Origin of the sequence: Streptomyces sp. yr375, from assembly GCF_900110755.1 — a bacterium.
GTDB lineage: Bacteria > Actinomycetota > Actinomycetes > Streptomycetales > Streptomycetaceae > Streptomyces.
In genome coordinates this window covers 8,346-236,400 of record NZ_FOFF01000008.1, presented here as the reverse complement: position 1 = coordinate 236,400, position 228,055 = coordinate 8,346, and the positions used below count along the sequence as shown (strand labels likewise).

Annotated in this window: 195 protein-coding genes, 2 tRNA genes and 6 pseudogenes; 119 read left to right on the top strand and 84 right to left on the bottom strand. The window is 71.8% G+C overall.

Annotated elements, in window-relative coordinates:
- Positions 1–121 precede the first annotated feature (121 nt).
- A complete protein-coding gene (locus BMZ82_RS12055; RefSeq protein ID WP_256251862.1) occupies positions 122–1,096 on the bottom strand; it encodes an FAD-dependent oxidoreductase in 975 nt (324 codons plus the stop codon).
- A gap of 119 nt (positions 1,097–1,215) precedes the next feature.
- On the opposite strand from BMZ82_RS12055, the gene BMZ82_RS12050 reads away from it, so the two are divergent.
- Entirely contained in the window at positions 1,216–1,941 is a 726-nt protein-coding gene (locus tag BMZ82_RS12050; RefSeq protein ID WP_177244460.1) for a TetR/AcrR family transcriptional regulator, read from the top strand.
- Positions 1,942–1,969: 28 nt separating this feature from the next.
- On the opposite strand, the gene BMZ82_RS12045 is transcribed toward BMZ82_RS12050, so the two are convergent.
- The 4 genes from BMZ82_RS12045 to BMZ82_RS12030 all read right to left on the bottom strand — a co-directional run bounded on the left by BMZ82_RS12045 (position 1,970) and on the right by BMZ82_RS12030 (position 5,907).
- Positions 1,970–3,079 (bottom strand): DUF5925 domain-containing protein, encoded by a 1,110-nt coding sequence (locus tag BMZ82_RS12045; protein ID WP_093774687.1) that lies wholly within the window; start codon positions 3,077–3,079, stop codon positions 1,970–1,972.
- A 211-nt stretch (positions 3,080–3,290) separates the two neighbouring features.
- Positions 3,291–4,076 carry a polysaccharide deacetylase family protein gene (locus tag BMZ82_RS12040; protein WP_177244459.1) on the bottom strand — a complete coding sequence of 262 codons (786 nt, stop codon included), beginning with the start codon at positions 4,074–4,076 and terminating at the stop codon, positions 3,291–3,293.
- Positions 4,073–5,080: a glycosyltransferase family 2 protein gene (locus tag BMZ82_RS12035; protein ID WP_093774685.1), complete on the bottom strand. Its 1,008-nt coding sequence runs from the start codon at positions 5,078–5,080 to the stop codon at positions 4,073–4,075. Before BMZ82_RS12035 ends, BMZ82_RS12040 begins: the two co-directional genes overlap by 4 nt.
- Positions 5,077–5,907: a glycosyltransferase family 2 protein gene (locus BMZ82_RS12030; protein ID WP_093774683.1), complete on the bottom strand. Its 831-nt coding sequence runs from the start codon at positions 5,905–5,907 to the stop codon at positions 5,077–5,079. Before BMZ82_RS12030 ends, BMZ82_RS12035 begins: the two co-directional genes overlap by 4 nt.
- Positions 5,908–6,441: 534 nt before the next feature.
- Between BMZ82_RS12030 and BMZ82_RS12025 the strand changes: the two genes are divergently transcribed.
- Complete coding sequence (locus BMZ82_RS12025) at positions 6,442–7,248, top strand: SGNH/GDSL hydrolase family protein (RefSeq protein ID WP_093774681.1); 807 nt, start codon at positions 6,442–6,444, stop codon at positions 7,246–7,248.
- A 7-nt stretch (positions 7,249–7,255) separates the two neighbouring features.
- Here BMZ82_RS12025 and BMZ82_RS12020 read toward each other — a convergent pair whose 3' ends face one another.
- The 4 genes from BMZ82_RS12020 to BMZ82_RS12005 all read right to left on the bottom strand — a co-directional run bounded on the left by BMZ82_RS12020 (position 7,256) and on the right by BMZ82_RS12005 (position 14,460).
- A complete protein-coding gene (locus BMZ82_RS12020) occupies positions 7,256–8,887 on the bottom strand; it encodes a serine/threonine-protein kinase (protein WP_093774679.1) in 1,632 nt (543 codons plus the stop codon).
- 60 nt (positions 8,888–8,947) lie between these two features.
- Positions 8,948–10,714, bottom strand: coding sequence for an urease accessory protein UreH domain-containing protein (locus BMZ82_RS12015; protein ID WP_093774677.1), 1,767 nt, complete (start codon positions 10,712–10,714; stop codon positions 8,948–8,950).
- The gene (locus BMZ82_RS12010) at positions 10,711–12,507 is read right to left on the bottom strand and encodes a tetratricopeptide repeat protein (RefSeq protein WP_371271196.1); all 1,797 of its coding nucleotides are present in this window, start codon (positions 12,505–12,507) and stop codon (positions 10,711–10,713) included. The genes BMZ82_RS12015 and BMZ82_RS12010 overlap by 4 nt, the downstream gene beginning before the upstream one ends.
- Before the next feature lie 444 nt (positions 12,508–12,951).
- A complete protein-coding gene (locus tag BMZ82_RS12005) occupies positions 12,952–14,460 on the bottom strand; it encodes a DUF4331 domain-containing protein (protein ID WP_093774675.1) in 1,509 nt (502 codons plus the stop codon).
- 210 nt (positions 14,461–14,670) lie between these two features.
- Here BMZ82_RS12005 and BMZ82_RS12000 point away from each other — a divergent pair, with 210 nt between their 5' ends.
- The 3 genes from BMZ82_RS12000 to BMZ82_RS11990 all read left to right on the top strand — a co-directional run bounded on the left by BMZ82_RS12000 (position 14,671) and on the right by BMZ82_RS11990 (position 16,439).
- On the top strand, positions 14,671–15,213 hold the full coding sequence (locus tag BMZ82_RS12000) for a sigma-70 family RNA polymerase sigma factor (protein WP_093774673.1): 543 nt from the start codon (positions 14,671–14,673) through the stop codon (positions 15,211–15,213).
- On the top strand, positions 15,210–16,028 hold the full coding sequence (locus BMZ82_RS11995; protein ID WP_093774671.1) for an anti-sigma factor: 819 nt from the start codon (positions 15,210–15,212) through the stop codon (positions 16,026–16,028). The genes BMZ82_RS12000 and BMZ82_RS11995 overlap by 4 nt, the downstream gene beginning before the upstream one ends.
- 126 nt (positions 16,029–16,154) lie before the next feature.
- Positions 16,155–16,439, top strand: a complete 285-nt coding sequence (locus BMZ82_RS11990) for a hypothetical protein (RefSeq protein WP_093774669.1) — start codon at positions 16,155–16,157, stop codon at positions 16,437–16,439.
- 115 nt (positions 16,440–16,554) lie between these two features.
- On the opposite strand, the gene BMZ82_RS11985 is transcribed toward BMZ82_RS11990, so the two are convergent.
- From BMZ82_RS11985 to hmgA, 4 genes are read right to left on the bottom strand one after another with little or no spacing between them, the layout of a single operon-like run.
- Complete coding sequence (locus BMZ82_RS11985) at positions 16,555–17,793, bottom strand: CaiB/BaiF CoA transferase family protein (protein ID WP_093774667.1); 1,239 nt, start codon at positions 17,791–17,793, stop codon at positions 16,555–16,557.
- Between the two features lie 10 nt (positions 17,794–17,803).
- Positions 17,804–18,967, bottom strand: coding sequence for a type ISP restriction/modification enzyme (locus BMZ82_RS11980; RefSeq protein WP_093774665.1), 1,164 nt, complete (start codon positions 18,965–18,967; stop codon positions 17,804–17,806).
- A gap of 25 nt (positions 18,968–18,992) precedes the next feature.
- On the bottom strand, positions 18,993–19,742 hold the full coding sequence (locus BMZ82_RS11975; protein ID WP_093774663.1) for a GntR family transcriptional regulator: 750 nt from the start codon (positions 19,740–19,742) through the stop codon (positions 18,993–18,995).
- Between the two features lie 27 nt (positions 19,743–19,769).
- Positions 19,770–21,101, bottom strand: a complete 1,332-nt coding sequence (gene hmgA / locus BMZ82_RS11970; RefSeq protein WP_093774661.1) for a homogentisate 1,2-dioxygenase — start codon at positions 21,099–21,101, stop codon at positions 19,770–19,772.
- Positions 21,102–21,296: 195 nt separating this feature from the next.
- Here hmgA and BMZ82_RS11965 point away from each other — a divergent pair, with 195 nt between their 5' ends.
- The 10 genes from BMZ82_RS11965 (at position 21,297) to BMZ82_RS11915 (ending at position 33,580) form a co-directional block, all read left to right on the top strand.
- Positions 21,297–21,857, top strand: a complete 561-nt coding sequence (locus BMZ82_RS11965; protein WP_177244458.1) for an SPRY domain-containing protein — start codon at positions 21,297–21,299, stop codon at positions 21,855–21,857.
- A gap of 64 nt (positions 21,858–21,921) precedes the next feature.
- Positions 21,922–22,539: a TetR/AcrR family transcriptional regulator gene (locus BMZ82_RS11960; protein ID WP_093774659.1), complete on the top strand. Its 618-nt coding sequence runs from the start codon at positions 21,922–21,924 to the stop codon at positions 22,537–22,539.
- A gap of 83 nt (positions 22,540–22,622) precedes the next feature.
- Positions 22,623–24,863 carry a molybdopterin oxidoreductase family protein gene (locus tag BMZ82_RS11955; protein ID WP_093774657.1) on the top strand — a complete coding sequence of 747 codons (2,241 nt, stop codon included), beginning with the start codon at positions 22,623–22,625 and terminating at the stop codon, positions 24,861–24,863.
- A gap of 124 nt (positions 24,864–24,987) precedes the next feature.
- Positions 24,988–26,421, top strand: a complete 1,434-nt coding sequence (locus BMZ82_RS11950; protein ID WP_093774655.1) for a CitMHS family transporter — start codon at positions 24,988–24,990, stop codon at positions 26,419–26,421.
- Between the two features lie 28 nt (positions 26,422–26,449).
- Positions 26,450–27,733 (top strand): MFS transporter, encoded by a 1,284-nt coding sequence (locus BMZ82_RS11945; RefSeq protein WP_093774653.1) that lies wholly within the window; start codon positions 26,450–26,452, stop codon positions 27,731–27,733.
- Positions 27,734–27,837: 104 nt separating this feature from the next.
- On the top strand, positions 27,838–28,662 hold the full coding sequence (locus tag BMZ82_RS39320; protein ID WP_107487654.1) for a hypothetical protein: 825 nt from the start codon (positions 27,838–27,840) through the stop codon (positions 28,660–28,662).
- Positions 28,649–29,389, top strand: a complete 741-nt coding sequence (locus tag BMZ82_RS11930; RefSeq protein WP_093774647.1) for a class F sortase — start codon at positions 28,649–28,651, stop codon at positions 29,387–29,389. The genes BMZ82_RS39320 and BMZ82_RS11930 overlap by 14 nt, the downstream gene beginning before the upstream one ends.
- 189 nt (positions 29,390–29,578) lie before the next feature.
- Positions 29,579–30,928, top strand: a complete 1,350-nt coding sequence (locus BMZ82_RS11925; RefSeq protein ID WP_093774645.1) for an ABC transporter ATP-binding protein — start codon at positions 29,579–29,581, stop codon at positions 30,926–30,928.
- 165 nt (positions 30,929–31,093) lie between these two features.
- Positions 31,094–32,482, top strand: coding sequence for an aldehyde dehydrogenase family protein (locus BMZ82_RS11920; protein WP_093774643.1), 1,389 nt, complete (start codon positions 31,094–31,096; stop codon positions 32,480–32,482).
- Positions 32,483–32,497: 15 nt separating this feature from the next.
- Complete coding sequence (locus BMZ82_RS11915) at positions 32,498–33,580, top strand: Zn-dependent alcohol dehydrogenase (RefSeq protein ID WP_093774641.1); 1,083 nt, start codon at positions 32,498–32,500, stop codon at positions 33,578–33,580.
- 102 nt (positions 33,581–33,682) lie between these two features.
- Here BMZ82_RS11915 and BMZ82_RS11910 read toward each other — a convergent pair whose 3' ends face one another.
- Positions 33,683–34,324, bottom strand: a complete 642-nt coding sequence (locus tag BMZ82_RS11910) for a TetR/AcrR family transcriptional regulator (RefSeq protein WP_093774639.1) — start codon at positions 34,322–34,324, stop codon at positions 33,683–33,685.
- A gap of 91 nt (positions 34,325–34,415) precedes the next feature.
- On the opposite strand from BMZ82_RS11910, the gene BMZ82_RS11905 reads away from it, so the two are divergent.
- Together BMZ82_RS11905 and BMZ82_RS11900 are read left to right on the top strand one after the other, a co-directional pair.
- A complete protein-coding gene (locus tag BMZ82_RS11905) occupies positions 34,416–35,567 on the top strand; it encodes an acyl-CoA dehydrogenase family protein (RefSeq protein ID WP_093774732.1) in 1,152 nt (383 codons plus the stop codon).
- A gap of 97 nt (positions 35,568–35,664) precedes the next feature.
- Positions 35,665–36,291 (top strand): TetR/AcrR family transcriptional regulator, encoded by a 627-nt coding sequence (locus tag BMZ82_RS11900; RefSeq protein WP_093774637.1) that lies wholly within the window; start codon positions 35,665–35,667, stop codon positions 36,289–36,291.
- Positions 36,292–36,397: 106 nt separating this feature from the next.
- On the opposite strand, the gene BMZ82_RS11895 is transcribed toward BMZ82_RS11900, so the two are convergent.
- Positions 36,398–36,859: a MaoC family dehydratase gene (locus BMZ82_RS11895; RefSeq protein WP_093774635.1), complete on the bottom strand. Its 462-nt coding sequence runs from the start codon at positions 36,857–36,859 to the stop codon at positions 36,398–36,400.
- A 132-nt stretch (positions 36,860–36,991) separates the two neighbouring features.
- On the opposite strand from BMZ82_RS11895, the gene soxR reads away from it, so the two are divergent.
- A complete protein-coding gene (gene soxR / locus BMZ82_RS11890) occupies positions 36,992–37,474 on the top strand; it encodes a redox-sensitive transcriptional activator SoxR (protein ID WP_093774633.1) in 483 nt (160 codons plus the stop codon).
- 317 nt (positions 37,475–37,791) lie between these two features.
- Here the strand turns inward: soxR and BMZ82_RS11885 are convergent, their stop codons facing one another.
- Entirely contained in the window at positions 37,792–38,394 is a 603-nt protein-coding gene (locus tag BMZ82_RS11885) for a hypothetical protein (RefSeq protein ID WP_093774631.1), read from the bottom strand.
- A 223-nt stretch (positions 38,395–38,617) separates the two neighbouring features.
- Between BMZ82_RS11885 and BMZ82_RS11880 the strand changes: the two genes are divergently transcribed.
- Complete coding sequence (locus BMZ82_RS11880; RefSeq protein ID WP_093774629.1) at positions 38,618–41,404, top strand: penicillin acylase family protein; 2,787 nt, start codon at positions 38,618–38,620, stop codon at positions 41,402–41,404.
- Between the two features lie 48 nt (positions 41,405–41,452).
- On the opposite strand, the gene BMZ82_RS11875 is transcribed toward BMZ82_RS11880, so the two are convergent.
- The gene (locus BMZ82_RS11875) at positions 41,453–42,760 is read right to left on the bottom strand and encodes a serine-threonine protein kinase (protein WP_093774730.1); all 1,308 of its coding nucleotides are present in this window, start codon (positions 42,758–42,760) and stop codon (positions 41,453–41,455) included.
- A 246-nt stretch (positions 42,761–43,006) separates the two neighbouring features.
- Between BMZ82_RS11875 and BMZ82_RS11870 the strand changes: the two genes are divergently transcribed.
- The 3 genes from BMZ82_RS11870 to BMZ82_RS11860 all read left to right on the top strand — a co-directional run bounded on the left by BMZ82_RS11870 (position 43,007) and on the right by BMZ82_RS11860 (position 46,133).
- Positions 43,007–43,771, top strand: coding sequence for an SDR family oxidoreductase (locus BMZ82_RS11870; protein WP_093774627.1), 765 nt, complete (start codon positions 43,007–43,009; stop codon positions 43,769–43,771).
- On the top strand, positions 43,768–45,438 hold the full coding sequence (locus tag BMZ82_RS11865) for a class I adenylate-forming enzyme family protein (protein WP_093774625.1): 1,671 nt from the start codon (positions 43,768–43,770) through the stop codon (positions 45,436–45,438). The genes BMZ82_RS11870 and BMZ82_RS11865 overlap by 4 nt, the downstream gene beginning before the upstream one ends.
- Before the next feature lie 101 nt (positions 45,439–45,539).
- Entirely contained in the window at positions 45,540–46,133 is a 594-nt protein-coding gene (locus BMZ82_RS11860; protein WP_093774623.1) for a TetR/AcrR family transcriptional regulator, read from the top strand.
- A gap of 79 nt (positions 46,134–46,212) precedes the next feature.
- Here the strand turns inward: BMZ82_RS11860 and BMZ82_RS11855 are convergent, their stop codons facing one another.
- From BMZ82_RS11855 to BMZ82_RS11845, 3 genes are all read right to left on the bottom strand, one after another.
- The gene (locus BMZ82_RS11855; protein WP_093774621.1) at positions 46,213–47,427 is read right to left on the bottom strand and encodes an acyl-CoA dehydrogenase family protein; all 1,215 of its coding nucleotides are present in this window, start codon (positions 47,425–47,427) and stop codon (positions 46,213–46,215) included.
- 6 nt (positions 47,428–47,433) lie between these two features.
- Positions 47,434–48,456, bottom strand: a complete 1,023-nt coding sequence (locus BMZ82_RS11850) for a phosphotransferase family protein (RefSeq protein ID WP_093774619.1) — start codon at positions 48,454–48,456, stop codon at positions 47,434–47,436.
- 214 nt (positions 48,457–48,670) lie between these two features.
- Positions 48,671–48,967, bottom strand: coding sequence for a hypothetical protein (locus BMZ82_RS11845; protein WP_093774617.1), 297 nt, complete (start codon positions 48,965–48,967; stop codon positions 48,671–48,673).
- Positions 48,968–49,084: 117 nt separating this feature from the next.
- On the opposite strand from BMZ82_RS11845, the gene BMZ82_RS11840 reads away from it, so the two are divergent.
- Positions 49,085–50,041 (top strand): NADP-dependent oxidoreductase, encoded by a 957-nt coding sequence (locus BMZ82_RS11840; RefSeq protein ID WP_093774615.1) that lies wholly within the window; start codon positions 49,085–49,087, stop codon positions 50,039–50,041.
- Between the two features lie 63 nt (positions 50,042–50,104).
- On the opposite strand, the gene BMZ82_RS11835 is transcribed toward BMZ82_RS11840, so the two are convergent.
- Genes BMZ82_RS11835 through BMZ82_RS11820 form a run of 4 tightly spaced genes read right to left on the bottom strand, consistent with a single transcriptional unit; the run spans position 50,105 to position 52,344 of the window.
- A complete protein-coding gene (locus BMZ82_RS11835; protein WP_093774613.1) occupies positions 50,105–50,437 on the bottom strand; it encodes a DUF202 domain-containing protein in 333 nt (110 codons plus the stop codon).
- Positions 50,434–50,826: a YidH family protein gene (locus BMZ82_RS11830; protein ID WP_093774611.1), complete on the bottom strand. Its 393-nt coding sequence runs from the start codon at positions 50,824–50,826 to the stop codon at positions 50,434–50,436. Before BMZ82_RS11830 ends, BMZ82_RS11835 begins: the two co-directional genes overlap by 4 nt.
- Positions 50,827–50,881: 55 nt before the next feature.
- The gene (locus BMZ82_RS11825) at positions 50,882–51,397 is read right to left on the bottom strand and encodes an NUDIX hydrolase (protein WP_093774609.1); all 516 of its coding nucleotides are present in this window, start codon (positions 51,395–51,397) and stop codon (positions 50,882–50,884) included.
- Positions 51,398–51,450: 53 nt separating this feature from the next.
- Positions 51,451–52,344 (bottom strand): DMT family transporter, encoded by an 894-nt coding sequence (locus BMZ82_RS11820; protein WP_093774607.1) that lies wholly within the window; start codon positions 52,342–52,344, stop codon positions 51,451–51,453.
- Between the two features lie 343 nt (positions 52,345–52,687).
- Here BMZ82_RS11820 and BMZ82_RS11815 point away from each other — a divergent pair, with 343 nt between their 5' ends.
- Positions 52,688–53,476: a molybdopterin-dependent oxidoreductase gene (locus BMZ82_RS11815; RefSeq protein ID WP_093774605.1), complete on the top strand. Its 789-nt coding sequence runs from the start codon at positions 52,688–52,690 to the stop codon at positions 53,474–53,476.
- Complete coding sequence (locus BMZ82_RS11810) at positions 53,460–54,083, top strand: cytochrome b/b6 domain-containing protein (RefSeq protein WP_093774603.1); 624 nt, start codon at positions 53,460–53,462, stop codon at positions 54,081–54,083. Before BMZ82_RS11815 ends, BMZ82_RS11810 begins: the two co-directional genes overlap by 17 nt.
- Before the next feature lie 21 nt (positions 54,084–54,104).
- Here the strand turns inward: BMZ82_RS11810 and BMZ82_RS11805 are convergent, their stop codons facing one another.
- Complete coding sequence (locus BMZ82_RS11805) at positions 54,105–54,626, bottom strand: gluconokinase (RefSeq protein ID WP_093774601.1); 522 nt, start codon at positions 54,624–54,626, stop codon at positions 54,105–54,107.
- A 142-nt stretch (positions 54,627–54,768) separates the two neighbouring features.
- Between BMZ82_RS11805 and BMZ82_RS11800 the strand changes: the two genes are divergently transcribed.
- Positions 54,769–55,470 (top strand): FadR/GntR family transcriptional regulator, encoded by a 702-nt coding sequence (locus tag BMZ82_RS11800; protein ID WP_093774599.1) that lies wholly within the window; start codon positions 54,769–54,771, stop codon positions 55,468–55,470.
- 6 nt (positions 55,471–55,476) lie between these two features.
- Here BMZ82_RS11800 and BMZ82_RS11795 read toward each other — a convergent pair whose 3' ends face one another.
- The 4 genes from BMZ82_RS11795 to BMZ82_RS11780 all read right to left on the bottom strand — a co-directional run bounded on the left by BMZ82_RS11795 (position 55,477) and on the right by BMZ82_RS11780 (position 61,723).
- On the bottom strand, positions 55,477–55,917 hold the full coding sequence (locus tag BMZ82_RS11795; protein ID WP_093774597.1) for a YchJ family protein: 441 nt from the start codon (positions 55,915–55,917) through the stop codon (positions 55,477–55,479).
- A gap of 60 nt (positions 55,918–55,977) precedes the next feature.
- A complete protein-coding gene (locus BMZ82_RS11790; protein ID WP_093774595.1) occupies positions 55,978–57,330 on the bottom strand; it encodes a M1 family metallopeptidase in 1,353 nt (450 codons plus the stop codon).
- Between the two features lie 77 nt (positions 57,331–57,407).
- Positions 57,408–61,280 (bottom strand): Pls/PosA family non-ribosomal peptide synthetase, encoded by a 3,873-nt coding sequence (locus tag BMZ82_RS11785; protein WP_093774593.1) that lies wholly within the window; start codon positions 61,278–61,280, stop codon positions 57,408–57,410.
- A 358-nt stretch (positions 61,281–61,638) separates the two neighbouring features.
- Positions 61,639–61,723 (bottom strand) — tRNA-Leu (locus BMZ82_RS11780).
- Positions 61,724–61,948: 225 nt separating this feature from the next.
- Between BMZ82_RS11780 and BMZ82_RS11775 the strand changes: the two genes are divergently transcribed.
- The 3 genes from BMZ82_RS11775 (at position 61,949) to BMZ82_RS42515 (ending at position 64,745) form a co-directional block, all read left to right on the top strand.
- Positions 61,949–63,277 (top strand): M20/M25/M40 family metallo-hydrolase, encoded by a 1,329-nt coding sequence (locus tag BMZ82_RS11775; protein WP_093774591.1) that lies wholly within the window; start codon positions 61,949–61,951, stop codon positions 63,275–63,277.
- A gap of 176 nt (positions 63,278–63,453) precedes the next feature.
- Positions 63,454–63,687: a chaplin ChpH gene (gene chpH, locus BMZ82_RS11770; RefSeq protein WP_093774589.1), complete on the top strand. Its 234-nt coding sequence runs from the start codon at positions 63,454–63,456 to the stop codon at positions 63,685–63,687.
- Between the two features lie 203 nt (positions 63,688–63,890).
- Positions 63,891–64,745 (top strand): chaplin, encoded by an 855-nt coding sequence (locus BMZ82_RS42515; protein ID WP_093774587.1) that lies wholly within the window; start codon positions 63,891–63,893, stop codon positions 64,743–64,745.
- Positions 64,746–64,817: 72 nt separating this feature from the next.
- Here BMZ82_RS42515 and BMZ82_RS11760 read toward each other — a convergent pair whose 3' ends face one another.
- Positions 64,818–65,006, bottom strand: a complete 189-nt coding sequence (locus tag BMZ82_RS11760) for a DUF5703 family protein (protein ID WP_093774585.1) — start codon at positions 65,004–65,006, stop codon at positions 64,818–64,820.
- Positions 65,007–65,053: 47 nt separating this feature from the next.
- On the opposite strand from BMZ82_RS11760, the gene BMZ82_RS11755 reads away from it, so the two are divergent.
- The gene (locus BMZ82_RS11755) at positions 65,054–65,755 is read left to right on the top strand and encodes a hypothetical protein (protein ID WP_093774583.1); all 702 of its coding nucleotides are present in this window, start codon (positions 65,054–65,056) and stop codon (positions 65,753–65,755) included.
- Positions 65,756–65,842: 87 nt separating this feature from the next.
- Here the strand turns inward: BMZ82_RS11755 and BMZ82_RS11750 are convergent, their stop codons facing one another.
- Positions 65,843–68,086 (bottom strand): helix-hairpin-helix domain-containing protein, encoded by a 2,244-nt coding sequence (locus tag BMZ82_RS11750; protein WP_093774581.1) that lies wholly within the window; start codon positions 68,084–68,086, stop codon positions 65,843–65,845.
- Complete coding sequence (locus BMZ82_RS11745) at positions 68,083–69,069, bottom strand: aldo/keto reductase (protein WP_093774579.1); 987 nt, start codon at positions 69,067–69,069, stop codon at positions 68,083–68,085. The genes BMZ82_RS11750 and BMZ82_RS11745 overlap by 4 nt, the downstream gene beginning before the upstream one ends.
- 209 nt (positions 69,070–69,278) lie before the next feature.
- Between BMZ82_RS11745 and BMZ82_RS11740 the strand changes: the two genes are divergently transcribed.
- Together BMZ82_RS11740 and BMZ82_RS11735 are read left to right on the top strand one after the other, a co-directional pair.
- A complete protein-coding gene (locus BMZ82_RS11740) occupies positions 69,279–70,334 on the top strand; it encodes an LLM class F420-dependent oxidoreductase (protein WP_093774577.1) in 1,056 nt (351 codons plus the stop codon).
- A 215-nt stretch (positions 70,335–70,549) separates the two neighbouring features.
- Positions 70,550–71,338, top strand: a complete 789-nt coding sequence (locus BMZ82_RS11735) for a ferritin-like domain-containing protein (RefSeq protein ID WP_093774575.1) — start codon at positions 70,550–70,552, stop codon at positions 71,336–71,338.
- Positions 71,339–71,386: 48 nt separating this feature from the next.
- Here the strand turns inward: BMZ82_RS11735 and corA are convergent, their stop codons facing one another.
- Positions 71,387–72,385, bottom strand: coding sequence for a magnesium/cobalt transporter CorA (gene corA / locus BMZ82_RS11730; protein ID WP_093774573.1), 999 nt, complete (start codon positions 72,383–72,385; stop codon positions 71,387–71,389).
- A 62-nt stretch (positions 72,386–72,447) separates the two neighbouring features.
- Here corA and BMZ82_RS11725 point away from each other — a divergent pair, with 62 nt between their 5' ends.
- The 4 genes from BMZ82_RS11725 (at position 72,448) to mshC (ending at position 75,981) form a co-directional block, all read left to right on the top strand.
- Positions 72,448–73,134 (top strand): histidine phosphatase family protein, encoded by a 687-nt coding sequence (locus BMZ82_RS11725; RefSeq protein ID WP_093774571.1) that lies wholly within the window; start codon positions 72,448–72,450, stop codon positions 73,132–73,134.
- A 117-nt stretch (positions 73,135–73,251) separates the two neighbouring features.
- Positions 73,252–73,842, top strand: a complete 591-nt coding sequence (locus BMZ82_RS11720) for a DUF3090 domain-containing protein (protein WP_093774569.1) — start codon at positions 73,252–73,254, stop codon at positions 73,840–73,842.
- Positions 73,806–74,648 carry an SCO1664 family protein gene (locus BMZ82_RS11715; RefSeq protein WP_093774567.1) on the top strand — a complete coding sequence of 281 codons (843 nt, stop codon included), beginning with the start codon at positions 73,806–73,808 and terminating at the stop codon, positions 74,646–74,648. Before BMZ82_RS11720 ends, BMZ82_RS11715 begins: the two co-directional genes overlap by 37 nt.
- A gap of 103 nt (positions 74,649–74,751) precedes the next feature.
- On the top strand, positions 74,752–75,981 hold the full coding sequence (gene mshC, locus BMZ82_RS11710) for a cysteine--1-D-myo-inosityl 2-amino-2-deoxy-alpha-D-glucopyranoside ligase (RefSeq protein WP_093774565.1): 1,230 nt from the start codon (positions 74,752–74,754) through the stop codon (positions 75,979–75,981).
- Between the two features lie 91 nt (positions 75,982–76,072).
- Here mshC and BMZ82_RS11705 read toward each other — a convergent pair whose 3' ends face one another.
- The 8 genes from BMZ82_RS11705 to BMZ82_RS11670 all read right to left on the bottom strand — a co-directional run bounded on the left by BMZ82_RS11705 (position 76,073) and on the right by BMZ82_RS11670 (position 84,525).
- Complete coding sequence (locus BMZ82_RS11705) at positions 76,073–77,047, bottom strand: PAC2 family protein (RefSeq protein WP_093774563.1); 975 nt, start codon at positions 77,045–77,047, stop codon at positions 76,073–76,075.
- Positions 77,048–77,191: 144 nt separating this feature from the next.
- Positions 77,192–77,863 (bottom strand): FadR/GntR family transcriptional regulator, encoded by a 672-nt coding sequence (locus BMZ82_RS11700; RefSeq protein WP_093774561.1) that lies wholly within the window; start codon positions 77,861–77,863, stop codon positions 77,192–77,194.
- A 114-nt stretch (positions 77,864–77,977) separates the two neighbouring features.
- Positions 77,978–79,273 carry an amidohydrolase gene (locus tag BMZ82_RS11695; protein ID WP_093774559.1) on the bottom strand — a complete coding sequence of 432 codons (1,296 nt, stop codon included), beginning with the start codon at positions 79,271–79,273 and terminating at the stop codon, positions 77,978–77,980.
- Positions 79,270–80,022 (bottom strand): nucleoside phosphorylase, encoded by a 753-nt coding sequence (locus BMZ82_RS11690; protein WP_093774557.1) that lies wholly within the window; start codon positions 80,020–80,022, stop codon positions 79,270–79,272. The genes BMZ82_RS11695 and BMZ82_RS11690 overlap by 4 nt, the downstream gene beginning before the upstream one ends.
- The gene (locus BMZ82_RS11685) at positions 80,019–80,888 is read right to left on the bottom strand and encodes an ABC transporter permease (RefSeq protein ID WP_093774555.1); all 870 of its coding nucleotides are present in this window, start codon (positions 80,886–80,888) and stop codon (positions 80,019–80,021) included. Before BMZ82_RS11685 ends, BMZ82_RS11690 begins: the two co-directional genes overlap by 4 nt.
- Entirely contained in the window at positions 80,888–81,964 is a 1,077-nt protein-coding gene (locus tag BMZ82_RS11680) for an ABC transporter permease (protein WP_093774553.1), read from the bottom strand. Before BMZ82_RS11680 ends, BMZ82_RS11685 begins: the two co-directional genes overlap by 1 nt.
- A gap of 1 nt (position 81,965) precedes the next feature.
- Positions 81,966–83,483 carry an ABC transporter ATP-binding protein gene (locus tag BMZ82_RS11675; protein WP_093774551.1) on the bottom strand — a complete coding sequence of 506 codons (1,518 nt, stop codon included), beginning with the start codon at positions 83,481–83,483 and terminating at the stop codon, positions 81,966–81,968.
- On the bottom strand, positions 83,464–84,525 hold the full coding sequence (locus BMZ82_RS11670; protein ID WP_093774549.1) for a BMP family ABC transporter substrate-binding protein: 1,062 nt from the start codon (positions 84,523–84,525) through the stop codon (positions 83,464–83,466). The genes BMZ82_RS11675 and BMZ82_RS11670 overlap by 20 nt, the downstream gene beginning before the upstream one ends.
- Before the next feature lie 345 nt (positions 84,526–84,870).
- Between BMZ82_RS11670 and mtnA the strand changes: the two genes are divergently transcribed.
- Complete coding sequence (mtnA, locus tag BMZ82_RS11665; RefSeq protein ID WP_093774547.1) at positions 84,871–85,902, top strand: S-methyl-5-thioribose-1-phosphate isomerase; 1,032 nt, start codon at positions 84,871–84,873, stop codon at positions 85,900–85,902.
- Between the two features lie 20 nt (positions 85,903–85,922).
- On the opposite strand, the gene mtnB is transcribed toward mtnA, so the two are convergent.
- Genes mtnB through BMZ82_RS11650 form a run of 3 tightly spaced genes read right to left on the bottom strand, consistent with a single transcriptional unit; the run spans position 85,923 to position 87,876 of the window.
- Positions 85,923–86,531, bottom strand: coding sequence for a methylthioribulose 1-phosphate dehydratase (gene mtnB, locus BMZ82_RS11660; protein WP_093774545.1), 609 nt, complete (start codon positions 86,529–86,531; stop codon positions 85,923–85,925).
- Complete coding sequence (mtnC, locus tag BMZ82_RS11655; protein WP_256251860.1) at positions 86,528–87,280, bottom strand: acireductone synthase; 753 nt, start codon at positions 87,278–87,280, stop codon at positions 86,528–86,530. Before mtnC ends, mtnB begins: the two co-directional genes overlap by 4 nt.
- Positions 87,277–87,876: a 1,2-dihydroxy-3-keto-5-methylthiopentene dioxygenase gene (locus BMZ82_RS11650; RefSeq protein WP_093774543.1), complete on the bottom strand. Its 600-nt coding sequence runs from the start codon at positions 87,874–87,876 to the stop codon at positions 87,277–87,279. Before BMZ82_RS11650 ends, mtnC begins: the two co-directional genes overlap by 4 nt.
- A 292-nt stretch (positions 87,877–88,168) precedes the next feature.
- On the opposite strand from BMZ82_RS11650, the gene BMZ82_RS11645 reads away from it, so the two are divergent.
- From BMZ82_RS11645 to mtnK, 3 genes and pseudogenes are all read left to right on the top strand, one after another.
- Positions 88,169–89,266: a substrate-binding domain-containing protein gene (locus BMZ82_RS11645; RefSeq protein WP_093774541.1), complete on the top strand. Its 1,098-nt coding sequence runs from the start codon at positions 88,169–88,171 to the stop codon at positions 89,264–89,266.
- Positions 89,253–90,410, top strand: a pseudogene (locus tag BMZ82_RS42690) (ATP-binding cassette domain-containing protein); the annotation flags it as partial. The gene BMZ82_RS11645 and the pseudogene BMZ82_RS42690, both read left to right, overlap by 14 nt.
- A pseudogene (mtnK, locus tag BMZ82_RS42685) lies at positions 90,408–91,343 on the top strand (S-methyl-5-thioribose kinase); the annotation flags it as partial. The pseudogenes BMZ82_RS42690 and mtnK, both read left to right, overlap by 3 nt.
- Before the next feature lie 129 nt (positions 91,344–91,472).
- Here the strand turns inward: mtnK and BMZ82_RS11635 are convergent.
- The 4 genes from BMZ82_RS11635 to BMZ82_RS11620 form a co-directional block, all read right to left on the bottom strand.
- A complete protein-coding gene (locus BMZ82_RS11635; protein WP_093774537.1) occupies positions 91,473–93,089 on the bottom strand; it encodes a glycerol-3-phosphate dehydrogenase/oxidase in 1,617 nt (538 codons plus the stop codon).
- A 19-nt stretch (positions 93,090–93,108) separates the two neighbouring features.
- Entirely contained in the window at positions 93,109–94,647 is a 1,539-nt protein-coding gene (gene glpK / locus BMZ82_RS11630; protein WP_093774535.1) for a glycerol kinase GlpK, read from the bottom strand.
- Between the two features lie 94 nt (positions 94,648–94,741).
- Entirely contained in the window at positions 94,742–95,536 is a 795-nt protein-coding gene (locus BMZ82_RS11625) for an MIP/aquaporin family protein (RefSeq protein ID WP_093774533.1), read from the bottom strand.
- Positions 95,537–95,930: 394 nt separating this feature from the next.
- On the bottom strand, positions 95,931–96,695 hold the full coding sequence (locus BMZ82_RS11620) for an IclR family transcriptional regulator (protein WP_093774531.1): 765 nt from the start codon (positions 96,693–96,695) through the stop codon (positions 95,931–95,933).
- A 427-nt stretch (positions 96,696–97,122) separates the two neighbouring features.
- Here BMZ82_RS11620 and metH point away from each other — a divergent pair, with 427 nt between their 5' ends.
- From metH to BMZ82_RS11600, 4 genes and pseudogenes are all read left to right on the top strand, one after another.
- A complete protein-coding gene (gene metH / locus BMZ82_RS11615; protein ID WP_093774529.1) occupies positions 97,123–100,647 on the top strand; it encodes a methionine synthase in 3,525 nt (1,174 codons plus the stop codon).
- Positions 100,648–100,798: 151 nt separating this feature from the next.
- A complete protein-coding gene (locus BMZ82_RS11610; RefSeq protein ID WP_093774527.1) occupies positions 100,799–101,497 on the top strand; it encodes an HAD family hydrolase in 699 nt (232 codons plus the stop codon).
- A gap of 476 nt (positions 101,498–101,973) precedes the next feature.
- Positions 101,974–103,581: an ABC transporter substrate-binding protein gene (locus BMZ82_RS11605; RefSeq protein WP_093774525.1), complete on the top strand. Its 1,608-nt coding sequence runs from the start codon at positions 101,974–101,976 to the stop codon at positions 103,579–103,581.
- A 73-nt stretch (positions 103,582–103,654) separates the two neighbouring features.
- Positions 103,655–105,240, top strand: a pseudogene (locus BMZ82_RS11600) (ABC transporter substrate-binding protein).
- A gap of 78 nt (positions 105,241–105,318) precedes the next feature.
- Here BMZ82_RS11600 and BMZ82_RS11595 read toward each other — a convergent pair.
- Both BMZ82_RS11595 and BMZ82_RS11590 read right to left on the bottom strand, forming a co-directional pair.
- The gene (locus tag BMZ82_RS11595) at positions 105,319–105,990 is read right to left on the bottom strand and encodes a response regulator (protein ID WP_093774523.1); all 672 of its coding nucleotides are present in this window, start codon (positions 105,988–105,990) and stop codon (positions 105,319–105,321) included.
- 15 nt (positions 105,991–106,005) lie between these two features.
- Positions 106,006–106,992 carry a RecB family exonuclease gene (locus tag BMZ82_RS11590; RefSeq protein WP_093774522.1) on the bottom strand — a complete coding sequence of 329 codons (987 nt, stop codon included), beginning with the start codon at positions 106,990–106,992 and terminating at the stop codon, positions 106,006–106,008.
- A gap of 186 nt (positions 106,993–107,178) precedes the next feature.
- Between BMZ82_RS11590 and BMZ82_RS11585 the strand changes: the two genes are divergently transcribed.
- From BMZ82_RS11585 to BMZ82_RS11575, 3 genes are all read left to right on the top strand, one after another.
- Positions 107,179–108,777, top strand: a complete 1,599-nt coding sequence (locus BMZ82_RS11585) for a site-2 protease family protein (protein ID WP_093774520.1) — start codon at positions 107,179–107,181, stop codon at positions 108,775–108,777.
- Positions 108,778–108,829: 52 nt separating this feature from the next.
- On the top strand, positions 108,830–109,732 hold the full coding sequence (locus BMZ82_RS11580; protein WP_093774517.1) for a tRNA (adenine-N1)-methyltransferase: 903 nt from the start codon (positions 108,830–108,832) through the stop codon (positions 109,730–109,732).
- Between the two features lie 219 nt (positions 109,733–109,951).
- Positions 109,952–110,524, top strand: a complete 573-nt coding sequence (locus BMZ82_RS11575) for a hypothetical protein (RefSeq protein WP_093774515.1) — start codon at positions 109,952–109,954, stop codon at positions 110,522–110,524.
- Positions 110,525–110,582: 58 nt separating this feature from the next.
- Here the strand turns inward: BMZ82_RS11575 and BMZ82_RS11570 are convergent, their stop codons facing one another.
- On the bottom strand, positions 110,583–110,888 hold the full coding sequence (locus tag BMZ82_RS11570) for a ferredoxin (protein WP_093774513.1): 306 nt from the start codon (positions 110,886–110,888) through the stop codon (positions 110,583–110,585).
- Positions 110,889–111,131: 243 nt separating this feature from the next.
- On the opposite strand from BMZ82_RS11570, the gene arc reads away from it, so the two are divergent.
- The 6 genes from arc to prcA all read left to right on the top strand — a co-directional run bounded on the left by arc (position 111,132) and on the right by prcA (position 117,273).
- A complete protein-coding gene (arc, locus tag BMZ82_RS11560) occupies positions 111,132–112,898 on the top strand; it encodes a proteasome ATPase (RefSeq protein WP_093774509.1) in 1,767 nt (588 codons plus the stop codon).
- 233 nt (positions 112,899–113,131) lie between these two features.
- Positions 113,132–114,643 carry a depupylase/deamidase Dop gene (gene dop, locus BMZ82_RS11555; RefSeq protein ID WP_371271194.1) on the top strand — a complete coding sequence of 504 codons (1,512 nt, stop codon included), beginning with the start codon at positions 113,132–113,134 and terminating at the stop codon, positions 114,641–114,643.
- A 188-nt stretch (positions 114,644–114,831) separates the two neighbouring features.
- Entirely contained in the window at positions 114,832–115,050 is a 219-nt protein-coding gene (locus BMZ82_RS11550; RefSeq protein WP_093774505.1) for a ubiquitin-like protein Pup, read from the top strand.
- Between the two features lie 32 nt (positions 115,051–115,082).
- The gene (locus BMZ82_RS11545) at positions 115,083–115,676 is read left to right on the top strand and encodes an endonuclease VII domain-containing protein (RefSeq protein WP_093774503.1); all 594 of its coding nucleotides are present in this window, start codon (positions 115,083–115,085) and stop codon (positions 115,674–115,676) included.
- Positions 115,628–116,473, top strand: coding sequence for a proteasome subunit beta (gene prcB / locus BMZ82_RS11540; RefSeq protein WP_093774501.1), 846 nt, complete (start codon positions 115,628–115,630; stop codon positions 116,471–116,473). Before BMZ82_RS11545 ends, prcB begins: the two co-directional genes overlap by 49 nt.
- 62 nt (positions 116,474–116,535) lie before the next feature.
- Positions 116,536–117,273: a proteasome subunit alpha gene (gene prcA / locus BMZ82_RS11535; protein WP_093774499.1), complete on the top strand. Its 738-nt coding sequence runs from the start codon at positions 116,536–116,538 to the stop codon at positions 117,271–117,273.
- A 79-nt stretch (positions 117,274–117,352) separates the two neighbouring features.
- Here prcA and BMZ82_RS11530 read toward each other — a convergent pair whose 3' ends face one another.
- Positions 117,353–118,369 carry a LacI family DNA-binding transcriptional regulator gene (locus tag BMZ82_RS11530; protein ID WP_093774497.1) on the bottom strand — a complete coding sequence of 339 codons (1,017 nt, stop codon included), beginning with the start codon at positions 118,367–118,369 and terminating at the stop codon, positions 117,353–117,355.
- A 119-nt stretch (positions 118,370–118,488) separates the two neighbouring features.
- Between BMZ82_RS11530 and BMZ82_RS11525 the strand changes: the two genes are divergently transcribed.
- From BMZ82_RS11525 to BMZ82_RS11475, 11 genes are all read left to right on the top strand, one after another.
- Positions 118,489–119,748 carry an MFS transporter gene (locus BMZ82_RS11525; RefSeq protein ID WP_093774495.1) on the top strand — a complete coding sequence of 420 codons (1,260 nt, stop codon included), beginning with the start codon at positions 118,489–118,491 and terminating at the stop codon, positions 119,746–119,748.
- A 9-nt stretch (positions 119,749–119,757) separates the two neighbouring features.
- Positions 119,758–121,119 carry a Pup--protein ligase gene (gene pafA, locus BMZ82_RS11520; protein ID WP_093774493.1) on the top strand — a complete coding sequence of 454 codons (1,362 nt, stop codon included), beginning with the start codon at positions 119,758–119,760 and terminating at the stop codon, positions 121,117–121,119.
- A 125-nt stretch (positions 121,120–121,244) separates the two neighbouring features.
- On the top strand, positions 121,245–122,249 hold the full coding sequence (locus BMZ82_RS11515) for an FKBP-type peptidyl-prolyl cis-trans isomerase (RefSeq protein ID WP_093774491.1): 1,005 nt from the start codon (positions 121,245–121,247) through the stop codon (positions 122,247–122,249).
- A gap of 71 nt (positions 122,250–122,320) precedes the next feature.
- The gene (locus tag BMZ82_RS11510; protein ID WP_093774489.1) at positions 122,321–122,692 is read left to right on the top strand and encodes an FKBP-type peptidyl-prolyl cis-trans isomerase; all 372 of its coding nucleotides are present in this window, start codon (positions 122,321–122,323) and stop codon (positions 122,690–122,692) included.
- Between the two features lie 129 nt (positions 122,693–122,821).
- A complete protein-coding gene (locus BMZ82_RS11505; protein ID WP_093774487.1) occupies positions 122,822–123,799 on the top strand; it encodes a helix-turn-helix transcriptional regulator in 978 nt (325 codons plus the stop codon).
- Between the two features lie 18 nt (positions 123,800–123,817).
- Positions 123,818–124,888: a helix-turn-helix transcriptional regulator gene (locus BMZ82_RS11500; RefSeq protein ID WP_093774485.1), complete on the top strand. Its 1,071-nt coding sequence runs from the start codon at positions 123,818–123,820 to the stop codon at positions 124,886–124,888.
- Positions 124,885–125,175, top strand: coding sequence for a CpXC domain-containing protein (locus BMZ82_RS11495; RefSeq protein ID WP_093774483.1), 291 nt, complete (start codon positions 124,885–124,887; stop codon positions 125,173–125,175). Before BMZ82_RS11500 ends, BMZ82_RS11495 begins: the two co-directional genes overlap by 4 nt.
- Before the next feature lie 20 nt (positions 125,176–125,195).
- Positions 125,196–125,390 carry a hypothetical protein gene (locus tag BMZ82_RS11490; RefSeq protein WP_093774481.1) on the top strand — a complete coding sequence of 65 codons (195 nt, stop codon included), beginning with the start codon at positions 125,196–125,198 and terminating at the stop codon, positions 125,388–125,390.
- A 283-nt stretch (positions 125,391–125,673) separates the two neighbouring features.
- The gene (gene tatA / locus BMZ82_RS11485) at positions 125,674–125,961 is read left to right on the top strand and encodes a Sec-independent protein translocase subunit TatA (protein WP_093774479.1); all 288 of its coding nucleotides are present in this window, start codon (positions 125,674–125,676) and stop codon (positions 125,959–125,961) included.
- A gap of 92 nt (positions 125,962–126,053) precedes the next feature.
- Entirely contained in the window at positions 126,054–126,932 is an 879-nt protein-coding gene (tatC, locus tag BMZ82_RS11480; protein ID WP_093774477.1) for a twin-arginine translocase subunit TatC, read from the top strand.
- 126 nt (positions 126,933–127,058) lie between these two features.
- Positions 127,059–129,920: a DEAD/DEAH box helicase gene (locus BMZ82_RS11475; protein ID WP_093774475.1), complete on the top strand. Its 2,862-nt coding sequence runs from the start codon at positions 127,059–127,061 to the stop codon at positions 129,918–129,920.
- Positions 129,921–130,019: 99 nt separating this feature from the next.
- Here BMZ82_RS11475 and atzF read toward each other — a convergent pair whose 3' ends face one another.
- From atzF to BMZ82_RS11455, 4 genes are read right to left on the bottom strand one after another with little or no spacing between them, the layout of a single operon-like run.
- A complete protein-coding gene (gene atzF / locus BMZ82_RS11470) occupies positions 130,020–131,675 on the bottom strand; it encodes an allophanate hydrolase (RefSeq protein ID WP_093774473.1) in 1,656 nt (551 codons plus the stop codon).
- Between the two features lie 20 nt (positions 131,676–131,695).
- The gene (locus tag BMZ82_RS11465; protein ID WP_093774471.1) at positions 131,696–135,232 is read right to left on the bottom strand and encodes a 5-oxoprolinase/urea amidolyase family protein; all 3,537 of its coding nucleotides are present in this window, start codon (positions 135,230–135,232) and stop codon (positions 131,696–131,698) included.
- Positions 135,229–135,846: an urea amidolyase associated protein UAAP2 gene (locus BMZ82_RS11460; protein WP_093774469.1), complete on the bottom strand. Its 618-nt coding sequence runs from the start codon at positions 135,844–135,846 to the stop codon at positions 135,229–135,231. The genes BMZ82_RS11465 and BMZ82_RS11460 overlap by 4 nt, the downstream gene beginning before the upstream one ends.
- Complete coding sequence (locus tag BMZ82_RS11455; protein ID WP_093774467.1) at positions 135,843–136,667, bottom strand: urea amidolyase associated protein UAAP1; 825 nt, start codon at positions 136,665–136,667, stop codon at positions 135,843–135,845. Before BMZ82_RS11455 ends, BMZ82_RS11460 begins: the two co-directional genes overlap by 4 nt.
- A gap of 188 nt (positions 136,668–136,855) precedes the next feature.
- Between BMZ82_RS11455 and BMZ82_RS11450 the strand changes: the two genes are divergently transcribed.
- From BMZ82_RS11450 to BMZ82_RS11425, 6 genes are all read left to right on the top strand, one after another.
- Positions 136,856–137,482, top strand: a complete 627-nt coding sequence (locus tag BMZ82_RS11450) for a TetR/AcrR family transcriptional regulator (RefSeq protein WP_093774465.1) — start codon at positions 136,856–136,858, stop codon at positions 137,480–137,482.
- A 383-nt stretch (positions 137,483–137,865) separates the two neighbouring features.
- Positions 137,866–139,491: a sensor histidine kinase gene (locus BMZ82_RS11445; protein ID WP_256251859.1), complete on the top strand. Its 1,626-nt coding sequence runs from the start codon at positions 137,866–137,868 to the stop codon at positions 139,489–139,491.
- The gene (locus BMZ82_RS11440; protein WP_093774463.1) at positions 139,488–139,895 is read left to right on the top strand and encodes a roadblock/LC7 domain-containing protein; all 408 of its coding nucleotides are present in this window, start codon (positions 139,488–139,490) and stop codon (positions 139,893–139,895) included. Before BMZ82_RS11445 ends, BMZ82_RS11440 begins: the two co-directional genes overlap by 4 nt.
- Positions 139,892–140,311 carry a DUF742 domain-containing protein gene (locus BMZ82_RS11435; RefSeq protein WP_093774461.1) on the top strand — a complete coding sequence of 140 codons (420 nt, stop codon included), beginning with the start codon at positions 139,892–139,894 and terminating at the stop codon, positions 140,309–140,311. The genes BMZ82_RS11440 and BMZ82_RS11435 overlap by 4 nt, the downstream gene beginning before the upstream one ends.
- Positions 140,292–140,912, top strand: a complete 621-nt coding sequence (locus tag BMZ82_RS11430; RefSeq protein WP_093774459.1) for a GTP-binding protein — start codon at positions 140,292–140,294, stop codon at positions 140,910–140,912. The genes BMZ82_RS11435 and BMZ82_RS11430 overlap by 20 nt, the downstream gene beginning before the upstream one ends.
- Before the next feature lie 107 nt (positions 140,913–141,019).
- Complete coding sequence (locus tag BMZ82_RS11425; RefSeq protein WP_093774457.1) at positions 141,020–142,507, top strand: cytochrome P450; 1,488 nt, start codon at positions 141,020–141,022, stop codon at positions 142,505–142,507.
- Here the strand turns inward: BMZ82_RS11425 and BMZ82_RS11420 are convergent.
- Complete coding sequence (locus BMZ82_RS11420; protein WP_093774455.1) at positions 142,501–143,487, bottom strand: RluA family pseudouridine synthase; 987 nt, start codon at positions 143,485–143,487, stop codon at positions 142,501–142,503. The two genes, BMZ82_RS11425 and BMZ82_RS11420, sit on opposite strands and share 7 nt — an antisense overlap.
- Before the next feature lie 87 nt (positions 143,488–143,574).
- On the opposite strand from BMZ82_RS11420, the gene BMZ82_RS11415 reads away from it, so the two are divergent.
- Positions 143,575–144,168, top strand: a complete 594-nt coding sequence (locus BMZ82_RS11415; protein WP_093774724.1) for a GNAT family N-acetyltransferase — start codon at positions 143,575–143,577, stop codon at positions 144,166–144,168.
- 9 nt (positions 144,169–144,177) lie between these two features.
- Here BMZ82_RS11415 and BMZ82_RS11410 read toward each other — a convergent pair whose 3' ends face one another.
- The 3 genes from BMZ82_RS11410 to BMZ82_RS11400 form a co-directional block, all read right to left on the bottom strand.
- The gene (locus BMZ82_RS11410) at positions 144,178–145,746 is read right to left on the bottom strand and encodes an amino acid permease (protein ID WP_093774453.1); all 1,569 of its coding nucleotides are present in this window, start codon (positions 145,744–145,746) and stop codon (positions 144,178–144,180) included.
- Between the two features lie 242 nt (positions 145,747–145,988).
- Entirely contained in the window at positions 145,989–146,849 is an 861-nt protein-coding gene (locus BMZ82_RS11405; RefSeq protein WP_093774722.1) for a siderophore-interacting protein, read from the bottom strand.
- A gap of 84 nt (positions 146,850–146,933) precedes the next feature.
- A complete protein-coding gene (locus tag BMZ82_RS11400) occupies positions 146,934–147,872 on the bottom strand; it encodes a 5'-3' exonuclease (RefSeq protein ID WP_256251864.1) in 939 nt (312 codons plus the stop codon).
- Positions 147,873–147,970: 98 nt separating this feature from the next.
- Here BMZ82_RS11400 and BMZ82_RS41705 point away from each other — a divergent pair.
- The 3 genes and pseudogenes from BMZ82_RS41705 to BMZ82_RS11385 form a co-directional block, all read left to right on the top strand.
- A pseudogene (locus tag BMZ82_RS41705) lies at positions 147,971–148,112 on the top strand (glycine betaine ABC transporter substrate-binding protein); the annotation flags it as partial.
- 407 nt (positions 148,113–148,519) lie between these two features.
- The gene (locus BMZ82_RS11390) at positions 148,520–149,146 is read left to right on the top strand and encodes a helix-turn-helix domain-containing protein (protein ID WP_093774449.1); all 627 of its coding nucleotides are present in this window, start codon (positions 148,520–148,522) and stop codon (positions 149,144–149,146) included.
- A complete protein-coding gene (locus BMZ82_RS11385) occupies positions 149,146–149,865 on the top strand; it encodes a helical backbone metal receptor (protein WP_093774447.1) in 720 nt (239 codons plus the stop codon). Before BMZ82_RS11390 ends, BMZ82_RS11385 begins: the two co-directional genes overlap by 1 nt.
- On the opposite strand, the gene BMZ82_RS11380 is transcribed toward BMZ82_RS11385, so the two are convergent.
- A complete protein-coding gene (locus BMZ82_RS11380) occupies positions 149,777–150,901 on the bottom strand; it encodes a TDT family transporter (protein ID WP_093774445.1) in 1,125 nt (374 codons plus the stop codon). The genes BMZ82_RS11385 and BMZ82_RS11380 overlap by 89 nt on opposite strands.
- Before the next feature lie 70 nt (positions 150,902–150,971).
- Between BMZ82_RS11380 and BMZ82_RS11375 the strand changes: the two genes are divergently transcribed.
- Positions 150,972–151,901: a LysR family transcriptional regulator gene (locus tag BMZ82_RS11375; protein WP_093774443.1), complete on the top strand. Its 930-nt coding sequence runs from the start codon at positions 150,972–150,974 to the stop codon at positions 151,899–151,901.
- 69 nt (positions 151,902–151,970) lie between these two features.
- On the opposite strand, the gene BMZ82_RS11370 is transcribed toward BMZ82_RS11375, so the two are convergent.
- Together BMZ82_RS11370 and BMZ82_RS11365 are read right to left on the bottom strand one after the other, a co-directional pair.
- Positions 151,971–152,708: a gamma-glutamyl-gamma-aminobutyrate hydrolase family protein gene (locus BMZ82_RS11370; protein WP_093774441.1), complete on the bottom strand. Its 738-nt coding sequence runs from the start codon at positions 152,706–152,708 to the stop codon at positions 151,971–151,973.
- A gap of 58 nt (positions 152,709–152,766) precedes the next feature.
- Positions 152,767–153,561, bottom strand: a complete 795-nt coding sequence (locus BMZ82_RS11365; protein WP_256251858.1) for a FadR/GntR family transcriptional regulator — start codon at positions 153,559–153,561, stop codon at positions 152,767–152,769.
- Between the two features lie 74 nt (positions 153,562–153,635).
- On the opposite strand from BMZ82_RS11365, the gene BMZ82_RS11360 reads away from it, so the two are divergent.
- The 3 genes from BMZ82_RS11360 to BMZ82_RS11350 are packed head-to-tail and all read left to right on the top strand — an operon-like array spanning position 153,636 to position 157,195.
- Positions 153,636–155,006, top strand: coding sequence for a glutamine synthetase family protein (locus BMZ82_RS11360; protein WP_093774439.1), 1,371 nt, complete (start codon positions 153,636–153,638; stop codon positions 155,004–155,006).
- Positions 155,007–155,033: 27 nt separating this feature from the next.
- Positions 155,034–156,407, top strand: coding sequence for an aldehyde dehydrogenase family protein (locus tag BMZ82_RS11355; RefSeq protein ID WP_093774437.1), 1,374 nt, complete (start codon positions 155,034–155,036; stop codon positions 156,405–156,407).
- Positions 156,404–157,195 carry a 3-oxoacyl-ACP reductase gene (locus BMZ82_RS11350; protein WP_093774435.1) on the top strand — a complete coding sequence of 264 codons (792 nt, stop codon included), beginning with the start codon at positions 156,404–156,406 and terminating at the stop codon, positions 157,193–157,195. Before BMZ82_RS11355 ends, BMZ82_RS11350 begins: the two co-directional genes overlap by 4 nt.
- A gap of 7 nt (positions 157,196–157,202) precedes the next feature.
- Here BMZ82_RS11350 and BMZ82_RS11345 read toward each other — a convergent pair whose 3' ends face one another.
- The gene (locus BMZ82_RS11345; RefSeq protein ID WP_093774433.1) at positions 157,203–158,405 is read right to left on the bottom strand and encodes an amino acid deaminase/aldolase; all 1,203 of its coding nucleotides are present in this window, start codon (positions 158,403–158,405) and stop codon (positions 157,203–157,205) included.
- Between the two features lie 2,200 nt (positions 158,406–160,605).
- On the opposite strand from BMZ82_RS11345, the gene BMZ82_RS11340 reads away from it, so the two are divergent.
- Together BMZ82_RS11340 and mycP are read left to right on the top strand one after the other, a co-directional pair.
- Positions 160,606–161,448 carry a hypothetical protein gene (locus BMZ82_RS11340; protein ID WP_093774431.1) on the top strand — a complete coding sequence of 281 codons (843 nt, stop codon included), beginning with the start codon at positions 160,606–160,608 and terminating at the stop codon, positions 161,446–161,448.
- Positions 161,445–162,671: a type VII secretion-associated serine protease mycosin gene (gene mycP / locus BMZ82_RS11335; RefSeq protein WP_093774429.1), complete on the top strand. Its 1,227-nt coding sequence runs from the start codon at positions 161,445–161,447 to the stop codon at positions 162,669–162,671. The genes BMZ82_RS11340 and mycP overlap by 4 nt, the downstream gene beginning before the upstream one ends.
- Here the strand turns inward: mycP and BMZ82_RS11330 are convergent, their stop codons facing one another.
- On the bottom strand, positions 162,672–163,676 hold the full coding sequence (locus BMZ82_RS11330; RefSeq protein ID WP_093774427.1) for a serine hydrolase: 1,005 nt from the start codon (positions 163,674–163,676) through the stop codon (positions 162,672–162,674). It abuts the gene before it with no gap.
- 161 nt (positions 163,677–163,837) lie between these two features.
- Between BMZ82_RS11330 and BMZ82_RS11325 the strand changes: the two genes are divergently transcribed.
- Positions 163,838–164,569 (top strand): SseB family protein, encoded by a 732-nt coding sequence (locus tag BMZ82_RS11325; protein ID WP_093774425.1) that lies wholly within the window; start codon positions 163,838–163,840, stop codon positions 164,567–164,569.
- A gap of 40 nt (positions 164,570–164,609) precedes the next feature.
- Here BMZ82_RS11325 and BMZ82_RS11320 read toward each other — a convergent pair whose 3' ends face one another.
- Complete coding sequence (locus BMZ82_RS11320) at positions 164,610–164,984, bottom strand: DUF1844 domain-containing protein (RefSeq protein WP_093774423.1); 375 nt, start codon at positions 164,982–164,984, stop codon at positions 164,610–164,612.
- Between the two features lie 397 nt (positions 164,985–165,381).
- Here BMZ82_RS11320 and infC point away from each other — a divergent pair, with 397 nt between their 5' ends.
- The 7 genes from infC (at position 165,382) to pheT (ending at position 172,920) form a co-directional block, all read left to right on the top strand.
- Entirely contained in the window at positions 165,382–166,101 is a 720-nt protein-coding gene (infC, locus tag BMZ82_RS11315; protein ID WP_093774718.1) for a translation initiation factor IF-3, read from the top strand.
- Positions 166,102–166,208: 107 nt separating this feature from the next.
- Positions 166,209–166,403, top strand: coding sequence for a 50S ribosomal protein L35 (gene rpmI / locus BMZ82_RS11310; protein WP_006374321.1), 195 nt, complete (start codon positions 166,209–166,211; stop codon positions 166,401–166,403).
- A 109-nt stretch (positions 166,404–166,512) separates the two neighbouring features.
- Positions 166,513–166,896, top strand: a complete 384-nt coding sequence (rplT, locus tag BMZ82_RS11305) for a 50S ribosomal protein L20 (protein WP_093774421.1) — start codon at positions 166,513–166,515, stop codon at positions 166,894–166,896.
- Between the two features lie 224 nt (positions 166,897–167,120).
- On the top strand, positions 167,121–167,972 hold the full coding sequence (locus BMZ82_RS11300) for a TrmH family RNA methyltransferase (RefSeq protein WP_093774419.1): 852 nt from the start codon (positions 167,121–167,123) through the stop codon (positions 167,970–167,972).
- 55 nt (positions 167,973–168,027) lie between these two features.
- Positions 168,028–169,143: a sensor histidine kinase gene (locus BMZ82_RS11295; protein WP_093774417.1), complete on the top strand. Its 1,116-nt coding sequence runs from the start codon at positions 168,028–168,030 to the stop codon at positions 169,141–169,143.
- A gap of 139 nt (positions 169,144–169,282) precedes the next feature.
- A complete protein-coding gene (gene pheS, locus BMZ82_RS11290) occupies positions 169,283–170,404 on the top strand; it encodes a phenylalanine--tRNA ligase subunit alpha (RefSeq protein ID WP_093774415.1) in 1,122 nt (373 codons plus the stop codon).
- Positions 170,404–172,920 carry a phenylalanine--tRNA ligase subunit beta gene (gene pheT / locus BMZ82_RS11285; RefSeq protein ID WP_093774413.1) on the top strand — a complete coding sequence of 839 codons (2,517 nt, stop codon included), beginning with the start codon at positions 170,404–170,406 and terminating at the stop codon, positions 172,918–172,920. Before pheS ends, pheT begins: the two co-directional genes overlap by 1 nt.
- Positions 172,921–173,045: 125 nt before the next feature.
- Here pheT and BMZ82_RS11280 read toward each other — a convergent pair whose 3' ends face one another.
- On the bottom strand, positions 173,046–173,945 hold the full coding sequence (locus BMZ82_RS11280; protein ID WP_093774411.1) for a 3-hydroxybutyryl-CoA dehydrogenase: 900 nt from the start codon (positions 173,943–173,945) through the stop codon (positions 173,046–173,048).
- 177 nt (positions 173,946–174,122) lie between these two features.
- On the opposite strand from BMZ82_RS11280, the gene BMZ82_RS11275 reads away from it, so the two are divergent.
- Complete coding sequence (locus BMZ82_RS11275; RefSeq protein WP_093774409.1) at positions 174,123–175,382, top strand: glycoside hydrolase family 10-like protein; 1,260 nt, start codon at positions 174,123–174,125, stop codon at positions 175,380–175,382.
- 64 nt (positions 175,383–175,446) lie between these two features.
- On the opposite strand, the gene BMZ82_RS11270 is transcribed toward BMZ82_RS11275, so the two are convergent.
- Positions 175,447–175,653, bottom strand: coding sequence for a DUF1918 domain-containing protein (locus BMZ82_RS11270; RefSeq protein WP_093774407.1), 207 nt, complete (start codon positions 175,651–175,653; stop codon positions 175,447–175,449).
- 76 nt (positions 175,654–175,729) lie between these two features.
- Complete coding sequence (locus tag BMZ82_RS11265; RefSeq protein WP_093774405.1) at positions 175,730–176,704, bottom strand: DMT family transporter; 975 nt, start codon at positions 176,702–176,704, stop codon at positions 175,730–175,732.
- On the opposite strand from BMZ82_RS11265, the gene BMZ82_RS11260 reads away from it, so the two are divergent.
- From BMZ82_RS11260 to BMZ82_RS11250, 3 genes are all read left to right on the top strand, one after another.
- Positions 176,703–178,184, top strand: coding sequence for an aminotransferase-like domain-containing protein (locus BMZ82_RS11260; RefSeq protein WP_093774403.1), 1,482 nt, complete (start codon positions 176,703–176,705; stop codon positions 178,182–178,184). The genes BMZ82_RS11265 and BMZ82_RS11260 overlap by 2 nt on opposite strands.
- Positions 178,185–178,202: 18 nt before the next feature.
- Positions 178,203–178,652, top strand: coding sequence for a GNAT family N-acetyltransferase (locus BMZ82_RS11255; RefSeq protein WP_093774401.1), 450 nt, complete (start codon positions 178,203–178,205; stop codon positions 178,650–178,652).
- A 97-nt stretch (positions 178,653–178,749) separates the two neighbouring features.
- Positions 178,750–179,343 carry a histidine phosphatase family protein gene (locus tag BMZ82_RS11250; protein ID WP_093774399.1) on the top strand — a complete coding sequence of 198 codons (594 nt, stop codon included), beginning with the start codon at positions 178,750–178,752 and terminating at the stop codon, positions 179,341–179,343.
- On the opposite strand, the gene BMZ82_RS11245 is transcribed toward BMZ82_RS11250, so the two are convergent.
- Positions 179,325–179,813 carry a DUF6314 family protein gene (locus BMZ82_RS11245; RefSeq protein WP_093774397.1) on the bottom strand — a complete coding sequence of 163 codons (489 nt, stop codon included), beginning with the start codon at positions 179,811–179,813 and terminating at the stop codon, positions 179,325–179,327. The genes BMZ82_RS11250 and BMZ82_RS11245 overlap by 19 nt on opposite strands.
- A 169-nt stretch (positions 179,814–179,982) precedes the next feature.
- On the opposite strand from BMZ82_RS11245, the gene BMZ82_RS11240 reads away from it, so the two are divergent.
- Positions 179,983–182,472 carry an alpha-L-arabinofuranosidase C-terminal domain-containing protein gene (locus tag BMZ82_RS11240; protein ID WP_093774395.1) on the top strand — a complete coding sequence of 830 codons (2,490 nt, stop codon included), beginning with the start codon at positions 179,983–179,985 and terminating at the stop codon, positions 182,470–182,472.
- Between the two features lie 262 nt (positions 182,473–182,734).
- Positions 182,735–185,260, top strand: a complete 2,526-nt coding sequence (locus BMZ82_RS11235) for a YfhO family protein (RefSeq protein WP_256251863.1) — start codon at positions 182,735–182,737, stop codon at positions 185,258–185,260.
- Here BMZ82_RS11235 and BMZ82_RS11230 read toward each other — a convergent pair.
- Positions 185,254–185,973 carry a transporter substrate-binding domain-containing protein gene (locus tag BMZ82_RS11230; protein WP_093774393.1) on the bottom strand — a complete coding sequence of 240 codons (720 nt, stop codon included), beginning with the start codon at positions 185,971–185,973 and terminating at the stop codon, positions 185,254–185,256. The two genes, BMZ82_RS11235 and BMZ82_RS11230, sit on opposite strands and share 7 nt — an antisense overlap.
- Before the next feature lie 110 nt (positions 185,974–186,083).
- On the opposite strand from BMZ82_RS11230, the gene argC reads away from it, so the two are divergent.
- The 5 genes from argC to BMZ82_RS11205 are packed head-to-tail and all read left to right on the top strand — an operon-like array spanning position 186,084 to position 190,917.
- Positions 186,084–187,112 (top strand): N-acetyl-gamma-glutamyl-phosphate reductase, encoded by a 1,029-nt coding sequence (gene argC / locus BMZ82_RS11225; RefSeq protein WP_093774391.1) that lies wholly within the window; start codon positions 186,084–186,086, stop codon positions 187,110–187,112.
- Positions 187,109–188,260 (top strand): bifunctional glutamate N-acetyltransferase/amino-acid acetyltransferase ArgJ, encoded by a 1,152-nt coding sequence (gene argJ / locus BMZ82_RS11220; RefSeq protein WP_093774389.1) that lies wholly within the window; start codon positions 187,109–187,111, stop codon positions 188,258–188,260. Before argC ends, argJ begins: the two co-directional genes overlap by 4 nt.
- Positions 188,257–189,174 carry an acetylglutamate kinase gene (argB, locus tag BMZ82_RS11215; RefSeq protein ID WP_093774387.1) on the top strand — a complete coding sequence of 306 codons (918 nt, stop codon included), beginning with the start codon at positions 188,257–188,259 and terminating at the stop codon, positions 189,172–189,174. The genes argJ and argB overlap by 4 nt, the downstream gene beginning before the upstream one ends.
- Positions 189,171–190,364 carry an acetylornithine transaminase gene (locus BMZ82_RS11210; protein WP_093774385.1) on the top strand — a complete coding sequence of 398 codons (1,194 nt, stop codon included), beginning with the start codon at positions 189,171–189,173 and terminating at the stop codon, positions 190,362–190,364. The genes argB and BMZ82_RS11210 overlap by 4 nt, the downstream gene beginning before the upstream one ends.
- A 7-nt stretch (positions 190,365–190,371) precedes the next feature.
- Complete coding sequence (locus BMZ82_RS11205; protein ID WP_093774383.1) at positions 190,372–190,917, top strand: arginine repressor; 546 nt, start codon at positions 190,372–190,374, stop codon at positions 190,915–190,917.
- Positions 190,918–191,180: 263 nt separating this feature from the next.
- Here BMZ82_RS11205 and BMZ82_RS11200 read toward each other — a convergent pair whose 3' ends face one another.
- The 8 genes and pseudogenes from BMZ82_RS11200 to BMZ82_RS11165 all read right to left on the bottom strand — a co-directional run.
- Entirely contained in the window at positions 191,181–191,981 is an 801-nt protein-coding gene (locus BMZ82_RS11200; RefSeq protein WP_256251857.1) for an FAD:protein FMN transferase, read from the bottom strand.
- Entirely contained in the window at positions 191,974–193,077 is a 1,104-nt protein-coding gene (locus BMZ82_RS11195; protein WP_093774381.1) for an FMN-binding protein, read from the bottom strand. Before BMZ82_RS11195 ends, BMZ82_RS11200 begins: the two co-directional genes overlap by 8 nt.
- A 78-nt stretch (positions 193,078–193,155) precedes the next feature.
- The gene (locus BMZ82_RS11190) at positions 193,156–194,538 is read right to left on the bottom strand and encodes a ferredoxin reductase family protein (protein ID WP_177244456.1); all 1,383 of its coding nucleotides are present in this window, start codon (positions 194,536–194,538) and stop codon (positions 193,156–193,158) included.
- A gap of 148 nt (positions 194,539–194,686) precedes the next feature.
- Entirely contained in the window at positions 194,687–195,292 is a 606-nt protein-coding gene (locus BMZ82_RS11185; protein WP_093774379.1) for a hypothetical protein, read from the bottom strand.
- Positions 195,289–195,687: a hypothetical protein gene (locus tag BMZ82_RS11180; RefSeq protein ID WP_093774377.1), complete on the bottom strand. Its 399-nt coding sequence runs from the start codon at positions 195,685–195,687 to the stop codon at positions 195,289–195,291. The genes BMZ82_RS11185 and BMZ82_RS11180 overlap by 4 nt, the downstream gene beginning before the upstream one ends.
- Positions 195,680–200,665, bottom strand: coding sequence for an HD domain-containing protein (locus BMZ82_RS11175; protein ID WP_093774375.1), 4,986 nt, complete (start codon positions 200,663–200,665; stop codon positions 195,680–195,682). Before BMZ82_RS11175 ends, BMZ82_RS11180 begins: the two co-directional genes overlap by 8 nt.
- 75 nt (positions 200,666–200,740) lie before the next feature.
- The gene (locus BMZ82_RS11170; protein WP_093774373.1) at positions 200,741–201,475 is read right to left on the bottom strand and encodes a L,D-transpeptidase family protein; all 735 of its coding nucleotides are present in this window, start codon (positions 201,473–201,475) and stop codon (positions 200,741–200,743) included.
- A gap of 180 nt (positions 201,476–201,655) precedes the next feature.
- A pseudogene (locus BMZ82_RS11165) lies at positions 201,656–202,099 on the bottom strand (hypothetical protein); the annotation flags it as partial.
- Between the two features lie 247 nt (positions 202,100–202,346).
- Between BMZ82_RS11165 and BMZ82_RS42680 the strand changes: the two are divergent.
- The 6 genes and pseudogenes from BMZ82_RS42680 to BMZ82_RS11140 all read left to right on the top strand — a co-directional run bounded on the left by BMZ82_RS42680 (position 202,347) and on the right by BMZ82_RS11140 (position 207,665).
- Entirely contained in the window at positions 202,347–202,505 is a 159-nt protein-coding gene (locus tag BMZ82_RS42680) for an argininosuccinate synthase domain-containing protein (protein WP_107487652.1), read from the top strand.
- A pseudogene (locus tag BMZ82_RS11160) lies at positions 202,481–202,720 on the top strand (argininosuccinate synthase); the annotation flags it as partial. The gene BMZ82_RS42680 and the pseudogene BMZ82_RS11160, both read left to right, overlap by 25 nt.
- Before the next feature lie 113 nt (positions 202,721–202,833).
- Positions 202,834–204,264, top strand: a complete 1,431-nt coding sequence (gene argH, locus BMZ82_RS11155; protein ID WP_093774369.1) for an argininosuccinate lyase — start codon at positions 202,834–202,836, stop codon at positions 204,262–204,264.
- 229 nt (positions 204,265–204,493) lie between these two features.
- A complete protein-coding gene (locus BMZ82_RS11150; protein WP_093774367.1) occupies positions 204,494–205,465 on the top strand; it encodes an aldo/keto reductase in 972 nt (323 codons plus the stop codon).
- Between the two features lie 83 nt (positions 205,466–205,548).
- Positions 205,549–206,157, top strand: coding sequence for a TetR/AcrR family transcriptional regulator (locus tag BMZ82_RS11145; RefSeq protein WP_093774365.1), 609 nt, complete (start codon positions 205,549–205,551; stop codon positions 206,155–206,157).
- Positions 206,154–207,665: an MFS transporter gene (locus tag BMZ82_RS11140; RefSeq protein ID WP_093774363.1), complete on the top strand. Its 1,512-nt coding sequence runs from the start codon at positions 206,154–206,156 to the stop codon at positions 207,663–207,665. Before BMZ82_RS11145 ends, BMZ82_RS11140 begins: the two co-directional genes overlap by 4 nt.
- Positions 207,666–207,748: 83 nt before the next feature.
- Here the strand turns inward: BMZ82_RS11140 and BMZ82_RS11135 are convergent, their stop codons facing one another.
- Entirely contained in the window at positions 207,749–208,420 is a 672-nt protein-coding gene (locus tag BMZ82_RS11135) for a lysophospholipid acyltransferase family protein (protein WP_093774361.1), read from the bottom strand.
- A 353-nt stretch (positions 208,421–208,773) separates the two neighbouring features.
- Between BMZ82_RS11135 and BMZ82_RS11130 the strand changes: the two genes are divergently transcribed.
- From BMZ82_RS11130 to BMZ82_RS11120, 3 genes are all read left to right on the top strand, one after another.
- Positions 208,774–209,988, top strand: coding sequence for a glycerophosphodiester phosphodiesterase (locus BMZ82_RS11130; RefSeq protein WP_093774359.1), 1,215 nt, complete (start codon positions 208,774–208,776; stop codon positions 209,986–209,988).
- Between the two features lie 67 nt (positions 209,989–210,055).
- Positions 210,056–210,562, top strand: coding sequence for an RNA polymerase sigma factor (locus BMZ82_RS11125; protein ID WP_093774357.1), 507 nt, complete (start codon positions 210,056–210,058; stop codon positions 210,560–210,562).
- Between the two features lie 45 nt (positions 210,563–210,607).
- The gene (locus BMZ82_RS11120) at positions 210,608–211,105 is read left to right on the top strand and encodes a GNAT family N-acetyltransferase (RefSeq protein ID WP_093774355.1); all 498 of its coding nucleotides are present in this window, start codon (positions 210,608–210,610) and stop codon (positions 211,103–211,105) included.
- A 282-nt stretch (positions 211,106–211,387) separates the two neighbouring features.
- Here the strand turns inward: BMZ82_RS11120 and BMZ82_RS11115 are convergent, their stop codons facing one another.
- Both BMZ82_RS11115 and BMZ82_RS11110 read right to left on the bottom strand, forming a co-directional pair.
- Positions 211,388–211,822 (bottom strand): hypothetical protein, encoded by a 435-nt coding sequence (locus tag BMZ82_RS11115; RefSeq protein ID WP_093774353.1) that lies wholly within the window; start codon positions 211,820–211,822, stop codon positions 211,388–211,390.
- 1 nt (position 211,823) lies between these two features.
- Positions 211,824–212,183: a hypothetical protein gene (locus tag BMZ82_RS11110; protein ID WP_093774351.1), complete on the bottom strand. Its 360-nt coding sequence runs from the start codon at positions 212,181–212,183 to the stop codon at positions 211,824–211,826.
- A gap of 492 nt (positions 212,184–212,675) precedes the next feature.
- On the opposite strand from BMZ82_RS11110, the gene BMZ82_RS11105 reads away from it, so the two are divergent.
- From BMZ82_RS11105 to BMZ82_RS11070, 8 genes are all read left to right on the top strand, one after another.
- Entirely contained in the window at positions 212,676–213,719 is a 1,044-nt protein-coding gene (locus tag BMZ82_RS11105; protein WP_093774349.1) for a methionine ABC transporter ATP-binding protein, read from the top strand.
- The gene (locus tag BMZ82_RS11100) at positions 213,716–214,456 is read left to right on the top strand and encodes a methionine ABC transporter permease (RefSeq protein WP_093774347.1); all 741 of its coding nucleotides are present in this window, start codon (positions 213,716–213,718) and stop codon (positions 214,454–214,456) included. The genes BMZ82_RS11105 and BMZ82_RS11100 overlap by 4 nt, the downstream gene beginning before the upstream one ends.
- Positions 214,457–214,541: 85 nt before the next feature.
- Positions 214,542–215,381 carry a MetQ/NlpA family ABC transporter substrate-binding protein gene (locus tag BMZ82_RS11095; RefSeq protein ID WP_093774345.1) on the top strand — a complete coding sequence of 280 codons (840 nt, stop codon included), beginning with the start codon at positions 214,542–214,544 and terminating at the stop codon, positions 215,379–215,381.
- 157 nt (positions 215,382–215,538) lie between these two features.
- A complete protein-coding gene (locus BMZ82_RS11090) occupies positions 215,539–216,177 on the top strand; it encodes a GNAT family N-acetyltransferase (RefSeq protein WP_093774343.1) in 639 nt (212 codons plus the stop codon).
- Positions 216,178–216,273: 96 nt separating this feature from the next.
- Complete coding sequence (cbiE, locus tag BMZ82_RS11085) at positions 216,274–217,491, top strand: precorrin-6y C5,15-methyltransferase (decarboxylating) subunit CbiE (protein WP_093774341.1); 1,218 nt, start codon at positions 216,274–216,276, stop codon at positions 217,489–217,491.
- A gap of 367 nt (positions 217,492–217,858) precedes the next feature.
- The gene (gene cobT, locus BMZ82_RS11080) at positions 217,859–221,680 is read left to right on the top strand and encodes a nicotinate-nucleotide--dimethylbenzimidazole phosphoribosyltransferase (protein WP_093774339.1); all 3,822 of its coding nucleotides are present in this window, start codon (positions 217,859–217,861) and stop codon (positions 221,678–221,680) included.
- 153 nt (positions 221,681–221,833) lie between these two features.
- Complete coding sequence (gene cobA, locus BMZ82_RS11075; protein WP_093774337.1) at positions 221,834–223,066, top strand: uroporphyrinogen-III C-methyltransferase; 1,233 nt, start codon at positions 221,834–221,836, stop codon at positions 223,064–223,066.
- 63 nt (positions 223,067–223,129) lie between these two features.
- Complete coding sequence (locus BMZ82_RS11070) at positions 223,130–223,948, top strand: TrmH family RNA methyltransferase (protein ID WP_093774335.1); 819 nt, start codon at positions 223,130–223,132, stop codon at positions 223,946–223,948.
- Positions 223,949–224,167: 219 nt separating this feature from the next.
- Here BMZ82_RS11070 and BMZ82_RS11065 read toward each other — a convergent pair whose 3' ends face one another.
- Positions 224,168–225,544 carry a serine/threonine-protein kinase gene (locus BMZ82_RS11065; protein WP_093774333.1) on the bottom strand — a complete coding sequence of 459 codons (1,377 nt, stop codon included), beginning with the start codon at positions 225,542–225,544 and terminating at the stop codon, positions 224,168–224,170.
- A 623-nt stretch (positions 225,545–226,167) separates the two neighbouring features.
- Between BMZ82_RS11065 and BMZ82_RS11060 the strand changes: the two genes are divergently transcribed.
- The 3 genes from BMZ82_RS11060 (at position 226,168) to BMZ82_RS11050 (ending at position 227,896) form a co-directional block, all read left to right on the top strand.
- Positions 226,168–226,362 (top strand): hypothetical protein, encoded by a 195-nt coding sequence (locus BMZ82_RS11060; protein ID WP_093774331.1) that lies wholly within the window; start codon positions 226,168–226,170, stop codon positions 226,360–226,362.
- A gap of 204 nt (positions 226,363–226,566) precedes the next feature.
- Positions 226,567–227,538, top strand: coding sequence for a phosphotransferase family protein (locus BMZ82_RS11055; protein ID WP_256251855.1), 972 nt, complete (start codon positions 226,567–226,569; stop codon positions 227,536–227,538).
- A gap of 49 nt (positions 227,539–227,587) precedes the next feature.
- Complete coding sequence (locus tag BMZ82_RS11050) at positions 227,588–227,896, top strand: TFIIB-type zinc ribbon-containing protein (RefSeq protein WP_093774327.1); 309 nt, start codon at positions 227,588–227,590, stop codon at positions 227,894–227,896.
- 90 nt (positions 227,897–227,986) lie between these two features.
- Here the strand turns inward: BMZ82_RS11050 and BMZ82_RS11045 are convergent.
- Positions 227,987–228,055: transfer RNA gene (locus BMZ82_RS11045), tRNA-Val, on the bottom strand.

Here is a 228,055-nt window from a genome sequence, read left to right as displayed (position 1 = left end):
GGGGCGAAGGCGGGCAGTTTCTCGAGGCTGCTGCGCACGGCCTCCGCGCCGTACTCGAACATCTGCCGCTCGTAGGCGTCGACCGCGCTGAGCAGCTCCTGGCGGCCTTCGCCTGCCTCGATCAGGCGGCGGCGCAGCAGGTCGGCGTCGCGCAGTTGCCGCCGGTCGGGGAGGTGGCGTGGATCGCGTCGCCGAGCAGCGTGACCGGGCCGGACGCCCAGCGCTCACCGGGCTTGACCACCCGGATGGACAGCAGCGTGCTGTTGTCCGGGTCGGCCTGCTCGATCAGCGCGCGCAGCTCCGGGTGCCAGCCTTCCATCCTGGACAGCACGGCGTCCTGCGCGGTCAGCTCCGCCGGCGAGCCGTTGCCGTTCGACGGCAGGATCATGGCCCAGCGCACGTAGTCGCCGATGTCGGGCAGCGTGACCTCGGGGGCCAGTCGCTCGGCGGCCTGCTTCGGCGGGGTACGGAAGCGCATCGCGCCGAGCAGCAGGCTGACGCCGTCGCCCGCGATCTTCGAGCCGTACGCCTTGGACAGGCCGGCGAACTCGTCGGTCAGCGGGGTGCGGCCGATGACGAACCGGACGCCGGTGTCGGTCGGGGCGGTCCGCGGCGACAGCACCCGGCGGACCGCGGAGGTGATGCCGTCCGCGCCGACGAGCAGGTCGGCGGTGGCGGGGTCGCGGTGCGCGAACCGGGCTTGGACCTGGCCGTCGGCCAGCACGTCGTAGCCGGTCAGCGCGGCGTCGGTGTGCACCGTGAGGCCCGTCAGCAACAGGTGGCGCAGCACCTGCCGGTCGACCACGATGCCGGTGCGGCCCGCGCCGAGCCTGCCGATCTCGTTCAGCTTCGTGTCCAGGACCAACTGCTCGGCGGAGGCGTCCATGACGATCTCGTCCAGCAGCGGGTGCCAGCGCGTCGGCAGGCAGTCGCGCACCGCCTGGAAACCGGTCGGGTTCAGCACGAGCCGGTAGCCCTGGAACCGGGCGGAGATCTTGGGGTCGCGCTCGAACACGTCGGCCTCGATCCCGGCACCCCGCAGACCCTGTGCGAGAGCCAGACCTCCCAGACCGGCTCCGACAACGGAAACTCGCATCACGCACCTCCGGGACATCGATACGAACTTGGTTACGAACCTGGTTACGAACTTAGTTCGTTCTGACGATCTAAGTTCTAATCAACGAACTAAGATCGTGTCAAGGTACAGTGGTGGCCATGTCCGCCGATCCCCGCCAACGCCGCGCAGCGCGCCACGCCCAACCCGCCGCGGAGCCGGCCGCGTCGGCAGCACGCAAGAAGCCGATCACCGTCGAACGGATCACCGACGCCGCCCTGGAGGTCGTCGCCACCGAGGGGTACGACGCGCTGACCATCCGCCGGGTCGCCGCCGTGCTCGGCACCGGTCCGTCGTCGCTGTACGCGCACATCGTCAACAAGGACGACATCGACGACCTGCTGCTCGGCAGGCTCTACGCCGAGGTCGTGCTCCCCGAACCGGACCCGGCCGCCTGGCGCGAGCAACTGCTCGGCGTGTACACGCAGATCCGCGACCTGTACCTGAAATACCCCGGTATCTCGCGCGCCGCGCTGGCCATGGTGCCGACCAGCCTGGAAACGCTGCGGGTCGGCGAAGGAATCCTGGCGATCCTGCTCGCGGGCGGCATCGAACCGAGGACGGCCGGCTGGGCCCGCGACGCGCTGTCCCTCTACGTCAGCGCCTACGCACTGGAACAGTCGCTGGTCCGGCAACGGCGCAGGCACCAGGATCCGGAATGGGTGCTCAGCCGCGAGGAGTTGCTGGACCGCTTCACGGCACTGCCGGCCGACAAGTTCCCGCAGACCCGACGCCACGCCGCCGAGCTGATCTCCGGCACCGGACACGACCGCTTCGAGTTCGCCCTCGGCCAGCTCATGAACAACCTGCGGCCCGCGTCCGGTTGACCGTACCGCCGGCCGGGCGTGCCGGCACCTACAGGTACAGCCCCGCGTCCGACCGCCCCCGGGGCTCCGGCAGCGAGGTCGGGGAGGTGCCCCGGCGCAGTGCGTACAGCTCGGCCAGCGTCGCGCCCTCGCGGCCCACGGCCTGCTCCCCGTCGACGGTCTCCCGGCCCAGCCAGTCCACGGCCTCCCGCTGGGTCAGCGGGCCGACCTCGATGCGGGCCAGGCAGCGGCCGGGGCGGACGACGGCGGGGTGCAGGCGTTCCAGGTCCTCGTTGGTCGTCACGCCCACCAGGACGTTGCGGCCCTGGCCGAGGAGGCCGTCGGTGAGGTTCAGCAGCCGGGACAGGGCCTGGCCCGCCGTGTGCTTGGCCTCGCCGCGGATCAGCTCGTCGCAGTCCTCCAGGAGCAGCAGCCGCCAGCGGCCCTTGCCCGTGCCGTCCTCCTCGCCGATCGCGATGTCCATCAGATAGCCGACGTCGGAGAACAGCCGCTCGGGGTCCAGGACGCAGTCCACCTGGCACCACTCCCGCCAGGACCGGGCCAGCGTGCGCAGCGCCGACGTCTTGCCGGTGCCGGGCGGGCCGTGCAGCAGGAGCAGCCGGCCCGCGATGTCGTCGGGGGTCGTCCCCATCAGGCGGTCCATCGCCTCGGCGACCGGGGTCGTGTAGTTGGCGCGCACCTCGTCCCAGGTGCCCGCGGAGATCTGGCGGGTGGTGCGGTGCGGGCCGCGCCGCGGGGAGACGTACCAGAACCCCATGGTCACGTTCTCCGGCTGGGGTTCGGGCTCGTCGGCCGCGCCGTCGGTGGCCTCGTCGAGGACCTTCTCGGCCAGTTCGGCGGTGGTCGCGGTGACCGTGACGTCCGCGCCGCGGTTCCAGCGGGAGATCAGCAGCGTCCAGCCGTCCCCCTCGGCCAGGGTGGCGCTGCGGTCGTCGTCGCGGGCCACCCGCAGCACGCGGGCCTGCGGCGGCAGCAGGGTCGCGCCGGAGCGTACGCGGTCGATGTTCGCGGCGTGCGAGTACGGCTGCTCGCCCGTCGCGAAGCGGCCGAGGAACAGCGCGTCGACGACGTCGGACGGGGAGTCGGAGTCGTCGACGTTGAGCCGGATCGGCAGAGCGTCCTGTGGCTGGGCAGACATGCGGCCATGATCGGGCACGCGGGCCCCGTCCGCACCCGGTTTCCGCAGGGCGCGTGGTGTGCCCGGCGTCTTCGGTGTGTCGGGTGTGTCGGGTGTGCCGGGTGCGGCTGACGGGCCGGGACAGGCGTGCGCGGCCCCGACGGACTCCGCCGGGACCACCCTTTTCACGCCACCCCCTTCACGCCGTCCCTCTCACGCCACGCCGTCCCTCTCACGCCGGCCGTCGGAGTCGCCGGGTCCGCCGGACCACCGCGTACCCCTTGGTCAGTGCGCGGTCCCGGGCGAACGTCCGGCCGATCGCCCGGCCGTCGAGGAGCCGCTCGAACTCGGCGGCGTCCGTGGTGCGCCGTACCGTCACCCGCCGCAGGGCGTACGGGCCTTGGGCGCGGCGGGCGAGGGAGTTGCCCACGGCGAGGGCCTGGGCGAAGCCGTGGCCGCGCACCGCCGCCCGCACCCGGCGGCTGGAGTAGCCGTACGGGTAGGCGAACGACGCGGGCGGGCCGCCCAGTTCGTCGGCGACGATGTCCCGGCAGCGGGTCAGCTCGGTGCGCAGCCGGGCGTCGTCGAGCTGGTCGAGCTGCGGGTGGCTGTGGCTGTGTCCGCCGATCTCGACGCCCCCGTCCGCCAGTTGGCGTACCTGACCCCAGTCGAGCATGGTGTCCAGGCCGCCGCCGGTGTCGTAGGCCCCCCGGATCCAGCCGGTGGAGACGAACAGGGTGGCCGGGAAGCCGTGTTTCGCCAGGGCGGGGAGGGCGTGCCGGTGGACGCCCTCGTAGCCGTCGTCGAAGGTGATCAGCACCGGGCGGTCCGGCAGCGGCCGGCCGGTGCGCCAGCGGGCCGCGAGGTCGGCGGTGGTGAGCGGGGTCAGGCCCCGGTCCGCGATCACCGCGAGCTGTTCCGTGAACGCCTCGGGTGTGACCGACAGGGTGCGGGTGGCGTCGCTCGGGTCGGCGGCGACCGCGTGGTACATGAGGATCGGCACGCGCTCCGCTGTCATGCGGCACGCTCCACGTCGTCCGGCGCGATCGGCACCACGGCGAACGTCGTCCCCGCCCGCCGCGCCCGCAGACTGCCGACCAGGTACCCGCCGGCCGCCGTCAGCACCCCGGTGACGATCGCGCCCGCCCGCCGCGCGCCGCCGGGCCGGGCCAGCAGTTGGTCGCGCAGCCCGCGCAGCACACCGGCCGGCAACACCCGCGTGGTGTACCGGCGTTCGGTCTCCAGCCCCTTGTCGGCGCCGACGCTGCGGGCGACGAGCGCCTTGGACAGCCCCTCGGCGTAGGTGCGCGTGCGGAAGTACCCGAAGTGCTCGCGCGCCTCGGGCACCTTGTGGTGGATGACCGCGCGGTCGTCCATCAGCAGGATCGCGTCGGGTCTCGCGCGGCTGAGCCGGATGCACAGATCCGTCTCCTCGCCGCCCATCGGCCGCTTGTTGCCGTCGCGTCCGATGCCGGTGGCGAAGCCGCCCACGAAGTCGAACGCGCTGCGCCGGAAGGAGGCGTTGCCGCCGAGGACGTTGCGCACCCGGACCCGGCCGGGCGGCAGCCCCCGGTAGGAGCAGCCCACCACCCAGTCGAACTCCTCGGGGAACCAGTCGGGCCGCCGGCCGGACGACCAGACGGGCACCGCCCGGCCGCCCACCGCGAGCACCCGGGGATCGGAGTAGGGGTCGGCGAACCGGCGCAGCCAGTCCCGTTCGGCGACGGCGTCGTCGTCGAGGAAGGCGACGACCTCGCCGTACGAGGCGGCGATGCCGGTGTTGCGGCCGGCCGACAGCCCGCGCGGGCCCGCGTTGGGCAGCACCCGCACCTCGCCGCTCTGCGCGGTCTCCTTGTACTCGCTTCTCAGCCGGTCCAGGAGGGCCGCGTTGTGGTCGACGACCACCAGGGTCTCCAGGGCCGGATGGGTCTGCGCCCGCACCGAGGCGACCGCCGCGAGGATGTCCTCCCAGCGGTCCTCGGTGTACACGCAGATGACGACGGAGACGTCGATCGCGCTCAAGACACCTCTCCCCGGGCCGAGTCGAGCATCGGCGAGCGGCGCACGAGCCGGCGCAGCGCACGCCGGTTGGATCGCTCCCGGAGGATCACCCGCAGCACGCGCAGCCCGTCGCGGACGGCCCGCAGGTTGCTGACGCCGTGGATGCGCAGGTACTCGTGGCTGGGTATCTCCTGCACCTTCAGCCCCGCCTTGACGACCCGGATGTTGATCAGGGTCTCGATCTCGAAGCCGGTGCAGTCCAGCTCGATCTTGTCCAGGCAGTGCCGCCAGAACGCGTTGTAGCCGTAGCACAGGTCGGTGTAGCGGGCGCCGAACTTGCGGTTGACGACGGCGCACAGGACCCGGTTGCCGAGCCACCGGACGAACGTCATGTCGTCGGTGCCGCCGCCGTTGGCGAAGCGGGAGCCCTTGGCGAAGTCCGCGCCCGAGACGAGGGCGGAGACGTACGACACGATCTCGTTGCCGTCGGCCGAGCCGTCCGCGTCGACCATCACGATGATGTCGCCGCTGCACGCCTCGAAGCCGGTGATCAGGGCGTCGCCCTTGCCCCGGCCCTGCTGCGCGACGACCTTGACGCCGGGCCACAGGTCGCGTGCGACCTGGACGGTGTCGTCGGTGGAGTTGCCGTCGACCAGGACCACTTCGTGGATCCAGTCCGGCAGGGTCTTGAAGACGTACGGAAGGTTCTCGGCCTCGTTCATCGCCGGGATGACGACGCTCACCGGTGGCGTGATGGCCAGGTGGGAGGAGATGGGCCGGTACTTGCCGACGGTCGACGGGTCCTGGAAGTCCTCGCCCGAAGTCGCCGGTTGCAGAACGGAACTCATGAGTCTGATCCCTCTCGTCCGGTGGGCCGCCCACCCCCGGGCAGCCCGGAATCCACGTCCGGTTCGAAAGGGGGGTTTCTCACCCGTGGCGGAACGCTCTCCGCACCTACCGGGTGAGCTGGCAGAACTGACCGGCCACCGGCGAAAGACGGCAGCCGACCGCGCGGCACGACTCGGTCACCATGTGCGGTCACCGAGCACGGCACCCCCCTACCGCGCCCCACTCCGGATCCCGTCGCGGTCCCTGAGCCCTCCCCTGGTGCCGCTTGCTGACGGTCCGTACGAGTGAGATGTATGACGGTATTGATGATTAAGCCCGGATGGCAAGCCCTTGATGGCCCTCTCACCTTTTTGTTCGTTTGACCGTTACAGAATGGTGCGTCCGGTGGCGGACACGCGTGCGGTGTATGTGCACACGTGTTCCAGAGGGAGACCAAAGGGGCCCGGAAACCGCAAAACTTGGCATGGACACTTCCCGTCAACGCGGGTCATTGCTACGACAGTTGTGGCAGAGATCCTGCTAAGGGAGGTTCCATGAGACGTTTCCGACTTGTCGTCATCGTCAGCTCAGTCCTCCTCGCCGTCGCCACCGCCCTCACCGGCTCGGCCTCGGCCCAAGGGTCCCAACTCGCCGCCGGCGGCGGCTATGTGGCGCTCGGCGACTCCTACTCCTCAGGTGTCGGCGCGGGCGGCTACATCAGCTCCAGCGGCGACTGCAAGCGCAGCACCAAGGCGTACCCCTACCTCTGGAACGCCGCTCACGCCCCCGCCTCGTTCACGTTCGCCGCTTGCTCGGGCGCTCGTACGGGTGATGTTCTGGCGGGTCAGCTCGGCGGCCTGAACTCCACCACCGGCCTGGTCTCCGTCACCGTCGGCGGCAACGACGCGGGCTTCGCCGACGTCATGACGACCTGTGTCACCAGCTCCGACAGCTCCTGCCTCAGCCGCATCAACACCGCCCGGGCCTACGTCGACTCGACGCTCCCCGGCAAACTCGACACCGTCTACTCGACGATCCGCTCCAAGGCGCCGAACGCCCGCGTCGTCGTCATCGGCTACCCCCGCTTCTACCGGCTCGGCACCGTCTGCCTGGGCCTGTCCGAGGCCAAGCGCTCCGCCATCAACAACGCGGCCGACTACCTCGACGCGGCGACCGCCCGCCGCGCCGCCGCCCACGGCTTCGTCTTCGGCGACGTCCGCACCCCGTTCACCGGCCATGAGATCTGCTCCGGCAGCTCCTGGCTGCACAGCCTCAACCTGCTGAACATCGGCGAGTCCTACCACCCGACCGCGGCCGGTCAGTCGGGCGGCTACCTGCCGGTCCTGAACAGCGCCGCCTGAGCCGTCGTCACTCGGACGGCGAGGGTGAGGGGGAGGTCCCGTCCGTCGGGGCCTCCGTCTCGCAGGTGACCGAGAACGGCACCTTCTCGGACGTCGCCGTCACCGGCTCCCGCACCTCGACGCCGATCGCGTTCTGGTACGTCCCGCTGCCCGCGTACGTCGACACGGTCACCTTGTCCTGCTGGGACTTGCCGCCGCCCGACGGGAAGTCGAGCGTCTTCCAGGTCTGCCCGGACAGCTCGCCGTCCTTCGACACCCAGCGGTACGACACCGTCGCGGGCACCTGCCCCACGGTGATCGTCGCCGTGAAGGCGGGCGCGTCGGCGTCCGCCGGCGGACAGGAACCCGAGTAGTCCGTGTTCGCGCCGGCGACGGTGACCTCGACGGTCTGCGCCGGGGCCTCGGACGAGGCGCTCTCGCTCGGACTCGGACTCGGACTCGCGCTCGGCGACTCGCCTGCCGTCTCGTCGCTCGTCTCCGGCTGCGACGCGGGCGAACTCGCGATGTCCGTACCGCTGTCGGTGACCCCGCCGGTGGCCTTGCCGCCGCTGCCGTCGCCCCGGTTCAGCAGCCCGTACGTCAGCCCGGCGACCGCCAGCGCGAGCACCGCCACCCCGGCGACCAGGGCGACCCCGGCGCGCCGGTTGCGCTGCGGCGGCTCGGGCGAGGAACCGGCCGGGGCCGCAGTCCAGGGCTGGGGCGGGGTCGGCGACGGCTGCTGACGGAACGGCTCGGCAGGGGTCGCGGCCGTCGGCGGATACGGCGTGTACGGCGCCTGCGGCGTCGTCGGGGCGGTGCCCTCGTACGGGTCGCCGCCCGCCGCCACGATCCGCAGGTCGCGCTCGGCCGTGTCGGCGGGCATCCGCTCGGCGGGATCCTTGCGCAGCAGTCCCTCGATCACCGGCGTGAGCGGACCGGCGCGGCGCGGCGGCGGCAGCTCCTCGTCGACGATCGCGCGCAGGGTGCTCAGCGGAGTGTCGTACCGGAAGGGGGAGTTGCCCTCGACCGCCGCGTACAGCAGCACGCCCAGCGACCACAGGTCAGACTCGGGCCCCGGCGTGCGCCCCAGCGCGCGCTCCGGCGCGAGGAACTCGGGGGAGCCGATGACCTCGCCGGTCATGGTCAGCGCGGACGTGCCCTCCACGGTCGCGATGCCGAAGTCGGTGAGGACGACCCGGCCGTCGTTCGACAGCAGTACGTTCGCCGGTTTGACGTCCCGGTGCAGCACCCCCGCCTCGTGCGCGGCCCGCAGCGCGGCCAGTACCTCGGCCCCGATGTGCGCGGCCCGCGCGGGCTCCAACGGGCCCTCGGCGTCCAGCAGTTCGGCGAGGGAGATGCCGCGCACGATCTCCATGACGATCCACGGTCGGCCGTCCTGAGTGGCCACGTCGTACACCGTGACGACGTTCCGGTTCGCGACCCGGGCCGCGGCCCAGGCCTCGCGCTCCAGCCGGGCGTACAGCCGCTCGACGTCGGAGGCCGACAGCCCGTGCGGGGCGCGCACCTCCTTGACGGCGACCTCGCGGTGCAGCACCTCGTCCAGCGCCCGCCACACCGTGCCCATGCCGCCCTCGCCGAGCGGGGTCAGCAGGCGGTACCGGCCCGCGATCAGACGTTCACTGCCCGATTCTTCGGACACCGCGACCCCATTCCGCTCTTCGTCTCCGGGCGAAAACCTCCACAACTCCACAAACGTAGCTCAGCCGAGTACGGATGCCGCCCCCTTGAGCACCAGTCCGGCGCCCAGGGCCACGACGAGGAACGCGGACCACAGGGGCAGGTTGCGTTGGACGAGCGCCACGACCGGGTGGCTGGTCCAGCGCGGCTGCCGGTCCAGCAGACGGGTCGCGCCCGCGCCCAGCCGGACGACGGCGAACCCGGCGGCGGTGAGGGTCAGCGCGAGCCCGACGCCGTACGCGACGACGAGCAGCAGCCCGAACCAGGCCTGCCCGAGCGCCGCCGCGCCGACCAGCACGACCACCGCGGACGGACTGGGCACCATGCCGCCGGCGAAGCCGAGCAGGATCGTGCCGCGGATCGTGGGGGCGATGGTGTGGGTGTGGGTGTGGCCGCCGTGGGTGTGGGTGTGGGTACGGCCGTGCTCGTGGGTGTGGGGGTGAGGGTGGGGATGCGGGTGATCGTGCTCGTGCTCGTGCTCGTCGTGGGTGTGCTCGGCGTGGTCGTGACGGTGCTCGTGGCCGTGCTCGTGGCCGGCCTCGTGACTGTGCCCGTGGTCGTCGTGCGTGTGTTCGGCGGGGGCTCCGACGAGGGCGAGTTGACGGGCGGGGGGCTTGGCCGGCTCGTGGCCGTGGGGGTGCCCGTGGTCGTGTCCGGGGCCGTGGTCATGGCTGTGACCGGGGTCGTGTCCGGGGCCGTGGTCATGGCTGTGACCGGGGTCGTCGTCGTGACCGTGATCGTGGCTGTGGCCGGGGGTGCGGTTGCGCCAGGCGCGGCGGGCGAGGCTCGCGCCCGCGAACAGGACCAGCGCGCCGCTCGCCAGGCCCAGCCAGGCGATCACCGAGGGCGCGGCGGCCGAACCGGCGGTGACGAGGAGGCCGAGGGCGACGACGCCCAGGGTGTGCGTGATGGTGACGGAGGCGGCGAGCGGGAGGACGTCCTTCATCCGGGCCTTGCCGCCGCGGGCGGCCGCCGTCGCGGCCATGATGGTCTTGCCGTGGCCCGGCGCGACCGCGTGCAGCGCGCCCAGGAAGACGGCGATCACCAGCGCCAGCGCGGCGAAGCCGACGCTGTGGTGCTGCCGGGCGACCAGGTCGTTCAGATCCTGCGTCCAGCGGTCCGCGCCGCGCGGCAGCACGGACGCGCCCGGCGCGGTGCGCCCCTCCTCGACGAGGGCCGCGCCACCCGGCCGCACCGTCACCGACGCGGTCGAGGTGTCCGCCGGGGAGGACAGCAACTCCTTGGGATAGCTGGTGAGTTCGCCCGACACCGACGTCTTCGGCACGTCGGAGTCGGTCAGCGTCATACGGTCGCCGCGGGCGGTGATCTCACGCCAGCCGGGGCCGGTGGAAGCGCCCTCGCTGTGGAAGCCGACGGTGATCGACTTCTTGTCGGGGAGCGGGGCCGTCAGCCGGCACTCGACGCGCAGGGTGTGCAGCCCCGCCTGGCCGGGCCGCAGGATCGCCTTGCTGCTGCCCGCCGTGAGCGCGACGGCGGCGCCGTCGACGGTGACCCTGCTGCCGCTCGCGGCCGACGCGCACCGCTGGCGGGCCCACTCGGTCATCCCGAGCCGCTCGAGGTCCGGCTTCGCCTGGGTCGCCGGGATCTCGGCGAGGTCCTCGACGTGGTCGACGCGGAGCTGGCCGGGGGCGGCGACGAGACCGTCGTAGCGGTTGACGGTGAAGTTGCCGAGGGGGTGTGCGCTCGCGCTGGCGGAAGGAACCAGCGCGAGCGCGCAGCCGGCCGTGAACACGGCCGCGCAGGAGGCGAGCAGACGACGCGAATTCACTTGCCCGCCTCCAGCGTCTTGAGTGCCGTACGGGCCTCGCGGGCGCCCAGCGTGGCGAAGCCGGGGTTCAGCTTCAGGGCGGCGGCGAGGTGGGTACGGGCGTCGGCGGCGTGACCGGTGGCCTTCTCGATCACACCGCGGTGGTAGAGGAAGGCCGCGTTGTGGTAGCCGGTGGCGGTGGCCTGCCGGGCGTAGGGGAGCGCCTCGGCGTCCTTGCCGTTGACGTGCAGGGCCCAGGCGAGCGCGTCCGCCGTGTGCACGGTGTGCCGGCGCGACCAGTCGTCGCGGGCCGCGCGCAGGGCCGTCGCCTTGTCGCCGTGGTCGGCGGCGGCGAGCGCGGTGTCGAGGTCGGCGTTGACGCCGTTGGCGCGGGCGATGGCGGTCCACGCGTCGACCAGGACGTACTGGTCCTGGGCCTTCGCCGCGTCGCCCGCGGCGCCCCGGGCGTCGTACAGCTCGCCGAGCTCGACCAGCGGGCCGGGCAGCGGGTAGCGGGCCACGATCAGCTCCAACCCCTTGATGGCCTCGGCCTGTTGGCCGATGGCCGCCTGGGCGCGGGCGCGGCCCTCCAGCGCCGGGAGGTAGTTCTCGTCGGCGGCCAGGGCGCGCGCGTAGTCGGTCAGCGCGGTGGTGTAGTCGCCCTGGTTCCAGGCGAGTTGGCCGAGCTGGGCCGCCACGTAGGCGATGTCGCCGGGAGAGGTCGACGCGGCGAGCGCCCGGTCCAGGACGCGGCGGGCGGTGGTGACGTCGCCGCGCAGCTCGTGGACGTAGGCGTAGCGGGTGAACACCGGCACTCCCGGCCGCCGTTCGTCGGCGACGCGGACGGCCTGGTCGGCGTCGGCGTAGCGGCCGAGCTCGACGAGGGCGTCGATCCGGGAGCACAGGGCGCGTTCGCTGTAGGGGTTCAGCTTCAGCGCCTGGTCGGCGAAGGTCAGGGCGTTCGCGAAGTCGTGCCGGGCCGCGGCGAGGGCGGCCCGGCCGGCGAGGGCCTGGTCGTTGTCGGGGCGCAGGGCGAGGGAGCGCTTGAGGGCCTGCTCGGCCTGCGGGTAGCGGGAGGGGTCGCCCTTGGTGCGGGCCTGCTCGACGTAGGCGAGTCCGAGGGTGGCCCAGCCGCCGAAGTCCTTGGGCTGGACGCGGAGATGGGCTTGCAGCGCGGTGATGCTGGAGTCGAGGTTGCCGCTGGCGAGCAGCCCCGGCGAGACCGCGGCGGCGGTCGCCACGGGCACGTTCTGCCCGTCCCGCACCGCCCCCAGCGCGATCGCCCCGGCGGTCAGCGCAACCGCCAACATGGCCGCACACGCCCCGAGTTGCACCCCCCGCCACCGCCGCCCAGCAGCCCCCACCCGCCGAACAGCGGCGACACGGTCACCGGACCCGGCGGGGGTTACGGCGTCGGCGTCGGCGTCGGCGCTGGCAACGGCGTCGCCGACGAGGTCGGTACCGGGATGGGAATCGGGGCTGGCACCGGCATCGGCGCCGGTGCCGTCGGCGAGGTCGGAATCGGGGTCGGAATCGGGGTCGGAGTCGGCTCCGGAACCGACGCGGGCGTCGACGAGCGGCGTACGGGGGCTGGTGGCCGTCGAGGCCTTGGCCGCCGCCGCCTCTACTGCGGCCTCCGCCGCCGCATCCGCCGCCTCAGCGGCTTCCGGCTCCGGCAGGTGGCCCCCGCCGGCCACGCCCGTTGCGTCCTCGCCGGTGATGTCTTCGGCGGCGGCTTCGGGCGTCGCCCCGGCCGTGTCGGCCTTGGCCGCGTCGCCTACGGCGGAGGTGGTTCCGGGCGTCGCCCCGGCCATGTCGGTCTCGGCCGAGTTGTTCCCGGTCGGGTCGCCCATGGCGCTGGCGCTTTCGGGTGTCGCCTCTGCCGTGTACGCCTCGGCCACCTCGTTCACGGTCGGGTTGCCCACGGCGGCGGTGGCTTCAGGCGTCACTGTGGCCGTGGCGGTCTTGGCAGTGGTGTTCGTGATGGGGGTGTCCGCGGTGGAGGGGGCCTCGGGGCCGGGTCCGGTGGTCGGGGTCGGGGCCGGTTGGGTTGAGGCCGGGGTCCGGTGCTCGGGGTGCTCCGGTTCGCCGTTGTTCGTCCGCGGGGACATGCCCTCTCCTAGGTCGCCTGGGGTGGATCAGGGTGCTCGCATGGGGGTGGCGCGGCCCGCGCCGTGGGGGATCGGTGCGCGGGCCGCGCCAGTCGGTGGGGTGGGCCGGGGAGTGCAGGTTCTCCCCGGCCCGGCTGAGCGGAGGGCCTAGTAGGCGCGCCGCCGTCCGCGCCACCACATCAGGCCGCCTCCGATGAGGAGGATGCCCGCGGCGCCGGCGCCCGCGGAGGACGCGATCAGCGCGGTGTTGTTGTCGGAACCCGTGAGGGCGTCACCGAGCTGGCTGCGGACGTTCGCGCTGCTCTTCGCGGTCGCGCCGCGCGAACCCTCGGTCGGCAGGGCGACGTACGGGAAGTACTTCTCGAAGGACTTGTCGTTCTTGTCGACCGCGTCGCCCAGGTCGTTCTTGGAACCGACCAGCTCACCCTCGACGACCTGGAGCGAGGCGTCGATCACGTCGTCGGTGAGGCGACGGCCGTTCGGGAAGCCCGCGTTGTCACCGTCGAGGACACCGAGCCGCTTGGGGCTGGCGGTGGGCTTGATCGAGGTGTTGAGGCGCAGTTCCTCCGAAGGCGTCACGTACGGAGGCTGGTTGAGGCCCTTGACGCCCTTCAGGAACACGTCCACGAGGTCGTTGCGCGGCTCGGCCGGCGCCTTGATCTTGTAGATGCCCTCGATGAGCTTCGGCAGCTCCGGGTTGGTGACGTTCTTCAGGAACTGGGCGTCGTCCTTGGGCTGGGACGCGTTGAACTTGTCCTTGTCCTTGATCGGGTTGACGACCTCGTTGACCAGCGGCATGCCCAGCCGCGAGACCTGCGAGTAGTAGCCCTCGGCGTTCTCGCGCTGGGTGGTCGACCAGACGCCGACGATCGGCTGGTGCTTGCCCTCGGTGATCATGTCGCTCGGGACCTGCAGCGCGATCGAGTTGACGTTGTAGCCCTTGAGCGTGTCGTTGCCGACCTCGGAGAGGTCGCCGCCGTACAGCAGGTCGAAGACGCGCAGGTCCAGGAAGAACGGGTCGTCGGCCTGGCCGGCGAAGGTCTTCGCGCCGTTGGGCAGCTTGTAGATCGCGTGGTCGCGCAGCTTCGAGTAGTTCGGCATCGACGCCTTGCCGACGTTCGACGGCGCCACCGGCACGTCGTCCGCGATCTTCGTCTTGTGCTCGACCTTGCCCTTCTTCGACTTGATCAGTTCGAGGTCGTAGGTCTGCGTGATGTTGAGGTCGGGGTCGTCCAGGCTGTCGACGACGCCGGTGTTGTAGAGGAACGTCTTCTTGTTCTTCGTATGCGTCTTGAAGGTGTAACGGAAGGTCAGGTCCTCCTTCGCGTCACCGTCGTTGTCGATGTGCAGGTCGTACTGGGCGTCCTCGGCGAAGGGGAAGAAGTTCGGGCCGCCGGCCGGCTCCTCGAACGGGATCCAGTTCGCGATGATCGTCGTCGTGTCCGGGTGGTCCGGGCTGACGAACGCGTACACGTCCGTGTTGTCGTACTGCGGGGTCCCCGAGATGAGAGGGGCCTCACGGTGGCTGGAGGCGTATGCCGCCCCCGGGGCCAGCGTGGCGGCGCCGGCGGCTGCGAGCCCCCCGGCGGCCAACGCACCGCATATCAGGGTCGCGACGCTCCTGCGTCCGTTGCCGCTCCGCGAGATAGCTGTCATGCCGTCCGTCCTCTGTGCCAACTTGCCTGACGGACACTGATACGGAGCGGAGGGCGGGTTCGGATTGGTCGGAACCGAAAAACTTTTAATTTCCTTCTCACCCGCGTTTTAGGCGCTGGGATCCGTATCTGTCAGACGGAGGTGTGTTCGTTGGCTATGCCTGGTGTGACGGGGCGGCCCGGGTGCGGCGGCCGCAGAGAGGGGAACCGCGTGGAGGCGGACGAGCTTCTGGTGCTGGTGGCGGGAGGCGACCACTACGCCTTCGAACAGCTCTACGCGCTGGTGTCCGGGCCGGTGTTCGGGCTCGTGCGCCGGGTCGTGAGGGATCCCGCACAGTCGGAGGAGGTCGCCCAGGAAGTGCTGCTGGAGGCCTGGCGCTCCGCCGGCCGCTTCGACCCCAGCCGCGGCAGCGCCCTCTCCTGGATCCTCACCCTCGCCCACCGCCGCGCCGTCGACCGGGTGCGCAGCGCCCGCGCCGCCGTCGACCGCGAGCAGCGCGAGGCCCGGCGCTACCACGACCCCGCCTTCGACCAGGTGGCCGAGGAGGTCGAGGCGGGCCTGGAACGCCAGTTGGTCCGCCGCTGCCTCGACCGGCTGACGGCCTTACAGCGGCAGTCCGTCACCCTCGCCTACTACGACGGCTACACGTACCGTGAAGTGGCCGACCGGCTCTCGCTGCCGCTCGGCACGGTGAAGACACGGATGCGTGACGGGCTCACGCGGCTGCGCGACTGTCTGGGAGGCGCCGCATGAGTGTGCTCGGCCTGTTCCGCCGCGAGGATCTGCACTCGCTGGCGGCCCCCTACGCGCTCGACGCCCTCGAACCCGAGGAGCGCGGCCGTTTCGAGAAGCATCTGAAGGGCTGCGACCGCTGCTCCGCCGAGGTGCGGGCGCTGGCCGAGGACGCCGTCCGGCTCGCCTGGTCGCAGGCCGCCCCGCCGCCGGCCGACCTGCGCATCCGGGTGCTGGCCGCCGTCCAGCGAACCCCGCAGGAGCACTCGCGTGCGCCGGCGCGGGGGCACGCGCCCCAACTACCCCCGCACGTCTGGGGCACGCAGCCGCCGCCGGGACGCTCCCGTGCGCCCCGTGCGCGCCGCCCGCTGTTCGCACCGCTCGCCACGATCACCGCCGCCGGGGCGCTCGTCGTCGCGTCGCTGTTCGCCGTCCAGGCCGGCCGCACCCAGGACCAGTTGGACGCCGAGCGCGCCCAGTCGCGTGACATCGCCCACGTTCTGGCGGCTCCGGACGCGCTGGCGAGCACCGGCAAGGACGCCCAGGGCCGCAGTATCGGAGTGATCGCTTCCGCTTCGGAGGGGCAGGCGATCGTCACCCTGAACGGATACGAGGGGCTGCCCGCCGGGCAGGCGCATCAGCTATGGCTCATGCGCCCGGGCGCGCAACCACGCTCCCTCGGGCTCTTCGCCGACGACACGCCCCTCGTCGCCACCGGTCTCGACAGGGCGGCGACATCACTCGCTGTGACCGTCGAGCCCGACGGGGGGTCACCACAGCCCACCACACAGCCAGTTGTCCAACTCACCCTGAAATCGGTTGGATTCGGAGAGTGATCGGGGAGGGGTCGTCAACCCCCTTGCGGGGAAGGTGAATCCTGTTGGCTCGATACACGGGTGCCGCGACGGGGCTATAGGGTTAACCTGCCCGGGCCGGGTGGACTCGTACGGGTGGGGAGTGACATGGAACAGATAACGGTGCACAGCAGGGCGAGGGTCCCTGCGATCACCTGCGGAAGCAGCGCGACCAGCTCGCGCCTTGACCGCCATCTCTCGGTGCTGGCGGGCCCCGCCATACCGCAACGGGAGACGCTCGAGGCGACCTCGCTGATGCGGGAGCTGACCGCGCGTGAGCCCGTGCGCGACCACGGCTCCAAGCTGACGACGCGGGCCCGGGTGAGCCGTGTCTCGCTCTTCGCGCCCCTGCGCCGCCTGCGCCGCTCGCTGTTCGGCGGCAACAAGCACTGACCGGCGGACGCGTCCGCACGTGCCGACGCGTCCTCACGTACTGAGTCCCCCTCGACAATCGAGTCCCCCTCGCCTACCGAGTCCCTCACGTACCGAGTCCCGCTGAATCCCGCGCTCAGGCGGCCACGCCGTCCCGGCGCAGCGCTGCGATCTCCTCGTCCGTCATCCCCACGGCACGCAGCAATGCTTCGGTGTGCTCCCCGAGCGCGGGCACGTCTCCCATCCGCGCCTCCTCCCCGCCCGGCAGCGTGATCGGGGGCAGCAGCGCCCGCAGCGGCCCGACCGGCGTCCCCACCTCCCGCCACCGCTCACGGGCCGCCAGTTGCGGATGCTCCGCCAGCTCGTAGAGATCCCGCAGGCGGGCACACGCGATGCCCGCGCCCTCCAGTCGCGCCAGCGCCTCGTCGGTGCCCAGCGCGCCCAGCGCCTTCGCCACCAGGGCGTCCGTGCGCGCCCGGTTGGTCACCCGCGCCGCGTTCGTCGCATACGCCGGATCCGTCCCCAACTCGGGCCGTCCGACGACCTGTTCGGCCAGCCGCCGCCACTCCCGGTCGTTCTGCACGGACAGCAGCACCCGCCCGCCGTCGGCGGTGGCGTAGGCGTCGTAGGGCGCGATCACGGCGTGCGCGAGACCGGTGCGGGCCGGGGGAGTGCCCCCGTGCATCGTGTGGTGCAGCGGATGCCCCAGCCACTCGGCCAGCGCGTCCAGCATCGACACCGCCACCGGGCCGCCCCGCCCGGTCGTGCCCCGTCGCACCAGCGCAGCAAGGACGCCCGAGAAGGCGTACATGGCCGCCGCGATGTCCGCCGCCGGGATCCCCGCCTTCACCGGCTGCTCCGGCGTCCCGGTCACCGACACGAGCCCCGCCTCGCACTGCACGAGCATGTCGTAGGCCCGCTTGTCGGCGTACGGCCCGCTCGCCCCGTACCCGGAGATGTCGACCGCGACCAGCCGCGGGTGCGCCGCGCACAGGGTGGCCGCGTCCAGACCGAGCCGGGCCGCCGCCCCCTGCGCGAGGTTCTGCACGAACACGTCCGCGTCCGCGATCAGCCGCCGTACGACGGCAAGGCCCCGCGGGTCCTTGAGGTCCAGCGCGAGGGACTCCTTGCCCCGGTTGCACCACACGAAGTGCGAGGCGAGGCCGCCGGCGGCGGTGTCGTAGCCGCGCGCGAAGTCACCGCCGTCGACCCGCTCGACCTTGATCACCCGGGCCCCGAGGTCGGCGAGCTGCCGGGTGGCGAACGGCGCCGAGACGGCCTGCTCTACGGCGACGACGGTGATGCCCTCCAGCGGCAGCGGCAGCGGGGACGGGGGTGAGGACGGCGGTGAGGACCGGTGGTCCGTGGGATCCATGGGGTGGATGCTAGAGCAGCGCGAACTGGCCCTCCGGGCCCTCCTCGTGGTGGTCGAGGACCGTCGCCGGGTGGCGGGCCGCGTCCGGGACCGGCAGGACGCCCGCCGCGCGCAGCTCCGCCGCCGTGACCGTGTCCGGCACCGCCAACTCCGCCCGCCGCGCGCCGACTTCCGCGAGCAGCGCCAACACCGTGATGAGCTCCAGGAGTTCGGAGGTCCACGCCTGCTGCCAGCCCGCCGGGCGGATCGCGGCCAGGGTGCCCGGCTCGGCCTCCGACGCGGTCCGCGCCGCGAACCACCGCTCCAGGACCCGGCCCTGCGCGTCCGCCCCGAAGTCCCAGGCCTCGGGCGGGACGGGGGAGACGCGGCCCTCGTCCAGGTGGAGGGTCTCCTCGGCGCGGTCGTAGTGCAGGGTGCGGGGGCGGGCCGGGAGCGGGGCGCGGACGTAGGGGCGGCGGCCGCCGGGCAGCTTGGGGCGCTCGCCGGTCCGCCGCAGCAGCCACAGCGCGCGGTGGCCCGACTCGACGCCGTGCGCCCACAGTTCGCGGTCCCGGGGGAGCGGCACGGTGAGATCGGGGCGGACGGCGGTCAGCGTCCACGCCAGGAAGTCCACCGGATCGGGGGAGTGGCCGAGCCGGCGGAGCTGGTCCGGCAGGCCCGGCGCCAGGTTCGGCTCCCGGCCGCCCGGCCGCCGGTACAGCGGGCGGATCCGGCCCGCGCGCAGCAGCGGGAACAGGGAGGTCGCCAGCAGCGGCCAGCCCGGCGCCTGCGGGGTCTCGACCGCGAACACCTGCGTGTCGTCCGCCACCCGCCACACCTCCGGGCGGGCCGCGTCGATGAGCCGGTGGTCGGGGATGAGCCACTGCTCGTCGAAGGGCGCGGCCAGCACCCGTACCGGCTCCGGGCAGGGGCCGAAGGCGCGGGCGAGGCGCTGTGTGCCGCCGTCCGTGCGGCCCGGGAGCCGGCCGACGGCCGTGTGCAGGGTGCGGGCGCGGGTCGGCTCGAACAGGGCCTCGCGGTCCTCGCCCTCGGCCCGCGCCAGGGCGTCCCAGCGGGCCTTGAGGGCAGTTGGGTCGGGCGCCGCCGGCCAGCCCCGGCCGAGCCGCGGCGGTGCGACGGACCACGGCATCAGGTCCGCCAGCGGCGGAGCGTCGTCGTGCGTCACGCGTGGCATGGTACGACGGCCCGCCCGCGCCGGGTCACGTCGCGTCGAGCGTGACCGTGAACGAGAAACGGTCGCCCCGGTAGTGGATGACGGCCGCGTCCAGGACCCGTCCGGCCGTGTCGTGGGTGACGCCCGTGTAGTGCAGGATCGGGCTCAGCAGCGGGACCCGCAGCAGCCGGGCCGTCTCCGGGTCCGCGAGCCGCGCCTCGACCGTGTCGGTGATCCGGCCGATGTCCGCGCCCAGGATGTCCCGCAGCACCTTCGTCATGGGCCGCCGGACCAGGTCGTCGGGGTCGATGCGGTCGGCGAGCTCGGGACGGACGTAGTTGCGGGCGTGGTTGGTGGGCTCGCCCGTCTTCTCGTCGCTCCTGAGCCGGTGGTACGTGGCCACCTCGGCCAGGTCAGGGAAGTACTCGGCGACCTCGGCGGGGACGGGCGCGCGGCCGTGGCCGAGGAGCTCGGTCGTCATCCCGGACTGCTGGGCCACGATCGCGTCGACCGAACCGAGCAGTTGTACGGGCGCACCCCGCAGGACGCCCGGCTCGATGAACGTGCCGCGCCGCCGGTGCCGGCTGATCAGCCCCTCGTCCTCCAGCTCCTTGAGCGCCTGCCGCATGGTGAGCACGCTCACCCCGTAGTGCCCCGCCAACTGCTCCTCGGTGGGCAGCCGGAGCGGGTCCCGGGGCGAGCGGCCGAGTATCGAGGCGCGCAGCGACTGCGACACCTGGTACCACAGCGGCAGCTTGCGGGTGAGGACGATCGAGTCCGGGGCGAAGGAGGTCACGGGGCTATCCGTACCGGTCGGCAACGTTCAGTGCAATGGTTCGCCGGACGGGCGGAAGTGGCGTTCGAGGCCCTGCCAGACGTCGTCGTAACGCTGTTGGAGATGGTCCGCGCGGGCCGCGTGCGGGGTGAGGGTGAGCGGCCAGCGCGTCTCGAACATGAACGCCAGCCCGTCGTCGATCTTCTGCGGCTTCAGTTCGGCGGCGCTCGCCCGGTCGAACGTCTCCCGGTCCGGGCCGTGCGCCGACATCATGTTGTGCAGCGAACCGCCGCCCGGCACGAAGCCCTCCGCCTTCGCGTCGTACGCCCCCTCGACGAGCCCCATGTACTCGCTCATCACGTTCCGGTGGAAGTACGGCGGCCGGAAGGTGTCCTCGCCGACCAGCCAGCGCGGGGCGAAGACCACGAAGTCCACCCCGGCCAGCCCGGGGGTGTCGGACGGGGACGTCAGCACCGTGAAGATCGACGGGTCCGGGTGGTCGTGCGAGATCGACCCGATGACGTTGAAACGGCGCAGGTCGTAGACGTACGGCAGATGGTTGCCGTGCCAGGCGACGACGTCGAGCGGCGAGTGGCCGTAGGTCGCGCCCCAGAGGTGGCCGCAGAACTTGTTGACGACCCGCACCGGGCCCTCGACGTCCTCGTACGCGGCGACGGGCGCGCGGAAGTCACGGGCGGCGGCCAGCCCGTTGGCGCCGATCGGGCCGAGGTCGGGGAGGCGGAACGGCGCGCCGTAGTTCTCGCAGACGTAGCCGCGGGCGGCGGCGTCCAGCAGCTCGACGCGGAAGCGGACCCCGCGCGGGATCAGCGCCACCTCGCCCGGCTCGGCGTGCAGCAGCCCGAACTCCGTGCGCAGCAGCAGCCCGCCCCGCTCGGGGACGATCAGCAGCTCGCCGTCGGAGTCGCTGAACACCCGGTCCATCGAGGCGTTCGCGTGGTAGAGGTGCACGGCCATGCCGGTGCGCTGGGCGGCGTCGCCGTTGCCGCCGAGGGTCCACAGGCCGGCCAGGAAGTCCGTGCCCTCCGGCGGCTCGGGCAGCGGGTTCCAGCGCAGCCGGTTCGGGTCGGGGACCGTCTGGGTGAAGGGGCCGGTGCGCAGCGCGCCGTCGCCGACCCGGGTGAACGCCGGGTGCGCGGCCGACGGGCGGATCCGGTACAGCCACGAGCGGCGGTTGTGGGCGCGCGGCTCGGTGAACGCGCTGCCGCTGAGCTGCTCCGCGTACAGGCCGAGCGGGGCGCGCTGCGGCGAGTTGCGGCCCTCGGGCAGGGCGCCCGGGACCGCCTCGGAGGCGTGCTCGTTGCCGAACCCCGAGAGATAGGCCAGCCCCTCGGCCGTCTTGCGTGCGTCCCCGCTGCTCATCGTCGCTCCTCGCCGACCGGATCCTCTGCCCATTCCTATGCATCACCGTAGGATTGAGTTTTCCCGGACGCAAGAGGCCCGCCGGTCCTTGTCCGGTCCTTGTCCGGTCCTCGTCTCAGAGGACGATCACGGCGCGGTGAGAACCAGACCTCAGGGGGATCCACGGGCCGGGCGCGGTGCCCTAATGTCCCGAGCATGTCGTGGACGCGCGCTCTTCCCGCCGCGCTCGCGGTCTGTGTCCTGCTGCTGACCGGATCCGCGGGCTGCGGCTCCAGTGGTGCGCGGGAGCGGCGGACCGGGGCGTCGCCCTCGCCCGTGGGCAAGGTGCTGGACCACACGGACGGCGCCGGGCGCCACTACCGCGAGGTCGCGAAGGAGGGCGCGCCGAAGGTCGGCGTGGAGGTCCAGCCGGACGCCGGCGGCGGCTGGGACGTCCGGCTGAAGCTGGCCGACTTCCGGTTCTCGCCGCCGGGCGCGGCACGGCGGGCGGTCGCCGGGCGCGGCATCGCCCGGCTGTACGTCGACGACCGGCCGATCGCCGACCTGCGCGGCCCGGCCTACCGCATCCCGGCCGGCTTCCTGCCGCACGGCACGCACGAGGTCACCGCCCGGCTGTACGCGGACGACGCGACGGTGTGGGCGGTGGACGGCAAGCCGGTGCAGGCCACGGCGGACGTCACGGAGTCGGCGGGAACACCCACCGAGGCCCCCGCCGACTCTTCCACCGGCTCCCCGACCGGAGCGTCGACCCCTTGAGTGCATCAGGCATCTTTCCCCGTACTCGGGGGCGATTTTCACCAGGCCGCGTCGGAAAGGCATCATGAAGTCCGTGCCCCAAGCGACATCGCTCCGTCGCGCGCCCGTACAGCGGCGCAGCGCCGAACGGCTGACCAGGATCCTCGACGCCTGCGCCGGCCTGCTGGACGAGGTCGGCTACGACGCCCTGAGCACCCGCGCCGTCGCCGAGCGCGCCGGTGTCCCCATCGGCTCCGTCTACCGCTTCTTCGGCAACAAGCGGCAGATGGCCGACGCGCTCGCGCAGCGCAACCTGGAGCACTACGCCGCGCACGTCACCGAGCGCCTGAAGGGGGCGCGGCGGGGCGACTGGCGGGCCGCCATGGACGCCGTACTGGACGAGTACCTGGCCATGAAGCGCACCGCGCCCGGCTTCTCCCTCGTCGACTTCGGCAACCAGATCCCGGTCGGCGCCCGGCACGCCGAACCCAACCACCGCGTCGCCGACCGCCTCACCGCCCTGCTCTCCGACTACCTCGTGCGCGAGCCCGACGACGATCTGCGCCGCACCTTCCTGATCGCCGTGGAGACCGCCGACACCCTCGTCCAACTGGCGTTCCGGGTGGACCCGGAGGGCGACCCGAAGGTGATCGACGAGACGCGCGAGCTGCTGCGGGCGTATCTGGCGCGCACCCTGGACTGACGGTCGCGGCCTACCCCTCGCCCTTCGCCATACCGCTCGGTATGCTCGTCGGGAGAAGGCGACGCCGCCCCCCAGGAGGACCCGTGTCCCGCACCGCCCTGCGAATCTGTCCCCTGTGCGAGGCCACCTGCGGGCTGACCCTGACCATCGAGGGGACGAAGGTCACCGGCGCCCGAGGCGACCGGGAGGACGTCTTCAGCAAGGGCTTCATCTGCCCCAAGGGCGCCTCCTTCGGCGCCGTCGACGGCGACCCGGACCGGCTCCGGGCGCCCCTCGTGCGCCGGGACGGAGAGCTGCGCGAGGCCACCTGGGCGGAGGCCTTCGACGCCGTGGCCGCCGGGATCCGGCCGGTCGTCGAGCGGTACGGGGCGAACGCCGTCGGCGTCGTGCTCGGCAATCCCAACGTCCACACCATGGCCGGCGCGCTCTACCCGCCCGTCCTGGTCGCCGGTCTCGGCACCCGCAGCCTCTTCACCGCCTCCACGGTCGACCAGATGCCCAAGCACGTCTCCAGCGGGCTGCTCTTCGGGGACGCCAACGCGATCCCGGTGCCGGACCTCGACCACACCGACCACCTCCTCCTCATCGGCGCCAACCCCCTGGAATCCAACGGGAGTCTGTGCACCGCCCCCGACTTCCCCGGCAGGCTCAAGGCGCTCAAGGCCCGCGGCGGCACCCTCACGGTCATCGACCCGCGCCGCACCCGCACCGCCAAGCTCGCCGACCGGCACGTCGAGATCCGGCCCGGCACCGACGCGCTGCTCCTCGCCGCGATGGCCCAGGTGCTGTTCGAGGAACTCCTCGTCGATCCCGGCGAGTTGACCCCGCACCTCGAAGGCCTCACCGAACTCGCCGAAGCCGTACGGGAGTTCACCCCCGAAGCGGTCGCCCCCGCGACCGAGGTGGACGCCCCGGTCATCCGCGCCCTCGCCCGGGAACTCGCCGCCGCCCCCACCGCCGCCGTCTACGGCCGCATCGGCAGTTGCACGGTCCCGTACGGCACGCTCGCCAGTTGGCTGGTCGACGTCCTCAACATCCTCACCGGCAACCTGGACCGGCCCGGCGGCGCGCTCTTCCCGCAGGCCGCCACCGACCGCACCCCCCGCCCGGCCGGTCCCGGACACGGCTTCCAGCTCGGCCGCTGGCGCTCCCGGGTGAGCCAACACCCGGAGGCCAAGGGCGAGTTGCCGCTGTCCGCGCTCGCCGAGGAGATCGACACCGCGACCGAGGAGGGCGAGCCGATCCGCGCGCTCGTCGTGGTCGCCGCCAACCCCGTCCTGTCCGCCCCGGACGGCGACCGGCTCGACAAGGCGCTCGGCTCCCTCGACTTCATGGTCAGCGTCGACCCGTACCTGAACGAGACCGCGCGCCACGCCGACGTCGTACTGCCCCCGCCGCCGCCCTCGCAGAGTCCGCACCACGACTTCGCCTTCAACACCCTCGCCGTGCGCAACCAGGTCCGCTACACCCGCCCCGCGCTCCCGCTGGAGCCCGGCCGGATGGCCGAGACCGAGATCCTCGCCCGGCTGACGCTGGCCGCCACCGGGATGCACGGCGCCGACCCGTCCGCCGTCGACGACCTGGTCGTCGGCCAGACCCTCGGCAAGGCGGTCAAGGACCCGCACTCACCCGTGCACGGCCGCGACCCGCAGGAGCTGGCGGCGCAGCTCGCCGGCGAGAGCGGCCCCGAGCGCAGGCTCGACATGATGCTGCGCCTGGGCCCCTACGGCGACGGCTTCGGCGCGCGCCCGGACGGCCTGAGCCTGAACCGGCTGCTCGCCCACCCGCACGGCATCGACCTCGGACCGCTCGCGTCCCGGCTGCCGCAGCCGCTGAAGACGCGCAGCGGGCGTATCGAGCTGCTGCCGCAGCCGATCGTCGACGATCTGCCGCGCCTGCGCGAGGGGCTGCGGCGACGGCCCGACGGGTTCGTCCTCGTCGGGCGGCGGCACCTGCGGTCCAACAACAGTTGGATGCACAACGTCCCCGCCCTCACCGGCGGCACCAACCGCTGCACCCTGCACATCCACCCCGAGGACGCCGAACGGCTCGGCGTGAGCGACGGATCGCGGGTGCGGGTGAAGGGCGCCGGGGGAGAGGTGGTCGCGCCCGCCGAGGTCACCGACGGCGTGCGCCGGGGCGTGGTGAGCCTGCCGCACGGCTGGGGCCACGACCGCCCCGGCACCAAGCTGCGGCACGCCGCCGCCGAGCCCGGCGTCAACGTCAACCAGCTCCTCGACGGCAGTCTGCTGGACCCGCTGTCGGGCAACGCGGTCCTCAACGGCGTGCCCGTCGAGGTCGCCGCACTGACAGCAAAGCCGTGACCTGGAGTTTTGCGCTTATTGCTCGCACGTCAACGTCTTGTTAACACCGTTTGAACGGACCTAACGTCAACGGACCGCCGACTCCCAGGTGGGATGTTCAAGGGCGAACGTTAGGTATCCACACATGCTGACCATCCTCGGCTTCGCCATGATCGCGACCTTCCTGGTCCTGATCATGCTGAAGAAGATGTCGCCGATCGCGGCACTCGTGCTGATCCCGGCACTGTTCTGCGTCTTCGTCGGGAAGGGCGCCAAGCTCGGCGACTACGTCCTCGACGGCGTCACCAGCCTCGCCCCCACGGCGGCGATGCTCATGTTCGCGATCGTCTACTTCGGTGTGATGATCGACGTCGGCCTCTTCGATCCGATCGTCCGGGGCATCCTGAAGTTCTGCAGGGCCGACCCGATGCGCATCGTCGTCGGCACGGCGCTGCTCGCAGCGATCGTCTCCCTCGACGGCGACGGCTCCACCACCTTCATGATCACCGTCTCGGCGATGTACCCGCTGTACAAGCGCCTGAAGATGAGCCTGGTCGTCATGACGGGCGTCGCGGCCATGGCCAACGGCGTGATGAACACGCTGCCTTGGGGCGGCCCGACGGCCCGCGCCGCCACCGCGCTGAAACTGGACGCCAGCGACATCTTCGTGCCGATGATCCCGGCGCTGGGCGTCGGCCTGCTCTTCGTCTTCGCCCTCTCCTACGTCCTCGGCCGCCGCGAGCGCACCCGCCTCGGCGTGCTGACCCTCGACGAGGTCCTGGTGGAGGAGAAGACCGAGGAGAAGGCCGAGCGGACCGAGACGGTTCTCGTGGCCGCCGGCGGCTCCGGCACCGACAAGAGCGCTGCCCCGACGGCGGGTTCCGGTACGGCCGCCGCCGCCCTCGGCGGTGACGCCGACGCGTCCGACGACGACGGCTTCCTGGGCCTCGACCCGAACCGGGCCACCCTGCGCCCCAGGCTGTACTGGTTCAACGCGCTGCTCACGGTCGCGCTGCTGACCGCCATGATCATGGAGTTGCTGCCGATCCCGGTGCTGTTCCTGCTCGGCGCCGCGCTCGCCCTCAGCGTCAACTACCCGCACATCCCGGACCAGAAGGCCCGCCTCGCCGCCCACGCCGACAACGTCCTCAACGTCTCCGGCATGGTCTTCGCCGCCGCCGTCTTCACCGGCGTCCTGCAAGGCACCGGCATGGTCGATCACATGGCCACCTGGATGGTGGACGTCATCCCCGAGGGCATGGGCCCGCACATGGCGCTCGTCACCGGCGTCCTGAGCCTGCCGCTCACCTACTTCATGTCGAACGACGGCTTCTACTTCGGCGTCCTGCCGGTCCTCGCCGAGGCCGGCGCCGCGCACGGCGTCTCGCCGCTGGAGATGGCCCGCGCCTCGCTCGTCGGCCAGCCCCTGCACATGTCGAGCCCGCTGGTTCCGGCCGTCTACGTCCTCGTCGGCATGGCGAAGGTGGAGTTCGGCGACCACACGAGGTTCGTGGTGAAGTGGGCGGCGCTCACCTGCCTGGCGATCCTCGGCGCGGGTCTGCTGTTCGGGATCATCTGACCCGACCGCCGTAGAACTGGAGGAACTTGTGAGGCCCGGTACGCACCGCGGCTGGCTGCTCCGCCTCGTCATCGCCTTCGGCTTCGCGCAGGGGGCGGTGTCGATGGCCCGGCCCGCCGTCTCCTACCGGGCCCTCGCGCTCGGCGCGGACGAGCGGGCGATCGGCGTCATCGCGGGCGTGTACGCGCTGCTGCCGCTCTTCGCCGCCGTCCCGCTCGGCCGCCGCACCGACCACGGCCGCTGCGCGCCCCTACTGCCCGTCGGCGTGGTCCTCATCTCCGGCGGCTGCGTACTCAGCGGTCTCGCCGGCTCGCTGTGGACGATGGCCCTGTGGAGCGGGGTGATGGGGCTCGGGCACCTGTGCTTCGTCATCGGCTCCCAGTCCCTCGTCGCCCGCCAGTCCGCGCCGCACGAACAGGACCGCAACTTCGGCCACTTCACCATCGGCGCCTCCCTCGGCCAACTGGTCGGCCCCGTCGCCGCCGGAGCGCTGATCGGCGGCGACGACATGGCCGACAGCAGCGCGCTCGCCCTGCTCGTCGCGGGCGCGGGCTGCGCGATCGCGCTGACCTCGCTGTGGCGCGTCGAACACCGCGATACGACGCCCAAGTCCCGTACCGGGCAAGGCGATCGCATCCCCGTCGGACGCATCCTGCACGCGCGGGGCGTCCCCGCCGGCATCCTCATCAGCCTCTCCGTGCTGTCCGCGACCGACATCCTCACCGCCTACCTCCCGGTGGTCGGCGAACACCGGGGCATCGCGCCGTCGGTCGTCGGCGCCCTGCTCAGCGTCCGCGCCGCCGCCTCCATCGCCTGCCGGCTCGTCCTCACCCCGCTGCTGCGGCTGCTCGGCCGGACCCTGCTGCTCACCGTGACCTGTCTGCTCGCGGCCCTGCTGTGCGCCGGGATCGCGCTGCCGGTGCCGGTCTGGGCGCTGGGCGCGATCCTCGCGCTGCTCGGCTTCTGCCTCGGCGTCGGGCAGCCGCTGTCCATGACGACGGTCGTCCAGGCGGCCCCGGACGGCGCTCGCTCCACCGCCCTCGCGCTGCGCCTCACCGGCAACCGGCTCGGCCAGGTCGCCGCGCCCGCCGCCGCCGGTCTGGTGGCCGGGATCGCGGGCGTGGCCGCGCCCTTCGTGATGCTGGGCGCGCTGCTGCTGCTGTCGTCGGGGGTGGCGCTGCGGTCGCCGGGGGAGCCGCGCGCGGACGGCGACCGTGACCCGGCGGGGGCCGGGGCCGGGGCCGGGGCGGAGGCGGGTGCGGGGGCCCGCCGGTCGTCCACCTCCGGGTTGCGCCGGTCGGGCGATGTTTGACGGCGCGTCGGGCGGCGCTCCCGCCGCCGAGGGCGTCGATGTGAAAGAGAGTCAGGTGCCAAGAGCGATTTGTATGAAAATCGTCCTGACTCGGAGGAATGCGCATGTCCAGCTCGACGCTCCCACCCGCCCTCGGCTCCCGCCTCGGCGCCACGGCCCTCACGGTGCTCGCCGCGGCGGGGTTCACCTGCTTCTCGGCACCGGCGGCCATGGCCGTAGGGGAAGCCGGCGACATCAGGATCCACCGTGAGCAGGTTCCCACCGGCGTCTCGAAGGACGACCCGGTGGCCTGCCGGTTCTACCTCGACGCCGCCAACTTCGGCGAGCTGACCACCGTCGCCTACACCATCAAGGCGCGGCCCCCGGCCCCCGACACCGCCACGGTGAGCGGCAACATCACCCTCACCGACGGCGCCGGACACACCGACACGCTGGGGCTGGCCGAGGGGTCGTACACGCTCGAGTGGAACATCGTCCCGGTCGTCGGCGCGCCCGCGGTGCCCTCGCCCAAGGTGAAGATCTTCAAGATCGACTGCCGTGAGAACCAGCGCGACGGCGGCCAGCGCGAAGCGGCCGGCAGCCCGAACCGGCCGATCACCGACGACGGCCGCGAGGCCGTGGCCCCCGGCGGCCAGGGCGGCCAGGGCGGCCAGGGCGGCGGCGGTCGGGGCGGCGACAGCCAGGCCAACGGCCAGACTGGTGCCCAGACCGGCAGCCAGACCGGTGCCCAGGCCGGCAGCCAGGCCGGCGGTGCCTGGAGCGGCGAGAAGGGCGGCCCGGAGGGCGGCGTGCACGCCGGTGGCGGCGGCCTCGCCGATACCTCGGCGGCCTTCACCCCGCTGGCCGGAGCCGCGGCCGTCGGTCTGGTGGCCGTCGGCGGCGCCGCGTACTTCCGACTGATCCGCCGGCGCAACCATGGTGCCGCGTAGGCGCGCACGCAGGCGCAGGCCCTGGCACCGGACCCGTGCCTTCCGGCTCACCAGGACGGCCGTGTTCGCGGTCGTCCTGGTGACGGCGGGCGTCCGGTGCACGGGGCACGTCGCCCCGCTCGCACCGGCGAGGGCCGGAGCGGCGGTGTCCGACGGGGCACCGGCCGACCCGGCCCACCGGGGCGGCGTGGACGGAGGCGGCGCGGAAGGAGCGGGCCGGGCACCGGGCGCGAAGGCGTCGGTGCGCCCCACGCCCCCGCCCAGCCCGCTGCCCCGCTCCCCGGCGACCATCCTGCGCGTGCCGTCCCTGGGCATCGTCGCGCCGATCGTCCCGCTGCGGCTCGGCCCCGACCGGCACCTCGGGACCCCGCCGCTCGACCGACCGAAACTCGTCGGCTGGTACGCCGGCGGTCCCACACCGGGGGAGCGGGGCGCGGCCATCGCCGTCGGGCACCGCGACACCAAGACCGGCCCGGCGGTCTTCGCCGGTCTCGCGCGCGTCCCCCGGGGCGCCCGGATCGAGGCCCGGCGCGCCGACGGCCGCACCGCCGTCTACACCGTCGACCGGGTGCGGGTCTTCGACAAGGCCACCTTCCCCGACAAGGAGGTGTACGGCCCCACCAAGCGCCCCGAGCTGCGCGTGCTCACCTGCGGGGGCCTCTTCCGGCACGCGACGGGATACACCAGCAACGTCGTCGTCTTCGCCCACCTGACGGCCACGCGCTGAGCTGAACCAGGCAGTCCGGTTTCTCATCTTTCTCATCTGTCGGACGGGAGTGTCCGATCCGGCCCCATCTCTTCCCCCGGCCGCGTACAGTCCGTTAACTTCCGTGACTCGCAAGCCTCGTTCGAACCGTGCGGGGCGGATCGGATCGCGGAGCACCAGCGCCCTAGCGAGCCCCCGGGGACACTTCACATGACACGCGCCATCTCCCTGCACGACGTCAGCAAGGTCCACGCCCGCGGCGGCCGGACCGTGGACCGGCTGTCGCTGGACATCGCGCCCGGCGAGTTCCTGGTCCTGCTGGGACCCTCCGGCTGCGGCAAGTCCACCGTGCTCAGAATGATCGCCGGCCTGGAGCACATCACCGAGGGCGAGTTACGGCTCGACGGCGTCCACGCCAACGAACTGCCGCCCTCGGAACGGGACATAGCGATGGTCTTCCAGAACTTCGCCCTGTACCCGAACATGACCGGCCGCGACAACATCGGCTTCCCGCTGCGCATCGAGTCCCCCGGCGCGGACCCCGCCCCGCGCGTGGACGCCACCGCCCGGATGCTCGGCATCGAGGACCTCCTCGACCGCTTCCCCGGCCAGCTCTCCGGCGGCGAACGCCAGCGCGTCGCGATGGGCCGGGCCATCGCCCGGCACCCCTCCGCCTTCCTGATGGACGAGCCGCTGTCCAACCTCGACGCCAAACTCCGCAACCACCTGCGGGCCGAAATATCCAAGCTGACCCGCGAGTTGGGCGTCACCACGGTCTACGTCACCCACGACCAGGCCGAGGCCATGTCGCTCGGCGACCGGGTCGCCGTCCTGCGCGGCGGCGTCCTCCAGCAGGTCGGCACCCCGCGCTCGGTGTACGCCCTGCCGCGCAACGTGTTCGTCGCCGCCTTCATCGGCACCCCGCGCATCAACCTCCTGCGCGGTCTGGTCCGCGCCCCGCTCGACGGAGCCATGACGATCAGCCTCGGCAAGCAGGCCCTCAGGCTGCCCGAACCCTTCTCCCTGGACCACAAGCTGCTGCGCGTGCAGCAGGGCCGGGAGGTGATCGTCGGGCTGCGCTCGGAGGCCGTCCGCATCGCCACCCCGGCCGACGCCCGGCCCGGCGAGACGCACATCACCGGCCTGGTGGAGCACGTGGAGTTCCAGGGCCACGAGGTGCTCGTCCACTTCAACACCGGCTCCCGCCCGGCCCTCGTACCGGAGCTGGAGGCACCCCGCCCGGTCCCGGGCCCGCCCCGGCCCCGCGCCCGCCGCCGTCGCCGCGAGGGCGGGGTGCTCGGCCGGCTGCGGGGCCGGACGGGCGGGCCGCGGGCCGGCCGGGTCGGGGTCCTGGACGGGCCGTCGCAGCAGGACCCGCCGCGCACGACCCCGGAGGGCCGCACCCTCGGCGACCTCGTCGTCCGCACCACCCCCGACTTCGACCTCCGGTACGGCATGCAGATCCCGCTGCTCGTCGACGTAGCCCACCTCTTCGTCTTCGACCAGCACGGCGAGCGCATCAGCCCGGCACCGGCTCGGCTGCCGGACCTGGACGAGTGAGAGACGAGTGAGAGACGAGTGAGAGGGCCGGACTCCTGGAACTCTTGGGACCCCTGAGACCCCTGAGACCCCTGAGACGCCCGTGACTCCGGTGGCCCCTGGTGCCGGAAAACTAACGACGCTAGTTTGGGGCGTGGACGACGAGGCCCGCCCGGAGGGAACACCATGAAGGCACACGACGGCATCTACCTCGACGGAGCGTGGCGCACCGCCGCAGGTCAGGGAGTGATCGAGGTCGTCGATCCGGCCGACGAGCAGGTCATCGCCCGGGTCCCGGCGGGCGACGCCGAGGACGTCGACGCCGCCGTACGCGCCGCCCGCGCCGCGCTCCCCGGCTGGGCGGCCACCGCGCCCGCCGAGCGCGCCGCCCGCCTCGCCGCCCTGCGGGACGTCCTGGCGGCCCGCAAGGACGAGATCGCCGAGACGGTCACCGCCGAACTCGGCTCCCCGCTGCCCTTCTCCCAGGCGGTCCACGCGGCCGTGCCGATCGCGGTCGCGGGCTCCTACGCCGAACTGGCCGCGACCCACGCCTTCGAGGAGAAGGTCGGCAACTCGACCGTGTACCAGGAGCCGGTCGGCGTGGTCGGGGCCATCACCCCGTGGAACTACCCGCTGCACCAGATCGTCGCGAAGGTCGCCCCGGCCCTCGCCGCGGGCTGCACGGTGGTCCTGAAGCCCGCCGAGGACACCCCGCTGGTCGCGCAGCTCTTCGCGGAGGCCGTCCACGAGGCGGGCGTCCCGGCCGGTGTCTTCAACCTCGTCACCGGCCTCGGCCCGGTCGCGGGCCAGGCCCTCGCCGAACACCCCGGCGTCGACCTGGTCTCCTTCACCGGCTCCACGGCCGTGGGCAGTCGGATCGCCGCGACGGCCGGCGCCGCGGTCAAGAAGGTGGCCCTCGAACTCGGCGGCAAGTCCGCCAACGTCATCCTGCCGAGCGCCGACCTCGCCCGCGCCGTCAACGTCGGCGTCGCCAACGTGATGTCCAACTCGGGCCAGACGTGCAGCGCCTGGACCCGGATGCTCGTCCACCGCGACCACTACGACGAGGCGGTCGAGCTCGCCGCGGCGGCGGCCGGCAAGTACGGCGACCGCATCGGCCCGGTCGTGAACGCCAAGCAGCAGGCGCGGGTGCGGAGTTACATCGAGAAGGGCGTCGCGGAGGGCGCGCGGCTGGTCGCCGGTGGCCCCGAAGCCCCGCGCGAACAGGGCTACTTCGTCAGCCCGACCGTGTTCGCGGACGTCACCCCCGACATGACCATCGCCCAGGAGGAGATCTTCGGCCCGGTCCTGTCCCTCCTGCGCTACGAGGACGAGGAGGATGCCCTGCGGATCGCCAACGGCACGGTCTACGGTCTCGCGGGGGCCGTCTGGGCCGGCACCGAGGCGGAGGCGGTGGTATTCGCCCGCCGAATGGACACCGGCCAGGTCGACATCAACGGCGGCCGGTTCAACCCCCTCGCGCCCTTCGGCGGTTACAAGCAGTCGGGCGTCGGCCGGGAACTCGGCACGCACGGCCTCGCCGAGTTCCTCCAGACCAAGTCCCTCCAGTTCTAAGGAAGTCAGTCGACCATGACGGTCCGCGCCGCCGTACTGCCCGCCATCGGGGCACCGTTGGAGATCACCGGCATCGAGCTTCCGGAGCCGGGCCCCGGCCAGGTCCGGGTCAGGCTCGCCGCCGCCGGGGTCTGCCACTCCGACCTGTCCCTGTCCGACGGCACCATGCGGGTGCCGGTCCCGGCCGTCCTCGGCCACGAGGGCGCGGGCACGGTCGTCTCCGTCGGCGAGGGCGTCGAACACCTCGCGCCCGGCACCGGTGTCATCCTCAACTGGGCACCGTCCTGCGGGCGTTGCCACGCCTGCTCGCTCGGCGAGGTCTGGCTGTGCGTCAACGCCCTCAACGGCGCGGCCGAGGTGTACGCCCGCACCACGGACGGCCGCGACCTCCACCCGGGGCTGAACGTCGCCGCGTTCGCCGAGGAGACGGTCGTCCCGGCGTCCTGCGCGCTGCCCCTGCCCGACGGCATCCCCCTCACGGACGCGGCCCTCCTCGGCTGCGCGGTCCTCACCGGCTACGGCGCCGTCCACCACTCGGCGCGGGTGCTGCCCGGCGAGACGGTCGCCGTGTTCGGCGCCGGCGGAGTCGGCCTCGCCACCCTCCAGGCGGCCCGGATCGCGGGCGCGTCGACGATCGTCGCCGTCGACGTCTCCCCCGAGAAGGAGGAGCTGGCGCGGGCTGCGGGCGCCACGGAGTACGTCGTCGCCTCCGAACAGACCGCCCGCGAGATCCGCGCCCTCACCGGCAAGCAGGGCGTCGACGTGGCCATCGAGTGCGTCGGCCGCGCGGTCTCCATCCGCACGGCCTGGGACTCCACCCGGCGCGGCGGCCGCACCACGGTCGTCGGCATCGGCGGCAAGGACCAGCAGGTCACCTTCAACGCCCTGGAACTCTTCCACTGGGGCCGCACCCTCTCGGGCTGCGTCTACGGCAACTCCGACCCGGCGAAGGACCTCCCGGTGCTGGCCGACCACGTCCGCGCGGGCCGCCTCGACCTCTCCGCCCTGGTCACGGAACACATCACCCTGGAGGACATCCCGGCCGCCTTCGACAACATGCTGGCGGGGAAGGGCGGACGGGCAGTGGTGGTGTTCTAGCGGTTCCGGTGCGCGGCCCGCGCGTCGTCGGCCCGGGGCCCGGGTGCGCCGGGCCGGCGCACCCTCGACCGGGGCACCGCCACCCCAGCGCCCGCCCACCGTCTACGCGGGGCGCCGCACCTGCTCGTACTGCAGCGCCAGCCCGTCCAGCAGCGCCCTCAGCCCCGTCTGGTACGCCCGCTCGTCGATCTTCTCCTGCCGCTCGGCCAGGAGGTGGGCCTGGCCGAGGTGCGGGTAGTCGGCGGGGTCGTAGGCGTTCACGTCGTCGACGAACCCGGCGGCGAACGAGCCGAGCGCGGAGCCCGTGACGTAGTACCGCATCAGCGCGCCGATGGAGGTGGCCTGCGAGGGCGGCCACCCGGCGCGGACCATCGCGCCGTACACCGCGTCGGCGACGCGCAGTCCGGCGCGGCGGCGGCCGGGACCCTGGGCGAGCACCGGGACGATGTTCGGGTGGTCGCGCAGGGCCGCCCGGTAGGAGACGGCCCAGTCGTGCAGCGCGGTCCGCCAGTCCCGGCCGTCCTCGAACATCGACAGGTCGACCTGCGCGCTCACCGAGTCGGCGACGGCCTCCAGGATCTCGTCCTTCGTGCGGAAGTGGTTGTAGAGGGAGGGGCCGCTGACCCCCAGTTCGGCGGCGAGCCGGCGGGTGGAGACGGCCGCCAGACCCTCCGCGTCCACGAGCGCCCGTGCGGTCTCGACGATCCGGTCGGTGCTGAGGAGGGGCTTGCGCGGTCGGGCCATGGCGCACATAGTAGGGCTGCGTGACAGAAACTAGCAGTGCTAATTTAATGTCTGACTTCCTGTCCGACTTCCTCTGTGGGGTGATCTCGTGGTGAACCTTGGGCTCAGCGAGGAGCAGGCCGCCGTCCGGCGGCTCGCCAGGGAGTTCGTGGACCGCGAGATCGCCCCGCACGTCGTCGCCTGGGACCGTGCCGAGGAGGTCGACCGGTCCATCGTCAAGCAGCTCGGCGAGGTCGGCTTCCTCGGCCTGACGATCGACGAGGAGTACGGCGGCTCGGGCGGCGACCATCTCGCGTACTGCCTGGTCACGGAGGAGCTGGGGCGTGGCGACTCGTCCGTGCGCGGGATCGTGTCCGTCTCCCTCGGCCTGGTCGCCAAGAGCGTCGCGGCCTGGGGGAGCGAGGAGCAGAAGCGGCGCTGGCTGCCGGGGCTGACGTCCGGCGCGTACGTCGGCTGCTTCGGACTGACCGAGCCCGGCACCGGCTCCGACGCCGGCAACCTCGAGACGCGGGCGGTGCGCGACGGCGACGACTACGTCATCAGCGGCACCAAGATGTTCATCACCAACGGGACCTGGGCCGATGTGATCCTGCTGTTCGCCCGGTCCACCGACGCGCCGGGGCACAAGGGCGTCTCCGCATTCCTCGTGCCGACCGACACCCCGGGGCTCAGCCGCCGCGCCCTGCACGGCAAGCTCGGGCTGCGCGGCCAGGCGACCGCCGAAGTGGTCCTGGACGGCGTCCGGGTCCCCGCCGCCGCGATGCTCGCGCCCGAGGGCAAGGGGTTCTCCGTCGCCATGTCGGCGCTGGCCAAGGGCCGGATGTCGGTCGCGGCAGGCTGCGTCGGGATAGCCCAGGCCGCCCTGGACGCGGCCGTGCGGTACGCCGGTGAGCGCGAGCAGTTCGGGAAGACCATCGCCCATCATCAGCTCGTCCAGGAGCTGATCAGCGACATCGCGGTCGATGTCGACGCGGCCCGGCTGCTGACCTGGCGGGTCGCCGACCTGATCGACCGGGGCGAGCCCTTCGCCACCGAGTCGTCCAAGGCCAAGCTCTTCGCCTCGGAGGCCGCCGTCCGCGCCGCCAACAACGCGCTCCAGGTCTTCGGCGGCTACGGCTACGTCGACGAATACCCGGCGGGCAAGTTGCTGCGCGACGCACGTGTGATGACCCTCTACGAGGGCACCAGTCAGATCCAGAAGCTGCTCATCGGGCGGGCGCTGACGGGGGTCTCCGCGTTCTGACCCCGCCCCCGAATCGGCCTGCCGAACGGGCACGCTAAGCGGGCGCTCACCTTCGGCGGTATGGTGGTCCTCCTGTATCGAGAGGGGCGGACCAGCGATGACCACGGCGGAGGAGACGGCCGACGGCGAGACCGAGCCGTGGGACGAGGTCACCCCTGACGCGGCCCGGCGACTTCTCGTCGCCGCCGTGGAGGCCTTCGCCGAGCGTGGCTACCACGCGACGACGACCCGTGACATCGCCGGCCGCGCGGGGATGAGTCCGGCCGCCCTCTACATCCACTACAAGACCAAGGAAGAGTTGCTGCACCGCATCAGCCGGATCGGGCACGACCGCGCGCTGGACATCCTGCGGACGGCCGCCGCCGGTGAGGGCACCGCCACGGTTAGGCTCGCGGAGGCCGTGAGTTCCTTCGTCCGCTGGCACGCCGGGCGGCGCACCACGGCCCGCGTCGTCCAGTACGAACTGGACGCGCTCGGGCCCGACGCCCGCGCCGAGATCCTCGATCTGCGCCGCAAGGTCGACGCCGAGGTGCGCGGGATCGTCGAGGACGGCATGGCGAGCGGCGAGTTCGACGTGCCGGACGTACAGGGCACGACGCTGGCCGTCCTGTCGCTCTGCATCGACGTGGCCCGCTGGTTCAACGTCGACGGGCCCCGCACGCCCGACGAGGTCGGCGCGCTGTACGCCGACCTCGTGCTGCGGATGGTGGGGGCGGCGAAGTAGGCCGAGGCCCTTGGGGGTGGTGGGTCGTTCGGGGGTGGGGAATCAGGTGGGGGTGAGGATTCGGAGTGGGGTCGGGGATTCCGGGTGGGGTCGGGGCGGGGTGTCGTCAGAGGTAGTAGCGGGACACCGACTCCGCCACGCAGACCGGCTTGTGCCCGTTCTCACGTTCCACCGTGAAGGCGACGGTGACCTGGACCCCGCCCTTCACGTCCTCCACGCTGGTGATCGTCGCGGTGGCGCGCAGGCGCGAGCCGACGGGGACGATATCGGGGAAACGCACCTTGTTCGTGCCGTAGTTGACGCCCATCTTCGCGCCCTCGACCGTGATCAGTTGGGGGCCGAAGAGGGGCAGCAGGGAGAGGGTGAGGTAGCCGTGTGCGATGGTGGTGCCGAACGGGCCGGAGGCGGCCTTCTCGGGGTCCACGTGGATCCACTGGTGGTCGCCGGTGGCCTCGGCGAAGACGTCGATCTGCTTCTGGTCGACTTCCAGCCAGTCGGTGTACCCCAACTGCTCGCCCACCGCAGCCTTGAGGTCGTCGGCGGAAGTGAAGATCCTCGGCTCTGCCATGTCTGTGGCCCTCTCGCGTCGCGCACTGCCCATGTCACCGTGTCATAGGTCTAAGCAACTGCTTAGCATGGTGGGGTGCGGGGGGCGATGTCAACGGGGCTGAGGTGTGAAGGGCGTGGGTAAGGTCTGTGCGTGCCGCAGATTCCCGAGAAGATCCACGAGCTCACGGTCGGCCAACTCGCCGCGCGCAGTGGTGCCGCCGTCTCCGCCCTGCACTTCTACGAGTCCAAGGGTCTGATCGGCAGCCGCCGGACCGCGGGCAACCAACGGCGCTACCACCGCGACACGTTGCGCCGGGTCGCGTTCGTCCGTGCGGCGCAGCGGGTCGGCATTCCGCTGGCCACGATCCGGGACGCCCTCGCCGAGCTTCCCGAGGAGCGCACTCCGACCCGGGAGGACTGGGCCCGGCTCTCGGCGGCGTGGCGCGCGGAGCTGGACGAGCGCATCAAGCAGCTCAACCGGCTCCGTGATCACCTCACCGACTGCATCGGGTGCGGTTGTCTTTCGCTGGACACGTGTGTGCTGTCCAACCCGGACGACGTCTTCGGTGAACGGGCCGTCGGGTCACGGCTGTTGGTGGAGCAGCCGGTGCGGGATGTGTGCGGGGAGCGGTAGCGCCGCTCGGCCGTGGTGAGTGGGTGGGTAGGGGTCGCCGTGGCGCGGCGAGTCCGTCGCGAGTCGGACGTACGGCTGCCCGCTGTCACAGTCCTACGATGCGGTGACGAACTGAGCGACGGACTGCGCCGCACCACCGCGACCCACTTCCGTTCGTCGGCGGCCTGCGGAGCATGGTGGCTTGTGGGCTGCTCGTACTCGGTTCCGCCCTTGTGGGCAGCAACGGCTGTTCAGGGGTGCGGCATCCCCGGCGCACCCCCGGTGTGCTGGCAGGTCGGCTGTGGTGAGGCCGGCCTTGGGCAGGGCTCAGGTCGGTGTCAGGCCGACATCAGCAGGCGTCCGCGCCGGGCGTACGCCAGGGTCTCGGCCGTGAGTACGGGGCGCGGTACGAGAATTCCGCAGTCCGCGCAGACCGGGCCCGCCGACGGTTCGTGATCCAGGTCGTACTTCCACGGCAGCCGCTCGCCGCCGCACACCGGGCAGCCGGAGCCCGGCGCCCGCTCCAGCGCGGCGATCAGCCTGCGCAGGACCTCGGCCAGCGGCTGACGGGGGTGCAGCCGCGGGTCGTCGCACCAGGCGACGCCGAAACCGCCCCAGGTCAGGCGGTGCCAGTCGTCCACACTGCCGGGCCTGCGCAGCCCGTCGTGCTTCTCCTTCTTGCGGCGCTCGGCGAACTCGACCTCGTAGGCCAGCCACACCGCCCGCGCCTCCTCCAGCTCGTCCAGCGCGGCCACGAGCCGCGCTGGGTCGGGGGAGCGGTCCTCGGGTCCGAACCCGGCCCGCGAGCACAGGTGGTCCCAGGTCGCCCGGTGCCCGTAAGGAGCGAACCGCTCCAGGCACTTGCGCAGTGAGTACCGCCGCAGTGCCAGATCGCTGCGCGCGTCTCGCACCTGTCTCGCCAGACTCCGGAAACCGGCCATCGCCCTGCACCTCCGTCACATCTGCACCTGTACTTCGGTCACTTCGGCGTCGTCGTACGGACGTCGTCGAGTAGACGTATCGACACGCGATTCGGCTCCCTCCGATGTCCGACGGTCTCCGCGAGCCGACGGGACGACTCTGAAAAGTGACGCATGTTCATCTTCAATCCAGGGGCTACCGGCGGTAACCTTCCGCCGATCCCCCCCTCGCTAGGAGCAGCCGATGTCACGGCGCACCCCCCGCACCACTCTCGACAGACTGAGAACTCCCGGCAGAATCCCCGGGTTCCTGAAGGCCGCCTCTGTATGCGCCTTGATTGCCGGTCTTTTGTCGCCCCTTTCCCAAGTGGCCGTGGCCGCCGAGGCCACGGCCTCGAACGACTACTGCGGCGGCCAGTGTTCCGACATCCTGCCGCCCGGCCAGAACGGCAGCGCCACGCTGGCGCAGATCCTCCTCAACCAGGCTTTCGGCACCCAGCCGGACCACGCCGAGGACCAGCTCGGCCCCTACGCCAACCTGGCCAAGGGCTACTCGACGCTCACCAACGCCACGATCAACACGTTCTTCAACGACGCGTCGTTCGGAGTCCCCGCCGATCAAGTCGCCTCCACTCTGCAGCCCGCGGGCCGGACCGACGTGACGATCGTCCGCGACAAGAAGACGGGCGTCCCGCACATCACCGGTACCACCAGATACGGCACCGAGTTCGGTGCCGGGTATGCGGCAGGCCAGGACAGGCTGTGGCTCATGGACGTCTTCCGCCATGTCGGCCGGGGACAGCTCACCGCCTTCGCGGGCGGGGCGGCCTCCAACCAGGGCCTGGAACAGCAGTTCTGGCGCAACGCTCCGTACACCGAGGCAGACCTCCAGGCCCAGATCGACAACGCCATCGCGTCCAACGGCGCCCGCGGTCAGCAGGCCCTCGCGGACGCCAACGCCTACCTCGCCGGAATCAACGCCTACATCGACGCCTCCGACAGCGGGCGCTACTTCCCCGGTGAGTACGTCCTGACCGGACACAAGGACTCAATCACCAACGCCGGCACCATAGATCACTTCAAGATCACCGACCTGGTGGCGCTGGCCTCGGTCATCGGCTCGCTCTTCGGCTCCGGGGGCGGCGGCGAGGTCAACAACGCGATCTCGCTGCTCGCCGCGCAGGAGAAGTACGGCGTGGAGCAGGGCAGTCAGGTCTGGGAGGCGTTCCGCGAGCGCAACGATCCCGAGGCCGTCCTCACCGTCCACAACGGCGAGAGCTTCCCGTACGCCGCCAAGCCCGCGAACCCGCGGGGCGAGGCGCTGCCCGACGCCGGCTCGGTGACCACCGAGCCGCTGATCTACGACGCCACGGGCACCGGGGCCGACGCGAGCGCCACCGCCGCATCCGCCAAGGCGACCGCGAGCGCCCTCAGTTCGGCCCGGCGGGGCATGTCCAACGCCCTCGTGGTGAGCGGGAAGGCCACCGCGAGCGGCCACCCGATCGCCGTCTTCGGGCCGCAGACCGGCTACTTCGCCCCGCAACTGCTCATGCTCCAGGAGATCCAGGGTCCGGGCATCAGCGCCCGCGGTGCTTCCTTCGCGGGCCTGAGCATGTACGTCGAACTCGGGCGCGGCCAGGACTACGCGTGGAGCGCGACCACGTCCGGCCAGGACATCATCGACACCTACGCGGTCGAACTGTGCCAGGACGACTACCACTACCTGTTCCACGGCACCTGCACGGCCATGGACATGATCGAGCAGAAGAACGCCTGGAAGCCGACCACCGCCGACGCGACGGCCGCCGGCTCGTACACGATGCGCGTCTACCGCACCAAGTACGGACCCGTCGAGTACCGGGCGACCGTGGGCGGCAAGAAGGTCGCCTACACCACCCTGCGCTCCTCCTACCTGCACGAGGCCGACTCGATCATCGGCTTCCAGATGCTGAACGACCCGGACTACGTCAAGAGCCCGCAGACCTTCCAGAGCGCGGTCCAGCACATCAACTACACCTTCAACTGGTTCTACGCCGACTCCGCGCACACCGCCTACTACAACAGCGGCAACAACCCGGTGCGCGCGAGCGGCGTCGACGCCGAGTTCCCGGTGTGGGCGCAGACGGCGTACGACTGGCAGAACTGGGCGCCGGCCACCAACACGGCCGACTACACGCCGGCTTCGGCCCACCCCAACTCCATCGACCAGGACTACTACATCTCCTGGAACAACAAGCAGGCCAAGGACTACGCCACCGCCTCATGGGGCGACGGGTCCGTGCACCGCGGCAACCTGCTCGAGGACCGGGTGAAGAAGCTGGTCGCGGCCGGCGGCGTCACGCGCGCCGCCCTGACGAAGGCGATGGCGGACGCGGCGCTCGCGGACCTGCGCGCCGAGGACGTCCTGCCCGACCTGCTGAAGGTCGTCAACAGCTCCGCGGTCACCGACACCACGGCCGCGGCCGCGGTGACCAAGCTCCAGACCTGGCTTGCGGCGGGCGGCAAACGCACGGAGACCACGGCCGGTTCGAAGACGTACGCCGACGCCGACGCGATCCGCATCCTCGACGCGTGGTGGCCGCTGCTGGTCAAGGCCGAGTTCGAACCCGGTCTCGGCACCGGCCTGTACACGGCGTTCACCGCCAACCTGTCGGTCGACGAGTCCCCGTCGGCCGCCCACGGCCCGACCGGGGCGCACGCCGGAAGCTCCTTCCAGTACGGCTGGTGGAGCTACGTCGACAAGGACCTGCGGGCCGTGCTCGGTGAGTCCGTGCAGGGCGGGCTGACGCAGAAGTACTGCGGCGGCGGCACCCTCACCGGCTGCCGGGACGTCCTCATCAGCACCCTGAAGACGGCGGCCGGCCAGACCGCCGCCCAGGTCTACCCCGGCGACGACCTGTGCGCGGCGGGCAACCAGTGGTGCGCCGACTCGATCGTCCAGCGCACCCTGGGCGGCATCAAGCACGGCAACATCAGTTGGCAGAACCGGCCCACCTTCCAGCAGGTGGTGGAGTTCACCTCACACCGGTAGGTCCTCCGACCGGTTCCCGCGACTGGTCCTACGACGGCGGGTCGTGTCCTAGCGGATGCGGCCCGCCGCCAGTACCAGCCGCGCCAGTTCGGGGTGCACGATGTCGCTGTGCGCCCCGGCCGGCGCACCGCCGCGCCTGACCACCGCCGCCGTGTCGACGTTCACGCACCCCGACGTCGGCAGCGGAGCGGCCAGCGCCTCGGCGAGCGCGCACGCGCGCGTGCCCGGCACCGACTGCACCCCGTCGTGCCCCATGGCGCCCCACTTGGCGCCCAGCACCTCCCCGACCAGCACCTCCCCGACCAGCCCCTGAGAGTCGCCCGCTATCCGCGAGGCCAGCGGGTACATCGTGCCCAGCGCCTGGTCGAACCGCGAGTAACAGCACACCAGGGGGCCGTCGATACGGTTCTGGTGGCCCTGGAGCACTCCGCGCGCCGCGAACGCGTAGTGCGAGAAGGCCCCTTGGAGCAGCGTCACGGACTTCACCGTGCGCACCCCCGCGGGCAGCCCGCGCAGCGCGAACGACACCAGTCGGCCGCCGAAGCTGTGCCCCACCAGATGCACCCGGACACCGGGCGCCACTCCCGCCAACCGGCCGACGAACGGCCCGAGTCCGCGCTCTCCGACCGTCCCCGCGCGCCGCTTCATCGCGTAGTACGTCGCCTGCCGTAGCAACTCGTGCGCGCCGTCCCACGGGTTGGGGAGGCTGAACTCCTCGGTGGGCGAAGGGGATTCGAGTCCGGCGAGGGCCTGCGCGAACTCCTCGCAGGCCGTCGTCGTCGAGCCGGTGAACATCTCCGGCTCGTCCTGCGGCACCCCCTCCGCCAGGGTGTCCGCCGCGAACAGGGCCTGCGGTCCCGGCGGCACCACGTCCACCAGCAGCCTCACCAGCCGCCCGAACTCCTCCAGTTCGGCCCTCCCGGGCGGCCGCTGCTCCAGCATCCGCGCGATCTGGTCGACCACCGTGGCCCGGCCCGGGAACGTCACCAGGAGGTCGTGCCGGGTGTGCTCGTCCAGCGCCGGACGAAGCGCCGGGCGGGGCGTCGGGTCGGCCACAACGGAGCGCGGGAAGTCGGGGATCGGCTCGTCCGAGAAGCGCATCGACGGCCACACCACGCCGACGTACCCGATCCTCGCGGCCGGGGCGAGCGCGGGGACGGGGGCGAAGAAACGGCTGTAGAGGCGGGTCGCAGTGGAGCGGTCGCAGTTCCAGCCGTGCGAGAAGAGGATCAGGTCACGCACTCCGCGCCGCTTCACCTCGGTCAGCAGCCGGTCGCGCTGTCCGCCGTCGACGTCCCCGTCGGCGTCGAAGGTCAGTTCCCAGTAGGGAGTCACGCTCATCGCCGGATCCGCCATGACAGGCCCCTCGTCCCCGAAGCGGTGCGCCACGTGCGCGCATCGTCCTGCGAACAGATGCAATTGGCCATACGTCACGGCTCATCCGTACAAAAGATAATGTTGCCGAGCCCGCCGGAACGCGCCCGGCACCGGTCCGGGGCGTCCACAGCCCCTTTCCTGACACATACCGACCGGTTAGTCTGGCGAGGCAGGCCGATGCAGCCGATGCAGCAGAGCCGATTCGCTTCGTGTCGAAGGAGACCGATGGTGGGAGCCGTGCAGGATGCCGGAGTGGTCGTCACCGGAGCCGGGGGCGGAATCGGGGCCGCGCTGGCCCGCCGCTTCGCCGCCGAGGGCGCCCGGGTCGTCGTCAACGACCTGGACGCCGCGCGGGCACAGGCCGTCGCCGACGAGATCGGCGGGATCGCGCTCCCCGGCGACGCCTCCGCGATCGTCGACCGGGCGCGGGAGGCGCTCGGCGGCACCGTCGACGTGTACTGCGCCAACGCCGGGGTCCCCTCGGGCGGCTCGGAGGCGGCCGACGAGGCCGTATGGGCGCTCGCCTGGGACGTCAACGTCATGGCGCACGTCCGCGCGGCGCACGCGCTGCTGCCGGACTGGCTGGAGCGCGGCCGGGGCCGGTTCGTGTCCACCGTCTCCGCGGCCGGGCTGCTCACCATGATCGGCGCCGCCCCCTACAGCGTCACCAAGCACGGCGCGTACGCCTTCGCCGAGTGGCTGTCGCTGACCTACCGCCACCGGGGCATCAACGTCCACGCGATCTGCCCCCAGGGCGTGCGCACCGACATGCTGGACGCCACCGGCAGCGCGGGCGACCTGGTGCTCAAGCCGACCGCGATCGAGCCGGAAGCCGTCGCGGACGCCCTGTTCAAGGGCATCGCGGAGGACCGCTTCCTGATCCTGCCGCACCCCGAGGTCGCCCAGTACTACCAGGTGCGGGCCGGCGACCCCGACCGCTGGCTGACCAACATGAACCACCTCCAGCAGAAGTGGGAGGCCTCCGAATGACCGCGCCTGCCTCTCATTACGCCGCCCAGCCCTGGCTGGCCCTCCTCGACGACGCCCAGCGCGCCCCGATCGACCCGGCCGCCTCCCTCGTGCACGCCTTCCGCCGGTCCGTCGCCGAGGCCCCCGACCGCACCTGCCTCGCCTACTTCGACGGCCGGCTCAGCTACCGCGAGGTCGACGAGCTGAGCGACTCCGTCGCCGGTCACCTCGCCGCCCGCGGCCTCGCGCCCGGCGACCGGGTCGCCGTCCTGCTGCAGAACTCCCCGCACTTCGTCCTCGCCCTGCTGGGCGCGTGGAAGGCGGGCGCGACGGTCGTCCCCGTCAACCCGATGTACAAGTCGGGGGAGGTCGCCCACGTCCTGCGGGACGGCGAGGTGGCCGCGCTGATCTGCTCCGACCGGGCCTGGGAGTCGTATCTGCGCGAGACGGCTGCGGACTCGCCGGTGCGGATCGTGCTCACCGGGTGCGAGCTGGATTTCCAGACCCGCGCCGACGCGCGCGTGCTCGCCTTCGAACGCCTCCCGCAGGCGGCCGACGCCGACGACCTCACCGCCGTCGCCCGCGCCGGACACAAAGCGCCCGAGGACCGCGAGCCCGCCTCCGACGGCATCGCCCTGATCAGCTACACCTCCGGCACCAGCGGCGCGCCCAAGGGCGCCACCAACACGCACGGCAACATCATGTTCAACGCCGAGCGCCAGCGCACCGGGCTGCACCTGCCCGAGGCGCCCGTCTACTACGCGCTCGCGCCCCTGTTCCACATCACCGGCATGGTCTGCCAGCTCGCCGCCTGCCTGAGCAGCGCGGGCACGCTCGTGCTGACGTACCGCTTCGAGGCGGGGGTGGTGCTCGACGCGTTCGCCGAGCACCGGCCGCACTACACCGTCGGCCCCTCGACCGCCTTCATGGCGCTGGGCGCCCATCCGGCCGCCACCCGCGAGCACTTCGCCTCCTTCGTGGTCATCTCCTCGGGCGGCGCGCCCGTGCCGCCGGCCCTGGTGGAGAAGTTCCGGGCCGGCTTCGGGCCCTACCTGCGCAACGGCTACGGGCTCACCGAGTGCACCGCCCCCTGCGCCTCCGTCCCGCCCCACCTGGAAGCGCCGGTCGACCCGGCCTCCGGGACCCTCGCCGTCGGCCTGCCCGGCCCCGACACGGTCGTGCGCATCCTCGACGAGCAGGGCGCGGAGGTGCCCTTCGGCGAGCAGGGCGAGATCGTCGTCCGGGGGCCACAGGTCGTGCCCGGGTACTGGCGGCGGCCCGACGCCACCGCCGAGACCTTCCCCGGCGGCGAGCTGCGCACCGGCGACATCGGCTTCATGGACGAGCAGGGCTGGCTGTACGTCGTCGACCGCAAGAAGGACATGATCAACGCGTCCGGCTTCAAGGTATGGCCGCGCGAGGTCGAGGATGTCCTGTACACCCATCCGGCGGTGCGCGAGGCGGCCGTCGTCGGCGTGCCGGACGGGTACCGCGGGGAGACCGTCAAGGCGTACATCAGCCTGCGTCCGGGGGCCGACGCGGATGCGGATACGCTCGCGGCCTACTGCAAGGACAGGCTGGCGGCGTACAAGTACCCCCGGCAGGTGGAGATCCTGGCCGATCTGCCCAAGACGGCGACCGGGAAGATCCTCCGCCGGGAACTGCGCTCCCGCGCGCGCGACCAGTAGGCACGAGCAGGTACGTGTAGATACGAGTAGTGCGAGCAGTACGAGCAGTGCGAGCGGCAGGCGCACGACCGGCAGAGCGAGACGGAAGGCAGGTGGCGGCAGTGCCAAGGACGACGGAGGGCCCAGAGGCCCCTGTTCCGCAGCGGCTCCTGGCCGCCGCCACCCGGCTCTTCGCCGAGCAGGGCTACGACCGCACGTCGGTGCAGGAGATCGTCGAGGCGGCGGGCGTCACCAAGGGGGCGCTGTACCACTACTTCGGCTCCAAGGACGACCTGCTGCACGAGGTGTACGCGCGCGTGCTGCGCGTCCAGCAGGAGCGGCTGGACGCCTTCGCGGACGCCTCCGGGCCGATCGAGGAGCGGCTGCGGGGCGCGGCGGCCGACGTCGTCGTCACGACCATCGACAACCTCGACGACGCGAACATCTTCTTCCGCTCGATGCACCACCTGAGCCCGGAGAAGTACAAACAGGTGCGCGCCGAACGCCGTCGCTACCACGAACGGTTCCGCGCGCTCGTCGAGGAGGGCCAGCAGGCCGGTGTCTTCTCCACGGCGACCCCGGCCGACCTGGTGGTGGACTACCACTTCGGTTCCGTGCACCACCTGTCGACCTGGTACCGCCCGAACGGTCCGATGACCCCCCAGGAGGTCGCGGACCAACTCGCCGACCTGCTGCTGCGGTCCCTGCGCCCCTGACGGCCGCCGTACGCGGAGATACGGAGAGGGAGCCCCGGCGGCACTGCCGCCGGGGCTCCCTCGATTCCGTCCGCCGCTACTACAGGTACTTCTTCAACTCCCGGCGGGCCAGCGAGCGTTGGTGCACCTCGTCCGGGCCGTCGGCGAGCATCAGGGTGCGGGCGCTCGCGTACAGCTCGGCCAGCGGGAAGTCCTGGCTGACGCCGCCCGCGCCGTGCACCTGGATCGCCCGGTCGAGGATGCCGACGACCGCACGCGGCGTGGCGATCTTGATGGACTGGATCTCCGTGTGAGCGCCCTTGTTGCCGACGGTGTCCATCATCCAGGCCGTCTTCAGCACCAGCAGCCGCAGTTGCTCGACGGCGACCCGCGCGTCCGCGATCCAGTTCTGCACCACGCCCTGCTGGGCCAGCGTCTTGCCGAACGCCTCGCGGGAGACGGCCCGGCGGCACATCAGCTCGATCGCCCGCTCCGCCATGCCGATCAGCCGCATGCAGTGGTGGATCCGGCCCGGACCGAGGCGCGCCTGCGCGATGGCGAAGCCGCCGCCCTCCTCGCCGACCAGGTTCGTCACCGGCACGCGCGCGTGGTCGAAGACCACCTCGGCGTGGCCGCCGTGGGAGTGGTCCTCGTACCCGAAGACCCGCATCGCCCGCTTGACCGTGACGCCCGGGGTGTCGCGCGGCACCAGCACCATGGACTGCTGACGGCGGATGTCGGCCCCGTCCGGGTCCGTCTTGCCCATCACGATGAAGATCTTGCAGTCCGGGTTCATCGCCCCGGAGATGTACCACTTGCGGCCGGTGATGACGTACTCGTCGCCGTCGCGCTCGATGAGCGTGGTGATGTTCGTGGCGTCGGAGGAGGCCACCTCCGGCTCGGTCATCGCGAACGCCGACCGGATCTCGCCCGCGAGCAGCGGCTCCAGCCACTGCTTCTGCTGCGCCTCGTCGCCGAACTGCGCGAGCACCTCCATGTTCCCGGTGTCCGGCGCGGAGCAGTTCAGCGCCGTCGGCGCCAACTGCGGGGAACGGCCGGCGATTTCGGCCAGCGGCGCGTACTGGAGGTTGGTGAGTCCCGCGCCGTGCTCGGCGTCGGGGAGGAAGAGGTTCCACAGGCCCTGCCTGCGCGCCTCCGCCTTCAACTCCTCGACCACGGCCGGGGTGTCCCACGGCGAGGCCAGCGCGGCCCGCTGCTCCTCCGCCACCGGCTCGGCCGGGTAGACGTACTCGTCCATGAAGGCGAGCAGTTTGGCGCGGAGTTCCTCGGTGCGGGCGTCGAACGCGAAGTCCATGGCCGGTCAGCCTTCCTGAAGAGTGGTCAGTCCATGCTCGATGAAGACGGGGACGAGCTCCCCGATGCGGTCGAAGCCCCGTCCGACCGTCTGGCCCAGCGTGTACCGGTAGTGGATGCCCTCCAGGATCACGGCGAGCTTGAACCAGGCGAACGCCGTGTACCAGGAGACCGCCGAGACGTCCCGCCCCGACCGCGCCGCGTACCGCTCGATCAGCTCGGCGGGCGTCGGGTGCCCGACGGCCGAAGCGGTCGTGGAGATGGGGGAGTCGGGCAGCTCCAGCGGGATGCTGTACATCACCAGCAGACCCAGGTCGGTGAGCGGGTCGCCGAGCGTCGACATCTCCCAGTCGAGGATCGCCCGGATCCGGTCCTCGCCGTCGATCAGCACGTTGTCGAGCCGGTAGTCGCCGTGCACGACGGCCGGCGCGGGGGAGTTCGGCAGGTGCCGCCCGAGCGTCGCGTGCAGCTCGTCGACACCGGCCAGGTCGCGGTTGCGGGAGGCGTCCAACTGCTTGCCCCAGCGCCGCAGTTGCCGGTCGAGGAAGCCCTCGGGCCGGCCGAAGTCCGCGAGGCCCACCTCGACGGGGTCCACCGCGTGCAGCTCCACGAGGGTGTCGACGAGGGACAGCACCGCGTCGCGGGTGCGCTCCGGGCCGAGCGGGAGCAGCTCGTCGGCCGTGCGGTACGGGGTGCCCTCGACGAACTCCATGACGTAGAACGGCGATCCGAGCACCTCCTCGTCCTCGCACAGCAGCACCGGGCGCGGCACCGGCACACTCGTCGGGTGCAGCGCGCTGATCACCCGGTGCTCGCGCCGCATGTCATGCGCGGTGGCCAGGACATGCCCGAGCGGCGGCCGCCGTACGACCCACTTCGCCACGCCGTCGCTGACCGAGTAGGTGAGGTTCGACCGTCCGCCCTCGATCAGCCGGCCGGTCAGCGGGCCGTGCACCAGACCGGGCCGCTCGCGCTCCAGCAGGGCGCGCAGCCGGTCGAGGTCGAGTCCGGGCGGGTGGTCGGGGCTCATGCGTCACTCCTACGGACAGATCGACGTGGTGAACGGGACTGACCCGTCCATCATGCCGACCGGTCGGTATGGAGTCCAGTGGGGGTACTCAACGTGATCGGGGCCACCCTAGGCCGACGGCTCCCCGCACAGAAGCGCGGGGAGCCGTCGACAGGCGTGTTCAGGCTTGTTCAGGCGTATTCAGGTCGCGATCGGCGACCGTCTCGAACGGTGCTCAGTGGTCGTCCCAGTGGCCGTCGTGCTCGGCGTGCCGGTGGCCGTCGTGGACGTAGTCCACGTGGTCGCCGTGCTGCACGCGCGTGTGCCCGCAGTCCTCGCCGTGCTGGTGCTCGTGCCCCTCGTGGGCCGTGTGCCCGCCCGGCTCGCACTCGTCCCAGTGACCGTCGTGCGCACGGTGCAGATGCCCGTCGTGGGCGTAGTCGACGTGGTCGCCGTGGCTCACCTGGGTGTGCCCGCAGTCCGGGCCGTGCGTGTGCGTGTGGGCGGAGTGTTCGACATGGAGGGTGGTCATGAGGTGCTCACCTTCGAAGAGCGGCTGCGGGTGTGACGTCGGACAGGGTGCCACGCAAAAACCGCATAACGGGTCATTCGGCTTGCGTGGCGTCCGGGCACCACGGAGGGTCGGACCATGAAGGCCATCAGCTACTCACGCTACGGCGGCCCCGAGACCCTCGCATTCGGGGAGGTGCGCGACCCGAAGGTCGGCCCCGACTCGGTGCTGGTGAAGGTCCGGGCGGCGGCCGTGAACCCCGTCGACTGGAAGGCCCGCGAGGGGTATCTGGACTCGATCTTCGACGCCGTCTTCCCGGTGGTCCCCGGCTGGGACGTCTCCGGCGTCGTCGTGCAGCTCGGGTTCTCCGTCACGGAGTACGCGATCGGCGACGAGGTCATGGGCTACGTCCGCGAGGACTTCCTGTCCCGGGGCACCTTCGCCGAGTACGTCGCGGCCCCGGTGCGCACCCTCGCCCGCAAGCCGCGCAACCTCACCTGGGAGGAGGCCGCGGGCCTGCCGCTCACCGGACTCACCGCCTACCAGGTGCTGATGAAGGCGCTTCAGGTGAAGCGCGGCGAGACCGTCCTCGTGCACGCGGCGGCGGGCGGCGTCGGAGCCATCGCCGTGCAGCTCGCCCGGCATCTGGGCGCACGGGTGATCGGTACGGCGAGCCCCGCCAACCACGACTTCGTACGCGCGCTGGGCGGCGAACCCGTGACCTACGGCGAGGGGCTGTCCGAACGGGTGCGCGGGCTGGCCCCCGAGGGCGTGGACGCGGCCTTCGACACGATCGGCGGCGAGACGCTGAAGGTCTCCGCCAACCTGCTGGCCCCGGAGGGCCGCCTGGTGTCGATCGCCGACGGCGACGTCGTCGGCTACGGCGGCCGCTACTACTGGGTCCGGCCCGACGCCGAGGACCTCACCCGGCTGGCGGACCTGGCCGAACAGGGCGTGGTCTCCGTGCACGTCTCCGACACCTTCCCGCTGGAGCGCGCGGCCGACGCCCACCGGCTCAGCGCGGAGGGCCGCACCCGGGGCAAGATCGTGGTCACGGTGGACTGGGACGCGGAGGATGCGGCAGAGGACGTGTAGGGCACAGCAGAGGGCTCGGCGGGGCCGCCGTAGGACTGCGTACTCGTCAGGACGGCGTGGTCGTCAGAGCACCAGCGCCGCGGCGCACGCCGCCGTGGCCACCGCGCACAGGACCGCCGCCGTGGCGTGCCGCGGGGCGAGGGCCGCCGGGCTCGACGTGGCGGCGAGGGCGCGGATCCGGTGGTGGGCGAGCAGCAGGAACGCCAGCCACAGACCGCAGGCCAGCGCGCACAGGACGACCCCGGACACGGACACCCCGCCGTGCAGCGAGGACTTCACGGCGAGGACGGCGGCAACAGTGCTCGCCAGCGTCGTACGCCGCCAGGCCAGCCGGGTCCGCTCGGGCTGGAGCCCGGGATCGCGTGGCGCTGCGACCTCCCCGGTCCCGCCGCTCACCCCTCCCACCCCACCAGCACCACGACGACCATCGCGACCGCCACCACCGCGACCACCACACCCAGCAGCGCCGGGAACCGGGACGCCGGCAGATCCTCGCCCCGGCGCATCGCCCGCTCGCAGCGCATCCAGTGGTTCACCGCGCGCAGCGAGCACAGCACGCCCGCCGCCAGCAGCGCGAGCGCCAGCCCGACCCGCCAGCCCCAGCGCAGGTCCGGCAGGAACTGGTCCACCGCGAAGCCGCCGCCGATCAGCGCGAGCGCGGTGCGCAGCCAGGCCAGGAACGTGCGCTCGTTCGCCAGCGAGAACCGGTAGTCGGGCGTGCTGCCCTCCTCGCGGATCTGCTCGGGCGCGAACCACAGACGGACGTTCTGTACGAACTCGATCACCCGCAGGACCCTACCCGCCGCCCGCTCCCGTCTCTTCCCCCCTGCCCAGCCCTGCTCAGGGCGCCGTCCGGTGCGCCCGGAGCCGCTCGTACGCCGCGAGCCCGTCCGGCACCCACTCCCAGCCGGACAGCCGCCGCTCGACCTCCGCCTCGGGCAGGAAGTCGTGCCAGGCGACCTCCTCCACCTGCGGGTTCACCGGCAGCTCGCAGCGCACCTCGTACACGGCCGACCACCAGCTCCCGGCCGCGCCGCCCTCGTAGAGGAACGTGAAGAGGAACTCCGGGCGGGGCAGACCGCTCACCCCCAACTCCTCCTCGGCCTCCCGCCGGGCGGCGTCGTCGTAGGACTCGCCCGCGCCGACCACCCCGCCGACGAACATGTCGTACAGGGAGGGGAAGACCAGCTTGGTCGGGGTGCGGCGGTGCACGAAGATCCGGCCCTCGGCGTCCCTGGCCTGGATGAACACACAGCGGTGGCGCAGTCCCTCGGCGTAGGCCCGCCCGCGCGGGGCCTGTCCGACGACCCGGTCGTTCTCGTCGACGATGTCGAGGATCTCGTCAGCAGCGCTCATGACCCCATCCAAGCAGCCCGGACGCCGAGGTCCGCCGAGGTCCGCCGGTGGTGCTACTGGGGCTGGAGGTCCGGCACCCGCTCGTGCGGGGCCGTGCCCCGGGGCATCGCCGGGTGCAGTCCGAGGAGCACGATGCCCGCGACGATCGCCGCCAGCCCCGCCGCCTCCCAGGCCAGCGCCCCGGTGTCGGTGTGCAGCCGGTCACCGAGGAAGCCGACCCCGCAGATGATCCCGGCCAGCGGCTGGGCGGCGGTCAGCGCGGGCAGCGACATGCGCAGCGGGGCCGTCTCGAAGGCGCTCTGGACCAGCACCAGCCCGGTCACACCAAGGGCGAGCACCGCGTACGGCTGCCAACCGGTCAGCAGCTCGCCGAGGCCGTCCGCCGAGAAGCGCTGCCCGCTGACCCGGGTCAGCGCGTCCTGGACGCCGTACAGGAGACCGGCCGCGAGGGCCAGCAGCACCGGGCCCGCGCTCAGCCGCGAGCGCTTGGCGTACGTGGTGAGCAGCAGCGCCGTGCCGATCATCACGCCGATGATCAGCCAGTGCCGCAGCGGATCGGTGACCGCGCTGCCGCCGCGCGGCTCGCCCGCCACGATGAACGTCGTCACCCCGCCCGCCAGCAGCGCCAGGCCCGACCAGCCCTGGCGGCCCAGCGGCTGCTTCGTCTGGCGGCGGGAGAGCGCGAGGGCGAACAGCAGGTTCGTCGCCAGCAGCGGTTCCACCAGGGAGATCTCGCCCTGGCCGAGCGCGATCGCGCCGAGCACCATGCCGGCCACCATGAGGCCGATGCCGCCCAGCCAGCGCGGCACCCGCATGAGGTCGAGGAGCAGCCGGGGCGAGAGGAAGTCGCCGAGCGGGGCCTTCTGCGCGGCGTTCTGCTGGAGTACGAACCCGAAGCCCAGGCAGCAGGCGGCACTCACGGCGAGAACCAGAACCAGAACCGACACCTGCGTACCTCGATCATCCGGTCGGACCACGGACGGGGTGCGTAGTGGCCGACTGTAGCGTCCCGGCGCTCCCAGTGCCCCGGGAGTGCGGGGAACGGAACGAACTCCGCTCCGGGAGTACCCGGAACCGGGCGGTTGACTCGGCCGCGGCACCCGGGGACGGGCCCTGTGGCGCGGGGCGGCCGTACCGCCATGGTGGGCGCTGCGGCCGTGCCGCGCCATGGCGCACACCACACCGACCCGGCCGTCGCCGCCGGAGAGATGGGTAAGAAGTCATGACGCATATCAGGCCGCCACCCCGGATCGCTGGCCCCGCCGGGCCCCCGAGTGCTCGAATGGAAGGGTGAACCCCGAACCATCCGGAGCACCGGGACCGCCCGAACCATCCGGAGCACCTCACGCGCCTGGCGCGCCTGACGCACCCGGCGAGCGCGGCACCCCCGTAGGCCGCCGTGTCTTCCTCGGCACCCTCGCCCTCGGTGCCCTGGGGGTCGTCGCCGCGCCCCCGCTCCAGCGCGGCCTGGAGGCCTTCCTCGGCGGCGCGGCGAACAACGACCCCACCGGTCTCACCGGCCTGCTCCCCAACGGCGGCGGCTTCCGCTACTACTCGGTGACGTCCTCCGTCCCGCACAGGAACGCCACGAACTACCGCCTCACCGTCGACGGCCTGGTCGACCGCCCCACCACCTACACCCTGGCCGACCTCAGGGCCCTGCCCCAGACCCGGATCGTCAAGGACGTCCAGTGCGTCACCGGCTGGCGGGTGCCGGGCACGCCCTTCGAGGGGGTCCGGCTGTCCGCGCTGCTCGACGCGGCCGGAGTCAAGGCCGACGCCGGCGCGATCCGCTTCACCTGCTTCGACGGCGCGTACACCGAGAGCCTCACCCTCGCCCAGGCCCGCCGCGCCGACGTCCTGGTCGCGCTGCGCATGCAGGACAAGGACCTCGGCCACGACCACGGCGGCCCGGTCCGCCTCTACGTCGCGCCCATGTACTTCTACAAGTCCGCCAAGTGGCTCTCCGGCATCACCGTCACCAAGAAGGTGAAGCCCGGCTACTGGGAGGACCGGGGCTACGACGTCGACGCCTGGGTCGGCCGTTCGAACGGACGCGACGATGAGCCTACGAGCTGAGGCGCCGTCGGCCGCCCCGACCGTCCACCGCTTCACCCGCGCCGAACGCTGGGTGCACCGCACCACGGCCGTCCTGATGGGCGTCTGCGTGGTGACGGCGGCCTTCCTGTACATCCCCGAGTTCGCCGAACTCGTGGGCCGCCGCGAGCTGGTGGTCCGCGTCCACGAGTGGGCGGGCCTCGTCCTGCCGGTGCCCGTCCTGGCGGGCCTGGCCTCCCGCGCCTTCCGCGCCGACCTCGGACACCTCAACCGCTTCGGCCCGCACGACCGGCGCTGGCTGCGCGCCGCCCTGCACCGGGACAAGCGCCGGGAGTCGCGTCCGGCGGCCAAGTTCAACGCCGGGCAGAAGATCTACGCGGCCTGGATCGCCGGGGCGACCCTGGTGATGCTCGGCACGGGCCTGCTCATGTGGTTCACCCACCTCACCCCGATCATGTGGCGCACCAGCGCGACCTTCGTCCACGACTGGCTGGCCCTGACCGTCGGCGTCGTCCTGGCCGGCCACATCGGCATGGCCCTGGCCGACCCGGAGTCCCGCCGCGGCATGCGCACCGGCTCGGTGACCCGGGAGTGGGCGGAGCGCGAACACCGCCTGTGGCGCCCGTAACCGCCGATCAGCCGGGCCGGGTCACCGGGACCGGGGGCCGGGCAGCTCGGCGAGTGCCGTCACGGCCCGGTGGGTGATCTGCTCGGGGGTGCCGACGACGTCGACGGCGACGCCCGCCTCGTCCGGCTGGAGGGGCTGGAGCGTGGCGAACTGCGAGTCCAGCAGCGCGGTCGGCATGAAGTGCCCCCGCCGCTGCCGCATCCGGTCCTCGATCAGCGCCCGGTCGCCCGCGAGATGCACGAAGACGATCCCGGGAGCGGCGGCCCGCAGCCGGTCACGGTACGACCGCTTCAGCGCCGAGCAACTGACCACCCCGCCGAGCCCGGCCCGGCCGGCCGCCCAGCCGCCGATGGCGTCGAGCCACGGCCACCGGTCGTCGTCGTCGAGCGGGCTGCCGGCCGACATCTTGGCGATGTTGGCCGGCGGGTGGAAGTCGTCGGCCTCGGCATACGGGACGCCCAGCCGGTCCGCGAGCAGCGCACCGACGGTGGTCTTGCCCGTGCCGGCGACGCCCATGACCACGACGACGTGGGGGGTACGCATCTCTGCCTCGCTGTCCTCGTCTTCGTCCGCGTCGACACCTGACGCATCCCACACTGAACCCGATTAGGTACGACGAATTCAAGAGGATGGGGCGAATAAGTATGACCTTTCAGTGCCGTGATCCACCCCGTACTCTGTGTGCATGACCACTCCGGGCCGCGGTCTGCACGGCCGAGTACTGGACGCCCTGGGCCCCGCGATCACGGCGGGCGCGTACCCGCCGGGCAGTGTCCTGCGCACCGACGAACTGGCCCAGCGCTTCGAGGTCTCCCGCTCGGTGATGCGCGAGGCGGTCCGCGTCCTGGAGTCCATGCACCTGGTCGAGTCCCGCCGCCGGGTCGGCGTGACGGTACGGCCGAAGGCCGAGTGGAACGTGTACGACCCGCAGGTCATCCGCTGGCGGCTGGCCGGCGCCGACCGCCCGCACCAACTGCGCTCGCTCACCGTGCTGCGCTCGGCGGTCGAACCGGTCGCGGCGGGCCTGGCGGCGAAGCACGCCACGGCGGAGCAGTGCGCCGAGCTGACCGAGTGCGCGCTCGGCATGGTGGCCCACTCGCGCGGCCACCGGCTGGCGGGGTACCTCGTCCACGACGTGGCCTTCCACCGGGCGATCCTGGCCGCCTCCGGCAACGAGATGTTCGCCCGCCTCGGCGACGTCGTCGCGGAGGTGCTGGAAGGCCGCACCCACCACGAGGTCATGTTCGAGAACCCCGACCCGGCCGCCGTCACCCTCCACGTCCAGGTCGCGGAGGCCATCCGGGAGGGCGACGCGGCCCGCGCGGAGCGCCTCACCCGCGAGATCACCGTCGGCGCCCTCCAGGAACTGGACGTCCTCGCGCCGTAGCGCGCGCTACTCGGGGAACTCCCCGTCCACGTACACCCACGCCCCGGCCACCCGCTCGAACCGGCTGCGCTCGTGCAGCGCGCCGCCCCGGTAGGACGCCCGGAACTCCACCGTCCCGGTGGCGTGGAACGCGCTCCCGTCGGCCGTGGCGAGGATCTCCAAGCCTGTCCACCGCATCCCCGGATCGAGCTCCAGCCCCGCCGGCCGGGTCCGCGGATGCCAGGTCCGCAGCAGGTACCCGGCATCGCCCTTCACGAACGCGCTGTAGCGCGACCGCATGAGCGCCTCGGCGGTCGGCGCGCCCGTCGGGGCACCCCCACCCACCGCACCCGCGTGGAAACGCCCACAGCAGGCCTCGTACGACTCGGAGAGACCACAGGGACAGGCGGCGGCGGAGGGGACGGCGGCAGACGCGTGCTGTCTTGGGCGGGCGGGACGTCGGGACATGGCCCCATTCTGCCCGGCCCACCACCTCGCCGTGCCCTGTGCCCCGCAGGCAGTGGACCGCTACGCCGACTCCGCGCCCCGTGGTGCCGACGGGAGCGGCATCGGCGGCAGCGCCCCCTGGTACACCCACGCCTCGAAGAAGTCGTCCAGCGGTTCCCGCGCGAACCGGGCCGCGTGGGCGGTGAACGTCGACGTCGTCACCGCGCCGTTGCGGTGCAGGGCGAGCCAGGCGCGCAGCATCCGGAAGAACGCCTCGTCGCCCAGCGCGCAGCGCAGCGCGTGCACGGTGAGGCCGCCGCGCTCGTAGAGCCGGTCGTCGAACATCGACTTGCGGCCGGGGTCGGCGAGCCGCAGGTCCTGCGGCTGCGCGGACAGCAACCGGTGGGCGATGGTGGCCAGTTGCTGCGCGCTGCGGCCCCCCGACCGCTCCGACCACAGCCACTCCGCGTACTTGGCGAACCCCTCGTTCAGCCAGATGTGCCGCCAGTCGGCGATGGACACACTGTTGCCGAACCACTGGTGCGCCAGCTCGTGCGCCACGAGCCGCTCCGAACCCCGCGCCCCGTCCACATGGTTGGCGCCGAACAGCGACAACCCCTGTGCCTCGACGGGGACATCGAGCTCCTCCTCCGTCACCACCACCGCGTACTCGTCGAACGGGTAGGGGCCGAAGAGCTGTTGGAAGAGATGCATCATGCCGGGCTGGCGCGCGAAGTCCCGCGAGAACTCCGCGAGCAGATGCGCCGGCAGATGCCCGTGCTGCGGCACACCGCCCAGCCCCGGATCGCCCAGCAGGACCGTCTGGTACTTGCCGATCGACAGCCCGACCAGATAACTCGACGTCGGCGCCGCCTGCTCGTACACCCACGTGGTCGTCGACGCCTTCGTGGTCCGCGTCAGCAGCCGGCCGCCCGCCACCACCGAGTACGACGACGGGCAGGTGATCGAGATCAGATACGACGCCTTGTCCGCCGGCCGGTCGTTGCACGGGTACCAGGACGGCGCCCCGACCGGCTGGCTCGCGACCAGCGCCCCGTCCCCCAGCTCCTCCCAACCGATCCCGCCCCACGGGCTGTTGACCGGCTTGGGGTTGCCCGACCAGTGCACCTCCACGGTGAAGGCGGCCCCGGCGCGGATCGGCTTGGCCGGACGTATGCGCAGTCTGCCGCCGCGGTGTGTGTAGTGCGGCTGCCGTCCGTCCACCCGGATCCGGCCGATCTTGAAGTCGGCCAGGTTGAGCTGGAATTCGGTGAGCGGCGACCGCCCGGCGATCGCGTTGATCCGCGCCGTCCCCGACAGCCGGTTCGGCCCGGGCCGGTAGTCCAGCGCGAGCTCGTAGCGGTGCACCCGGTACCGGGAGTCACCGTTGCCCGGAAAGTACGGGTCCGGACCTACCGCCTGCTGAAGTGCCACTACCCCGTCCGCTCCCTGACCTGTACTCGAACCACCCGTCGTCGGCGCACCGCCCGCCGACTCCAGGCGGCCCGCCCTCAGGGACGCCATGCCTCGATCGGGTTGCCGAGCCAGCGGGTGTCGTCCGGGACGGACTCCGCGGCCATGACGAGCGACGCGGGACCCAGGGTCGTACGGGCCCCGATCGTGCTGCCGGGCAGCACGATCCCGCCCGGGCCCAGCGTGGCGCCCGCACGGAGAACAACAGTATCCGTCCGCAAGATCCGGTCGTGGAAGAGGTGAGTCTGCAGGACGCACCCCCGGTTCACCGTCGCCGCGTCCTCCAGCGTCACGAGGTCCGACTCCGGCAGCCAGTAGCTCTCCACCCACGTGCCCCGGCCGATCCGCGCCCCGAGCCCGCGCAGCCACGCCGTCAGCACCGGCGTACCGGGCACCGCGCCCGCCAGCCACGGCACGGCCACCACCTCGACGAAGGTGTCCGCCAGCTCGTTGCGCCACACGAAGGAGCTCCACAGCGGATGCTCACCGCTGCGGTGGCGCCCCACGAGCAGCCACTTGGCGACGACCGAGAGCAGCGCGCCCGCCGCCCCCGCCGCGAGCAGCACCGGCCCGGACAGCAGCGGCGCCCACCCGCCCAGCGCGCACAGCGCCGCCACCGTCAGCACGGCCAGCCCCGCCGAGCAGAACACCGGCACGATCCGGCACAGCTCCACCAGGGCGCGCGCCCACAGCAGCCGCGCGGGCGGCTCGTAGGTCCGGCTCTGGTCGCCGCCGGACGTGTTCCGCGGCAGCTTCACCGGCGGCAGCCCCAGGTAGGAGCTGCCCTTCTTCGCCTTCTTCGGCGTCGCCGACAACACGCCCACCAGCCCGCCGTCCGGCACGCTGCGCCCCGGCGCGGTCATCCCCGAGTTGCCGAGGAACGCCCGCCGCCCGATCTCCGCGCGCCCGATCCGCATCCAGCCGCCACCCAGCTCGTACGGCGCGGTCAGCGTGTCGTCGGCCAGGAACGCGCCCTCGCCGACCGTGGTCAGGCTGGGCAGCGCGAGGACGGTCGACACCTCGGCACCCTTGCCGATCCGCATCCCGAGCAGCCGCAGCCACACCGGCGTGACCAGCCCCGCGTACAGCGGGAAGAGGGTCTCCCGCGAGCGGTCCATGAGCTGCGTGACGGTCCACGCCTGCCAGCCGATCCCGCTGTGCGTCGGATGCGTGCCCTCACGCAGCCCGAGGCTCAGCAGCCGTACGGCGACCAGCAGCACCACCGCGTACGCGAGACCGAAGGCGAGCGTCGCCGGCACCAGCGCCAGCGCTGCGCCCCGCAGGGCCTCGCCCAGCCCGTCGCCCGGGGCCACGAACAGGCTCGCCACCAGCAGGGCGGCGCCCGCCGCCAGCACCGGCAGCGAGGTCAGCGCGAAACCCGTCAGGCCGTACATGACCCGCCAGTACGTGCCCCGGGCCGGCCGCTCCTTGGGCCAGTTGTGCTTGGCCTTGCCGAGCTTGACCGCGGGCGCGCCCGCCCACCGCTGCCCGGTGGGCACCTGACCGGTGACCGCCGAACCCGGCGCCACCTCGGCCCGCTTGCCCACCCGGGCGCCCGGGAACAGCATGCTGCGCGTGCCGACCACGGCGTGCGCACCCACCTTGACCTGGCCGATCTCCAGCCGGTCACCGTCCAGCCAGTGGCCCGACAGGTCCACCTCGGACTCCACGGCCGCGCCCCGGCCCAGCTTCAGCAGACCGGTGACCGGCGGCAGCGAGTGCAGATCCACGTCCGGCCCGACCTTGGCGCCCAGCGCCCGCGCGTACCGCGTCAGCCAGGACCCGGTCAGCGAGGTCGCCCCGCAGAACTCGGTCAGCCGCTCCGCCGTCCACAGCCGCAGATGCACGCCGCCACCGCGCGCGTACCGCCCCGGCTGCACCCCGCGCAGCAGCAGCCGCGCCCCGCCCGCGCCGATCGCGAGCCGGCCGGGCGGGCTGAACAGCAGCAGCGCGCCGGACCCGACCAGCCACCAGGGCGCGGTCGGCAGCCAGCCGTACCCGGGCAGCAGGTTCCCGAGCAGGGTCAGCGGCACGGTCCAGCGCAGTCCCAGCAGCGTGAACAGCGGGACGAGCACCAGAAGCTGGATGATCTTGGCGCGCAGCGGCACCGGGGCGATGACCCGGACCGACCCGTCGTCCTGCGCGGACTCCTCCAGGTGCCGGGCCAGCTTGCGCAGGGTGGGCTGCTGGTAGATGTCGAGGACGGCCGCGCTCGGATAGCGGGTGCGCAGCCGCGTGGTGAGCTGGGCGGCGGCGAGACTGCTGCCGCCGATCGCGAAGAAGTCGTCGCGGGCGCTGCCCACGGGGATGCCGAGGACCTCCGTCCACTGCTCGGCGAGCCACGCCTCGGTGCCGTAGAGCTGCTCGGCCGGGCCGCCCGTCTCCAGGCCCTCCAGGGGCCACGGCAGGGCGTTGCGGTCGACCTTCCCGGACGTCCGCGTCGGCAGGTCCGCGACGGGCGCGAGCAGCGGCACCAGGGCCGCCGGCAGCTCGGCGCGCAGCCGCTCCACGGCCGCCGCCTGGTCCCAGCCGTCCTGCGTGACCACATACCCGACCAGAAGCTGATTGCCGCTGCGCGCGGTCCGTACGGCCGCGGCGGCCCCCGCCACCCCGGGCAGCGCCTGGAGCGCCGAGTCCACCTCGCCCAGCTCGATGCGCCGCCCGCCGAGCTTGATCTGCTCGTCGGCGCGGCCGAGGAAGACGAGCCCCTCGGCGTCGGCGCGCACCAGGTCACCGCTGCGGTACGCCCGCTCCCAGCCCAGCGAGGTCAGCGGCGCGTACTTCTCCGCGTCCTTCTCGGCGTCGAGATACCGCGCGAGGCCCACGCCCCCGATGACCAGTTGTCCGCTGCCGCCCATCGGCACGGGCTCCCCGGCGTCGTCCACGACGGCCAGTTCCCAGCCCTTCAGCGGCAGCCCGATCCGGACCGGCTCCTCGCCGGACATCAGCGAGGCACAGGCGACCACGGTCGCCTCGGTCGGTCCGTACGTGTTCCAGACCTCCCGCCCCTCCGTGACCAGCCGCTGCACCAGCTCGGGCGGGCAGGCCTCACCGCCGAAGATCAGCAGCCGTACGTCGTTGAGGGTCTCGGGCTCCCAGAGCGCGGCCAGCGTCGGCACGGTCGAGACGACGGTGATCTCCTGCTCGACCAGCCACGGCCCGAGATCGGCGCCGCTCCTGACCTGCGAGCGCGGCACGGGCACCAGGCAGGCCCCGTAGCGCCAGGCGAGCCACATCTCCTCGCAGGAGGCGTCGAAGGCCACCGACAGCCCGGCCATGACCCGGTCTATGGGCCCGATCGGCTCCTCGGTGAGGAACAGCGCGGCCTCGGCGTCCACGAAGGCGGCGGCGCTGCGGTGGGAGACGGCGACGCCCTTGGGCCTGCCGGTGGAACCGGACGTGAAGATGATCCACGCGTCGTGCTCGGGACCGGGCCGCCCGGCGACCGCTTCGGAGGCGCCGTCGCCGTGCACGGTGATCGAGTGCCCGGCGCCGACGACGGCCCGCACCTCGGCCTCCCCGAACACCAGCTCGGCCCGCTCGTCGGGGTCCTCGGCGTCCACCGGGACGTAGGCCGCGCCGACGGCGAGGACGGCCAGGATCGCCATATAGAGGTCGTTGGTGCCGGACGGGACCCGGACGCCCACCCGGTCGCCGAGACCGACCCCGGCGGCGGCGAGCCGACGCCGCAGGTGCTCCACCTCGACGGCGAGGGCGCGGTAGGTGAGGGTGGTCGTGCCGTCGTCCAGCGCGAGCTCGTCCGGGTACGACCGCACGGACGCGTCGAAGATGTCCACCAGGGTGCGCGGAGAGGCGGCGGGGCCCCCGGAGAAACGTGCCCTGTCACCGAGTTGTGCGCGGATTTCTTCGTCGAGCAGGCCGAGAGCGCTGCTCTCGTGTGTGGCTGCCATCGGTCCTCGCGTCTCGATCCCGGAAGCCTCCGGGGCGCCGGCGGGCCCGCAGGTCTGCCTGGGGTTGTCCGGTCCAGCTCCGTAACAAGCCGGAAATTTTAGTACGACGCTAGTGTCACCGCCCCCCGTCGGCCACCCGGGACGGCCGTCCGAGGATCAAGGGTAGTCGCCCGGCATTGCTCTGACCTGCATGATCAATACGGCGACGAGACGTGCCCCACATCACCGCGAGGCCGCCCGGTGCGCCGGGGCCCCGCCGCCGCCCGGCTCGCCCGACACGCCCGACACGCCCGACACGCCCGACACGCCAGAGAGGGTGGCCCCGGCCGATTGGCCGGAACCACCCTCTCTGGTTCTGTGTCCGAGGGGGGACTTGAACCCCCACGCCCGATAAAGGGCACTAGCACCTCAAGCTAGCGCGTCTGCCATTCCGCCACCCGGACAAGGTGTCTGTCGTGCGGGGTTTCCCCCGCGGCGACGACGTAAACATTACCAGGCTTTCCGGGGTGCCCGATCACCCGCGGATCACCGGCGGACGCCCGCCCGGCGGCCGCGTCCGGCGTGAACGGCGTGTGACGGGCCGGGATCGGTCTTGGGCGGCGGCGCGGGGGGAGGGAGGATGGGGAGGAGCAGGAGGACCAGCGGCAGCGACAGCGGGAGGAAGCAGCGTGAGCGCGACGGACGACACGGCCAGGAGCGTCACCGGCGAGGACGAGGTCGTGGACCTCTGCAGCGAGCTGATCCGGATCGACACCAGCAACTACGGCGACCACTCGGGTCCCGGCGAGCGCAAGGCGGCCGAGTGGGTCGCCGAGAAGCTCGCCGAGGTGGGCCTCGAACCGAAGATCTACGAGTCGCACCCGGGCCGCGCCTCCACCGTGGCCCGGATCGCGGGCGAGGACCCGTCCCGGCCCGCGCTGCTCATCCACGGCCACCTCGACGTCGTCCCGGCCAACGCGGCCGACTGGACCCACCACCCCTTCTCCGGCGAGGTCGCCGACGGGTGCGTGTGGGGCCGGGGCGCGGTCGACATGAAGGACATGGACGCGATGACGCTGGCGGTCGTCCGCGACCGGCTGCGCAGCGGGCGCAGGCCGCCGCGCGACATCGTCCTCGCCTTCCTGGCCGACGAGGAGGCCGGCGGCACGTACGGCGCGCGGCACCTCGTCGACAACCACCCGGACCTGTTCGAGGGCGTCACCGAGGCGATCAGCGAGGTGGGCGGGTTCTCGTTCACCGTGAGCGAGGAGCGGCGGCTCTACCTGATCCAGACGGCCGAGAAGGGCATGCACTGGATGAAGCTCACCGTCGCCGGCACCGCAGGACACGGCTCGATGATCCACCGGGACAACGCGATCACCGAGCTGTCCGAGGCGGTCGCCCGGCTTGGCAGGCACACCTTCCCGGTGCGCGTCACCAAGACGACCCGCGCCTTCCTCGACGAGCTCGGCGACGCCCTCGGCACCGAGCTGGACCCCGAGGACATGCAGGCGACGCTCGCCCGGCTCGGCGGCATCGCCAAGCTGATCGGCGCGACCCTCAGCAACACGGCCAACCCGACCCAGCTCGGCGCGGGCTACAAGGTCAACGTCATCCCGGGCGAGGCCACCGCGCACGTCGACGGACGGTTCCTGCCCGGCCACGAGGACGAGTTCCTCGCCGACCTCGACCGGATCCTCGGCCCGAAGGTGCGCCGCGAGGACGTGCACTCCGACAAGGCGCTGGAGACGTCCTTCGACGGGCCGCTCGTCGAGGCCATGCAGTCCGCGCTGCTCGCCGAGGACCCGACCGCGAAGGCCATCCCCTACATGCTGTCCGGCGGCACGGACGCCAAGTCCTTCGACGACCTCGGCATCCGCGGCTTCGGCTTCGCCCCGCTGAAGCTTCCCCCGGAGCTGGACTTCGCCGGGATGTTCCACGGTGTCGACGAGCGGGTCCCGGTGGACGGCCTGCGGTTCGGGGTGCGGGTGCTCGACCGCTTCATCGACGCGTCCTGAATTGTCCGTAATTATTCCGTTGAGATCAGACCTCGCGGGACGGAGGAAATCGGGCGCTTGTGCGGACGTGACTGGGAAGAGTGAATGCGACGATAAACGCGTAGCCTCATTAATTCCGCCTCGTTACTGGTGATGCGATCCGCTGCTTGGGATCGCTTTGCCTACAAGGAGGAATAATGATCAAGAAGGTCGTCGCCGCTGCGGCTGCCACTGGTGGTCTGGTTCTCGCGGGTGCGGGCCTGGCTGTCGCCGACGCCGGTGCCCAGGGTGCCGCGGTGCACTCCCCGGGTGTCCTGTCCGGCAACGTCGTCCAGGTCCCGGTGCACGTCCCGGTGAACGTCTGCGGCAACACGATCTCGGTGATCGGGCTGCTGAACCCCGCCTTCGGCAACACCTGCATCAACAAGTGACGTCGACCCGCTGAGGGGTCGTCTCACACCGTCGGCCCCGGAGCGCACGCCCTGCGCTCCGGGGCCGACCGGTCGTTTTCCGCAGGAAGAACCGAAGAAGTCGAGAGCCCGAAGAGTCTGAAGAATTCGAACAGCGCGAATGGTGCGAGGAATTCGGGACGGGTTTCGGGACGAGTGATGAGATCGAAAGCAGGGATTCAGCAATGCGACAGGTCACCCGCAAAAGCCTTATGACCGTGGCGGCGGCGACGGGGGTGATCGCCGCCGCCGGCGGCTACGCGCACGCCGACTCCGGCGCGCACGGCTCCGCCTCGGACTCGCCCGGCGTCCTGTCGGGCAACTCGGTGCAGGCGCCCGTCAACGTTCCCGTCAACGTCTGCGGCAACACCGTCGACGTCGTCGGGGCGCTCAACCCGTCCTTCGGCAACTCGTGCGCCAACAAGGGCGGCGGCGCGTCGTCGGGCGGCTACGGCGAGCACCGGGGAGGCGGTGGCGGCCAGACCGGCAGCCACGGCGGCAGCCACGGTGGGAACCAGGGCGCCAGCCACGGCGCGGGCCAGGGCGGCTCCGGCGCGCACGGGGGCTCCGGGGGCGCGCACGCGGGCGGGCACACCGGCGGATCGCCCGGTGTCGGCTCCGGCAACCACGTCCAGGCACCGATCGACGTGCCGGTGAACGTGTGCGGCAACAGCGTCGACGTCGTCGGGATCCTCAACCCGGCGATGGGCAACGACTGCGCCAACGACAGCGGTTCCGGCATGCACACGCCCCCGTCGCGGGGCCACGAGACGCCGGGCAAGCCCGGTGAGCAGGGCCCCGGCAAGCCGGGCGAGCACGGACAGTCCAGCCCGTCGGGACCCGAGGGCACGCCGGCCACCCCGGGCCACGTGACGCCCGCCGGCGCCTCCTCCGCGCACCGGCCCGCGGCCAACGCGGCGGTCCCGGCGCAACTTGCGCACACCGGCAGCGAGCTGCCGATCGGCCTCGCCCTGCCGGCCGGCGCGGGCGCGCTGCTCGCGGGCGCGGTGCTCTACCGCAAGGCACGCGCCTCCGCGTAACCCTCCCGGGCACCGCACACGACGGAGCGGGCCCCGCCGCGGCGGGGCCCGCTCCGTTTCCGTCGTCTCACCTCACCACGTGGCACGCACCTGGCGGATGATGCGCCGGCGCAACCGCACCCGGCGGCTGCCGTCACGCAGCAGGCTCAGGCGGTCCAACTCCCAGTGTCCGTACTCGGCATGGTCGGTCAGCAGTCGCGTCGCCTCGGTGCGGGAGACCCCGCGCGGTACGTAGACGTCGACAAATTCGTATTCCGGCATCGCATCTATTGTGCGGGCTGGGGCCCGGTACGGATAGCGTCTGCACTATGTCTGATGCTGCGCAGCCCACCGCTGCCGAGGTACGAGCCGCCGCCGAGGCGGTCAAGACCGCGCTCGACCGCCACCTGGCCGCGGTCGAACGCAGGACGGGTGAGGACGACCCGGCCGTCTACGAGGCGTTCAACGAGCTGGCGGCGGCCGCCGAGGTCTACGACGAACTGCTCTACGACCGCTACGACGAGGTCACGCCCTTCGAGATCCCCGGCGCGGAGGACTCCCTGCCGCCGTACGAGGGCCCCGAGGAGCCGAACGCGCTGAGCGTGCTGATCCGCCGCGACTACGCCGTCGCGGAGCCACAGCGGCTGATGGCGCAGGCCCAGCGGGTCGAGGCGGCGGACGACGGGGGAGCGGGCGCGGAGGTCTCGGCCACCGTGCACGGGGCGCTGGGCATCCTGTTCGGCGAGTTCGAGGCGGACGAGATCGCCTCCCGGCACAAGGAGTTCGGCCTCGAGGAGGGCGACTCCACGCTGTGGGTGCTGGCCGCCGAGGAACCGGCCGACCCGGGCGAGTGGCTGGAGACCCCGTTCGACCAGGCCGATCCCGGCCGGGTGGTCTGCCGCTTCGACGTGAGCTCGGTCTTCGACGACATCGAGGACGACGGCGAGGGCGACGACGACGAGGACGGCGACGGGGATCTCGTGGACGACATCGAGGACGAGGACCTGGAGCCACTGGACGCGGACCGCTAGCCGACAGGGCCGCCGGCCGGTGATTTCCGGACGTTCTTGACGGCGGCGGTCACGTGGGGGAGACCCTCGTGACCGCCGCCGTTCGCGTCAGGGTGTGTCCACCGCCGGGACCTGGGCGCGCAGCAGCGTCGGCAGCCGGGTCGTGCGGGGTTTGGCCGATACCTCGGCGACGGCCTTCGGCAGGGCCTGGTCGACGCCGTGCACCACGGACAGATGGCGCTCCGCCCGGCCGAAGGCCGTGTACACCCAGGGGCGGGAGAGGGCCTGCGCGGCGTCCCCGGGCAACACCACGACCGCCGCGGGCCACCGGCTGCCCACCGCCTGGTGCGCGGTCAGCGCCCACCCGTGCCGCACGGCCTGCTCCACCCGCTCCCTCGGTACGACCACGGAGGCGTCCGCGCACGTCAGGTGCAGCCCCTCCGCGTCGGCCCTCACCACCCGGCCCGGCACCGTACGGCCCGGCACGGGGGAGTAGGCGACCCGGTCGCCGGGGTCGAAGCCGCCGAAGCGGCCGGGGCCCGGATTCAGCCGTTCCTTGAGGGCGGCGTTCAGCGCGCGCGTGCCGGCCGCGCCGCCGTGACCCGGGGTGATCACCACCGTCTCCTCGGGCGGGATCCCGAAGGCCCGCGGCACCGAGTCGGCGACGAGCTGCACGGTCCTGTGCACGGCCTCGCCCGCGTCCCGCACCGGCACGATCACGATCTCCTTGCCGGGCGCGTCGACCTGGTTCAGCTCACCGATGCCGACGCCGGAGACCAGCTCGCCGAGCGGTCCCGGGTCGGGCGTGCGCGAGGCGACCTGCGGGCACACGCGGGCCGCGAGCAGGTCGGCGAAGACCCGGCCGGGACCGGCCGACCACAGCACCGCCGGATCCCCGCTGAGCACCAGCCGCGCCCCGTCGGGCAGCGACTCCGCGAGCATCGCGGCGCTCTCCACGTCCAGATGCGGCGCGTCCAGCACGACCAGCAGGTCGAGGGCGAAGGCCCCGTCGGCGTCCCGCCCGGGACCCTCGGCACCGGCGAGGAGACCGGCGACGGTCACGACGGCACCGTCCCCGTTCCCGTTCCCGGCCCCCTCCCCGTCCGTGTCCGCCTCGTCGAGGAGCGCCGCGAACCGGCGTCGGCCGTCCGGCGTGTGGCAGGCAGCGACGGTGCGCACGCCCAGGGCCCGGGCCGCGGTGAGCAGGGCCGCCGGTTCGGCGCGGGCGGTCTCGCCGCCGGTGTGCAGCACCAGGCCGTGCCCGGCGACGGCGCGGATCAGCTCGGCCGTGCTGCCGGACGCGGCGGCCGTCGCCGACTCCCACGGCGCGGAGGCGTCCTTGGCCAGCGAGTTGACCACGCGGGCCAGCGCGTCGGCGAGGCTCTCCTCCGCGAGCGCGTACCGCTCCAGACCGACCAGGACACGCACCGGCCGGGCCTCCTCGCCCTCTTCGCCGCCCTCTTCGCCGTTCCCTGTGGTGGCCGCAGGCGGCTGTCCGGCTCCGGGGGTGTCCAGAGCGTCCTGGAAGACGAGGGCCTCGCCCTCGGCCAGCGTGTCCTGCACGGCGGCGTCCGCGTCCGGCACGGCCTGCCTGCCGAGAGCCGCGGTGAGCGTCGGCAGCTCCAGGGCGGTGTGCCCGGCGAGGGCGGCCTGCTCCAGCAGCCAGACCGTCACCGCGCGGCCGCGCCGCTCGTCGTCGGGGGCGCACTCCGGGCCGAGCAGCGCCCGCGCGAACCCGTCGGCCTGCTCGGGCCGTACGCCGGGGACGCGCAGCAGGTGCCACGGGTCCGCGCGCAGCACGTCCTCGGCGCTCTCGCCGAGCGCGGCGGCGGTCTGCGGCGCGAGCGTCTCGGGCGCGCCGCCGTCGGCCAGCACGCGTCGCATGCCGTCGACGGTGTCCGTGGCGGGCGCGGGTGCGGCGGCCACCGGCTGCGGACGCCGGGCCGGCTCAGGGGCCGGGCAGCGCGGGGCGGGGTCCGGTGCGAAGACGGCGGCGGGGGGCTTCGTGCCGCCCTCCACGGCGCGGACGGCCGCCAGCAGGTCGGCGGCCGTCCCGCTGAGCTTGGCCCCGGCGGCGATGGGCGCAGCCTTCTCGGCCTTGCGCCGCTCGATCCGCTCCCGCTCCAACTTCTGCGCGGCAAGCTCGGCCTGAGCCTCGGAGAGCTGCGCGGCGGCTTCCGCGGCTTCTGCTGCTTCTGCGGCTTGCACGGCGGGAGTTTCCGCGTCAGCGCTCACACCCTCGCCGCCGCCCTCCGTGGCCTCGGGCTCGGTGGCAGGCGGTTCGCCGGTGGTCCCCGGCTTCGCCGGATCGGCGTGCTCCGTGTTCTGCGGGGGGACCGGGTCCGTGCTCACAGCGTGCTCCAGTCGTGATCGGGATAGCGGTGCACGGGCGCCGACACGTCATCGAGGGCCCGGCAGATCTCGTCAGGAAGACTAAGGGCCTCCACTGACAATGCCCCCGTGAGCTGCAGCGCGTTGCGCGCGCCGACGATCGGGGCGGCCACGCCGGGCCGGTCGCGCACCCAGGCCAGGGCGACCTGGAGCGGGGTCACCGCGAGCCCGTCCGCGGCGGTCGACACGGCGTCCACGATGCGGCTCGCGGTGTCGTCGAGGTACGGCTCGACGAAGAGCCCGAAGTGCTCCGAGGCACCGCGTGAGTCGGGCGGCAGGGCGTCGCCCCGGTACTTTCCGGTGAGGACGCCGCGCCCCAGCGGGGAGGAGGGCAGCAGGCCGATGCCCAGGTCCAGCGCGGCCGGCAGCACCTCGCGCTCGATGCCGCGCTGCAGCAGCGAGTACTCCATCTGGGTCGCCGCCAGCCGCGTCCGGGTGCCCGGCGCGGCGAGCTGCCAGGTCGCCGCCTTGGCGAGCTGCCAGCCGCAGAAGTCGGCGACCCCGGCGTACCGCGCGCGGCCACTGGCGACAGCGATGTCGAGGGCCTGAAGCGTCTCCTCCAGCGGGGTGTCCGGGTCGAAGGCGTGCACCTGCCACAGGTCGACGTAGTCCGTGCCGAGCCGGGCCAGCGAGGCGTCGAGGGCGGCCAGGAGGTGGCCCCGCGAGCCGTCGAAGCGGCGGTCCGGGTCGGGCACGCTGCCCGCCTTGGTCGAGATGATCAGGTCCCGGCGCGGCACCAGGCCGTCTATGAGCCGCCCGAGCAGGTACTCGGCGTCCCCGTCGCCGTACACGTCGGCCGTGTCGACGAGGGTCCCGCCCGCCTCCCAGAACGTCTTCATGACGTCCGCGGCGTCGTGCTCGTCGGTGTCACGGCCCCAGGTCAGGGTGCCGAGCCCGATGCGGGACACACGCAGGCCGGTGCGGCCGAGATGCCTCTGCTCCATGAACGCCGAGATTACTGGCCAGAACTGGGCAATGGGTTGCCTGTGGATAACCGAATCCCCGCGAGGAGCAGCGGAGTTCCGCGCAGGCCGGGCCGCAGGTCCCGCCGTGTGACGACTCCCGCACAACCGGGCCGCGGCCTGACCGGACCGGCATCGTCGCGCTAATGTCTGCGCGACAGCGTCGTTACTGATCAGTAAGGGGATCGGCCATGCAGCTCGGGATCAACCTCGGCTACTGGGGTGCCGGAATGGACGGCGACAACCTCGCCGTCGCCCAGGAGGCCGACCGCCTCGGGTACGCGGTCTGCTGGGCCGCCGAGGCCTACGGGTCGGACGCGGCCACCGTGCTCACGTGGGTCGCGGCGAAGACCGAGCGGATCGACGTCGGCTCGGCCATCTTCCAGATCCCCGCGCGCCAGCCCGCGATGACCGCGATGACCGCCGCCACCCTCGACTCCCTCTCCGGCGGCCGTTTCCGCCTCGGCCTCGGCGTCTCCGGCCCGCAGGTCTCCGAGGGCTGGTACGGCGTCAAGTTCGACAAGCCGCTGTCCCGCACGCGCGAGTACGTCGAGATCGTCCGCAAGGCGATGACGCGCGAGCGGCTGTCGTACGACGGCGAGCACTGGACGCTGCCGCTGCCGGGCGGCCCGGGCAAGCCGATCAAGCTGACCGTGCACCCGGAGCGCGAGCACATCCCGCTGTACATCGCCGCGATCGGGCCGAAGAACCTGGAGCAGACCGGCGAGATCGCCGACGGCGCGCTGCTCATCTTCCCGTCCGCCGACCACCTCGAGGACACCGCGATCAAGTACCTGCGGGCCGGCCGCGAGAAGGCAGGCCTGACGCTGGACGGCTTCGACGTCTGCCCGACGCTGCCCCTCGCGCTCGGCGACGACAAGGACGTCGAGAAGCTCGCCGACACCTTCCGCCCGTACACCGCGCTGTACGTCGGCGGCATGGGCAGCCGTAAGCAGAACTTCTACAACCAGCTCGCGCAGCGGATGGGCTACGAGGCGGCGGCGGCCGAGATCCAGGACAAGTACCTGGCCGGCGACAAGCAGGGCGCCGCGGCGGCCGTACCGCACGAGCTGATCGACCGGACGACGCTGCTGGGTTCGGTGGAGCGGATCGCCGACCGGATGAAGGCCTACGCGGCGGCCGGCGTCACGACCCTCACCCTCGCCCCCGCGGGCTTCACCCTCGACGAGCGTCTCGCCTCGCTGCGGGCGGGCGCGCAGGCCCTGGAGCTGTCCGGGCTGGCGTAGCGGGAAGCCCGCAAGGAGGGGCAGGCTGGGAAGAAGAGGATTTCAGCGGCCGTGGTGGGGGCTCGGGGGTCTTCCCCGCCACGGCCGTCACGGGGAACAACGCGCCGGGACGCGCGCGGTTACGCCCCCGCAGTGATTCCGGACGTCCTTCTTTCGGCCCAGTTGTCGGATCGCAGGTGTTGCGGCATCTGCCGTGCCGCATTTGACTCGTTTGCATGCTTTCGGCGAAGAGTCTGTTCCAGGAGATCATCGACCACGACGAGTCCTTCGCGCTCTTCTGCTCCATCGCCGCCGGCGGTGAGTCGCAGGGCGGCTGGGAGAACTCCAGGATCGCCGCGCTCGTCCCGCGCAGCGAACGCGACCTGGCCCCCAAGATCGCCCGGCACGGCGCCGACGAGGACAAACACGGGCGGATCTTCAACGCGCTGATGAAGAAGCGCGGCCTCGACCCGGTGCCCGTCCCGCCCGACACCGACTACACGATGCTCCTGGAGCGCGGCGGCATCGGTCTCGCGCACGACCGGCTCACCGCGGACCGGCCGCTGACCGTGCCGGACATCGTCACGTACCTCGCCCACAGCCGGGTCACCGAACAGCGGGCCGCCGAACAGATGGCGCTGCTGCGCCGGCACTTCGCCGACCACCCCGACCTCGGCCGGGCGGTGCGGATGATCTCGAACGACGAGGACAACCACCTCGCCTACTGCCACGAGGAACTGCTGCGCCTCGCCCGCGCGGGGCACGGCCGCGCCATCCAGCGCACCCTGCGCGCGTGCGCGCTCGCCGAGATCCGGATCTACCGGGACGTCAGCCTGGCCGTCATGGCCCACATGGGCCGCATCCTCGGCTGGCCCGGGGCCCGGTCGGCCGTCCTCGCGGCCGGCATCCACGCCGTCTACGCGTGGGAGCGGCTCGCGGGCTGGCGGCGGATGGTCTCCCTGGAGATGCCCGAACGCCGCGACGCACTCGGCGGCCCGGCCACCCCCGCCCCCGAGTTCGCCTGACCCGACCCCTGCCACCGCCGACCCCTGCCACCGCGGACAGGGGCCGCGCTACAGCCAGCCGCGCCGCTTGAACAGCCGGTACAGCAGTACCTCCAGGCCCGCCATCAGGAGGATCACCGCCGGGTAGGACCACAGCCAGTGCAACTCCGGCATGTGGTCGAAGTTCATGCCGTAGATCCCCGCGATCATCGTGGGGACGGCGGCCATGGCCGCCCACGCGGAGATCTTCCGCATGTCGTCGTTCTGCCGGACGCTCATCTGCGCCAGATGCGCCGAGAGGACGTCCGACACCAGCCGGTCCAGCCCCTCCACGGACTCGTTCACGCGCGTGAGGTGGTCGCTGACGTCCCGGAAGAACGGCTGGGCCTTCTCGTGGACGAACGGCACGCGCACACCGGCGAGACCCCCGCCCGCGAGCCGGTCCAGCGGCTGCGCGAGCGGGCCGGTGGCCCTGCGGAACTCCAGGATCTGCCGCTTGAAGGCGTAGATGCGGGACGCCGTGTGCCGTGAGCCGCCGCTCGTCGGCGAGAACACCTCCGCCTCCAGCTCCTCCAGGTCGGTGCCCAACTCGCCCGCCACGTCCACGTAGTGGTCGACCACGGCGTCGGCGATCGAGTACAGCACCGCCGTGGGACCGTGCCGGAGCGTCTCGGGCTCCGCCTCCAGACGGTGTCGTACGGCCCCCAGGGGCGCTTCCTCGCCGTGCCGGACGGTCACCACGAACGAGTCGCCGACGAAGACCATGACCTCGCCGGAGGAGACGATGTCGCTCTTCGGCTCGTACCCCACCGGCTTGAGGACCACGAACAGCGAGTCGTCGTACACCTCCAACTTGGGCCGCTGATGCGCGTTCAGGGCGTCCTCGACGGCCAGCGGATGCAGCCCGAACTCCTCCGCGACCCGGGCGAACTCGGGCTCCGTGGGCTCGTACAGCCCGATCCAGACGAACGCGTCGCCCCCGCCGCGGCACTGCGCCAGGGCGTCGGAGAAGTCCGCGGGCCCCTGCGTGCGGCGCCCGTCGCGGTAGATGGCGCAGTCGACGATCACGGAGCGTATTCTCCCGCCGTCCGCCGCCGGGCGCACTCCGCGCTGCGCCTACCCTGGGCCGCATGCCCACGTTGATCCTCGTCCGGCACGGCCGGTCCACCGCCAACACCTCCGGCGTGCTCGCCGGCTGGACGCCCGGCGTCGCCCTCGACGAACGCGGCGCCGCACAGGCCGCCGCGCTGCCCGCGCGGCTCGACGCGCTGCCCATCGCCGAGGTCGTCGCCAGCCCCCTGCAACGCTGCCAGGAGACGATCCGGCCGCTCCTCGACGCCCGCCCCGGCCTGCGCGCGCACACCGACGAGCGGATCGGGGAGTGCCACTACGGCGACTGGTCGGGCCGCAAGCTCGCCGAGCTGAAGGACGAGCCCCTGATGGAGGTCGTCCAGGCGCACCCCTCCGCCGCGGCCTTCCCCGGGGGCGAGTCCATGCGGGCCATGCAGACCCGGGCCGCCGAGGCGGTGCGCGAGTGGAACGCGCGCGTGGAGCGCGATCACGGCGCCGACGCCGTCTACCTGATGTGCTCGCACGGCGACATCATCAAGTCGCTCGTCGCGGACGCGCTCGGTCTGCATCTCGACCTCTTCCAGCGGATCTCCGTGGAACCGTGTTCCGTGACCGCGATCCGCTACACCCGGCTGCGCCCCTTCGTCGTGCGGCTCGGCGACACCGGCGACTTCGCCTCCCTCGCCCCGCGCGAGGAGCCCCCGACCGGGGACGCGACCGTCGGGGGTGGTGCGGGCGCACCGTGATCGTCGCCCGCAGTAGGGTGAAGCGGTCCATGTACGCGCGCGTGCCCGCACGGACGTTCCCCCACGCCCACCCCGCCCCACGATGACCCAGACCCACGATTCCCATGGAGACAGGACGTGTCCCGTCAGGTGTTCCTCTACGACCCCCCGGACCGCTTCGTGGCCGGTACGGTCGGACTGCCCGGGCGCCGTACCTTCTTCCTCCAGGCCGTCGCCGGCGCCCGAGTGACCAGTGTGGCCCTGGAGAAGACCCAGGTCGCCGCGCTCGCCGAGCGCATGGACGAGCTGCTGGACGAGGTCGTACGCCGTACCGGCGGCAGCGCCTCCGTACCCGCCATGTCGCCCGCCGAGAACACCGACACGGCCCCCCTCGACTCCCCGGTCGAGGAGGAGTTCCGCGTCGGCACCATGGCGCTGGCCTGGGACGGCGAGGAGCAGCGCATGATCGTCGAGGCGCAGGCCCTGGTCGAACTCGACGCGGACTCCGAGGAGGACCTCGCCGAGGCCGAGGAGAAACTCCTCCAGGACGAGGAGAACGGGCCCCCGATGCTGCGGGTCCGGCTCACCGGCGCGCAGGCGCGCGCGTTCGCCAAGCGCGCCCTCGACGTCGTCAACGCCGGCCGGCCGCCGTGCCCGCTGTGCAGCCTGCCGCTCGACCCGGAAGGACACGTATGTCCGCGCCAGAACGGATACCGCCGGGGGGCGTGACGACCACCGACCCGGCCGCCGCCGATGCGTACGCACTCCTCGCGCGGGGCGAGCTCACCGTCCGCGGCCGCATCACCGGCGCCTCGAACGCGGCCCTGTACTGCACGGTCACGCACGAGGGCCGCGAGGCCGCCTGCGTCTACAAGCCCGTCGCCGGGGAGCGCCCCCTGTGGGACTTCCCCGACGGCACCCTCGCCCAGCGCGAGGTCGCCGCCTACGAGGTGTCCGCGGCGACCGGCTGGGGCCTCGTCCCGCCCACCGTGCTGCGCGAGGGGCCGCACGGCGAGGGCATGTGCCAGCTCTGGATCGAGACGGCCCCGGAGGCCGAACTGCTCGCCCTGGTGGACGCGGAGGAGCCCGAGCCGGGCTGGAAGGCGATCGGCTTCGCCGAGGTCGGCGAGGGCCGCACCGCGCTGCTGGTGCACGCCGACGACGAACGGCTGCGCCGGCTCGCCGTCCTCGACGCGGTGATCAACAACGCCGACCGCAAGGGCGGCCACCTGCTGCCCACCGCCGACGGCCGGCTCTACGGCATCGACCACGGCGTCACCTTCAACGCCGAGAACAAGCTGCGCACGCTCCTGTGGGGCTGGGCGGGCGAGCCCCTGACCGGCGAGGCCGTCGAGGCGCTCAAGGGCCTCCAGGGGGCCCTGGAGGGCGGCGGACGGCTGGCCGCGACCCTGGCCGGGCTCATCACCCCGGCCGAACTCGACGCCACGCGCGCGCGTACCGAGGCGCTCCTCGCCTCCGGGAAGCACCCGGAGCCGAGCGGGGAGTGGCCGGCGATCCCCTGGCCGCCCGTGTAGCCGCGCAAGATCACATCCGAGGGGGATCGCGCAAGAGGGCCTTCGCGGCCATCTGGACGGCTCCGGTTCGTATACGCAACTTCCGTCCGGTTAGGCTCATGACATGCATGCCTGGCCCGCTTCCGAGGTCCCCGCCCTGCCTGGTCAGGGCCGCGACCTGAGGATCCACGACACCGCGACCGGCGGCTTGGTCTCCCTCGACCCCGGTCCCGTCGCCCGTATCTACGTCTGCGGCATCACGCCGTACGACGCGACCCACATGGGTCACGCGGCGACCTACAACGCGTTCGACCTGGTTCAGCGCGTGTGGCTCGACACCAAGCGGCAGGTCCACTACGTCCAGAACGTCACCGACGTCGACGACCCGCTGCTGGAGCGCGCCGAACGCGACGGCGTCGACTGGGTCGCCCTCGCCGAGAAGGAGACGGCCCTCTTCCGCGAAGACATGACGGCCCTGCGGATGCTCCCGCCGCAGCACTACATAGGCGCGGTCGAGGCGATACCCGGGATCGTCCCGCTCGTCGAGCGACTGCGCGACGCCGGCGCCGCCTACGACCTCGAGGGCGACACCTACTTCTCGGTCGAATCCGACCCGGACTTCGGCAAGGTGTCCGGCCTCGACGCCGCCGCGATGCGGCTGCTGTCCGCCGAGCGCGGCGGCGACCCGGACCGCCCGGGCAAGAAGAACCCGCTCGACCCGATCCTGTGGCTGGCCGCCCGCGAGGGCGAGCCGAGCTGGGACGGCGGCTCCCTCGGCCGTGGCCGGCCCGGCTGGCACATCGAGTGCGTGGCCATCGCCCTGGACCACCTCGGGATGGGCTTCGACGTCCAGGGCGGCGGCTCCGACCTCGCCTTCCCGCACCACGAGATGGGCGCCTCCCACGCCCAGGTGCTGACCGGCGAGTTCCCCATGGCCAAGGCGTACGTCCACGCCGGCATGGTCGCCCTCGACGGCGAGAAGATGTCGAAGTCCAGGGGCAACCTCGTCTTCGTGTCGAAGCTGCGTCAGGACGGCGTCGACCCCGCCGCCATCCGTCTCACCCTCCTCGCCCACCACTACCGGGCCGACTGGGAGTGGACCGACCAGGTCCTGGCGGACGCCGAGGCCCGCCTCGGGCGCTGGAGGGCCGCCGTCTCCCGGCCCGACGGGCCGCCCGCCGAAGCGCTCGTCGAGGAGATCCGCGAGGCCCTCGCGGCCGACCTCGACGCCCCGGCCGCCCTGGCCGCCGTCGACCGCTGGGCCGCGCTCCAGCAGGAGCGGGGCGGTACGGACATCGGCGCCCCCGGCGTCGTTTCACGCGCCGTGGACGCGCTGCTCGGCGTCGCGCTGTAGCAGGAAAGCAGGAAGAGCAGGAAAAGGGAGAGAGGGGCGCTTCCCGTCACCGGGAAGCGCCCCTCTCCGTCGTCTCAGCCCGCCAGGCCTCTCAGTCCTCCGACGAATCCTCGTCGTCGGAGTCCGAAGAGTCAGAAGACTCGGGGGGCTCGGCGGGATCGGCGGAGTCCCCCAGCGGCTTCGGCGGCTTCGGGGGACGGGTGCGCTCGCCGGGGTCCGGCGGGCCGCCGTCCCTGCGCCGCAGGTAGCGCTCGAACTCGCGGGCGATCGCCTCGCCCGACGCCTCCGGCAGCTCCGCGGTGTCCCGGGCCTCCTCCAGCGTCTGCACGTACTCGGCGACCTCGGTGTCCTCCGCGGCCAACTGGTCGACGCCCACCTGCCAGGCGCGCGCGTCCTCGGGCAGTTCGCCCAGCGGGATGCGCACGTCGATCAGGTCCTCCAGCCGGTTGAGGAGGGCCAGCGTCGCCTTCGGGTTCGGCGGCTGCGACACGTAGTGCGGCACCGCCGCCCAGAGGCTGACCGCGGGCACCCCCGCGTGCGTGCACGCCTCCTGGAGGACGCCGACGATGCCCGTGGGCCCCTCGTACTTGGTCTCCTCCAGGTCCATCCGCTGCGCCAGATCCGCGTCGGACGTCGTCCCGCTGATCGGCACCGGACGTGTGTGCGGGGTGTCACCCAGTAGCGCGCCCAGGATGACGACCAGCTCCACGCCCAACTCGTGCGCGAAGCCCAGCAGCTCGTTGCAGAACGAACGCCAGCGCATGGACGGTTCGATCCCGCGTACCAGCACCAGGTCGCGTGGTTTCTCGCCACCGACCCGGACCACCGACAGTCTCGTCGTCGGCCAGGTGATCTTGCGCACGCCGGCGTCCAGCCACACCGTGGGGCGGTTCACCTGGAAGTCGTAGTAGTCCTCGGCGTCCAGCGCCGCGAACACCTCGCCCTTCCACTCCCGCTCCAGATGCGCGACCGCGGTGGAGGCGGCGTCGCCGGCATCGTTCCAGCCCTCGAACGCGGCCACCATGACCGGGTCGATCAGCTCGGGAACCCCCTCGAGCTCGATCACCCAGCGCCTCCTTCCGACGTGCCCTCGCTTGACCACCCAACCTTACGGCGTTCTGCGGGGGCGCCCGCAGCCCCCTCGCACGGGGGAGTGAACGGATCACTGCCCCGATCGCCACCCCTGAACACCCCTCACCGCGCACGCCTCTCAGAGCGTGGAGCGCAGCCACTGCTCCACGCTCGCGATGTGCACCGTCGCCCACGACCGCGCCGCCTCCGCGTCCCGGTCGCGCAGCGCCGCCAGGATCGCCCGGTGCTCCCGCAGGGTGCCCGAGACCGCGTCCTCCTGCGTCAGACCGCGCCAGATCCGGGCCCGGGTGGTGGGCCCGGACAGCCCGTCGAGCAGCGAACACAGCACCGAGTTGCCCGCGCTCTGCACGATGCCCCGGTGGAACTCCAGGTCGCAGGCGACCAGTTCCTCCACCGAAGGCGCGTCGCCCAGCTTGTCCAACTGGGCGTCCAGCGCGTTCAGTTGCTGCTCGCTGATGCGCAGGGCGGCCATCGCGGTGGCGGCCGGCTCCAGGATGCGGCGCACCGCCAGGAACTCCAGGACCGTGTCGTCGCGGTGGAAGTCCACGACGAAACTCAGCGCCTCCAACAGCAGTTGGGGATCGAGGCTCGTCACATACGTGCCGTCGCCCTGCCGCACGTCCAGGATCCGGATCAGCGACAGGGCGCGCACCGCCTCCCGCAGCGAGTTGCGGGACAGGCCCAGCTCGGCGGCCAGCTCACTCTCCTTGGGCAGCCGCTCCCCGGGGCGCAGCGCACCCGAGACGATCATGCCCTTGATCTTCTCGATCGCCTCGTCGGTGACTGCCATGACCGGCCTCCCTGTCGCTCGCACCCAGACGTCGGATCCAGACGTCGGATCCAGACCTCGGATCCAGACCTCGGATCCAGACATCGGATGTCTCAGCGCCATTATGGGGGCAGATCAGAGCAATGCCTCCAGATCCGCGATCACGGCCCGCTCGTCGAGGGTGGTGAGCCCGCGGTCGCGCATCAGGACCCGTCCGTCGACGACGGTGTCCCGTACGTCCGCCGAGTGCGCCGCGTAGGCGAGCGTCGACCACGGGTCGTGGCGCGGGCGCAGATGCGGTGCGGCCAGGTCGAGCACGATCAGGTCGGCCCGCTTGCCCGCCTCCAGCGAGCCGAGCCGCTCGCCGAGCCCCAGCGCCCGCGCGCCCTCGATCGTCGCCATCCGGACGGCCTGCTCGGCGCCGACCGCCGTCGGGTCGCCGCCCGCCTTGTGCACCAGCGCCGCCTGCCGCACCGCGCCCAGCACGTCCAGCGAGTTGGAGCTGACGGCCCCGTCCGTGCCGAGCCCGACCGTGACGCCCGCGCTGAGCAGGCGCGGCACCGGCGCGATCCCGCAGCCCAACTTCAGGTTGGACACCGGGCAGTGGGCGACGGCGGTGCCCGTGCGGGCCAGCGCCGCGATCTCCGGGCCGGTCAGGTCGACTGCGTGCGCGAGCAGCACATCGGGGCCGAGCAGCCCGAGGGAGTCCAGCAACTCCACCGGCCGCTTCCCGTACTTGACCTCCACCGTGGCGACCTCGGTGCCGTTCTCGGCCGCGTGGATGTGTACCAGCGCGCCGAACTCCCGGGCCAGCGCGAAGACTTCGGTGAGCTGCGCGGGGGAGAGGGTGTAGGCGGAGTGCGCGAAGACGACCGGCCGGGTGCCGTGCCGGGCCGCGCCGCGTGCCTCCAAGTCCCGCCGTGCCCAGGCGAGTCGGTGCTCGTAGGCGATGCCGTCCGGCGGCTCGGGCACGTCCATGAAGGTGGGGCCGGTGTGCAGCCGCCAGCCCGCCTCGCGGGCCGCCTGCTCGGCCGCCTCGTGGAACCAGTACATGTCCAGTGCCGACGTCACTCCGGCCCGGACGCTCTCCGCGACCGCCAGCCGCACCGCCGCCGCCACGTTCTTCGGCGCCAGCAGCTCGGCCTCCCACCTCAACACCCGTTCCAGGAAGCCCTGGAGGGTGACGTCGTCGGCGCGACCGCGCAGCAGCGTCATCGCGAGGTGGGTGTGCGTGTTGATCAGCCCGGGCAGGACGAGACAGCCGTCGGCGTCGATCTCCTCGGCGGCGGTGTGGCGTTCGCGCAGTTCGTCGGCCGGCCCCACGGCGAGGATCTCGCCCTCGTGGACGGCAACTGCCCCGTTCCGTACGACGGTTCCGGCGTCGTCGACCGTGAGGACGTCGCCGCCGTGCACCAGCAGGTCGATGCTCACGCCTGCTCCCCTTCCGCCAGCAGCCGCAGCGCCTCCAGGGAGACGACCGCGCCCCGCTCGACACCGGCCGCGACGACCTCCCGGTGCGGGTCGTAGCCGCCGGTGGCCTGCTCGTCGACCAGTTCGTCGGCGTTCGCCCCGTCGATCACCAGCACCCCGCCCGCGACCAGACCGCGCAGCGAGGCGGTGACCAGCAGCGCGGACAGCTCCATCTCGATGGCGGCGAGCCCGGCGCCCTCGTAGGAGAAGAGCGGGAGCAGGCCCGGCTGGAAGGCCGCCCGGGTCCAGACGATGCCCCGGTGGTGCGGGGCGCCGGCCGCGCGGGCCGCCCGCTGGAGGGCGAACACCGCCTCGGGCGCGGCCACCGCCGGATACTCCGGGGGCAGCAACTGCTGGGTGACGCCGTCGTCGCGGACGGCGGCCTCCGCGATGACCAGGTCGCCGTCCCCGATGCCCGGCCGCATCGCGCCCGCCGTGCCGAACCGCAGGAAGGTGCGCACGCCCGCGTCCGCCAGCTCCTGGAACAGCAGGATCGCGCCAGGTCCGCCCACCCCGTGCGAGGCGACGACCACCGGCACGCCCTTCCAACTCCCGCTGAACACCCGGTACTCGCGGTGGTACGACACCTCCTCCGCGCCGTCCAGCAGCGCGGCGACGGCCGCCGCGCGCGCCGGGTCGCCGACGACCACGGCGTGCGCCGGGAGGCCGGTGCGCGGAATACGGGTGACGGGCAGCAGATCCTGGGTCATCGGGCGGCTCCGGTGGTACGGGTACGGGGGCGACGGCGGCGGGCCGTCGTGAGGAACAGGGCGCCGAGCGTGACGACGTACGGCGCGGCGTCGGTCGCCTGCTGCGGCAGGCCGAGCCCCTGGAGACGGAACCCCGCCGCCTCCGCGAGCCCGAACAGCAGCGCGGCGAGCAGGACGCCCAGCGGCGCGGCGCGGCCCAGCATGACGGCCACGACAGCGATCCAACCACGGCCCGCCGTCATGTTCTCCGTGAACAAGGTGACGTTGCCCAGCGCGAGTTGAGCGCCCGCGAGCCCGCACAGCACGCCCGACAGCAGGATCACGCCGTACTGGTACTTCGCCGGGCTCACCCCGAGCGTGGCCGCCGCGTCGGGAGCCTCGCCGACTCCGCGGAGTCTGAGGCCCCACACGTGCCGCGACAGCAGCAGCGCGGCGACCGCGACCGCCGCCCACGAGAGGTAGGCGAGGGGGGAGAAGCCGCCGATCAGCGGCAGCCCGGCGAGTGACGGATCGTCAAAAGTGCCCTGGACGCCGAAGACCGTCCGGAGCAGGAAGCTCGTCAGGCCCACGGCGAGCAGGTTCATCGCGATGCCGAGGACGACCGCGTCGCCGCGCAGGGTGACCGCGCCCACGGCCAGGATCAGCGAGTACGCGGCCGCCGCGAGGGCCGCCGCCAGGACGCCGAGCCAGGGGCTGCCGGTGAACCAGCTCGTCGCCACGGACGTGAAGCAGCCCATCAGCATCATGCCTTCGAGGCCGATGTTGAAGACCCCGGCCCGCTCGCACAGCGCGCCGCCGAGGGCCGCCAGCAGGATCGGGGTGAGGGCGCGCAGCGCCGACAGGAGGAGATCGGAGTCGAGGAACATCACACCGTCTCGCTTTCCGGGGAGCGACGGCCGGAGCCGAAGGCGAACCAGCGGCTCGGGAAACGCAGCCGGGCCGCCAGGAACACGATCACGATCGCCTGGAGCACCTGGGTCAGCTCGCGCGGCACCTCGGTGGTCCGCTCCATCGCGAGTCCGCCGACCTGGAGGACGGCGAAGAAGAACGCGGCGATCACCGTGCCCAGCGGAGCGGCGGCGGCGAGCAGGGCCGCCGTCAGACCCGTCCAGGTGTAGCCGGGGGCGGTGAGTGAGCCGTCCACGAAGCGGTACGGGAAGCTCAACACCCCGATCGCGCCCACGAGTCCGGCGAGCCCGCCGGAGACCGACATCAACTTCAGGGTCAGGCCCCGGCGTTCGACGCCCGCGTACGCGGCGAACCGGGAGTTGAGGCCCGTCATCCGGATCTCGTAGCCGACGGCGGTGCGCCGGTCGGTGAACCAGTACGCGGCGGCGGCGAGCGCCACCAGGACCAGCCCGAGGGTGACCGTCGAGTCGCCGAACGCGGGCAGCGCCACCCCGTCCGGCAGCGCGCGCGTCTGGGGCAGGCTGGAGCCGGGCTCCTTGAGCGGGTAGCGCGCCAGGTAGGAGGCGAGCGACACCGCCGGGTAGCTCAGCAGCAGGCTGCTGACCAGCAGCGGGACGCCGAGCCGGTTCTCGCACAGGGCGGCGAGGACGGCGTACCCGGCGCCCGCCGCCATGCCGGCCAGCAGCGCCAGGGCGACGGTGAGGGGCGCGGGCAGCGGTGCGTACAGGCCGGTCACGGCGGCCGTGATCCCGCCGAGCACCATCTGCCCGTCGCCGCCGAGGTTGATCAGGCCGGCCCGCAGCGGGATCGCCAGCGCGAGCGCCAGCCCGAGCACGCTGGTCGTGGTGGTCAGCGTCGAGCCGATGCCGTCGCCGCCGAGCGCGCCGGTCAGGACCGCCTCGTACGCCGTGACCGGGTCCGCGCCGGTGCCGAGCAGGAACAGCGCGCCGATGACGAGGCCAGCGAGCACGGAGAAGGTGAGGGGGGAGCGCAGGGCTCCGGATATCCGGGTGGGTAGGGATGCGTGTGTCATGTCAGTGCGTGGCCTCCACGGGAGCGCCCGCCATCGCGAGGCCCAGCGTCCGTTCGTCCGCGTCTTCCTTGGCGTACGAGGCCGTGATCCGGCCCTCGTACATGACCAGGACCCGGTCCGCGAGCCCCCGGATCTCGCTCAGCTCGGCCGAGACGAGCAGGACGGCGTGACCGGCGTCGCGGTAGGCGACGATCTGGTCGTGGATGTTCTGGATGGCGCCGATGTCGACCCCGCGGGTCGGCTGCTCGACGAGCAACAGCGGTGCGTCATGGGCGAGTTCGCGGCCGATCAGCAGCTTCTGCAGATTGCCGCCGGACAGCGCGGACGCGGGGACCTCGGTGGTCGCCGCCTTGATCCCGAACCGCTCGACCAGCCGCCGGGCGTGCGCTCGGACGGCCGCCGGGGGCAGCAGGCCACGGGCGGACAGGGACGTACGGTGATGGCCCATCGCCAGGTTGTCCGCGACCGAGGCGGCGGGCGCGGTACCCACCGCGTGCCGGTCCTCGGGGACGTAGGCGAGGCCCTTCGCACGGCGCTCGGTGGCCGAGGCGTGCGTGATGTCGTCGCCGGTGAGGGTGACCTGGCCGGCGGTGACCGGCCGCAGCCCGGCCAGCGCCTCCACCAGCTCGCTCTGCCCGTTCCCGGCGACGCCCGCGACCCCGACGATCTCACCGGCGTGGACGGTGAGTTCCACATCGTGGACGGCATCCGTGCGCAGACCGGTGACCCGCAGCACCGCGTCGCCGGGCGTGCCCGGCGCGTGGACGCGGTCCAGCTCGACCGCGCGGCCGGTCATCGCGGCGGCGATCTCGCCGGCCGTCGTGTCGGCGGTGACGAGCCGCGCGACCACCCGGCCGTCCCGCAGGACCGTCACCCGGTCGCTGCCCTCCAGCACCTCGCGCAGCTTGTGGGTGACCAGGATCACCGTACGGCCCTGCGCGGTCAGTGACTTGAGCACGACGAACAGGGCGTCCGCCTCGGCCGGCGTGAGCACGGCCGTCGGCTCGTCGAGGATGAGCGTACGAGCGCCCCGGTGCAGCAGCTTGAGGATCTCCACGCGCTGGCGCAGCCCCACCGGGAGGTCGCCGACCCGGGCGTCCGGGTCCACGGCCAGCCCGTGCTCCGCGGCGAGTTCACGCACCCGGCGGCGGGCCGCGGCCCGGTCCACCAGGCCGAAGCGGCGCGGCTCGGCGGCGTAGCAGACGTTCTCGGCGACCGTCAGCGAGTCGAACAGCTTGAAACTCTGGTGGACCATGCCGAGCCCGGCGGCCATGGCGGCGGAGGGGCTCGCGAACCGCACGTCCCGCCCGTCGATCCGGACCGTCCCGGCGTCGGCGCGCTCCATGCCGTACAGGATGGACATGAGCGTGGACTTGCCCGCGCCGTTCTCGCCCATCAGCGCGTGGATCTCACCGCGGCGGACGGTCAGGTCGACGGCGTCGTTGGCGAGCGTGCCGGGGAACCGCTTGGTGATTCCCCGGAGCTCGACGGCGACGTGCTCAGGAGGCGGCGGGGTCATCGACCTTCAGCTCTCCGGAGACGATCTGGTCGCGCAGCGCCGCGACCTTCGTCAGGACGTCCTTGTGGTCGGCGATCACGCACTTCGACGTGGCCACGCCGGCCTCCAGGCCGGTCAGGCTGATGCCGCCCTCCTTCAGACCGTACGAGACGCTGGTGCCCGTCGTGCCGCCGAGGACCGACTCGATGCCCTTCTCGACGGCGACGTCCGTGCGCTTGATCACGTTGTCGACGACCGTGCCCGGGGCCGAGACGCACTGGTTGACGTCCACGCCGTACGCGAACGCGCCCTTGGCCTTCGCCGCCTCGAAGACGCCGTAGTTGCCGGCCGCGGCCGCCGCCATGATCTGGTCGTAGCCCTTGGCGAGCAGGGTGTTCGCCTGCTCCTTGGCGCGCGCCGAGTCGTCGAAGGGGGACTGGCCGCCGACGAACCGGGTGGACGTCTCCGTCTTGGCGGCGACCTTCTTCGCGCCGGCCGCGAACGGGTCGCTGTAGCGGCGGAACTGGGGCGTGTCGAGCACGTCGACCGCGCCGACCTTGCCGGACTTGCTCAGCAGACCCGCCTCGGCGCCCGCCAGGTAGACGCCCTCGTGCTCGCGGAACACCGCGCAACTGACGTTCTTGTACGTCTTCGTGGTGCACGCGTCGACGATCAGGAACTGCTGGCCCGGGTTCTTCTCGGCCTGCTGCGCGACGAGGTCGGCGAACTCGAAGCCGACCAGCACGATGACGTCCGGCTTCGCGTCCACCGCGGCGGCCACGTTCTGCTGCTGCGAGGCGGCGTCGGTCGACTCGTAGACCTTCTCGGTCCCGCCGTGCCGCTTCGCCGCGGCCTTGACGCCGGTGACGGCGAGCTTCAGGAACTCGTTCTGCCCGACGGCGTCGGGGGTGACGAGGGTGAAGGACTTGCCGCCACCGCTGCCGCCGCTCGCGCTCGCGGCGGAGTCGTCCTGCTTCGCGGCGGCGTTGCAGGCGGTGGCGAGGAGCGCGGTACCGGCCGCGAGCGCGGCGAACTGCACGGAGCGGCGGTTTCTGCGGTACATCGGGGACCTTCCGGGTATGCCGAGGGACGCGCTCGGCGGTGAGCACGGGGGGTGAGGGGGGTGGGCGCTGCGGCGGTGCGGGCTGAACTCGTGCGGGCTGAGGGAGGGCTGAGGCGCGGGCCGAGGGGGCGGGCTCAGCTACGACAGCCCTCGCCGGCACACCGGCCGAAGTCGAGGAAACGGCGCTTGGTCAGCGGCACGGGTCTTCCTCCTTCGTCTCGGTCTGCGGACTGGGTGCGTGACTGTAACACCCGTTTCCGGACACCCGCCCGGTTGTCTCGAACTATGGTTCTCCCAGGTCATGTACGGTGACCGACACCACCGGAACATCAGGAGTGTCCCGATATGTCCCAGGAATTGCGTGCTGTCGACTGGGCCGGAAACGGTCTCGTGCTCATCGATCAGACGCTGCTCCCGCACCGCGCCGAGACCGTCGCCGTCCGCGATGTGGACACCTTGGTCGACGCGATCCAGCGTCTCGTCGTGCGCGGCGCGCCCGCGATCGGCGCGGCGGGTGCCTACGGTGTCGCGATCGCGCTGCTCCAGGGGGAGCGCGAGGGCTGGACGGAGACCGAGACCCGCGAGGCCGTCGCCCGGGTCCGCGCGGCACGTCCGACCGCCGTGAACCTCATGGTGTGCGTGGACCGGGTCATGACCCGCTTCGCCGAGGGCATCGACGCGGTCCTCGCGGAAGCCGCCGCCGTGCAGCGCGAGGACGTCGAGGCGAACCGCGCGATGGGCGGCTTCGGCGCGGACTGGCTGCTGAAGCGGGTCGGCGAGGACCGCCCGCTGCGGATCCTCACCCACTGCAACACCGGCGCCCTCGCGACCGCCGGCTGGGGCACCGCCCTCGGCGTCATCCGCGAACTCCACGCGCGCGGCCGCATCGAGGTCGTCTACGCCGACGAGACCCGCCCGCTGCTCCAGGGATCGCGCCTGACCGCCTGGGAGTTGGTCCAGGAAGGCATCCCGCACTACGTCCAGGCCGACGGGGCCGCGGCCGGCACGATCCTGCGCGGCGAGGTCGACGCGGCGATCGTCGGCGCCGACCGCATCGCCGCCAACGGCGACACCGCCAACAAGGTCGGCACCGTCGGTGTCGCCCTGGCCTGCGCCGACGCGGGCATCCCGTTCCTGGTGGCGGCCCCGACGACCACGGTCGACCTGTCGACCCCGACCGGCGACGCCATCCACATCGAACTCCGAGGCGAGGACGAGGTGTTGGAGTGGGGCGGGGTACGGACCGCGCCCGCCGCGTCGCGCGGCCACAACCCGGCGTTCGACGTCACCCCTGGACGGCTGGTGACCGGACTGGTCACGGAGCGGGGCGTGTTGGAAGTGGCGGCCGGTCAACTCCCCGGCGAGCACCTGAAGTAGCCCGGCCGACTCCCGGGCGGTCAGCGGCGGGTGAGCTCCAACTCCAGGAGCCACTCGACGACTTCGGTGTGGTGGCGGGCCTGACGAGGGGTGTCGCCCCACACGTACAGCCCATGGCCCGCCACGACCACCGCCGGCATCCGGGGTTCGCGGGCCGCCTCCAGCCGGTCGCCGAGGACCTTCATGTCCTGGCTGTTGGCGATGACCGGCAGCGTCACCTCGACGTCGTGCGCCGGCTGGCCGACGCCCTTGAGCATCTCCACGTCCTTGAAGACGATCCCGCCCGGGTGCCGGTGCCCCATGGCCACGGACGCCACCGTGTGGACGTGCACGACCGCGCCCGCCCCGGTCAGCGCGGCCACCCGCGCGTGCAGCTCGGCCTCGGCGGACGGCCTGCCCCCGTGCACGGCGGCGCCCTTCCCGTCCACCAACACCACGTCGGCGGGCTTCAGTTCGCCCTTGTCGTGGCCGCTCGCGGTCACCGCGAGGCGCAGCGGGTCGCGGGTGAGCACCACCGACAGGTTGCCGGAGGTGCCGCGCATCCAGCCGAAGGCGGCGAACCGCGCGGACTCGGCGGCGAGCACCGCCCCCGCCTCCTCCAGGTCGAGGGCGCTGATGTGGGCGGTCATGAAGTGCTCCTGGAATTACCGATGGTGATCTCGTCGAACGTCCCCGCCTGCGCGTGGTCGCCGACGCCTTGCTCGTAGTACGGCTCCCCGGGCCGCCGGATCCCGACGGCGTGCCACCCGGCCGCGCGGGCCGCGTCCAGCTCGCCGGGCCGGTCGGAGAGGAACAGCAGCCGGTTCCCGGCGATCCCGGTCGCCTCCGCGATACGGCGGTACGACGCCGGGTCCTGCTTGGGTCCGGCGTTCTCGGTGTCGTACAGACCCGACACGAGCGACGTCAGGTCGCCCGCCGGGCTGTTGGTGAACCACGCCCGCTGGGCGGCCACCGAACCGGACGAGTAGACGTACAGCCGCACGCCCGCCGCGTGCCAGGCGCGCACCTCCGGTACGACGTCGTCGTAGAAGTGCGAGACGAGGTCGCCGCGGGCGAAGCCCTCGGACCAGATGACGCCCTGGAGGGCCTTCAGCGGGGTGGCCTTGCGGTCCTCGTCGAGCCAGCCGTTCAGGGTCTTCTCGACGGCCGCCGCGTCGGCGTCCGGCTCGCCCGTCTCCTCGCGGACCTGCGCGATCGCCCGCGCCACCGCCGGTTCCCCGGCACGCTCGGTGAGCAGTTCGGCGAACCGGGCGCGCGAGTACGGGTACAGCACGTCGACGACGAAGCCCGTGGCGCTCGTGGTGCCCTCGATGTCGAGCACCACGGCGTCCACGTCGAACGACAGGTCCGGCGACTCCGACGGGTCCGGCACGCTCACGCGGCGGCCCCGTCGGCCTCGTAGCCCGCCGCGATCGTGTCGTAGTCCGGGAAGCGGCCCGCGATGGTGGAGCCGGTGAAGTTGCCGATCCAGCCGTCCTCCTCGTGGAAGAAGCGGATCGCCGTGAAGGAGGGCTTCGTGCCCATGTCGAACCAGTGGGTGGTGCCGCGCGGCACGCCCAGCAGGTCGCCCTGCTCACAGAAGACCGCGTGCACCTCGCCGTTCGCGTGCAGGTAGAAGATGCCGGAGCCGGAGACGAAGAAGCGGACCTCGTCATCGTCGTCGTGGGTGTGCTCCTGGAGGAACTTCGCGCGCGCCGCCTTCGCCTTCGCCGGGAACTCCGGGTCGTCGCTCGGGTGCAGACCGAGGACGTCGACGGTGGTGAAGCCCTCCTGCGCGTTGAGCTTCTCGATCTCCGGGCCGTACGCCGCGAACACCGTCTCGCTGTCGGCGTCGAACGGCACGTCGGCGCGGACCGGCCACTGCTCGTAGCGCACACCGAGCGGCTTCAGGGCCTCGGCGATCTCGGCGGGGTCGGCGGTGCGGCGGACCAAGGTCTCGGGACCGGACTCGGACCAGGTCGTCAGCAGCGTCATGGAAGGAACTCCAGGAGTCTGGAAAGCGGAAAGAGAGCGGGGGTCGGCCGAAGGGTAACTTCCGATGGCTTGTACATGTACTGTGACATGGTCGTTGTCTCGTATGTCGAGATTGGGTGTCCATTCCTTTGACGGCTGGCTGAAAACGTTCTCATCTATCTGCGTATGAAGACGCTGCTGCTCGTGCGGCGGCTGTACGTGGACCTGCTCCGGTCGACCACGGCCCGCTGTCGCTGACCCCGCCCCATCTCGACCCCCTCAGCTCAGCACGTCCCCGTACCTGGAGCCCTTCATGCCCCGCGCCCGCCTGCCCTTCGCCGTGCTCTCGCTCGCCTCCGTCTCCGCCCTCGCCCTGTCCGGCTGCGCGCAGTCCATGGACGCCTCGAAGGGCACCGGTGACACGGCCGCCTCGGCGTCGGCCGCCACCGGGAAGAAGCCTGCCCCGTTCAGTGCGGGCGCGGTCAAGGTGGCCCTGGTCCGGCAGAGCGGCGCCGACGACTACTTCCAGCAGTGGGGCAACGGCGCGAAGGCGCAGGCCAAGGCCCTGGGCATCGACCTGACGGTGTACGACGCCCAGGCCGACAACGCCAAACAGGCCACCGACCTGTCCTCGGCGATCAACTCCGGCGCCAGGGCGATCATCATCGACCACGGCTTCCCGGCGACGATCCAGCCGGAGATCGACAAGGCGGTGAAGGCGGGCATCAAGGTCGTCGTCTACGACGTGGACACCGCCACCAAGGGCGTCGTCTCCACCGAGCAGGACGACGCGAGCATGGCGCAGGCGGTCCTCGACGTGATGGCCGCGAAGGTCGGCAAGAACGCCAAGGTCGGCTACGTCAACGTCGCCGGCTACGCGGCCCTCGACAAGCGCGACACCGTCTGGAAGTCCACGGTCGACGCGCAGGGCTGGCAGCAGGGGTTCAAGGTCGGCAAGGTCACCGACTCCACGGCCACCGACAACGTTCCCCTGGTCTCCGCCGCCCTCACCCAGCACTCCGACGTGACCGGCGTCTTCGCGCCCTACGACGAACTCGCCAAGGGCACCGTCCTCGCCGTGCAGAACAAGAAGCTCCAGGGCAAGGTGAAGGTCTTCGGCGCGGACGTCTCCAACGCCGACATCCAGCAGATGACCGCCGCCGGCAGCCCGTGGGTCGCCACGGCGGGCACCGACCCGTCGGCGGTCGGCGCGGCCGTCGTCCGCACCACCGCCCTCGAACTGGCGGGCCAGTTGAACAGGACCTCCGTGGAGTTCCCGGCCGTCGCCATCACCCAGGACTTCCTGCGCGCGAAGAAGATCGCCAACATGGACCAACTGCGCGAGGCACTGCCCGCGTTGAACCTGTCGCAGGTCTCGACCGCCGACTGGATCTCGAATGTCGCCCACTGAGACGACGCGGACGGCCGAGACGCCCGGCACGCCGGCCCTCGCCCTGCGGGACGTCAGCATGGCCTTCGGCGGCAGGACCGTCCTCGCCTCCGTGGCGCTGGACATCGCCCCGGGCAGCGTGGTCGCGCTGCTCGGCGCGAACGGCGCGGGCAAGTCCACACTGATCAAGATCCTGTCCGGCGTGCACACCGACCACGGGGGAGAGGTACGGGTCGACGGCGCACCGGTCACCCTCGACTCCCCCCTCGCCGCCCGCCAGTTGGGCATCCAGACGGTGCACCAGCGGATCGGCGAGGGCATCGTGCCCGGCCTCACGGTCGCCGAGAACCTGGTCTTCGAGGAGCTCGCCCAGAAACGCGGCAACCCGTTCCTGAACAGCCGCGGCACCCTCGCCCGCGCCCGCGAGATCCAAGCCGGACTCGGACTGGACTGGAACGACGCGGTGTTGAAGCAGGACGTCACCGAACTCGGCATCTCCGACCGGCAGTTGCTGATCCTGGCCCGCGCCCTGGCCACCCGCCCCCGACTGCTCGTCCTCGACGAGCCGACCTCCGCCCTCTCCGCCGCCGAGGCGCGGCGGCTGTTCGCGCTCGTCGAGCGGATGCGCGCGGACGGCATCGCCGTGCTGTACGTCTCCCACCGGCTCGGCGAGATCGACGCGCTCGCCGACCGGCTGGTCGTCCTGCGCGACGGCCTCCTCACCGAGGACCAGACCGCGCCCTTCGACTGGGACGCGGCCCTGCGCGCGATGCTGGCCCAACCCCCGGCCCGACCCCGGGCCCAGCCCGAGGCTCAGGAGGCGACGACGGCCCGGCCCGTCCGGGAGGGCGCCGGGGGAGAGGTCGTCCTCGCCGTGCGCGGGGTCCGTCTTTTCGAGGGCCGCTCGCCGCTCGACCTCGACCTGTGCTCCGGTGAAGTCACCGGCGTCGTCGGCCTGTTGGGCGCGGGCAAGACCGAGCTGGCCCGCGGCCTGTTCGGCGCCGAGCCCTTCGCCACCGGCACGGCCCGGCTCGACGGCGCCGCCTACGCGCCCCGCCGCCCCGCCGACGCCATCCGCGCCGGCGTCCACCTGGTCCCCGAGGACCGGCACGCCGACGCCCTCGTACCCGGCTGGTCGCTCGCGCAGAACATCTCACTGCCGTTCCGGGCGTACGAGCAGGTCGCCAGGGTCGCCCCCGACAAGATCCCGGCGATCCACGGCTACGACCCCGAGAACCACGCCCTCGTCATGGAGGACATGTCCGACCTGGAGGTCCTGCGCACGCTCCTGAACGAGGGCGCGCCCTACGGCCCGCACACCTCGGCGCGGATCGGCGAGCTGGTCGCCCAACTCTCCTTCGCCACCAGCGACTTCGGCATGCCGTCCGCCGAACGCAAAGCACTGATCGCGGCCTCGGTGAGCCCCGAGCTGTGCAAGATCACGGAGGACGTGGTCCTCTCCGAGCCGTACGTCGAGCACGAGCACAACCACTGGCACGAGGGGCTGGACGACCTCGCGTCCGCCGTCCGCGCCGACGCCCGGCTGCGCACCGAGGTCGCCGACCTCCGCCACACCTTCATGACCGGCGCCCAAGCCCTCCTCCACGGCGACCTGCACACCGGCAGCGTGATGGTCGGCACCCGCCAAGGGGCCCCCGTCGTCCGGGTCTTCGACCCCGAGTTCTCCTTCGTCGGCCCCATCGGCTACGACCTCGGCCTCTACTGGGCCAACGCCCTGGTCTCGGAGGAACGGGCCCGCGCCCTGGGCACCTTGTCCGACCACGCCGACCAACTGCGCCTCTCCTGGGAGGCGTTCGAAACCGAGTTCCGCCGCCTGTGGCCGACCCGCATCGACACCTTCTTCAACGACGCCTACCTGGACCGCTTCCTGGGCCAGGTCTGGACGGAATCAATCGGCTACGCAGGCACAGAAATCATCCGCCGCATCATCGGCTTCGCCCACCTCACCGACCTGACAACACTGGAAGACCCGGTCCCGGCATCCCGCCGCGCACTACTCCTGGCCCGCGAACTGATAGTGCGGCGCAAGCAGTTGAAAAACCCAAACGATGTAAGAGCGGTAGGACAGCCCACCTAAAGGGGCGCGGGGAACTGCGCGATCAGCCACACCGCGCACCCGCAGCCAAAAAACAACGGACACGGCACGTGAAAGGGGCGGCTCCTAGACAAAGGAGCCGCCCCTTTCACGTGCCGTACCACCCACGTCTCACTTCTTGTCGAGCAGACCCTGCACCCTGGCGCGGACCTCATTCGTGGCCAACCCCCGGATCGTCAGCGTAGTCCGGCGCCGCAGCACGTCGTCGACCGTCTCGGCCCACTCGTTGTCCCGCGCGTACACGACCTGCGCCCAGATCTCGGGAGCGTCCGGGTGCACGCGCTGCGCCAGCTCCGGGTTGTCGTTGGCCAGGCGGGCGATGTCGAAGGCCAGCGACCCGTAGTGGGTGGCCAGGTGGCGCGCCGTGTCGGCGGCCATGCGCGGGCCGGGCGCCGGGTGGTCGACCAGCAGCCGGTGCGCGACCGCGCGCGGATTGGCGACACCGGGCAGCGGCAGCTTCTTCGGCAGCGACGAGATCGGCTCGAAGTCCTCGCCCAGCGGACGGCCCGGCAGCGCCTCCAGCTTCTGCATGACCGTACGGCCGATGTGCCGGAACGTCGTCCACTTGCCGCCCGCGACCGACAGCATGCCGCCACGGCCCTCCGTGACCACGGTCTCCCGCTTGGCCTTCGCCGTGTCGCCGGGGCCGCCCGGCAGCACCCGCAGGCCCGCGAAGGAGTACGTGATGAGGTCCCGGTCGAGCTGCTGGTCGCGGATGGAGAACGCGGCCTCGTCCAGTATCTGGGCGGTGTCCTTCTCGGTCACCGAGACGTCCGCCGGGTCGCCCTCGAACTCCTCGTCGGTGGTGCCGAGCAGCAGCATGTCCTCCCACGGGAGGGCGAAGGTGATGCGGTACTTGTCGATGGGGGTCGCGAGCGCCGCCTTCCAGGGGGCGGTGCGCTTCAGGACCAGGTGTGCGCCCTTCGACAGCCGGATGGACGGCGCCGCGTTCGGGTCCTCCAGCTTGCGCAGGTGGTCGACCCACGGGCCGGTCGCGTTCAGGACGAGCCGGGCGTTGACCCCGAACTCGTCGCCGGACTGCCGGTCGCGCAGGTCGGCGCCGGTCACCCGGCCCTTGGTGAACCGCAGGCCGGTGACCTCGGCGTGGTTGAGGACGACCGCGCCCGCCTCGACGGCCGCGCGCACCGTCATCAGCGCCATGCGCGCGTCGTTCATCTGGTCGTCGCCGTACACGGCCACGGCCTTGAGGTTGTCGGTGCGCAGCTCGGGCACGTCCTGCGCGGCCTTGGCCGGTGACAGCAGGTGGCCGACGCCGTCACCGAACGCCGACAGCGCGGAGTAGGCGAAGACGCCCGCCCCGAGCTTCGCCGCGCCGTGCGGCCCGCCCTTGTACACGGGGAGGTAGAACGTGAGCGGGTTCGCCAGGTGGGGGGCCACCTGACGGGACACCGCACGGCGCTCGAAGTGGTTCTCCGCCACCAGCTTCACCGCACCGGTCTGCAGGTAGCGCAGACCGCCGTGGAGCAGCTTGGAGGAGGCGGAGGAGGTGGCGCCGGCGAAGTCGCCGGCGTCGACCAGGGCCACCCTGAGCCCGGACTGCGCTGCGTGCCAGGCGGTGGAGATGCCCAGGATGCCGCCGCCGATGACGAGGAGGTCGTACGACGCCTTGGAGAGCTGCTCCCGGGTCTCGGCGCGGCTCGGGTTGGAGCCGGACGCCGGGCGCGTCCCCAGGGCAGGCACGGACTGCAGGGTGGACTGACTGGTCATGTGGGGTTCTTACTCCTCGTCAGTTTTCGTCTTCGATCCAGCCCATGGTCCGCTCCACGGCCTTGAGCCAGCTCTTGTACTCACGGTCGCGGCTCTCCGCGTCCATGCGGGGGGTCCACTCGGCGGCCCGGCGCCAGTTGGCGCGCAGGTCGTCGGTGCTGGTCCAGAAGCCGACGGCGAGACCGGCGGCGTAGGCGGCGCCGAGGCAGGTGGTCTCGGCGACCATCGGGCGCACCACGGGGGCGTCCACGAAGTCGGAGAGCGTCTGCATCAGCAGGTTGTTGGAGGTCATGCCGCCGTCGACCTTGAGGGTCGTGAGCTCGACGCCGGAGTCCTTCGTCATGGCGTCGGTGATCTCACGGGTCTGCCAGGCGGTGGCCTCCAGGACGGCGCGCGCGAGGTGCGCCTTGGTGACGTACCGGGTGAGGCCGGCGATCACGCCACGGGCGTCGGAGCGCCAGTACGGGGCGAACAGACCGGAGAAGGCCGGCACGAAGTAGGCGCCGCCGTTGTCCTCGACGGAGAGCGCGAGCGTCTCGATCTCGGCGGCGGTGGAGATCAGGCCCATCTGGTCGCGCATCCACTGCACCAGCGAACCGGTGACGGCGATCGACCCCTCGAGGGCGTAGACCGCCTTCTGGTCGCCGATGCGGTAACCGACCGTGGTGAGCAGGCCGTTGTACGAGTTGACCGGCTTCTCACCGGTGTTCATCAGCAGGAAGGTGCCGGTGCCGTACGTCGACTTGGCCTCGCCCTCGGCGAAACAGGTCTGGCCGAACAGGGCCGCCTGCTGGTCGCCGAGCGCGGACGCGACCGGGATGCCGCCGAGCAGGTCGCCGAGACGGCCGCCGGTGACCTCGCCGTAGACCTCGGCGGAGGAGCGGATCTCGGGCAGCACGTTCAGCGGGACGCCGATGGACTCGGCGATCTTCTCGTCCCACATCATGGTGTGCAGGTTCATCAGCATGGTGCGGGAGGCGTTGGTGACGTCGGTGACGTGCCGGCCGCCGTTCACGCCGCCCGTCAGGTTCCAGATGACCCAGCTGTCCATGGTGCCGAAGAGGATGTCGCCGGCCTCGGCGCGCTCGCGCAGCCCAGCGACGTTGTCCAGCAGCCAGCGGGCCTTCGGACCGGCGAAGTAGGAGGCCAGCGGCAGGCCCGTCTCGCGGCGGAAGCGGTCCTGGCCGACGTTGCGGCCGAGCTCCTTGCAGAGCGCGTCGGTGCGGGTGTCCTGCCAGACGATGGCGTTGTGGACGGGCTCACCGGTGTTCTTGTCCCACAGCAGCGTGGTCTCGCGCTGGTTGGTGATGCCGATGGCCTTGATGTCGTCGCGGGTGATGCCGGCCTTCGCGATGGCGGAGGCGACGACTTCCTGGACGTTGGTCCAGATCTCGTTCGCGTCGTGCTCGACCCAGCCCGGCTTGGGGAAGATCTGCTCGTGCTCCTTCTGGTCGACGGAGACGATCCGGCCGTCCCGGTCGAACACGATGCAGCGGGAGGAGGTGGTGCCCTGGTCGATGGCGGCGATGAACGGCCCGGCGGTGTGCGCGTCGGTCACTGTGTGCTCCTGAAGTTCCGTGGTTTCCGTGGGCGGGGTGCGGTCTGTGCGGCGCTGCTGACTACATGGTGTGGCTGGTGCTCTTCGGACGAACTCAAGCAAAAGCGACGTTGTAGATGCCTGCAGCGATCGCGCCGCCGATCAGCGGACCGACCACCGGGATCCAGGCGTAGCTCCAGTCGGAGCCGCCCTTGTTGGGCAGGGGCAGGAGGGAGTGCACGATGCGCGGGCCGAGGTCACGGGCCGGGTTGATCGCGTAGCCGGTCGGGCCACCGAGGGAGAGGCCGATCGAGACGACCACGAACGCGGTGATCAGCGCGCCCAGGGTGCCGAGGCCGTTGCCCTTGTCGTTGAGGCCCTGCGTGAGGATGGCCAGCACCAGCACGGTGGTGCCGATGATCTCCGTGGCGAGGTTCTGCCAGACGACGCGGATCTCGGGGCCGGTGGAGAAGATGCCCAGGACCGGTCCTGCGGCCTGTTCCCGCGCCTCGACGGCCTTGCCGTCCGTGGCGCGCGCCTCCGGCTTGCCGACGATCTCCTCGTCGGTGAGGTGCGCCTGGAACTGGCCGTAGTAGGCGACCCAGACCAGGGCGGCGCCGATGGCGGCGCCGAGCAGTTGCCCGGCCCAGTAGACCGGAACGTTGCTCCAGTCGTCGTCCTTGATCGCGAGAGCGAGGGTGACCGCCGGGTTGAGGTGGGCGCCGGAGAGGGGCGCCGAGGTGTAGACGGCCGTCAGAACGGCGAAACCCCACCCGAAGGTGATGGCGAGCCAGCCGGCGCCTCGGGCCTTGGAGGCCTTCAGCGTGACGGCGGCGCAGACGCCACCGCCGAGCAGGATGAGTATGGCGGTACCGATGGTCTCGCCGATGAAGATGTCGGAGCTGGACACCCGCGACTCCTTTGTCCTTCGTCCAGGGAAGCCGAACCCCGGTTCCCGCCGGGGGTTCGTGCGCCCTCGGGGGTGAGAGCGATGCCGGCCCTTTGGCGTTGTCACACTCTAGCGTGTATTGCCGTCAAGTGTTCGACAATGCCGACCGATGGACGGGAGTCTTGCCCCGGCGTTACGTGTGCGTCAAGAGTGCTGTTATCGAAAACACGATCGTTATTCAGCGGCGCGGGGCCGATGCGGGGTCGGCGTCGGGTTGCTGTGGGGCCGGTGTGGGTTATCGATCTTCGCGTCGGTGCGCGTACTCTCGCCCTTTTTGTACTATTTCGAGATTGTTTCAGGGTATGCCACAGGCCGGGACGTCGTCGCGACGTCCCGGCCCGCTCTCACGTACTTCTCAGAAGCGCCCGGCGCCCAGGTCCCGCGACACCGCGCGGGCGCAGTCGCGTACCGCCGCGATCAGCTCGGGGCGCAGCTCGCCGTCCCGGCCCAGCCGTTCCACGGCGCCCGTGATGCCGACCGCGCCGACGGGCATGCGGCGCCGGTCGTGGATGGGCGCGGCGATGGAGGCCACGCCCTCCCAGGTCTCCTCCACGTCGGCCGCGTAGCCACGCGCGCGCGTGAGGTCGAGGATGTGCTCGAAGGCCTCCGGCTCGCACACCGTACGGTCCGTGAACGGCTTGCGCTCGGCCTCTAGGGCCTCGCTGTGCGCGACCGGGTCGTAGGCCGACAGCACCTTGCCCAGGGCCGTGGAGTGCAGCGGCTGCATGGCGCCGATCTCCAGCACCTGCCGGCTGTCGTCGGGCCGGAAGACGTGGTGCACGATCAGCACGCCCTGCTGGTGCAGCACCCCCAGGTGCACGCTCTCGCCGCTGGAACGGGCCAGGTCGTCCGTCCACACCAGGGCACGCGCGCGCAGCTCGTGCACGTCCAGGTAGGTGGTGCCCAGGCGCAGCAGCTCCGCGCCGAGCTGGTAGCGCCCGGAGGCGTCGTCCTGCTCGACGAAGCCCTCCTGCTGGAGGGTGCGCAGGATGCCGTGCGCGGTGCCCTTGGCCAGACCCGTGGACGAGGCGATGTCCGACAGGCCCAGGCGCCGCTCGCCGCCCGCGAGCAGCCGCAGCATCGCGGCCGCACGTTCGACCGACTGGATGTTCCGTGCCATCGCCGTCCTGCCTCCGTCCCCTTCGACCGAACCACGCGCGGTAGTCGCCACCGGCGTTCGGCAATGTCGAACACTACCGGTCCATGCCGACCTCCCGCTAATGGTCGGCCGATTCGCGTTTCGACACGTGTCTCGAACATGTCTCGATGCGACGTCCCGACACGCGTCACGTCACATCACGTCACTCGTCTGCCCGGCGGGACACGCCCGCGCTCCGCACACCCCCGCGCGGGCCCCGCCGCCACGTCCGCCCGTCACCTTCGTCGGTCACGGTCGCCCGCCACGTTCGTCCGTCCCGTGGACGCCCCTGACCATAAGGCCTCCGTCCGGCTACCCTGACGGCGTGCGCTCTCCACGGGATGTCGTTTCCGCACGCATCCTGAGGTGACGCAAAGCCGACAGCCGTCGCATCTGAGGGAGCCCTTACATGGCCTCTGTGCCGCCGACCCCTTCCGCCGACAGCCGGACCCGTGTGTCCGCGCTCCGAGCGGCCCTGGCCACGCGTGTCGTGGTGGCCGACGGAGCCATGGGCACCATGCTCCAGGCCCAGGAGCCCACCCTCGAGGACTTCGAGAACCTCGAGGGCTGCAACGAGATCCTCAACGTCACCCGGCCGGACATCGTCCGCTCCGTGCACGAGGAGTACTTCGACGCGGGCGTGGACTGCGTCGAGACCAACACGTTCGGCGCAAACCACTCCGCCATGGTCGAGTACGACATCCCCGAACGGGTGTACGAACTGTCCGAGGCCGGTGCCCGCATCGCCCGCGAGACCGCCGACGCCTTCGCCGCCCGTGACGGCCGGCAGCGCTGGGTGCTGGGCTCGATCGGCCCCGGCACCAAGCTGCCGACCCTCGGCCACATCGACTTCACCACGCTGCGCGACGCCTATCAGCGCAACGCCGAGGGCCTCATCACCGGCGGCTCCGACGCGCTCATCGTCGAGACCACCCAGGACCTGCTCCAGACCAAGGCCGCCGTGCTGGGCGCCCACCGCGCCCGCGAGCAGGCCGGCCTGGACGTGCCGCTGATTGTTTCGGTGACGGTGGAGACGACGGGCACCATGCTGCTGGGCTCGGAGATCGGCGCCGCGCTGACGGCGCTGGAGCCGCTCGGCATCGACATGATCGGCATGAACTGCGCGACGGGTCCGGCGGAGATGAGCGAGCACCTGCGCTACCTGGCCCGTAACGCGCGTATTCCGCTGGCGTGTATGCCGAACGCGGGCCTGCCGGTGCTCGGGAAGAACGGCGCGCACTACCCGCTGTCCGCACCCGAGCTGGCCGACGCGCAGGAGAACTTCGTGCGCGAGTACGGCCTGTCCCTGGTCGGCGGCTGCTGCGGCACCACCCCCGAACACCTGCGCCAGGTCGTCGAACGCGTCCGAGGCCTGACCCCGCCGGCCCGCGACCCGCGCCCCGAGCCCGGCGCCGCCTCCCTCTACCAGAGCGTCCCCTTCCGCCAGGACACCTCCTACCTCGCGATCGGCGAGCGCACCAACGCCAACGGCTCGAAGAAGTTCCGCGAGGCCATGCTCGAAGCCCGCTGGGACGACTGCGTGGAGCTCGCCCGGGAGCAGATCCGTGAGGGCGCGCACCTCCTGGACCTGTGCGTCGACTACGTCGGCCGCGACGGCGTCGCCGACATGGCCGAACTCGCCGGCCGCTTCGCGACCGCCTCCACCCTCCCCATCGTCCTGGACTCCACCGAGGTCCCCGTGATCCGGGCCGGGCTGGAAAAACTCGGCGGGCGGGCGGTCATCAACTCCGTCAACTACGAGGACGGCGACGGCCCTGACTCCCGCTTCGCCAAAGTCACCCGCCTGGCCCAGGAACACGGCGCCGCACTGATCGCGCTGACCATCGACGAGGAAGGCCAGGCCCGCACCCCGCAGAAGAAGGTCGAGATCGCCGAACGCCTCATCGACGACCTCACCGGGAACTGGGGCATCCGCGAGGAGGACATCCTCATCGACACCCTGACCTTCACCATCTGCACCGGCCAGGAAGAATCCCGCGGCGACGGCGTCGCCACCATCGAAGCCATCCGCGAACTCAAACGCCGCCACCCCGACGTCCAGACCACCCTGGGCCTGTCGAACATCTCCTTCGGCCTCAACCCCGCCGCCCGCATCCTCCTCAACTCCGTCTTCCTCGACGAATGCGTCAAAGCCGGCCTGGACTCCGCGATCGTCCACGCCAGCAAGATCCTGCCCATCGCCCGCTTCACCGACGAAGAAGTACAGACCGCCCTCGACCTCATCCACGACCGGCGGGCGGAGGGCTACGACCCGCTGCAGAAGCTCATGCAACTGTTCGAGGGCGCGACGACGAAGTCCCTCAAGGCCGGCCGGGCCGAGGAACTCGCCGCCCTCCCCCTGGAGGAGCGCCTCAAACGCCGTGTCATCGACGGCGAGAAGAACGGCCTGGAAACCGACCTCGACCAGGCCCTGCAGACGCGTCCGGCGCTGGACATCGTCAACGACACCCTCCTGGACGGCATGAAGGTCGTCGGCGAACTGTTCGGCTCCGGCCAGATGCAACTGCCCTTCGTGCTCCAGTCCGCCGAGATCATGAAGACCGCCGTCGCCCACCTCGAACCGCACATGGAGAAGACCGACGACGACGGCAAGGGCACCATCGTCCTGGCCACCGTCCGCGGCGACGTCCACGACATCGGCAAGAACCTCGTCGACATCATCCTCTCCAACAACGGCTACACCGTCGTCAACCTCGGCATCAAACAACCCGTCTCCGCGATCCTCGACGCCGCCGCCGAACACCGCGCCGACGTCATCGGCATGTCCGGCCTCCTCGTCAAATCCACCGTGATCATGAAGGAGAACCTGGAGGAGCTCAACCAGCGGGGCCTGGCGGCCGACTATCCGGTGATCCTCGGCGGCGCGGCCCTCACCCGCGCCTACGTCGAGCAGGACCTGCACGAGATCTACGAAGGCGAAGTCCGCTACGCCCGCGACGCCTTCGAAGGCCTGCGCCTCATGGACGCCCTCATCGGCGTCAAACGCGGCATCCCCGGAGCAGCCCTCCCCGAACTGAAACAACGCCGCGTCCGCACCACCACCGCCGCCGCGAGCACGCTGGTCGAGGAGCGCCCGGAGGAAGGCCACGTCCGCTCCGACGTCGCCACCGACAACCCCGTCCCCACCCCGCCCTTCGCGGGCACGCGCGTCATCAAGGGCATCCAGCTCAAGGAGTACGCGTCCTGGCTCGACGAGGGCGCCCTCTTCAAGGGCCAATGGGGCCTGAAGCAGGCCCGCACCGGCGACGGACCCACCTACGAGGAACTCGTCGAGACCGAGGGCCGCCCCCGGCTGCGCGGCCTGCTCGACAAACTCCAGACCGACAACCTCCTCGAAGCCGCCGTCGTCTACGGCTACTTCCCCTGCGTCTCCAAAGACGACGACCTCATCATCCTGGACGACGACGGCAACGAACGCACCCGCTTCACCTTCCCCCGCCAGCACCGAGGCCGCCGCCTCTGCCTCGCCGACTACTTCCGCCCCGAAGAAACCGGAGAACGGGACGTCGTCGGACTCCAGATCGTCACCGTCGGCAACCGCATCGGCGAGGAAACAGCCAAACTCTTCGAAGCCAACGCCTACCGCGACTACCTCGAACTCCACGGCCTCTCCGTGCAGTTGGCCGAAGCCCTCGCCGAATACTGGCACGCCCGCGTCCGCTCCGAACTCGGCTACGCCGGCGAAGACCCCACCGACGTCCAGGACATGTTCGCCCTCAAATACCGCGGCGCCCGCTTCTCCCTCGGCTACGGCGCCTGCCCCAACCTCGAAGACCGCGCCAAGATCGCCGACCTCCTCCAACCCGAACGAATCGGCGTCCACCTCTCCGAAGAATTCCAACTCCACCCCGAACAGTCCACCGACGCCATCGTCATCCACCACCCCGAGGCGAAATACTTCAACGCACGGTGACGTACGCATGGTGATGTACGCACGGTGACGTACGCGTGGTGCCAGGCGTGCCGCTGAGCACACTGATCGGATAAGTCGTACACTGGTCGGTCCACTGCAGGCCGGTTCCTTCACGGGAACCGGCCTGCTCGTCCCTCAAGGAGGTACGTGGATGACCAGCACGGTTCCCGCGTCAGTGACCCGAACGGCCGAAGGCTCAGCCCTCCAGGCCGTGCTCCTCGACATGGACGGCACCCTGGTGGACACCGAGGGCTTCTGGTGGGACGTCGAGGTCGAGATCTTCGCCGGACTCGGCCACGCCCTCGACGACTCCTGGCGCCATGTCGTCGTCGGCGGCCCGATGAGCCGCAGCGCCGGGTTCCTGATCGAGGCGACCGGGGCCGAGATCGCCCTCGCAGACCTGACCGTCCTGCTCAACGACGGCTTCGAGGACCGCATCACCCGCGCCCTGCCCCTGATGCCGGGCGCCGCCCGACTGCTCGACGAACTGGCCGAGCACGATGTCCCCACCGCCCTCGTCTCCGCCTCCCACCGGCGCATCATCGACCGCGTCCTCGCCTCGCTCGGCGCCGGCAACTTCCACCTCACCGTCGCCGGTGACGAGGTCCCGCGCACCAAGCCGTACCCCGACCCCTACCTGTTCGCCGCCGCAGGCCTCGGCGTCGACCCCGCCAGATGCGCCGTCGTCGAGGACACCGCGACCGGCGTCGCCTCGGCGGAGGCGGCGGGCTGCCATGTCGTCGCGGTGCCCTCCGTGGCCCCCATCACGCCCTCCGCGCGACGCACCGTCGTCCCCTCCCTGGAACAGGTCGACCTGCCTTTTCTCCGTGGCCTGATGCCGCTCCGCTGACCCCGGGACGATCATTGAAGAGCGGCCCGCGACGGAAATTCCGATAGGGCGTTCACCCAGCGTGCACCGCCGACAACAAGGAATTCGGCGGGCGTGCGCGCGGGGGAATTCGGATCTCCACCGACGCCTCCACGACGGCCGAATTCCGGCCTACCGGAACCCTTTCGCGCATGTGACGTTCCCCACCCGATCGGGGGTCGACAGATGGCTCTCCGTGTGTTTCTGTGCCGATTTCGAGAGGGCCGGTCGCACCTTTGTGTCCCGATTGGTGATTCGCTGTACGAATCCTTCCGCTGGCGTTTGTTCAGTGCGTCCACGGCCGGTTCCGCTGCGTGATGGACTTTCAACTCCGGTTGCCGCGAGCCCTCGTGCCGGTGCGGACTAACCTCGTGGCGGGAACATCGCCCTCCCCGTGATCCGCCGCGACACCCCTGCATGCCGGATACACGGACCGACAGCTCTGGAGAAACTCGAGCATGAACCGCAAGACATTGGTGCTGCCGACCGTGATCGGTCTGCTCGCGCCCGTACTCGCCGCCTGCGGCGCGTCCGAAGGCGCCGGCAGCAGCGGAAACGCCATTGTCGTCGGCACCACCGACCGGTTCACCGCCACCAAGGACACCCCGGCGCCGTTCGACCCCGCCTATTCCTACGACGTCGGCACCTGGAACATCCTGCGCCAGACCGTGCAGACCCTGATGATCCAGCCCAAGGGCGAGGGCGAACCCGTCCCCGAGGCGGCCCAGAGCTGCGCCTTCACCGACAGCGGCAACGAGCGCTACGCCTGCAAGCTGCGCAGCGGCCTGACCTTCGCCAACGGCGACGCCGTCACCGCCGAGGACGTCAAGTTCTCCATCGAGCGCGCCCGCACCATCAAGGCCGACTCCGGCGTGTTCGCCCTGCTCTCCACGATCGACACCATCGAAACGCAGGGCGACAACGAAGTCATCTTCCATCTCAAGACCGCCGACGCCACTTTCCCCTTCAAGTTGTCGACCCCGGTCGCCGGCATCGTCAACCCCGACGACTACGACAAGGCCAAGCTGCGCGCCGGCTTCGCGATCGACGGCTCCGGCCCCTACACCCTCAAGGCCGAGACCGACGGCCGCCAGATGACCAAGGCCGTGTTCACCAAGAACCCCCACTACAAGGGGACGCTGAAGGTGAACAACGACGAGGTCGACATGGTCTCCTACAAGGACGCCGACGCCATGGGCGCCGCCCTCCAGAAGGGCGACATCGACCTCATGACCCGCACCATGTCGCCCGAGCAGATCAAGAAGCTCGCCGCGGGCTCCGTCAGCGGCGACATCGACATGGTCGAGCTCAACGGCCTCGAGATCCGCTACCTGGCCTTCAACACCACCGCCCCCACGGTCAAGTCCAAGGCCGTGCGCCAGGCGATGGCCCAGGTCGTCGACCGCGCCGAACTCGTCACCAAGGTGTACGGCTCCCAGGCCGAGCCCCTCTACTCGCTGGTCCCGGCCACCCTCATCGGCCACTCCAACTCGTTCTTCAACACCTACGGCGACCCGAACGTCGGCAAGGCCAAGACCCTGCTCGCCGACGCGGACATCACCACCCCGGTGAAGCTGACGCTGCACTACACGACCGACCACTACGGCCCGGCCACGAAGCAGGAGTTCGAGACGCTGCAGAAGCAGCTCAACGACACCGGCCTGTTCGACGTCAGCATCGAGGGCACCCCCTGGGAGTCGTTCGTCCCGGCCCAGCACAAGGGCGAGTACGCCGTCTACGGCATGGGCTGGTTCCCCGACTTCCCCGACGCCGACAACTTCGTCGCGCCGTTCCTCGACAAGGACAACGTCCTCAAGTCGTCCTACGCCGAAAAGGACATCATCAGCGACCTGATCCCGGCCTCCCGCCGCGAGGCCGACCGCCTCAGCGCCGCCAAGAGCCTGACGAAGATCCAGGACATCGTCGCCCAGGACGTACCGATCCTGCCCCTGTGGCAGGGCAAGCAGTACGTCGCCGCCAACAGCGACATCACGGGCACGGCGTACGCGCTGAACTCCTCCGCGACCCTCCAACTGTGGGAGCTGGGCCGAGGCGTCAGCAACTGACCGAACCCCCCAGACGGCCCGGGGCCCGGGACGGCGGCTCCGGTGTGACGAGAACCGACGACGAAGGCACTTCGTGAACATGCGTAACCAGTGGCCGGTCCTGCCCATCGTGGCGGGACTGGCCTCGGGCCTGTTGACCGGCTGCGGCACCCAGAGCGGCGGATCCGGGGGCGACTCCTCCTCCGTCGTCCTGGGAATGTCCGACGACGTCCTCGCCACCGACCCCGCGTCCGGCTACGACCCAGGCTCCTGGCTGTTGTTCAACAACGTCTTCCAGTCCCTGCTGAGCTTCCCCAAGGGCGGCACCGAACCCGAGCCGGACGCGGCCAAGGAGTGCACCTTCACCGACACGAAGACCCAGGTCTACTCGTGCACCCTGAAGGACGGCCTGAAGTTCAGCAACGGCGACGCGCTCACCTCCGAGGACGTCAAGTTCTCCTTCGACCGCACGCTGAAGATCAACGACGATGCCGGCCCGGCGATCATGTTCCCCACGCTCGACAAGGTCGAGACCCCCGACGCCAAGACCGTCGTCTTCCGGCTGAAGAGCCCCGACGCCACCTTCCCCAGCAAGATCGCCTCGGGCGCCGGCTCCATCGTCGACCACAAGGAATACGACGCCGACGCCCTGCGCGAAGACGGCGGCGCCGTCGGCTCCGGCCCCTACAAGCTGGACTCCTTCGGCGACGACGAGGCCGTCTTCTCCGTCAACGAGAACTACCGGGGCACCGCAGGCGACGCCCAGAACACCGGCGTCACCCTCAAGTTCTTCGGCGGCGACCAGAAGGCCCTCAAGCAGGCGCTGCTCGCCGGCGACGTCGACATCGCCTACCGGGGCCTGACCGCCGCCGACGTCGCCGACCTCCAGCACACCACCACCGCCGACGCGGGCGCCGAGGCCGTCGAGGGCAGCAGCGCCGAAGTGCAGCACCTCGTCTTCAACATGACCGACCCCGTCGCCGGAAAGATAGGCGTCCGCCGGGCCATCGCCCACCTGATCGACCGCGAAGCCCTCATCAAGGACGTCTACCAGGGCACCGCCGACCCCCTCTACTCGATCATCCCGGCCGGCATCGCGGGCCACAACACCGCCTTCTTCGACCGCTACGGCGCCCGCCCCTCCCAGGCCAAGGCCGCCGCCGCGCTCGCCGACGACGGCATCACCGACAAGGGAAGCTCACCCTCTGGTCCACCCCGTCGCGCTACGGCCCCGCCACCGACCAGGAACTGACGGCCATCGCCGCCCAGCTCAACGCCAGCGGCCTGTTCGACGCCGACGTCCAGTCCGTCGCCTACGACCAGTACGAGAAGGACATCGCCGCCGGCAAGTACGGCGTCTACGTCAAGGGCTGGGTGCCCGACTACCCGGACGCCGACAACTTCACCTCGCCCTTCTTCGGCAAGGGCAACGTGCTCGGCAACAACTACACCAACGACGACCTCACCGGCACGCTCATTGCGCGCACCGCCGCCCAGAGCGACCGCACCGCCACCGGCCCCGACTACGCCGAGATCCAGGACATCGTCGCCGAACAACTCCCCGTCCTGCCGATCTGGCAGGCCAAGCAGTACGCCGTCGCCGGCGACAACGTCTACGGCCTGGAGAACTGCCTCGACACCTCGACGGTGTTCCGCTTCTGGGAACTCAGCAAGGGCTGACCCCCGCCCGCACGCACAGGGCGCCCCCTCCCGCTGTCCCGCCGGAGGGGGCGCCCTGTTCGCGTGCGTGTCCCCGGCCTACTGCGCGCCGGGACGCACCAGACCGCTCTCGTACGCGTACACCGCGGCCTGCACCCGGTCGCGCAGCCCCAACTTCGTCAGCACATGCCCCACGTGCGTCTTCACCGTCGTCTCACTGACGAACAGGTCGGCGGCGATCTCGGCGTTCGACAGGCCCCGCGCCACCAGCTTCAGCACCTCCACCTCACGGTCGGTGAGGGTGTGCAGCGTGTCCGGCACCGGCTCGTCGCCCGACGGCAGATGCGTCGCGTACTTGTCCAGCAGCCGGCGCGTGATGCTCGGCGCCAACATGGCCTCACCGGCCGCCACCACCCGGATCGCCTGCACCAGCTCATTGGCCGGCGCGTCCTTCAGCAGGAACCCGCTCGCCCCGGCCCGCAGCGCCTCCACCACGTACTCGTCGAGATCGAACGTGGTCAGCACCAGCACCTTCGCCGGACCGTCCCGCCCCGGCCCGGTGATCTGCCGGGTCGCCTCCACCCCGTCCATCCGCGGCATGCGGATGTCCATCAGCACCACATCGGGCTGCAACGCCCGCACCTGGTCGATAGCCTGCAGACCGTCTCCGGCCTCGCCGACGACCGCGATGTCCTGCTCGGCCTCCAGAATCATCCGGAAGCCTGTGCGCAACAGCGGCTGGTCATCGACCAGTAGGACGCGGATGGCCACGATAAGTCTCCTTCTCTAGCCCGGCCCCATTCTGCCCTGCGCCCCACCCTCGGACTCGGCCGCCCTCACCGGCGACGTCACCTGAAGCGTCACCGGAAGCGGATACGGCGGGGGAGTGCCGCCGAACTCCGGACAGTGCGCCTGATGGTCGCACCAGCCGCACAACTTGGTCGGCCTCGGCCGCCACTCACCCGTCTCCGTCGCCAGCCGGATCGCCTCCCACAGCGCCAGCAACTTCCGCTCGACCTGCTGGAGATCGGCGAGGACGGGATCGTAGGTCAGCACATCCCCACTGCCCAGATACACGAGCTGGAGCCGACGCGGGATCACGTTCTTCAGCCGCCACACCACCAGCGCGTAGAACTTCATCTGGAACAGCGCACCGTCGGCGTACTCCGCGCGGGGCGCCTTGCCCGTCTTGTAGTCGACGATCCGCACCTCACCGGTGGGCGCCACATCGACCCGGTCGATGATCCCGCGCAACCGCAGCCCCGACTCCAGCTCCGCCTCGACGAACAGCTCCCGCTCGGCGGGCTCCAGCCGCGTCGGATCCTCCAGCGTGAACCAGCGCTCGACCAGCCCCTCCGCCTCCGCCAGCCAGCCCGCCAGCCGCGCACCCTCCGGATCGTCGGCGAACAGCTCCCCGACCTCCGGCCGCGACTCCCGCAGCCGGTCCCACTGACCCGGGATCAGCGACTTGGCCTGCGGCGCCGTCCGCTCGGCCGCCGGAGCGTCGAACAACCGCTCAAGGACCGCGTGCACCAGCGTCCCCTTCGTGGCCGCCGGGCTCGGCTTCTCCGGCAGCCGGTCGATCACCCGGAACCGGTACAGCAGCGGACACTGCATGAAATCACCGGCCCGCGACGGAGACAGCGAGGCAGGCGCCACCGCGACAGCCGCCCCCGCCGCCCCGGGCCCGGCCGCCCCCGCCGCGTCCTCCACGACACCGCCCACCACACCGCCGTCGCCCGCCGGGACGACGTCCTCGCTGCTGCTCTCCATGCCTCAGACCATACGGCCCACCACTGACAGTCACCCAGCCCCGCACCCCACCACACCCCGAACAGCGGCGACGGGCAGGGAAACACAGGGGGTGCCGGGGCGGAACACGTCCCGACCGCCGCATACCATCGGTCCCAGACCCTCCCGCCCGGCACGAGCGGGAGACGCTTCGATCGAGGGGACACCGTGGTGGAAAGCGGCGGGACCGGGCGGCCGCGGCCGGACAACGAACAGTCGGCCGAGCACCCCGCCACACCTGCGCCCCCGGCCACCGACCTCGCCCGAACCCCGGACACCCCAAATCCCGACGCCGAAAACCCCACCGACAACACGGACAACACCGGCGGCACGAGCAATACGGGCAACACCGGCGGCACGGATAACTCCGGCGGCACGGGCAGTGCGGGTGGGAACGAGAAGCCGGCCGCAGGCGAATCCCAGGCCGAGGTCCAGCCCGAGCCTGAGGCTCAGCCCAAGGTCGAAGTCAAGCCCGAGGGCGCGGCCCAGCCCAAGGCCGAAGCCGACCCCCAGCCCCAGCCCCAGCCTGAGGCCGAACCCCAGCCCGAGGCCGGGCAAGCCGTACCCCCCACCCCCACCCTCCCCAAAGGCCCCCCGCCCCCACGCCCCCCGGAGCAGCCGCGCGGCGGCATCCTCATGGGCCGGCCCTTTGGCGTGCCCGTCTACGTCGCCCCGAGCTGGTTCCTCGTCGCCGCCCTCATCACCTGGGTGTTCGGCGGCCAGCTCGACCGCGTCCTGCCCGAACTCGGCGCCCTGCGCTACCTCGTCTCCCTCTTCTTCGCCGTCGCCTTCTACGCCTCCGTACTCATCCACGAACTCGCCCACACCATCGCCGCCCTCCGCTTCAAACTCCCCGTCCGCCGCATCCAGCTCCAGTTCTTCGGCGGCGTCTCCGAGATCGAGAAGGAAGCCGAGACCCCCGGCCGCGAGTTCTGGCTCGCCTTCGTCGGCCCGCTCCTCTCCCTCGCCCTCTCCGGCCTCTTCTACCTCGCCATGCAGACCGTCGAGCCCGGCACCGTCCCCGGCGTCCTGCTGGCCGGCCTGATGATCTCCAACCTCATCGTGGCGATCTTCAACCTGCTGCCCGGCCTCCCCCTCGACGGCGGCCGCATGCTCCGCGCCGTCGTCTGGAAGATCACCGGCAAGCCCATGAGCGGCACCGTCGCCGCCGCCTGGGTCGGCCGCGCCCTCGCCGTCTCCGTCCTCATCGGACTGCCCCTGCTCACCCAGTCCGGCGCCCTCGGCTCCGGCGCCGAGGACAGCGTCGGCATGGACACCGTCACCGACGCCCTGCTCGCCGCCATCCTCGCCGCGATCATCTGGACCGGCGCAGGCAACAGCCTGCGCATGGCCCGCCTGCGCGAACACCTCCCCGAACTGCGCGCCCGCACCCTCACCCGCCGCGCCGTCCCCGTCGAGACCCAGACCCCCCTCTCCGAGGCCCTGCGCCGCGCCAACGACGCCGGCGCCCGCGCCCTCGTCGTCGTCGACGCCCACGGCGAACCCCTCTCCCTCGTCCGCGAGGCCGCCATCGTCGGCGTACCCGAACACCGCCGCCCCTGGGTCGCCGTCAGCGGCCTCGCCCAGGACCTCAACGACGGCATGCGGATCTCCGCCGAACTCGCCGGCGAAGACCTCCTCGACGTCCTGCGCGCCACCCCCGCCACCGAATACCTCGTCGTCGAGGAGACCGGCGAGATCTTCGGCGTCCTGTCCGCCGCCGACGTCGAGCGCGCCTTCGTCAAAGCCATGGCCAGGCCCTCCTAGCGAGGCGGACACCGTGGTCGGCGGCCCCGGCAAACCCCGGTAGGCTGTTCACATGTCCGAACCGACCGGTGCCGCCCGCAGGCGCGGGCCCTTCAAGGTCGGGGACCAGGTTCAGCTCACCGACCCCAAGGGCCGCCACTACACGTTCACGCTCGAGGCCGGGAAGAATTTCCACACCCACAAGGGTTCCTTCCCCCACGACGAACTGATCGGCGCACCCGAGGGCAGCGTTGTCCGCACCACCGGGAACGTCGCCTACCTCGCGCTGCGCCCCCTGCTCCCCGACTACGTCCTGTCCATGCCCCGCGGCGCAGCCGTGGTCTACCCCAAGGACGCGGGGCAGATCCTCGCCTTCGCCGACATCTTCCCCGGCGCCCGCGTCGTCGAAGCCGGCGTCGGCTCCGGCTCGCTGAGCAGCTTCCTGCTGCGCGCCATCGGCGACCAGGGCATGCTGCACAGCTACGAGCGGCGCGAGGACTTCGCCGAGATCGCCCAGCAGAACGTGGAGCGCTACTTCGGCGGCCCCCACCCCGCCTGGCAGCTCACCGTCGGCGACCTCCAGGACAACCTGTCCGACACCGACGTCGACCGCGTCATCCTCGACATGCTCGCCCCCTGGGAGTGCCTCGAGGCCGTGTCCAAGGCACTCGTCCCCGGCGGCATCGTCTGCTGCTACGTGGCGACCACCACCCAGCTCGCCCGGACCGTCGAGTCCATCCGCGAGATCGGCTGCTTCAACGAGCCGAGCGCCTGGGAATCGATGATCCGCAACTGGCACATCGAAGGCCTGGCCGTCCGCCCGGACCACCGCATGATCGGCCACACCGGCTTCCTCCTCACCGCCCGACGCCTCGCCGACGGCGTCGAGCCCCCCATGCGCCGCCGCCGCCCCGCCAAGGGCGCCTACGGCGACGACTACGACGGCCCCAACGCCGACGGAGGCAGCGGCCGCTGATCCGGCCCCCACACCACGCCCAACGACAAGGCGCCGTGACCGAGTTCCCGCACCACACCCGGAACTCGACCACGGCGCCTTCCCGTTGACCCCCACCCACACACGTCACCGGGCGTCCGAAACCCCGCACCCCGCCGTTCCCCCACCCTGTGACGTGTGGCACGATGCTGGCCAATCCCCCCACCCCCACCGGCACAGCCATCACAGGAGACGCTCCTAGTGCAGCACCCCGCCGTCCCGGAACTGGCGCACACCCACACCCGGCCGATCCACTGGGTCGCGACCGCCACCGCCCTCGCCGGCGTCATCGCGCTCACCTCGCTCCTGCAGCCCAAACCCGCGACCGCCGCCCAGGCCACCGACGCCAAGCCCGCCCCCGCCACCACCGTCGCCCCCGCCACCATAGGCGTCGACTTCCCCATCGAATGCGGCCCCGTACAGCCCCTCGTGGTCAAGCAGGCGACCGGCGACCTCGACGGCGACGGCACCCCCGAAACAGTCGCCGTCGTCCACTGCGACGCGGCCATGGGCACCCCACCCGACAGCGTCTACGTCCTCACGCACAGTGCCGACCGCACCCACGCGCGCGTGGTCGCCACCCTCGTCGCCCCCAAGGACCGCAAAACCGTCACCAGCCTCGCCGTCACCCACGGAGCAGTCCTCGCCACACTCCTCGGCTACTCCACACCGGACGTACCCAGTTGCTGTCCCGACCTCAAGGACACCGCCAAGTGGCAGTGGAAGGACAACAGGTTCATCCGCTCGACACCCGCAGGCGCCCACAGCGTCTGAAACCGGCCACCCAGGCCTGTGAGAAATCAGACAGCCGTCACAGCCCGCACCCGGGAACTCACTCCGCGTCCGGACCGTAGACCTCGACGCTGTCCGAAACCCGCCGCACATGAATGCAGTCACCCGGACACTCCCGCGCCGAGTCCACCACGTCCGTCAACAGCGGCAACGGCACCGGAGCCGTGGCCCCCTTGGCCTGCAACAGCTCGTCGTCCGCGCTTTTGACATACGCCAGACCGTCGATGTCCAGCTCGAACACCTCCGGCGCGTACTGCACACAGATCCCGTCACCGGTACAGAGATCCTGGTCGATCCAGACCTCCAGCGCCTCGCCGCCGACCCCGGCTTCCTGCTGCACGCCCATGACTCCTGCCGTTTACTGTCGAGCCGCAAGGGAACGATGCAGGCTCTGACGGGTGTTGAACACTTCGACCCTACCCTCGGCCGCTTCCCGAGCGTGTTCCGTGGGTATCCCCCTGGCGTGAGGGAGAGCGCAAGGGTGAAGATCGGACACACCCCGACAGTCTTTGTGATCTAGGGGTTTCAATCGACACCCACCCAGGTAGGGTCTGGAAGCGTCCAGCTCCCCTTGGAGGAGGTGAGGACCGTGGCAGCCCACGACGACGACATGAACCGCGGCATCCGCCCGGGACGAGGGTCCGACGACCCGTCCGGGCAGATTGCCTACCTTGAGCAGGAGATCGCCGTCCTGCGACGTAAGCTCGCCGACTCTCCGCGACACACGAGGATTCTCGAAGAGCGGATCGTCGAGCTGCAGACCAACCTGGCCGGCGTGTCCGCCCAGAACGAGCGACTCGCCAACACACTCCGTGAGGCCCGCGACCAGATCGTGGCCCTCAAGGAGGAAGTCGACCGGCTCGCCCAGCCGCCGGCCGGCTTCGGAGTCTTCCTCACGGCGAACGAGGACGGCACCGCCGACATCTTCACCGGAGGCCGCAAACTCCGCGTGAACGTCAGCCCCGGCGTCGAGCTCGACGAGCTCCGACGCGGCCAGGAAGTAATGCTCAACGAAGCCCTCAACGTGGTCGAGGCCATGGAGTACGAGAGCGTCGGCGACATCGTCACCCTCAAGGAGATCCTCGAGGACGGCGTACGCGCCCTGGTGCAGGGGCACACCGACGAGGAAAGGGTGGTCCGGCTCGCCGAACCACTCCTCGACGTCGTCATCCGCCCCGGCGACGCCCTCCTGCTCGAACCCCGCTCCGGCTACGTCTACGAGGTCGTCCCCAAGAGCGAGGTCGAGGAACTCGTCCTCGAAGAGGTCCCCGACATCGGCTACGAGCAGATCGGCGGTCTCGGCGGCCAGATCGAGATGATCCGCGACGCCGTCGAGCTCCCCTACCTCTACCCCGACCTCTTCAAGGAGCATGAGCTGCGCCCCCCCAAGGGCGTCCTGCTCTACGGGCCCCCCGGATGCGGCAAGACGCTCATCGCCAAGGCCGTCGCCAACTCGCTGGCCAAAAAGGTCGCCGAGGTCACCGGCCAGGCCACCGGCAAGAGCTTCTTCCTCAACATCAAGGGCCCCGAGCTCCTCAACAAGTACGTCGGCGAGACCGAGCGGCAGATCCGCCTGGTCTTCCAGCGCGCCAGGGAGAAGGCCTCCGAGGGCACCCCCGTCATCGTCTTCTTCGACGAGATGGAATCCCTCTTCCGCACCCGCGGCTCCGGCGTCAGCTCCGACGTCGAGAACACCATCGTCCCGCAGCTCCTCGCCGAGATCGACGGCGTCGAAGGCCTGCAGAACGTGGTCGTCATCGGCGCCTCCAACCGCGAGGACATGATCGACCCCGCCATCCTGCGCCCCGGCCGCCTCGACGTGAAGATCAAGATCGAGCGCCCGGACGCCGAAGCGGCCAAGGACATCTTCCAGAAGTACCTCACCGAACGCCTCCCCCTGCACTCCGAGGACGTGGGCGAACACGGCGGCGACCGGACCATCACCGTCCAGAGCATGATCCAGACGGCAGTGGAACACATGTACGCCGAATCCGAGGAAAACCGCTTCCTGGAAGTCACCTACGCCAATGGCGACAAGGAAGTCCTCTACTTCAAGGACTTCAACTCCGGCGCAATGATCGAAAACATCGTCGGCCGCGCCAAGAAAATGGCGATCAAGGACTTCCTCGACAAGAACCAGAAGGGCCTGCGCGTCTCCCACCTCCTCCAGGCATGCGTGGACGAGTTCAAGGAGAACGAGGACCTTCCCAACACCACCAACCCCGACGACTGGGCCCGGATCTCCGGAAAGAAGGGCGAACGGATCGTCTACATCCGTACGCTCATCACCGGAAAGCAGGGCGCCGACACCGGACGCTCCATCGACACGGTGGCGAACACCGGACAGTACCTGTAAAAACAGGGCGGCTGCGGGTGCCCACCACGGGTACCCGCAGCCGACTGTTTTTCAGGCCACGGCTGGAGCAAGGCAATGACGCAAATGATCTCCCCACCAGCGCAGAGGCGTTCTAGGCTCTTCCGTACCGCCGGGTCGCGCAGTGCGGGGACGGGCACCGCGCACGCACCGGAGCACCACCGGTATCTGAGCGGCGCCCACGACCGAGGGTGCCGCCGGGCAAGGAGGGCCGCATGACCGTACGGCGAGTAATGGGCATCGAGACGGAGTACGGCATCTCCGTCCCCGGCCACCCCAACGCCAATGCCATGCTCACCTCGTCCCAGATCGTCAACGCCTACGCGGCGGCGATGCACCGGGCCCGCCGGGCCCGCTGGGACTTCGAGGAGGAGAACCCGCTGCGGGACGCGCGAGGCTTCGACCTCGCCCGCGAGGCCGCCGACTCCAGCCAGCTCACCGACGAGGACATCGGCCTCGCCAACGTCATCCTCACCAACGGCGCCCGCCTCTACGTCGACCACGCACACCCCGAATACAGCTCCCCCGAGGTCACCAACCCCCGGGACGCCGTCCTCTGGGACAAGGCCGGCGAACGGATCATGGCCGAGGCGGCGGAACGGGCCGCCCAGTTGCCCGGCGCCCAGCCCATCCACCTCTACAAGAACAACACCGACAACAAGGGCGCCTCCTACGGCACCCACGAGAACTACCTGATGAAGCGGGAAACCGCCTTCTCCGACATCGTGCGCCACCTGACCCCGTTCTTCGTCTCGCGCCAGGTCGTCACCGGCGCCGGCCGCGTCGGCATCGGCCAGGACGGCCACGAACACGGCTTCCAGCTCAGCCAGCGCGCCGACTACTTCGAGGTCGAGGTCGGCCTCGAGACGACCCTCAAGCGCCCGATCATCAACACCCGCGACGAGCCGCACTCGGACGCCGAGAAATACCGCCGCCTCCATGTGATCATCGGCGACGCGAACCTCTCCGAGATCTCGACGTACCTCAAGCTCGGCACGACGGCGCTGGTCCTCTCCATGATCGAGGACGGCTTCATCGCCGTGGACCTGGCCGTCGACCAGCCCGTCCGCACCCTCCACCAGGTCTCCCACGACCCGAGCCTCAAGCGCCTGGTCACCCTCCGCAGCGGCCGCACACTCACCGCGGTCCAACTCCAGATGGAGTACTTCGAGCTCTCCCGCAAGTACGTGGAGGAGCGGTACGGGGCGGACGCCGACGACCAGACCAAGGACGTCCTCACCCGTTGGGAGGACACCCTGAACCGCCTGGAGAACGACCCCATGAGCCTCGCCGGTGAACTGGACTGGGTCGCCAAACGGGAACTCATGGAGGGCTACCGGCGCCGTGACGGCCTCGACTGGGACGCCGCCCGCCTCCACCTCGTCGACCTCCAGTACGCCGACGTACGGGCCGAGAAGGGCCTCTACAACCGTCTCGCGGCCCGCGGCCGCATGAAGCGCCTCCTGGACGAGACCGAGGTCGAGCGGGCGATCACGAAGCCCCCGGAGGACACGCGCGCGTACTTCCGCGGCCGCTGCCTGGAGCAGTACGCCGACGACGTCGCCGCCGCCTCCTGGGACTCGGTGATCTTCGACCTGCCGGGCCGCGATTCACTCCAGCGCGTCCCAACCCTCGAACCGCTTCGCGGAACGCGAAATCATGTCAAGGAGCTCCTGGACCGCTGCCGCACGGCAGAAGACCTGGTCAGGGTCCTCTCGGGCGGCTGAGCGGCCACCCGGACCGAACCTGCCGGACGGGGTGGAAACCCCCTCGTCCGGGAATCATCGAGGTGGCGCCCGTACGTTGTGACAACTGCGGGGCCGATATCGGACCCGGCTTGTAGGGTCTGATCATCACCGATCGGCAGGAATGCCGACCTGTCGACCATGTCGGGCGAAAGAGCGGGGTGAGGGTTATGGCGACCAAGGACACCGGCGGCGGCCAGCAGAAGGCGACGCGCTCCACGGAGGAGACCGAAGAGCAGGCCCCCGAGGCGCAGACCTCGGAAGACCTCAAGGAACGCCAGGAAAAGCTGAGCGACGACGTGGACTCGGTTCTTGACGAGATTGACGATGTACTCGAGGAAAATGCCGAGGACTTCGTTCGAAGTTTCGTTCAGAAAGGCGGCCAGTAGCCTTCGTATCGAGGGTTTCGAGGTCTCTGGAGTTGGCAAACGAAGAGAGTGTGAAGCGTTGCTCGCGGTGCAAGGAGTCCAAGCCGCGAGCAGCCTTCGCCGGTAACAAGGCAGCCCGGGACGGGTTGCAGGCCTACTGCCGGGAGTGCTGGGCGGCCTATCACCAGGCCCGGCAACTGGCGAAGGGCAAGAACGTGCGGCCGCGCGTGGAGACGCCCGAGGGCCACAAGTTCTGCCGTAGCTGTGCGGAGATCAAGCCGCATGGTGAGTGGCACCGCAACGCCACGGCGTCCGACGGCCTTGCGACCTGTTGCAAGGCATGCAAGGCCGTCAAGGGGCGGCGGGGGCATCTCAAGCGCCAGTACGGCATGACCGAAGCCGAGCGTGATGCCATGGTCGCCTCTCAAAAGGGGCTCTGCGTGATTTGCCTGAAAGCCCCGGCCGTCCATGTGGATCACTGCCACAAGACGGGTAGGGTCCGTGGCGTACTGTGCTTCAACTGCAATTCGGCCATCGGCAAGTTGGGAGACGATCCCGATGTCGGTCGTCGGGCTGTTGCCTACCTGGAGGGAACGACGTGGAAGCCAACACTCGTAGCACCGGGCGTCTACCGGCTGCCTTCCTGACGCCCGGGTCCTCGTCCTTCATGGACTTTCTCTCCGATCATCAGCCGGAGATGCTGCCCGGCAAGCGGCAGTTGCCTCCCACGCAGGGTGTGATCGAGGCGCCGCACGGGACGACGATCGTGGCCGTCACGTTCCCCGGTGGCGTCGTGCTCGCCGGTGACCGTCGCGCCACCATGGGCAACGTCATCGCGCAGCGGGACATCGAGAAGGTCTTCCCGGCGGACGAGTACTCGGCCGTCGGCATCGCCGGCACCGCCGGTCTGGCCGTCGAGATGGTCAAGCTGTTCCAGTTGGAGCTGGAGCACTTCGAGAAGGTCGAAGGCGCGCAGCTCTCGCTGGAGGGCAAGGCGAACCGGCTGTCGACCATGATCCGTTCCAACCTGGGCATGGCCATGCAGGGCCTGGCCGTGGTTCCGCTGTTCGCGGGGTTCGACGTGGACCGGGACCGAGGCCGGATCTTCTCGTACGACGTCACGGGCGGTCGCTCCGAGGAGCATCACTTCGCCGCCACCGGCTCCGGTTCGATCTTCGCGCGCGGGGCGATGAAGAAGCTCTTCCGTAACGACCTGACGGAGGACGAGGCCACGACGCTCGTGGTCCAGGCCCTCTACGACGCGGCTGACGACGACTCGGCGACCGGTGGTCCCGATGTCGCCCGCCGGATCTACCCGATCGTCACCGTGATCACCGAGGACGGCTTCCGTCGGCTGACCGACGAGGAGTCGTCGGAGATCGCCCGCTCGATCCTGGCGCGTCGCCTGGAGCAGCCGGACGGCCCGCGCGCCGCTCTGCTGTAGTCGGCGGCCCCGTTCTCATCGCAGGTGATCCAGTGACTTCGACAGAAAGGGACGGATAACCGGTGTCGACGCCGTTCTATGTCTCCCCCCAGCAGGCGATGGCCGACCGTGCCGAGTACGCCCGCAAGGGCATCGCGCGCGGACGCAGTCTCGTCGTGATCCAGTACGCCGACGGCATCGTGTTCGTCGGCGAGAATCCGTCCCGTGCGCTGCACAAGTTCAGCGAGATCTACGACCGGATCGGTTTCGCGGCCGCCGGCAAGTACAACGAGTACGAGAACCTGCGGATCGGTGGCGTCCGGTACGCCGATCTTCGTGGGTACACCTACGACCGTGACGACGTGACCGCTCGTGGTCTGGCGAACGTGTACGCGCAGACGCTGGGCACGATCTTCTCCTCGGCCGGTGAGAAGCCGTACGAGGTGGAGCTGGTCGTGGCGGAGGTCGGTGAGACGCCGGACGGCGATCAGATCTACCGGCTGCCGCACGACGGGTCGATCGTGGACGAGCACGGTTCGGTGGCGGTCGGTGGCAACGCCGAGCAGATCAGCAGTTATCTGGATCAGCGTCACGAGGAGGGCATGAGCCTTGCCGAGGCGCTGAAGCTGGCCGTCCAGGCGCTGTCGCGGGACACCAACGGTACGCAGCGGGAGATTCCGGCGGAGCGGCTGGAGGTGGCGGTGCTGGACCGTACGCGGCCGCAGCAGCGCAAGTTCAAGCGGATCGTCGGTCGTCAGCTCGGTCGGCTGCTGGAGACGGACGGGGCGTCCACGGAGGCGGAGAGCTCCGAGGAGGAGTAGTAGCCCTCACGCCTCGCCTGATCCCTCGTTTCACCCTTTGTGCGCCCCGGTCGACTCCTCGGCCGGGGCGCAAGGCGTGTCAGGAGGCGCTGGGTGGGGCTGTGGAGGCTCGTACGACGAGTTCGACGGGGATGTCCCCGCCGTCCGGCGTGCGGCCCTCCAGGACGGCGAGGAGGGCTTGCATGCCCCGTTCGCCGAAGAGCTCGGCGTCGAGTCGGACGGTCGTCAGCTCGGGGTCGAGGGCGGTGGCGAGGGCGAGGTCGTCGAGGCCGGTGACGGACATGTCGTCGGGGACGCGCAGGCCGAGGCGGCGCAGGGCCTTGTAGACGCCGGCGGCGAGTTTGTCGTCGTCGCAGACGACGGCGGTGGGGCGTGGTCCTGGGGTGCTGAGGGCGGCTTCCGCGGCGGCCAGGGCGCCGGGGATGGAGATCGGGGCGGCGGCGGTGCGCAGTGAGGTCCCCGGTACCGCGCCGATGCGTTCGGTGAGTTCACGCGCGCGTGCTTCGAAGGTCCAGGAGGGCACATCGGCCGCGAGGTGCAGGAAGTGCCGGTGGCCGAGGCCGAGGAGGTGGTCGGTGACCTGGCGTACGCCGTCGGTGATGTCGAGGTTGACGGTGGCCGCGCCGAGGCTTCCGGTGGGGTCGCTGTCGAGCATGACGAGGGGGAGTTGGTCGCCGCGGATGGCGGTGAGGGCGTCGGCGGCCATGGAGGAGGCGAGGACGCCGTCGAGGGCTGCCTGGGCGGAGGCGAAGGGGTCGCGGGCGGGGCCGACGCCTTCGGGGGAGGGGTAGAGGACGACGCCGAAGCCGTGTTCGGCGGCCACGCGTGCCGCGCCGGTGTAGACGCCGGCGAAGAATTCCGTGGTGAGGGCGGGGACGACGAGGAGGACGGTGCGGGTGTGGCCGAGGCGGAGGTTGCGGGCGGCGAGGTTGGGCCGGTAGCCGAGGTCGCGGGCGGCTTTGCGTACGCGGTCGGCGGTGGTCGCGGAGACGCGGCCGCGCCATTTGTCGCCGAGGACGAGGGAGACGGCGGCCTGGGAGACTCCGGCGGCCTGGGCGACGTCGCGGCTCGTGGGGCGCGTGCTACCTCGTGCCACGGTGGGCCTGCTCCTTCGTCTGGACTGGTGAACAGCGCACATGGTACGTATGTTCACGAGACGTTATACGTAAAACTTCGGGGTGGTCCGCCGCCTCGGGCGAGCCGACGGGGGCGACATTGGCCGCGGGATATCTGGAGATCCTCAGGGCGAAGCATGCCGCCCGGCTGCTGACGGGCACGCTCGTCGGCCGGCTGCCCAACGCCACGGCCGCGATCGCGATCGTGCTGTTCGTCCGCGCGGAGGGCGGCACGTACAGCCTCGCGGGGGCGCTGGCGGCGGTGTACGGCGTCGCGAACGCCGTCGGGCAGCCGTTGCTGGGGCGGCTGGTCGATCTGCACGGGCAGCCGCGGGTGCAGTTGCCGGCGGCGCTGGCCTCGGCGCTGGCCATGGCGCTGTTCGCCGTCGTGGGCACGGATCCGCTCGCCCTCGCGTACGCCGCGGTGGCGGCCGCCGGTCTGTTCACCCCGCCCCTGGAGGGCGGGCTGCGGGCCCTGTGGCCGTCTGTGCTGCGCCGTCAGGACCAGATCCACACGGCGTACGCCATGGACGCGGTCGCCCAGGAGGTGATGTTCACGGTCGGCCCGCTGCTGGTGACGCTGTGCACGGCGCTGTGGTCGCCGCAGGTCGCGCTGCTGGCGTTGAACGCCCTGGGGGTGCTGGGGGCGCTCTCGGTGGTCGTGGCGGCCCCTTCGCGCGCGTGGCGCTCCGATCCGCGTGAGGCGCACTGGCTGGGCGCGCTGCGGTCGCCGGGGCTGCTCGCGATGCTGGGGTCGTTCCTGTTCGTCGGCATCGCCCTGGGGTCGATCTCGGTGGCCTCGCTGGCGTACGCGGACGACCACGGCGGCGCCGCGGTGTACGGCTGGCTGATGGCGGCTGTGGGGCTCGGCGCGCTGGTCGGCGGTGTGGTGTACGGGGCGCGGCGCTGGGCGGGGACGCCGGAGCGGCGACTGCGGGTCCTGGTGGCGTTGCTGGCGGTGTGTTACCTGCCGTTGCTGCTGATGCCGGGTGCGGTGGCCATGGTGGGGCTGGCGGCGCTGGCGGGGGTGTTCCTGGCGCCGGCGCTGGCGTGTGCGTTCGTCCTCGTGGACCGGCACGCTCCGCGCGGGACGGTGACGGAGGCGTTCTCGTGGCTGGTGACGATGTTCACGGTGGGGTCGTCGGTGGGAACGGGCCTGGCGGGGCCGGTGGTGGAGGCGGGCGGCGCGCTGTGGGGGTTCGTGGTGCCGGGTGCGGCGGGTGCTGTGGCTTTGTTGGTTTTGCTGGCGACAGGGCGGGTACTTGCGGCTCCCGCTGTAAGCGGGGTGGTTGCGGCTTCATCGGAAAATGATCCAAACCGTGCTGTCGAACCCCGTTTCAGTTCAGGTGATCGGGCGTAATGTTCACTCATGGACCGCCGCATTTTCGGGCTGGAGAACGAGTACGGCGTCACATGTACGTTCAGGGGACAGCGTCGACTGTCTCCCGACGAGGTGGCGCGGTACCTCTTCCGCCGTGTCGTGTCATGGGGCCGAAGCAGCAATGTCTTTCTGCGGAACGGCGCCCGCCTCTATCTCGACGTGGGTTCGCATCCGGAATACGCGACACCGGAATGTGACAACCTGACCGAGTTGGTCACCCACGACAAAGCGGGCGAGCGCATTCTCGAAGGACTCCTGGTGGACGCGGAGCGACGCCTGCACGAGGAAGGAATCGCGGGCGACGTCTACCTCTTCAAGAACAACACGGACTCGGCGGGCAACTCTTATGGTTGCCACGAGAACTACCTGGTGGCCCGGCACGGGGAATTCTCCCGGCTCGCGGACATCCTGATCCCGTTCCTGGTGACCCGGCAGCTTCTGTGCGGCGCGGGCAAGGTGCTGCAGACGCCTCGCGGGGCGGTGTACTGCGTCAGCCAGCGGGCCGAGCACATCTGGGAGGGCGTCTCCTCGGCGACGACCCGCTCGCGGCCCATCATCAACACGCGTGACGAGCCGCACGCGGACGCCGAGCGCTACCGCCGGCTCCATGTCATCGTGGGCGACTCGAACATGTCCGAGACGACCATGCTGCTGAAGGTCGGTGCGACCGATCTGGTGCTGCGCATGATCGAGGCGGGCACGGTGATGCGGGATCTGACGCTGGAGAACCCGATCCGGGCGATCCGCGAGGTCAGTCACGACATCACGGGCCGGCGCAAGGTGCGGCTGGCCAGTGGCCGGGAGGCCTCCGCGCTGGAGGTGCAGCGCGAGTACTACGAGAAGGCCGTCGACTTCGTCGAGCGGCGCGGGATCCGTACCGGCGTGGTCGACCAGGTCCTGGAGCTGTGGGGCCGCACGCTGGACTCGATCGAGGCGGAGGACCTCGACGCGATCGGTACCGAGATCGACTGGGTGATGAAGTACAAGCTCATCGAGCGGTACCGGGCCAAGCACAACATGACGATGTCGCATCCGCGGGTGGCGCAGATAGACCTCGCCTACCACGACATCCACCGTCGTCGTGGTCTGTACTACCTGTTGGAGCGGAGGGGCCAGGCGGCTCGGATCTGCAACGACCTGAAGATCTTCGAGGGCAAGTCGGTGCCCCCGCAGACCACCCGGGCGCGGTTGCGCGGTGACTTCATCCGGCGGGCGCAGGAGCAGCGCCGGGACTTCACGGTGGACTGGGTGCACCTGAAGCTCAATGACCAGGCGCAGCGCACCGTGCTGTGCAAGGACCCGTTCCGTTCGGTGGACGACCGGGTGGAGAAGCTGATCGCCGGCATGTGAGGCGACATGTTCCGCATGTGGTGCGGAACGCAACGCGGGCGCCGTACGTTTCCCGTACGGCGCCCGGTCGCGTCGTAGAGTTGCGCGCACTCCATCAGACGACCGACCGATTACGAGGCTTCATCGTGCGCCGACGCTCACTCATTCTTGCCGCCGTACCCGCGGGACTGGTCACTCTTTCCGCCTGTGGTGACGACAAGCCCGACTCGAGCAAGGCGAGCGACAGTGCGTCGCCCTCCGCCCCGGCGCCGTCGGCCACGTCGGCCGCGCCGCCGCCGAAGATCGTCGACGGTCCGTTGCCGGCGGTCACGGCGGGGGTGAAGTTCGGTGAGAAGCCGACGGTCGCCAAGGGCACCGGGACGCCTTCGGACCAGTTGGCGGTGAAGACGCTGATCGTGGGCACCGGGAAGACGGTCGTGGAGAAGGACGTCGTCCAGGCCAACCTTCTGGGCCAGCTCTGGGACAGCGCGAAGGTCCTCGTGGACACCTTCGCGGCCAAGCCGCAGTTCACCCAGCTCGCGCCGGGCGCTTCGATGGACGGCATCCGCTATGCGCTGACGGGTAAGAAGGTCGGCAGCCGGGTGGAGTTCTCCGTGCCGCCGACCTGGGGTTTCGGTGCGGCGGGCAACACGGAGGCGGGTGTCAAGGGCACCGACACGCTGGTGTTCGTGTTCGACATCCAGGAGGCGTTCAGTCCGAAGAGCTCGGCCAAGGGCAAGAACGTCCCGCAGTCCGACGCCGCGCTGCCGAAGGTCGGCACGAACACCGACGGCACTGCGCCCTCGATCGTGGTCCCCAAGTCGGCCGCGCCGACCAAGCTGGTGTCGAACTACGTGATCGAGGGCGACGGCCCGGCGCTGGTGGCGTCCGACTCGGTGCTCGTGCAGTACAAGGGCGTCGTCTGGAACACGGGCAAGGAGTTCGACTCGACGTACACCCGTGGCGCGCCGACGTCGTTCGCGCTGCAGCAGGTCGTCAAGGGCTGGTCGCAGGGGCTGACCGGCAAGAAGGTGGGCAGCCGGGTCGTCATCGTCGTTCCGCCGGCGCTGGGTTACGGGGACAACCCGCCGAGCGGCAGCGGTCTCGAGAAGGACTCCACGATGGTCTTCTCGGTGGACATCCTGTCGTAGGTGTGAGGCCGCCGGAGATGTAAGACTGTCCGTGTTGTTGCCTTTCCGTGAGACATGCAGGAGCCAGTGACGTGAGCATCGAGAAGCCCGAGATCGACTTCCCCGGCGGCGAGCCCCCGGCGGACCTCGAGATCAAGGACATCTGGGAGGGCGACGGCGAGGTCGCGCAGGCGGGTCACACCGTTTCCGTGCACTACGTGGGCGTCGCCTTCAGCACCGGTGAGGAGTTCGACGCGAGCTGGAACCGTGACACGCCGTTCCGCTTCCCGCTCGGCGGCGGCCGGGTCATCAAGGGCTGGGACCAGGGCGTGCAGGGCATGAAGGTCGGCGGCCGTCGCCAGTTGACCATCCCCGCGCACCTCGCCTACGGCAACCAGAGCCCGACCCCGGCGATCAAGCCCGGTGAGACGCTGATCTTCGTGGTGGACCTGCTCGGGGTCTGATCGTCGTAGGACCAGTGGTGATCGGCTGGGGCCCATGCCTGACCGGGTGTGGGCCCTCGGCTTTTGTCCCTGCGCCGCTGGGCGGTACGGTCTCGATCGTAAGCACCATAGGGGAGGCGAAGGGCGTCGATGGCCATTGCCAAGGCCGAGCGGCTGATGAACCTGGCGCTGTGTCTGCTCGGGACGCGCCGGCCGCTCAGCAAGCGTGAGCTGCGCGATTCCATCGAGGCGTATGTCGAGACCTGTCGGCCGGGGAGCGGTGCGGCCGGGTCGGACGACTCCTTCAACCGGATGTTCGAGCGGGACAAGGACGATCTGCGGGAACTGGGCCTGGTCATCGAGACCGTGGAGAGCCTGGACGGCGAGATCGGCTATCTGGCGCGCCGTGACAGCAACCGGCTGCCGCCCATCACCCTGGACGCCGAGGAGGCCGCGGCCCTGGGCCTGGCCGCCAAGGTGTGGCAGCAGGCGCGGCTGGCGGGTGCCGCGAGCGGCGCTCTGCAGAAGCTGCGCGCGGCGGGGCTCCCCGAGGACGTCGACCCGTACGAGCCGCATGGCGCGCTGGAGCCGCGGATCCCCGTGCACGAGGCCGCGTTCGAGCCGTTGATGCTGGCCTGCCGGGACCGCCGGCCCGTGGTGTTCGACTACCGCAAGGCGACCGCCGCGCATCCGGAGCCCCGGCATGTCGAGCCGTGGGCGCTGGAGTGCTGGCGCGGGCACTGGTATCTGGCGGGCTTCGACCGGGACCGGGGCGCCGAGCGGGTGTTCCGGTTGTCGCGGATCACCGGGAAGGTGCGTGCGCGCGGGGCGGGTTTCACCGTGGAGGTGCCCGATGTGGTCACCGTGCGGGAGACCGTGGCGAGTTGGGCGGGGGAGACCGCCGACCGCAGTGCGCTGATCCGGCTGCGGACGGGCTGCGGGTACCCCTTGCGGGCGAAGGCCGGTGCGGTTCGGGAACTCGGGGACGGCTGGGACGAGTTGGAGATTCCGTACGGGCACGGACTGGACGCGTGGCTGGTGGAGTTCGGGCCTGATGTGGTGGTCCTGGACCCCGCCGAACTGCGGGCGGACGTCGTGGACCGGCTGCGGGCCGTGGCGAAGGGCTGAGGGGGAGCGAGCAACACAGTGGCAGGCAAACCGGTCAGGCCGGCGAACGCGATCGACCAGACCCGGCGGATGCTCTCCCTGGTGACGTATCTCAGGGAGCGCCCCGGCGCGCGGATCGAGGACGTGGCGCGCGCGTTCGGGATCACGGAGGACGAGCTGGTCTCGGACCTCGACGTGCTGCCCATGTGCGGCACGAGTTTCCGTGGCGGCGATCTTCTCGACATCGACACCGACGGCGAGCGCATCTGGTGGCACAACCCGGCGGCGCTGGGCGCGGAGGCCGCCGAGCCGCTGCGGCTGGCGGCGGACGAGGCGACGGCGCTGCTGGTGGCGGCGCGGGCGGTGTCCACGCTGCCCGGGCTGCGCGAGGGCGACCGGCAGGCGCTGCTGCGGGCGACGGCGAAGGTGGAGGCCGCGGCAGGCGAGGCGGCGGGCGCGAGCGCGCGGCTGTCGGTGACGTTCGAGTCGGAGGGCGGGGTCTTCGCGGACGTCGACCGGGCGATCTCCGAGCGCCGCCGGCTGTGGATCCGCTACTACTCGCCCGCTCGGGACGAGGTCACCGAGCGCGAGATCGACCCCATCCGGCTGGTCAGCGTCGGGCACACGTACGTGGAGGCCTGGTGCCGCCGCTCGGAGGCCCGGCGCACCTTCCGGCTGGACCGGGTCGCCGAGATCAGGATCCTCGACGAGCCGTCCGCGCCGCCCGAGATCGAGCTGCGGGACCTGTCGGAGGGGCTGGTGCAGCCGGCCGCCGAGGACCCGGAGGTCGTCGTGGAGGTCGGGCCGGGCGGCCGCTGGGTCGCCGAGTACTACCCGCACGACAGCGCCGATGAGCTTCCGGACGGCGGACTGCGTATCACTCTGCGCACCCCCGAACCGGCCTCGCTGCGGCGGCTGGCCCTGCGGCTGGGCCGGGAGGGCCGGATCGTGTCACCGCCGGACCTCGCCGACAGTGCCCGCCGGGCCGCCCGCGAGGCGCTGGCGGCGTACGACGGGATCGAGGCGCAGGCGGCGGTGCGCGGCCTGCCGGCCGATGCGGGCCGGCAGCAGGGTGACAGTCGGGTCGACGGGCGGGAGCAGGGGCTTTGAGCGAGTCGGTGGCGTCCGGCGGGCCGGGTATCTCGGTGGCGTCCGCGTTCGCGGGAATGCGCAGCGTGACCCCGGTGCGGTTCAGAGCCGGCTGCCCCGACTGCCGGGGGGCCTTCGAGCTCACCGCGAGCGCCCTGCGGCTGGCGATCGGCGCCTCCTCCAGCACCACCTTCTACTCCTTCACCTGCCCGGACTGCGGGGCGGCCGTGCGCAAGCCGGCCGGCGAGCGGATCGTCGAACTGCTCACCGGCGGGGGCGTGCGGACCCTGCGCCTGCACACCCCGTAGCGGGGTCTAGGCTCGGCTCCATGTTCTGGCCGATGTTCGCGGTTGCCGTGGGTTTCGCGGGTCTTGTCGTCCTCGCGGTGTTCGTCGTGCGGGTCTTCGTGGAGGCGCAGCGGCTGGGGCGGCAGGTCGCGGAGTCCGCGCGGCGCATCGACCGGGCCGCGCAGGATCTGGAGCGGGCGGCCGTGAGCGCGGCCCGGGCTGTGGACACCCTGTGACCGCTGCTGTGGTGGGGCTCGCCGGGCGCTGTGGTCGTCCTGTGAGTCCTGCGGCGAATGCGTTTTGTGCCACTTCGCCCTCCCGTCCGGGTGGTGGGGGCAGGTACGCTGCTGGTCGCGGCTCGGAGAACGAGGCCCGGACCGCTTACCGGGAGTACGTACAGGGATTGCCTCACGTTTACCCCTGAGCGTTACGATCGCTGTCAGGACGACTGTTCGGACAGACGTCCGATCTGTCGGACGGCAACCCGCCCCCGCAGCCTCGGTGAGAAGGTAAAGACTTATGTTCGGAAGGCTCGGCGCCCCCGAGATCATTCTCATTCTCGTCGTCGTCATCCTGCTGTTCGGCGCCAAGAAGCTTCCCGACATGGCGCGCTCGCTCGGCAAGTCCGCTCGCATCCTCAAGAGCGAGGCCAAGGCGATGAAGGAAGAGGGCAGCAGCACGGCCACCCCGGCCGGCCCGCCCAACAACGACGAGCAGCCCCCGGCACAGCGCACCATCCAGGCCGCCCCCGGCGACGTGACCAGCTCCCGCCCGGTCACCGAGCCGACGGACACGACCAAGCGCTGACTCAGGGCCGGTGACCTCCGGCCCGCCGTACGAGATGGGAACGTGGGTTGCTGAAGTCTGCCCGGAAGCAGGAGAAGGACCCCGAGGGGCGGATGCCCCTCGCGGATCATCTTCGTGAGCTCCGCAACCGGCTCGCGAAGGCCATGCTGGCGGTCACGGTCGTGTCCGTGGTGGTCGCCTTCTACAGCCAGGAACTGATGACGTTCCTGATGGGCCCGGTGCCGAAGTGCACCACGGGACTGGGTGAGTCCACCGGCGGCACCTGCGCCGTCATCGCGTACACCGACCTGCTGTCGCCCTTCACCACCACGGTGAAGGTGTGTTTCATGGCGGGCATCATCATCTCCAGCCCGATCTGGCTGTACCAGTTGTGGGCGTTCATCGCGCCGGGCCTGCACCAGCACGAGCGCAAGTACACCTACTGGTTCGTGTCCGGGGCCGTGCCCCTGTTCCTGGCCGGTGCCACGCTGGCCTACACGGTCCTGCCGATCAGCATGCGCGTGCTGCTCGGGATCACGCCCGAGGGTTCGGCGAACATCCTGCCGATGGACAAGGTCCTGGACTTCATCGTCCGCATGATCCTGATCTTCGGCGCGGCTTTCGAACTGCCCCTCCTCCTGGTCATGCTCAACTTCAGCGGCATGGTGACCGGGCGCAGGATGGCCGGCTGGTGGCGTGGCGTCGTCATGGGCGTCTTCGTCTTCGGCGCCGTGGCGACCCCCACCACCGACCCCTTCGGCATGATCGCCCTCGCGGGGCCCATCATCGTCCTGTACTTCATCGCGGTCGGCATCTCCCTCCTCAACGACCGGCGCCGCCGCCGCGCGAACCCGGACGCCGAGCTGGACGACGACGAGGCGTCGCGGATCGATCTCACACCGGAGGCCGTCGACGAGGTCGAACCCGTGTCGGCGGGCGGCAGCGTCGAGGCAGCACCGTCGCGCGTGAACGGATACGACGACATCACCTGAGCCTGAGCCTTGAGCCTGCGCGGGACCAGGCAGGCGGGCGGGACAGACGTAGGGCCGGACGGGCATCCGTCCGGCCCCTGCTGCTTCTCCGCTGCTTCTCGGCGTGTCGCGTCCTGGATCCGGATAATGATCGTCCTGTTGTCAGTGCGGCCCGGTACGCTCGAAAGCACGATGACAGACGATCTCTCCCCGGCCGAGCGGTACGCGGCAGCCCGTAAGCGCGCTGTCGAGCAGGCCACCGCGCTCGCGTCCTTCCGCGAGATGTACGACTTCGGGCTCGACCCCTTCCAGATCGAGGCCTGCCAGTCCCTCGAGGCGGGCAAGGGCGTCCTGGTGGCCGCCCCCACCGGCTCGGGCAAGACGATCGTGGGCGAGTTCGCCGTCCACCTCGCCCTGCTCCAGGGCAAGAAGTGCTTCTACACGACACCCATCAAGGCGCTGTCGAACCAGAAGTACTCCGACCTGTGCCGCCGCTACGGCAACGACAAGGTGGGCCTGCTCACCGGCGACAACAGCGTCAACTCCGACGCCCCGGTGGTCGTGATGACCACCGAGGTGCTGCGGAACATGCTGTACGCCGGTTCGCAGACCCTCCTCGGCCTGGGCTACGTGGTGATGGACGAGGTGCACTACCTCTCCGACCGTTTCCGGGGCGCCGTATGGGAAGAAGTGATCATCCACCTTCCCGAGTCGGTCACCCTGGTCAGCCTCTCCGCGACGGTGTCCAACGCCGAGGAGTTCGGCGACTGGCTCGACACCGTGCGCGGCGACACCGAGGTGATCGTCTCCGAGCACCGGCCCGTGCCGCTGTTCCAGCACGTGCTCGCCGGGCGGCGGATGTACGACCTGTTCGAGGAGGGCGAGGGCCACCGCAGGGCCGTCAACCCCGACCTCGCCCGGCTGGCCCGCATGGAGGCGAGCAGGCCCTCGTACCAGGACCGCAGGCGTGGCCGCAACATGCGCGAGGCCGACCGCGAGCGGGAGCGCAGACAGCGTTCCCGGGTGTGGACGCCGGGCCGGCCGGAGGTCATCGAGCGGCTCGACGCCGAAGGGCTGCTGCCCGCGATCACCTTCATCTTCAGCCGCGCCGCCTGCGAGGCCGCCGTCCAGCAGTGCCTGCACGCCGGACTGCGCCTGAACGACGAGGACGCGCGCGCCGAAGTCCGCGCCCTCGTCGAGGAGCGCACGGCCGCGATCCCGCACGAGGACCTGCACGTCCTCGGCTACTACGAGTGGCTGGAGGGCCTGGAACGCGGTATCGCCGCCCACCACGCGGGCATGCTGCCGACGTTCAAGGAGGTCGTCGAGGAACTGTTCGTACGCGGCCTCGTCAAGGCCGTCTTCGCCACCGAGACGCTCGCGCTGGGCATCAACATGCCCGCACGGTCCGTGGTACTGGAGAAGCTCGTCAAGTGGAACGGCGAGCAGCACGCCGACATCACCCCCGGCGAATACACCCAGCTCACCGGGCGCGCGGGCCGGCGCGGCATCGATGTCGAGGGGCACGCGGTGGTGCTGTGGCAGCGCGCCATGAACCCCGACCACCTCGCCGGACTGGCCGGCACCCGCACCTATCCGCTGCGCTCCAGCTTCAAGCCGTCGTACAACATGGCCGTCAACCTGGTCGAGCAGTTCGGCCGGCACCGCTCGCGAGAGCTGCTGGAGACGTCGTTCGCGCAGTTCCAGGCCGACCGGTCGGTGGTCGGGATCTCCCGGCAGGTGCAGCGCAACGAGGAGGGGCTCGACGGCTACAGGGCCTCGATGACCTGCCACCTCGGCGACTTCGACGAGTACGCGCAACTGCGCCGCGACCTCAAGGACCGCGAGACCGAACTCGCCAAGCAGGGCGCGGCCCAGCGGCGCGCCGAGGCCGCCGTGGCGCTCGAGAAGCTCAAGCCGGGCGACGTCATCCACGTCCCGACCGGCAAGTACGCGGGGCTGGCGCTCGTCCTCGACCCGGGTCTGCCCGCCGGGCGGGCCAACGGGCATCGCGGCTTCGACCAGCATGACGGGCCGCGTCCGCTGGTCCTCACCGCCGAGCGGCAGGTCAAGCGGCTGGCCTCGATCGACTTCCCGGTCCCGGTCGAGGCGCTGGACCGGATGCGCATCCCCAAGACGTTCAACCCGCGCTCACCGCAGTCCCGCCGCGACCTCGCCTCCGCGCTGCGCACCAAGGCCGGGCACATCCCGCCGGAGCGGGCCCGCAAGCAGCGCGCCCAGGCCGCCGACGACCGGGAGATCGCCCGGCTGCGCACCGCGCTGCGCGCGCACCCCTGCCATGGCTGCACCGACCGCGAGGACCACGCCCGCTGGGCCGAGCGCTACCACCGGCTGCTGCGCGACACGTCGCAACTGGAGCGCCGGATCGAGGGACGCACCAACACCATTGCCCGTACCTTCGACCGGATCGTGGCCCTGCTGACCGAGCTGGACTATCTGCGCGGCAACGAGGTCACCGAGCACGGCAAGCGGCTCGCCCGGCTCTACGGCGAGCTCGACCTGCTGGCCAGCGAATGCCTGCGCGCGGGCGTGTGGGAGGGGCTGGCCCCCGCCGAGCTCGCCGCCTGCGTCTCGGCGCTGGTCTACGAGTCGCGGGTCGCCGACGACGCGATGGCGCCGAAGCTGCCCTCGGGCAAGGCGAAGGCCGCGCTCGGGGAGATGGTGCGGATCTGGGGGCGGCTGGATGCCCTGGAGGAGGATTTCCGGATCAGCCAGACGGAGGGGGTCGGGCAGCGTGAGCCTGATCTCGGGTTCGCCTGGTCCGCGTACATGTGGGCTTCCGGGAAGGGGCTCGACGAGGTGTTGCGGGAGGCGGAGATGCCGGCGGGGGACTTCGTGCGGTGGTGCAAGCAGGTGATCGACGTGTTGGGGCAGATCTCCGCGGCCTCTGCGGGGTCTGCCGGCGAGGGGTCCACCGTGGCCAAGGCTGCTCGTAAGGCGGTTGATCAGTTGCTGCGGGGGGTTGTCGCCTATTCGTCGGTGGGGTGACGCGGGTTCGGGGGCGGGCGGGGGGTTCGTCGTGGCTGGTCGCGCCCACGCGGCGGAGCCGCATATCGATACAGCCCCGCGCCCCTTTTGTGGGTCTCCCTAGTGCTTGTTGAGGTATGAGCGCCAGCCGCCGTGTTGCGTGATGTTCTCGGCGTTCTCCAACGCGCTTGGCTCGCACAGGAAGGCTGGGACGCTGCTTCCGTCCGTCAGTTGCACGCTGCCCAGGGTCATCGGGCGCGGGAGGGACGTCAGGAGGCGGCCCAGGCCCTCTGCCGGGAGGCGCCAGATCTCCACCTCGATTTCTGTGCCGCCGTCTCCCACGTGTACCAGGCCCGGCTTGGGTGGGGTCGTTCGGAGGGCGTGGAGGTGGTAGGCGGGGGCTGTTGTCGTTGTGCGGTCCAGGACCGCGCCCAGGGCCAGGAGTTGGGGGTTCAGGGGCTGGTCGGACAAGTGCGCGCCCACCACTGCCAGTTGGGTGTGCGGGTGGAGCAGTTCCGCGATTCGGGCCAGGCGTTCGTCCGTGAAGGCCGGGCCGATCAGCATCACGCCGAAGGGGAGTCCGCCCGCCTGGCCGGCCGGGACGGCGACCGCCGCCAGGTCGAAGAGGTTGGTGGAGTTGGTGAAACGGCCCAGGCGGGCGTTGGCGCCCAGGGGGTCGGCGGCGACCTCGGCGAGGGTGGGGTGGCCGGGGGTGGTCGGCAGCAACAGGGCGTCCGCGTCGGCGAGTTCGGCCAGGGCGCGGGTGCGCAGGGCCGTCAGGTGCTCGGTGTCCGTGTAGAGCTGGTGGGCCGGGATGTCGCGGGCCCGGGTGATGATGCCGGTGACCGTCGGGTCCAGGCCTTCGCCGCCCTCCGCGAGCAGCTTGTCGACGAAGTGGCCTACGGCGGTGTAGCGCTCGGCGACGAACGCGCCCTGGTAGAGCATCGCGGCGGCCTCGGTGAACGGGGTGAGGTCGAGGGTGCGCACTTCGGCCCCGGCCGCCCTGACCTGCCGTACCGCCGCCTCGTACGCCTCCGCCCAGCCCTCGTCCAGCTCGCCCAGTTGCTCGCGGGGCGGGATCGCGACGCGCCAGGGGCCGGGGGTGCGGGCGGGGAGGGACGGCAGGGCGCGGTCGGGCGGGGACGCCATGTGGGCCAGCGCCTGTTCGGCCTCGGGGAGCGTGCGGGCGAACACCGTGACGCAGTCGATGGAGGCGCAGGCCGGGACGACTCCCTCGGTGGGGACCAGGCCGCGGGTGGGCTTGATGCCGACGATGCCGTTGAAGGCGGCCGGGACCCGGCCGGAACCGGCGGTGTCGGTGCCGAGGGCGAGGTCGACGATGCCGAGGGCGACCGCGACGGCCGAACCGGCGCTCGAACCGCCGCTCACCCGCGCCGGGTCGTGGGCGTTGCGCACCGCGCCGTGCGGGGAGCGGGTGCCCACCAGGCCGGTCGCGAACTGGTCCAGGTTCGTGGTGCCCAGCACCAGCGCGCCGGCCGCCCTGAGGCGGGCCACGGCGGGGGCGTCGGCGGCGGGCTGGTAGGCGTACGCCGGGCAGCCCGCCGTGGTGGGCAGGCCGGCCACGTCGATGTTGCCCTTGGCGGCGAGCAGCCGGCCGGCGAGCGGGAGGTGCTCGCCCCGGGCCAGCCGTTCGTCGAGCGTGCGGGCCTCCGCCTCGACCTCCTCCTGGGGCCGCAGGTCGATCCAGATCTCCGGGCGGGCCGTGGCCTCGATACGGGCGTAGGCGGCGCGGACGCGGGTCAGGGTGCGGGACATTGCTTGTGCTCCTCGGGGTGTCAGCTCGCGGCCGGGGTCAGGACGGGCGGGGCCAGGACGAGCAGGGCCGTCCCCGCTTCGACCTGGTCGCCGGGTCGGGCCAGGATCTGTGCCACCACGCCGTCGACCGGCGCGTGCACCCTGGACTCCATCTTCATCGCCTCCAGGGCGAGCAGCGGCTGTCCCGCCGTCACCTCGTCGCCGGGAGACACGTTCAACTGCCATACGGATGCGGCGAATTCGGCCTCGACCAGGCGGCCGCCGGGCGGGAGCGCCACCTCGGCGGGGGGAGCGGGCGGTGCCGCCGCGGCCTCCGCGCGGGTGAACTCGCCCGCCGCCTCCCACACGTCGCGCTCCGCCGCGAACGCGGTGCGCTGGCCGGACCTGAACTCCGCGATGGAGTCGGCGTGTTCGGCCAGGAACGTCTGGTACTCGGCGAGCGAGAAGGTGCCCTCCTCGATGCGCGGTACGAAGCGGCCCGAGATGATGTCGGCCCGCAGGTCGAGGAGTTCGTCCGGGCCGACCGGGTACCAGCGGATCCGGTCGAAGAAGCGCAGCAGCCAGGGCGAGCCCGCCTCGAACGCGCCGCGCTGCTGCCAGGGCGACCACACCTGGGTCGTCCGGCCCACGAACTGGTAGCCGCCGGGGCCCTCCATGCCGTAGACGCACAGGTACGCGCCGCCGATGCCGACCGAGTTCTCGGCCGTCCAGGTGCGCGCGGGGTTGTACTTGGTCGTCACCAGGCGGTGGCGCGGGTCGAGGGGGGTGGCGACCGGGGCGCCCAGGTAGACGTCGCCGAGGCCCAGGACCAGGTACTCGGCGTCGAAGACGGTGTCGTAGACGTCGGTCACCGACTCCAGGCCGTTGACCCGGCGGATGAACTCGATGTTCCACGGGCACCAGGGCGCGTCGTCGCGGACGCCCGCCATGTAGCGGGCGATGGCCTCGCGGGTGGCCGGGTCGTCCCAGGACAGCGGGAGGTGCACGGTGCGGGAGGGAACGACGAGTTGGTCCGAGGGCGGCAGGGCCGCCGTCATCTCCCGGACGACCGCGAGGAGTTCGGGTTGGGGGAGGCGGCGGGGGTCGGTCTGGATCTGGAGGGAGCGGATGCCCGGGGTGAGGTCGGTGACGCCCGGCAGATCGGCCGCGGCCACCGCCTCCATCAGCGCGTGGACCCGCATGCGCAGCGCCAGGTCCAGTTGCATGGGGCCGAACTCGACCAGCAGGTTGTCGTCGCCGCTGCGCCGGTAGGTGACGTCGCCGTCGCGGGCCAGTACGCCGCCGTCGACGATGTCGGCACGGGGCGCGCCGGACACGTCCACCGGCCGGAAGCGGACCGTGTCGCCGGGGCGCAGTTGGCCGAGTTTCCAGCGTTCGGAGCTGAGCACGGTCGCCGGGCACACGAACCCGCCGAGCGAGGGGCCGTCCGGGCCGAGCAGCACCGGCATGTCGCCGGTGTAGTCGACGGCGCCGACGGAGTAGGGCGTGTCGTGGATGTTGGACGGGTGCAGGCCCGCCTCGCCGCCGTCCGTGCGCGCCCAGCGCGGCTTGGGCCCCACCAGGCGCACGCCGGTGCGGGCCGAGTTGAAGTGGACCTTCCAGTCGGCGGCGTAGAAGTCGCGGATGTCGTCCTCGGTGAAGAACTCCGGGGCCGCGTGCGGGCCTTCGACCGCGCCGATGTGCCAGACGGCGGCGAACTCCGGACGGTCCGCGACCGGTGCGGCGGCGCGCTCGGCGCCTGCGACGGGCGTTTTGCCGTGCAGGACGTCGCCCGTGCGCAGGGCCCGGCCGCCGTGTCCGCCGAAGCGGCCCAGGGCGAAGGTGCTCGCGCTGCCCAGGAACGCGGGGATGTCCAGGCCGCCCGCGAACAACACGTAGGTGCGCAGGCCGTGTTCGCCGGGCGCGCCGATCTCCAGCACGGCCCCGGCCGGCACGGTCACCGGCTCCCACTGCGCCACCGCCGTACCGTCCACGGCGACCTGCGCCGGCGCGCCCGTCACGCACACCGTGGTGGCGTGGGTGAAGCGCAGCGTCGGGCCCTGGAGGGTGCACTCCAGGCCCGGGGTGCCCTCGGGGTTGCCCAGTGCCCGGTTGCCGAGGCGGAAGGAGCGGTCGTCCATCGGGCCGGACGGCGGCACGCCCACCTGCCAGTGGCCGGTGCGCCCTGGCCAGTCCTGCACGGTGGTGAGGGTGCCGCCGGCGACGACCTCGATGCGCGGGGTCGGGTCGGTGACCGTGGCGAGGGTCGCCGTGGAGTGGGCCGCCCGGCGGAAGTCGGGGGCGGTGAGCGCGGCGCGCACCAGCCCCAGGTTCGTCTCGATGCCGTCGACGCGGGTGCGGGCCAGCGCCTCGTCGAGGCGGCGCAGCGCGTGCTCCCGGTCGGGGCCGTAGGCGATCACCTTCGCGAGCATCGGGTCGTAGGACGTGGTGACCTCGGTGCCCGTCTCCACCCAGCCGTCGACGCGTACCCCGGCCGGGAACTCGACCCGGGTCAACAGGCCCGCGCTGGGCCGGTGTTCGCGGCTCGGGTTCTCCGCGTAGAGGCGGGCCTCGACGGCGTGGCCGCGCGGGGCGCCGGGGTCGCGTACGACGTCCCGCTCGCCGCGCGCCAGGCGCAGCATCCAGGCGACCAGATCGACGCCGTAGATCTCCTCGGTGACCGGATGTTCCACCTGGAGACGGGTGTTGACCTCCAGGAAGTAGGCCTCCTCGCGGGCCGCGTCGTAGACGAACTCGACGGTCCCGGCGGAGCGGTAGCCGACGGAGGCGCACAAGTCGCGGGCAGCGGTGGCGAGTTGGTTGCGTACGTGGGCCGGGAGGCCCGGGGCCGGCGCTTCTTCCAGGACCTTCTGGTTGCGGCGCTGGAGGGAGCAGTCGCGGTCGCCGAAGGTGACGACCTTTCCCGTGCCGTCGCCGAAGACCTGCACCTCGACATGGCGGGCGCGTTCGACGAGCCGTTCCAGGAAGACGCCGGCCGAGGAGAAGGAGGCGGCGGCGACGCGTTGGACGCGTTCCCAGGCGTCGGTGAGTTCGGCGGGGGAGTGGCAGGCCGACATGCCGATGCCGCCGCCCCCGCCGGTCGCCTTGAGCATGACGGGATAGCCGATGAGCTGGGCTTTCTCCAGCGCCTCGGGGAGTCCCGACAGCAGACCGGTGCCCGGGGCCAGCGGTACGCCCGCCGCCTGCGCCGCCGCCCGGGCCGTGTGCTTGGCGCCGAACAGCTCCAGTTGCCCGGGGGTCGGTCCGACGAACACGATGCCGGCGTCGGCGCAGCGGCGGGCGAAGGACGCGTCCTCGGAGAGGAAGCCGTAGCCCGGGTGGATCGCGCCCGCGCCGGTGTCCTTGGCCGCCTTCAGGACCAGGTCGGCGTCGAGGTAGGACTCCTTCGCGGGCGCAGGGCCGAGCCGCAGCGCCTCGTCGGCGAGCCGGACGTGGGGCGCCGAGCGGTCGGCGTCGGAGTACACCGCGACCGTGCGCAGGCCGAGTTCGCGGGCGGTGCGGATGATCCGTACGGCTATCTCGCCGCGGTTGGCGATCAGCAGCTTGTCGAAGGTCATGCGCCCGCCCCGGTGACGGTCATCTGCACCGCGGTCGGCTCGAAGCCGTTGCACGGGTTGTTGATCTGGGGGCAGTTGGAGATCAGGACGAGGACGTCCCGGTCTGCGCGGAGGCTGAGCGAGAGGCCCGGCGCGGAGAGGCCGTCGACGATGCCGAGGGTGCCGTCCCGCTCGACCGGCACGTTCATGTACCAGTTGATGTTGGAGACCAGGTCCCGCTTGCCGAGGCCGTACTTCGCGCCCTCCGCCAGGAAGTTGTCCACGCAGGCGTGCTGCGCGTAGGTGTGGTGGCCGTAGCGCAGGGTGTTGGACTCCTTGGAGCAGGCGCCGCCGACGGTGTCGTGGCGGCCCACCGCGTCGGCGGTCACCGTCATCAGCGGGGTGTGCTCGCCGGACATCAGCACACTGCCGGTGGTGAGGAAGATGCCGCCCTGCGCCTGGATCGTGTCCGGCGCGCTGTAGCGCACGGACGTGTCGTGGGCGTCGTACACGAGGAAGTCGACGGCCTGGTTGCCGTGCAGGTCGGTGATGGTCAGCGTGTCGCCTGCGCGGATGACGGCCGACCAGGCGGCGCGGGCCGCGACGACGGTCTTCGACGGGTCGACGGTGTTCATGCGAGCCCCCTCGCGGTGAGGAATTCGGCGGTGTTGAGGAAGGCGCGGCGGCCCTCGGGGGTGGCGTCCCACAGCGGGTCGCCCGGCGTCGTCGGCGCCGCCCGCCAGGCGAGGACCTCCAGCGGGGTGCTGACGTACTCGGGGCGGGGGTCGGCCGGGTGCGGCACGTTGGCGATCAGGACCGTCACGTCCTGCTCGGCGCGCAGGGTGACGCTGCCGCCGGGGCCGGCCGAGCCGGTGAAGTCGAGGGTGCCGTCGTCGTGGACCCGCACGCCCTGGAAGAACGACAGCGAGGGCGGCAGGTCGCGGGGCTCCAGGCCGTTCTTCGCGGCGGCCAGCTTGAACAGCTCGCGGCCGGCCGGGGAGGGGGACTGCGGGGTGCCGTCGCCGTAGCGGCCGGTGTTGCGTACGAGGGTGGAGGTGCCGCACAGGGCGTCGTGCCGGGCGGAGGTGTCGGCGACGAGCGAGGCGAGGACGCGCCCCTGGTCGGACAGGAGCAGCACGCCCTCGCCGAGGTAGGCGTTCCACTGGACCTTGACCGTGTCGGCCACGTTCAGCCGCTCCCAGGGGCGGTCCGCCGCGTACAGGAGCAGGTGGGCGCAGGCGTCGCCGCGCAGGTCGGTCAGGCGCAGCTCGGTGCCGCGCGCGAGGACGCGGTGGGTGTAGTTGCCGCCCGCGACCGTCTCGGCCCACACCAGGTGGCCCGCCTCGCAGGGCGGGGCCGGCCAGTCGGCCGCCGGTACGACGGGCATGGTGTCGGTGCGCGTGCCCTCCTGGGCCCGGGCATGGGCGCGGGCTCCGTAGGTGGTCGCTGTCGCCATCGGGACCTCCGGCTGGGGGGTAATTTCTGTCGCCCGACAGAAATTAGGGGCGGGGCGGGTCGCCGCAATTGCCGCCGTGTTGCCACCTCGTTACCGGCCCCTCACCGGCCCTTGCTCGGCCCCTTGTCGACCCCTCGCCGGCTCCTCGCGAAGATCGAGGTCCGGTGCCGTGTGCGAGGATCGAACGCATGGAGACGAGCGGTGGACGCCGAGTGGGCAGGCCACGGGCCGTGCAGCGGCCGGACAGCGGGCTCACGCCGCGCGCCGAACTGCTCACGGCCGCCGCGGAGCTGTTCACCACCCGGGGGTACGCCGCCACCACGACCCGGGCCGTCGCCGAGCGCGCCGGCATGCGTCAGGCGTCCATGTACCACTACGTCTCGGGCAAGGAAGAACTGCTCGCCGAGCTGCTGGAGTCGACGGTCACGCCCTCGCTGACCTATGCCCGCCGGCTGCTCGCGGACGACACGCGGGCGGCCGAGGAGCGGCTGCGCGAGCTGTGCCGCACCGACGTGGAGCTGCTGTGCGGCGGCTCGCACAACCTCGGCGGCCTCTACCTGCTGCCCGAGGTGCGCACCGAGCGGTTCGCCGGGTTCCATGCCGTGCGCGGTGAACTCAAGGACGCCTACCGGCAGTTGATCGCCGCGACGGTGTCCGGCGGCGCGCTCGCGAAGAGCGCCCTCGATCTCCGTACGGACCTGGTCTTCGGGCTCATCGAGGGCGTCATCCTCGTCCACCGCTCGGACCCCGACCGCTCCGTCTCGGAGTTCGCCCGCGCCACCGCCGACGCGGCACTGCGCATCGTGGGCGACTGAACACCGCGGTCACTGAACGACTGCGGCAACTGACGCCTCGGCAACTGGGCGTCGCCTGAAGGATCTTGAGGGTGCCGGACGGGTGCCGGACGGGTGCCGGACGGGTGCCTGACGGTTGCTCCCCGGTGGTGCTCTCATCCGTCCCGGTGAAGTGTTTCGCACGCCCGTGCATCGTCACGCGCCGTGTTCGAACAAATCCTCTGCGTTTAAATGGACTTGAGGCTACTGCATGCGCGCAGCCGGTTTCAGAGAGTTGCCGAATGTGACGCGGTGGTGATCCGGTCGGACTAAGCTCGCCCGCGGCGCACCGAGTTGAGGCGTATTCGTGCGCTTGTTCCCAAACATCCCGAAGATGCCGACAGATCCCTACAGAGGGTGCCCACATGGTGAGTGTTCAGTCCCCACCCGGTCGCCGAGAACTTCCTTACGTGCGCGTGCTGTTGCTGCCCGCGATACTGATGGCCGCGGCGACCGGAGCCGCCGTCGCCCTGGTGGCGGCGCAGGCCCGGCTCGCCGTCGGCGTCTGCGGAGCCGTCGCCACCCTTCTGGTGATCGCGGCGGGAGCGGAGTCGGTGCGCCGAGGCCGCCTGCTGCGCGAGGTGCGCGCGGAGAAGGAGCAGCGCGTCGCCTACCTGGAGCAGTGCGTCGCCGAGCACGGCGAGGAGAACCGCCTGCTCGCCGAGGAGTTCGTGCCCAACGCCGTGGAGTGGCTGCGGGCCGGAAACTCCCCCAGGGAGGTGATGCGCGACCTGACGCAGGGCGACCAGTTGTTCCGGGAGCTCGACGACCAGCAGCGCGCCGTGGTCCGGAAGATCCTCGACATCGTCGACCACGAGGAGTCCCTGCGCGACTCCGCCCAGCGCTCCTTCGTCAGCATCGCCCGCCGCATGCAGGCCATCCTCCACCAACAGGCCGCGGAACTGCGGGAGATGGAGGAGGACCACGGCCGTAACCCCGAGGTCTTCGACGACCTGTTGCGCATCGACCACGGCACCTCGCTGATCGGCCGCCTCGCCGACTCCATCGGGGTGCTCGGCGGCGGCCGGCCCAGCCGCAACTGGCCCCAGCCGGTCCCGCTGTACAGCGTGCTGCGCGGCGCGATGTCCCGGATCCTGGACTACCGGCGCATCCAGCTCGACTCCATCGCCAAGGTCAACATCAGCGGCCTCTCCGTCGAGCCGCTCATCCACGCGCTCGCCGAACTCCTCGACAACTCCACCCGCTACTCGCCCCCGAACAGCAAGGTGCACGTCAACGCCGTCGAGGTGCAGACCGGCATCGCCATCGAGATCGAGGACGCCGGCGTCAGCCTCAGCGAGGAGGCCCGCGCCAAGGCCGAACGCATGCTGGAACAGGCCAAGGCGGGCGTCGACATCCAGGACGCCGGCATCACCCCGAGGCTGGGCCTCGCGGTCGTCGGCCGCCTGTGCACCTCCTTCAACCTGGAGGTCTCGCTGCGCAAGTCGGCCTACGGCGGCGTCCGGGCCGTCCTCATCGTGCCGAGCGAGATGCAGACCTCCGAACCCGCCCCCGGCTTCGCGCACGGCATCGGCGCCACCGCCGTACCGCAGATCGACCTGAGCCAGGTCGGCGAGGGCCCCAAGCGCCCGCCCAAGAAGCGCCGGCCCACCAACAACCGCTACCCCGCCAAGATCTCGCTGGCCGAGGACGACGTGCCCGAGGTCACCGAGTGGACCGAGCAGGGTCTGCCGCAGCGGCGCAGCAAGACCACGATCTCGATCGCCCAGCGCTACCGGGAGGCGTACGCCGCCCAGGAAGCCGAGCGCCAGGGCAAGCCGGACCTGTTCGCCCAGCCCCGCCCGGAGCCGCAGCCCGAACGCAAGAAGCAAGAGCCCGGCGTGGCCTTCGAGGCTTTCTGGGAGGGCCTGAAGAAGGACATCCCGCCGGGCGTCCACCCGACCGACTTCACCCGCAACCCCACCGCCTACCTGCATCTGCTCGAAGACAAGGCCAAGCCCGAGGCCGACGACGAAGGGGACCTCACGTGATCCAGCAGCGCCAAAACTTCGACTGGCTGCTCAAGGAGCTCTACGACGGTGTACCGGGCATCGAGATGATCGTGGTGCTGTCGGCCGACGGTCTGCGCATCGCCCGCTACGCCGGTGACCCCGACGCCGCGGACCGGGTCGCCGCCGCCTGCGCGGGCCTCCAGAGCCTCGCCGGCGCGGTCGCCCAGGAGATCCCCTCCGTCGTCGGCGACATGAACCTCGTCATCATCGAGATGGACGGCGGCTACTTCTACCTGATGGCGGCCGGCGCCAACGCCTACCTCGCGGTCCTCGCCGACGTACGCTGCGAGGCCGGCCGGATGAGCGCCAGCATGCGCGACCTCGTGGTCCGCATCGGGGCCCACCTCACCACCCCGCCCCGGCGCAACGGGCACAGCGTATGACGCCTCCACAACGCAGGCGGCGACAACCCCTGGCGGAACTGCCCCCGCCCCCGCCCCCACCGCAGCCCGCCCAGCCCCCGCAGGAGGGGGAGGGCAAGAACCCCGAGCGGCTGTACATCATCACGGGCGCGGACGGCGAGCGGGCCCCCGTCGACCTGGTCACCTTAATCGTGGCGTGTGCCGAACCGCCCTCCTCGGCCACGCCGGAGCAGACGGCGGTGCTGCGGATGTGCGGCGCCCCGCTCTCGGTGGCCGAGGTGTCGGCCTATCTCGGTCTCCCGTTCAGCGTGGTGACGGTGCTGCTGACCGAAATGCTGGCGGCCGAACTCGTTCAGGCGCGCGCCCCGATCGTCCGGCAGCAGCTCCCTGACCGTTCCCTTCTCGAAGCGGTGATGCATGGACTTCAACGGCTCTGACACGATCCCCGGCCCACGGTCCGAGGACTATCTGCCGCACACCACCACGGCCGCGGCGAAGATCGTCATCGTGGGCGGATTCGGCGTCGGCAAGACCACCATGGTCGGCTCCGTCAGCGAGATCAGGCCGCTGACCACCGAGGAGACCATGACCCAGGCGGGCGTCGGGGTCGACGACAACTACGGGTCCGAGACCAAGACCGCCACCACCGTGGCCATGGACTTCGGCCGGATCCGCATCACGGAACAGGTCGTGCTCTACCTGTTCGGCACGCCCGGCCAGGAGCGCTTCTGGTTCCTGTGGAACGGGCTGTTCGAGGGCGCGCTCGGCGCGGTCGTCCTGGTCGACACCCGCCGCATCGAGGTCAGCTTCGAGGTCATGGGCCGGCTGGAGGAGGGCGGCGTGCCGTTCGTCGTCGCCGTCAACACCTTCCCGGACGGGCCCCGTTACCCCCTCGACGAACTGCGCGGGGCCCTCGACCTGCCGCCCGAGATCCCGATCGTGGAGTGCGACGTGCGCCGCCGCGCGTCGAGCCGCGACGTCCTGATGACCCTCATGCAGTTCCTGCACTCCCTGGCCCTCAGCCGCAGCCTGACCTGACGGCACCACCGCACTCGACACATGGCACTCGACACACCGCATCCCGCATTCCGCTTCCGCGGAACATCCCCCAGACACCGGATTCAGCACAGTTTCGGAGCGACCCTGTGACTCCCGAACACCCCGTCCCGACCGGTCCGCGCGACCTCGCCCTGGACTCGCCGTCCGGCTGCCCCGTGCAGGTCCGGGGCGCCGGCGGACTGACCCGCCTCTACGGACCCGGCTCGGACGACCTGAACGCCCTGTACGAGCGGCTGCGCGAGCAGCACGGACCCGTGGCGCCGGTCCTGATCCACGACGACCTGCCGATGTGGATGGTCCTCGGGCACGCCGAGAACCTGCACATGGTGCGCGCTCCCTCGCTGTTCACCAAGGACAGCCGCATCTGGTCGCCGCTGGTGGACGGCAAGGTCAGGCCCGACCACCCGCTCATGCCGCACATCGCCTGGCAGCCCATGTGCGCCCACGCCGAGGGCGACGAGCACAAGCGGCTGCGGGGCGCGGTCACCGCGGCCATGGCCACCATCGACGACCGCAGCGTGCGCCGGTACATCAACCGCTCCAGCCAGCGCCTGGTCAACGCCTTCTGCGAGGAGGGCCGGGCCGAGCTGGTGAGCCAGTTCGTCGAGCACCTCCCGATGGCCGTCATGTGCCATGTCCTGGGCATGCCCGACGAGTACAACGACCGCATGGTCCAGTGCGCCCGCGACGCGCTCAAGGGCTCCGAGACCGCCATCGCCAGCCACGACTACGTCATGGGGGCGCTGACCCGGCTCACCACCCGCCGCCGCGCCCAGCCCGAGGACGACTTCACCAGCCACCTCATCAGCCACCCGGCGCAACTCACCGACCGCGAGGTCCGCGAACATCTGCGCCTGGTGCTCTTCGCCGCCTACGAGACCACCGTCAACCTGGTCTCCAACGTGCTGCGCATGGTCCTCACCGACCCGCGGTTCCTCGCTCAACTCAACGGCGGCCAGATGACGGTGGCGGAGGCGGTCGAGCAGTCCCTGTGGGACGAGCCGCCGTTCAGCACCGTCTTCGCCTACTTCGCCAAGCAGGACACGGAGTTGGGCGGCCAGCGCATCCGCCGGGGTGACGGCCTGTTCTTCGCGCCCGCCCCCGGCAACGTGGATCCCCGGGTGCGCCCCGACCTCGCCGCCCACATGCAGGGCAACCGCTCCCACCTCGCCTTCAGCAGCGGCCCGCACGAGTGCCCCGGCCAGGACATCGGCCGCGCCATCGCCGACGTCGGCGTCGACGCGCTGCTGATGCGGCTGCCGGACGTGCAACTCGACTGCGACGAGGACGAGTTGCGCTGGACGATGTCGATCGCCTCGCGGCACCTGGTGGAACTCCCGGTCCGGTTCGAACCGAAGGACCAGCAGGACGTCAAGCACAAGCCGAGCCACGCCCCGATCCCGCCGCAGCGCATGACCCGGCCGGTGAGCGCCGAACCGCAGTCCGCGCCCGCCACCGCCCCGCAGGCCGCGCCACGGGCCGCACCGCCCGCGCCGCCCGCCCCGGAGCCGACGGCACCGGTCGGCCGGCCGGGCGCCTGGCGGCGCTTCGTGTCCTGGTGGCGCGGCTACTGATCGACGCCCGGCGGCCCGGCGGCGGCCGGGCCGTCGTGCCAACTGCCGTACGACGCCCAGGACTCGAGGACCCGGCCACTGCGCAGCCGGTGCTCCGTCCCCGTGACCGGATCGGTGAACTCCAGCTCCCGCGCGAGTAGTTGCAGCGGGCGCCGGAAGTCGCCGGCCGGTACGGGGGCGGCCACCTCGGGGTAGAGCGGGTCGCCGAGGATCGGGACGCCCAACGCGGCCATGTGCACCCGGAGTTGGTGGGTCTGCCCGGTCTCGGGGACCAGCCGGTAGCGGGCCAGGCCGGCCGGCCGGTACTCGGCCGGCTCGATGTGACTGACCGCGTTCGGCTCGCCCGGCACCTCCCGGGCGGCCAGCACACCGCGCTCCTTCAGGATCCGGCTGCGCACGGTCACCGGCCAGGCCCGCGCGGGGTCGTGGGGTGCGACGGCCTCGTACACCTTGCGGACCCGGCGGTCGCGGAACAGGGTCTGGTAGGCGCCGCGCTCCTCGGGGCGCACGATGAACAGCACGAGCCCGGCGGTGAGCCGGTCGAGCCGGTGCGCGGCGCCGAGCGCGGGCAGGGCCAGGTCGCGGCGCAGCCGGGCGAGCGCGGACTCGGTGACATGGCTGCCGCGCGGGGTGGTGGCCAGGAAGTGCGGCTTGTCGACGACGACGATGTGCTCGTCGCGGTACACGATCTCCAGCGGGAACGGCACGGGCACCTCGGCGGGCAGTTCGCGGTGGAACCACACGAACATCCCCGGCACGTACGCCGCGTCCGGCGCCACCGCCGCCCCGTCGGCGCCGACCACCAGCCCGGCGGCCAGCATCCCGTCCACGGCCCCGGCCCGCGCCCCGCCGAGCCGCTCCACCAGATGCTCCCGGACGGTGGCCCAGGCGCCCTCGCCCGGCAGCCGCACCCGCACCGCGTCGATCCCGCCCTGCTGCGGCAGCGGGGAGGGCGGGGGAGGCGTGCGGCGGCGTGTCATCGCGGTCCAGCCTACGGCGACGGGGAAGCCGCTCGCGGCGACGGAAACCCGGTTGACTCCTCGCGGTCCGTTGGCAGGATGCGGATCATGCCCTACACCGCAGACCCGGTCCTGCCCGCCGGAACCCTCTCGGACGCCCCGCAGCCCGTTCTCCACACCGGCGACGGACTCCTCCTGCGCCCCTGGCGGGCCGAGGACGCCCCCGCCGTGTACGCCGTCTTCCAGGACCCGGTGATGCACCAGTGGCACATCAGGTCCGCCGACTCCGAGGAGGAGGTCGCCGGCTGGATCGAGGCGTGGCGGCAGGGCTGGGCGGGGGAGCGCGATCTCCAGTGGGCCGTCGTCGGCTCCGACTCCGGCTCCGACTCCGGTGTCCTGCTCGGGCGGGTGGCGCTGCGCAACGTCCGGCTGGGCGACGGCGTGGCCGAGGTCGCGTACTGGACGACCAAGGCGGCGCGTGGCCGGGGAGTCGCTCCCCGGGCCACGACCGCGCTGACCCGCTGGGCCCTCGACGAGATCGGCTTCCACCGCCTGGAGCTGAGTCACGCCACCGCCAACGAGGCGTCCTGCCGCGTCGCCACGAAGGCCGGTTTCACCTTGGAGGGCACCCGGCGCAGCGCGGCCCTCCACCAGGACGGCTGGCACGACATGCACCTCCACGCGCGCGTGCAGGGCGACTGAGCCTGCCTGTCACGCCGTCGCGGTCTCCGCTACGGCTGCGGCGGCGGCCGGCGTCGCAGCCCGCCGCCGATAGGCCCGGAAGGCCACACCGACCGCGACCGTCACGCCGAGGAACAGCACCGTGAACCATTGGAAGTACCAGTGACCGCCCGCCGGGTCGTAGACCGCCGCGCGGGGCCAGGCCAGGTTGATCGTCATCAGGAGGCCGTAGAGGAGGGCGAGGGCGTTCACCGGGATGCCCCAGCGGCCCAGGGAGAACAGGCGGGCGCCGGTCTCGTCCGTGCCCGCCGAGGAGAACTCGCCGCGCAGCCGGCGCACCAGCAGCGGTCCGGTGACCATCGCGTACGCCAGGTACAGCATCACGATGCAGGTGGTGCCGATGGCGAGGAACGCCTCCGGTGAGGCGAAGTTGAGCAGCAGCAGGGCCGCCGCGAGGACGCCGACCACCAGCGCCGGGGCGCTCGGCATGCCGGTGCGCGGGTTCACGCGCGCGAGGCGCTCGGAGAACGGGAGCTGGCCGTCGCGGGCCATGGAGAACAGCATCCGGCAGGCCGCCGTCTGGATGGCGAGCGTCGCCACCGCGATCGCGATCACGACGTCCGCGAGCAGCGCCTTGCCGACGCCGTCGCCGAGGCTGCTGGTGAGGACGTAGCTGAGGCCGTCGACCCCGAGGCGTCCGTCGGTGAGGCTGGGCGCGGCGAGGATGCCGCCCAGCACGATCAGCCCGCCGAGCAGGCCCGCCGCGCCGAGCGCGGTCAGGATGGTGCGGGGCGCGGTGCGCCGCGGGTTGTGCGTCTCCTCGCTCATCTCGCCCGCGCTGTCGAAGCCGACCATCACGTAGGCGGCCGTGAACGAGCCGACGAGCAGCGCCCCGAACAGGCCGTGCTGCGCGGCCCCTTCGGTGTGGAAGGTGATGCTGGGGGTGCGCTCGGAGTGGGTGAGCAGCAGCACCACGATGAGGACCGCGCCGATGATCTCGGCGGTGACGCCGACCCGGTTGATCACGGACATCAGGCGGTTGTCGAGGACGTTCACCAGCGTCGTCAGCACCAGCAGGACCAGACCGAGCAGCGCCGCGTTGGCCGCGCCGTCCGGTGACTTGAGCGCCGGATCGGTGCCGACGAGCTGGAAGCCCGACCAGATCGCCGGCAGCACCATCTGGAGCGCGAGCGCGGCGGCGGCGACCACGACGATCTGCCCGGTCACCATGATCCAGCCGGCGAACCAGCCGAACGACGGCGTCGACAGCCGCGACGACCACTGGTAGATCGCGCCCGAGATCGGATAGCGCGCCGCCAGTTCCGCGAAGCACGCGGCGACCAGCAACTGCCCGACCAGCACCACCGGCCAGGCCCAGAAGAAGACCGGGCCGCCGAAGGCGTACCCGAAGGCGAAGAACTGGAAGACGGCCGTCAGGACGGAGATGAAGGAGAACCCGGCGGCGAACGAGGCGTACCGGCCCAGGCTGCGGTGCAGTTCCTGGCGGTAGCCGAACTCGGCGAGGGAGCCTTCGCCGGGGTCGGCGACGGGGAGGTGGGGCGGGTCGGGGCGTACGTCGGGGGGTGTCGTTGTCGTCACGGCGAACCTGCCTTGGGCCCAGGGGACGGAATTCCTGTCGGGCGACAGAAATTAGGGACGCGCTGTTTCGTGCGCGTCACGCCGTCGTGTCGGGGGCGGGCCCAAGTTCTCACGTTCCCTCGAACATCACTCCATCGCGTTATGGCGCGATGTGTTTTCGAGGCTCAGGAGGGGGCCATGGGGGTTCATGGGGGTTCTATGGGGGCGTATGAGGGCCTATGTGGAGGGCCTATGTGGAGGGCCTATGCGGGGCCGTCAGGGGCTGTGGCGGGCGTGCTCTCCTGCTCCGCCTCCACGCGGGCGTTCCACTCCGGCTTCGACGCCTGCCAGCCGTCCTCGTTGTGGCCGAGCCGCCAGTAGCCGGAGATCGACAGGTCCTCGCGCGGGATCTGCAGCTCGACGCGCAGCAGCTTGCGCAGCTCCTTCACGCAGGCGGCCTCGCCGTGCACGAAGGCGTGCGGGCGGCCCTCGGGGAACTCCAGCGCCCGTACGGCCTCGACGAGCCGCTCGCCGACCGGCCGGTCGCCGCGGTGCAGCCAGACGACCTCCACGTCGGAGTCGATCTTCTGCTCCTCCTCGGGGCCGCTCACCTCGATGAAGGCGTGCGCGACGACGCCGGCGGGCAGCGACTCCAGGGCGGTCGCGATGGCCGGCAGGGCGCTCTCGTCGCCGGCCAGCAGATGCCAGTCGGCGGTCGTGTCCGGTGCGTAGGCGCCGCCGGGGCCCAGGAAGTGGATGGTCTCGCCCGGCCGGACGCGCGCCGCCCACGGCCCGGCCAGCCCCTCGTCGCCGTGCAGCACGAAGTCCAGGGTCAGTTCGCGGTGTTCGGCGTCCCAGTAGCGGACCGTGTACGTGCGCGTCACCGGCCACTGCGCACGGGGGAAGTCGGCGCGGATGCGCTCCAGGTCGAAGGGCTCCGGGTAGGTCACGCCCGCGGGGCCGAAGAGCAGTTTGACGTAGTGGTCGGTGCAGTCGCCCGCCGTGAAATCGGCCAGACCCGCGCCGCCGAGCACCACGCGATGCATGTGCGGGGTGAGCCGTTCGGTGCGGACGACCTGCGCGAAATGGGGCTTCCGCGGCTTCCGTGCCGGACGTTCTGCCATGACGGCCTCCCAGTCTCTGCCCATGTCATCATGGTTAGGCTTACCTAAGTTAGCATCTCTCCCCCGGTGTTGCCCCCAGAACCGCTATGCGTGCGATGTGTTCAGCGTGGTCAGCAGCCGCTGGAGCGACCCGCCGAGCCCCCAGCGCGCCGCCAGCGCCTCCACCATCGCCGCGTCCCTCGGCGCGCGCGGCAGCGCGGTGTCCACGTCCGGAAGGGGTACGTCGCCGGCGACCGCGACGACCTTCGGCGCGACGGCGACGTACGGCCGCGCCTCGGTCAGCCGCTTGCGCTGCGACGGAGTCAGCTTCGCCTTCGGGTCCTCGACCGCCGCCATGATCCCGGCCAGGTCGCCGAACTCGGCCAGCAGCTTGGCCGCCGTCTTCTCGCCGATGCCCGGCACGCCCGGCAGGCCGTCGCTCGGGTCGCCGCGCAGCGTGGCGAGATCCGCGTACCCGCGCCCGTCCACGCCGTACTTCTCGCGCAGCCACGCCTCGTCCGTCAGTTGCAGCGTGCCGACGCCCTTCAGTGGGTACAGCACGCGCACCCCGCGCGTGTCGTCGACGAGCTGGTAGAGGTCGCGGTCGCCGGTGACGATGTCGACCGGGCCCTTCGCGCGGCCGGTGAACGTGCCGATCACGTCGTCCGCCTCGTAGTCCGCGACGCCGACGCGGGCGATGCCCAGCGCGTCCAGGACCGCCTCGATGATCGGCACCTGCGGGGAGAGGGTGTCCGGCACCACCTCCTCGTCCGGTCCCGCCGCGCGCTCCTCGGCGACGCGGTGCGCCTTGTAGGTGGGGATCAGGTCGACGCGCCACTGGGGTCGCCAGTCGGCGTCCATGCAGGCCACCAGCTCGTCCGGCCGGTGGTCCTTCACCAGCCGGTCGATGAAGTCCAGCAGCCCGCGCACGGCGTTCACCGGAGTGCCGTCCGGCGCTCGCACGGAGTCCGGGACGCCGAAGTAGGCGCGGAAGTAGAGCGAGGCGGTGTCGAGGAGCATCAGTCGTCCGGTCACGCCACGCATCATGCCGCACGGGTGCCCGGGTGACCGGCGGGTATTCACTCCCGTGGCAGGCGCGAACATCCCGCCGACCCCCTGCGCGGCCCGCTGTGGTCCTCGACGACGGCTCCACCCCCGCGGTGCTCGCCGAACTCGAGCGTGCCTACGCCGCGAAGAAGCCGATCCTCGTCACGCTCTGGTCGCCGCACTGGGCGTACAGCGACTACGACCTGGAAGCTCGCGGATCCCGAGGGCGCGTGGGGCCCTGACAGCGCCGCGACCGCCCGACGAGGGGCCGTCCGGGCACGGCAAGGATCCGGCCAACCACAGAGAGCCATGCCCATCCCCGGGCCGCCGGCCCGCGAAGCCGGGGACGAGCGGGAACACCCGGGGCCGTTCGCGCATTGAACCGGAAAACGGCGCAGCGGCTGTCCGCTCCGGGAGTCCGGGGCCGGTTCGGCTGGCGCGAACTGTGAGGTCGGGCGTTACACCGTGTGTCCTCGATGTGACGGGCACATGAAACGGTTTGCCGAACATGCGTAGGGTGCAGACAACTCATCAGAGGAAGCATCAAAGGAAGCATCAGAAGACGCGACGGTGACGACGCGGAGACATGACGGTGCTACGACGTGAACGTGAAGGTGCGACGAGCGAAGGAGGGAGCCGGAGCTATGGGCGACCACAAAGAACAGCCCCTGCGGGTGGGCGCGGCCGTGCGGCGCCGACGCCGGTCCCTGCAGCTCACCCTCGCCGTCGTGGCCGAGCGCAGCGGCCTGTCCGTGCCCTTCCTGAGCCAGGTCGAGAACGACCGGGCGCGGCCCAGCACCAGTTCCCTGGAGAAGGTCGCCGACGCCCTGCGCACCACGGCCGTCGAACTCCTCGCCGCCGCCGACCCGGCGTGCAGCGTGGACGTCGTACGCGCCGATGTCACCGAACCGGGCCAGAGCGTCGGCCAGGGCACCGGACAAGGCGCAGGCGCGGGGCCGGACCCGGAGCCGCGGTCCCGTTCCCTGGTGCGCGGGCACCACCAGATGCACGCCTCCGAGTTCACCGGCGACCACGACGCCGGCCGTGAATTCCAGTACCGCAACGACCAGTTGATGTACGTCGCCGACGGCGCTGTGGAGATCGAGGCGGAGGGCCGTGCCTACCGGCTGGGCCGCGGCGACACCCTGTACCTCACCGGCGGGGTCCGGCACCGCTGGCGGGCCACCGTGCCGGACACCCGGCTGGTCGTCGTCGCCGTCGCCGAGCACATCGAGGCGGTCCGCGACCGGGACCGGGGGCGCAGGCGCTAGTGCGGGTCGTCTCGCTGGTCCCGTCGCTCACCGAGGCGGTGGCCGTCACCCTGCCCGGCGCCCTGGTCGGCGCCACCGACTGGTGCGCCCACCCGGCGGGCCTCGACGTCACCCGGATCGGCGGCACCAAGAACCCCGACGTCGACCGGATCGTCGCCCTCGCCCCCGACCTGGTGATCGCCAACGAGGAGGAGAACCGGGAACCGGACCTGGCCGCCCTGCGCGCAGCGGGCCTCGAGGTGCTGGTCACGGAGGTCCGGGACGTCCCGCAGGCCTTCCGGGAACTGGCACGCGTGCTCAGCGCGTGCGGGGCGCAGGACCGGCCGGGCTGGCTGGTGGACGCGGCGGAGGCGTGGGCCGCGCTGCCCGCCTTCGAGGAGCGCCGCACGGCCGTCGTACCGATCTGGCGCCGCCCGTGGATGGTGCTGGGCCGGGACACGTTCGCCGGGGACGTGCTGGCCCGGCTGGGCGTCGACCACCTGTACGCCGGGCACCCCGAGCGCTATCCGAGGGTTTCGGTCGACGCGCTGCGGGCGGCCGCCCCCGACCTGGTCGTCCTCCCGGACGAGCCGTACCGCTTCACCGCCGACGACGGCCCGGAGGCCTTCCCCGGCCTGCCCTGCGCGCTCGTCAGCGGACGGCACCTGACGTGGTACGGACCGTCGCTCGCCGAAGCGCCGAAGGCGCTGGGCGAGGCGCTGCGAGCAGCCCGCCGCTGAGCAGCCCGCGCACGGTGTGCCCGGCGACGACCGTCCACGCGGCGACGAGGACGACGTACAGCGCGCAAGCCGGCACCTCGTAGGCAGCCAGCCCGGTGTGCCGGGCCAGCGCCGCCGCTCCGGTGACACAGGTGCCGACCGGGAAGGTGAACGCCCACCACGTCATCGCGAAGCCCATCCCGTGCCGGCGGGCCCGCAGCACGTGCGCGCAGGCCAGGCAAAGCCACAGCAGCGCGAAGCCCATCACCGGCACCCCGTACAGCACGGCGAGGACGGCGAAGCCGCGCGCGACCGGGCCGGGCACGACCCCCGGAGCGAGGTCCGCGAACTTCCCGACGGCGGTGGTGGACTGCCCGAGCGGGCCCAGGACGAGGAACAGGGTCGGGGTGAGCGCGAGGGGCAGCGGACGGCCGGTCACCAGCCGCCCGAACACCACCGGCAGCATCGCGAGGGTGGCGAGCAGACTCACCCCGAACAGCGCGCAGCACGCCAGCAGCAGCGTCTGCCGCGGCTGCCCGGCCGGCAGATACGGCACCAGCAGCGGCCCGAGCGCCGCCGACACCATGGGCGCGACCACCGGCAGCAGCCACACCGGCGTGGCCTCGGCGGCCGTCACCCGGTGGCGGACGGCCATCAGATACGGCACGGCGACGGCTGCCGTGAGCGCGACGAGCGTCCCGGCGCCGAACAGCACGGCGTCCAGCGCGACCGCGGCGCGGACGCCGATCCAGTCCCGGCCGACGGTCAGCGCGCCGCCCCCGACGGCGAGCAGCGCCATCGCCGGACACCCGTAGAACGGGGCCGTCGCCGGGTCGAGGAGATGCGCGCGGGCCTGGTCGCGGTGGTGGCGCCAGTGCAGGGCGCGGGCGGCGAGCAGGGCCAGCAGGAGGGCGAAGGACAGCGCCCAGAAGGCGGCGCAGAGCAGCCGCAGCCCCGGGACACGGACCGGGAGCGCGGCTCCCGCCGTGGCGAGGATCGCGGTGCCCATCACTGTCGCGTACCAGTTCGGTCCGAGTTGACGGACGGCGGTGACCATGACCCCACCGTCGCCCGGGTGCCCGCCCGCGACCAGGGAGGATGTCTCTATGGGGGCATAAGCTGGGCTTATGGGCAGTGTGGAGGGGCAGTCGGCGCACAGCGGCACGGGCTCGATCGCGCATCGGGTGCCGGATCTCGGGGCGTTGGAACTGCTGCTGGGCGTGGCCCGGCTGGGCAGTCTGGGCGCGGCGGCGCGCGAGCTGGGCATCACGCAGCCGGCCGCGAGCAGCCGGATCCGGTCCATGGAGCGCCAGCTCGGCGTGGCCCTGGTGGACCGCTCCCCGCGCGGCTCCCGGCTCACGGACGCCGGCGCGCTGGTCACGGACTGGGCGCGGCGGGTCGTCGAGGCGGCGCAGGCGTTCGACGCGGGGGCGCAGGCGCTGCGCGACCGTCGGGACTCACGGCTGCGGGTGGCGGCCAGCATGACGATCGCCGAGTACCTGCTGCCCGGCTGGCTGCTCGCGCTGCGCGCCGGGCGGCCGGACACGGCGGTGTCGCTGCTCGCGGGCAACTCGGCGGCCGTCGCCGAGCGGCTGCTGTCCGGGGAGGCGGACCTCGGCTTCGTGGAGGGGCTCACGGTGCCGCCGGGCCTCGACTCGACGGTGATAGCCCACGACCACCTGGTCGTCGTCGTCGCGCCCGGTCATCCGTGGGCGCGTCGCCGACGGCCGCTGCCCGCCGCCGAGTTGGCGTCGACGCCGCTGATCCTGCGGGAGGAGGGGTCGGGGACGCGGCAGGTTCTCGACACGGCGCTGGGCGGGCTGGCCCGGCCGCTGATCGAGCTGTCCTCGACCACGGCGGTCAAGGCGGCGGCGGTGAGCGGGGCAGGGCCGGCGGTGCTGAGCGAACTGGCGGTCGGTGAGGAGCTGGCGCTGCGGAGGTTGGTCGACATCCCGGTCGAGGGCGTCGAGTTGGCGCGCGACCTGCGGGCGGTGTGGCCGACGGGGCACCGCCCTGCCGGGCCGGCGCGGGAGTTGTTGTCGTTGACGCGGGGGTAGCGGCGTCGTCCCGTCCCCTGGGGGCTGCGCCCCCAGACCCCCGCTGTCGGCCCTTAAGGGGCCTCGTCCTCAAGCGCCGGACGGGCTGAGTGGTCCCGCCGCTTCCACCAGCGCGCGCATCACCCGTACGTCCTCCGCCATCTCCGGATGCCACTGCACGCCCAGCACCCAGCCCCCCGCCGACGGCAGTTCGACCGCTTCCACCGTGCCGTCCGCCGCGTACGCCGACGGGATCAGGCCCGCGCCGAGGCGGTCCACCGACTGGTGGTGATAGGTCGGCACGGACGTCTCCTCCTCGACGAGGCCGCCGTAGAGCGTGCCCGGGACCGGCTTGACCGCGTGGTGGCCGAAGACGCCGACGCCCCCGGTGTGCCCGTCGATGTGCTGCGTCATGGTGCCGCCGAGCGCGATGTTCAGCAACTGCATGCCCCGGCAGATGCCCAGCAGCGGGACGTCCGCCGCCAGTGCCGCGTCGATCAGGGCCAGCTCCCACGCGTCCCGCTCCCGCGCCGGCGGCCCGGTGCGCGGGTCGGGCTCGGCGCCGTAACGGACCGGCTCGACGTCCGGGCCGCCCGAGATCACCAGGCCGTCGAGGCGGGCGACGGCCGCCGCCGCGTGCTCGGGCGCGTCCGGCGGGAGCAGTACGGCCAGCCCGCCGGCCCGCTGCACGAGCCGCGCGTACCCGGCGGGCAGCAGCGCCGCCTCCAGCTCCCACACACCCCAGCGCGTCCCGGACTCCAGGTACGTACTGACGCCGATCAGCGGCCCGCCGCCCGTCACGCCCGCGCCGCCCGTCCTGCCCGTCATGTTGCCTCCCCGGCCGTCAATGGACTGCTCGCATACCTTTGTGTCATGTCGGGATGTGTCATGTCAGGAAGCCCCTGAGGAGGGCCGCCGTCCCCGCGCAGTGCTCCCGCATCATCTCCCGCGCGCCGTCCGAGTCGCCGTCCAGCACCGCTTCCACCAGCGCCGTGTGCTGGCGCTGCGAGTGCTCCAGGTTGCGCACGAGGAGCGGGATGCAGTCGAGCAGGTCGTTCACCGTGGCCCGGACCGCCGCGTACTGCGCGGTCAGCGACGGGGAGCCGCACAGCTCGGCCAGCGTGAGGTGGAGCATCGTGTCCAGGCGCCGGTAGTCGGTGAGCGGCGCGTCCTCGGTGCGGGCGAGGGCCTCGCGCAGCCGCTGCGCCTGTTCGCCGGTCAGCCCGTGCGTCGCGCACAGCCCCGCCGCGCCGACCTCCAGCACCTCGCGGAAGCGCAGGACGTCCTCGACGTCGACCTCGGCGATCCGCCGCCGCAGCTCGTCCTCGCCGCCGGCGTCCGCGCGCGGCAGCACGAACGTGCCGCCGTAACGCCCCCGGCGGGACTCGACCAGCCCCTGGTCCTGGAGCACCTTCAGCACCTCGCGCAGCGTCACCCGGCTGATCCCGAGCCGCTCCGCGAGATCCCGCTCGGCCGGCAGCCGTTCGCCGCCCGGTACCAGACCCAGCCGGACGACCTGGAGGATCTGCTCCAACGCCTCCTCGAAGCCGTTCCCGGCCCGCACCGGCCGCAGCACCGGCGTCAACCGGTCGTCCGGCCCGTTGTCCGGTTCGCCGACCTGTGGGCCGACCGGTCTCCCGTCCGGTCCGCCGTCCGGTGAGCCGTCCGCATCCACCGACATCTGGCCGCGCCCCCTTCCCAAGCAATGGTTCTCCGCAATACCTTATGGTCCCCGGAGCCTGAGGAGGCCCTCCAGTGGCAGACCGCACACCCCCGCTCAGTGTCGAGGAACTGCACACCCTCGTCGCGAGCGGTGAGATCGACACTGTCGTCCTGGCCTTCCCCGACATGCAAGGGCGCCTCCAGGGCAAGCGGTTCGCCGCCGGATTCTTCCTCGCCGAGGTCCTGAAGCACGGCACCGAGGGCTGCAACTACCTGCTCGCCGTCGACACGGAGATGAACACCGTCGACGGCTACGCCATGTCCTCCTGGGAGCGCGGCTACGGCGACTTCGCCATGCACCCCGACCTCTCCACCCTGCGCCGCGTGCCCTGGAACGCCGGTACGGCCATGCTGGTCGCCGACCTCGCCTGGAGCGACGGCTCGCCCGTGGTCGCAGCCCCGCGCCAGATCCTGCGCCGCCAACTGGAGCGCCTCGCCGAGCACGGCTTCACCGCCCAGGTCGGCACCGAGCTGGAGTTCATCGTCTTCAAGGACACCTACGAGGCCGCCTGGGACGCGAACTACCGCGGCCTCACCCCGGTCAACCAGTACAACGTCGACTACTCGGTCCTCGGGACGGGACGGGTCGAGCCGCTGCTGCGCCGTATCCGCAACGAGATGGCCGGCGCCGGCCTCACCGTCGAGTCCGCCAAGGGCGAGTGCAACCCCGGCCAGCACGAGATCGCCTTCCGCTACGACGAGGCCCTCGTCACCTGCGACCAGCACGCGATCTACAAGACCGGCGCCAAGGAGATCGCCGCGCAGGAGGGCGTCTCGCTGACCTTCATGGCGAAGTACAACGAGCGCGAGGGCAACTCCTGCCACATCCACCTCTCCCTCACCGACGCCGACGGCGCCAACGTCATGGCCGGCACCGCCGCGGACGCGAACGGCATGTCCGACGTCATGCGCCACTTCCTCGCCGGACAACTGGCCGCCCTGCGCGACTTCTCCCTCCTCTACGCCCCCAACATCAACTCCTACAAGCGGTTCCAGCCGGGCTCCTTCGCCCCGACCGCCGTCGCCTGGGGCCACGACAACCGCACCTGCTCGCTGCGGGTCGTCGGCCACGGCCCCTCGATGCGCTTCGAGAACCGGCTGCCCGGCGGCGACGTCAACCCCCACCTCGCGGTCGCCGGCCTGATCGCGGCCGGACTGCACGGCATCGAACAGAAACTGGAACTGCCCGAGGCCTGCGCCGGAAACGCCTACACCGCCGACTACGCGCACGTCCCCACCACGCTCCGCGAGGCCGCCGACCTCTGGGCGAACAGCCCGATCGCGCTGGCCGCCTTCGGCGAGGAGGTCGTCGCGCACTACGGCAACATGGCCCGCGTCGAGCTGATGGCCTTCGACGCCGCGGTCACCGACTGGGAGCTGCGCCGCTCCTTCGAACGTCTGTGATGTCGAACGTCTCTGAAAGGTCCTTCGTTGTCGTACGAGCATGAGCTGACCGTCCTCAACCCCGCGACGGAAGAGGTCGTCGCGACCGTCCCCGCCGCCACCGCGGCCGACGTGGACGCGGCCGTCGTACGCGCCGCCGCGGCGCAGCGGACGTGGGCCGCGCTCGCGCCCGCCGACCGCGCCCGCCTGCTGCGCCGCTTCGCCGACGTCGTCGACGCGCACCTGGAGGAACTGGCCCGGCTGGAGGTCCGGGAAGCCGGTCACCTCCTCGGCAACGCCCGCTGGGAGGCCGGCAACGCCCGCGACCTGCTGCTCTACGCGGCCGGTGGCGTCGAACGGCTCCTCGGCCGGCAGATCCCGGTGCCCGGCGGCTGGGACGTCACCTTCCACGAGCCGCTCGGCGTGGTCGGCGTCATCGCGCCCTGGAACTTCCCGATGCCGATCGCCGCCTGGGGCTCCTTCCCGGCCCTCGCCGCCGGCAACGCGGTCCTCCTCAAGCCCGCCGAGACCACCCCGCTCACCGCCCTGCGCCTCGCCGAACTCGCCCTGGAGGCAGGGCTCCCCGAGGGCCTGTTCCAGGTCCTGCCCGGCTACGGCGCGGTCACCGGACGCGCCCTCGTCGACCACCCCGGCGTCGCGAAGATCGTGTTCACCGGCTCCACCCGCACCGGCCGCGAGGTCATGGAACGCTGCGCCCGGCAGGTCAAGCCGGTCACCCTGGAACTCGGCGGCAAGAGCCCCAACGTCGTCTTCGCGGACGCCGACCTGAAGACCGCCGTCGACCCGTTCTCCTTCCTGGACAACTCCGGCCAGGACTGCTGCGCCCGCACCCGGATCCTCGTCCAGGAGTCGGTCTACGACGAGGTCGCCGAGCACCTCGCCCGGGAGCTGTCCGCCGTCGTGGTCGGCGACCCGGCCGACGACGCGACCCAGATGGGCCCGCTGATCTCCCGCCAACAGGTGGACCGCGTACGGTCGTTCGTGCCGGACGACGCCCGGGCGCTGCGCGGCACGGCCCCCGACGGCCCCGGCTTCTGGTTCCCGCCGACCGTCCTCACCGGCGCCGCGCCCGACTCCGACGCGGCCCGCGAGGAGATCTTCGGCCCCGTCGCCGTCCTGCTCCCCTTCACCGACGAGGCGGACGCGATCCGGCTCGCCAACGACACCCCCTACGGCCTCTCCGGCTCCATCTGGACCCGCGACATCGGCCGCGCCCTGCGCGTCTCGCAGGCCGTGCGGGCCGGCAACCTGTCCGTCAACTCCCACTCCAGCGTCCGCTACTGGACGCCCTTCGGCGGCTTCAAGCAGTCCGGCGTCGGCCGCGAGCTGGGCCCGGACGCCCTGACCGCCTTCACCGAAACCAAGAACGTCTTCATCAACACGGAGGGCCCCGCACAGTGACCGCTCAGACCCCTGACATCGTCTGCCGCCGCCTCGTCGGCCGCACGGCCGTCATCACCGGCGCCGGCAGCGGCATCGGCCTCGCCACCGCCCGCCGGCTCGCCTCCGAGGGCGCGCACGTCGTCTGCGGCGACATCGACGAGGCCCGCGGCAAGGCCGCCGCGGAGGAGGTCGGCGGGACCTTCGTGAAGGTCGACGTCACCGACCCCGAGCAGGTCGAGGCGCTGTTCAAGACGGCCTACGACACCTACGGCAGCGTCGACATCGCCTTCAACAACGCGGGCATCTCGCCGCCCGACGACGACTCCATCCTGGAGACCGGCCTCGAGGCCTGGAAGCGCGTCCAGGACGTCAACCTGACCTCCGTGTACCTGTGTTGCAAGGCCGCCATCCCCTACATGCGGCGCCAGGGCAAGGGCTCGATCATCAACACGGCGTCGTTCGTGGCCCGGATGGGCGCGGCCACGTCCCAGATCTCGTACACCGCGTCCAAGGGCGGGGTGCTGGCCATGTCCCGTGAACTGGGCGTGCAGTTCGCCCGGGAGGGCATCCGGGTGAACGCCCTGTGCCCCGGCCCGGTCAACACCCCGCTGCTGCAGGAGCTGTTCGCGACGGACCCCGAGCGGGCCGCGCGCCGCCTCGTCCACATCCCCGTCGGCCGGTTCGCCGAGGCCGAGGAGATCGCCGCCGCCGTCGCCTTCCTGGCGAGCGACGACTCCTCGTTCGTCAACGCCAGCGACTTCCTGGTGGACGGCGGGATCTCGGGGGCGTACGTCACCCCCCTGTAGGCCCGCTCTACAGGAAGGTGTGGCCCTCGCCCCGGTAGGTGGGCACGGTCGCCGTGACCGTGTCCCCCTCGACGAGGTGCAGCACGTCGAACCGCTCGCACAGCTCACCGGCCTTCGCGTGCCGGAACCACACCTTGTCGCCGATCAGCAGATCGTCGGCGGGGGAGCCGATGAGCGGCGTCTGCACCTCGCCGGGGCCCTCCTGGGGGTCGTACCGCAGCCCCTCCGGGAGATACGGCACGGGCAGCCGGTCGGGCCCGGCGGCACCCGACGCCGGGTAACCGCCGCCGAGGACGGTCACGACCCCGACCCCCGGCCGCCGGACGACGGGCTGCGCGAACAGGGCGGCCGGACGACCGCTGAACGACGTGTAGTTGTCGAAGAGCCGCGGCACGTACAGCCCCGACCCGGCCGCGATCTCCGTGACCGCGTCCTCGGCGGCGGTGTGCTGCACACTGCCGGTGCCGCCGCCGTTGACGTACTCCAGATCCGGTACGACGGCCCGCACCGCGCGCACCACCGCGGCGCGCCGCTCGGCGAGTTCACGGCGGGCGGTGGCCTGCATCAGCCGGATCGCCCGGGACCGGAAGGGCCGCCCGGCGAGGGCGTCGCCGACACCGGCGATGTGCCCCTCGTAGGCCATGATCCCCACCAGCTTGAACCCCGGCCGCCGCGCCACCGCCCGTGCCACGTCGGCGACTTGGGCGGCGGAGTGCAGCGGCGAGCGCAGCGCGCCGACCCGCAGCCGGCCGCCGAGCAGCTTCAGCGAGGTGTCCAACTCCAGGCAGACCCGGACCACTTCACCGCCGCCGGCGCGCGCGGAGTCGATGAGGTCGAGCTGCGCGACGTCGTCGACCATGACGGTGACGGCGGCGGCGAGCTTGGGGTCGGCGGCGAGCTCCGCGAAGGCGGGGCGGTCGGCGGAGGGGTAGGCGAGCAGGATGTCCTCGAACCCGGACCGCGCGAGCCACAGGGACTCGGCGAGGGTGAACGACATGATGCCCGCGAAGCCGTCCTTCGCGAGGACGCGCTCCAGCAGCGTCCGGCAGCGCACGGACTTGCTCGCCACCCGGATCGGCTTGCCGCCGGCCCGGCGGACGAGATCCGCCGCGTTCGCGTCGAACGCCTCCAGATCGACGATCGCGAGAGGGGCGTCGAGATGCTCGGTGGCCCGGTCGTAACGGGCCCGGTCGGCGGCGCGCGCAGTCATGAACGCAGCCTGCCAGACAGGATTACCGCAGGGTAGGGGGACGTTCCGGGCAGAAGCCCCGGGGGGTGCGGACTGGTTCCCGTTTGCCCAGCGACAAGCCGTAGAGTGACGCGCACGCACGGAGGACGGCTCCGGCCGGTCAGCCGCGTCGGGATGCCGGTCCACCGGTGCGGGTATGCGTGCCCTGGACGGATCACCGAGTCCGCACCGGGCCGCCGGGCAAGCGCACGTCGGCCCGCGTACGAGAACGACGGCCCGGGCACGAGGAAACGGGGGGTGCATGAGCACAGAAGCACGCCGCACCTCCATCCCCCCACGCCCGACCACCCCACCCACACCCCCAGCCCCGGCCGAACGAGGCCCGGGCAACTGGTGGACCACGGCCCCCACGAACCGGGATTCGCCAGCCTGGGCGCCTTCCGACCCGGTGGAGCGAGAGCCAGCAGGCTGGGCGCCTTCCGACCCGGTGGAGCGGGAGTCGGCAGGCTGGGTGCCTACCGGCCCGCCGGAGCGGGAACTTGCAGGCCAGGGGACGTCCGGTCCGGTGGAGCGGGACTCTGCGCGTTGGTCGCCCGACGACCCGGCGGTGGGTGGAGCTGCCCGCCCGGTGTCTGCCCGCCCGGTGTCTGCCGGTCCGGTGGGGCAGGGGCCCGCGGGTGGGGCGGCTACGGTCTCGGGCGGGCGGCAGGATTCCCGTCGGGGGGCTGCCGGTCCGGTGGGGCAGGACTCTGCGCGTTGGTCGCCCGACGACCCGGCGGTGGGCGGAGCTGCTGGTCCGGTGGGTCAGGAGTCCGCGCGTTGGTCGACCGACCGTCCGACCGTGGGCGGAGCCGCCCGCACGGCATCCGATGGTCCGGCGGAGCCGGAGAGTCAGCGTGGGGCGGGCGCAGGTCCGGTTGGGCCGCAGGCTGCGCGCCGGGAGGCCGGGTCCCCGGCGGGAGCGCCGGTCGCCGGGGGCGGAGGCGCAGCCGGGGACGGCTTTCGTGCCGCCTCGGGCACGGTTCCCCCCATTCCCCGCACCGCCCCGCGGGCCCACCGCACGGACGACATGACCGAGCCCCCGCCGCCCGCGTCGGCCCGCTTCCCGGACACCCCGCCGCTGCCGCCCCGGCCCACCTCGCCCCCGCGAGGCGGCGACACGGGGACGTCGGCGCGAGCCGAAGAGCGCCCGTCCGCTGCCAACGCCCCCCGCTCCGCCCCACCCCACGACTTCCGCCGAGCACCCCGCGCCACCAGGCCGACACCCCGTTCCGCCGACACGCCCGCCGCCTCGGACGGCGGCCCCCAGGCTCCCGCCGCCACAACGGACTCCGGCTTCTTCGGCGCGCCCCCTTCGCGTGCCGCTGCTCCGGAGGTTCCGGGCTCGGCTGCCTCGCCTGCTTCCGGCCCCTTTGGCGCGCCGCCTTCGCGTGCCGCTGCTCCGGAGGTTCCAGGCCCGGCCGCCTCGCCCGCTTCCGGCCCCTTCGGCGTGCCCCCTTCCCGTGCCGCTGCCCCCGAGGCTTCAGGCCCGGCTGCCTCGCCCGCTTCCCGCTCCTTCGGCGCGCCCCCTTCCCGCGCCGCTGCCCCGGGCGCGTCGGGTCCCGCTGACTCGGCCGTCCCCCGTGCCGCTGCCGTGGATGCCTCCGGTCCGGCCGCCTCGGCTGCCGCTACCCGTCCCTTCGGCGCGCCCCCCTCCCACGTCAACGCCCCTGACGTCTCGGGCCCGGTCGCCTCGGCCGCCGGTTTCCGCTCCTTCGGCGCGCCCCCCTCCCGTACCGCTGAGCCTGATGTGTCGGGTTCGGCCGGCCCCCGGCCCTTTGGTTCTGGTGGTTCTGGGTCTCGTCAATCCCCGGGTGGCACCGGCCCGGACAGGCCTCTCGGGGCTGGTTCGGGTGTTCCTCGCCCCGTTGGCTCGGATGTCTCCGGCGACGACGTTCGGGCCGGTGGTGTCGCGGGTGTCGGGGCCGACGGTGGGTCTGCGTCCGTGGCTGAGAGTGGCTGGTCGCCTCTGCCGCGGAGTTGGGTGCCCGCGCCCGGGCCACAGCGGCAGGAGGCGGAGCCTGCGGGCGGCGAACGGCAGGGCGCGCCGGAGGTGGACGGGTGGCCGGCCTGGAGCCCGGGTGCCGCCTTGCGGCAGGCCGAGCCCGAGGTACCGCGGCGGCCCGACGTCGCCCCGAACGTGCCCGGCGGACCCGACCCCGCCCTTTCCTGGAGCGCTCCCATGGCACCCGGCGGTAGCCACGGCACCACGCGCCCCGTGGTGACGTTCGCGCGGCCCGAGGGATACCGGCCCGGCCTCGGCCGCCGGGGGCGCACCGCCGCGGCCGCCGCCTGTGTCGTCCTCGGTCTGGGGCTCATCGGCGGTGCCGTCACCGGCAGTTGGCTCGTCGGGGACTCGGGGGACAGCGGCGAACGCAGCGCCTACGTCACCGCCGGCGGCCTGTGGCACAACGTGCCCGTCGACCAGCTCTTCCCGCCCACGGTCGACGGCCAGGGCGCAGGTCCTGGCGGCGCCGACCGCACCTGGACGCGCATCGCCGTCGCTCCGGACAGCGGCTGCGCCGACGCCTTCGACCCGCTGCTGCAGAAGGTCCTCGCCCCCGTCGGCTGCACCCGCCTCCTGCGCGCCACCTACACCGACGCCACCCAGAGCTACGTGACCACCGTCGGCCTGCTGTTCACCAAGGCCGACGCCACCGCCATGCGCGCGCTCGACACCCGCTTCACGACGGAGGGCCTGGCGAAGCGCGCGGACCTGATGCCCCGCCCGTACGCCGCGAAGGACACCGTCGCCGCCGCCTTCGGCGACAAACAACGCGCCGCGTGGACGGTGTCCGTCCTCACCGACGCCCCCGTCGTCGTCTACGCCGTCTCCGGCTGGGCCGACGGCCGCGACGTCGACACCCCGCAGCCTGCCCCCGCGGCCACCGCGACCGGCGCCACCACGGCCCCCGCCCAGGCCGGCCTCGGCAACGAGGCGCAGGGCCTCGCCGACCGCGTCGAGCGCGGCCTGCGCAAGACCGCCGTCACGCCCTCGCAGCAGTCCTCGGAGCACCCCTCATGAGCCCCCGCACGACCCGGACGGCGACCACCCGCAGGGCCGGGATCCTGTGCTGCCTCCTCGCCGCCGCCGTCGCCCTTGTGCCGCCCACCACCGCCTACGCCGACAGCATCCGCAGCCAGCAGTGGGCCCTGGACGCCCTGCACACGCAAGAGGTCTGGCAGACCACCAAGGGCCAGGGCATCACCGTCGCCGTCCTGGACACCGGCGTCGAGGCCGACCACCCCGACCTCGACGGCAACGTCCTCGCCGGCAAGGACATGGTCGGCTTCGGAGCCGTCCCCGGCGACCGGTCCTGGGCCCGCCACGGCACCGCGATGGCCGGCATCATCGCAGGTCACGGCCACGGCTACGACAACGACGACGGCGTCCTCGGCATCGCCCCTGAGGCGAAGATCCTCCCCGTCCGGGTGATCCTGGAGGACGGCGACCCGCAGCGCACCAAGGCCCGCAACACCCGCGGCAACGCCCTCGCCGAAGGCATCCGCTGGGCCGCCGACCAGGGCGCCGACGTCATCAACCTCTCCCTCGGCGACGACTCCGCCTCCGCCCACCCCGAACCCGCCGAGGACGAGGCCGTCCAGTACGCGCTGAAGAAGGGCTCGGTCGTCGTCGCCTCGGCCGGCAACGGCGGCGAGAAGGGCGACCACATCTCGTACCCGGCCGCCTACCCGGGCGTCATCGCCGCGACCGCCGTCGACCGCTACGGCACCCGCGCCTCGTTCTCCACCCGCCGCTGGTACGCCACGGTCAGCGCGCCCGGCGTCGACGTCGTCATCGCCGACCCGGACCACAAGTACTACCAAGGCTGGGGGACGTCCGCCGCCTCCGCCTTCGTCTCCGGCGCCGTCGCGCTCGTCAAGGCCGCCCACCCCGGACTGACCCCCGCGCAGATCAAGAAGCTCCTGGAGGACACCGCCCGCAACGCCCCCGCCGCCGGCCGCGACGACTCCCGCGGCTACGGCTTCATCGACCCCGCCGCCGCGATCAGGGCCGCCGCCGACCTCAAACCGCAGGGCTTGCAGTCCGCGGCCTCCGGCCAGCGCTACTTCGGCCCCGGCCCCGACAAGCCCAAGACGGACGGCGACACGTCGAGCGGTGCGGGACTGCTCGCCGGCGGCGCCGGGGGAGTACTGCTGGTGACGGCGGTCGCCCTGTGGCGAGGCCGCCGCACCCGCGACCCGCACGAGGCCCACGCGTCGCACGAGGCGTACGAGGTCTACTAGCTAATCGGCGGCCGACGCGGAAGCCGCTGCCGAAGCCGGCGTGGACGTCGAAACCGACCTGAACGCCGACACCGCAGCCTCCGCCGCCGACTCCACCAGCGAGACCCCCGCCGCCTGCGTCGCGTTGCCGTTCGACAGCACGGCCACCAGGTAGGCATGGCCGCCGTCGACGCTCACCCGCCCGATGCTGTTGATGTCCCACAACCCGGTCGTGCTGCGCGGCAGCCAGCCGTTCTTCAGCGCCCACGAAGCCCCCTCGGCCGCCGCCGATACCCCCCACCGCTGCCCGACGGCGATCTGCCCCATCAGCCCCTGAAGGTACGCCCGCGACGCCTCGCTCAACTCCGAGTCGTCCCCGAACACCTGCTGGAGCAGGGCGAGTTGGTCGGCGGCCGTGGTCTGGGTCAGCCCCCACAACATGTCGTCGCCGCCCGCGGTGCCGGTCAGCCCGAACCGCTCGTTCGCCGCGTCAAGACCCGCCGCCTTGCCGATGGCCCGCCACAGCGCCGACGCCGAGTCGTTGTCGCTGTTCTCGATCATCGCGGTGGCGTACGCCTTCTCCGCCGCGGTGAGAGGACGGTCCGCGTCCTGCGCCTGGAGCAGCAGCGTCGCCAGGATGTCCACCTTGACGATGCTCGCCGTGTCGAAGACCCCCTCGCCGTACGCGCCGCCGCCCCCGGACTCCAGGTCGAGCACCGCCACGGACACGGCCGCCCCCGTCGGCACGGTCACCGCCTTCATCGCCGACGCCAGCAGCGCGTCGTAGTCCGTCTCGGGCACCGTCACCGTCTCCACCGACCCCTCCCCGTCCCCCGGCTGCGACGCCGAAGCCGAATTCGAAGCCGACGATACGGCTCCCGTACCCGAGTGCGCCTGCGCCTTCACGTACACGGTCCCGCCCGCCGTCGCACCCAGCACGGCCACCGTGGCGAGCGCGATGTGCAGCAGCGGACGACGCCGGGAGGGGCGGGCGCGACGGCTGCGACGTGCTCCGGAGGACTCCATGCCGCCGATGCTCGGGGCGGCGACTGTGCACCCCGTTTGACGGCCGTGAGAGGCGGGTCAGGGGAGGCTGAGAATCCCGTGAAACCGGTCACGCCGCGTTGCGGGCCCCGCACAACCCCGGCGGCATCCCGCCGACAAGGTCCCCGATAAGGTCGACGACCGTGGCGAACAAGAGCATTCCCGACCCCGGCTTCTCCGACGACGACGGCTCCGCCGACCCCCGGCTGACCGCGGCCCTCGCCGCCTGGGCCGAGGACCGCACCGCCGTCGGACCCGTCCTGGCGGCCCTCAAGGACGCCCGGCTCCTCGTCCCCGTGGTCGCCGTCCTCGGCGAGGTCGAGGAGGACGAGAACGGGCTGCGCCGCGAGAAGACCAGCGACATGGCCGTCCCCACCCTGAAGGCCGGCGCCCGCACCGCGCTGCCCGCCTTCACGTCCACCGACTCACTGGCCCGCTGGGACCCCGAGGCCCGCCCCGTCGCCGTACCCCTGCACCAGGCGCTCCAGGCCGCCGTGCACGAGAAGGCCGACACCGTCGTCCTCGACCTGGCGGGACCGGTGGCCTTCGAACTGACCGGGCCCGCGCTGCTGGCGCTCGCCGAGGGCCGTACGACGGCCGACCCGCTCGCCGATCCGGCGGTCCGCCGCGCGGTCCGCGACGCGGTGGCCGCCGAACCCGACGTCGTCGCCGCCCACCTCGGCCCCGGCCAGGCCGACGGCACCCTCGCCCTCGTCCTCGACCCGGCCGCCGTCCCCGCCGAGGCCGCCCGAGCCGTGGCCCGGCGACTCGCCGCCGACGAAACACTGAGGGCCCGCCTGGTGCGCGGCCTCGACCTGGCACTGCTGCCGGCCGGGACGACGCCTCCGGGCGAGCCCTTGTACGTACGAGGCTGAGCTGAACGAAAGAGGTTGAGCCGCGCGAACGCCGGGTCGGCTAGCCGTAGACCGGGCCGGTGTACTTCTCGCCCGGGCCCTGACCCGGTTCGTCCCGCACGAGCGACGCCTCGCGGAACGCGAGCTGGAGCGACTTCAGACCGTCGCGCAGCGGGGCCGCGTGGAAGGAGCTGATCTCGGTCGCGCTCGCGTCGAGCAGCCCGGCGAGGGCGTGCACCAGCTTGCGGGCCTCGTCCAGGTCCTTGTACTTGTCGCCCTCCTCGGTCAGACCGAGCTTCACGGCGGCGGCGCTCATCAGGTTGACGGCGACCGTCACGATCACCTCGACGGCGGGGACCTCGGCGATGTCGCGGGTCATCTCGTCGAAGTCGGGGCCGGGGGTCTCGGCGGAGCCGCCGGGGGAGGTGTCACTCATGTGGGACACGATAGGCGCAGGGCGGACAAGGCCCGTACCGAGGCCGGATTCGCCGTTCCTGGCGCAGGCTGCTAATCTCGTGTAACGACCGGTCGGACACGCGTGCGCCCCAAGCACGGCGGGCCCGGCCCACAAGTGGAGTTTCCGAGCTCCCACCCGACTGTCCTCACGGGCTGCGGGTCACCCCGGTCAGGCGGCCACCATCGTTCCGTACGGACGATGGAGTCGCCCGGTAGTGCGCCCCGCGATCCTCGCGGCGGTGCTCCGGTAGTGCTTGGAGCCCCGCATGTGATCGTTCGGGGCATTTTTTGTGCTTCGGCGTGGTTACAAGCCAAACGAACACAGACGTTACGCGGCCGTCCGCCAGACCGCCGCGTGGTGCTACCGAGGAGGATCCATCAGCGCCGAGCCCCGCATCAACGACCGGATTCGCGTTCCCGAGGTGCGACTTGTCGGTCCCAGTGGCGAGCAGGTGGGCATCGTCCCCCTGGCCAAGGCACTGGAGCTTGCGCAGGAGTACGACCTGGACCTGGTCGAGGTCGCGGCGACCGCCCGCCCGCCGGTCTGCAAGCTCATGGACTACGGCAAGTTCAAGTACGAGTCGGCCATGAAGGCCCGTGAGGCGCGCAAGAACCAGGCGCACACGGTCATCAAGGAGATGAAGCTCCGGCCGAAGATCGACCCGCACGACTACGACACCAAAAAGGGTCACGTCGTCCGGTTCCTCAAGCAGGGCGACAAGGTCAAGATCACGATCATGTTCCGCGGTCGTGAGCAGTCCCGTCCCGAGCTGGGATACCGACTGCTGCAGCGTCTCGCGGAGGACGTCCAGGACCTCGGGTTCATCGAGTCGAACCCGAAGCAGGACGGCCGAAACATGATCATGGTTCTCGGTCCGCACAAGAAGAAGACCGAGGCGATGGCCGAGGCCCGGCAGGCGCAGGAGGCCCGCAAGGCCGAGGCGAAGGCCAACCCCGGTCGCTCGCAGAACGCCGCGGACGCCGACGCCGTCAACGCCGAGACGGACTTCGAGGACGACGTCGACGCAGACGACATCGAAGCCGAGGACGTCAAGGAAGACGCCGAGGCCCCTGCCGAGGCTTCCGCCGAGGCGTGATCCACGGGACGTGAGTCCCAAGGACCCAACCGATACAAGCGACGTTCCATCGTGCCCGGTTTCACGGCCGGGCACCGGAACGCCACCGACGAGGAGAGAACGGCGCTATGCCGAAGAACAAGTCGCACAGCGGTGCCAGCAAGCGCTTCAAGATCACCGGCTCCGGCAAGGTGCTCCGTGAGCGCGCCGGCAAGCGCCACCTGCTCGAGCACAAGTCGTCCCGCGTGACGCGCCGCCTCACCGGCACCGCCGAGATGGCCCCGGGCGACGCCGCGAAGATCAAGAAGCTTCTCGGCAAGTGACGCAGCGGCGCCTGATCCCTTGATCACGCGCGCCCCACGTCTGGACCGGGACCCCATCGATTCCGGGCCGTGTGAAGACAACCACGGCCCCGCTACAAGGAGTTAAAAAGTGGCACGCGTCAAGCGGGCAGTCAACGCCCACAAGAAGCGCCGGGCGATCCTCGAGGCGGCCTCCGGCTACCGCGGTCAGCGTTCGCGCCTGTACCGCAAGGCCAAGGAGCAGGTCACCCACTCGCTGGTCTACAACTACAACGACCGCAAGAAGCGCAAGGGCGACTTCCGTCAGCTGTGGATCCAGCGCATCAACGCCGCTGCCCGCGCCAACGGCATCACGTACAACCGCTTCATCCAGGGTCTGAAGGCCGCGAACATCGAGGTCGACCGCAAGATCCTGGCCGAGCTGGCCGTGAACGACGCCACCGCGTTCGCCGCGCTGGTCGAGGCCGCGCAGAAGGCCCTCCCGGCGGACGTGAACGCGCCCAAGGCCGCGTGACGCTGCGCTGGCTTTGAGCCGATGTGACTGAGGACCCGCAGGCTTGATGCCTGCGGGTTCTTTGCTGCTGACGTGATCGGCAGTCGTTCTTGTGGCGGCCGGTGGGGGCTGGTCGCGCCACGCGGCGGAGCCGCAGATCAGAACAGCCCCCGCGCCCCTGAGGGGGGTTTGGGTTGGCCCCCGCTGTCGTGCGAGCCGTACCGATATCGAAGGTGAAACCGAACATGGTCCCCGCCAGTCCTGAGCTGATCTCTCCCCGTTCTCCCCGTGTTGCCGCTGCTCGGCGGCTTGCTCGGCGGAATTTTCGGGGGAAGGAGCGGCTGTTTCTCGCGGAGGGGCCGCAGGCCGTGCGGGAAGCGGCGGGGTACGGCCGGGACACGCTCGTGGAGTTGTTCGCCACCGTCGACGCCGCCGAGCGCTACGCCGACATCATCGCCGAGGCACGGACCGCCGGTGCCCGGGTCCACCTCGCCGACGAGCAGGTCATCGAGGACATCTCCACCACCGTCACCCCGCAGGGACTCGTCGGGATCTGCCGGTTCCTGGACACGCCGTTCGAGGAGATCCTCGCCGCCCGGCCCCGGCTCGTCGCCGTGCTGGCCCACGTCCGCGACCCCGGGAACGCCGGCACCGTCCTGCGCTGCGCCGACGCCGCCGGCGCCGAGGCCGTCGTCCTCACCGACGCCTCCGTCGACCTCTACAACCCCAAGGCCGTCCGCGCCTCCGTCGGGTCGCTGTTCCACCTGCTCGTCGCCGTCGGGGTGCCCGTCGAGCAGGCCGTGGCGGGGCTGCGGGACGCCGGTGTGCGGATCCTCGCCGCCGACGGCGCGGGCGAGGACGACCTCGACGACGAGCTGGACAAGGGGACGATGGGCGGGCCCACGGCCTGGGTGTTCGGCAACGAGGCGTGGGGCCTGCCGGAGGAGACCCGGGACCTCGCGGACGCCGTCGTGCGCGTCCCGATCCACGGGAAGGCCGAAAGTCTGAACCTGGCGACCGCCGCCGCCGTATGTCTCTATGCGTCGGCCCGTGCACAGCGCGCCTCCGGAGGGTGCCGCTCTGTCACCGAGAGCTAGTAGGGTGACGTGCTCGGGGGACCTCTTCCGGGAGGACGGGAGGTGAGGTACGGGGATGAGTGTCGGCACGAGCAGCGCACCGGGAGCGGCCCGAGCCGCCGGTGACCTCACCGGACTCGGCATCGACCCCGACGACCTGCCCGACGGACTCGTCGTCGCCGACGAGCACGGGCACGTGATCTGCTTCAACGCCGCCGCCCGCCGCATCACCGCGATCCCCGCGAAGGACGCCCTCGGCCGGCCCCTCGACAAGGCCCTGCCATTAGAGGACCTCGAAGGCCGCCGCTGGTGGCAACTGACCGACCCCTACGGCGGCCTCGCCATCCGCGTCGGCCAGCCCGAGCGCAACCTGCTGCTGCCGGGCGGCCGCGAAGTGCTCGTCACCGTCCGGTATCTGCGCGGCGAACCCACCGGCCCCGTCCGCCGGGTCGTCGTGTCGCTGCGCGACACCGAGGCCCGCCGCCGCACCGAACGCAGCCACGCCGAGCTGATCGCCGTCGTCGCCCACGAACTGCGCTCGCCCCTCACCTCCGTCAAGGGCTTCACCGCCACCCTGCTCGCCAAGTGGACGAGGTTCACCGACGACCAGAAGCGGCTGATGCTGGAGACCGTCGACGCCGACGCGGACCGCGTCACCCGGCTCATCGCCGAACTGCTGGACATCTCGCGCATCGACAGCGGACGGCTGGAGGTACGCCGCCAGCCCGTCGACATAGGCGCGGCCGTAGGACGCCACATCCAGGCCTCCGTCGCCGCCGGCCAGCCCGCCGACCGGTTCCTGCTCCGCATCGAGCAGCCGCTGCCCGCCCTGTGGGCCGACCCCGACAAGGTCGACCAGGTCCTCAGCAACCTGATCGAAAATGCGGTGCGCCACGGCGAGGGAACCGTCACCATCGACATCACGCCCGCCGTGTCCCCCAGGGAAGGGGAGGACACCGGCACATCGGTCACCGTGAGCGACGAGGGCGCCGGCATCCCGGAGGAGTCCATGAACCGCGTCTTCACCCGCTTCTGGCGGGGCAGCAAGCGCGGCGGCACGGGCCTCGGGCTGTACATCGTCAAGGGCATCGTCGAAGCCCACGGCGGCACCATCACGGTCGGCCGCGCCCCCGTCGGCGGCGCCGAGTTCCGATTTACGTTGCCCGTGAGCACTCCGGCCTACCTGACCTGAGAGCCCGCGGGCGCATCCGGATACGTCCACCCCGCTAGACTCGGCCTTTGGCACCTTTGTGTCCCAGGAACGGCCCTCTGACCTCTGCGTGAGTCGGTGACGGGGACCTTCAGCCAGCTAATCGGAAGCACGGGAAGAGATGTCGGCACCGAATAAGTCGTACGACCCGGTAGAGGTCGAGGCCTTGAAACCGGAAGAGATCGAGCGCATGCGGGACGAGGCGCTCGCCGCCTTCGCCGCCGCGGACTCCCTCGACGCCCTCCAGGAGGCCAAGGTCGCCCACACCGGCGGCGCCTCCCCGCTGGCCCTCGCCAACCGCGAGATCGGCGCCCTGCCCCCGCAGGCCAAGGCCGCCGCCGGCAAGACCGTCGGCCAGGCCCGGGGCGCGGTGAACAAGGGCCTCGCCGTCCGCCAGGAGGAGCTGGAGGCCGAGCGCGACCAGCGCGTACTGGTCGAGGAGGCGGTGGACGTCACACTGCCCCACGACCGCGTGCCGGCCGGCGCCCGCCACCCGCTCACCACCCTGTCGGAGCGCATCGAGGACGTCTTCGTGGCCATGGGCTACGAGGTCGCCGAAGGCCCGCAGGTCGAGGCCGAGTGGTTCAACTTCGACGCCCTCAACATCGGCCCGGACCACCCGGCCCGCGGCGAGGCCGACACCTTCTTCGTGCAGGGCCCCAAGGGCGGCACCGAGTCCGGCGTCGTCCTGCGCACCCACACCTCGCCGGTCCAGATCCGCTCCCTGCTGGAGCGCGAGCTGCCGGTGTACGTGATCTGCCCCGGCCGCGTGTACCGCACGGACGAGCTGGACGCCACGCACACCCCGGTCTTCCACCAGGTCGAGCTGCTCGCCATCGACGAGGGCCTGACCATGGCCGACCTCAAGGGCACCCTGGACCACATGGTCCAGTCGCTGTTCGGCGCGGGCATGAAGACGCGGCTGCGGCCGAACTTCTTCCCCTTCACCGAGCCGTCCGCCGAGATGGACATGGTGTGCTACGTGTGCCGCGGCGAGTCCGTCGGCAACCCCGACCGCGCCTGCCGCACCTGCTCCAGCGAGGGCTGGATCGAGCTGGGCGGCTGCGGCATGGTCAACCCCAAGGTGCTGACCGCCTGCGGCGTCGACCCGGAGAAGTACAGCGGGTTCGCCTTCGGGTTCGGCATCGAGCGGATGCTGATGTTCCGCCACAACGTCGAAGACATGCGAGACATGGTCGAGGGTGACGTCCGGTTCACCCGGCCGTTCGGGATGGAGATCTGATGCGGGTCCCGCTTTCCTGGCTGCGGGAGTACGTCGATCTCCCCGCCACCGAGACCGGCCGTGACGTGCAGGCCAAGCTGGTGTCGGCCGGCCTCGAGGTCGAGACCGTCGAGCAGCTCGGCGCCGGCCTCAAGGGCCCGCTGGTCGTGGGTCAGGTCCTGACCATCGAGGAGCTGGAGGGCTTCAAGAAGCCCATCCGCTTCTGCACCGTCGACGTCGGCACTGCCAACGGCACGGGTGAGCCGCAGGAGATCGTCTGCGGCGCCCGCAACTTCGCCGTCGGCGACAAGGTCGTCGTCGTGCTGCCGGGCGCGGTCCTGCCCGGCGACTTCGCGATCGCCGCGCGCAAGACGTACGGCAGGACGTCCCACGGCATGATCTGCTCCGGCGACGAGCTGGGCATGGGCGACGACGGCAGCCACGGCATCATCGTGCTGCCGCCCGAGACCGAGGTCGGCAAGGACGCCATCGAGCTGCTGGAGCTGGTCGACGAGGTCCTGGACATCGCCGTCACCGCCAACCGCGGCGACTGCCTGTCCATCCGCGGCGTCGCCCGCGAGCTCGCCATCGGCTACGGCATCCCGCTGCGCGACCCCGCCCTCCTCGACGTACCGGCCGCCAACGCCTTCGGCTACCCGGTGCAGGTCTCCGACCCGGCCGGCTGCGACCGCTTCACCGCCCGCACCGTCACCGGTCTGAGCCCCGAGGCGCGCTCCCCGATCTGGCTCAAGCGGCGGCTCCAGAAGGTCGGCATGCGCCCGATCTCGCTCGCCGTCGACGTCACGAACTACGTGATGACGGAGGTCGGCCAGCCGCTGCACGCCTACGACCGCGGCCTGGTCCAGGGCGCCATCGGCGTGCGCCGGGCGGCGGAGGGCGAGCAGATCGTCACCCTCGACGGGGTGACGCGCACGCTGCACGCCGAGGACCTGGTGATCACCGACGAGCGCGGTCCCATCGGCCTGGCCGGTGTCATGGGCGGCGCCAACACCGAGATCGCCGACCACACGGACCTGGCGAACGCCACGACCGACGTGGTCATCGAGGCCGCCCACTTCGACGCGGTCGCCATCGCGCGCACGGCCCGTCGCCACAAGCTGTCGTCCGAGGCGTCCCGCCGCTTCGAGCGCGGCGTCGACCCGGCCGCCGCGGCGGCCGCCGCACAGCGCACGGTCGACCTGCTGGTCCTCCTCGCGGGCGGTACGGCCGACGCGGGCGTCACCGAGGTCGTCGCCCCGTCCGCGCCGCGCACGATCAGCCTCCCGGCCGACCACCCGGACCGGGTCGCGGGCGTGCACTACGGCCGCGAGACCGTCGTACGCCGCCTCCAGGAGATCGGCTGCGACGTGTACGGGCAGGACGAGCTCGTCGTCACCGTCCCGTCCTGGCGGCCCGACCTCGCCGAGGTCAACGACCTCGCCGAGGAGGTCATCCGGCTGGAGGGCTACGAGAACCTGCCCTCCACGCTGCCCAAGCCCCCCGCCGGGCGCGGCCTCACCCACCGCCAGCGGCTGCACCGCCGCGTCGGCCGCGCCCTGGCCGGAGCCGGTTACGTCGAGGCGCCGAACTACCCGTTCATCAGCGAGCAGGTCTTCGACCAGCTCGGGCTGGACGCCGCCGACCCGGCCCGCCGTGTCGTCAAGCTCACCAACCCGCTCAACGACGAGGAGCCCGCGCTCCGTACGTCGCTGCTGCCGGGCCTGCTCGGCGCGCTGCGGCGCAACGACGGGCGGGGCAGCCACGATCTGGCGCTGTTCGAGACCGGGCTGGTCTTCCACCCGCGCGAGCAGCAGGCCGGGGTCGCCGGTCACCTTCCGGTCGACCGCCGGCCGACCGACGCGGAGATCGCCGCGCTCGATGCCGTGCTCCCCGAGCAGCCGCGCCACGTCGCCGTCGTCCTCGCGGGCGCCCGCGAGCAGGCCGGCTGGTGGGGCAAGGGCCGGCCGGCGGACTGGGCCGACGCGGTCGAGTCGGCGCGCGCCGTCGCCCGCGAGGCCGGGGCCGAACTGATCGTCCGGGGCGGCCAGTACGGGCCGTGGCACCCGGGTCGCTGCGCCGAGCTGGTCGTGGTCGTCGACGGCGCGGAGCGGGTCGTCGGCCATGCCGGCGAGCTGCACCCGCGCGTGCTGAAGGCGCTGGGGCTGCCCGCGCGGACCGCCGCGATGGAGCTGGACCTCGACGCCCTGGAGCAGGTCGGCGACGACACGCCCCAGGCGCCGAGCATCTCCACGTTCCCGGTGGCCACGCAGGACGTCGCACTCGTCGTCGACGCGTTCGTACCGCACGCCGACGTCGAGTCCGCGCTGCGTGACGGCGCGGGTGAACTGCTGGAAGGAATCCGGCTGTTCGACGTGTACGTCAACCCGGACCAGCTCGGCGAAGGCCGCAAGTCCCTGGCCTACGCGCTGCGCTTCCGCGCGACCGACCGCACACTCACCGTCGACGAGGCCTCGGCAGCACGCGACGCGGCGGTCGCCCTCGCCGGAGAGCGCACGGGAGCGGTACTGCGCGGCTGAGACGGCGTGCTGGGCGCGGGTCGGCTGCGGCCGATCGCGCCCACGCGGCCGAACGCCGACGACGAGCGGGCCCGGCACTGCGCGCAGTGCCGGGCCCGCTCGTCGTCGACGTGGTGGGTCGTCCGTCAGTACGTGTAGAAGCCCGAGCCCGTCTTGCGGCCCAGGCGGCCCGCGTCCACCATGCGCTGGAGCAGCGGGGGAGCGGCGTACAGCGGTTCCTTGTACTCGTCGTACATGCTCTGCGCGACCGAGGCGACCGTGTCCAGGCCGATCAGGTCGGACAGCTTCAGCGGGCCCATCGGGTGGGCGCAGCCCATCTCCATGCCGTTGTCGATGTCCTCGCGGCCCGCGATGCCCGTCTCGAACATCCGGATCGCGGAGAGGAGATACGGGATCAGCAGCGCGTTGACGACGAAGCCGGAGCGGTCCTGGGCCCGGATCGCGTGCTTGCCGAGCGCCTTCTCGGCGAACGACTGCGCCCGGCTCAGCGTGCCCTCGGACGTGGTCAGCGCCGGGATCAGCTCGACGAGCTGCTGCACCGGGGCCGGGTTGAAGAAGTGGATGCCGACGACCTGGTCGGGCCGCGAGGTGGCGACCGCCAGCTTCACCAGCGGGATGGAGGAGGTGTTGGAGGCCAGGATCGCGTCCGGGCGGGTCACCACCTGGTCGAGGACCTGGAAGATCTCCGTCTTGACCTGCTCGTTCTCGACCACGGCCTCGATGACGAGGTCACGGTCGGCGAACTCGCCGAGGTCCGTGGTGAAGCTGAGCCGCGCCAGCGTCGCGTCCCGCTCCTCATTCGAGATCTTGCCGCGCTCGGCGGCCTTGGCCAGGGAGTTCAGCAACCGGGTACGGCCGATCTCCAGGGCCTCGCCGGTGGTCTCGGCGACCTTGACGTCGAGGCCGGCGCGGGCGCAGACCTCGGCGATGCCCGCCCCCATCTGGCCGCAGCCCACCACTCCGACCCGCGAGACGTCTCCCGCTGGGATGTCCGTCACATCGTCCCTTTCGCCGCGCTCACTCATGGCTGACTCTTATGGCTGTGTCTCATGGCTCGGCAGGTCTGCCGGGTCCCGGTCGGCCTGCTCCGAACGTGCACGTTACTAGCAAGTATCGATGATCGATCGCCGGGGTGGGGGCATGCTGGGGCCCGAAACGATCCGTGATCGAGCGGATCCGCTATGTATGTGGGGATGTGTGCGATGGGGCGACTGACCCGGCGGGCGTTCGCGCTGGCAGCACTGTCGGCGGTCACGACGACGGGTGCGGCGGCTCCCGGGAGGGACGACGGGGAGCGGCGGGCCACCGACAGGACGCGGACGGCGTCGGCGCGGGCGACGGCCGAGATGCGGGGGATGTGGCTGGCGACCGTCACCAACCGCGACTGGCCCTCCCGCAGCGGGCTGACCGCCGCCGCGCAGCGCGCCGAGCTGATCGACTGGCTCGACCTCGCGGTGCGCAGGCGGCTCAACACCGTCGTCTTCCAGGTGCGGCCGGCGGCCGACGCGCTGTGGCCCTCGCCGTACGAACCGTGGTCGCAGGTCCTCACCGGCACCCAGGGCAAGTCACCGGGCTGGGACCCGCTGGGCACGGCCGTCACCGAGGCCCATGCGCGGGGTCTGCAACTGCACGCCTGGTTCAACCCGTACCGCGTCTCGACCCAGGACGACCCGACCAGGCTCGTCGCCTCCCACCCCGCGCGCAAACATCCGGACTGGGTGGTGTCGTACGGCGGCAAGCTCTTCTACAACCCCGGTCTGCCGGCGGTCCGTTCCTTCGTGCAGGACGCGATCCTCGACGCGGTGAAGAAGTACCCGGTGGACGCCGTGCACTTCGACGACTACTTCTACCCGTACCCGGTGGCCGGGCAGACCTTCGACGACGACGCCGAGTACGACGCGTACGGCGGGGCCTTCGCGACCCGGGCCGCCTGGCGGCGCGACAACGTCGACACGCTCGTGCGGGAGATCGCCGCCCGGATCAAGACCGTACGGCCCGGCACCCAGTTCGGTATCAGCCCGTTCGGGGTGTGGCGCAACGCCGCCACCGACTCGCGCGGCTCGGACACCCGGGCCTTGCAGTCGTACGACGAGATCTACGCCGACAGCCGCAAGTGGGTGAAGGAGGGCTGGCTCGACTACGTCGTCCCGCAGTTGTACTGGGAGATCGGCAACTCGGCCGCCGACTACGCGAAGCTCGTGCCCTGGTGGGCAGAGGTCGTCAAGGGCACCAGGACGCGGCTGTACCTCGGTGAGGGCCTCTACAGGGCGGGCACGTCGGGGCAGCCCGCCGCCTGGGCGAAGAAGGACGAACTGTCCAGGCACCTCACGCTCGCGAAGAAGTACCCGGAGGCGCGCGGGCACATGTTCTTCGGCGGGCAGGACGTCGAGCTGGACCGGATCGGCGCGATGACCCGCGTGGTCGCCGACCACTACGGCCTGCCGGCCCAGCCCCCGAGCTGACCGGCCCAGCCCCCGAGCTGACCGGACCGGCCTCCGAGCCGACCGGACCGGCTCCCGGGCCGGTTTACCGGCGTCGTCGTTCCTCGGCCGTCCGGTGGCGGATCTCGGTGTCGGGGCCGGGGGAGCACACGCCCACGTGCCCGTCCGCGAAGCGGACGCGGTACGGGGGGTTGCCTCCCTGGCCCAGGACCTCGACGATCTCGCCGACCTTGTCGTGTTGCCCGACCACCCTGCCGTGCTGCACAAGCTGGTCGCCGGTGGTTGCGCGCATCTGTGGGGCCTCCTCACCTGTGCGGGAGCAGCAGTACCTGTACCGGTCCGGTACGAGTTCGGGTACCGGAACGTGTCTAGCCGCGTGCCCGCTGCGTGACGGCGATGCAGATGAGCACGGCCGCTGCCGTCAGCGGAGCGGCGGGCGTGAGGTGCTCGCCCAGCAGCAGCACCGACCACACCAGTGTGAGCAGGGGTTGGGCCAACTGCAACTGGCTGGCCTTGGGGACGCCGATCGCCGCCATGCCCCGGTACCAGACGACCAGGCCGAGGAACTGCGAGCCGGCCGCGACCCACAGCAGCCCGGCCACGCTGTGCGCGGTCGGCGCCACCGGCTCGTGGGTCAGGGCGAGCGCGGCGGCGGGCACGCTCAGCGGCAGGCAGTACACCAGCGCCCAGCCGATGACCTGCCAGCCCGGCATGACCCGGGCCAGCCGGCCACCCTCGGTGTAGCCGGCCGCGCACACCAGCAGCGCCCCGAACAGATACAGGTCGGCGCTGGTCAGCGCGCCGCCGCTCTGCTGCACGGTGAACGCCAGCACGGCCGCCGCCCCGGCCCCGGCCGCCGCCCAGAAGGTGCGGGACGGGCGGGTGCCCGTGCGCAGGGCGGACAGCAGCGCGGTCGTCAGCGGCAGCAGACCGACCACGACGGCGGCGTGCGAGGTGGTGGACGTCCGCAGCGCGAGCGTGGTGAGCAGCGGGAAGCCGACGACGACCCCGGCGGCCACGACGGCGAGCCCCGCCCAGTGCCGGCGGGCGGGCGGCGGGACCCGCAGCGCGAGCAGACACGCCCCCGCGATCAGCGCGGCCAGGACGCTGCGCACGGCGACCAGCGTCCACGGGCCGAAGCCCTCCAGCCCCCAGGCGGTGGCGGGGAAGGTGAGGGAGAACGCGACGACACCGAGCGCGGCGAGAAGGGTGCCGAGGCCGTTGGGCCGTGCAGCGGCGTCCGGGGTGGTGCCCGCGGTGGTGCCTGGGGCGGTGCCTGCGGTGGCGTCCGGGGTGCTGACCGCTATCGCGGGGCGGGCGGTAGCGCTACTCTGGGGCTTCATGCAAGAGCGTAGCAGTGTGGGTGAGCTGGCGGACAGGCTGCGGCGGGAGTTCGACCGCTACTCTCCCGGTGGAAAGCTCCCGTCGAGCCGGGCCCTGGTCGAACGGTTCCGGGTGAGCCCCGTGACGGTCTCGCGGGCGCTGGCGCAGCTCGCCGCCGAGGGGCTGGTGGTCACCCGGCCCGGCGCGGGCGCTTTCCGGGCCCGGCCGCCGCACCCGGCCGCCACCCCGGCCGGCGACACCTCGTGGCAGGAGATCGCCCTCAGCGCGGACGGCGCGGCCGACCTCGTCCCGCGCTCCGTCGACGCGTCCGGGGTCACGGTGTCGCTGGCCGCCCCGCCGCCCGGGGTGATCGAGTTCAACGGCGGCTATCTGCACCCCTCGCTGCAACCGGAGCGGGCGATGGCCGCGGCCCTGGCACGGGCCGGGCGGCGGCCCGGGGCCTGGGGGCGACCGCCCATGGAGGGGCTGCCGGAGCTGCGCGAGTGGTTCGCGCGGACCGTGGGCGGCTCCGTCACCGCGGCCGAGGTGCTGGTCAGCGCGGGCGGCCAGGCGTCCCTCACGACCGCCCTGCGCGCCCTCGCCCCGCCCGGCGCGCCGGTGCTCGTCGAGTCGCCCACCTACCCCGGCATGCTCGCGATCGCCCGCTCGGCGGGCCAGCGCCCGGTCCCGGTGCCGGTCGACCCGGACGGCGTGAAGCCCGAGCTGCTCGCCGACGCGTTCCGGGCCACCGGCGCCCGGGTCTTCGTCTGCCAGCCGCTGTTCCAGAACCCGACCGGCGCCGTCCTCGCCGCCGACCGGCGCGCGGAGGTGCTGCGCATCGCGCGGGAGGCGGGCGCCTTCGTCGTCGAGGACGACTTCGTCAGGCGGCTCGCGCACGAGGACGCCGGGCCGCTGCCGCGCCCGCTCGCCGCCGACGACCCCGACGGCGTCGTCGTCCACGTCGGCTCGCTCACCAAGGCGACCTCGCCGAGCTTCCGGGTCAGCGCCCTGGCCGCCCGCGGCCCGGTCCTGGAACGGCTGCGGGCCATCCAGGTCGTCGACACCTTCTTCGTGCCCCGCCCGCTCCAGGAGGCGGCCCTCGAACTCGTCGGCTCGCCCGCCTGGCCGCGTCATCTGCGGGCCGTCGCCGCCGAGTTGAGGGCCCGGCGGGACGCGATGACCGCCGCGCTGCGGCTGCGGCTGCCCGAACTCGCCCTCCCGCACGTCCCGTCCGGCGGCTACCACCTGTGGCTGCGGCTGCCCGACGGCACGGACGAGGGCGCGTTCACGGCCGCCGCCCTGCGCGCGGGCGTCGCCCTCACCCCCGGCCGCCCCTACTTCAGCGCCGAACCCCCGGCCGCCCACGTCCGGTTGAGCTTCGCGGCGGTCGCCGGGACGGCGGAGATCACGGAGGGCGTACGACGACTGCGGACGGCCTGCGACGAGGTGCTTCCCGGAAACGGGGTGCTCCCCGGAAACCGTTCGACACGGCACCCGTGAAGTTGTGAGGATCCGGCCATGAACGACACCCCGCCCCTCGCCGAGGGCTACGAGATCTCCGCCGACCCCGCCCGCGTCGACGCCGAGCGCGTCCACCGCTGGCTGTCCACCGACGCGTACTGGGCGCTCGGCCGCGACCGGGAGAAGCAGGACCGGGCGATCGCCGGTTCCCTGAACTTCGGCGTCTACGCCACGGCGTCGGGGGAACAGGCTGCGGGGGACCAGGTCGCCTACGCCCGGGTCGTCACGGACTTCGCGACCTTCGCGTGGCTGTGCGACGTGTACGTGGACCCGGCGGCCCGGGGCAAGGGCATCGGCACCGCGCTCGTCGCCGCCGTACGCGACCACCTGCGGCCGCACGGGCTGCGCCGCATCCTGCTGGCCACCCACGACGCGCACGGGGTGTACGAACAGGTCGGGTTCGCGCCGCTGGAGAAGCCGGACCAGTGGATGCTGCTCGCTTTCTAGCGAGTTGTCCGACAGGTCCCCACTCGTCGGTAAGATTCCCGGATCCGACCGCCCGACACCCCTTGACCTGCGCAGTTGCACGGCTCACCATCACCGCATGCCACTTCGGGTCACGTTCGTCGCCGCCGCTCGCAGCTCCTCGCTGCTCGCGGAACGCTTCGAGGACGACCGGCCGCTGGACCAGGCGGGCTGGAGCGAGGTGCTCAGCGCGTCCGCCGAGCTGCTGCCGCTCGCCGCCGCCGAACTGCGCTACTGCTCGCCGACCCCGCGCAGCCGCGCCACCGGGGACGCGCTCGGCTACGCCCCGCTCGTGCAACTCGCGCTGCGGGACTGCGACATGGGCCGCTGGCGCGGTTTCACGCTGGGCGAGGCGATGGCCCGTGAGCCGCAGGCCGTGGACGCCTGGCTCGCCGACCCGCTAGCCACCCCGCACGGCGGCGAGTCGCTGCTCGCGTTCATCTCCCGCGTCGGCGGCTGGCTCGACACCCGGCCGGTGGAGGACGGTGGCCGGATCGTCGCCGTCGCCGAGCCGAGCGTGATCCGTGCCGCCCTGGTGTACGTGCTCAAGGCACCGCCGACGACGTACTGGAACATCGACGTGCGCCCGCTGTCCACGACCACCGTCACCGGCCGGGGCGGGCGCTGGAACCTCCGGCTCGAAGGGGCCTCGGCTCAGCCGACCCGCACGTAGTCGGTGGTGAGCAGCAGGTCCTTGGCGGGGCCTGCCACCCGCCAGACCGTCCGCCAGCGGTCGGCGTCCCGGACGGTGAACTCGCCCCGGTAGAGGTCCGCGGAGCAGGGGTGGTCGGCCAGGTGCCGGCCGGTCGTCAGGTCCAGGTCGTGGAAGGGCCGGCCGTCGGCGAACCGGACGTCCGCGGTGCCCGGCGTCGCCCCCGGCAGGAAACGCAGGGTCCGCGCGGCGGGCCGGCCGACACCCAGCCAGACGAACGTGCCGGACTCCTCATGCAACAGGCCGCCGTGACACCGGCCTCCGTGCGACGGGCCTCCGTCTGACGCGCTGTTCTCCTCCAGTGCGCCGAACACGGTGATCCCGTCGAAGCGGCCCTCGCCGCCGCTCGCCCGGTCGCGCACCGACCGCTCCACCCGCCAGCGCCCCGCGAGGTACGCCAGCACGTCCGGCACTGGCCGGAACTCGCCCATCCGGTACCGCCCTCCGTCACATCCGTTTCCGCACGCCCCATTGACGCGCCCCTGCCCCCTCTTTATCTTGCCGTTCGAAGTGTTGATCACTGTCCGGCATCCCGAACAACTCGCCTATGTCTCACCCGACTTGACAGACAACTCGCATCACTGAGCCGCGGAGTTATCCATGTCACGCACCACCACCCGCACCCGCTGGAGAATCGGTCTCGCCACGACCGCCCTCCTGACGGCCACCGCCCTGGTACCCGTACCCGCGCACGCCGAGGCCGTGGCCGACTACGCCATCACCGTCGACCCCACCGCCAAGGGCGCGAAGATCGACGACACGATGTACGGCGTCTTCTTCGAGGACATCAACCGGGCGGCCGACGGCGGTCTGTACGCCGAGCTCGTGCAGAACCGGTCCTTCGAGTACTCCACCGTCGACAACAAGTCGTACACGCCGCTGACCTCCTGGACGGTCGACGGCACGGCGCAGGTCCTGGGCGACGCGGGCCGCCTCAACGACCGCAACCGCAACTACCTCTCCCTGGCCGCCGGTTCGTCGGTGACCAACGCCGGCTACAACACCGGTGTCCGGGTCGAGCAGGGCAAGAAGTACGACTTCTCGGTGTGGGCCCGGGCCGTCGGCGGCACTGCCCTGACGGTGTCGTTGCAGGACGCCGACGGCACCCTGGCCGCCGCCCGCAAGGTCGCGGTGCGCAGCGGCGGTTGGGCGCAGTACAAGGCGACCTTCACCGCCACCCGCACCAGCAGCAACGGCCGCCTCACGGTGGCCACTTCGGCCGCGACCGCCCTCGACATGGTGTCTCTGTTCCCCCGCGACACCTACCGCAACGAGCCCAACGGCCTGCGCAAGGACCTCGCCCAGAAGATCGCCGACCTGCACCCGGGCTTCGTGCGCTTCCCCGGCGGCTGCCTGGTCAACACCGGCTCCATGCAGGACTACAGCGAGGCCTCGAACTGGCAGCGCGCCCGCTCCTACCAGTGGAAGGACACCATAGGCCCGGTCGAGGAGCGCGCCACCAACTCCAACTTCTGGGGCTACAACCAGAGTTACGGCCTCGGCTACTACGAGTACTTCCGCCTCGCCGAGGACATCGGCGCGATGCCGCTGCCCGTGGTCCCCGCCCTGGTGACCGGCTGCGGCCAGAACCAGGCCGTGGCCGACGACGCGCTGCTCAAGCGGCACATCCAGGACACCCTGGACCTCATCGAGTTCGCCAACGGCCCCGTCACCTCGACCTGGGGCAGGAAGCGCGCGGCGATGGGCCATCCCAAGCCGTTCCACCTCACCCACCTCGAGGTCGGCAACGAGGAGAACCTGCCCGCCGAGTTCTTCGCCCGCTTCCAGCAGTTCCGCACCGCGATCGAGGCGAAGTACCCGGACGTCACCGTCATCTCCAACTCCGGCCCCGACGACGCCGGTTCGATCTTCGACAAGGCCTGGCAGCTCAACAGGGACGCCAAGGTCGACATGGTCGACGAGCACTACTACAACAGCCCGCAGTGGTTCCTCCAGAACAACGACCGCTACGACTCCTACGACAGGAACGGCCCGAAGGTCTTCCTCGGCGAGTACGCCTCCTGGGGCAACGCCTTCAAGAACGGCCTCTCCGAAGCCGCGTTCATGACCGGTCTGGAACGCAACGCGGACGTGGTCAAACTCGCCTCCTACGCACCGCTGTTCGCCAACGAGGACTACGTCCAGTGGAGCCCGGACCTGGTGTGGCTCAACAACCACGCCTCCTGGAACTCCGCCAACTACGAGGTCCAGAAGCTGTTCATGACCAACGTCGGCGACCGCGTCGTACCCTCGACCGCCACCGGCACCCCGTCCCTGCAAGCCCCCATCACCGGCGCCGTCGGCCTGTCGACGTGGGCGACCAGCACGGCGTACGACGACGTGAAGGTCACCGACGCGGACGGCAACCCGCTGCTGAGCGACGACTTCTCCGGCGACGCCTCGCAGTGGACGCACACGGGCGGCGGCAGTTGGTCCGTCCAGGACGGGCAGTACGTGCAGACCGACACCGCCGCCGAGAACACCATGGTCTCGGCCGGTGACCCCAACTGGCACGACTACGACCTGCACGTGAAGGCCACCAAGAAGTCCGGCAAGGAGGGCTTCCTCGTCGCCTTCGGCGTCAAGGACACCGGCAACTACTACTGGTGGAACGTGGGCGGCTGGAACAACACCCAGTCCGCCGTCGAACAGGGCGTGGACGGCGCCAAGTCGACGCTGTTGACGAAGCCGGGCAGCGTGGAGACGGGCCGCGCCTACGACCTCGACGTCAAGGTGCGGGGCCGCCAGGTCACCTTCTACCTCGACGGCCAGCAGTGGGGCAGCTTCACCGACGACAAGCCGGCCGAGCCGTTCCGGCAGGTCGTCACCCACGACCAGAAGACCGGCGACCTGATCGTCAAGGTCGTCAACGCCCAGTCCACGGACGCCCGTACGGCGATCGACCTCGGCGGCGCGAAGGTCGCGTCCCGGGCGAGGGTCACCACGCTGGCCGCCGCGCCCGACGCGGTCAACACCGAGACGCAGACCCCGGTCGCACCGGTGACGTCCACCTTCACCGGAGTCGCCGACAGGTTCACCTACACCTTCCCGGCGAACTCGATCACCTTCCTGCGGATCAGACAGCGCTAGACCGGTACCGGTTCACCTGCGGGACCGCTGCTGTTCTCCCGGGGACACCCAACCCACCTGCGGGGCCGGCCGTCTAAGTCGGCGAGTCAAGCCGGTGCGGGGGTGCCGCCCCCGGGAGAACACCGGCCCGTGCCGGTTCTCAGGGGGCCAGTCCGACGTGGATCGCTCGACCCTGCACCAGGACGTCCCGCCGGACCTCCCGGACCCGGACCCGGACCCGGCCCCCGCACCGTCGGGCCGGGCCACCGGCCGTCCGGCGTGGCTGCGGCCGCCCCGCCCGACCGGGCCGGGGCAGGCCGCCGCCCTGCTCGCGGCGGTGCTCACCGTCACCGCCTTCTGCGCCGCCGACGCCGTCGCCCGCAGCTACCCCTTCGGCCCCCGCACCCGGAGCGTCAACGACCTCGGCAACCAGTACGTGCCGTTCCACGCCCACCTGTGGGACCTGCTGCGCGGCCGGGCCGACGGCGGCCTCCTCGTCAACTGGCAGTCCGGGTACGGTGCCAGTTTCCTGCCCGACCTCGGCACCTACCTCACCAGCCCGTTCGCCCTGCTCGTAGCGGTGTTCCCGCGCGACGAGATCGACCTCGCGGTGTATGTGATCACCGTGCTGAAGGTGGCGTCCGCCGGTGCCGCGATGGCCTGGCTGCTGCTGCGACTGCGGCCCGGCCGCTGGTGGGCGGCGGGGCTGCTGGGCGCGTCGTACGCCCTGTGCGGCTGGACCGTGGCGAGCGCCGTGTACAACCTGATGTGGCTCGACGGCCTCATCGCCCTGCCGCTGCTGTGCCTGGTCGGTGAACGGGCGGTGACCGGACGGCGGCCGTTTCTCGGCGTGGCCGTCGTGGCGGCGGCCTGGACCGCCAACTTCTACACGGCGTACATGGCCACCCTCGCCGCCGGACTCGTCCTGCTGCTGCGCCTGTGCCTCTCCGGTCTGTCGCCCCGGAAGATCCTCGCGGCGGCGGGCCGCGCCGGTGCGACCGTCGCCCTCGGCATGGGCCTGGCCGCACCTCTGGTGACGGTCGTGTACTTCGGCACCACGCACGCCTCGCCGGGCAGGTTCAAGGACTTCACACCGGTCGCGACGGACGACCTGCTGGCCCGCCTGCTGCCGACGACGTACAGCTTCGGCTCGCCGGCCCTCTACGTCGGCACCACGGCGCTGCTCCTCGCCCTCGCCCTGCCCTTCCACCCAGCGGCTCCCGTGCGGGTGCGCGTCGGATGGCCGCTGCTGCTGACCGGGATGACCCTGTCGATGCAGTTGGCCCCGACGCAGCTCTTCTGGCACGCCTTCACCCCGCCGCAGGGCAGCTCGTACCGCGAGGCGTTCGTACTGTGCGCGCTGCTGGTGATCACGGCCTGGACCGCACTGTCGTACGGCCCGCCCGACCGGCGCGCCCTCTGCGCGGCGGGCGCGCAGTACGCGCTGATCGTCGGCGTGGCCAGCCGCAGCGACCTGGTGCGGCCCGTCGCCTGGCCGGTGCTGCTCGTGGCCGCGGTGGGCGCCCTCGTCGGGCTGACCCTGCTGGGCCGCACGGACGACGGACACCGTACGGGCACCGGCCGCCCCTTCGGCACCGTCCCCGCCGTACTCGCCGTCGTACTGCTCATCGGCACGCAGCTCGGCGAGGCCACCGCCACCTCCGCCGTGGCCACCCGGCTGCGGCTCGGGCACATGGACGACTACGCGCCCTGGGGAGACCGGCAACAGCGGCAGGCGGAGGCGGTCGCGCAGGCCGACGGCTGGCCCCGCTACCGCACCGACCCGGGCCGCGAGCCGACCGTCGGCAACGACCCGCTGCTGCTGGGCGGCCAGGGCGCCGCGTACTACAGCAGCCACACCTCCGACGTCCTCTTCCGCACGCTCACCGCCCTCGGCGGCGGCTGGACCTCGGGCGGCCGCAGCCTGCAGAGCCTCGACAACGCCGTCACGGACGTGATCTTCTCCGTCGGCGCCCGCGTGCACTCCCCGCCGGACCCGCACCAGAACTGGTTCCCGCAGGACGGCAGCGGCGTGACCGTGTCCCGCCAGGACGTGCCGCCGCTGGTCACGGTACGACCGCCCGGCACCTCCGCGCACACGCCCGTCTCCGCCTTCGGACCGTCGCCCTACCGCAACCAGGAACTGCTGCTGGGCACCCGCGTCTACACGCTGCCGCGCTTGACCACCGAGGCCGGACCGGCACCCGGGGCGACGCTCACGGCCGCCTGCCCGGCCGGCGACGAGGTGTACCTGTGGGCACCGCACTTCGCGGGCACCGCGCAGCTCGCCGGTGCCTCGACCGGCGGCCTGACCGGGCGCTTCCGGTCCGACGCCCGCACGAAGATCGCCGCCATGCAGCGGCTGGGCACGGTCCCGGCGTCCGGGCGGCTGCGCATCGAGCTGTCACCCGACCGGCCGAGCGCCACCGTCCCGGACGGCGCGGTCGGCTGCCTGGACACCGCCCGGCTGCGCGCCGCCACCGAACGCCTCAAGGCCACCGCCGCGACCGAGGTGACCGTGAACGACGGCACCGTCCGCGCACAGCTCCCGCCCGGCACCCTCGGCACCGCCGTCCTCGCGGCCCCCCGGATCGCCGGATGGCGCTGCGCCGTGGACGACGACATCGCGGTCCCCGCAGGCGAGTACTACGGCCTGATCGCGGTGCCCCTCGACGGCTCCGCGACCACCATCACGTGCACGTTCCACCCACCGGGCCTACGGCTGGGCACGGTGACCGGCGGCCTGTCGCTCCTCGCCACGCTCACACTCGCCGCCTTCACCGCCGTCCGCCGCCGCCGCGCCTACTGAGGCGGGGCGACCATGGTGTCGGACTGGTTCGCCCGACGAAGCGAGGCGGCGACGAAGCCGGTGGCCTTCAGTTCCTCGACGAGGTCCCGGAGGAACCGAACGGTCTCGGGCCGGCGGGTCCTGGTCGTGCCCACCGCCTGCTGGATCTGCATGAACCGGCCCTCGATCAGCCGCAGTTCGGGATGTGCCGCGACGAACTCGGTCATCGGCTGCCTGATGCCGGCCGCGACCTCCAGGCCCTGGTCGCGGAACGCGTCGACCCCTTCGTCCGCGCGCACGATGCGCGCGTGTCGGAGGGTGCGGGTGAGGAAGAGATCGTAGGCGGACCCGCGCTTCACGCCGATCCGCACGCCGGGACGGTCGACCTCGGCGGCCGTGGTGAGAGGCGAGTCGTGAGGCACGGCGAACACGCCCTCGATCACGACATACGGCGCGGTGAAGGCGACTTCGGCCTCCCGTGCGGGCTCGATGGCCAGGAAGCACATGTCGGCCCGACCCGTCGCCATCGCCTCGTACGACTTCCGCGCCGCGTCGAAGCAGCTCAGCTCCACCGCAACGTCCAGCCGCGCCCCGACCTCACGCGCGATGTCGACCGTGACGCCGGCCGGGGCCGTCGGCGTGCCCTGAGCCAGTACCGGATTCCCCAGATTGATCGCCACCCGCAACGTGCCACTGGGTGCCAGATCCTTGGTGATAGCAGCAGTCACGATCATGAGCCGGAGTCTAGGACACGCCCTGCGGCCACCGCAGCCGAACACCGCCCCGGAGATTGTATAAACGTGCATAGTCACGTATAGTCATGCCATCCAAGAGGAGGGTGGACATGGCGGTACGTGCGGCGGTGGCCGGGGCGAGTGGGTATGCGGGCGGAGAGGTGTTGCGTCTGCTCCTCGCGCATCCCGAGATCGAGATCGGCGCCCTGACCGGCAATTCCAACGCGGGGCAGAAGCTGGGCGCGCTCCAGCCGCATCTGTTGCCGCTGGCCGGCCGGGTGCTCGAGGAGACCACGCCCGAGGTGCTCGCCGGACACGACGTCGTCTTCCTCGCCCTCCCGCACGGCCAGTCCGCCGCCGTCGCCGAGCAGCTCGGGCCGGACGTCCTCGTCGTCGACATGGGCGCCGACTTCCGGCTGAAGGACGCGGCCGACTGGGAGCGGTTCTACGGCTCCGCGCACGCCGGGACCTGGCCCTACGGCCTCCCCGAGCTGCCGGGCGCCCGCGCCGCGCTCGCCGGGTCCAGGCGCATCGCGGTCCCCGGCTGCTACCCGACGGCCGTCTCGCTCGCGCTGTTCCCCGCCTACGCCGCCGGACTCGCCGAGCACGAGGCCGTGATCGTCGCCGCCTCCGGCACCTCCGGCGCGGGCAAGGCGCCCAAGACGAACCTGCTGGGCTCCGAGGTCATGGGCTCGGTCTCGCCGTACGGCGTCGGCGGCGGCCACCGGCACACGCCCGAGATGATCCAGAACCTCAGCGCGGCGGCCGGGGGGCCGGTCTCCGTCTCCTTCACGCCGACCCTCGTGCCGATGTCCCGCGGCATCCTCGCCACCTGCAGCGCCAAGGCGAAGCCCGGCGTCACCGCCGAGTCCGTCCGCGCCGTCTACGAGAAGGCCTTCGCCGACGAGCCCTTCGTCCACCTGCTGCCGGAGGGCCAGTGGCCCGCCACGGCGTCCGTCTACGGTTCCAACGCCGTTCAGGTGCAGGTCGCGTACGACGAGGCGGTGGGCCGCATCATCGCCATCAGCGCCATCGACAATCTGACCAAGGGCACCGCGGGCGGCGCCCTCCAGAGCATGAACATCGCCCTCGGCCTCGACGAGACCACCGGGCTTTCCACGATCGGAGTCGCACCGTGAGCGTCACGGCAGCCAAGGGATTCCAGGCGGCGGGCGTCGCCGCCGGGATCAAGCAGAACGGCAACCCGGACCTGGCCCTCGTGGTCAACGACGGGCCCCGTCGCGCGGCCGCCGGCGTCTTCACCTCCAACCGTGTGAAGGCCGCGCCGGTGCTCTGGTCCGAGCAGGTACTCAAGGGCGGCCAGGTCTCGGCCGTCATCCTCAACTCCGGTGGCGCCAACGCCTGTACGGGCCCGAAGGGTTTCCAGGACACGCACGCGACCGCCGAGAAGGTCGCCGAGGCGCTCGGCCACAACGCGGCCGAGGTCGCCGTAGCCTCCACCGGCCTCATCGGCGTTCTGCTCCCGATGGACAAGCTCCTCCCGGGAGTTGAGACGGCGGCGGCCCAACTCTCCGAGCACGGCGGCGAGAAGGCCGCCATCGCCATCAAGACCACCGACACCGTCCACAAGACGTCGATCGTCACGCAGGACGGCTGGACCGTCGGCGGCATGGCCAAGGGCGCGGGCATGCTCGCCCCCGGCCTCGCCACCATGCTGGTCGTCCTCACCACCGACGCCGACCTCGACAGCGCGACCCTGGACCGGGCGCTGCGCGCCGCCACCGAGGTCACCTTCGACCGGGTCGACTCCGACGGCTGCATGTCCACCAACGACACCGTGCTGCTGCTCGCCTCCGGAGCCTCCCAAGTCACCCCGGAGTACGAGGAGTTCGCCGCCGCCGTACGGACCGTCTGCGACGACCTCGGCCAGCAGCTCATCCGGGACGCCGAGGGCGCAAGCAAGGACATCAGGATCGAGGTCGTCAACGCGGCGAGCGAGGCGGACGCCGTCGAGGTGGGCCGCTCCATCGCCCGCAACAACCTCCTCAAGTGCGCCCTGCACGGCGAGGACCCCAACTGGGGCCGCGTCCTGTCCGCCATCGGCACCACCCGGGCCGCCTTCGAACCGGACCGGTTGAACGTCGCCATCAACGGCGTCTGGGTCTGCAAGAACGGCGGCGTCGGCGAGGACCGCGAGAAGGTCGACATGCGCTACCGCGAGGTGCACATCGTCGCCGACCTGGCGGCGGGCGCCGAGACCGCCACCATCTGGACCAACGACCTGACCGCCGATTACGTTCACGAGAACAGCGCCTACTCGTCATGAGCACTACGCGTAAGCACACCGCCCTGCCCAAGGCCCAGATCCTCATCGAGGCCCTGCCCTGGCTGACCCGGCACAACGGCAAGACGGTCGTCATCAAGTTCGGCGGCAACGCCATGATCGACGAGGACCTTAAAGCCGCGTTCGCCCAGGACGTCGTCTTCCTGCACCGCGCCGGCCTCAAGCCCGTCGTCGTGCACGGCGGCGGCCCCCAGATCAGCGCCGCCCTCGACCGGCACGGCATCGTCAGCGAGTTCAAGGCCGGCCTGCGGGTGACGACCGAGGACGCCATGGACGTCGTACGCATGGTGCTCGCCGGACAGGTCCAGCGCGAGCTGGTCGGGCTGCTCAACCAACACGGGCCGCTCGCCGTCGGGTTGACCGGCGAGGACGCGCACACCATCACCGCCACCAAGCACCGGCCGCAGATCGACGGCGAGTTCGTCGACATCGGGCGGGTCGGCGAGATCACCGCGATCGACACCGGCGCCCTGGAGGCGCTGCTCGCCGACGGCCGTATCCCGGTCGTCTCCTCGATCGCCCGCAGCCAGGACGACGGACACGTCTACAACGTCAACGCCGACACGGCCGCCGCGGCCCTCGCCGCCGCGCTGGGCGCCGAGACCCTCATGGTCCTCACCGACGTCGAGGGCCTCTACGAGGACTGGCCGCACAGCGACGAGGTGATCAGCCGCCTCACCGCTTCCCAACTGGAGGAGCTGCTGCCGGAGTTGAGCGCCGGCATGGTCCCGAAGATGGAGGGCTGCCTGCACGCCGTACGAGGCGGAGTGACCACCGCCCGGGTCATCGACGGGCGGGTCCAGCACTCGATCCTGCTGGAGATCTTCACCGATGAAGGCATCGGCACGATGGTCGTGCCCGACGAGACGCCGGACGCACAGGGGGAGTCGTCATGAGCAACCAGGAACTGACCGCGCGGTGGCAGGGCGCGCTCATGAACAACTACGGCACCCCGCTGCTGCCCCTGGTGCGCGGCGCGGGCAGCCGGGTCTGGGACGCCGACGGCACCGCGTACCTCGACTTCGTCGGCGGCATCGCGGTCAACGCCCTCGGGCACGCCCACCCGGCGATCGTCGACGCCGTGAGCCGGCAGATCGGCTCCCTCGGCCACATCTCCAACTTCTTCATGGCCGAGCCGACCGTCACGCTCGCCGAACGGCTGCTCCAGCACTTCGGCCGCGACGGCAGGGTGTTCTTCTGCAACTCGGGCGCCGAGGCCAACGAGACCGCCTTCAAGATCGGCCGACTGACCGGGCGTAGCCACGTCGTCGCCACCGAGGGCGCCTTCCACGGCCGGACCATGGGCGCTCTCGCGCTCACCGGCCAGCCCGGCAAGCGGGACCCGTTCCTGCCGCTACCCGGCGAGGTCACGCATGTGCCGTTCGGGGACGCGCAGGCGCTCGCCGCCGCGGTCACCGAGGACACCGCGCTCGTCGTCCTCGAGCCGATCCAGGGCGAGTTGGGCGTCGTCGTGCCGCCCGTCGGCTACCTCAAGGCGGCCCGCGCGATCACCGCCGCGACCGGTGCGCTGCTGGTCCTCGACGAGGTGCAGACCGGCATCGGCCGGACCGGGCACTGGTTCGAGTACCAGGCCCACGAGGGCGTCCTGCCGGACGTCGTGACGCTGGCGAAGGGCCTCGGCGGCGGACTGCCGCTCGGCGCGACCGTCGCCTTCGGCCGCGCCGCCGACCTGCTCCAGCCCGGTCACCACGGGACGACGTTCGGCGGCAACCCCGTCGCCTGCGCCGCCGGACTCGCCGTACTCGACACGATCGAGAACGAGGGGTTGCTGGAGAACGTCAAGCAGCAGAGCGAGAAGTTGCGGGACGGAATCGAGGGCCTCGGCCACCCGTTGATCGATTATGTCCGGGGAGCGGGCCTCCTCCTGGGTATCGTGCTCACCGAGCCCCTCGCACCCCAGGTGCGCAAGGCGGCTCAGGAGGCCGGATTCCTGGTGAACGCGCCCGCCCCCGACGTCGTCCGGCTGATGCCGCCGCTGAACCTCGGCGACGACGAGGTGGAGGCGTTCCTCGGGGCCCTGCCCGGCATCCTCGACGCAGTGAACGGGGACGGATCCGAAGAATGAGACGACGATGAGTCAGGCGCAGGATCATGAGCAGGCCGTGGGCAACGGGCACGCCGTGCCGCAGACCCGCACCGCGCGTCACCGCCGGATCGTGGACATCCTCAACCGTCAACCGGTGCGGTCGCAGAGCCAGTTGGCGAAGCTGCTGGCCGACGACGGGCTGAGCGTCACCCAGGCGACGCTGTCGCGGGACCTGGACGAGCTGAACGCGGTGAAGATCCGCAACACCGACGGCGACCTGATCTACGCGGTGCCGAGCGAAGGGGGTTTCCGCACGCCGCGCGCTCCGCTGGGGGAGTCGGCGAAGGAGGAGCGGATGCGGCGGCTCTCGCAGGAGTTGCTGATCTCCGCGGAGGCTTCGGCGAACCTCGTGGTCCTGCGGACCCCTCCGGGGGCCGCACAGTTCCTCGCCTCGGCCATCGACCAGGCCGAGTTGCAGGACATCCTCGGGACGATCGCGGGTGACGACACGTTGCTGTTGATCAGCCGGGCACCTACGGGTGGGCAGGCGTTGGCCGATCATTTGCTGCGGCTGGCTCAGAACGGCCACTGACTGGCTCAGAACGGCCACTGAAGGGGGCGGCTGAGGGATCGCCGACTGCGGGTCGGTGGGGGCTGGTCGCGCCCACGCGGCGGAGCCGCATATCGACACAGCCCCGCGCCCCTTTTGGTTGGTGCGGTCACGTGTCTTGAGAGGCACCCTTGGCTCATCCCGAAACGTGCCGCCAGCCGCAGACTGTGCCGTCGGCGGCCCCCGGCCCACAGAGAGCGGCACCCCGTAGCGCCGGGCTGCGTACCCCCCGGGTCAGCCCCGGCTCAGCCGAGGCGTCTCGCCAAGCCCCCCGTGCAGCGGACCTCGTCGCCTGCCGTGATCAGGAGAGCCTCTACGTCCGGCAGGGACTCGAGCCATTCCAACGCCTCGCGGGAGCCCATCGCGAAGGCTGCTGTTGCCCAGCAGTCCGCCCAGGTCAGGCGAGGGGCGACGACCGTGACGGCGACGAGGTCGGTCACCGCGGAGTGGCCCGTGCGGGGGTCGACGATGTGGGCGCCGCGCTCCGCCGTACCGGACGTGGCGACCGCGAGTTCGTCCGCGCCCGCCGCCGAGACGACCGCCGCGAGGCCGCCCGGGCGCAGCGGGTCGGACACCCCGACCCGCCACGGCCGCTCGGGCCCGGGAACGCCCAGCAACTGCACGTCCCCGCCGCCGTTGACACTCACGCCGCTCACGCCCGCCGCCGCGACCAGCCGGGCCGCACGCTCGGCGGCCCAGCCCTTCACGATGCCGGTCGGGTCGAGCCGGCCCTCGTACCGCATGCTGAACCAGCCGTCGCTGACCCGCTCCGCCTCGGCGCCCAGTTCCAGCACCTCGGCGACCTCGGGATCGCACTCCTCGACGGTCAGCTCGCCGCGCACCAGCCGGGAGACCTGGCTGTCCTCGCGATAGGTGCTGAACACCTCGTTCACCCGGTGCAGCGAGGCGATCGCCTCGTCCAGCGCCGCCCGCACCGCCCCGGGCTCCCCGCCGCGGACGTCGAAGGAGAAGACGGTCCCCATGACCTCTTCCGCGTGACGCACCACGGCGGGTGCCGCCGCCGACTCGGCCACGGTGTCAGCCACCGGCCTGGTCCAGCGCCGACTGCAGCGACTTCTTGTAGCCGTCACTGGTGTACGTCGCGCCCGACACGGAGTCGATGTCCGCGCTGCCGGCCGCGACGGCCTCCTGGTTGAGCTTGGGGACGGACAGTTCGGTCTTCTGCGAACTGGTCCCGCCCGAGGGCGCTTGGACGGCCTCCGCCTTGGTGATCTTCCCGCCGGCGACGGTGATCCGGACCTGGACCGGCCCGTACTGCGTCTGCTGGACCTTCCCGGTGACGGTCTTGGCGGCCTGCGCGCCGCCGGACCCGGAACCCTGGGAGGCACCCGAACCCGCGCCGGCGGTCTTCGCCTTGTCCAGCGCCGACTGGAGGGACTTCTTGTAGCCCTCGCTCGTATAGGTCGCGCTGGACACCGAGTCGATGTCCGCGCTGCCCGCCGCGACGGCTTCCTGGTTGAGCTTCGGGACGGCGAGCGCGGTCTTCTGGTCGCTCGTGCCGCCCTTCGGGGCCTGGACGGCCTCCGCCTTGGTGATCTTCCCGCCCGCGACGGTGATCCGGACCTGGACGTTGCCGTACTGCGTCTGGACCGCGTCCCCGGTGAAGGCGCCGGCGGCCTGCGCGCTGCCCGACCCGGAACCCTGGGAGGCGCCCGACCCCGACCCGGCGCTCGCGTTCGCCTTGTCGATCGCCGACTGGAGGGACTTCTTGTAGCCCTCGCTGGTGTACGTGGCGCCCGACACCGTGTCGATCTTCGCACTCTGCTTGGCGACCACGTCGGCGTTGAGCTTCGGGACGGCGAGCGCGGTCTTCTGGTCGCTCGTGCCGCCCTTGGGCGCTTGGACGGCCTCGGACTTCGTGATCTTGTTGTTGACGACGGTGATGCGGACCTGGACGTTCCCGTACTGCGTCTGGGCGGCGTCCCCGGTCATCGTCCCCGACACGGGCGCCCCGGCCCCGCCCTGGGCCGCCTCCTGCGCCGTGCCCGTGCCCGAGCCCGAGTCGGCCGCCTGCGTGGCGCCGGGGTCGGAGGCCGGCTTCAGCGTCAGCAGCAGCACGATCCCGGACACGGTGGCGGCGGTGGCCAGCACGACGCGCCGAAGAGGGTGGCTCTTCCTCATGTCTTCCTGAGCTCCTGATTCCCGTTTGGTGGTGACGAGGTCGACGAGATGGGCGAGGTTCCCGTAAGCGCGGGTCGCTCACATCTCGAACGACTCGTGATGGATGCGGCGGGCGGGGACCCCGCTGCCGCGCAGTGCCTCGTACACCCCTTGGGCGAAGCCGTTCGGTCCGCACATGAAGACGTCGTGGCTGTCGATGTCGGGGATCTTCCGCTGGAGGGACTCCGCCGAGATGTCGGGACGCTCCCCGTCGGGGCTGTTGACGGCGTACATCAGCCGCGCCCCGCGCTCGTCGGCGATCTTCGCCAGCTCGTCCCACAGGGCCAGATCCTGGGTGCTGTTGGCCCGGTAGAGGAGGGTGATGTCACCGGGCGCGCCCGGCAGCGTCTCGAACAGCGTCCGCATCGGGGTGATGCCCACACCGCCGGCCACCAGCAGCACCTTGCCGCGGCTGCGCCGGGACGCCGTCATCGCACCGTAGGGGCCCTCGGCCCACACCTTGGTGCCGGGCTGCAGCTCCCGCAGCGCCGACGTGTGGTCGCCGATCGCCTTGACCGTGATCCGCAGCAGCTCCGGGCGCGGGTTCGCCGACAGCGAGTACGGGTGGGAGCTGAACCGCATCCCCGGCGCCATGAACCGCCACCGGAAGAACTGCCCGGCCTCCGCGCCGATCCGGTGCAGCTTGCGCCCGCCGATCAGCACCGACACGATGCCCGGCGTCTCCTCGATGACCGCCTCGACGTACATGCGGTGCCGCAGGTTCAGCCGGATCGGGGTGATGATCCGGTACCAGACGACCAGCCCGGTCACCGTCCCGTACAGCGCGTACCAGACGGTCTTCGCGGTCGGCTCGATCGCGAAGTCGTTGCCGGTGGTGATCTGGTGCCAGAACGTCAGGAACACGGCCCCGTACGTCATCAGGTGGATGTGGTACCAGGTGTCGTACGGCATCTTGCGCCGCACCGGGCCGATCGACACCAGCCCGATGAGCAGGAACAGGCCGGTGCCGATGGCGGCCTTGCCCATGTCCGGCAGTTGGTTGACGGAGTCGATCGTCTGCTGGACGATGTCGCCGAGCGTCTTCCCGGCCTGCAGCGCGTACCCCCACATGATGAGGAACACGTGCGCGAACACCAGGCAGAGCGTGTACCGGCCGCTCATCGCGTGCCAGCGTGCGACCCGGTCCGAGCCCACCCGCCGCTCCAGCGCCGGCACCCGTGCCATCTGCAGCACGACGAGCGCCATCAGGTACCCGGCCAGCAGGCCGGTGATCCGTCCCGCGTTGAGGATCCTGCTGTTGTCGTCCGCGATGTTCGGCGTGTTCGCCCACCACAGCCACAGCACGCCCGCCGCGCCCGCCCATACGGCGAGCAGCAACGGGACGGCAGGGGATCGGCGCGGGCGGATGCGTCGCATCGTCTGGCGGCGGGCGGCGCGTCCGCCTGCGATCGTGGTGGTCACGGTTCCTCCGTGGGGACTTGACCCTTGACCCACAGATACGGGCCACAGCCGCCGAGTGTTCAGTCGTGCACCGAGACCGTCGAGGACCGCGCGCCGAACCGCTGTGACCGCCGGTAACCGGAGCCCGGGGCCGCCCGCTGACGGCCGGTCACCCGGCGGACGCGCACGCGGACACCGGGACCACCGACGTCACCGTACGGCCCGGCAGCAGGGTCCGCTTTCCGCCATCCGCCCGCAGTACGACACCGTCCGGCCCCGACCCCAGCAACTCCCCGCAGCGCTCCCCGCCCGTCGTCACGACCCGCACCAGGTGATCGGGCTGCGCGTCGGTGGTGGTCCATACGACGACCACGGCGGCGGTCACCAGCGCCACCCCGGTCACACAGCACACGGCGGCGTACCGCAGCGAACGCGTCACCCGCACGATCTCCCGCCGGGTCCAGTCGCGCAGCGCCTGCCCCGCCAGCAGCACCTGCTCGCCGGGACTGCCGTGGGCGGCCCGCACCGCCAGCACCGATCCGGCCACCAGCAGCAGGAAGGCGAGCCCCACCAGGGCCCCGGCGGTCTGCCGTGCCGCGTCGGGAACCTGGTTGAGGTCGTCGCGCCCCTTGAGCGTCACGAGGACGGCCACCAGCGCCGCGAGCCCGGTGAGCCCCGCCCGCCATCCCTCGGCCTGCCGCCTCAGCTCGGGCAACTGATGGAACTCCAGCTCCCGCGCGAGCTGCGCCCAGCGCCGGTCCGACTGCGCGCTCACCCGCCGCCCGCCCCGCCGCTCAACGCCGCCACCCGCCAACTCGCCCCGCAGCCCACGAAGGGGGCGTCGGCGGGCAGATCGGGATGCGGGTGACCGCACTCGCAGAAGTGCACCTCGCGCAGCAGCGCGGTCTCCTCGCCCGACACCGGCACCGACACCGGCGCGGGTGCCGCCCCCCGCCGGGAGAAGATCCCCTTGGTGCCGGTGCCGGCGAGCCCGTACGGATACTCGGAGACGGTGCCGCCCTGGCAGCGCGGACAGGTGCCCTCGATCCGCAGGCCGGGCCCGCTTTCGGCATCCCGCCGGACGAAGTCACCTGCGACCACGCCGACGTAGGTCTCCAGGTAGGTGGTGCTGTGGTTGTGGTTGTGGTTCACGGGCGGTGCCTCACTCATCTCCGTCCTCGTCCTCCTTCTCATCTACGACCAGGTCGAACATCGTCGCGTACAGCCGCAGCCGCTCCGCGATCCACGCCTCGCTCTCCCCGGTCGCGGCTGCGGCCCGCCGGATGTGACGCCGGCCCACCCGCCCTTCGAGCGCGGGCAGCACCCCGTCCAGGTTCTCGCTGAGAAGGGCCAGGTCCTGCCAGAGGGGGAGGACCGGGGGCACGGGCGGCAGCGCGCACGGCTCCGCGCACAGCGGCAGGTACGGGGCGATGCGTTCGACGGTACGGGGGAGCGGCTCGCCCAGGCGACCGGCGATGCTCAGCAGGTCGAGTGCGCAATAGGGGGCGTCCTCGGCTGTCACCCGGTGATCGCTCGCCAACGCGACGAGGTCGCGCTCGTCCGGCGTGAGGCCCCGGAGCGCGGCCAGCTCGGCGGCGGTGATTTCGGGAACGAGAGCGCCGATCGAGCGCAGGGGCAGCAGGCGCTCGTAGGCGGAGGCCGTGTCGGACGTGCGTCGGCGGGCATAGGTGGCCAGGCCCAAGGGGGTGAGGCGCTGCCACTTCGCTGTGCCGTTGGAGTCGGTGCGGGCGTTGCCGGGGTGGGTGACGAGTGCGGCGGCCATACCTCTGGTGGGGCGCAGGTCGACGAGGTCTTCGGGCAACGACGGCATGGTCAGTCCATAGCGCTTCGCGTATGGGCCCGCTGTCGTCCATACCTCGCGCAGTGTCTCGCTGAGGCGTTCCGCCGAGTAGAAGAGGGTCTCGGAGTAGATGCCCGCAGCGGCGTAGTTCTCTTCGGGGATGGAGGGCTCCTTGCCCGAAAGGATGTAGCGGTCCCGCAGCGGCACACGGCCCCAGTGGGCGACGAGGTTGACGTCCGCCGGGACTCGGACCCCCGCGTTGCGCAGGTCCGAGACAGCGGCGGAAAGCATCCACCCGTGGCCGGTGGTGTGAGCTATGGACAGCGCTTCCAGGTCCAGACCCTGCTCCAGGGGGCAGCCCATGTCCTGTAGGTGCCGGACCAGCAGCGCCGCGTCCCGAGACGGCTGGACCCGGGCCGCTGAGGTGTTCCGGGTGTACCGGCGCTCGTAGTGGAGGCCGAGCTTCCCGGCTTCATGGGCGAGTTGCCGCTCGGCCTCCGCGAGATCGGTCTCCCGGCTCTGGGCGAAATCAATGGTCGCCGCCCAGCGCAGCTCGCGACCGCCCTCAGGCCGCCTTCTGTTGAAGAGACGGACCACCCTGTCGAGATCCTCGTCGTCGGCGAGGAGGGACCACGGTGCCACTGCCTCGCTCGTCGGGGCGGTCCAGCCCAGCCAGGAGAAGTCGGCCAGCCGCCGCAGTACCTCCGCCACCGGCCGGCCGGACTGCTTGGCGACGTCGCAGACGCGCAGCGGCCCATCAGCCAGAGACCAGACGGAGATGGCCGGGGAGGCGAACTGCGTGTGGTGGAAGACGCTTTCGAGGTCCTCCTGGGTGCAGACATGGTCCTGGAAGGGCGGTGGGACCTCCGGAACGGAGGAGGGAAGCAGGGGAGCGAAGCGGGCGAGCCGTTCCACGAGCTCTCCCAGCGGTGCCGAGAGCTGTACCGACGCCAGGATCAGACCACCCCAGTGACGAGACCCGTCGCCTCCCGGCACATGCGCCGTGTTGTCGTCCGTCAGGGCCGTCACCAGGTCGTGGTCACTGGCGTCGGGTACCCAGTCCAACGACTCGGCTTCGTAGGGCAGCGGTGCGTAGCGGCGGTGCACTACACGCAAGGCCCTGCGCCGCCGCAGTACGTTCTCGACGCTGGTTCCGTATGCCGCCGCGTGGGCCACCACTTCGCACCAGGAGGCCAGCGGCGGGCGTACCAGGTCGGCGTCACCAGCGGCGGGAACCGGGTACCCGGAGACGTCCGAGGGTCCTGTCCGATGACGGCTGTCGTGCGACAGCCCGAGGGCCACGGCCCGCCAAGGCGCGAAAGGTGCCTGGCGGCTTCCCAGACGAACGTCGTTGACGACCTGGTCCAGATGGAACCAGCCCACGTGGTCGAGGTCCACGGCATCTCCGTCCCAGCCCCGAACGTGCACGCCCTTTCCCCGCCACTCCGTGTCGAGAACCCGCGCCGCGGCTGGGCTGCGATCGTCGAGCCGCCCCACCCAGGCTGTGGACAACCCCGGCCACGCGGCGAGCTTCGCCGCACCCCGCCGCCACAGCGCCTCGACCCACTCCGCGTCGTAGTGCTGCAACTCCTTGCGGCTCACGCTGAGCTTCCCCGCATGAGGCCCCGTCAGGTTGACCACATAGCCGAACGGCGTCCGATCCGTGACGATGCCGTCGCACAGAATCGCTCCCTCCCCGTCCACCCACCACAGCGCCCCCGGCACGCCCTCCAGGACGTCGGCGGGGTCGGTCCCAAGCGCAGGCTGAAGCACCCCCGCCTCCCACACATGCTCATGCCCCGCCCCCTCCCGCGCCTCCAGCGCGAACTCGGCGACCCGCACCAGCTCCCGCAGCACCGTCACACACGACAACCGGCGGATCCTGGTGTCGTCGTCCCGCAGATACAGCCGTACGCGGGTGCCGCCCTCGGCGACGCCGTCGTCCGAGCCGTCGTGCTGCTGGATGCGGAAGAGGCTTCCGCTGCTGGGGATCTCGACGCGGAACGCGTGCTCCGCCGGGATGCCGTCCGGGCTGACCTGCCGGGTGACGATGGTCATCTCGTCGGCCAGCATGAAGTAGCTGAACACGCCGATGCCGAACCGGCTGTTGGGGTACAGCCGCAGGGCCGGGTCGTGGCGCAGCCACCGGGACTGCTCCTTGCGGAAGGACGCGGACCGCTCGAAGCGGCTGCCCGCCCGGGTGAACGTCTGCTTGAGCTGCTCGGCGCTCATGCCCACGCCGTTGTCCCGGCACTCCACGTACCGGCCGCGCTCGTCCCGGCCCTGCGTGAAGACGATCCGCCCGGTCCAGCTCGCCGGCCGGCGGCCGGTGCTGCCCAGGTACTCCCAGCGCATCGCCCGGTAGCGGCAGGCGTCCATCGCGTTCTGGTACAGCTCCCGCAGCGCCAACTGCGGTTCACCGCCGTACAGTTGCTCGCCCATCAGCAGGTCCCGCACCTCGGTCTGCGCGAGATGGAAGCGCAACAGGGGCACTTCGTACGCCGGTTGTCGGCCGCCGCGCTGCTGCGGGCGCAGATCGCGGTCGGTGACGCGGCCGGGTACGGCGGCCAGCAGCCTGGCCTCGGGCTCCGGCAGACCGCCGGTCATCTCGCCGATGCGGGCGGCGAGTTGGTCGGCCGCGTCGACGGTCTCCAGGAGCGCCGCGTGCACCGCCTGGTGGGGGCAGGGCGCGTCCAGGTGCAGGGCGTTGCCGTCGTGGTGCCAGCTCAGCTCGTGTGCGACGGCCACCGTCTGCTGCGGCAGCACCGGGTCGGAGACGGCCAGATGCTCGGCCACGATGTCCGCGAGGGTGCGGACGTCGAGTGCCAGGGTCGAGGCGAGGCGCAGCAGCGCGGCCAGCGGGCGGATGCGCAACTGCTGGTGTCCGCCACCGGGCAGGACCACCTTGCGCGGCGTCCAGGCGGCCAGTTCGTCGAGAGGCTCGTCCGGACCGACCGCGGACGCCGCCGCCCGGAGCAGCTCCGCGAGGTCCCGCACCCGGCTGCCGGCGACGCCCAGCCGCGCGGCCAGCGCCTCGGCCGGCTGCGCGGGCACGACCTCGTCGTCGGTCTGGAAGCGGTCCGCGATCCAGCGGTGCACGAGCCACATCGCCAGCGCCGTGCTGTCCTCCGTGCGCTCACGGGCCTTGCAGTCGGCCAACTTGCGCGCCACCCGGCCGTACTGCTCGACGATCTGCTCGTAGTGCCGACGGTGCGCGCTCGCGGGCGCACACCGCCCGAGCCCGGCCGCGCCGAACGTGTTGTCGGAGCCGAACGTGTCCGCGCCGAGTTCCGCCGCCTGGCTGAGCCGCTCGGCCCAGGCCACCTCGTGCAGGAACGGGGCGGCGACCAGGGTGACCACCTCGACGGGGGACAGTTCCGCGCCCTCGGGCAGCAGCAGGGGCAGCCGGTCGCACAGCAGCCGCACGGGGAAGGCGTCGTCGGTCCACGGGTCCGGGTACGGCATGCGCCGCTGGGCCAGATGGACCGTGCGCGCGCAGTCCTCCACGAACTCGCTCAGCGCGTCCTGGAGACGGTCCACGTCAGTGGCGGCCCCGGGGGCGACGTGCCGCCACAGCGGGGTGGTGCGGGCGGCGTCCAGCCACGCTTCGAGGAGCGGACGGCCCTCGCAGATCTCCGTCTTGCGGGTCTCGTCCTCGGCGTGGCTGCCGTAGTGGAACCAGGGGACCTGGACCAGGCGGTGGCGCCAGGCGGCCTCGGTGGTCCTCGCGCGGGCGGCGGCGAGCACGTCCTCGACGGTGCGGGCGGGCGTGAGCGGCCCCAGGGCGTCGGCCAGACCGCGGGCGAAGAAGCTGCCCTCGCCGGTGTAGCCGCTGCGCTGACCTGCCGAGCAGCCGGCCATCACGGCGAACCCGCCGTGCGGCGGGCCGGTGTCGGCCCGGTTGGCGAACGCCTCGCCGTCGCTCGCGGTGTCCGTCCGGCACGCGTCGACGAACCACAGGACGGTCCCCGCGGCGCAGTCGCCCAGAAGCGGGTTGATGTTGACCGGCAGCAGCGAATCCAGGTACGGCTCCCGCCAGTTGCCGTCGGCCGGGGGCACGACGTCGGCGGGGACGAGGTAATCGGTGCGGTTGACGCGCAGACCGTGCCCGGTGAAGTAGAGCAGGAGGGTTCCGCCCGGCGGGCAGCCCTGCGCCACCTCGTAGATCGTCGACCGGATCTGGCTGCGCCCGGCGTCGTGGAGGGTGTCCACCTCGTAGCCCGAGGCCTTCAACGCGGTGCTCAGCAGCCGCAGGTCGGCCTCGACCGGTTCGGCCAGTGACTCCAGGGCGGTGGCCGCGGGCGTGTCGCCTATGCCGATCAGCAGTGCCCTGCGTGCCGGTTCCATGTCCCCGTTCCCCTCCCTGAGCAGGAGAACATGATGGCACCGCACACGGACAACGGTCGTATGGTCCGGGCCGGTTCAGTACCGGGTGATCGCCGTCCGCCCGTCGGCCGTGCCGATCGCGAGGTGCGGCCGCCGCCCCGGCCGGGCCCACGCCAGCACCCGCCGCATCGCCCCGACCGGCACGGACACACAACCGGCCGTCGCCCCACGCCCGTTGACGTGCAGGAAGATCCCCGCGCCCCGGCCGCGCACCGGCTCGCCGTAGTTGAACCCGATGACCAGCGCGTACGCGTACTGCGTCCGGTAGGTGACCAGGTGTTCGGACTCGGCGGCCCGGCAGTCGGCCGGCCGCGGCTGCGTCCACCGGTTGTAGGCAAGGGAGTTGTTGTCCTGGCACCACCAGGAGTCCGGGCCCACGGGACGGTACGGATACGACGTCCCGCGCGGCGCGGCCTCGATGCCGAAGGCGAACGGGAGCCCGTACAGACCGGTTGGTGTCGTGTTCGTGCCCTGCCGCCGCGAGGCCCCCTCGACCAGGCCGTTCGCCCCGAACCGGGCCGGCGCGGAACCGGCCGGCACCCATCGTCGGCCCCGCAGGTCCCACCACGTCAGCGTGCCCGCCGTGGCACCGGCGTCCGGGGCCACGGCGGTGAGCAACTGCGTGCCGCCCCCGGTGTCCGCCATCCGCGCGGGCAGCGGCGGCGGTCCCGGCACCGGCGGCTGAGCGCCCGCCCCCGGAGGAGCCGCACCGAGCAGCAGCAGGGACCCGCAGACGACAGCGGCGGCGGTGACGACGACACGAGGGCGCATGCTGCCGACGCTAGAACGGGTCGACGGCCCCGGCAGGCCGGGTGGGCCGACCGTGCGGAGTGCCGCCCTTTCCCGCCGAAGGCGTGCAGCCGCAGGTCGGTGGAGACCGTGGAAACCACAGCGGCCGCCCCGGCCGGTCTTCCTCCGGGCGGGGCGGCCGCTGTGGCTGTCAGCTCACTTGTTCAGCGTGCAGGCGGCGAGGGCGTCGAGGCCCTGCGGCTTGTCGGCGGTGCGGCCGATGGCGGTGGCGATGCGGTTGACGGTCGCGACGCGCTTGTCCTCCAGCGGGCCGAGGATCGCGTTCTGCACGAAGTTGGCGCCGCCCTGGCCGACGGTGTCGACGAGCCGCTTGTTGGCCTCGTCGATCTGGGTCTGGAGCAGCGTCAGGTTGCGGTCGACCTCGGCCTGCGCGGTGGCCGGGATCGCGGGCAGCTTCGAGGCCACGTCCGGGCACGAGATCGTGCCGGGGCTGGCGAGGGTCTTGGCGTTGGTCGTACCGCTGCTCTTGGACGCTTCCCCGGCGAGCGCGGAGTTGACGACCACCGCGCCGGTCAGCGCCAGAGCGGCGGCAGCGCCGATGATCACGACACGACGCTTGTTGTACTTCGGAAGAGCCCTGGACATGCGGATGCCTCACTTGGGTCTGGGGTGGGTGTACAAACGCGGCGCCGGCGTTCAGTCGTGAGTACGGGCAAGCGGTTGTCGTTGTTCAAAGCGCAGCCAAAAACTTCTCCGCGCCGGGAACCGGACAGGGGGCGGGGTCGGGAACCGGACAGGCCGGGTAAGGCGGCCGGGGAGCGCGGCTGCGCAAGGCATCGGGCAGGGGATCGGCGACACCGGATTGACGAATCATGCATAACTCTGCATAATCATGCAGGCGTGCGGAGGGGGCAGACCCGCACGCGGACAGAAGCCACTGCGAGGAGGAACCGTGACCGAGCGCGTCGTACTCGCCTACTCAGGCGGCCTGGACACCTCCGTCGCCCTCGGCTGGATCGCCGAGGCATCGACGAGGCGAGCCGGCATGTGAACGGCGACATCCGGATGACCCCGCACGCCGGCCGCGCGGTCGTCACCGGCCGGCGCTCCGAGTCCTCCCTCTACGACTTCGACCTGGCGACCTACGACACGGGCGACACCTTCGACCAGGCCGCCGCCAAGGGCTTCATCGACATCCACAGCCTGTCGTCGAAGATCGCGGCACGGCGCGACCTACGGGCGGAGCCTGCCGGGAACCCCGCCTAGACCTGCGAAGATCTCAAGGTCCGAGGCCACCTAGTCCACACCACTCCACCCTCTCCACCCTCTCGACCACTCCACCCTCTCCACCTTCTCCACTTTCTCTAGGAGCGACGCAAGTGAGCAGCAACAGCGGTGACGTACGGCTCTGGGGCGGCCGTTTCGCCGACGGTCCCGCCGAGGCCCTGGCGAAGCTGTCCGCGTCCGTCCACTTCGACTGGCGGCTCGCGCCCTACGACATCGCCGGTTCGCGTGCCCACGCGCGCGTGCTGCACAAGGCGGGCCTGCTCACCGAGGACGAGCTGACCCGGATGCTCGGCGGGCTCGACCAGCTCGAGGCGGACGTCGCCGACGGCTCCTTCGTCGGCACGATCGCCGACGAGGACGTCCACACCGCCCTGGAGCGCGGCCTCCTGGAGCGCCTCGGCGCCGACCTCGGCGGCAAGCTGCGCGCCGGCCGCTCCCGCAACGACCAGGTCGCCACCCTCTTCCGGATGTACCTGCGCGACCACGCCCGGATCGTCGGCGGCCTGATCGCCGACCTCCAGGAGGCCCTGATCGGCCTGGCGGAGGCCCACCCGGACGTGGCGATGCCCGGCCGCACCCACCTCCAGCACGCCCAGCCGGTGCTGTTCGCCCACCACGTCCTGGCGCACGTCCAGTCCCTGTCCCGGGACGCCGAGCGGCTGCGCCAGTGGGACGAGCGCACGGCCGTCTCGCCGTACGGCTCGGGCGCCCTGGCCGGTTCCTCCCTCGGCCTGGACCCGGAGGCGGTCGCCGCGGACCTCGGCTTCGAGAACGGCAGCGTCGGCAACTCCATCGACGGCACGGCCTCCCGCGACTTCGTCGCCGAGTTCGCCTTCATCACCGCGATGATCGGCGTGAACCTCTCCAGGATCTCCGAGGAGATCATCATCTGGAACACGAAGGAGTTCTCCTTCGTGACGCTGCACGACGCGTTCTCCACGGGCTCGTCGATCATGCCGCAGAAGAAGAACCCGGACATCGCCGAGCTGGCGCGCGGCAAGTCCGGCCGTCTGATCGGCAACCTGACCGGCCTCATGGCCACCCTCAAGGCCCTGCCGCTCGCGTACAACCGCGATCTCCAGGAGGACAAGGAGCCGGTCTTCGACTCCTGCGACCAACTCGAGGTCCTGCTCCCCGCCTTCACCGGCATGGTCGCCACCCTCACCGTCCACCGCGAGCGCTTGGAGGAGCTGGCCCCGGCCGGCTTCTCGCTCGCCACCGACATCGCCGAGTGGCTGGTCAAGCAGGGCGTGCCGTTCCGCGTCGCGCACGAGGTGGCCGGCGAGTGCGTCAAGGTCGCCGAGGCCGACGGCAAGGAACTCGACGAACTGACCGACGAGCAGTTCGCGAAGATCTCCGCCCACCTCACCCCCGAGGTCCGCTCGGTCCTCAACGTCCCCGGCGCCCTCGCCTCCCGCAACGCCCGCGGCGGCACGGCCCCGAGCGCGGTAGCCGTCCAACTGACAGAGGTAAAGGCGAACGTCGCGCTCCAGCACGCGTGGGCGACGGCCAAGAAGAAGTAGGGCCGGCAATCCGCCCCCAAGGGCCGCAGGCCTCTTGGGGGCGCGGGGCTGTGACATGTGCGGCTCCGCCGCGTGGGCGCGAGCAACCACAACGCGCGACAAGCCACAACGCACCCGCACCCGCCGAAGCACCGAACAAACCGAGCTCATAGGCGCCCCCGCATCACCGAAGGTCGTCGCGGGTTACGTTGGTCGAAGCCGCACCGGAGTCGACCGATCGGAACCCGCGATGCCCTTTGCCCGACTGGCCTCAGCCACAACCCCCACCTGCCACCTCGGCTTCGGTCTCGCCGCGGTCGCCCGCCCCGGCTACATCAACCTCGGCCGCGACCAGGACCTCGGCGACGACCGCAGCGTGCAGACACTGCGCACCCGCACCCACGAACTCCTCGACGCCGCCTACGCGCAAGGCGTCCGCTACTTCGACGCGGCCCGCTCCTACGGCCGCTCCGAGGAGTTCCTCGCCGACTGGCTGCGCGCCAGGCCCGACGCCGCCGACGTCGTCGTAGGCAGCAAATGGGGTTACACCTACACCGCCGACTGGACCACCGACGCCGAGAAGCACGAGGTCAAGGACCACAGCGTCCAGACCTACGACCGTCAGCGCGGCGAGAGCGCCGAACTCCTCGGCGACCGGCTCGACCTCTACCAGATCCACTCGGTGACCCCGGACAGCCCGGCCCTCACCGACAAGGAACTCCACGCGAAGCTGGCCGAAGCCGCCGCCCAGGGCCTCACCGTCGGCTTCTCCACCAGCGGCCCCGCCCAGGCCGACGCCATCCGCGCCGCCCTCGCCGTGACGGTCGACGGCGAGCCCCTCTTCCGTACCGTCCAGTCCACGTACAACGCCCTGGAGACCTCGGCAGGACCCGCCCTCGCCGAGGCCCACGACGCCGGACTCACGGTGATCGTGAAGGAGGGCATGGCCAACGGCCGCCTCGCGGAGCCGTACGCGCCGGACGCTTTGAAGGCCGTGGCCGCGGAGACCTCCCTCGGCTGCGACGCGGTCGCCCTCGCCCTGATCCTGTGCCAGCCCTGGGCCGGCGTCGTCCTCTCCGGCGCGGCGACCGCCGCCCAGCTCGCCTCCAACCTGCACGCGGCGGCCGTGGACCTCGACGACGACCAGCTCGCCCGGCTGTCCACGCTGACGGAGGACCCGCACACGTACTGGGAGCGCCGAGGCAGCCTGCCCTGGCACTGAGAAAAGACCGGCACGGCCGACGAGAATGACTCACTCATGCCCAGGATGAGACATGAATGTCTCATTTGGCGTATGCTTGTCTCATGGCCGTCGACCGTGACCACATCCTCCGCAGCGCCGCCGCCCTCCTGGCCCGCACCTCCACCGCCACGATGGACGAGGTCGCCAAGGCGGCCGGGATCAGCCGCGCCACGCTGCACCGGCACTTCGCCGGGCGCGACGCGCTCGTCCGCGCCCTGGAGACCCTCGGCATCGCGGAGTGCGAGAAGGCGCTGGACGCGGCCCAACTGGACGAGGGCCCGGCCGACGCCGCCGTACGCAGGCTGGTCGGCGAGATCGAGTCCGCCGCCGGCCTGCTCGCCTTCCTCTACACCGAGAACCAGTTGTTCGAGGGCGCGGAAGAGCACCCGGGCTGGACCCGGATCGACGACCGGATCTCCGCCCTGTTCCGGCGCGGACAGAAGGACGGCGCGTTCCGCATCGACCTCACGCCCGCCTGGCTCACCGAGGCGCTGTACGGCCTGCTGGCCTCCGCCGCCTGGCTGGTGCAGAGCGGCAGGGGCGCCCCCCGGGACTTCCAGCACATGACCACCGAACTACTCCTCGGCGGCGCACTGAGACACCCCGCACCAGACGACCCCGCACCACACCACCCCGCACCACACGACCTCCGACAGAGAGAGGAATCATGACCAGCGCCCTGCGGCCGGCGGCCACGACGGAGGCGGTGAAGCGTCCGGACCGTTGGCTCGCGCTCTCCGTCCTCGTCCTCGCCGTGCTGCTGGTGGCCGTCGACGCGACCGTCCTCGGTCTCGCGACCCCCTACATCAGCGAGGATCTCCAGCCCTCCGGCACCCAGCTCCTCTGGATCGGCGACGTCTACTCCTTCGTCATCGCCGGCCTGCTCGTCTCGATGGGCAGCCTCGGCGACCGCATCGGCCGCAAGCGGATCCTGCTCGCCGGCGCCACCGCGTTCGGCCTGATCTCGGTCCTCAACGCCTACGCGACGACCCCGGAGCTGATGATCGCGGCCCGCGCCCTGCTCGGCGTGGCCGGCGCGACCCTCATGCCCGCCACCCTCGCCCTGATCCGCAACCTGTTCCAGGACCCGCGCGAACGCAGCCTGGCCGTGGGCATCTGGGGCGCGACGGCCTCCGCGGGCACCGCGGTCGGCCCCATCGTGGGCGGATTCCTCCTCGAACACTTCTGGTGGGGCTCGGTCTTCCTCATCAACCTGCCCGTGATGGTCGCCCTGGTCCTCGTCGGCATCAGGACGCTCCCCGAGTCCCGCACCCCGAACCCGGGCCCGTGGGACCTGGTCAGCGTGGTCCTGTCCCTCGTCGGCATGATCGGCATCGTCTACGCCGTCAAGGAGGCCGCCACCCACGGCTTCACCTGGGCCGCACTCGCCACGGGCCTGCTGGGCGCGGCGGCGCTGCACAGCTTCATCCGCCGCCAACTGGCCCTTCCCGCCCCGCTGTTGGACATGCGCCTGTTCCGCGACCGAGGCTTCAGCGGCGCGGTCCTGGCCGACCTGCTGACCATCCTGGGCCTGTCCGGCCTGGTGTTCTTCCTCTCCCAGTACCTGCAACTCGTCCAGGGCCGGGGCCCGTTCGAAGCCGGCCTGGCCGAACTGCCCGCCGCGGTCGGCGCGGTGGCGGCCGGCCTGATCGCGGGCCGCGCGGCCCGCCGCTTCTCGGTACGGTCCGTGGTCTCCGGCGGCCTCGCGGCGATCGGCCTGGCCCTGGCCGCCCTGACGACGATCACCCAGTCCACCGGCTACCCCCTGCTGGGAGCAGCCCTGCTGACGGTCGGCGTGGGCGCCGGCTTCTCCTTCACGGTGACGGCCGACGTCATCCTCAGCTCGGTACCGAAGGACCAGGCGGGCTCCGCCTCCGCGGTCTCCGAGACGGCCTACGAACTCGGCGCGGCCCTCGGCATCGCCGTACTCGGCTCGATCGTCACCGGCGTGTACAGAGGCTTCCCGGCCCCGCCGGGCACCCCGACGGCCGCCCACGACTCGCTGGGCGGCGCGGTGGAAGCGGCGAACCACCTGCCGTCGGCAACAGGCGAGGCACTGCTGTCATCGGCCCGCGAGGCCTTCGTCGACGGCCTGACACTGGCAGCGGGCGCGGGAGCAGCAGTCCTGCTGGCCACCGCGACGGCGGCTTGGTTCCTACTGCGAGGCCAACGCCTCTAGGGGCGCGGGGAACTACGCAAGAACCCCCACGCACGCGCACCGGACGACGAAGCCGCTACGCGGCCCGAGCAAAGGGGAAAGGGCTACGCGGCCTTCGCCTTCGTCGCATACATATCCACGTACTCCTGCCCCGACAACAGCATGACCTCGGTCATCACGGAGTCCGTGATGGCCCGCAGCACGTACCGGTCGCGGCCCATCCCGTCGTACCGCGAGAACTCCATCGCCTCACCGAACCGGACGGTGACCCGCCCCGGCCGGGGCATCCCCGCCCCGCCCGGCTGCAACTTGTCCGTGCCGATCATCGCGAAGGGGACGACCGGCGCACCCGTCATCAACGTCAGCCGCGCGATACCCGTACGCCCCCGGTACAGCCGGCCGTCGGGCGACCGCGTCCCCTCGGGGTAGATCCCGAAGACCTTGCCCTCCTCCAGCACCCGCCGCCCGGTCATCAGCGCGGCCACGCCCCCGCGGCCGCCGTCGCGGTCCACCGGGATCATGCCGACCCCGGTGAAGAACCAGGCCATGAGCCGGCCCTTGAGGGTCTTGCCGGTGACGTACTCGTCCTTGCCGATGAAGAAGACCTGACGGTCGCACACGAGCGGCAGGATCATCGAGTCGATGAAGGTGAGGTGGTTGCCGGCCAGGATGACCGGGCCGTCGCCCGGGATGTGCTCCGCACCCTCCACCCGTGGGCGGAACATCAGGCGCATGATCGGTCCGAGCACTGCCTTGATGAGCACGAAGCGGGACAACAAGCCCTCCGGTGTCAAGGGAAAACGGTATGAGTCTGTGCAGGTGAGGACGATACTCGCGGCCCGGGGGGTGGCGCACATCGGGTCACCCAGGTCTTACGCATTGTTGACGTACGTTTACCTGGACGGCGGTACCGCCACCGGCCCGTCACCTGCGCGGAACGCGGTGAACCACCGCGCGAAACCGGCCGGATGACCGCCCGAAAGTTGCCGAAGGCCGCCTGAAGGTCCTGCGGGTCGTACGGCACCCGCCATCCACCGTCACCCGCGTGTTGGGACCGAGGTCTCCCGACGGTCATGTCCACGCCCCTACGATCGGCCCGCACGGACGAGCCGACGGTCGGGAGGCCTTCATGGGAACGCAGGACGCGCAGGAGTCGAATCAGCAGGCGGGCGTGGGCACCACCGGACGGCGGGCGCTGCTCGGCGCTGCGCTGCTCGGCGCCACCGGAAGCGTCCTCGGCCTGTCGGGCACCGCACGAGCCGCCGAGACCCGGACCGGCGCCGGCCATGACGACGGCCAAGGCAGTGGTCATGGCGCCGGTCTGAAGAGCCTGCCCGTGCCGACGATCATCGGTCACCGCGGCGCCAGCGGCTACCGCCCCGAGCACACCTTCGGCTCGTACCAACTGGCCCTCGACCTGGGCGCCGACATCGTCGAGGCCGGCGACCTCGTGCCCACCAAAGACGGCCACCTGGTCTGCCGGCACGAGCCGGAGATCGGCGGCACCACGGACGTCGCCGACCACCCCGAGTTCGCCGCCCGCAGGACGACGAAGGTGCTCGACGGCATACCCACCACCGGCTGGTTCACCGAGGACTTCACCCTCGCCGAGCTGAAGAGACTGCGCGCGATCGAGCGCATCCCGGCCAACCGCCCGCACAACACGCTCTACAACGGCCGCTGGCAGATCCCCACCTTCGAGGAAGTCCTGAAGTGGCAGGACGAGCAGACCCGCAAGCGCGGCAAGCAGGTCTGGATCTACCCCGAGACCAAGCACCCCACCTACTTCCGCAAGCTGGGCCTCGGTCTGGAGGAGCGGGTCGCCAAGCTGCTGCACAAGTACGGCAAGGACAAGAAGAACTCGCCGGTCATCCTGCAGTCCTTCGAGCCCGGCAGCATCCAGCGCCTGAACAAGCTGGTCGACAACCCCCTCGTCGTGCTCCTGTCGAGCGCGGACTCCCGCCCCTGGGACTTCGTCGAGGCGGGCGACCCGCGCACCACCGCCGACCTCGTCACCCGCGCGGGCCTCAGGGAGATCGCCGGCTACGCCCAGGGCATCGGCCCCACCCTCGACCTGGTCATCCCGAAGGACGCGGCCGGCAACCTCACCACCCCGACCACCCTGGTGAAGGACGCCCACGCGGTCGGCCTGATCCTGCACCCCTACACCATGCGCAACGAGAACCCCTTCCTCCCCGCGAACTTCCGCAAGGGCACGGACGCCGACGCCTACGGCGACGTCTTCGGCGCCTACCGCACCTACTTCGCGACCGGCATCGACGGCGTCTTCACCGACAACGCCGACACCGGCCTGCTGGCCCGCGCGGAGTTCGTCAACGGCTGAGTCCCCGTTGGAGTGACAGTCGGCCGCCCGGGCAACCAGCCGCCCGGGCGGTCGCATCGTGTGGCATATGACGTCCGACCTGCTTTCCACCCTGCGCCCACTGCTCACCGCGGAAGCCTCCGCCGAGGCCCACGCCACCGGGACCGAACCCGCGGACCTGGAACAGGCGGTCTGGCTCCGCCTCCTGGAACACCTCGCCACCGACGGCCCGCCCCTCGACCCGCAGGGCTGGCTGCGCCGCGCCGTCCGCTCCGAGGTCCGCCGCACCCGCCGTACGACCCGCCGCGAACAGCCGTACCGGAGCGAGCCCGCCGACGACACCGACCGCGGCCCCGAGCAGCTCGCCCTCACCGCCGCCCGGCACCGCGCCCTGCGCGAGGCCGTGCACCGCCTCCCCGGCCGCTGCTCCCGGCTCCTCCAGGCGCTCCTCTCGCCCGAGGACCTCACCTACCGCGAGATCGCGGGGGAGTTGGGTATCTCACAGGGCAGTCTCGGCCCGGAACGTTCCAGATGTCTGGGATGTCTTCGACGTTTGCTGACGCCGGAGGTTGCGGCTCGCGGAGCGCGGGGATAGGAGTGAAGGACCACAGACGATCAGGTGAGCGGGAGGCGTGCGCATATGGGCATGAGCGTGACCATCTCGGTGGCGACCGAGCAGGACGTAGAGCAGATCTTCAGGCTGCAGTACCTGTGCTTCCAGAGCGAAGCGGCGCTGTACGGCAACTACCGCATCGCCCCGCTCGTCCAGAGCCTCGACTCGGTCCGGGAGGAACTCGCCACCGACTGCGTCTTCGTGGCCCGCCTGGGCGACGAGGTCGTCGGCGCGGTCCGCGGCAGCCTCACCGAGGACGGCGCCGCCGCCATCGGCAAGCTCTGCGTCCACCCGCGCCTCCAGGGCCACGGCATCGGCGCGAGACTGCTGCGCGCGGCCGAGTCGGCGCTCGCCGAGGAACGCGGCGCCAAGAAGTTCCGCCTCTTCACCGGCCACCGCAGCGAGGGCAACCTCCGCCTCTACCGCCGAGTCGGCTACGAAACAGTAGGCACCTCCGAAGGCACCGACGGAGTCCTGATGATCGTCCTGGAAAAGCGAGCAGGCGACTACGCCAAAACAGCGTGAGACGACCGCTTTCAACGGTCGTGAGCTGAGCGCTTTCAACGGCGTGAGCCGAACGCTTTTCGCGGCCGTGAGGTGAGCGCTTTTTGACGGCCGTGGGGTGAACGCTCTCAACGGCGTGAGGCGCACGCTTTTGCGGCCGCGAGGCGAACGGTCTCGACGGCGTGAGGCGAGCGTTTCTGGCGGCGCAAGGCGAGCGCTCTCAACGACGTGAGGCGAGTGTGTTTTTAGTGGCGCGGGGAACTGCGCGACCAGCCACGACGGACCCGCAGCCGCCGACGGCCGTCAAGCCCCCTGCTGGGAGGGCGCCTTCCGCAACCGCAACCAGTACAGCGCGGACAACGGCAGCAGCACAGGGATGAACACGTACCCCATCCCATAGTCCGACCACACGGTCGCGTCGTGGAAGACCGACGGCTCGATCACCGTCCACGTACCGACAACCACCACTCCCGCAAGCTCAACGGCACAACAAACCCGCGCCGCCCTCCGCGCCGTCTCCCCACCCCGCACCAGCGAATACGTGATGAAGCCGTACACGACCCCGGCCACAGCGGACAGCACGTACGACAGCGGCGCGCGCTCGAAGTCCGTCGCGATCTGGTACACCGACCGCGACACGGCCCCGACCACCATCACCCCGTAGAACCACACCAGCAGCATCCCGGGCCCGCCGATCAGCCGGCCCGGCTGCTTCTCCCGCTCCTGCGCCACCGTCATCTCAGCCTCCCCAGATGTCATAGAGCCGCACCTCCAGCACGGCGAGCACCACACCGCTCGCCGCGACCGTCACCGAACCCCAGCGGGTCCGCTCGGCCAGCGACATGAACCCCGCCGTCGGCACACACGCGAACGCGCCCAGCAGATACGCCACGAAGATCGTCGTGCCCTGCTCCGGCTTCTCGCCCCGCGCCAGTTGCACGATGCCGACCACCAGTTGGACCGTGGCCAGCAGCGAGACCACGGCCATCCCGATGAAATGCCAGTCCTTCGTCGGCTGGTCACGGTAGGCGGCCCAGCCGCACCAGGCGGCGAGCAGCAACGCGGCGACGCCGGTCACCAGCGTCAGGGCATCAAGCATGCAGCGACCTTATTACGGCGTAATCGGCCCCCCGCGCCCGGCCCCGCACGGGGCGGACGACGACCATGGTGTCCGCCACAACCCGTCCATCACTGTCCACCACTGTCCAGCATCCGGACAGCGGGCTCCTGGTCAGGACCGTACGTCTGCTTTACTGATGCTCATGACCACTACGAGCAGCCGCACCCCTGCGACCGAGGCGACCCTGACGCCCGGTGCTCGTTGTTCGTGTCGAATGCGCGCCTTCTAGAGGGCCCCCGCACCACCCCCCGAGCTCGCGCCCCGAAGCGAGACGCCGTGGCACGTCCGTACGCCGCGATTCCGCCGTACGTGACACGAGCCACGCCCCGCGCACAGATCTCCCCCCGGTTCCCCGCCACGGCGAGAACCATGTCGCGGCCCTGACCGCCTGCCTACCCCGGCATCCCAGCACCCTGCACCCGTGCGCCCGGCACACCCACGCCCGCGCACTCGACAGTGACGGAAATCCACGTGATCACCACCACGGGCCTCACCAAGGTCTACCGCTCACGCGGCCGTGCGGTCACCGCCCTCGACGGCGTCGACCTGCACGTCCGAGAAGGCGAGGTGTACGGCGTCATCGGCCAGTCCGGCGCCGGCAAGTCCTCGCTGATCCGCTGCATCAACCTCCTGGAGCGCCCCACCGCCGGCACGGTCACCGTCGCCGGACAGGACCTCACCGCGCTCGCCGGACGCGGACCGCGCGCCGGCAAGGAACTGCGGCAGGCCCGCAGCCGGATCGGCATGGTCTTCCAGCACTTCAACCTGCTGTCCTCACGGACCGTGCAGGACAACGTCGAACTCCCCCTGGAGATCCTCGGCGGCTCAGGGAAGGAACGTTCCCGCAAGGCGCTGGAACTGCTCGACCTGGTCGGTCTCGCCGACAAGGCGAAGTCCTTCCCCGCCCAGCTCTCCGGCGGTCAGAAGCAGCGCGTCGGCATCGCCCGCGCCCTCGCCGGCGACCCGAAGGTGCTCCTCTCCGACGAGGCCACCAGCGCCCTCGACCCGGAGACCACCCGCTCCATCCTCCGGCTGCTGCGCGACCTCAACCGCCAACTGGGCCTGACCGTGCTGCTCATCACCCACGAGATGGACGTCGTGAAGTCGATCTGCGACTCCGCCGCGCTCATGGAGAACGGCCGGGTCGTCGAGTCCGGCACGGTCAGCGAGCTGCTCGCCACCCCCGGCTCCGAACTGGCCGCCGCGCTCTTCCCGGTCGGCGGCGAAGCCACCGGCGACGACCGCACCGTCGTCGACGTCACCTTCCACGGCGAGACCGCCACCCGGCCCGTCATCTCCCAGCTCTCGCGCACCTACAACATCGACATCTCGATCCTCGGCGCCGCCATCGACACCGTCGGCGGCCTCCAGGTCGGCCGCATGCGCATCGAACTGCCCGGCCGCTACGAGGACAACGTCGTGCCGATCGGCTTCCTGCGCGAACAGGGCCTGCAGATCGACGTCGTGGACCACGCGGGCCAGAAGCCCGTACTGCCGAAGGAAGGTGCCGAGTGACCTGGTCGGAGATGCAGCCCCTGCTGTCCCAGGCGTGTTGGGACACCCTCTACATGGTCGGCTGGTCCACGCTCATCGCCGTCGTCGGCGGCCTCCCGCTGGGCGTCCTGCTGGTCCTCACCGACCGGGGCGGGCTGCTGCAGAACCTCGTCGCCAACCGGGTGCTCGGGCAGGTCGTGAACATCGCCCGCTCGATGCCGTTCATCATCCTCATGGTCGCGCTGATGAACTTCACCCGCACGATCACCGGGACGACCATCGGCCGCGAGGCCGCGATCGTGCCGCTCGCCATCGGCGCCATCCCGTTCTTCGCGCGCCTGGTCGAGACGGCTGTCCGCGAAGTGGACGGCGGGCTCGTCGAGGCCGTCCAGGCGATGGGCGGCAACACCTGGACGATCGTGCGCAAGGTCCTCGTACCGGAGTCCCTGCCCTCGCTCATCGCCAGCACCACCACCACGATCGTCGCCCTCATCGGCTACTCCGCCATGGCCGGCACGGTCGGCGCCGGCGGCCTCGGCGACATCGCCATCCGCTACGGCTACCAGCGCTTCGAGACCGAGCTGATGTGGATCACGGTGGCCATCCTCGCCGTCGTCATCTCGCTCATCCAGTTCGCCGGCGACTACGCGGCCCGCTCCCTGCACCGCCGCGGCGGCCGCTCCGGCCCCGCGCCCAGACTCCGCCTCCTCAAGGCGAAGGCGGACCCGGCGACCGCGGACGTCGGCAAGGTCGCCTGAGCCGTCACCTCCCCCGCCCACCCCCCTCTCATGACTCCCCGTCCACCCATCACGGGGACGCACCACCACAGGAAAGGCACTTTTCGTGCGTAACACCGCCAAGTTCACCACCGCCGTCCTCGCCGCCGGAGCCCTCACCCTCGGACTCACCGCCTGCGGCTCGGACAAGGCATCCACCTCGGCCGCCGGCTCCGACACCAGCGGCCCGCTGATCGTCGCCGCGAGCCCGACCCCGCACGCCGAGATCCTCAACTTCGTCAAGGACAACCTGGCGAAGAAGGCGGGCCTCGACCTGGAGGTCAAGGAGTTCACCGACTACGTCACGCCGAACACGGCGACGGAGGACGGCTCGGTCGGCGCCAACTACTTCCAGAACCAGCCGTACCTGGACGACTTCAACAAGAAGAACGGCACCCACATCGTGCCTGTCGTCACGGTCCACCTGGAGCCGCTCGGCCTCTACTCCCACAAGGTCAAGAGCGCCGACGCCCTGAAGAGCGGCGCGACCATCGCCGTCCCGAACGACAGCGTCAACGAGGCCCGCGCCCTCAAACTGCTCGCCGCGAACGGGCTCATCACCCTCAAGGCCGGCGCGGGCAACGAGGCGACCCCCGCCGACATCACCGCGAACCCGAAGAAGCTCGAGTTCAAGGAGCTGGAGGCGGCCCAGACCCCGCGCTCCCTGGACGACGTGGACGCCGCCGTCATCAACGGCAACTACGCCATCGAGGCCGACCTGAAGCCCGCCTCGGACGCCCTCGTCCTCGAGTCCGCCAAGAACAACCCGTACGGCAACTTCCTCGCCGTGAAGAAGGGGAACGAGAGCGACCCGCGCGTCAAGAAGCTCGCGAAGCTCCTCACTTCACCCGAGGTCAAGAAGTTCATCGCGGACAAGTACGCGGGCTCCGTCATCGCCTCCTTCTGAGCCAACTGGCCTGCGCCACCACGGGGTCCACGCCGTCACTCGGTGTGGACCCCGTGGTGCGGTGCCGTGCTCGCATGCTGCATGCTGGGCAGTTCAGCAGGCCCTGACGGCCCAGCAGGTCGGGCCCTGACGGTTTCGAAGGCTACGGAGCGGCTTCATGACGAGCACCTTCCCCAACATCTCCATCAGCACGGAGCGGTTGGTGCTGCGTCCCCTCGACGAGGACGACGTGCCCGCCCTGGCCGACATGATGAACGACGAGCAGGTCGGCGCCTGGACGGCCGTGCCCCAGCCCTTCAGCCGCCCCGCCGCCCGCCGTTGGATCACCGAGTACGCCCCCGCCGAACGGACCGCGGGCCGCGGCCTCGACCTCGCCGTCACCGAGTTCCTCACCCAGCGCCTGGTCGGCATCGTCCAACTGACCAAGACCAACTGGCAGGTCCGCTCCACCGAGCTGTCGTACATCATCGCCCCCTGGGCGCGCGGCGAGGGCTACGCCGCCGAAGCGGCCATGGCCACCGCCCGCTGGCTGCTCACCGACCAGAGACTCGAGCGCATCGAGCTGCGCACGGCTGCCGACAACACCGCCTCCCAGCAGGTCGCCCAGAAGATCGGCTGCATCAGCGAGGGCGTCCTGCGCGGCGCCTGTATAGCGCACGCCCGCGCCGAGGACGGCACCTGGACCGACGTGCGCACCGACTACATCGTGTGGAGCCTGATCCCGGAGGACCTGGAGGGACCCGGCGAGCACTTCGCGGAGAGCGGCGGCTACCCGTCGTACACCGACTGGAACTGACTGCGGGGCCGCCGCCGGCACCGCCGCCCGGCCCGGCCGACCAGGTACCCTCACGGAGCCCGCTGCCTGCGTGAACCCCGGAGGAGACTGACGACGATGGCCGACCGCGTCACGGTGATCGGCTGGGACGGCTCGCCGCCGACCGCCGCGGCCCGCTCGGCCCTGAGCGCCGCCACCCTGGTGGCCGGTGCCGCCCACCACCTGGCGCTGCCCGAAGTACCCCCCGCCGCGGAACGCATCCGGCTCGGCAGCGTCGCCCTCGCCGCCCGCCGCATCGCCGGCCACCGCGGCACCGCGGTCGTCCTCGCCGACGGCGACCCGGGCTTCTTCGGCGTCGTACGCACCCTGCGCGCACCCGAGTTCGGCCTCGAGGTGGAGGTCGTCCCGGCCGTCTCCGCCGTCGCCGCCGCCTTCGCCCGGGCCGGCATGCCCTGGGACGACGCCCAGGTCGTCGTCGCCCACCGACGCACCCTGCGCCGCGCGGTGAACGTGTGCCGCGCCCACACCAAGGTCGCCGTCCTCACCTCCCCGGGCGCCGGCCCCGCCGAGCTCGGCCTGCTCATGGAGGGCGTGCACCGCACCTTCGTGGTCTGCGAGGAACTCGGCACCACTCGCGAACAGGTCAGCGTCGTCACCTCCGACAAGGCCGCCGACCACACCTGGCGCGACCCCAACGTCGTCATCGTCATCGGCGGCCCCACCGGACCGGCCGTCTCCGGCGACAGCGGCTGGATCGCCGGCCGCGCCCCGGACACCGGCCCGCGCGGCTGGGCCCTGCCGGCCGAGGCGTACGGCGGCGGACTCGGCGAGGGAGAGGGAGAGCTGCTGCGCGCGGCCCAACTCGCCCGGCTCGGCCCGCGGGTCGGCGACCTCGTCTGGGACATCGGCTGCGGCAGCGGCGCGTTCGCGACCGAGGCGGCGCGCGCGGGCGCCGCCGTCATCGCCGTCGACCACGACCTGAACGCGTGCGGCCGCACCGACGCCGCCGCGCGCCGCCACGGCGTCCAGTTGCAGATCGTCCGCGGCACCGCCCCGCACATCCTGGAGAACCTGCCCGAACCGGACGTCGTCCGGGTCGGCGGCGGGGGAGCGGCCGTGGTCTCCGCGGTCGCCGACCGCCGCCCGCAGCGCATCGTCACCCACGCGGCGACCCGCGACACGGCCGAACGCGTCGGCCGCGACCTGTCCGAGCACGGCTACCGCGTCGAGTGCGCCCTCCTCCAGTCCGTCGAACTCGACACCCGCGCCTGGACGGAGACGGAACGGAGCGTCGCGTTCCTGCTCAGCGGGGTCCTGCCGGACCGCCGGACGTGACCCGCGCCGCCCGCCCCGTGATCCTGTTGTCGTACCGCGCGCGGTAGGCTGGCCGATCGTCGTACCGCTTCCGTTCGCCCGGCGCTTCGTCGGTCAATGTCCGGAAAACACATCTCTTTTGGGAGGTGTGTGGTAGGGCAGAACCGGTGGGCGCGCAACGTGGCGCAGTCCACAGCGGAGCGTTGCGGATCAAGCTGTCGCGACGCGACGACGGCCGGGACAATGCCACTGAATGGCTTTGTCGCTTTTTCGGGCGGGTCGTCCGTGCCGCTGGGCACGGACGCTCGTTCTTCACAACGGGGCGGTCGGTGCGCCGCTCCGGGTGAGCCGGCCGCAGAAGCACTAACCGATGGGCGAGGGGTTACGCATGACCGACACCGGCCAGGTCCCGGGCGAGGGGCTGCCGGAGAACGCAGGCATGGTGGAGCAGCCGGGCGTCCCCGCGCACGGTGCGTACACCTACCTCTCCGAAACCACCGCCGAGGACGAAGACCTGTTGCTGCTGCCGGGTGCCCAGAGCGCGTGGGGCAACGAGGTGGCACCGCCCGCGCCGGAACCGGTCGTCGAGACCGTGCACGAGCCCGGTCCGCACGAGACGGCCGGCCGCGACAGCGGTTCGGTCGACCTCAGCGCCGTCCGCCTCCCCGGCCCGTCGACGCCCCAGTCGGCCCCGCGCCGACCCCTGCACCTCGGCCCGCCCATCCCCGACGCCTCCGCCAGCCCGGTCCGTTCCCTCGCCGACCGCGGCCCCGCCGGCGCGCCGGTACGCCAGCCCGCGTCCGCCCCCGAGTACCTCGATGTCCCACCCCTGCGCGAAACATCCCCGCAGGCCGCGTCCCCCTGGGGCACCGCACAGACCACGGTCCAGGCCCCGGCCCCCGCCCCGGCACCGGTCGTTCCGGCTGCGGAGCCGGTCACCGATCCGGCCGCAGAGCCGGTGGGCGTCGCCCAGGCGGTCGTCTCCCGCGTGGCGACCGAGGCGGCGACCGCCGCGACCGCCCCGCAGGAACAGGAACAGGAACAGGAACAGGACACGTACGACGCCCAGGCCGCGACTCCGGAAGCCGCCGAGACGTACGGCGTCGTCGACCCCGGTGAGCTGCTCGGCGCCGCGATGATGGCGGAGGCCGAGGTCGAGACCCCCGTCGCCGTTCCCGTCCCCGCTGAAGTGCCGGAAGCCGTCGAACAGTTGGCGGAAGAGGCGCAGGCACCCGAGGCCGCAGAGGCACCGGAGGCTGCTGAGCCGGTCGTGGCCGAGGTGGCTGAGGTCGTCGTCGAAGAGGTGGCCGAGGTCGCCGAGCCGAACCCCGTGGCGGCACCCGTCGCAGCGGCGGTGCCCGTCGTCGAGGTGGCGGAGGTCGCCGAGGCGGTCGAGGTCGTTGAGGCGAGCCCTGTCGAGGTGCCGCAGCCTCAGGAGCCCGAGGCGCAGGTCGTCGCCGCGCCGGCCGAGGCCCCGGAAGCACCGGAGGCACCGGCGGTCCCCGAGACGCCGGTTGCGGAGCCGGTTCCGGTCGTCGACGTCGTCGTCGCACCGCAGGCCGCTCCCGAGGCCCCTGTTCCCGACCTGGTCGAGACCCCCGAGCCCACCCCCGTTCCCGTCCCCGAGCCCGAAGCCGTCGAGGCCCCCGAGCCCGAGGCGATCGCGCCCCCCGAGGCACCGGAACCGGCGACCCCCGTGGCGGAAACGCCCGCCGCCGAGGTCGAGGCGCCCACGCCCGACCCGGAGATCCCCGCCGCCGCTCCCGAGGCCGTCGAGGCCCCCGCCGAGCCGACCGCCCAGGAGGCGGAGCCGGAGCCGCAGCCGGACCCGGAGCCCGAGGCCGTCATCGAGCCCCCCACCCCGGAACCGATCCCGTCGGCGGAGGCAGAGCCCGAGCCCGCACCCCCCGTCGCCGAGCCCGAGCCCGAGCCCGCCGAGGCTCTCGCGGAGCCGGAGCCGGAGCCGCAACCCGAACCGCACCCGGAGCCGGAACCCCTGACGGAGGCGGCGGAGACGGCGGAGACGCCCGTCGAGGAAGCCCCCGCACCCCCCGCACCCGTGGGGGAGGCCGCGCCCCTGGACGTCCAGCCGGCCCCCGAGGCCCCCGAGGCGACCGAGCCGGTGGCGGAAGAACCTGAGCCCGCCGAAGTCGAAACGGCCCCGGCCCCCGCTGCCACGCTTCCCGACCCTGCTCCCGCCCCCGTCCCGGCGACCCCGGAGACGGCGCACCCGGCCGCGGCCGACATCGTCGAACCCGCCGAAGCCGCCGAAGCCGTCGAAGCCGTCGAACCCGCCGAAGCCGCCGAAGCCGTCGAACCCGCCGAAGCCGTCGAAACCATCGAAACTGGCGAACCCGTCGACCTCGGCGACACCGTCGATCCCGATGTCGCCCAGAGTCCCGAGGACCTGGACACCACGGCCGCCGACCCCGAAGACAGCCGCCCGGCCGCAGTGGCAGAAGCGCGCGAGTCCGCCGGCCCCGCCGCGCCCCCGTACGACGACGCCGAGCGTGCGGCCGTCCTGAAGGTGATGCGGGAGCGCCGGGACATCCGCAACGGCTTCCGGCCGGACCCGATCCCGCACGAGGTGCTGCTGCGTGTCCTGGAGGCCGCCCACACCGCGCCGTCGGTCGGCCACTCGCAGCCCTGGGACTTCGTCGTCATCCGCTCCGCCGAGACCCGGAGCGTGATGCACGAACTGGCGGAGCGGCAGCGTGAGGCGTACGCGAAGTCCCTCCCCAAGGGCCGGGCCAAGCAGTTCAAGGAACTGAAGATCGAGGCCATCCTCGACACCCCGGTGAACATCGTCGTCACCGCCGACCCGACCCGCGGCGGCCGCCACACCCTCGGCCGGCACACGCAGCCGCAGATGGCGCCGTACTCCTCCGCGCTCGCGGTCGAGAACCTGTGGCTCGCCGCCCGAGCCGAGGGCCTCGGCGTCGGCTGGGTCAGCTTCTTCGACGAGCGCGAGATGGTCCGCGCCCTCGGCCTGCCCGAGCACCTCGAAGTGGTCGCCTACCTGTGCGTCGGCTACGTCGACGAGTTCCCGGACGAGCCCGAGCTGATGCAGGCGGGCTGGGCCAAGCGCCGCCCGCTGTCCTGGGTCGTCCACGAGGAGACGTACGGCCGTCGCGCGCTGCCCGGCGAGGACCCGCACGACCTGCTCGCCGAGACCGTCGCGAGCGTGCGCCCGCTGGACGCCAAGGCGCTCGGCGAGGCCTGGGAACGGCAGAAGCGCATGACGAAGCCGCCGGGCTCGCTCGGCATGCTGGAGATCATCTCCGCGCAGTTGTCCGGCCTGTCCCGGCAGTGCCCGCCGCCGATCCCGGAGCCCGCGGCCGTCGCGATCTTCGCCGGCGACCACGGCGTGCACGCGCAGGGCGTCACCCCCTGGCCGCAGGAGGTGACGGCCCAGATGGTCGCCAACTTCCTCGGCGGCGGCGCGGTCTGCAACGCCTTCGCGACCCAGGTGGGCGCCGAGGTCTGCGTGGTGGACGTCGGCGTGGCCGCCGAACTCCCCGGCACCCCCGGTCTGCTGCCCCGCAAGATCCGCGCGGGCACCTCCGACATGACGACCGGCCCCGCGATGACCCGCGAGGAGGCCAAACAGGCCATCGAGGTCGGCATCGAGACCGCCCGCGACCTGGTCGCGGCCGGCAACAAGGCGCTGCTCACCGGCGAGATGGGCATCGCGAACACGACCGCGTCCGCGGCCCTCATCTCGGTCTTCACGGGCGCCGACCCGGCCGAGGTCACCGGCCGCGGCACCGGCATCAACGACGAGACCCTCGCCCGCAAGACCGAGGTCGTCCGCCGCGCCCTGGACCTCCACCAGCCGGACCCGGCCGACCCCATCGGCGTCCTCGCGGCGATCGGCGGCTTCGAACACGCGGCGCTGGTCGGCCTCCTCCTCGGCGGCGCGTCCCTGCGTACGCCGGTGATCCTGGACGGCGTCAGCGCCGGCGCCGCCGCCCTGGTCGCCCGCGCCATCGCCCCCGAGGTCCTCGCGGCCTGCATCGCCGGGCACCGCAGCGCGGAACCGGGCCACGTGGCCGCCCTCAACAAGCTGGGCCTGCGCCCCTTGGTCGACCTGGACCTGCGCCTCGGCGAGGGCACGGGCGCGCTGCTGGCCCTGCCCCTGGTCCAGAGCACGGCGCGAGCCATGCACGAGGTGGCGACGTTCGACTCGGCGGGCGTGACCGAGAAGTAGCCCCGACAAGCAACCCCGCACCGGGGTCGGGGGCGTGCGTTCCTGCATGCCCCCCGACCCCGCCGTACGCTGAACGCACGTCTAAAATCCGCACGTCAGGGCCGCTCCGGAGCCGCAGCGCCCACCCTCTGCCCGTTCGAGGAGCCGCACCTCATGGCCGAACACCCCGCCTACCCCGTAGGCCTCCGCCTCACCGGCCGCCGGGTCGTCGTCCTCGGCGGCGGCCAGGTCGCCCAGCGCCGCCTTCCCGCGCTGATCGCGGCGGGCGCCGCCGTCCACCTCGTGTCCCCCGAGGCGACCCCGTCCGTCGAGGCGATGGCGGACGCGGGCGAGATCACCTGGACGCGCCGCGCCTACGCCGAGGGCGACCTCGCGGACGCCTGGTACGCGCTGATCGCCACCCGCGACCCTGAGGCGAACGCCCGCGCCTCCGCCGAGGCCGAGCAGCACCGCGTCTGGTGCGTCCGCTCCGACGACGCCGACCAGGCCACCGCCTGGACCCCGGCGACCGGTCACAGCGAGGGCGTCACGGTCGCCGTCCTCACCACCGACGCCCGTGGCCGCGACCCCCGCCACACCGCCGCCATCCGCGACGCGGTCGTCGAGGGCCTGCGCGACGGCACCCTCGTCGCCCCCCACCACCGCACCCGCACCCCCGGCGTCGCCCTGGTCGGCGGCGGCCCCGGCGACCCCGACCTGATCACCGTCCGCGGCCGCCGCCTGCTCGCCGAGGCGGACGTCGTCATCGCCGACCGGCTCGGCCCCCGCGACCTGCTCGCCGAACTCCCGCCGCACGTCGAGGTGATCGACGCGGCGAAGATCCCGTACGGCCGGTTCATGGCCCAGGAGGCCATCAACAACGCGCTGATCGAGCACGCCAGGCAGGGCAAGTCGGTCGTCCGGCTCAAGGGCGGCGACCCGTACGTCTTCGGCCGTGGCATGGAGGAGCTCCAGGCCCTCGCCGAGGCCGGCATCGCCTGCACGGTCGTGCCGGGCATCTCCAGCTCGATCTCGGTGCCGGGCGCGGCCGGCATCCCCGTCACCCACCGGGGCGTCGCCCACGAGTTCACCGTGGTCAGCGGCCATGTCGCCCCCGACGACGAGCGGTCCCTCGTCGACTGGCCGTCCCTGGCGAAGCTCACCGGGACGCTCGTGATCCTGATGGGCGTCGACAAGATCGGGAAGATCGCCGAGACGCTCGTCGCGCACGGCAAGTCGCCCGACACCCCGGTCGCCCTGGTCCAGGAGGGCACGACGGCCGCCCAACGGCGCGTCGACGCGACCCTCGCGACGGTCGCCGAGACGGTCCGCGCCGAGGAGGTCAGGCCGCCCGCGGTCATCGTCGTCGGCGCGGTCGTGACCGTCGGCTCCCGGACATTCGAGTAACCGCGGGTAACACAACCGTTCCGAGCCGTTGGCACCACACCCAGGACAAGGCAGTATCACCCTGTGGCCGATCTCATCACCGTTGAGGACCCCGACGACCCGCGCCTGCGCGACTACACCGGCCTGACCGACGTCGAGCTGCGCCGCAAACGCGAGCCGGCCGAGGGCCTGTTCATCGCCGAGGGCGAGAAGGTCATCCGCCGGGCCAAGGACGCCGGGTACGAGATGCGCTCGATGCTGCTCTCCGCCAAGTGGGTCGACGTCATGCGCGACGTCATCGACGAACTCCCGGCGCCGGTCTACGCCGTCAGCCCGGAGCTCGCCGAACGCGTCACCGGATACCACGTCCACCGCGGCGCGCTGGCCTCCATGCAGCGCAAGCCGCTGCCCACCGCCGCCGAACTCCTGCAGACCGCCCGCCGGGTCGTCGTCATGGAGTCGGTCAACGACCACACCAACATCGGCGCGATCTTCCGCTCGGCGGCGGCCCTCGGCATGGACGCCGTACTGCTCTCCCCGGACTGCGCCGACCCCCTCTACCGCCGCAGCGTGAAGGTCTCGATGGGCGCGGTCTTCTCCGTCCCGTACGCCCGACTGGACACCTGGCCCAAGGGCCTGGACTCGGTCCGCGAGGCCGGCTTCACCCTCCTCGCCCTCACCCCGGACGAGAAGGCCCGCAGCCTCGACGAGGCCGCCCCGCACCGGATGGACCGGGTCGCGCTGATGCTGGGCGCGGAGGGCGACGGCCTCTCCACCCAGGCCCTGGTCGCCGCCGACGAATGGGTCCGCATCCCCATGTCCCACGGCGTCGACTCCCTCAACGTGGGCGCAGCAGCAGCGGTCGCCTTCTACGCAGTAGCAACAGGCCGCCCACAGGCGTAGCCCACGCGGACCAGCCCCCACCGATCCGGTGCCGGGCCCCGGCAGGACGCGCCCCCTGCCCCTGCCGTACGACGCCTGCGACGGGCCGCCCGCAGGCGTAGCTAACGCGGGTCAGTCCGCCAGCGGTCCGGTGCCCGGCTCCGGCAGGACACGCCCTTGCCCTGCCGTACGACGCCATCGCCTGCGACGGGCCGTCCGCAGGCGTAGCCCACGCTCGGGTCAGTCCCCCACCGCTCCGGTGCCGGGCCCCGGCAGGACGTGCCCCTGCTCCTGCCGTACGACGCCCTCGCCCCCGCCGAGCCCGCGCGCGGGTCCCTCGCAGCCCTGGACGACGGCGATGCCGAGCGCCACGAGGAGGGTCACCACGACGAAGACGAACAGTCGCTGACGCAGCAGTCGCGGATTGGCCGGCCGCAGTTTGGTCCCCGTGGTCCGTGGCCCCGGCCGCCCGCCCCGGGGTGCTGGCCGACTGCCGCTACCGGGACGGGTGTTGCGCGAACCGGGAACCGGCCGGGCCCCCGACCGCGACGACGAAGCAGCGCCACCACTGCCACCGCCGCCTCGCGAGACGCTGCCCCCGCGTGCGGGAGCCCCGCCCCGCGAGGGAACCGGCCCGCGCGAGGACGGCACCCCGCCGCGCGGCGGGGGAGTGCCCGGCCCGCCCGGCTGGCGCAGCGTGCGCTCCGGAAAGCTGGGGCCGGAGAGCCGTCCCGTGGGACGGTCCGCCTCGGCCCCCCGGGGCACCGGAGGGCGCGCGTCGGCCAGCCCCTGGAACTCCCGGGTCGCGATCTCCTTCAGCCGCAGGGAGAGGTCGAGGGTGCTGGGCCGCTCCTCGGGGTCCTTCGCCAGACAGGCCCGCACCAGCGGGGCCAGCGCGTCCGGAACGCCGTGCAACTGCGGCTCCTCGTGCACCACGCGGTACAGCATCACCTCGGAACTGCCGTGCCCGAAGGGCGAGTCGGCCGTCGAGGCGTACGCGAGCGTGGCGCCCAGCGAGAACACGTCGGTGGCCGGGGTGACCAGCGCCCCCCGCACCTGCTCCGGCGCGAGGAACCCGGGGGAGCCGACCGCCGTACCGACGTGCGTCAGCGTGGACGCGCCCGTCGCCCAGGCGATGCCGAAGTCGATGATCCGCGGGCCCTTGGGGGAGAGCAGGATGTTGGAGGGCTTCAGGTCCCGGTGCACGACCCCGGCCTCGTGCACGGCGACGAGTCCCTCCGACAGCGCGGCCCCGATCGAGGCGAGCTCGGCGGCACCGAGCGGCCCGTCGTCGTTGACCTTGTCGTGGAGGGAGGGCCCGGGCACGTACTGGGTGGCGAACCACGGCCGGTCGGCGTCCAGATCGGCCGCGACGAGCCGCGCCGTGCACCCGCCCCGGATCCGCCGGGCGGCCGACACCTCGCGCGCGAACCGCGACCGGAACTCCTGGTCCTCCGCCAGATCGGGCCGGATCACCTTCAGCGCGACCCGCTGCCCCTTCTTGTCGGACCCCAGATAGACGACGCCCATCCCGCCCGCGCCGAGCCGTCGGTGGAGCCTGAACGAGCCGACGACACGCGGGTCCTCGCGCCTCAGGCGCATCATCGCCATGTTCATCCCCGCTGCCCGGTCCGTGTGACGTGGCACAGCTTACGTTTCCACGGCCGTTCGCGCGCAGAGGCCGCGCCCTCTCGTCCTGATCGATTGTCAGTCCCCGGCAGGACAGTTGAAGGGTGGTCAGAAGGCCGCAGATCTGGCGCGTTTTGGTGGTTGAGTGGCCTCAACCACCCCTATCGGAAGGGGGATTGAACCGGTGAAGGGCGACCGTGCGGACAGCGCCGTCGAGGCGGGCGACCCGCCCCGGACCGCCGCGGTGGAGGCCCGGGAGACCGGCTGCCGGGTGGTCGCGGTGGTCCGGCGAGGGGTGCCGCAAGTGAGCGAAGTCACCACGGGCGTCCCCGGGGCCGCGCCCGCGGGTCCCCGGGGCGGTGCGGAAACCGGTCCGGACCGGTACACCCCCTCAGGGAAGACCCTGAGACCGGGGACCGCGTCTCCACCCAGGGGAGTACTCCCCAGGTCATGGCTCATCCTCCGGGAGGCCCGGCAATCGATACGAGGGCATGACGCCCGACGCCCGCCGCCCGCCTAGATTTGAAGTCAAGCGGCGGGTGCAGCACTCGTCCCCCGAGGTCAGACACCCGCCGCTGCAAACGACAACTGATCAGGTCAGGAGAGGGACCATGGCCCTTACGGCATCGCGGACGACACTCCGCACCCAGGGACGCACCAAGCATCCCCGCCGCACGGGCCGCCGCCACCCCCTGGTGGCGACGCTCATGGCCCTTCCTCTGGCGGTCCTGCTCCTCGTCGTCTTCGACGGCTGGGAGACAGTGGCCACACAGGCGTCGTCCGTGGGAGTGATGCTGGGGCGCTGAGCGGCGACCCCAGGCCCGGAAGAGCGGTCCGGGCGGGGACATCCACCCATGAAACCCCGTGGGGACGGGGGTACGGCGGACGGCAAAAAATGCAGGCGTAGCTGGGGAGCTACGCCTGCATTGCTTTCCCCGACGCGGGGCGGCCCGGGCGGCCCCACCTGCGTACCCTCGCGGGAGACCGCACGCCGCCGCTCAGGGAGCCCCGTGACCGCCCACCCCCTGCTGCTCACCGAGCTCACCTTCCACGCCCGGGCCCGCGCTCACGAAGCCGGCCCGTCCTGCCCGTGCGGCGCGGCCACCCTCGCCGACCGCCCCGACGCCACCGTCGTCCGGCACGCCGGGACCGTCGCGAAGGCGCACGCCCCCGACACCGACCCGGACGCCCTCACCCCCCGCCTCACCACGGCCGCCCGCCTCCCCGACGTCCTCCTCCCCCCGCTGGCCGCGACCCCGTCCTCCGTCCACGGCAGACTCGTCACCCTCTGGCCGTACGGCACCCCGGTCGACCCCGACGACCCGGACGCGGCCCCCTGGGAAGCCGCGGGCGCCCTGCTCGCCCGCCTCCACCGCACCCCCGCCCCGACCGCCCTCCCCCCGATGCGCGGCCCCGCCAAGGCCGCCCACGCCGTGGCCCGCCTGCGCGCCGCCGCCCCACACCCCGCCGTCGCCCCCGTCCTGGCCGCCTGGCGCGCACTGCCCCCGTGGGCCCGCGCCGAGGCCCCCATGCCGGACACCACCACCCTCTGCCACGGCGACCTCCACCTCGGCCAGCTCGTCCGCCACCCCGCGCCCGACGGCCCGTGGCGGCTGATCGACGTCGACGATCTCGGCGTCGGCGTCCCGGCCTGGGACCTCGCCCGCCCCGCCGCCTGGTACGCCTGCGGCCTCCTCCCACCCGATGAGTGGACCCGCTTCCTTGCCGCCTACCGGGCCGGATCCGGCCCCGCCGTCCCCGGGGCAGGCGACCCCTGGCCCGCCCTCGACGTCCCGGCCCGCGCACTCACCGTGCAGACGGCGGCGCGGGCTGTCACGAAGTCGGTGGCGCGGGGGCGGTCACCGGACGAGGTCGAGCAGTGCCTCGTCGACGCCTGTGCCCGAATGGGTTCGGTCCCCCCCGCAGTTGGCGGCAGATGCCGCGAAGTAGGGTGCAACCGACCGCGTTCGGACAGTGTCTGAACAGGCGGTACGCGAAACAGCAACGACCGGCGAGGAGTTGAGCCGAACCATGCAGTGCCCGAAATGTCACGCTCACATGCAGACATACAACCGCAACGGCGTCCAGATCGAACAGTGCAGCAACTGCCGGGGCATCTTCCTGGACTACGGCGAGCTGGAGGCGCTGACCCGCGTGGAGTCCCAGTGGTCCCAGCCCGCGCCGCCGCCCCCGGCCGCCCCGCAGGCGTACCCGGCGGCCCCTGTCGCGCCCGCCTGGGGCGCCCCGCACGCCGGCGGTCACGGCGGTGCGCACTACGGCGGTCACCACGGCGGCCACCACCGCCACAAGAGCTTCGGCCACATGCTGTTCTCTAGCTGAACAGGCACCAGGCTCTAGCCGAACCGGCACCAGCCGGACCGGCCCACGGAAGAGCCCCCGACCGCGAAGGCGGCCGGGGGCTCTCGGCTGTGGACGATACTGGGATTGAACCAGTGACCTCTTCCGTGTCAGGGAAGCGCTCTCCCGCTGAGCTAATCG

Bases quoted from the DNA above. Each gene is read 5' to 3' on its own strand.
- BMZ82_RS11745 (WP_093774579.1), bottom strand. From the start codon at position 69,069: ATGGAGCAGAGGCATCTCGGCCGCACCGGCCTGCGTGTGTCCCGCATC.
- BMZ82_RS11735 (WP_093774575.1), top strand. From the start codon at position 70,550: ATGCTTTCGGCGAAGAGTCTGTTCCAGGAGATCATCGACCACGACGAG.
- BMZ82_RS11150 (WP_093774367.1), top strand. From the start codon at position 204,494: ATGCCCTTTGCCCGACTGGCCTCAGCCACAACCCCCACCTGCCACCTC.
- BMZ82_RS11110 (WP_093774351.1), bottom strand. From the start codon at position 212,183: ATGCTTGATGCCCTGACGCTGGTGACCGGCGTCGCCGCGTTGCTGCTC.
- BMZ82_RS11275 (WP_093774409.1), top strand. From the start codon at position 174,123: ATGGGGCGACTGACCCGGCGGGCGTTCGCGCTGGCAGCACTGTCGGCG.
- BMZ82_RS12040 (WP_177244459.1), bottom strand. From the start codon at position 4,076: ATGACAGCGGAGCGCGTGCCGATCCTCATGTACCACGCGGTCGCCGCC.
- BMZ82_RS11845 (WP_093774617.1), bottom strand. From the start codon at position 48,967: ATGACCACCCTCCATGTCGAACACTCCGCCCACACGCACACGCACGGC.
- BMZ82_RS11195 (WP_093774381.1), bottom strand. From the start codon at position 193,077: ATGAGGAAGAGCCACCCTCTTCGGCGCGTCGTGCTGGCCACCGCCGCC.
- BMZ82_RS11180 (WP_093774377.1), bottom strand. From the start codon at position 195,687: ATGAGTGAGGCACCGCCCGTGAACCACAACCACAACCACAGCACCACC.
- mycP (WP_093774429.1), top strand. From the start codon at position 161,445: ATGAGCCCCCGCACGACCCGGACGGCGACCACCCGCAGGGCCGGGATC.
- BMZ82_RS11255 (WP_093774401.1), top strand. From the start codon at position 178,203: ATGAACGACACCCCGCCCCTCGCCGAGGGCTACGAGATCTCCGCCGAC.
- BMZ82_RS11120 (WP_093774355.1), top strand. From the start codon at position 210,608: ATGGGCATGAGCGTGACCATCTCGGTGGCGACCGAGCAGGACGTAGAG.
- BMZ82_RS11980 (WP_093774665.1), bottom strand. From the start codon at position 18,967: ATGCCACGCGTGACGCACGACGACGCTCCGCCGCTGGCGGACCTGATG.
- BMZ82_RS11965 (WP_177244458.1), top strand. From the start codon at position 21,297: ATGTCGTGGACGCGCGCTCTTCCCGCCGCGCTCGCGGTCTGTGTCCTG.
- pheT (WP_093774413.1), top strand. From the start codon at position 170,404: ATGCGGGTCCCGCTTTCCTGGCTGCGGGAGTACGTCGATCTCCCCGCC.
- cbiE (WP_093774341.1), top strand. From the start codon at position 216,274: ATGGCCGACCGCGTCACGGTGATCGGCTGGGACGGCTCGCCGCCGACC.
- BMZ82_RS11455 (WP_093774467.1), bottom strand. From the start codon at position 136,667: ATGGCGACAGCGACCACCTACGGAGCCCGCGCCCATGCCCGGGCCCAG.
- BMZ82_RS11645 (WP_093774541.1), top strand. From the start codon at position 88,169: ATGCCCCGCGCCCGCCTGCCCTTCGCCGTGCTCTCGCTCGCCTCCGTC.
- BMZ82_RS11800 (WP_093774599.1), top strand. From the start codon at position 54,769: ATGACCACTCCGGGCCGCGGTCTGCACGGCCGAGTACTGGACGCCCTG.
- pafA (WP_093774493.1), top strand. From the start codon at position 119,758: ATGGACCGCCGCATTTTCGGGCTGGAGAACGAGTACGGCGTCACATGT.
- BMZ82_RS12045 (WP_093774687.1), bottom strand. From the start codon at position 3,079: ATGTCTGCCCAGCCACAGGACGCTCTGCCGATCCGGCTCAACGTCGAC.
- BMZ82_RS11995 (WP_093774671.1), top strand. From the start codon at position 15,210: ATGAGTGTGCTCGGCCTGTTCCGCCGCGAGGATCTGCACTCGCTGGCG.
- BMZ82_RS11125 (WP_093774357.1), top strand. From the start codon at position 210,056: ATGACGTCCGACCTGCTTTCCACCCTGCGCCCACTGCTCACCGCGGAA.
- BMZ82_RS11805 (WP_093774601.1), bottom strand. From the start codon at position 54,626: ATGCGTACCCCCCACGTCGTCGTGGTCATGGGCGTCGCCGGCACGGGC.
- BMZ82_RS42680 (WP_107487652.1), top strand. From the start codon at position 202,347: ATGCAGGCGTGCGGAGGGGGCAGACCCGCACGCGGACAGAAGCCACTG.
- BMZ82_RS11825 (WP_093774609.1), bottom strand. From the start codon at position 51,397: ATGAGCGCTGCTGACGAGATCCTCGACATCGTCGACGAGAACGACCGG.
- BMZ82_RS11925 (WP_093774645.1), top strand. From the start codon at position 29,579: ATGACACGCGCCATCTCCCTGCACGACGTCAGCAAGGTCCACGCCCGC.
- BMZ82_RS11880 (WP_093774629.1), top strand. From the start codon at position 38,618: ATGTCACGGCGCACCCCCCGCACCACTCTCGACAGACTGAGAACTCCC.
- BMZ82_RS11680 (WP_093774553.1), bottom strand. From the start codon at position 81,964: ATGACACACGCATCCCTACCCACCCGGATATCCGGAGCCCTGCGCTCC.
- pheS (WP_093774415.1), top strand. From the start codon at position 169,283: ATGTCGGCACCGAATAAGTCGTACGACCCGGTAGAGGTCGAGGCCTTG.
- atzF (WP_093774473.1), bottom strand. From the start codon at position 131,675: ATGTCCCGCACCCTGACCCGCGTCCGCGCCGCCTACGCCCGTATCGAG.
- BMZ82_RS11670 (WP_093774549.1), bottom strand. From the start codon at position 84,525: ATGTACCGCAGAAACCGCCGCTCCGTGCAGTTCGCCGCGCTCGCGGCC.
- BMZ82_RS11550 (WP_093774505.1), top strand. From the start codon at position 114,832: ATGGCGACCAAGGACACCGGCGGCGGCCAGCAGAAGGCGACGCGCTCC.
- BMZ82_RS11320 (WP_093774423.1), bottom strand. From the start codon at position 164,984: ATGAGTGACACCTCCCCCGGCGGCTCCGCCGAGACCCCCGGCCCCGAC.
- BMZ82_RS11855 (WP_093774621.1), bottom strand. From the start codon at position 47,427: ATGGACTTCGCGTTCGACGCCCGCACCGAGGAACTCCGCGCCAAACTG.
- BMZ82_RS11715 (WP_093774567.1), top strand. From the start codon at position 73,806: ATGTCCGCGCCAGAACGGATACCGCCGGGGGGCGTGACGACCACCGAC.
- BMZ82_RS11340 (WP_093774431.1), top strand. From the start codon at position 160,606: ATGGCACCCGGCGGTAGCCACGGCACCACGCGCCCCGTGGTGACGTTC.
- metH (WP_093774529.1), top strand. From the start codon at position 97,123: ATGGCCTCTGTGCCGCCGACCCCTTCCGCCGACAGCCGGACCCGTGTG.
- BMZ82_RS12030 (WP_093774683.1), bottom strand. From the start codon at position 5,907: ATGAGTTCCGTTCTGCAACCGGCGACTTCGGGCGAGGACTTCCAGGAC.
- BMZ82_RS11885 (WP_093774631.1), bottom strand. From the start codon at position 38,394: ATGGCCGGTTTCCGGAGTCTGGCGAGACAGGTGCGAGACGCGCGCAGC.
- BMZ82_RS11270 (WP_093774407.1), bottom strand. From the start codon at position 175,653: ATGCGCGCAACCACCGGCGACCAGCTTGTGCAGCACGGCAGGGTGGTC.
- BMZ82_RS11380 (WP_093774445.1), bottom strand. From the start codon at position 150,901: ATGGTCACCGCCGTCCGTCAACTCGGACCGAACTGGTACGCGACAGTG.
- BMZ82_RS11375 (WP_093774443.1), top strand. From the start codon at position 150,972: ATGGGCAGTGTGGAGGGGCAGTCGGCGCACAGCGGCACGGGCTCGATC.
- BMZ82_RS11580 (WP_093774517.1), top strand. From the start codon at position 108,830: ATGTCCGAACCGACCGGTGCCGCCCGCAGGCGCGGGCCCTTCAAGGTC.
- BMZ82_RS11400 (WP_256251864.1), bottom strand. From the start codon at position 147,872: ATGCGTGGCGTGACCGGACGACTGATGCTCCTCGACACCGCCTCGCTC.
- BMZ82_RS11570 (WP_093774513.1), bottom strand. From the start codon at position 110,888: ATGGGCGTGCAGCAGGAAGCCGGGGTCGGCGGCGAGGCGCTGGAGGTC.
- BMZ82_RS11295 (WP_093774417.1), top strand. From the start codon at position 168,028: ATGAGTGTCGGCACGAGCAGCGCACCGGGAGCGGCCCGAGCCGCCGGT.
- mshC (WP_093774565.1), top strand. From the start codon at position 74,752: ATGCATGCCTGGCCCGCTTCCGAGGTCCCCGCCCTGCCTGGTCAGGGC.
- BMZ82_RS11875 (WP_093774730.1), bottom strand. From the start codon at position 42,760: ATGGCGGATCCGGCGATGAGCGTGACTCCCTACTGGGAACTGACCTTC.
- BMZ82_RS12010 (WP_371271196.1), bottom strand. From the start codon at position 12,507: ATGGCCGGGGCGACGCCCGGAACCACCTCCGCCGTAGGCGACGCGGCC.
- argB (WP_093774387.1), top strand. From the start codon at position 188,257: ATGAGCACTACGCGTAAGCACACCGCCCTGCCCAAGGCCCAGATCCTC.
- BMZ82_RS11060 (WP_093774331.1), top strand. From the start codon at position 226,168: ATGGCCCTTACGGCATCGCGGACGACACTCCGCACCCAGGGACGCACC.
- BMZ82_RS11635 (WP_093774537.1), bottom strand. From the start codon at position 93,089: ATGACCAGTCAGTCCACCCTGCAGTCCGTGCCTGCCCTGGGGACGCGC.
- BMZ82_RS11445 (WP_256251859.1), top strand. From the start codon at position 137,866: ATGGTGAGTGTTCAGTCCCCACCCGGTCGCCGAGAACTTCCTTACGTG.
- BMZ82_RS11250 (WP_093774399.1), top strand. From the start codon at position 178,750: ATGCCACTTCGGGTCACGTTCGTCGCCGCCGCTCGCAGCTCCTCGCTG.
- BMZ82_RS11240 (WP_093774395.1), top strand. From the start codon at position 179,983: ATGTCACGCACCACCACCCGCACCCGCTGGAGAATCGGTCTCGCCACG.
- BMZ82_RS11895 (WP_093774635.1), bottom strand. From the start codon at position 36,859: ATGGCAGAGCCGAGGATCTTCACTTCCGCCGACGACCTCAAGGCTGCG.
- BMZ82_RS11065 (WP_093774333.1), bottom strand. From the start codon at position 225,544: ATGAACATGGCGATGATGCGCCTGAGGCGCGAGGACCCGCGTGTCGTC.
- BMZ82_RS11370 (WP_093774441.1), bottom strand. From the start codon at position 152,708: ATGACGGGCAGGACGGGCGGCGCGGGCGTGACGGGCGGCGGGCCGCTG.
- BMZ82_RS11505 (WP_093774487.1), top strand. From the start codon at position 122,822: ATGGCCATTGCCAAGGCCGAGCGGCTGATGAACCTGGCGCTGTGTCTG.
- BMZ82_RS11930 (WP_093774647.1), top strand. From the start codon at position 28,649: ATGGTGCCGCGTAGGCGCGCACGCAGGCGCAGGCCCTGGCACCGGACC.
- BMZ82_RS11170 (WP_093774373.1), bottom strand. From the start codon at position 201,475: ATGCGCCCTCGTGTCGTCGTCACCGCCGCCGCTGTCGTCTGCGGGTCC.
- hmgA (WP_093774661.1), bottom strand. From the start codon at position 21,101: ATGAGCAGCGGGGACGCACGCAAGACGGCCGAGGGGCTGGCCTATCTC.
- BMZ82_RS11605 (WP_093774525.1), top strand. From the start codon at position 101,974: ATGAACCGCAAGACATTGGTGCTGCCGACCGTGATCGGTCTGCTCGCG.
- cobA (WP_093774337.1), top strand. From the start codon at position 221,834: ATGGCCGAACACCCCGCCTACCCCGTAGGCCTCCGCCTCACCGGCCGC.
- tatA (WP_093774479.1), top strand. From the start codon at position 125,674: ATGTTCGGAAGGCTCGGCGCCCCCGAGATCATTCTCATTCTCGTCGTC.
- BMZ82_RS11090 (WP_093774343.1), top strand. From the start codon at position 215,539: ATGACGAGCACCTTCCCCAACATCTCCATCAGCACGGAGCGGTTGGTG.
- BMZ82_RS11920 (WP_093774643.1), top strand. From the start codon at position 31,094: ATGAAGGCACACGACGGCATCTACCTCGACGGAGCGTGGCGCACCGCC.
- BMZ82_RS11725 (WP_093774571.1), top strand. From the start codon at position 72,448: ATGCCCACGTTGATCCTCGTCCGGCACGGCCGGTCCACCGCCAACACC.
- BMZ82_RS11900 (WP_093774637.1), top strand. From the start codon at position 35,665: ATGACCACGGCGGAGGAGACGGCCGACGGCGAGACCGAGCCGTGGGAC.
- BMZ82_RS11840 (WP_093774615.1), top strand. From the start codon at position 49,085: ATGAAGGCCATCAGCTACTCACGCTACGGCGGCCCCGAGACCCTCGCA.
- BMZ82_RS12005 (WP_093774675.1), bottom strand. From the start codon at position 14,460: ATGACAGCTATCTCGCGGAGCGGCAACGGACGCAGGAGCGTCGCGACC.
- BMZ82_RS11405 (WP_093774722.1), bottom strand. From the start codon at position 146,849: ATGGCAGAACGTCCGGCACGGAAGCCGCGGAAGCCCCATTTCGCGCAG.
- BMZ82_RS11265 (WP_093774405.1), bottom strand. From the start codon at position 176,704: ATGAAGCCCCAGAGTAGCGCTACCGCCCGCCCCGCGATAGCGGTCAGC.
- BMZ82_RS11700 (WP_093774561.1), bottom strand. From the start codon at position 77,863: ATGGCAGTCACCGACGAGGCGATCGAGAAGATCAAGGGCATGATCGTC.
- BMZ82_RS11620 (WP_093774531.1), bottom strand. From the start codon at position 96,695: ATGGCACGGAACATCCAGTCGGTCGAACGTGCGGCCGCGATGCTGCGG.
- BMZ82_RS11175 (WP_093774375.1), bottom strand. From the start codon at position 200,665: ATGGAACCGGCACGCAGGGCACTGCTGATCGGCATAGGCGACACGCCC.
- BMZ82_RS11910 (WP_093774639.1), bottom strand. From the start codon at position 34,324: ATGGCCCGACCGCGCAAGCCCCTCCTCAGCACCGACCGGATCGTCGAG.
- BMZ82_RS11230 (WP_093774393.1), bottom strand. From the start codon at position 185,973: ATGATCGTGACTGCTGCTATCACCAAGGATCTGGCACCCAGTGGCACG.
- chpH (WP_093774589.1), top strand. From the start codon at position 63,454: ATGATCAAGAAGGTCGTCGCCGCTGCGGCTGCCACTGGTGGTCTGGTT.
- BMZ82_RS11345 (WP_093774433.1), bottom strand. From the start codon at position 158,405: ATGACTGCGCGCGCCGCCGACCGGGCCCGTTACGACCGGGCCACCGAG.
- BMZ82_RS11145 (WP_093774365.1), top strand. From the start codon at position 205,549: ATGGCCGTCGACCGTGACCACATCCTCCGCAGCGCCGCCGCCCTCCTG.
- BMZ82_RS11390 (WP_093774449.1), top strand. From the start codon at position 148,520: ATGGGCGACCACAAAGAACAGCCCCTGCGGGTGGGCGCGGCCGTGCGG.
- BMZ82_RS39320 (WP_107487654.1), top strand. From the start codon at position 27,838: ATGTCCAGCTCGACGCTCCCACCCGCCCTCGGCTCCCGCCTCGGCGCC.
- rpmI (WP_006374321.1), top strand. From the start codon at position 166,209: ATGCCGAAGAACAAGTCGCACAGCGGTGCCAGCAAGCGCTTCAAGATC.
- dop (WP_371271194.1), top strand. From the start codon at position 113,132: ATGACCGTACGGCGAGTAATGGGCATCGAGACGGAGTACGGCATCTCC.
- BMZ82_RS11050 (WP_093774327.1), top strand. From the start codon at position 227,588: ATGCAGTGCCCGAAATGTCACGCTCACATGCAGACATACAACCGCAAC.
- BMZ82_RS12050 (WP_177244460.1), top strand. From the start codon at position 1,216: ATGTCCGCCGATCCCCGCCAACGCCGCGCAGCGCGCCACGCCCAACCC.
- tatC (WP_093774477.1), top strand. From the start codon at position 126,054: ATGCCCCTCGCGGATCATCTTCGTGAGCTCCGCAACCGGCTCGCGAAG.
- BMZ82_RS11760 (WP_093774585.1), bottom strand. From the start codon at position 65,006: ATGCCGGAATACGAATTTGTCGACGTCTACGTACCGCGCGGGGTCTCC.
- cobT (WP_093774339.1), top strand. From the start codon at position 217,859: ATGACCGACACCGGCCAGGTCCCGGGCGAGGGGCTGCCGGAGAACGCA.
- BMZ82_RS11685 (WP_093774555.1), bottom strand. From the start codon at position 80,888: ATGTTCCTCGACTCCGATCTCCTCCTGTCGGCGCTGCGCGCCCTCACC.
- BMZ82_RS11990 (WP_093774669.1), top strand. From the start codon at position 16,155: ATGGAACAGATAACGGTGCACAGCAGGGCGAGGGTCCCTGCGATCACC.
- BMZ82_RS11280 (WP_093774411.1), bottom strand. From the start codon at position 173,945: ATGAGTGAGCGCGGCGAAAGGGACGATGTGACGGACATCCCAGCGGGA.
- BMZ82_RS11850 (WP_093774619.1), bottom strand. From the start codon at position 48,456: ATGAGCCCCGACCACCCGCCCGGACTCGACCTCGACCGGCTGCGCGCC.
- BMZ82_RS11675 (WP_093774551.1), bottom strand. From the start codon at position 83,483: ATGACCCCGCCGCCTCCTGAGCACGTCGCCGTCGAGCTCCGGGGAATC.
- mtnB (WP_093774545.1), bottom strand. From the start codon at position 86,531: ATGACCGCCCACATCAGCGCCCTCGACCTGGAGGAGGCGGGGGCGGTG.
- BMZ82_RS11205 (WP_093774383.1), top strand. From the start codon at position 190,372: ATGAGTCAGGCGCAGGATCATGAGCAGGCCGTGGGCAACGGGCACGCC.
- BMZ82_RS11785 (WP_093774593.1), bottom strand. From the start codon at position 61,280: ATGGCAGCCACACACGAGAGCAGCGCTCTCGGCCTGCTCGACGAAGAA.
- BMZ82_RS11460 (WP_093774469.1), bottom strand. From the start codon at position 135,846: ATGAACACCGTCGACCCGTCGAAGACCGTCGTCGCGGCCCGCGCCGCC.
- BMZ82_RS11870 (WP_093774627.1), top strand. From the start codon at position 43,007: ATGGTGGGAGCCGTGCAGGATGCCGGAGTGGTCGTCACCGGAGCCGGG.
- BMZ82_RS11420 (WP_093774455.1), bottom strand. From the start codon at position 143,487: ATGACACGCCGCCGCACGCCTCCCCCGCCCTCCCCGCTGCCGCAGCAG.
- BMZ82_RS11740 (WP_093774577.1), top strand. From the start codon at position 69,279: ATGCAGCTCGGGATCAACCTCGGCTACTGGGGTGCCGGAATGGACGGC.
- BMZ82_RS11690 (WP_093774557.1), bottom strand. From the start codon at position 80,022: ATGACCCAGGATCTGCTGCCCGTCACCCGTATTCCGCGCACCGGCCTC.
- BMZ82_RS11755 (WP_093774583.1), top strand. From the start codon at position 65,054: ATGTCTGATGCTGCGCAGCCCACCGCTGCCGAGGTACGAGCCGCCGCC.
- BMZ82_RS11130 (WP_093774359.1), top strand. From the start codon at position 208,774: ATGGGAACGCAGGACGCGCAGGAGTCGAATCAGCAGGCGGGCGTGGGC.
- BMZ82_RS11465 (WP_093774471.1), bottom strand. From the start codon at position 135,232: ATGACCTTCGACAAGCTGCTGATCGCCAACCGCGGCGAGATAGCCGTA.
- BMZ82_RS11950 (WP_093774655.1), top strand. From the start codon at position 24,988: ATGCTGACCATCCTCGGCTTCGCCATGATCGCGACCTTCCTGGTCCTG.
- BMZ82_RS11430 (WP_093774459.1), top strand. From the start codon at position 140,292: ATGGACTTCAACGGCTCTGACACGATCCCCGGCCCACGGTCCGAGGAC.
- BMZ82_RS12055 (WP_256251862.1), bottom strand. From the start codon at position 1,096: ATGCGAGTTTCCGTTGTCGGAGCCGGTCTGGGAGGTCTGGCTCTCGCA.
- BMZ82_RS11415 (WP_093774724.1), top strand. From the start codon at position 143,575: ATGCCCTACACCGCAGACCCGGTCCTGCCCGCCGGAACCCTCTCGGAC.
- BMZ82_RS42515 (WP_093774587.1), top strand. From the start codon at position 63,891: ATGCGACAGGTCACCCGCAAAAGCCTTATGACCGTGGCGGCGGCGACG.
- argC (WP_093774391.1), top strand. From the start codon at position 186,084: ATGGCGGTACGTGCGGCGGTGGCCGGGGCGAGTGGGTATGCGGGCGGA.
- BMZ82_RS11210 (WP_093774385.1), top strand. From the start codon at position 189,171: ATGAGCAACCAGGAACTGACCGCGCGGTGGCAGGGCGCGCTCATGAAC.
- BMZ82_RS12025 (WP_093774681.1), top strand. From the start codon at position 6,442: ATGAGACGTTTCCGACTTGTCGTCATCGTCAGCTCAGTCCTCCTCGCC.
- BMZ82_RS11260 (WP_093774403.1), top strand. From the start codon at position 176,703: ATGCAAGAGCGTAGCAGTGTGGGTGAGCTGGCGGACAGGCTGCGGCGG.
- BMZ82_RS11865 (WP_093774625.1), top strand. From the start codon at position 43,768: ATGACCGCGCCTGCCTCTCATTACGCCGCCCAGCCCTGGCTGGCCCTC.
- BMZ82_RS11985 (WP_093774667.1), bottom strand. From the start codon at position 17,793: ATGGATCCCACGGACCACCGGTCCTCACCGCCGTCCTCACCCCCGTCC.
- BMZ82_RS11330 (WP_093774427.1), bottom strand. From the start codon at position 163,676: ATGGAGTCCTCCGGAGCACGTCGCAGCCGTCGCGCCCGCCCCTCCCGG.
- BMZ82_RS11590 (WP_093774522.1), bottom strand. From the start codon at position 106,992: ATGGAGAGCAGCAGCGAGGACGTCGTCCCGGCGGGCGACGGCGGTGTG.
- BMZ82_RS11245 (WP_093774397.1), bottom strand. From the start codon at position 179,813: ATGGGCGAGTTCCGGCCAGTGCCGGACGTGCTGGCGTACCTCGCGGGG.
- BMZ82_RS11490 (WP_093774481.1), top strand. From the start codon at position 125,196: ATGTTCTGGCCGATGTTCGCGGTTGCCGTGGGTTTCGCGGGTCTTGTC.
- BMZ82_RS11435 (WP_093774461.1), top strand. From the start codon at position 139,892: ATGACGCCTCCACAACGCAGGCGGCGACAACCCCTGGCGGAACTGCCC.
- mtnA (WP_093774547.1), top strand. From the start codon at position 84,871: ATGTCCCAGGAATTGCGTGCTGTCGACTGGGCCGGAAACGGTCTCGTG.
- BMZ82_RS11915 (WP_093774641.1), top strand. From the start codon at position 32,498: ATGACGGTCCGCGCCGCCGTACTGCCCGCCATCGGGGCACCGTTGGAG.
- BMZ82_RS11140 (WP_093774363.1), top strand. From the start codon at position 206,154: ATGACCAGCGCCCTGCGGCCGGCGGCCACGACGGAGGCGGTGAAGCGT.
- BMZ82_RS11610 (WP_093774527.1), top strand. From the start codon at position 100,799: ATGACCAGCACGGTTCCCGCGTCAGTGACCCGAACGGCCGAAGGCTCA.
- BMZ82_RS11810 (WP_093774603.1), top strand. From the start codon at position 53,460: ATGAGCCTACGAGCTGAGGCGCCGTCGGCCGCCCCGACCGTCCACCGC.
- BMZ82_RS11450 (WP_093774465.1), top strand. From the start codon at position 136,856: ATGGAGACGAGCGGTGGACGCCGAGTGGGCAGGCCACGGGCCGTGCAG.
- BMZ82_RS11300 (WP_093774419.1), top strand. From the start codon at position 167,121: ATGGTCCCCGCCAGTCCTGAGCTGATCTCTCCCCGTTCTCCCCGTGTT.
- BMZ82_RS11650 (WP_093774543.1), bottom strand. From the start codon at position 87,876: ATGACGCTGCTGACGACCTGGTCCGAGTCCGGTCCCGAGACCTTGGTC.
- BMZ82_RS11365 (WP_256251858.1), bottom strand. From the start codon at position 153,561: ATGTCGGTGGATGCGGACGGCTCACCGGACGGCGGACCGGACGGGAGA.
- BMZ82_RS11960 (WP_093774659.1), top strand. From the start codon at position 21,922: ATGAAGTCCGTGCCCCAAGCGACATCGCTCCGTCGCGCGCCCGTACAG.
- BMZ82_RS11115 (WP_093774353.1), bottom strand. From the start codon at position 211,822: ATGACGGTGGCGCAGGAGCGGGAGAAGCAGCCGGGCCGGCTGATCGGC.
- BMZ82_RS11795 (WP_093774597.1), bottom strand. From the start codon at position 55,917: ATGTCCCGACGTCCCGCCCGCCCAAGACAGCACGCGTCTGCCGCCGTC.
- BMZ82_RS11475 (WP_093774475.1), top strand. From the start codon at position 127,059: ATGATCGTCCTGTTGTCAGTGCGGCCCGGTACGCTCGAAAGCACGATG.